205 protein-coding genes and 2 tRNA genes (1 of these 207 running past the window's edge) are annotated in these 230,686 nt (G+C 55.4%); 150 read left to right on the forward strand and 57 right to left on the reverse strand.

All coding sequences use genetic code 11. The annotated features are described in order from the left end of the window. The 10 genes from treY to H8K03_00330 all read left to right on the forward strand — a co-directional run. Positions 1-2,050, forward strand: partial view of a malto-oligosyltrehalose synthase gene (treY, locus tag H8K03_00285; protein UVT20403.1) — the 3' portion only. It extends 857 nt beyond the left edge of the window; 2,050 of the gene's 2,907 nt are visible here — the last part of the coding sequence; the start codon falls outside the window, past its left edge; its stop codon occupies positions 2,048-2,050. Between the two features lie 82 nt (positions 2,051-2,132). Next, complete coding sequence (locus H8K03_00290; protein UVT20404.1) at positions 2,133-2,555, forward strand: phage holin family protein; 423 nt, start codon at positions 2,133-2,135, stop codon at positions 2,553-2,555. After that, entirely contained in the window at positions 2,519-3,115 is a 597-nt protein-coding gene (locus H8K03_00295; GenBank protein ID UVT20405.1) for a hypothetical protein, read from the forward strand. Before H8K03_00290 ends, H8K03_00295 begins: the two co-directional genes overlap by 37 nt. A gap of 16 nt (positions 3,116-3,131) precedes the next feature. Beyond that, entirely contained in the window at positions 3,132-4,010 is an 879-nt protein-coding gene (locus tag H8K03_00300; protein ID UVT22326.1) for a Ku protein, read from the forward strand. Between the two features lie 222 nt (positions 4,011-4,232). Then, complete coding sequence (locus H8K03_00305) at positions 4,233-8,153, forward strand: response regulator (protein UVT20406.1); 3,921 nt, start codon at positions 4,233-4,235, stop codon at positions 8,151-8,153. A gap of 419 nt (positions 8,154-8,572) precedes the next feature. Further along, entirely contained in the window at positions 8,573-14,569 is a 5,997-nt protein-coding gene (locus tag H8K03_00310; GenBank protein UVT20407.1) for a HAMP domain-containing protein, read from the forward strand. Positions 14,570-14,601: 32 nt separating this feature from the next. Then, a complete protein-coding gene (locus H8K03_00315; GenBank protein ID UVT20408.1) occupies positions 14,602-16,563 on the forward strand; it encodes a PAS domain S-box protein in 1,962 nt (653 codons plus the stop codon). Next, positions 16,520-16,963 carry a response regulator gene (locus tag H8K03_00320; GenBank protein ID UVT20409.1) on the forward strand — a complete coding sequence of 148 codons (444 nt, stop codon included), beginning with the start codon at positions 16,520-16,522 and terminating at the stop codon, positions 16,961-16,963. The genes H8K03_00315 and H8K03_00320 overlap by 44 nt, the downstream gene beginning before the upstream one ends. A 43-nt stretch (positions 16,964-17,006) precedes the next feature. Next, positions 17,007-18,608: a response regulator gene (locus H8K03_00325; protein ID UVT20410.1), complete on the forward strand. Its 1,602-nt coding sequence runs from the start codon at positions 17,007-17,009 to the stop codon at positions 18,606-18,608. A gap of 244 nt (positions 18,609-18,852) precedes the next feature. After that, positions 18,853-19,155 carry a hypothetical protein gene (locus H8K03_00330; protein ID UVT20411.1) on the forward strand — a complete coding sequence of 101 codons (303 nt, stop codon included), beginning with the start codon at positions 18,853-18,855 and terminating at the stop codon, positions 19,153-19,155. A gap of 165 nt (positions 19,156-19,320) precedes the next feature. Here the strand turns inward: H8K03_00330 and H8K03_00335 are convergent, their stop codons facing one another. Beyond that, positions 19,321-19,665 (reverse strand): hypothetical protein, encoded by a 345-nt coding sequence (locus tag H8K03_00335; protein ID UVT20412.1) that lies wholly within the window; start codon positions 19,663-19,665, stop codon positions 19,321-19,323. A gap of 320 nt (positions 19,666-19,985) precedes the next feature. Here H8K03_00335 and H8K03_00340 point away from each other — a divergent pair, with 320 nt between their 5' ends. From H8K03_00340 to H8K03_00355, 4 genes are all read left to right on the forward strand, one after another. Further along, entirely contained in the window at positions 19,986-20,339 is a 354-nt protein-coding gene (locus tag H8K03_00340) for a hypothetical protein (protein UVT20413.1), read from the forward strand. Positions 20,340-20,544: 205 nt separating this feature from the next. Further along, positions 20,545-20,850 (forward strand): hypothetical protein, encoded by a 306-nt coding sequence (locus tag H8K03_00345; protein UVT20414.1) that lies wholly within the window; start codon positions 20,545-20,547, stop codon positions 20,848-20,850. A 54-nt stretch (positions 20,851-20,904) separates the two neighbouring features. After that, entirely contained in the window at positions 20,905-21,459 is a 555-nt protein-coding gene (locus tag H8K03_00350; GenBank protein UVT20415.1) for a CBS domain-containing protein, read from the forward strand. A gap of 19 nt (positions 21,460-21,478) precedes the next feature. Continuing rightward, positions 21,479-21,649, forward strand: coding sequence for a hypothetical protein (locus tag H8K03_00355; protein UVT20416.1), 171 nt, complete (start codon positions 21,479-21,481; stop codon positions 21,647-21,649). A gap of 224 nt (positions 21,650-21,873) precedes the next feature. On the opposite strand, the gene H8K03_00360 is transcribed toward H8K03_00355, so the two are convergent. Continuing rightward, positions 21,874-23,814 carry an FTR1 family protein gene (locus tag H8K03_00360; GenBank protein ID UVT20417.1) on the reverse strand — a complete coding sequence of 647 codons (1,941 nt, stop codon included), beginning with the start codon at positions 23,812-23,814 and terminating at the stop codon, positions 21,874-21,876. Positions 23,815-24,184: 370 nt separating this feature from the next. On the opposite strand from H8K03_00360, the gene H8K03_00365 reads away from it, so the two are divergent. Continuing rightward, positions 24,185-25,048 carry an SDR family oxidoreductase gene (locus H8K03_00365; protein ID UVT20418.1) on the forward strand — a complete coding sequence of 288 codons (864 nt, stop codon included), beginning with the start codon at positions 24,185-24,187 and terminating at the stop codon, positions 25,046-25,048. On the opposite strand, the gene H8K03_00370 is transcribed toward H8K03_00365, so the two are convergent. From H8K03_00370 to H8K03_00400, 7 genes are all read right to left on the reverse strand, one after another. Beyond that, a complete protein-coding gene (locus H8K03_00370; GenBank protein ID UVT20419.1) occupies positions 25,042-25,956 on the reverse strand; it encodes a hypothetical protein in 915 nt (304 codons plus the stop codon). The genes H8K03_00365 and H8K03_00370 overlap by 7 nt on opposite strands. A 72-nt stretch (positions 25,957-26,028) precedes the next feature. Further along, on the reverse strand, positions 26,029-26,427 hold the full coding sequence (locus tag H8K03_00375; GenBank protein ID UVT20420.1) for a hypothetical protein: 399 nt from the start codon (positions 26,425-26,427) through the stop codon (positions 26,029-26,031). Between the two features lie 83 nt (positions 26,428-26,510). After that, positions 26,511-26,957, reverse strand: a complete 447-nt coding sequence (locus H8K03_00380; GenBank protein ID UVT20421.1) for a cytochrome c maturation protein CcmE — start codon at positions 26,955-26,957, stop codon at positions 26,511-26,513. 47 nt (positions 26,958-27,004) lie between these two features. Further along, positions 27,005-28,189 (reverse strand): hypothetical protein, encoded by a 1,185-nt coding sequence (locus H8K03_00385; GenBank protein ID UVT20422.1) that lies wholly within the window; start codon positions 28,187-28,189, stop codon positions 27,005-27,007. A gap of 89 nt (positions 28,190-28,278) precedes the next feature. Then, positions 28,279-28,500: a hypothetical protein gene (locus H8K03_00390; GenBank protein UVT20423.1), complete on the reverse strand. Its 222-nt coding sequence runs from the start codon at positions 28,498-28,500 to the stop codon at positions 28,279-28,281. A gap of 87 nt (positions 28,501-28,587) precedes the next feature. Further along, on the reverse strand, positions 28,588-29,244 hold the full coding sequence (locus H8K03_00395) for a hypothetical protein (protein UVT20424.1): 657 nt from the start codon (positions 29,242-29,244) through the stop codon (positions 28,588-28,590). Between the two features lie 105 nt (positions 29,245-29,349). Continuing rightward, the gene (locus H8K03_00400) at positions 29,350-30,072 is read right to left on the reverse strand and encodes a chlorite dismutase family protein (GenBank protein UVT20425.1); all 723 of its coding nucleotides are present in this window, start codon (positions 30,070-30,072) and stop codon (positions 29,350-29,352) included. Between the two features lie 170 nt (positions 30,073-30,242). On the opposite strand from H8K03_00400, the gene H8K03_00405 reads away from it, so the two are divergent. From H8K03_00405 to thpR, 3 genes are read left to right on the forward strand one after another with little or no spacing between them, the layout of a single operon-like run. After that, the gene (locus H8K03_00405; protein ID UVT20426.1) at positions 30,243-30,803 is read left to right on the forward strand and encodes a hypothetical protein; all 561 of its coding nucleotides are present in this window, start codon (positions 30,243-30,245) and stop codon (positions 30,801-30,803) included. A gap of 15 nt (positions 30,804-30,818) precedes the next feature. Next, positions 30,819-32,114, forward strand: coding sequence for a competence/damage-inducible protein A (locus H8K03_00410; protein UVT20427.1), 1,296 nt, complete (start codon positions 30,819-30,821; stop codon positions 32,112-32,114). Continuing rightward, the gene (thpR, locus tag H8K03_00415) at positions 32,111-32,725 is read left to right on the forward strand and encodes an RNA 2',3'-cyclic phosphodiesterase (GenBank protein UVT20428.1); all 615 of its coding nucleotides are present in this window, start codon (positions 32,111-32,113) and stop codon (positions 32,723-32,725) included. Before H8K03_00410 ends, thpR begins: the two co-directional genes overlap by 4 nt. 42 nt (positions 32,726-32,767) lie before the next feature. Here thpR and H8K03_00420 read toward each other — a convergent pair whose 3' ends face one another. The 4 genes from H8K03_00420 to H8K03_00435 all read right to left on the reverse strand — a co-directional run bounded on the left by H8K03_00420 (position 32,768) and on the right by H8K03_00435 (position 35,764). Then, complete coding sequence (locus H8K03_00420; GenBank protein ID UVT20429.1) at positions 32,768-33,313, reverse strand: ankyrin repeat domain-containing protein; 546 nt, start codon at positions 33,311-33,313, stop codon at positions 32,768-32,770. 59 nt (positions 33,314-33,372) lie between these two features. After that, positions 33,373-33,642, reverse strand: a complete 270-nt coding sequence (locus tag H8K03_00425) for a hypothetical protein (protein ID UVT20430.1) — start codon at positions 33,640-33,642, stop codon at positions 33,373-33,375. Between the two features lie 103 nt (positions 33,643-33,745). Then, positions 33,746-34,984, reverse strand: a complete 1,239-nt coding sequence (locus H8K03_00430) for an ankyrin repeat domain-containing protein (GenBank protein ID UVT20431.1) — start codon at positions 34,982-34,984, stop codon at positions 33,746-33,748. Positions 34,985-35,203: 219 nt separating this feature from the next. Beyond that, positions 35,204-35,764: a hypothetical protein gene (locus tag H8K03_00435; protein UVT20432.1), complete on the reverse strand. Its 561-nt coding sequence runs from the start codon at positions 35,762-35,764 to the stop codon at positions 35,204-35,206. A gap of 234 nt (positions 35,765-35,998) precedes the next feature. Here H8K03_00435 and recA point away from each other — a divergent pair, with 234 nt between their 5' ends. The 12 genes from recA to H8K03_00495 all read left to right on the forward strand — a co-directional run bounded on the left by recA (position 35,999) and on the right by H8K03_00495 (position 50,416). After that, complete coding sequence (recA, locus tag H8K03_00440) at positions 35,999-37,072, forward strand: recombinase RecA (GenBank protein ID UVT20433.1); 1,074 nt, start codon at positions 35,999-36,001, stop codon at positions 37,070-37,072. Then, positions 37,050-37,574 (forward strand): regulatory protein RecX, encoded by a 525-nt coding sequence (locus H8K03_00445; GenBank protein UVT20434.1) that lies wholly within the window; start codon positions 37,050-37,052, stop codon positions 37,572-37,574. Before recA ends, H8K03_00445 begins: the two co-directional genes overlap by 23 nt. Continuing rightward, complete coding sequence (gene alaS, locus H8K03_00450; GenBank protein ID UVT20435.1) at positions 37,571-40,204, forward strand: alanine--tRNA ligase; 2,634 nt, start codon at positions 37,571-37,573, stop codon at positions 40,202-40,204. Before H8K03_00445 ends, alaS begins: the two co-directional genes overlap by 4 nt. 4 nt (positions 40,205-40,208) lie before the next feature. Continuing rightward, a complete protein-coding gene (gene ruvX, locus H8K03_00455) occupies positions 40,209-40,793 on the forward strand; it encodes a Holliday junction resolvase RuvX (protein UVT20436.1) in 585 nt (194 codons plus the stop codon). Then, complete coding sequence (mltG, locus tag H8K03_00460) at positions 40,708-41,790, forward strand: endolytic transglycosylase MltG (GenBank protein UVT20437.1); 1,083 nt, start codon at positions 40,708-40,710, stop codon at positions 41,788-41,790. Before ruvX ends, mltG begins: the two co-directional genes overlap by 86 nt. 3 nt (positions 41,791-41,793) lie before the next feature. Continuing rightward, positions 41,794-42,465, forward strand: a complete 672-nt coding sequence (gene deoC, locus H8K03_00465; GenBank protein ID UVT20438.1) for a deoxyribose-phosphate aldolase — start codon at positions 41,794-41,796, stop codon at positions 42,463-42,465. Positions 42,466-42,641: 176 nt separating this feature from the next. Beyond that, the gene (locus H8K03_00470) at positions 42,642-43,799 is read left to right on the forward strand and encodes a phosphopentomutase (GenBank protein ID UVT20439.1); all 1,158 of its coding nucleotides are present in this window, start codon (positions 42,642-42,644) and stop codon (positions 43,797-43,799) included. 22 nt (positions 43,800-43,821) lie between these two features. Beyond that, positions 43,822-44,283: a RidA family protein gene (locus tag H8K03_00475; protein UVT20440.1), complete on the forward strand. Its 462-nt coding sequence runs from the start codon at positions 43,822-43,824 to the stop codon at positions 44,281-44,283. A 103-nt stretch (positions 44,284-44,386) separates the two neighbouring features. Next, positions 44,387-46,102: an IPT/TIG domain-containing protein gene (locus H8K03_00480; protein ID UVT20441.1), complete on the forward strand. Its 1,716-nt coding sequence runs from the start codon at positions 44,387-44,389 to the stop codon at positions 46,100-46,102. Next, complete coding sequence (locus H8K03_00485; protein ID UVT20442.1) at positions 46,102-47,097, forward strand: hypothetical protein; 996 nt, start codon at positions 46,102-46,104, stop codon at positions 47,095-47,097. Before H8K03_00480 ends, H8K03_00485 begins: the two co-directional genes overlap by 1 nt. A gap of 184 nt (positions 47,098-47,281) precedes the next feature. Continuing rightward, entirely contained in the window at positions 47,282-48,505 is a 1,224-nt protein-coding gene (locus tag H8K03_00490) for a hypothetical protein (GenBank protein UVT20443.1), read from the forward strand. Between the two features lie 282 nt (positions 48,506-48,787). After that, entirely contained in the window at positions 48,788-50,416 is a 1,629-nt protein-coding gene (locus H8K03_00495) for a hypothetical protein (GenBank protein UVT22327.1), read from the forward strand. Between the two features lie 65 nt (positions 50,417-50,481). Here H8K03_00495 and H8K03_00500 read toward each other — a convergent pair whose 3' ends face one another. Continuing rightward, on the reverse strand, positions 50,482-51,369 hold the full coding sequence (locus tag H8K03_00500; GenBank protein UVT20444.1) for an alpha/beta hydrolase: 888 nt from the start codon (positions 51,367-51,369) through the stop codon (positions 50,482-50,484). A gap of 269 nt (positions 51,370-51,638) precedes the next feature. On the opposite strand from H8K03_00500, the gene pyrR reads away from it, so the two are divergent. The 10 genes from pyrR (at position 51,639) to H8K03_00550 (ending at position 62,933) form a co-directional block, all read left to right on the forward strand. After that, positions 51,639-52,205 carry a bifunctional pyr operon transcriptional regulator/uracil phosphoribosyltransferase PyrR gene (gene pyrR, locus H8K03_00505; GenBank protein ID UVT22328.1) on the forward strand — a complete coding sequence of 189 codons (567 nt, stop codon included), beginning with the start codon at positions 51,639-51,641 and terminating at the stop codon, positions 52,203-52,205. 188 nt (positions 52,206-52,393) lie between these two features. Then, positions 52,394-53,314: an aspartate carbamoyltransferase catalytic subunit gene (locus H8K03_00510; GenBank protein UVT20445.1), complete on the forward strand. Its 921-nt coding sequence runs from the start codon at positions 52,394-52,396 to the stop codon at positions 53,312-53,314. Between the two features lie 92 nt (positions 53,315-53,406). Further along, positions 53,407-54,693 (forward strand): dihydroorotase, encoded by a 1,287-nt coding sequence (locus H8K03_00515; protein ID UVT20446.1) that lies wholly within the window; start codon positions 53,407-53,409, stop codon positions 54,691-54,693. Positions 54,694-54,697: 4 nt separating this feature from the next. Further along, positions 54,698-55,219: a DUF4149 domain-containing protein gene (locus H8K03_00520; GenBank protein UVT20447.1), complete on the forward strand. Its 522-nt coding sequence runs from the start codon at positions 54,698-54,700 to the stop codon at positions 55,217-55,219. Next, positions 55,216-56,394: a glutamine-hydrolyzing carbamoyl-phosphate synthase small subunit gene (carA, locus tag H8K03_00525; protein UVT20448.1), complete on the forward strand. Its 1,179-nt coding sequence runs from the start codon at positions 55,216-55,218 to the stop codon at positions 56,392-56,394. Before H8K03_00520 ends, carA begins: the two co-directional genes overlap by 4 nt. Beyond that, positions 56,387-57,337 (forward strand): signal peptide peptidase SppA, encoded by a 951-nt coding sequence (gene sppA / locus H8K03_00530; GenBank protein ID UVT20449.1) that lies wholly within the window; start codon positions 56,387-56,389, stop codon positions 57,335-57,337. Before carA ends, sppA begins: the two co-directional genes overlap by 8 nt. Positions 57,338-57,400: 63 nt before the next feature. Then, a complete protein-coding gene (locus H8K03_00535; GenBank protein UVT20450.1) occupies positions 57,401-58,360 on the forward strand; it encodes a M48 family metallopeptidase in 960 nt (319 codons plus the stop codon). A gap of 20 nt (positions 58,361-58,380) precedes the next feature. Beyond that, positions 58,381-61,632 (forward strand): carbamoyl-phosphate synthase large subunit, encoded by a 3,252-nt coding sequence (gene carB / locus H8K03_00540; protein UVT20451.1) that lies wholly within the window; start codon positions 58,381-58,383, stop codon positions 61,630-61,632. Between the two features lie 22 nt (positions 61,633-61,654). After that, positions 61,655-62,131, forward strand: a complete 477-nt coding sequence (gene greA / locus H8K03_00545; GenBank protein ID UVT20452.1) for a transcription elongation factor GreA — start codon at positions 61,655-61,657, stop codon at positions 62,129-62,131. Between the two features lies 1 nt (position 62,132). Further along, on the forward strand, positions 62,133-62,933 hold the full coding sequence (locus tag H8K03_00550; protein ID UVT20453.1) for an SAM-dependent chlorinase/fluorinase: 801 nt from the start codon (positions 62,133-62,135) through the stop codon (positions 62,931-62,933). A gap of 6 nt (positions 62,934-62,939) precedes the next feature. Here H8K03_00550 and lhgO read toward each other — a convergent pair whose 3' ends face one another. Continuing rightward, positions 62,940-64,139 carry an L-2-hydroxyglutarate oxidase gene (gene lhgO, locus H8K03_00555; GenBank protein UVT20454.1) on the reverse strand — a complete coding sequence of 400 codons (1,200 nt, stop codon included), beginning with the start codon at positions 64,137-64,139 and terminating at the stop codon, positions 62,940-62,942. A gap of 35 nt (positions 64,140-64,174) precedes the next feature. Continuing rightward, positions 64,175-65,554: an adenosylmethionine--8-amino-7-oxononanoate transaminase gene (gene bioA / locus H8K03_00560; protein ID UVT20455.1), complete on the reverse strand. Its 1,380-nt coding sequence runs from the start codon at positions 65,552-65,554 to the stop codon at positions 64,175-64,177. Between the two features lie 200 nt (positions 65,555-65,754). Between bioA and lepA the strand changes: the two genes are divergently transcribed. From lepA to plsY, 10 genes are all read left to right on the forward strand, one after another. Further along, complete coding sequence (lepA, locus tag H8K03_00565; protein UVT20456.1) at positions 65,755-67,554, forward strand: elongation factor 4; 1,800 nt, start codon at positions 65,755-65,757, stop codon at positions 67,552-67,554. Continuing rightward, the gene (gene lepB / locus H8K03_00570) at positions 67,551-68,321 is read left to right on the forward strand and encodes a signal peptidase I (GenBank protein ID UVT20457.1); all 771 of its coding nucleotides are present in this window, start codon (positions 67,551-67,553) and stop codon (positions 68,319-68,321) included. Before lepA ends, lepB begins: the two co-directional genes overlap by 4 nt. Next, positions 68,291-69,355 (forward strand): D-glycero-beta-D-manno-heptose-7-phosphate kinase, encoded by a 1,065-nt coding sequence (rfaE1, locus tag H8K03_00575; protein ID UVT20458.1) that lies wholly within the window; start codon positions 68,291-68,293, stop codon positions 69,353-69,355. The genes lepB and rfaE1 overlap by 31 nt, the downstream gene beginning before the upstream one ends. Continuing rightward, positions 69,348-70,154 (forward strand): 3-deoxy-manno-octulosonate cytidylyltransferase, encoded by an 807-nt coding sequence (gene kdsB, locus H8K03_00580; GenBank protein ID UVT20459.1) that lies wholly within the window; start codon positions 69,348-69,350, stop codon positions 70,152-70,154. The genes rfaE1 and kdsB overlap by 8 nt, the downstream gene beginning before the upstream one ends. A gap of 34 nt (positions 70,155-70,188) precedes the next feature. Continuing rightward, positions 70,189-71,790, forward strand: coding sequence for a CTP synthase (locus H8K03_00585; protein ID UVT20460.1), 1,602 nt, complete (start codon positions 70,189-70,191; stop codon positions 71,788-71,790). Between the two features lie 9 nt (positions 71,791-71,799). Further along, on the forward strand, positions 71,800-72,627 hold the full coding sequence (gene kdsA / locus H8K03_00590) for a 3-deoxy-8-phosphooctulonate synthase (GenBank protein UVT20461.1): 828 nt from the start codon (positions 71,800-71,802) through the stop codon (positions 72,625-72,627). A 32-nt stretch (positions 72,628-72,659) separates the two neighbouring features. Beyond that, entirely contained in the window at positions 72,660-73,625 is a 966-nt protein-coding gene (locus H8K03_00595; protein UVT22329.1) for a KpsF/GutQ family sugar-phosphate isomerase, read from the forward strand. A 3-nt stretch (positions 73,626-73,628) separates the two neighbouring features. Further along, positions 73,629-74,225, forward strand: coding sequence for a CDP-diacylglycerol--glycerol-3-phosphate 3-phosphatidyltransferase (pgsA, locus tag H8K03_00600; GenBank protein ID UVT20462.1), 597 nt, complete (start codon positions 73,629-73,631; stop codon positions 74,223-74,225). A gap of 234 nt (positions 74,226-74,459) precedes the next feature. Then, entirely contained in the window at positions 74,460-75,332 is an 873-nt protein-coding gene (locus H8K03_00605; protein UVT20463.1) for a poly(3-hydroxybutyrate) depolymerase, read from the forward strand. A gap of 55 nt (positions 75,333-75,387) precedes the next feature. After that, positions 75,388-75,996, forward strand: a complete 609-nt coding sequence (gene plsY / locus H8K03_00610; protein UVT20464.1) for a glycerol-3-phosphate 1-O-acyltransferase PlsY — start codon at positions 75,388-75,390, stop codon at positions 75,994-75,996. A 698-nt stretch (positions 75,997-76,694) separates the two neighbouring features. Here plsY and H8K03_00615 read toward each other — a convergent pair. Both H8K03_00615 and H8K03_00620 read right to left on the reverse strand, forming a co-directional pair. Further along, on the reverse strand, positions 76,695-76,949 hold the full coding sequence (locus H8K03_00615; GenBank protein ID UVT20465.1) for a hypothetical protein: 255 nt from the start codon (positions 76,947-76,949) through the stop codon (positions 76,695-76,697). Next, positions 76,936-77,208, reverse strand: a complete 273-nt coding sequence (locus H8K03_00620) for a BrnT family toxin (GenBank protein ID UVT20466.1) — start codon at positions 77,206-77,208, stop codon at positions 76,936-76,938. Before H8K03_00620 ends, H8K03_00615 begins: the two co-directional genes overlap by 14 nt. A 395-nt stretch (positions 77,209-77,603) precedes the next feature. Between H8K03_00620 and H8K03_00625 the strand changes: the two genes are divergently transcribed. The 38 genes from H8K03_00625 (at position 77,604) to H8K03_00810 (ending at position 131,878) form a co-directional block, all read left to right on the forward strand. Then, positions 77,604-77,939 carry a hypothetical protein gene (locus H8K03_00625; protein UVT20467.1) on the forward strand — a complete coding sequence of 112 codons (336 nt, stop codon included), beginning with the start codon at positions 77,604-77,606 and terminating at the stop codon, positions 77,937-77,939. Next, positions 77,936-79,762: a glutamate mutase L gene (locus tag H8K03_00630; protein ID UVT20468.1), complete on the forward strand. Its 1,827-nt coding sequence runs from the start codon at positions 77,936-77,938 to the stop codon at positions 79,760-79,762. The genes H8K03_00625 and H8K03_00630 overlap by 4 nt, the downstream gene beginning before the upstream one ends. A gap of 12 nt (positions 79,763-79,774) precedes the next feature. Continuing rightward, positions 79,775-80,899, forward strand: coding sequence for a hypothetical protein (locus tag H8K03_00635; protein ID UVT20469.1), 1,125 nt, complete (start codon positions 79,775-79,777; stop codon positions 80,897-80,899). Between the two features lie 3 nt (positions 80,900-80,902). Next, positions 80,903-82,183 carry a hypothetical protein gene (locus H8K03_00640; protein UVT20470.1) on the forward strand — a complete coding sequence of 427 codons (1,281 nt, stop codon included), beginning with the start codon at positions 80,903-80,905 and terminating at the stop codon, positions 82,181-82,183. Next, on the forward strand, positions 82,180-82,830 hold the full coding sequence (locus H8K03_00645; protein UVT20471.1) for a hypothetical protein: 651 nt from the start codon (positions 82,180-82,182) through the stop codon (positions 82,828-82,830). Before H8K03_00640 ends, H8K03_00645 begins: the two co-directional genes overlap by 4 nt. A gap of 86 nt (positions 82,831-82,916) precedes the next feature. Next, positions 82,917-83,759 carry a hypothetical protein gene (locus H8K03_00650; protein UVT20472.1) on the forward strand — a complete coding sequence of 281 codons (843 nt, stop codon included), beginning with the start codon at positions 82,917-82,919 and terminating at the stop codon, positions 83,757-83,759. A gap of 16 nt (positions 83,760-83,775) precedes the next feature. After that, entirely contained in the window at positions 83,776-84,525 is a 750-nt protein-coding gene (locus H8K03_00655) for a hypothetical protein (protein UVT20473.1), read from the forward strand. 58 nt (positions 84,526-84,583) lie between these two features. Further along, entirely contained in the window at positions 84,584-85,819 is a 1,236-nt protein-coding gene (amrB, locus tag H8K03_00660) for an AmmeMemoRadiSam system protein B (GenBank protein UVT20474.1), read from the forward strand. Between the two features lie 447 nt (positions 85,820-86,266). Beyond that, complete coding sequence (locus H8K03_00665; GenBank protein UVT22330.1) at positions 86,267-87,022, forward strand: C1 family peptidase; 756 nt, start codon at positions 86,267-86,269, stop codon at positions 87,020-87,022. A gap of 1,497 nt (positions 87,023-88,519) precedes the next feature. Then, positions 88,520-89,119 (forward strand): response regulator transcription factor, encoded by a 600-nt coding sequence (locus H8K03_00670; GenBank protein UVT20475.1) that lies wholly within the window; start codon positions 88,520-88,522, stop codon positions 89,117-89,119. A gap of 219 nt (positions 89,120-89,338) precedes the next feature. After that, the gene (locus tag H8K03_00675; protein ID UVT20476.1) at positions 89,339-89,671 is read left to right on the forward strand and encodes a hypothetical protein; all 333 of its coding nucleotides are present in this window, start codon (positions 89,339-89,341) and stop codon (positions 89,669-89,671) included. Positions 89,672-90,665: 994 nt separating this feature from the next. Then, positions 90,666-92,099 (forward strand): phage tail sheath family protein, encoded by a 1,434-nt coding sequence (locus H8K03_00680; protein ID UVT22331.1) that lies wholly within the window; start codon positions 90,666-90,668, stop codon positions 92,097-92,099. 19 nt (positions 92,100-92,118) lie between these two features. Next, positions 92,119-92,640, forward strand: a complete 522-nt coding sequence (locus H8K03_00685) for a phage tail protein (protein UVT20477.1) — start codon at positions 92,119-92,121, stop codon at positions 92,638-92,640. 16 nt (positions 92,641-92,656) lie between these two features. Beyond that, on the forward strand, positions 92,657-93,490 hold the full coding sequence (locus H8K03_00690; GenBank protein ID UVT20478.1) for a hypothetical protein: 834 nt from the start codon (positions 92,657-92,659) through the stop codon (positions 93,488-93,490). A gap of 275 nt (positions 93,491-93,765) precedes the next feature. Next, complete coding sequence (locus H8K03_00695) at positions 93,766-94,428, forward strand: hypothetical protein (GenBank protein ID UVT20479.1); 663 nt, start codon at positions 93,766-93,768, stop codon at positions 94,426-94,428. A 211-nt stretch (positions 94,429-94,639) separates the two neighbouring features. Beyond that, positions 94,640-95,851, forward strand: coding sequence for a DUF4255 domain-containing protein (locus H8K03_00700; protein ID UVT20480.1), 1,212 nt, complete (start codon positions 94,640-94,642; stop codon positions 95,849-95,851). Beyond that, the gene (locus tag H8K03_00705; protein ID UVT20481.1) at positions 95,848-98,007 is read left to right on the forward strand and encodes an ATP-binding protein; all 2,160 of its coding nucleotides are present in this window, start codon (positions 95,848-95,850) and stop codon (positions 98,005-98,007) included. The genes H8K03_00700 and H8K03_00705 overlap by 4 nt, the downstream gene beginning before the upstream one ends. A 286-nt stretch (positions 98,008-98,293) precedes the next feature. Next, entirely contained in the window at positions 98,294-98,959 is a 666-nt protein-coding gene (locus H8K03_00710) for a hypothetical protein (protein ID UVT20482.1), read from the forward strand. A 13-nt stretch (positions 98,960-98,972) separates the two neighbouring features. After that, complete coding sequence (locus H8K03_00715; protein ID UVT20483.1) at positions 98,973-99,275, forward strand: hypothetical protein; 303 nt, start codon at positions 98,973-98,975, stop codon at positions 99,273-99,275. A gap of 3 nt (positions 99,276-99,278) precedes the next feature. Next, positions 99,279-100,454 carry a hypothetical protein gene (locus H8K03_00720; GenBank protein ID UVT20484.1) on the forward strand — a complete coding sequence of 392 codons (1,176 nt, stop codon included), beginning with the start codon at positions 99,279-99,281 and terminating at the stop codon, positions 100,452-100,454. Then, the gene (locus H8K03_00725) at positions 100,454-101,098 is read left to right on the forward strand and encodes a hypothetical protein (GenBank protein UVT20485.1); all 645 of its coding nucleotides are present in this window, start codon (positions 100,454-100,456) and stop codon (positions 101,096-101,098) included. Before H8K03_00720 ends, H8K03_00725 begins: the two co-directional genes overlap by 1 nt. A gap of 3 nt (positions 101,099-101,101) precedes the next feature. Beyond that, positions 101,102-101,437: a hypothetical protein gene (locus H8K03_00730; protein UVT20486.1), complete on the forward strand. Its 336-nt coding sequence runs from the start codon at positions 101,102-101,104 to the stop codon at positions 101,435-101,437. A 3-nt stretch (positions 101,438-101,440) separates the two neighbouring features. After that, positions 101,441-101,821 carry a GPW/gp25 family protein gene (locus H8K03_00735; GenBank protein UVT20487.1) on the forward strand — a complete coding sequence of 127 codons (381 nt, stop codon included), beginning with the start codon at positions 101,441-101,443 and terminating at the stop codon, positions 101,819-101,821. Positions 101,822-101,900: 79 nt separating this feature from the next. Further along, positions 101,901-104,489, forward strand: coding sequence for a baseplate J/gp47 family protein (locus tag H8K03_00740; GenBank protein ID UVT22332.1), 2,589 nt, complete (start codon positions 101,901-101,903; stop codon positions 104,487-104,489). Next, a complete protein-coding gene (locus H8K03_00745) occupies positions 104,486-107,227 on the forward strand; it encodes a hypothetical protein (protein ID UVT20488.1) in 2,742 nt (913 codons plus the stop codon). Before H8K03_00740 ends, H8K03_00745 begins: the two co-directional genes overlap by 4 nt. Before the next feature lies 1 nt (position 107,228). Further along, the gene (locus H8K03_00750) at positions 107,229-109,856 is read left to right on the forward strand and encodes a hypothetical protein (GenBank protein ID UVT20489.1); all 2,628 of its coding nucleotides are present in this window, start codon (positions 107,229-107,231) and stop codon (positions 109,854-109,856) included. Between the two features lie 11 nt (positions 109,857-109,867). Then, the gene (locus tag H8K03_00755) at positions 109,868-113,266 is read left to right on the forward strand and encodes a hypothetical protein (GenBank protein ID UVT20490.1); all 3,399 of its coding nucleotides are present in this window, start codon (positions 109,868-109,870) and stop codon (positions 113,264-113,266) included. A 45-nt stretch (positions 113,267-113,311) separates the two neighbouring features. Then, positions 113,312-114,253 (forward strand): carboxypeptidase regulatory-like domain-containing protein, encoded by a 942-nt coding sequence (locus tag H8K03_00760; protein ID UVT20491.1) that lies wholly within the window; start codon positions 113,312-113,314, stop codon positions 114,251-114,253. 43 nt (positions 114,254-114,296) lie between these two features. After that, positions 114,297-115,997 (forward strand): DUF4157 domain-containing protein, encoded by a 1,701-nt coding sequence (locus H8K03_00765; protein UVT20492.1) that lies wholly within the window; start codon positions 114,297-114,299, stop codon positions 115,995-115,997. A 253-nt stretch (positions 115,998-116,250) separates the two neighbouring features. Continuing rightward, on the forward strand, positions 116,251-117,369 hold the full coding sequence (locus H8K03_00770; protein UVT22333.1) for a DUF4157 domain-containing protein: 1,119 nt from the start codon (positions 116,251-116,253) through the stop codon (positions 117,367-117,369). 353 nt (positions 117,370-117,722) lie between these two features. After that, entirely contained in the window at positions 117,723-118,988 is a 1,266-nt protein-coding gene (locus H8K03_00775; GenBank protein UVT20493.1) for a DUF4157 domain-containing protein, read from the forward strand. A gap of 304 nt (positions 118,989-119,292) precedes the next feature. Then, entirely contained in the window at positions 119,293-120,960 is a 1,668-nt protein-coding gene (locus H8K03_00780) for a DUF4157 domain-containing protein (GenBank protein UVT22334.1), read from the forward strand. Positions 120,961-121,272: 312 nt separating this feature from the next. Continuing rightward, positions 121,273-123,144, forward strand: coding sequence for a DUF4157 domain-containing protein (locus H8K03_00785; protein ID UVT20494.1), 1,872 nt, complete (start codon positions 121,273-121,275; stop codon positions 123,142-123,144). Positions 123,145-123,477: 333 nt separating this feature from the next. Then, entirely contained in the window at positions 123,478-124,785 is a 1,308-nt protein-coding gene (locus tag H8K03_00790) for a DUF4157 domain-containing protein (GenBank protein ID UVT22335.1), read from the forward strand. 494 nt (positions 124,786-125,279) lie between these two features. Continuing rightward, the gene (locus H8K03_00795; protein ID UVT20495.1) at positions 125,280-130,022 is read left to right on the forward strand and encodes a multicopper oxidase domain-containing protein; all 4,743 of its coding nucleotides are present in this window, start codon (positions 125,280-125,282) and stop codon (positions 130,020-130,022) included. Between the two features lie 119 nt (positions 130,023-130,141). Next, the gene (locus H8K03_00800) at positions 130,142-130,924 is read left to right on the forward strand and encodes a carboxypeptidase regulatory-like domain-containing protein (protein UVT20496.1); all 783 of its coding nucleotides are present in this window, start codon (positions 130,142-130,144) and stop codon (positions 130,922-130,924) included. A 6-nt stretch (positions 130,925-130,930) separates the two neighbouring features. Beyond that, the gene (locus H8K03_00805; protein UVT20497.1) at positions 130,931-131,437 is read left to right on the forward strand and encodes a hypothetical protein; all 507 of its coding nucleotides are present in this window, start codon (positions 130,931-130,933) and stop codon (positions 131,435-131,437) included. A gap of 96 nt (positions 131,438-131,533) precedes the next feature. After that, the gene (locus H8K03_00810) at positions 131,534-131,878 is read left to right on the forward strand and encodes a hypothetical protein (protein UVT20498.1); all 345 of its coding nucleotides are present in this window, start codon (positions 131,534-131,536) and stop codon (positions 131,876-131,878) included. A 33-nt stretch (positions 131,879-131,911) separates the two neighbouring features. On the opposite strand, the gene H8K03_00815 is transcribed toward H8K03_00810, so the two are convergent. The 4 genes from H8K03_00815 to H8K03_00830 form a co-directional block, all read right to left on the reverse strand. Further along, entirely contained in the window at positions 131,912-132,892 is a 981-nt protein-coding gene (locus H8K03_00815; protein ID UVT20499.1) for a threonylcarbamoyl-AMP synthase, read from the reverse strand. 151 nt (positions 132,893-133,043) lie between these two features. Then, entirely contained in the window at positions 133,044-133,565 is a 522-nt protein-coding gene (locus H8K03_00820) for a peptidylprolyl isomerase (protein ID UVT20500.1), read from the reverse strand. Between the two features lie 46 nt (positions 133,566-133,611). Further along, positions 133,612-134,970 carry an MFS transporter gene (locus tag H8K03_00825; GenBank protein ID UVT20501.1) on the reverse strand — a complete coding sequence of 453 codons (1,359 nt, stop codon included), beginning with the start codon at positions 134,968-134,970 and terminating at the stop codon, positions 133,612-133,614. A 106-nt stretch (positions 134,971-135,076) separates the two neighbouring features. Further along, positions 135,077-135,754 carry an FKBP-type peptidyl-prolyl cis-trans isomerase gene (locus tag H8K03_00830; protein ID UVT20502.1) on the reverse strand — a complete coding sequence of 226 codons (678 nt, stop codon included), beginning with the start codon at positions 135,752-135,754 and terminating at the stop codon, positions 135,077-135,079. Positions 135,755-136,103: 349 nt separating this feature from the next. Between H8K03_00830 and H8K03_00835 the strand changes: the two genes are divergently transcribed. Then, on the forward strand, positions 136,104-136,832 hold the full coding sequence (locus H8K03_00835) for an MBL fold metallo-hydrolase (GenBank protein UVT22336.1): 729 nt from the start codon (positions 136,104-136,106) through the stop codon (positions 136,830-136,832). Positions 136,833-137,196: 364 nt separating this feature from the next. After that, positions 137,197-137,400, forward strand: a complete 204-nt coding sequence (locus tag H8K03_00840; GenBank protein UVT20503.1) for a hypothetical protein — start codon at positions 137,197-137,199, stop codon at positions 137,398-137,400. Between the two features lie 219 nt (positions 137,401-137,619). Here H8K03_00840 and H8K03_00845 read toward each other — a convergent pair. Further along, positions 137,620-137,712 (reverse strand) — tRNA-Ser (locus H8K03_00845). Between the two features lie 633 nt (positions 137,713-138,345). Between H8K03_00845 and H8K03_00850 the strand changes: the two genes are divergently transcribed. The 3 genes from H8K03_00850 to H8K03_00860 all read left to right on the forward strand — a co-directional run bounded on the left by H8K03_00850 (position 138,346) and on the right by H8K03_00860 (position 140,184). After that, a complete protein-coding gene (locus H8K03_00850) occupies positions 138,346-138,852 on the forward strand; it encodes a hypothetical protein (GenBank protein ID UVT20504.1) in 507 nt (168 codons plus the stop codon). Between the two features lie 513 nt (positions 138,853-139,365). Further along, positions 139,366-139,719, forward strand: coding sequence for a hypothetical protein (locus H8K03_00855; GenBank protein ID UVT20505.1), 354 nt, complete (start codon positions 139,366-139,368; stop codon positions 139,717-139,719). Between the two features lie 117 nt (positions 139,720-139,836). After that, positions 139,837-140,184 (forward strand): hypothetical protein, encoded by a 348-nt coding sequence (locus H8K03_00860; GenBank protein ID UVT20506.1) that lies wholly within the window; start codon positions 139,837-139,839, stop codon positions 140,182-140,184. 372 nt (positions 140,185-140,556) lie between these two features. Here the strand turns inward: H8K03_00860 and H8K03_00865 are convergent, their stop codons facing one another. After that, positions 140,557-140,748, reverse strand: a complete 192-nt coding sequence (locus tag H8K03_00865; protein UVT20507.1) for a hypothetical protein — start codon at positions 140,746-140,748, stop codon at positions 140,557-140,559. 472 nt (positions 140,749-141,220) lie between these two features. On the opposite strand from H8K03_00865, the gene H8K03_00870 reads away from it, so the two are divergent. After that, positions 141,221-141,547 (forward strand): hypothetical protein, encoded by a 327-nt coding sequence (locus H8K03_00870; GenBank protein UVT20508.1) that lies wholly within the window; start codon positions 141,221-141,223, stop codon positions 141,545-141,547. An 82-nt stretch (positions 141,548-141,629) separates the two neighbouring features. Here the strand turns inward: H8K03_00870 and H8K03_00875 are convergent, their stop codons facing one another. Continuing rightward, positions 141,630-141,821, reverse strand: a complete 192-nt coding sequence (locus H8K03_00875; GenBank protein UVT20509.1) for a hypothetical protein — start codon at positions 141,819-141,821, stop codon at positions 141,630-141,632. Between the two features lie 596 nt (positions 141,822-142,417). Between H8K03_00875 and H8K03_00880 the strand changes: the two genes are divergently transcribed. Beyond that, positions 142,418-142,753, forward strand: coding sequence for an RNA-binding protein (locus tag H8K03_00880; GenBank protein ID UVT20510.1), 336 nt, complete (start codon positions 142,418-142,420; stop codon positions 142,751-142,753). A gap of 707 nt (positions 142,754-143,460) precedes the next feature. On the opposite strand, the gene H8K03_00885 is transcribed toward H8K03_00880, so the two are convergent. The 8 genes from H8K03_00885 to H8K03_00920 form a co-directional block, all read right to left on the reverse strand. Next, complete coding sequence (locus H8K03_00885) at positions 143,461-143,961, reverse strand: hypothetical protein (protein UVT20511.1); 501 nt, start codon at positions 143,959-143,961, stop codon at positions 143,461-143,463. A 176-nt stretch (positions 143,962-144,137) separates the two neighbouring features. After that, a complete protein-coding gene (locus H8K03_00890) occupies positions 144,138-144,440 on the reverse strand; it encodes a hypothetical protein (protein ID UVT20512.1) in 303 nt (100 codons plus the stop codon). Positions 144,441-144,582: 142 nt separating this feature from the next. Beyond that, positions 144,583-144,876, reverse strand: a complete 294-nt coding sequence (locus tag H8K03_00895; protein UVT20513.1) for a hypothetical protein — start codon at positions 144,874-144,876, stop codon at positions 144,583-144,585. A 20-nt stretch (positions 144,877-144,896) separates the two neighbouring features. Further along, complete coding sequence (locus H8K03_00900; protein ID UVT20514.1) at positions 144,897-145,418, reverse strand: hypothetical protein; 522 nt, start codon at positions 145,416-145,418, stop codon at positions 144,897-144,899. A 337-nt stretch (positions 145,419-145,755) separates the two neighbouring features. Beyond that, the gene (locus tag H8K03_00905; protein ID UVT20515.1) at positions 145,756-146,175 is read right to left on the reverse strand and encodes a c-type cytochrome; all 420 of its coding nucleotides are present in this window, start codon (positions 146,173-146,175) and stop codon (positions 145,756-145,758) included. 466 nt (positions 146,176-146,641) lie between these two features. Further along, the gene (locus H8K03_00910; protein ID UVT20516.1) at positions 146,642-146,815 is read right to left on the reverse strand and encodes a hypothetical protein; all 174 of its coding nucleotides are present in this window, start codon (positions 146,813-146,815) and stop codon (positions 146,642-146,644) included. Positions 146,816-147,973: 1,158 nt separating this feature from the next. Next, complete coding sequence (locus H8K03_00915) at positions 147,974-148,330, reverse strand: hypothetical protein (protein ID UVT20517.1); 357 nt, start codon at positions 148,328-148,330, stop codon at positions 147,974-147,976. Between the two features lie 439 nt (positions 148,331-148,769). Further along, on the reverse strand, positions 148,770-150,068 hold the full coding sequence (locus H8K03_00920) for an NAD(P)/FAD-dependent oxidoreductase (protein ID UVT20518.1): 1,299 nt from the start codon (positions 150,066-150,068) through the stop codon (positions 148,770-148,772). A 279-nt stretch (positions 150,069-150,347) separates the two neighbouring features. On the opposite strand from H8K03_00920, the gene H8K03_00925 reads away from it, so the two are divergent. Beyond that, positions 150,348-151,094: a hypothetical protein gene (locus tag H8K03_00925; protein UVT20519.1), complete on the forward strand. Its 747-nt coding sequence runs from the start codon at positions 150,348-150,350 to the stop codon at positions 151,092-151,094. 53 nt (positions 151,095-151,147) lie between these two features. Here the strand turns inward: H8K03_00925 and H8K03_00930 are convergent, their stop codons facing one another. Beyond that, a complete protein-coding gene (locus H8K03_00930; GenBank protein ID UVT20520.1) occupies positions 151,148-152,428 on the reverse strand; it encodes an NAD(P)/FAD-dependent oxidoreductase in 1,281 nt (426 codons plus the stop codon). Between the two features lie 243 nt (positions 152,429-152,671). On the opposite strand from H8K03_00930, the gene H8K03_00935 reads away from it, so the two are divergent. The 8 genes from H8K03_00935 (at position 152,672) to H8K03_00970 (ending at position 160,250) form a co-directional block, all read left to right on the forward strand. Then, a complete protein-coding gene (locus H8K03_00935) occupies positions 152,672-155,065 on the forward strand; it encodes a sigma 54-interacting transcriptional regulator (protein UVT20521.1) in 2,394 nt (797 codons plus the stop codon). A gap of 29 nt (positions 155,066-155,094) precedes the next feature. Further along, positions 155,095-156,453, forward strand: a complete 1,359-nt coding sequence (locus tag H8K03_00940) for a hypothetical protein (GenBank protein ID UVT20522.1) — start codon at positions 155,095-155,097, stop codon at positions 156,451-156,453. A gap of 301 nt (positions 156,454-156,754) precedes the next feature. Then, positions 156,755-157,024 (forward strand): hypothetical protein, encoded by a 270-nt coding sequence (locus tag H8K03_00945; GenBank protein UVT20523.1) that lies wholly within the window; start codon positions 156,755-156,757, stop codon positions 157,022-157,024. A gap of 44 nt (positions 157,025-157,068) precedes the next feature. Continuing rightward, positions 157,069-157,758: a sigma-70 family RNA polymerase sigma factor gene (locus H8K03_00950; GenBank protein UVT22337.1), complete on the forward strand. Its 690-nt coding sequence runs from the start codon at positions 157,069-157,071 to the stop codon at positions 157,756-157,758. Between the two features lie 92 nt (positions 157,759-157,850). Beyond that, on the forward strand, positions 157,851-158,144 hold the full coding sequence (locus H8K03_00955; protein UVT20524.1) for a hypothetical protein: 294 nt from the start codon (positions 157,851-157,853) through the stop codon (positions 158,142-158,144). Then, entirely contained in the window at positions 158,141-158,416 is a 276-nt protein-coding gene (locus tag H8K03_00960) for a hypothetical protein (GenBank protein ID UVT20525.1), read from the forward strand. The genes H8K03_00955 and H8K03_00960 overlap by 4 nt, the downstream gene beginning before the upstream one ends. A 159-nt stretch (positions 158,417-158,575) precedes the next feature. Continuing rightward, positions 158,576-159,490: a cytochrome b/b6 domain-containing protein gene (locus tag H8K03_00965; protein UVT20526.1), complete on the forward strand. Its 915-nt coding sequence runs from the start codon at positions 158,576-158,578 to the stop codon at positions 159,488-159,490. Positions 159,491-159,497: 7 nt separating this feature from the next. Continuing rightward, on the forward strand, positions 159,498-160,250 hold the full coding sequence (locus tag H8K03_00970) for a molybdopterin-dependent oxidoreductase (protein ID UVT22338.1): 753 nt from the start codon (positions 159,498-159,500) through the stop codon (positions 160,248-160,250). Positions 160,251-160,287: 37 nt separating this feature from the next. Here H8K03_00970 and H8K03_00975 read toward each other — a convergent pair whose 3' ends face one another. Both H8K03_00975 and H8K03_00980 read right to left on the reverse strand, forming a co-directional pair. Further along, a complete protein-coding gene (locus tag H8K03_00975) occupies positions 160,288-161,013 on the reverse strand; it encodes a glycosyltransferase (protein ID UVT20527.1) in 726 nt (241 codons plus the stop codon). A 23-nt stretch (positions 161,014-161,036) separates the two neighbouring features. Next, a complete protein-coding gene (locus H8K03_00980) occupies positions 161,037-161,348 on the reverse strand; it encodes a hypothetical protein (GenBank protein UVT20528.1) in 312 nt (103 codons plus the stop codon). Positions 161,349-161,573: 225 nt separating this feature from the next. Between H8K03_00980 and H8K03_00985 the strand changes: the two genes are divergently transcribed. Further along, positions 161,574-165,881 (forward strand): DEAD/DEAH box helicase, encoded by a 4,308-nt coding sequence (locus H8K03_00985; protein UVT20529.1) that lies wholly within the window; start codon positions 161,574-161,576, stop codon positions 165,879-165,881. A 19-nt stretch (positions 165,882-165,900) separates the two neighbouring features. Here H8K03_00985 and H8K03_00990 read toward each other — a convergent pair whose 3' ends face one another. Continuing rightward, entirely contained in the window at positions 165,901-166,299 is a 399-nt protein-coding gene (locus tag H8K03_00990) for a DUF3015 family protein (GenBank protein UVT20530.1), read from the reverse strand. A gap of 137 nt (positions 166,300-166,436) precedes the next feature. On the opposite strand from H8K03_00990, the gene H8K03_00995 reads away from it, so the two are divergent. Then, complete coding sequence (locus H8K03_00995) at positions 166,437-167,369, forward strand: hypothetical protein (GenBank protein UVT20531.1); 933 nt, start codon at positions 166,437-166,439, stop codon at positions 167,367-167,369. Between the two features lie 66 nt (positions 167,370-167,435). Here H8K03_00995 and H8K03_01000 read toward each other — a convergent pair whose 3' ends face one another. Continuing rightward, the gene (locus tag H8K03_01000; protein ID UVT20532.1) at positions 167,436-167,744 is read right to left on the reverse strand and encodes a carboxymuconolactone decarboxylase family protein; all 309 of its coding nucleotides are present in this window, start codon (positions 167,742-167,744) and stop codon (positions 167,436-167,438) included. Positions 167,745-167,937: 193 nt separating this feature from the next. Between H8K03_01000 and H8K03_01005 the strand changes: the two genes are divergently transcribed. From H8K03_01005 to H8K03_01030, 6 genes are all read left to right on the forward strand, one after another. After that, complete coding sequence (locus tag H8K03_01005) at positions 167,938-168,948, forward strand: AraC family transcriptional regulator (protein ID UVT20533.1); 1,011 nt, start codon at positions 167,938-167,940, stop codon at positions 168,946-168,948. Positions 168,949-168,967: 19 nt separating this feature from the next. After that, complete coding sequence (locus H8K03_01010) at positions 168,968-169,276, forward strand: DUF1272 domain-containing protein (protein ID UVT20534.1); 309 nt, start codon at positions 168,968-168,970, stop codon at positions 169,274-169,276. Positions 169,277-169,332: 56 nt separating this feature from the next. Continuing rightward, the gene (locus H8K03_01015) at positions 169,333-169,908 is read left to right on the forward strand and encodes a DJ-1/PfpI family protein (protein UVT20535.1); all 576 of its coding nucleotides are present in this window, start codon (positions 169,333-169,335) and stop codon (positions 169,906-169,908) included. Positions 169,909-170,012: 104 nt separating this feature from the next. Beyond that, a complete protein-coding gene (locus H8K03_01020) occupies positions 170,013-170,165 on the forward strand; it encodes a hypothetical protein (protein UVT20536.1) in 153 nt (50 codons plus the stop codon). A gap of 332 nt (positions 170,166-170,497) precedes the next feature. Beyond that, a complete protein-coding gene (locus H8K03_01025; protein ID UVT22339.1) occupies positions 170,498-171,142 on the forward strand; it encodes a DJ-1/PfpI family protein in 645 nt (214 codons plus the stop codon). 707 nt (positions 171,143-171,849) lie between these two features. Then, positions 171,850-172,218: a hypothetical protein gene (locus H8K03_01030; protein ID UVT20537.1), complete on the forward strand. Its 369-nt coding sequence runs from the start codon at positions 171,850-171,852 to the stop codon at positions 172,216-172,218. 154 nt (positions 172,219-172,372) lie between these two features. Here the strand turns inward: H8K03_01030 and H8K03_01035 are convergent, their stop codons facing one another. Continuing rightward, positions 172,373-172,678 carry a hypothetical protein gene (locus H8K03_01035; GenBank protein UVT20538.1) on the reverse strand — a complete coding sequence of 102 codons (306 nt, stop codon included), beginning with the start codon at positions 172,676-172,678 and terminating at the stop codon, positions 172,373-172,375. A gap of 233 nt (positions 172,679-172,911) precedes the next feature. Here H8K03_01035 and H8K03_01040 point away from each other — a divergent pair, with 233 nt between their 5' ends. Further along, on the forward strand, positions 172,912-173,217 hold the full coding sequence (locus tag H8K03_01040; protein ID UVT20539.1) for a hypothetical protein: 306 nt from the start codon (positions 172,912-172,914) through the stop codon (positions 173,215-173,217). 38 nt (positions 173,218-173,255) lie between these two features. Here the strand turns inward: H8K03_01040 and H8K03_01045 are convergent, their stop codons facing one another. The 4 genes from H8K03_01045 to H8K03_01060 form a co-directional block, all read right to left on the reverse strand. Further along, positions 173,256-174,455 carry a hypothetical protein gene (locus H8K03_01045; GenBank protein UVT20540.1) on the reverse strand — a complete coding sequence of 400 codons (1,200 nt, stop codon included), beginning with the start codon at positions 174,453-174,455 and terminating at the stop codon, positions 173,256-173,258. Between the two features lie 98 nt (positions 174,456-174,553). Next, positions 174,554-175,969 carry a cytochrome P450 gene (locus tag H8K03_01050; protein ID UVT20541.1) on the reverse strand — a complete coding sequence of 472 codons (1,416 nt, stop codon included), beginning with the start codon at positions 175,967-175,969 and terminating at the stop codon, positions 174,554-174,556. A gap of 49 nt (positions 175,970-176,018) precedes the next feature. Beyond that, positions 176,019-177,314: an MFS transporter gene (locus tag H8K03_01055; protein ID UVT20542.1), complete on the reverse strand. Its 1,296-nt coding sequence runs from the start codon at positions 177,312-177,314 to the stop codon at positions 176,019-176,021. Between the two features lie 118 nt (positions 177,315-177,432). Further along, entirely contained in the window at positions 177,433-178,182 is a 750-nt protein-coding gene (locus H8K03_01060; protein ID UVT22340.1) for a transglycosylase SLT domain-containing protein, read from the reverse strand. A 239-nt stretch (positions 178,183-178,421) separates the two neighbouring features. Between H8K03_01060 and H8K03_01065 the strand changes: the two genes are divergently transcribed. The 8 genes from H8K03_01065 (at position 178,422) to H8K03_01100 (ending at position 185,912) form a co-directional block, all read left to right on the forward strand. Beyond that, the gene (locus H8K03_01065; GenBank protein UVT20543.1) at positions 178,422-178,931 is read left to right on the forward strand and encodes a DUF2314 domain-containing protein; all 510 of its coding nucleotides are present in this window, start codon (positions 178,422-178,424) and stop codon (positions 178,929-178,931) included. Positions 178,932-179,339: 408 nt separating this feature from the next. Continuing rightward, entirely contained in the window at positions 179,340-180,845 is a 1,506-nt protein-coding gene (locus H8K03_01070) for a glycosyltransferase (GenBank protein UVT20544.1), read from the forward strand. Further along, positions 180,845-181,570: a methyltransferase domain-containing protein gene (locus tag H8K03_01075; GenBank protein ID UVT20545.1), complete on the forward strand. Its 726-nt coding sequence runs from the start codon at positions 180,845-180,847 to the stop codon at positions 181,568-181,570. The genes H8K03_01070 and H8K03_01075 overlap by 1 nt, the downstream gene beginning before the upstream one ends. A gap of 127 nt (positions 181,571-181,697) precedes the next feature. Next, positions 181,698-182,120, forward strand: a complete 423-nt coding sequence (ndk, locus tag H8K03_01080) for a nucleoside-diphosphate kinase (protein ID UVT22341.1) — start codon at positions 181,698-181,700, stop codon at positions 182,118-182,120. A gap of 236 nt (positions 182,121-182,356) precedes the next feature. After that, positions 182,357-182,746: a glycine cleavage system protein GcvH gene (gcvH, locus tag H8K03_01085; protein ID UVT20546.1), complete on the forward strand. Its 390-nt coding sequence runs from the start codon at positions 182,357-182,359 to the stop codon at positions 182,744-182,746. A 66-nt stretch (positions 182,747-182,812) separates the two neighbouring features. Further along, positions 182,813-184,246: a dihydrolipoyl dehydrogenase gene (gene lpdA, locus H8K03_01090; protein ID UVT20547.1), complete on the forward strand. Its 1,434-nt coding sequence runs from the start codon at positions 182,813-182,815 to the stop codon at positions 184,244-184,246. Further along, complete coding sequence (locus H8K03_01095) at positions 184,243-184,686, forward strand: helix-hairpin-helix domain-containing protein (protein UVT20548.1); 444 nt, start codon at positions 184,243-184,245, stop codon at positions 184,684-184,686. The genes lpdA and H8K03_01095 overlap by 4 nt, the downstream gene beginning before the upstream one ends. Then, on the forward strand, positions 184,686-185,912 hold the full coding sequence (locus H8K03_01100; GenBank protein ID UVT22342.1) for a tyrosine--tRNA ligase: 1,227 nt from the start codon (positions 184,686-184,688) through the stop codon (positions 185,910-185,912). Before H8K03_01095 ends, H8K03_01100 begins: the two co-directional genes overlap by 1 nt. A 189-nt stretch (positions 185,913-186,101) precedes the next feature. Here the strand turns inward: H8K03_01100 and H8K03_01105 are convergent, their stop codons facing one another. Further along, entirely contained in the window at positions 186,102-187,175 is a 1,074-nt protein-coding gene (locus tag H8K03_01105) for an SIR2 family protein (GenBank protein UVT20549.1), read from the reverse strand. A 421-nt stretch (positions 187,176-187,596) separates the two neighbouring features. Between H8K03_01105 and H8K03_01110 the strand changes: the two genes are divergently transcribed. Beyond that, positions 187,597-187,962 carry a hypothetical protein gene (locus tag H8K03_01110; protein ID UVT20550.1) on the forward strand — a complete coding sequence of 122 codons (366 nt, stop codon included), beginning with the start codon at positions 187,597-187,599 and terminating at the stop codon, positions 187,960-187,962. A gap of 58 nt (positions 187,963-188,020) precedes the next feature. Here H8K03_01110 and H8K03_01115 read toward each other — a convergent pair whose 3' ends face one another. Beyond that, positions 188,021-188,170, reverse strand: coding sequence for a hypothetical protein (locus H8K03_01115; GenBank protein UVT20551.1), 150 nt, complete (start codon positions 188,168-188,170; stop codon positions 188,021-188,023). A 257-nt stretch (positions 188,171-188,427) separates the two neighbouring features. On the opposite strand from H8K03_01115, the gene H8K03_01120 reads away from it, so the two are divergent. The 3 genes from H8K03_01120 (at position 188,428) to H8K03_01130 (ending at position 192,672) form a co-directional block, all read left to right on the forward strand. Further along, on the forward strand, positions 188,428-189,987 hold the full coding sequence (locus tag H8K03_01120) for a DUF3943 domain-containing protein (protein ID UVT20552.1): 1,560 nt from the start codon (positions 188,428-188,430) through the stop codon (positions 189,985-189,987). A gap of 679 nt (positions 189,988-190,666) precedes the next feature. Further along, positions 190,667-192,211, forward strand: a complete 1,545-nt coding sequence (locus H8K03_01125; GenBank protein ID UVT20553.1) for a hypothetical protein — start codon at positions 190,667-190,669, stop codon at positions 192,209-192,211. 386 nt (positions 192,212-192,597) lie between these two features. Then, a tRNA-Gly gene (locus H8K03_01130) sits at positions 192,598-192,672 on the forward strand. On the opposite strand, the gene H8K03_01135 is transcribed toward H8K03_01130, so the two are convergent. Both H8K03_01135 and H8K03_01140 read right to left on the reverse strand, forming a co-directional pair. Next, positions 192,651-193,847: a site-specific integrase gene (locus H8K03_01135; protein UVT20554.1), complete on the reverse strand. Its 1,197-nt coding sequence runs from the start codon at positions 193,845-193,847 to the stop codon at positions 192,651-192,653. The two genes, H8K03_01130 and H8K03_01135, sit on opposite strands and share 22 nt — an antisense overlap. Before the next feature lie 3 nt (positions 193,848-193,850). Next, positions 193,851-194,006 carry a hypothetical protein gene (locus H8K03_01140; GenBank protein ID UVT20555.1) on the reverse strand — a complete coding sequence of 52 codons (156 nt, stop codon included), beginning with the start codon at positions 194,004-194,006 and terminating at the stop codon, positions 193,851-193,853. Between the two features lie 158 nt (positions 194,007-194,164). Here H8K03_01140 and H8K03_01145 point away from each other — a divergent pair, with 158 nt between their 5' ends. Then, the gene (locus tag H8K03_01145) at positions 194,165-194,302 is read left to right on the forward strand and encodes a hypothetical protein (GenBank protein ID UVT20556.1); all 138 of its coding nucleotides are present in this window, start codon (positions 194,165-194,167) and stop codon (positions 194,300-194,302) included. A gap of 68 nt (positions 194,303-194,370) precedes the next feature. Then, positions 194,371-195,099 (forward strand): hypothetical protein, encoded by a 729-nt coding sequence (locus tag H8K03_01150; protein UVT20557.1) that lies wholly within the window; start codon positions 194,371-194,373, stop codon positions 195,097-195,099. Positions 195,100-195,138: 39 nt separating this feature from the next. Here the strand turns inward: H8K03_01150 and H8K03_01155 are convergent, their stop codons facing one another. The 6 genes from H8K03_01155 to H8K03_01180 form a co-directional block, all read right to left on the reverse strand. Continuing rightward, on the reverse strand, positions 195,139-195,591 hold the full coding sequence (locus H8K03_01155; GenBank protein UVT20558.1) for a hypothetical protein: 453 nt from the start codon (positions 195,589-195,591) through the stop codon (positions 195,139-195,141). Positions 195,592-196,185: 594 nt separating this feature from the next. After that, on the reverse strand, positions 196,186-198,582 hold the full coding sequence (locus H8K03_01160) for a DUF3987 domain-containing protein (protein UVT20559.1): 2,397 nt from the start codon (positions 198,580-198,582) through the stop codon (positions 196,186-196,188). A gap of 5 nt (positions 198,583-198,587) precedes the next feature. Then, the gene (locus H8K03_01165; GenBank protein UVT20560.1) at positions 198,588-198,752 is read right to left on the reverse strand and encodes a hypothetical protein; all 165 of its coding nucleotides are present in this window, start codon (positions 198,750-198,752) and stop codon (positions 198,588-198,590) included. Continuing rightward, on the reverse strand, positions 198,749-199,009 hold the full coding sequence (locus tag H8K03_01170) for a helix-turn-helix domain-containing protein (GenBank protein ID UVT20561.1): 261 nt from the start codon (positions 199,007-199,009) through the stop codon (positions 198,749-198,751). The genes H8K03_01165 and H8K03_01170 overlap by 4 nt, the downstream gene beginning before the upstream one ends. Before the next feature lie 69 nt (positions 199,010-199,078). Further along, positions 199,079-199,804: a hypothetical protein gene (locus H8K03_01175; protein ID UVT20562.1), complete on the reverse strand. Its 726-nt coding sequence runs from the start codon at positions 199,802-199,804 to the stop codon at positions 199,079-199,081. 466 nt (positions 199,805-200,270) lie between these two features. After that, positions 200,271-200,444 (reverse strand): hypothetical protein, encoded by a 174-nt coding sequence (locus H8K03_01180; protein ID UVT20563.1) that lies wholly within the window; start codon positions 200,442-200,444, stop codon positions 200,271-200,273. A gap of 430 nt (positions 200,445-200,874) precedes the next feature. On the opposite strand from H8K03_01180, the gene H8K03_01185 reads away from it, so the two are divergent. Then, complete coding sequence (locus H8K03_01185) at positions 200,875-201,093, forward strand: hypothetical protein (protein UVT20564.1); 219 nt, start codon at positions 200,875-200,877, stop codon at positions 201,091-201,093. Between the two features lie 368 nt (positions 201,094-201,461). Here H8K03_01185 and H8K03_01190 read toward each other — a convergent pair whose 3' ends face one another. The 3 genes from H8K03_01190 to H8K03_01200 form a co-directional block, all read right to left on the reverse strand. Continuing rightward, the gene (locus tag H8K03_01190; protein UVT20565.1) at positions 201,462-203,549 is read right to left on the reverse strand and encodes a copper oxidase; all 2,088 of its coding nucleotides are present in this window, start codon (positions 203,547-203,549) and stop codon (positions 201,462-201,464) included. A gap of 60 nt (positions 203,550-203,609) precedes the next feature. After that, positions 203,610-205,598: a multicopper oxidase domain-containing protein gene (locus H8K03_01195; GenBank protein ID UVT20566.1), complete on the reverse strand. Its 1,989-nt coding sequence runs from the start codon at positions 205,596-205,598 to the stop codon at positions 203,610-203,612. A gap of 2,047 nt (positions 205,599-207,645) precedes the next feature. After that, positions 207,646-208,644, reverse strand: a complete 999-nt coding sequence (locus H8K03_01200) for a DsbA family protein (protein UVT20567.1) — start codon at positions 208,642-208,644, stop codon at positions 207,646-207,648. Between the two features lie 500 nt (positions 208,645-209,144). On the opposite strand from H8K03_01200, the gene H8K03_01205 reads away from it, so the two are divergent. Together H8K03_01205 and H8K03_01210 are read left to right on the forward strand one after the other, a co-directional pair. Then, the gene (locus H8K03_01205; protein ID UVT20568.1) at positions 209,145-210,146 is read left to right on the forward strand and encodes a sigma-54-dependent Fis family transcriptional regulator; all 1,002 of its coding nucleotides are present in this window, start codon (positions 209,145-209,147) and stop codon (positions 210,144-210,146) included. 133 nt (positions 210,147-210,279) lie between these two features. Beyond that, a complete protein-coding gene (locus tag H8K03_01210) occupies positions 210,280-210,597 on the forward strand; it encodes a GntR family transcriptional regulator (protein ID UVT20569.1) in 318 nt (105 codons plus the stop codon). Positions 210,598-210,606: 9 nt separating this feature from the next. Here H8K03_01210 and H8K03_01215 read toward each other — a convergent pair whose 3' ends face one another. Then, positions 210,607-211,611, reverse strand: a complete 1,005-nt coding sequence (locus H8K03_01215) for a tetratricopeptide repeat protein (GenBank protein ID UVT20570.1) — start codon at positions 211,609-211,611, stop codon at positions 210,607-210,609. A gap of 437 nt (positions 211,612-212,048) precedes the next feature. Here H8K03_01215 and H8K03_01220 point away from each other — a divergent pair, with 437 nt between their 5' ends. The 20 genes from H8K03_01220 to H8K03_01315 all read left to right on the forward strand — a co-directional run bounded on the left by H8K03_01220 (position 212,049) and on the right by H8K03_01315 (position 230,347). Next, entirely contained in the window at positions 212,049-212,216 is a 168-nt protein-coding gene (locus H8K03_01220; GenBank protein UVT20571.1) for a Flp family type IVb pilin, read from the forward strand. A gap of 125 nt (positions 212,217-212,341) precedes the next feature. After that, the gene (locus H8K03_01225) at positions 212,342-212,872 is read left to right on the forward strand and encodes a prepilin peptidase (protein UVT20572.1); all 531 of its coding nucleotides are present in this window, start codon (positions 212,342-212,344) and stop codon (positions 212,870-212,872) included. Positions 212,873-212,996: 124 nt separating this feature from the next. Further along, positions 212,997-213,818, forward strand: coding sequence for a Flp pilus assembly protein CpaB (gene cpaB, locus H8K03_01230; protein UVT20573.1), 822 nt, complete (start codon positions 212,997-212,999; stop codon positions 213,816-213,818). Between the two features lie 19 nt (positions 213,819-213,837). After that, positions 213,838-214,470: a pilus assembly protein N-terminal domain-containing protein gene (locus H8K03_01235; GenBank protein ID UVT20574.1), complete on the forward strand. Its 633-nt coding sequence runs from the start codon at positions 213,838-213,840 to the stop codon at positions 214,468-214,470. A gap of 34 nt (positions 214,471-214,504) precedes the next feature. Further along, entirely contained in the window at positions 214,505-215,959 is a 1,455-nt protein-coding gene (locus H8K03_01240) for a type II and III secretion system protein family protein (protein ID UVT20575.1), read from the forward strand. Positions 215,960-216,004: 45 nt separating this feature from the next. Continuing rightward, complete coding sequence (locus H8K03_01245) at positions 216,005-216,277, forward strand: hypothetical protein (protein ID UVT20576.1); 273 nt, start codon at positions 216,005-216,007, stop codon at positions 216,275-216,277. Between the two features lie 18 nt (positions 216,278-216,295). After that, on the forward strand, positions 216,296-216,721 hold the full coding sequence (locus H8K03_01250; protein UVT20577.1) for a pilus assembly protein: 426 nt from the start codon (positions 216,296-216,298) through the stop codon (positions 216,719-216,721). Further along, positions 216,714-217,790: a hypothetical protein gene (locus H8K03_01255; protein ID UVT20578.1), complete on the forward strand. Its 1,077-nt coding sequence runs from the start codon at positions 216,714-216,716 to the stop codon at positions 217,788-217,790. The genes H8K03_01250 and H8K03_01255 overlap by 8 nt, the downstream gene beginning before the upstream one ends. A 36-nt stretch (positions 217,791-217,826) precedes the next feature. After that, positions 217,827-219,047: a P-loop NTPase gene (locus H8K03_01260; protein UVT20579.1), complete on the forward strand. Its 1,221-nt coding sequence runs from the start codon at positions 217,827-217,829 to the stop codon at positions 219,045-219,047. A 49-nt stretch (positions 219,048-219,096) separates the two neighbouring features. Then, the gene (locus H8K03_01265; protein ID UVT20580.1) at positions 219,097-220,410 is read left to right on the forward strand and encodes a CpaF family protein; all 1,314 of its coding nucleotides are present in this window, start codon (positions 219,097-219,099) and stop codon (positions 220,408-220,410) included. After that, positions 220,404-221,369, forward strand: coding sequence for a type II secretion system F family protein (locus H8K03_01270; GenBank protein UVT20581.1), 966 nt, complete (start codon positions 220,404-220,406; stop codon positions 221,367-221,369). The genes H8K03_01265 and H8K03_01270 overlap by 7 nt, the downstream gene beginning before the upstream one ends. Before the next feature lie 10 nt (positions 221,370-221,379). After that, on the forward strand, positions 221,380-222,336 hold the full coding sequence (locus tag H8K03_01275) for a type II secretion system F family protein (GenBank protein ID UVT20582.1): 957 nt from the start codon (positions 221,380-221,382) through the stop codon (positions 222,334-222,336). Positions 222,337-222,366: 30 nt separating this feature from the next. Beyond that, positions 222,367-223,287 carry a terpene cyclase/mutase family protein gene (locus H8K03_01280; protein UVT20583.1) on the forward strand — a complete coding sequence of 307 codons (921 nt, stop codon included), beginning with the start codon at positions 222,367-222,369 and terminating at the stop codon, positions 223,285-223,287. An 11-nt stretch (positions 223,288-223,298) separates the two neighbouring features. Next, a complete protein-coding gene (locus H8K03_01285) occupies positions 223,299-224,324 on the forward strand; it encodes a DUF362 domain-containing protein (protein UVT20584.1) in 1,026 nt (341 codons plus the stop codon). A 77-nt stretch (positions 224,325-224,401) separates the two neighbouring features. Next, a complete protein-coding gene (locus tag H8K03_01290; protein UVT20585.1) occupies positions 224,402-224,662 on the forward strand; it encodes a hypothetical protein in 261 nt (86 codons plus the stop codon). 37 nt (positions 224,663-224,699) lie between these two features. Beyond that, positions 224,700-225,869 (forward strand): acyltransferase, encoded by a 1,170-nt coding sequence (locus H8K03_01295; GenBank protein UVT20586.1) that lies wholly within the window; start codon positions 224,700-224,702, stop codon positions 225,867-225,869. An 855-nt stretch (positions 225,870-226,724) separates the two neighbouring features. Beyond that, a complete protein-coding gene (locus tag H8K03_01300; protein ID UVT20587.1) occupies positions 226,725-226,973 on the forward strand; it encodes a hypothetical protein in 249 nt (82 codons plus the stop codon). A gap of 51 nt (positions 226,974-227,024) precedes the next feature. After that, the gene (locus H8K03_01305; GenBank protein UVT20588.1) at positions 227,025-227,387 is read left to right on the forward strand and encodes a response regulator; all 363 of its coding nucleotides are present in this window, start codon (positions 227,025-227,027) and stop codon (positions 227,385-227,387) included. 249 nt (positions 227,388-227,636) lie between these two features. Then, positions 227,637-227,894: a hypothetical protein gene (locus H8K03_01310; GenBank protein ID UVT20589.1), complete on the forward strand. Its 258-nt coding sequence runs from the start codon at positions 227,637-227,639 to the stop codon at positions 227,892-227,894. 1,853 nt (positions 227,895-229,747) lie between these two features. Beyond that, entirely contained in the window at positions 229,748-230,347 is a 600-nt protein-coding gene (locus tag H8K03_01315) for a hypothetical protein (protein UVT20590.1), read from the forward strand. Positions 230,348-230,686: the final 339 nt, after the last annotated feature.

Genomic DNA, 230,686 nt, shown 5'->3' on the forward strand with positions numbered 1-230,686 from the left:
ATTGGCTTCGTGGGAAGTCGCATCCGAGGAAATCAACTATCGGCGGTTCTTCGACATCAACGAGTTGGCCGCCATTCGCATGGAAGAAGCCTCGGTCTTCCATGATTCGCATCAGATGGTGTTTCAGCTCCTACGGGATGGAATCGTGGTTGGCCTGCGCATCGACCATGTCGATGGGCTCTATGATCCACAGGTGTATTTGGAGCAGCTCCAATCCTGGGCCCGCCGCGAATGGGGGCACGAGGCGACGCACCTTCCGCTCTTTATCGTCGTCGAAAAGATCCTGGCGAATGATGAAACGCTGTCCGAGGCTTGGCCTGTGGAGGGCACGACCGGATACGAGTTTCTCAATACCATCAATGGCCTGTTCATCAACCAGGCGCATGAGCGGGCGTTCACCGACCTCTATCACCGGATGACCGGGCGGCGGCAAAGTTACGCCGAAATGGCCTATGAAGCGAAACAGCTGATCATGCGGGCTTCCATGGCGAGCGAGGTCAACGTCCTCGGCCATCAGCTCAACGTAATCTCGGAGCGGGATCGAGGATCGAGAGACTTCACGCTTAACAGTTTGACGAACGCGATCCGGGAAATCATCGCCAGCTTCCCGGTCTATCGCACCTATGTGAGGGAAGGAGCCCAGCCGGTGAGCGAGCGGGATCGGGTATGCATCCAGAAGGCCGTGGCTCACGCCAAACGCCGCAATCCCGTTAGCGGAAGCGAGGTATTCGACTTCATTCGCGAGTTGCTGCTGAAGCAGCATGACCTCTGCGTGCGGGACAGCGACGAAGTCACGCGTTTCATCATGAAATTTCAGCAGGCGACCAGCCCGGTGACGGCCAAAGGCATCGAAGACACGGCGTTCTATCGTTACAATCGCTTTCTATCGCTCAATGAGGTCGGAGGCGAGCCGCAGCAATTCGGTCTTTCTCCGGACCACTTCCATCGCCGAATGACCGAGCGACACGCCAGATGGCCCAAGGCACTGTCCGCCACGGCCACGCATGACACGAAGCGGGGCGAGGATGCCCGAGCACGGCTGAATGTCCTGTCGGAAATTCCGGACCAATGGAAAGCGAAAGTGAACCGGTGGGCAAAATGGAATGCCAGGCATCGCATCGAAGTCGACGGCGAGGCAGTCCCGGATGCCAACGACGAATATCTGTTCTATCAAACCTGCATGGGAGTGTGGCCGCCCGGTGAAATGACGGAGCATGAGCACGGTGATCTGTGTCGCCGGATCGAACAGTACATGGAGAAGGCCACACGTGAAGCAAAAGTCCACACGAGCTGGGTCAATCCGAATAAGGCCTACGAGGAGGGCGTGCGCCGATTTGTACAAACCGTATTGTCCCCCGGCCACACCAACAAATTTCTCCCTGATTTTCTCGGATTCAAAGAGCAGGTGACGCGCGCGGGGTTCATCAATTCGCTTGCGCAAACGACGATCAAGCTGGCCGCACCCGGCACTCCGGATTTTTACCAAGGAAGTGAACTTTGGGATTGGAATCTGGTCGATCCGGACAATCGACGACCCGTCGACTATGCGCTTCGAGGAAAATTGCTGGAGGAGCTGCATGCCATCCGATTCCGGAACGACCGTGCGGAATTGGTACGCGGACTCATGGATCATGCCAATGACGGCCGCATCAAGCTGTACCTGATCTTGATGGGTCTTCATTGCCGGCGGATACATCCTGAGGTGTTTGTGCATGGTCGATATGTCCCGCTCGAGTCAGAAGGGCCTGCTGCAAATCATCTCGTGGCGTTTGTGCGTCATCATGGAATGAAGATGGTGATGGCGGTGGTGCCGCGGCTCAACTCTATGCGGCTGGCTGAATCAGCCGATTCGGTATGGGGTGAAACCTGCATCGTCATGCCTCCGGAGTGGAGACCCCAGCAGCTCCAGGAACTTCTCAGCGGTCGTTCGATTGATTCCGTGCGCAAGGGAGACCGCTTCGTGGTGCGTGCCGCGGATCTATTCGCTGTCTGTCCTGTAGGGTTACTGGAGGGGGATCTACCGGAACCATCCCAATTGGGCTCGCAGTAACGCCATATGCTAGGGCGTTACCGAGTGGCCCTTCTGAACGGACTTGCTAGAGTCATTGCCATATGAGGAGTTGGAGGTACACGTGACGGCTCAAGAAGAGACGCGCTCGTCGAGGAACGGACTGTTCGGACTTCTCATGGGTCTGGTGGGAGATGTGCGGACTTTGATCCGTCAAGAACTTCAGCTCATGCGGGATGAGTTCCATGCGGAGACCAAAAAGGCTTGCCAGGCGGCAGTTTCGATCGGGGTTGGAATAGGCTTGACCCTCATCGGCGGTATATTCGCGCTCATTATGATCGTTCATATGCTGCATCAATTCGCCAATCTTCCATTGTGGGCCTGCTATGGAGCGATCGGGATCGTCCTCTTAGCCGTCGGCGCGCTGCTTCTGGTCAATGCCACGCAAGCATTACAGAATTTCAATTTAATTCCGCGCCGAACCCTCCATTCACTGAAGGAAGACGCTCAATGTATCAAAGATCACATACCGTCGAACAAGATCTAAAGGACATCGCCCAAACACGCCTCGAGATCAGCCGTAAAATGCATTTGCTCGACGAGGAAATACGGGCGCAGCTCCAGGGGATAAAAGTGACGTCGTCCGGTATCGCGGCGATCGCTGCAGAAATTGCCAAGGACGTCGGATATACGACTGCGAGAATGTTGAATCCTGCGCGGCAGCTGGATAGGCGGCCTTTGGCTGTCCTCGCAGGAGTGGTTCTGTTCGGTTATGCCATCAGCATGTTGGAGAAGAGATTGCGGAGGCCGAAAGTCTATCCCTACTATCCTCCGGAAACGCAGGGAGTACCGATTATGCCCTCGGAATCGAAAGAGGGTGAAAAGGTGAAATCCGGCGTCTATCCGTATTTCCCGGAGCGTAGGGGCCGGTCTTCATTTCCAGCAGACGCCTGGGATGAAATCAAGAATAGTTTGCAAACCGAGATCCGGCACTCACAAAAAGCCGTCATGTACAGTCTTCGTGCATTTGCTCGGAATGCGGCCAAACAGATCGTCCCGGCGCTCCTCGGCTCTCTGCAGCCGAGGTCTCGAATATCCCGCCGATAGGTCAGCGAGGCACATGATGTCACGAGTTCTGTGGAAAGGCGCGATCAGTTTTGGACTGGTCCATATTCCCGTCGGGCTGTACTCAGCCGAACAGCGGAACAGCTTCGACCTGACCTTGTTGGATCGCCGCGATATGAAACCTGTCGGATTCAAGCGATACAACAAAGAGACGGAAGAGGAAGTGCCCTGGGATCAAATCGTGAAAGGCTATGAGTATGAAAAGGACCGGTATGTCGTGCTGACGGATGAAGATTTTCGACGGGCCAACATCGAGGCCACGCAGACGGTGGACATTTTGCGCTTTGTCGACGAACAAGAGATCGCTCCGATGTACTTCGAGACGCCCTACTACTTGGCGCCCGAACGGCGCGGAGAAAAAGGCTACGCTCTCCTGCGGCAAACGTTGAAACAGACACGCAAGGTCGGGATCGCCAATGTCGTGATCCGTACGCGCCAATACGTGGCGGCGCTGCTTCCGGTGGACGACATGATCGTGCTGAATACGCTTCGCTATGCCAATGAGGTTAAGCCGGCCGAGAAATTGGACGAGCTGCCGAAAAGTCTCAAAACCGTCGGAGTGACGTCCAGAGAAACCGACATGGCCATGAAACTCGTCGAAGAAATGACGGGAGATTGGAATCCAAGAGACTATCACGATAGCTATCATGAAGACCTGCTCAAGCTGATCGACAAGCGGATCAAGGCAGGACAGACCGAAGTCATCACCGCTACGGAGGGCGAAGAAACAGAGGAAGAGCCGAAGCGCGGAGACGTCGTGGATTTGATGGCGTTGCTCAAACGAAGCGTACAGAATAAAGCGAAAGGACGTGAGTCTTCCTCCGGTCATCAACGAGCAAGGCCGCACACGGTTCGACCTCGACGTAAGACGGCCTAAGACGCCCATCCGCTCCATCAGGATCTCATCATTGAGGTCTTTGGGGAGTAGCCCGTAGCCCAAACCTCTCCTTTTCAACGGAACTCACTTAGGAACTGCGTGTTCTTCCGCATCGAGATGTGAAGATCCCTGGGCGATGATAGGAAGACGCCCACTTCCACACAGAGAACTCTGCCTAGGGAATCTGCTAGTTTTCCGATTTGGGGGGTTACTAGACTCTCTGTGACCAGTAAGCTGGCATCCCTTTATCCGATGCAAGACAGACCATTTGACCCTCAGAACATCAGTTTTCTCGCCGGCGGCGGCGAGATGGGCGCGCGGATGCGCGCCTTCGATTTCTCTACGACGCCATTGGGGCCTGTTTCGGCCTGGCCACAAAGCTTGCGCTCGGCCGTGAGTATCTGCCTGAACAGCCGCTTTCCCATCGTCCTTTATTGGGGCAAAGAATTTGTCTCGCTCTACAACGATGCCTATATTTCTATTTGGGGAGAAAAGCATCCCTGGGCGCTCGGTAAACCGTTTGAAGTGGCCTGGGCCGACATCTGGGACGCATTGGGGCCCGTGCTCAAAGGTGTCATGGAGACCGGGATTCCTTCCTGGTCCGACGATCAACTGCTCGTCATGCAGAGGCATGGCTATGTAGAAGAGACCTATTTCACCTTTTCCTTCGGGGCCGGTCGCAACGAACAAGGAGAGGTTGCCGGTATTTTTTGCGCCGTGGCCGAGACAACGCAGCGCGTGCTGCATGAACGCCGTCTCGCCGTCCTGAGAGAGCTGACCGGTGCTGCGAAAAGTCCTCAGGAGGCGGCTACGCTGGCTGCTCAGATCCTCGACGGACAGGCCGACATTCCGTTTGCATTGGTATATCTGTTGGAGCAAGAGGGCCGAACTGCGCGGCTCGCCGCCCACACGGGAATTCCGTCCAACAGTTGTGCTGCGCCGCCGGTCGTGGATATTGCCACCGACGATGCCGGTGCCTGGCCGTTGGCGCTGGCCATCACGGCCGGCGCGCCGACGATTGTGACGGACTTGGCCCGGCGATTCGCCCCGCTGCCGGGCCGACCATGGCCTGAACCTGCGCATACCGCCATCGTGTGGCCTCTTCAAAAATCAGGACAATCGGAGTCGGCGGGGCTGCTCATCCTCGGAGTCAGCCCGCGACGACGGCTTGATGAGTCGTATCAGCGGTATTTCGAACTGGTCGCGGGCCACGTCGCAACCATGCTCGCCAACGGCCGCGCCTACGAAGATGAGAAGAATCGCGCCGAAGCATTGGCCGAGATCGACCGCGCCAAGACCGCATTCTTTTCGAACGTGAGCCACGAATTGCGCACGCCGCTCACGCTGATGCTCGGACCACTGGAAGATTTGAAAGCGCGGTTTGGCCGATCAACGTCCTCGCTCGACGCCTCGCAGTATCAACAGATCGATTTGGTTCATCGCAACGGGCTGCGTCTTCTCAAACTGGTAAACACCCTGCTGGATTTTTCGCGGATCGAGGCCGGCCGGGCGCAGGTGGTGTATGAAGAGACAGAGCTCGCCGCGTTCACGACCGACCTCGCGAGCGTATTTCGCTCCACCATCGAGAAGGCCGGTTTATCGCTGATTGTCGATTGTCCTCCCCTGCCTGAGCCCGTGTTTGTGGATCGCGACATGTGGGAAAAGATCGTCTTGAATCTGTTGTCCAATGCCTTCAAGTTCACGTTCAGCGGCGAGATCGAGATTGCGCTGCGACCAAGCGGAAAACATGTGGAACTTTCCATTCGCGATACAGGAACAGGCATTCCGGACGACCAACTCGGAAAGATCTTCGAGCGGTTCCATCGCGTCTCCGGCTCACAAGGCCGTACCCACGAAGGCACGGGCATCGGTCTGGCTCTCGTTCAGGAGCTGGCGCAACTTCATGGCGGCTCCGTCTCAGTAGACAGCGCCTATGGGAAGGGGAGCACGTTCAGAGTGTTCATTCCCCTAGGCAAGAGCCATCTACCGTACAAACATATCGGCGCCGCTCGAGGCAAGACATCGACGGCTATGGGCGCTACGCCCTTCGTGGAAGAAGCTGCGCGTTGGCTGCCATCCGAGGAAGTTTCTGAGTCAGGAAGTCAGAATGCTGAGCTCTCGATCGGGTCTGACTTCTCTCACTCATCACTCACCGCTCGTTCGCGCGTCCTCCTGGCCGACGACAATGCCGACATGCGGGAGTACGTGAGCCGATTGCTGCGTAGCCGATTCGAAGTACAAACGGTTGCCGATGGACAGGCCGCATTGGACGCGGCGCGTGCCAATCCGCCGGAGGTGGTCCTTACCGACATTATGATGCCTCGGCTGGATGGCTTCGGTTTGCTCCGTGCGTTGCGTGATGATCCAGCGACCAAGACCATTCCGGTCATTCTGCTGTCGGCGAGAGCCGGCGAGGAATCCCGTGTTGAGGGTTTAGAGCAGGGCGCGGACGACTATCTCATCAAACCGTTTAGCGCCCGCGAATTGCTGGCGCGCGTCGAGACGCATGTGAAAATGGCTCGCATGCGGCGGCAAGCCATGGCCTTGCTTCACGAGAGTGAAGTTCGTTTTCGCAATTTCGCTGATACCGCGCCGGCCATGCTGTGGGTCACCGAGTCCGATGGGGCCTGCTCGTTTCTCTCGCGCGTGTGGTACGAATATACGGGACAAACCGAAGCGGAAGGACTCGGAGTCGGCTGGTTGAAAGCCGTACATCCTGATGATCGTAAAGAATCCGGGCGCATCTTTCTGGACGCGATTCGGAGGCATGTGCCGTTCACCTTGGATTATCGGCTGCGCCGGGCCGATGGCGAATACCGCTGGTGCATCGATACCGGCCGGCCGCGCTTCGATGATCAGGGTACGTTTCTTGGTTACGTCGGCTCGGTCATGGACATCACCGAACGGAAGCTCGTCGAAGAGGAGTTCCATCGGTTGAATAACGAGCTGGAGACCCGTGTACGGGAACGGACGCAAGAGCTGTGGACCTCACAAGAACGGCTGCGGGCACTGGCCACGGAATTGAACCTTACCGAACAACGAGAACGGAAACGGGTGGCGGCTGAACTCCACGACCATCTGCAGCAGACGTTGGTGCTGGGCAAATTGAAAGTGGGACAAGGCAAACGGGTTGCGGCCGGGATACCGGCTGTGGCGAAGATTTTGGACGAAACGGACGCCGTTTTTTCCGATGCGCTGCAATACACCCGAACTCTCGTGGCGGAACTGAGCCCTCCGGTGCTGCGCGATAATGGGCTTGTGGCCGGCCTGAAGTGGCTGGGTGAATCCATGCGAGAGAAGCATGGCATCGCGGTGACTGTCACCATGTCTGATGACAGTCGCCTCCGGCTTCCGGAAGACCAGACCCTGCTCATGTTCCAGTCAGTGCGCGAACTGCTGATCAATTCCTGGAAGTATGCCGGGACGGGAGCAGTGGCCGTTTCACTCGAGCACAGCGACGGAGTACTGAGGATTACGGTCAGCGACAATGGCCCGGGGTTCGATCTTGCTGCGGCTCTTGCTGGTACATCGAGCGGCGCTGTCTCGTCAAAGTTCGGACTGTTCAGTATCCGAGAACGTATGAAAGCACTTGGTGGAAGCTTTGAGGTCCACTCGGGTGCAGGGCAGGGTACCAAGGCGACCCTCGTGCTGCCGCTCATCTACAAAGACATTGAAGGGCGTCCGGTCCTGAATGCCCAGGCAAGCAGAAAAGAACTCATAGGGCAGCAGAAGTACGCGCATGATTCAGCGCGTCATGAGGGGCCATCTATTCGTGTGCTTCTCGTCGACGACCATAAGATGGTGCGTCAGGGGTTGAGAACTATCTTGGAAGGATATGCCGACATTAACGTAGTCGGCGAAGCGATCAATGGAGAAGAGGCCGTCGCGTTGGTCGATCAGCTTTATCCGGACGTGGTGGTGATGGATCTCAACATGCCGAAGATGAATGGGATCGAAGCGACGCGGCTCATCAAAGCGTCCCATACTCAGGTCCAAATAGTGGGCCTTTCGGTCAATATGGATGGAGAGGCGCATGCTGCTGTAACGGTGGCCGGAGCCCATGCCTTGCTGACGAAAGAGGCGGCCGCGGACCAGCTGTATGACGCTATCCATCAGGCGCATATGACCTTGAATAAGACATGAAGGAGCTAACCCCGGACAGCCAGGGGGAGATTTTGACAAAACGGTCTGGGTGGGGCGGTTATGGCGGTCGTTGATCGATCGCGGTAGGAGGGGATAGAAATAGCTCCGCTCTCTTTCGAAACGGAGCTTTTCAGAACCTACAATCTTTACCTTGGAGTCATAACGTTTCCGTTATGTGTTCACAATGTTTCCATCGCAAGTTCTGATCTTACTGTAGTACGCTGTATGTCTTGTTGATACTGGGTCATGCCCTGGAACGTTTACTCTAGAAACCCCAGCCTAGCCACGTAAGCTGGGGATTACCCTAGTTTTATTCCGTCTCTCAGTCGACTACAACGCCAGTGCCGCGATTTTGGAGGTAGAGCTGTGCACGCTTCAATACGCCATTCATCCCCACCTCGCCATAGAGGAGGAGCAGAATGTCCATGGTGAATCGCTCACTCGTTAAGGAAGATCTGGACCCGAAAGTCCTTTTGCAGGTCTTGAAGTCCGTGAGAAGAGGAGATTTCACGGCTCAGGTGCCCGTTGAGTGGACAGGGATCGGCGGTAAGATAGCCGACGAACTGAACGCCATCATTGAGCATAACGGAAAAATCATCGACGAGATCAAGCGAGTCAGTCATGTCGTCGGTAAAAAGGGACGACTTTCCGAACGTGTGTCTATTCCTGACGCGACCGGTGCGTGGAAGTTGGAGATCGAAGCCTTCAACGGGCTGATCAATGACCTTGTTCGCCCCATGAATGAAATGGCGCGCGTGATCGGTGGTGTGGCAAAGGGAGATCTGACACAAACTGTCGCGTTAGAAACGGAAGATCATCATCTTAAAGGGGAATTCCTCAAGACCGCCAGAACCGTCAATGAAATGGTCCGTCAGCTCGATGCCTTCGCCGCGGAAGTCACCCGAGTGGCGCGGGAGGTCGGCACAGAAGGGAAATTGGGCGGACAGGCGGTGGTGCCGGGTGTCGCCGGGACCTGGAAGGACCTGACGGAAAACGTCAATTCCATGGCGAGCAATCTGACGAACCAGGTGCGGAATATCGCGGACGTCACGATCGCGGTGGCCAGCGGCGACCTGTCGAAAAAAATCACAGCCGACGTGCGGGGGGAGATCCTTCAGCTCAAAGAAGCGATCAACACGATGGTGGACCAGTTGCGGAGCTTCGGGGCGGAAGTCACCCGAGTGGCGCGCGAGGTCGGCACAGAAGGGAAATTGGGCGGACAGGCGGTGGTGCCGGGTGTCGCCGGGACCTGGAAGGACTTGACCGACAGTGTCAATGCCATGGCCAGCAACCTCACCGGTCAAGTGCGGAATATTGCGGACGTCACCACGGCGGTGGCGAACGGCGACCTGTCGAAAAAAATCACCGTCGATGTGCGCGGGGAAATTCTTCAGCTCAAGGACACGATCAACACGATGGTGGACCAGTTGCGGAGCTTCGCCGCGGAAGTCACGCGGGTGGCGCGCGAGGTCGGCACAGAAGGGAAATTGGGCGGACAGGCGACCGTGCCCGGCGTCGCCGGCACGTGGAAGGACTTGACGGAAAACGTCAATTCGATGGCGAGCAATCTGACGAACCAGGTGCGGAACATTGCGGACGTCACCACGGCGGTGGCGAACGGCGACCTGTCGAAAAAAATCACGGCCGACGTGCGGGGGGAGATCCTTCAGCTCAAAGAAGCGATCAACACGATGGTGGACCAGTTGCGGAGCTTCGGGGCGGAAGTCACCCGAGTGGCGCGCGAGGTCGGCACAGAAGGCAAATTGGGCGGACAGGCGGTCGTGCCGGGGGTCGCCGGGACTTGGAAGGACTTGACCGACAGCGTCAATTCGATGGCGAGCAATCTGACCGGCCAGGTGCGGAACATCGCCGATGTGACGATTGCCGTGGCGAACGGGGACCTGTCGAAAAAAATCACCGTCGACGTCCATGGCGAGATCTTGCAATTGAAAGAAGCGATCAACACGATGGTGGATCAGCTGCGCAGCTTCGCCGCGGAAGTCACCCGGGTGGCACGGGAAGTCGGTACGGAAGGCAAATTGGGCGGGCAGGCACAAGTGAGCGATGTGAGTGGTGTCTGGAAGGATCTGACCGACAGCGTCAATTCGATGGCCAGCAACCTCACCGGTCAGGTGCGGAACATCGCCGAGGTGACAATTGCCGTGGCGAAGGGCGACCTGTCGAAAAAGATCACCGTCGACGTACACGGGGAAATTCTTCAGCTCAAGGACACGATCAACACGATGGTGGATCAGCTGCGCAGCTTCGCGGCCGAAGTCACGCGGGTGGCGCGGGAGGTCGGCACAGAGGGTAAGTTGGGCGGGCAGGCGCAGGTTCGCGACGTGAGCGGTGTGTGGAAGGATTTGACCGAAAGCGTCAATCTGATGGGAGGCAATCTCACCGCGCAGGTCAGAAACATCGCGGATGTGACGATCGCCGTGGCCAATGGCGATTTGTCCAAGAAAATTACGGTCGATGTACGGGGGGAGATTCTCCAGCTCAAAGAAGCGATCAACACAATGGTGGACCAGTTGCGCAGCTTCGCGGCGGAAGTCACCCGGGTGGCGCGCGAGGTCGGCACGGAAGGCAAGTTGGGTGGACAAGCGACCGTTCCCGGCGTGGCCGGCACGTGGAAGGATTTGACCGACGGCGTGAATTCCATGGCCAGCAACCTGACCGGCCAGGTGCGGAACATTGCCGAGGTCACTACCGCTGTGGCCAATGGCGACCTGTCGAAAAAGATCACCGTCGACGTGCGTGGGGAAATTCTTCAGCTCAAGGACACCATCAATACAATGGTGGACCAATTGAACGCCTTCGCCGCGGAAGTCACGCGGGTGGCGCGGGAGGTCGGCACGGAAGGCAAGTTGGGCGGACAAGCGACCGTTCCCGGCGTGGCCGGCACGTGGAAGGATTTGACCGACAGCGTGAATTCCATGGCCAGCAATCTGACCGGCCAGGTGCGGAACATCGCTGAGGTCACATTTGCCGTGGCCAGCGGCGACCTGTCGAAAAAGATCACGGCCGACGTGCGAGGGGAAATCCTCCAACTTAAAGAAGCAATCAACACGATGGTCGATCAGTTGCGGAGCTTCGGAGCGGAAGTGACTCGTGTTGCCAGGGAAGTCGGGACAGAAGGCAAGTTGGGCGGTCAGGCGGTGGTGCCGGGCGTGGCCGGGACCTGGAAGGACTTGACCGATAACGTCAACGCGATGGCCAGCAACCTGACCGTGCAGCTGAGGGACATGTCCAAAGTCGCGACGGCGATCGCCAACGGCGACCTGACCCGCAAGGTCACGGTCGAGGTGCGGGGAGAAATTCTGCAGATCAAGGACGTCATCAATCGCATGGTCGACCAGCTTGGCGGATTCGCATCGGAAGTCACGCGGGTGGCGCGCGAGGTCGGCACGGAAGGCAAGTTGGGCGGGCAAGCGGCTGTTCCCGGCGTGGCCGGCACGTGGAAGGACTTAACGGAAAGCGTCAACCTTCTGGCCGCCAACCTGACGACGCAGGTCCGAGCCATTGCGGAAGTCGCAACTGCGGTGACTCAAGGAGACCTCAGTCGGTCCATCCAAGTTCAAGCCCGTGGAGAAGTGGCGGAGTTGAAGGACAATATCAACGCGATGATTCGGACGCTGCGCGCCACCACCGATCAAAATACGGAGCAAGATTGGCTGAAAACCAATTTGGCCAAGTTTACCCGCATGATGCAAGGACAACGGGATCTGGTGACGGTCGGGCAGATGTTATTGTCGGAGTTGACTCAATTGGTGAACGCCCAGTACGGCGTCGTGTATCAGATGCAAACAATAGACGGCGCGTCGGTGCTGAAACCGTTGGCGAGTTTCGCGTCCGATCGCCCGCTCAAATCGGTGTGCGATACCTCTGAGGGGAATGGGCTGGTGGGCCAGTGCGCCGTGGAAAAGCGCCGGTTACTGTTGACGGACATTCCTCCGAACTACGTGACCATCCGTTCCGGGTTGGGGGAGGCGGTACCACGGACGTTGGTCGTGTTGCCCGTCTTGTTCGAAGGACAGACCAAGGCGGTGATCGAGTTGGCGTCCCTTTCGGAGTTTACGCCGACCCACCTGGCGCTGATCGGACAATTGACGGAGACCATCGGGGTGGTCGTGAATACGATCGAAGCCACGATGAGGACCGAGGGACTGTTGCAACAATCGCAAAAATTGGCGGGTGAGCTGCAAACGCAGCAGCGCGAGTTGCAGCAAACCAACGAAGAGTTGGCCAATAAGGCACAACAGTTGGCGGAGCAGAACGCCGAAGTGGAGCGCAAGAATCGGGAGATTGAACAAGCCAGGCACGCGCTGGAAGAAAAAGCGGGCGAACTCGCTCTCGCCTCGAAGTATAAGTCGGAGTTTCTCGCCAATATGTCGCATGAACTGAGAACACCCCTCAACAGCATCCTCATCCTGGCGCAGCAGCTCGGCGACAATCCTCAGCACAATCTCACGATGAAGCAGGTGGAATTTTCAAAGAATATCCATGCGGCCGGCGCCGATTTGCTCAACCTCATCAGTGACATTCTCGACCTCTCGAAGATCGAATCGGGCACCGTCACGGTGGAGCCCGAACAGGTGTCGTTCGTGAAAGTTCGCGAAGCCGTGGAGCGGAGCTTCCGGCACGTGGCGGAGTCCCGGCATTTGGCGTTCAATGTGGACATCGACTCCACACTACCGCGGGGTATGGTCACCGATTTCAAACGGTTGCAGCAGGTGTTGAAGAATCTGCTGTCCAATGCGTTCAAATTCACTTCGCAGGGGAATGTGACCTTCCGAATCAGGCGGGCGACAACGGGGTGGACCCTTGACCATCATATTCTCACGAGCGTTCCTTCCGTGCTCGCATTCGAGGTGCAAGACACCGGCATCGGTATCCCCCAAGAAAAACAAAAGATCGTCTTTGAGGCCTTTCAACAAGCCGAAGCCGGGACAAGCCGGCGGTATGGAGGCACCGGTCTCGGTCTTGCGATCAGCCGAGAATTGGCCATGCTCCTTGGGGGTGAAATTAGACTCAACAGTGTGCCCGATGAAGGCAGCACATTTACGTTGTACCTGCCGGAAATGTACATGGGAGACGCGGTGAGTTCAGTCCGTGTGACTCCCCGAATGAATCAACCGGCCGCTTCGCTGGTCCAGCAAGTCTTGGTCCAACAGGCTGAGCGATTCGACGACATCCCCGATGACCGCGAAACCCTGGTGCCCGGCGAACCGACCATCCTGATCGTAGAAGACGACGCCCACTATGCGAGAGTCTTGCTCGGTTTGGCCCGTGAGAAAGGCTTCAAGGGAATCGTCACCGCGCACGGACGGTTGGCGCTCTCGTTAGCGCGCCAGTACAACCCGGTCGCCGTCACGCTCGATATCTTCCTTCCCGACATGTTGGGGTGGACGGTGCTGAGCCATCTGAAACAGGATCCGGAGACGCGACATATCCCGGTTCAGATTCTGAGTGTCGAGGAAGAGCGGATACACGGCCTGGGCCATGGCGCGTATGCCTATATTCTGAAACCGCTCACGACTCAAGGCTTGGGGGATGCGTTCGATCGATTGGTGACATTTGCGCAATTGCGCCGCAAGAAATTGTTGCTCGTGGAGGACAATGAGATCGAACGGCAGAGTTTGGCGCTGCTCCTCGGACATGACGATGTGGATATCGCAACCGCTGCCAATGGAGCTCAGGCATGGGAGGCGCTCACCCAGCAATCGTTCGACTGCGTTGTGCTCGATTTACGGCTACCGGACATGTCGGGATTCGATATCCTTGAGCGCATCCGCCAAGAATCTTCATTGCAGAATATGCCGGTCATCGTATTTACCGGGAAGGAACTGACCCAGGATGAAGAACTGCGGCTTCGAGATCTCTCCCAAAGCATCGTGCTCAAAGGCGTTCAGTCGCCTGAACGGCTGTTGGACGAAGCGACGCTCTTTCTGCATCTCCTCACGGCACAATTGCCGCCTGAAAAGAGGGAGATGCTCGAACGGGTCCGCCGGAGCGACGACTCCCTCATTGGAAAAAAGATTTTAGTCGTGGATGACGATGTGCGGAACATTTTCGCCCTAACGAGTCTGCTCGAGTTGCACGGCATGGCGGTCACGAGTTGTGAAACGGGTCGGGAGGCCATCCAACGCGTCGAATCGGATTCCGATCTCGACATGGTGCTCATGGATATCATGATGCCTGAAATGGACGGCTATGAAACCATGCGCACGATACGAAGCAATCCTGCACATCGATTGCTCCCGATCCTGGCCTTGACGGCGAAGGCCATGAAGGGAGATCGGGAGCGCTGCCTGCACGCGGGAGCCTCCGATTACATCGCCAAGCCGGTCAACACGGACGAGCTGTTGTCGCTCATGCGCATTTGGCTCTTTGGAAAGAAAAAAGTGGTGCGCTGACACCCGTGTGTGAGGCACCGGTAAACTGATCCATGAAAACGACCAAACCGACTGGGGATGTGCCCGACGTCACGGCGCTGACGGAGATCCCCGCTAATATTCTTCTCGTCGATGACGACCCCAGCATCCTGATCGCCATGGAAGCGCTTCTTGAAGGCCCCGGCCGCACCATCCTGACGGCACAAACGGGCCAAGATGCCTTGAGATGGCTGCTACGTCATGATTGTGCCGTCATTATTCTTGATGTGCGGATGCCTCAGATGGATGGTTTGGAATTGGCCAAGTTGATCAGGCAGCGGGAGCGGTTGCGTTTCACGCCCATCATCTTTCTCTCGGGCGTCGACACCATGGATGCGGATGTGGTGCGAGGACTCTCAAGCGGGGCCGTGGACTATTTGGTCAAACCGGTCTTGCCCGAGATTCTTCGGCACAAAGTGGACGCGTTCGTCGAGTTGTTTCAGCTCCGTGAATGGGCCAAACAACAGGTCGAGCGGCAGAGCGAGGAACGCTTTCGCCTGTTGGTCGAGGGAATAGAGGATTACGCAATTGTCCTGCTGGACCCAGACGGCAAGGTGGCCACCTGGAATCGGGGGGCCGAGCGCCTGACGGGCTATCAAGGGGAAGAGATTCTTGGTCAGCCGTACTCTTGCTTTTATCCGTCCGAAGATGTCGTCTCGCGTCAACCTGAGAACGACTTGAATAAGGCGATGGATGTGGTGACGGGACAAGCGGCGCGGGTGGATATCGATCGCCAAATGGTAAAAAAAAGCGGCTCGCGGTTCATCGCGAATGTCATGGTGACCGCCCTCAGGGACGAACGAGCGGCATTGCAGGCCTATGCCGTCGTCATCCGCGACGTGACGGAACGCAAACGCGCCGAGCAGGCTACGGCCCGCCTCGCTGCGATCGTCACGTCTTCTACCGATGCCATCCTCAGCAAGAGTCTCGACGGCATCATCACCACCTGGAACAGCGGTGCCGAACGGTTGTTCGGGTACCGATCGGAAGAAGTGATCGGGACTTCGGTGACCCGATTGCTCTTTCCTGATCGTGCCCAGGAGGAGGCTCAAATTCTGGACAGTATTCGCCGAGGCGAACGTGTCGAACAACGCGAAACCGTGCGCAGGCACAAGAACGGGCATCCGATCGAGGTCTCGCTGACGGTGTCGCCGATTATGGATGCGTCGGGGACGATTTTCGGCGCATCGTCCATCGCGCGCGATATCAAGGATCGGAAGCGGTTCGAGCGTGCGCTGCGTGAGGCCAACAAGGAATTGGAAGCGTTCAGCTATTCCGTCTCACACGACCTGCGCGCGCCGTTACGGTCAATCGATGGTTTCGCCAAAGTGCTGGTTGAAGATTTCGGTCCGTCATTGCCTTCGGAAGCACAACGATGTCTGGGCATCATTCAAAAAAGTGCCGGTCGCATGGGCGAGTTGATCGACGATCTCCTGGAGTTTTCACGGGTCTCGCGGTCCGAGCTTGAACGACATGCGGTGGATACTGAGCGTCTCATTCGAGAGGTCTGGTTTGACTTGCGCCGGCCGGATCAAGATCGGACCGTGGAATTGATCTTGGGAAATTTGCCGAAATGTTGGGCCGATCGCCGACTGATCAAGCAGGTCTGGGTCAATCTTCTCTCCAATGCCTTGAAGTATTCCCGCCCGCGCCAGGAACCCCGCATCGAGATCGGATGGCAGGACGACGAACAGCAGCCAGATGACGTGGTGTATTGGATTCGCGACAATGGCGTTGGATTCGATCAGCAATATGTGGGCAAGCTATTCGGTGTCTTTCAACGGCTGCATCGGGCTGATGAATTTGAGGGGACGGGTGTGGGGCTAGCGCTCGTAGACCGGATCGTTCAGCGCCACGGAGGACGGGTCTGGGCTGAAGGACGGCTGAACGAGGGAGCGACGTTTTATTTCACGCTTGAAAGGGTACAGGAACATGATAGTACCGGAAGACATCTCGGTCTTGTTGGTCGAGGATAACGAGGATGACGTCGAGCTGACCATACGGGTATTTCAGCAGTATCATCTCGCCAACCATATCCATGTGGTTCGCGACGGCGCAGAAGCTCTGGACTGTCTGTTCAAGAAGGGTGCCTATGCCGAGCGCAATGTATGCGCGCAAACGCGCTTGATTCTCTTGGACCTCAAACTGCCGAAAGTCGATGGATTGGAAGTCCTCCGCCGCTGTAAGAGCGAAGAGCGGACGAAATCCATTCCCGTCGTCGTGCTGACTTCCTCGCGTGAAGAGCAGGACGTGATCGAAAGTTACAAGTTGGGCGTCAATAGCTATATCGTGAAGCCGGTGGACTTTCATCAATTCGTCGAGGCGGTGAGGCAGCTGAATCTATACTGGTTGGTCTTGAATCAGGGGCCGGCGTAAATTTAAGAAAGCTTTGAACCGGCCTGGTGCATGAGGAGGTCGTATGGCTCAACCGTTGCGCGTCTTGTTGTTGGAAGATCAGGAAACGGACGCTGAATTGATGATGCGCGAGCTGGCGCGAGCCGGTTTTGATCCCACCTGGAATCGGATCGATACGGAAAAGGAATTGCTCGAATGTGTGAATCGGTCATATGACCTGATTCTCTCCGACAATACGATGCCCTCATTTGACGCGCTGACTGCTCTTGACTGGCTGCAGAAACTCCAGGTCGATATTCCTTTCATTATTGTGTCCGGCTCCATCGGCGAGGAGCAAGCCGTGGCGTTGCTGCGTCATGGCGCGGCAGACTACATCATGAAGGATCGTCTCGATCGATTGGGATCCGCTGTGGAACGCGTACTCGAACAAAAGCGATTGCGGGACGACAATCGAATCGCCCATGCTGCGCTGCAAACGCGGACGAAAGAGCTCATGCTTTCCCAGGAACGGTTGCGCGCGCTCGCCAGCGATTTGACACTCACGGAACAGCGGGAACGGCGCAAGTTGGCGGGCGATCTCCACGACTATTTGGCCCAGCTGCTTGTTGCGGGGCGCATGAAGTTGCGACAAGCCTCGACGTGCGTCGCCAAGGAACCCGGCACGCGGCTCGTTGCGGAGCTCGACCAAATTCTGGACGAATCCCTCCGCTATACGCGTACCCTCATCGCCGATCTCGCTCCTCCGGCGCTGCAGGAATTCGGATTGTCTCACGCGCTTCGATGGCTGTCCGAGCACATGCAGACTCGCGGACTCACCGTGGAAGTGCAGGTCGGATCGGGCCGCCTCAATTTACCGGATGATCAAGCGATTTTGGTTTTTCAATCCGTTCGAGAACTCCTGCTCAACATCCTGAAACATGCGGGGACGAATCACGCCAAGATCGAAGTTGCCAAGACCTCCACAGAATTGCGCTTAACGGTCACGGATAATGGACAAGGTTTCGATCACGCGTCGATGACTGTCGCTCCGGATTCGGCATCCTCCAGATTCGGATTATTCAGCATCACTGAACGCATGATGGCGATGGGAGGTCGGTTGGAAATCGATTCGTCGCCGGGTTGTGGGACCCGGGTGACGATGGTTTTGCCGTATTGGCCCGTCTCGGCGACACCCGAACTTCAGGAGGAGTCTTGCGGCGAAGGCCTCCGTACAAGCAGTGTGGACCATCCTGGCCACTATTCGAGAGTCACAGAACAGCCCTCCGCGCAATCAGCACCGATCCGGGTCGTGTTGGTCGATGATCATGTCATGGTTCGACAAGGGATCAAAAGCCTTCTGGATGGGCATGAGAACCTTCGTGTGGTTGGAGAGGCGTCCGATGGTCAGCAGGCCGTAGATTTAACTGCAGACCTGCGGCCGGACGTCGTCATCATGGATGTCAATCTGCCGGTGATGGATGGAGTCACGGCTACGAGCCGGATTCATAAAGACTACCCGGATGTCATCGTGATTGCATTGTCCGTCCAAGGCGATCGCCAGATTATCCAAGCGATGGCGGAGGCCGGCGCCGCAGCCTTCGTTTCGAAAGAGTCTGTGACGGAAGAGTTGTACGCGGCGATCCATCGTGCCGTGATCGCCAAGCAGCCCCTGCCCAGCACTTCTTGAATGTTGAAGCGGACAACTAATCCGACAGACCTGTTGCGATTTGATCATAAATGGCAGCGGCGCTCGTTCTGCCTCACTCATATTTGTGAGGAAGTTCAACACTGCGCAATTGAGTAGCTGCTAATATCCACCTCCTCCGCCCGATGAACCTGTCCCACCCGATGATCCTTTCTCGGGTGCTCCCATGCTGCCGGAGCCTGTCCCTGGTGCTCCCATACTGCCCGAACCCGTTCCTGGAGTTCCCATGCTCCCAGAACCCGATCCCGGTACTCCCATGCTGCCGGAACCTGTCCCCGGTGTTCCCATGCTGCCCGAACCCGTTCCTGGAGTTCCCATGCTCCCAGAACCCGATCCCGGTACTCCCATGCTGCCGGAACCTGTCCCCGGTGTTCCCATGCTGCCCGAACTCGTTCCTGGAGTTCCCATGCCGCCGGACGATCCCGCTCCAGGTGCGCCTGTTCCGCTGGATGATCCCGTCAGGCTAGGTGAACCCACCCTTCCAGACGGTCCCACCGCGCTGTTGGCTTGGGGGCCGGTCCTCAATTGATCGGCTTGGGCTGTGCCGGTGCCGAACAACAGTAATCCTCCGGCTATCATTAAGTAGGCACTGCTAAATCGAATCCTCATAAAACTCCTCCTGCGATACGTTTGCGGCGTTAACCCCAATCATATGCGGCGCTTGCGATGCGCTGTCATTACTGAGCATCGAACATTAGGATGGCTTATCCTTTTTCAGTGTCGCGGGCGAATCATCCTTGCTGTCAGACGGCGGGGGTCCGAAACATCTCGGACTGTCCGATGGGTTTTGCCGTTCTTTGTCGGATTCCATGGTTTCTTTTTTCATCGACCCCTTGGACGGCTCCTGCCCTTTCTTCGTGGCTGAGTCGCGCCCTTGCTTCATGGATCCACTCGATCCTCCGGGACTTGCCGATTGACTCTCCATAGTACTATCGGATTGGGACCCACTCTTGGATTGTCCGGCTTGAATTGCACCGTCAGCGAATAACAGCAATCCTCCTGTCATCAATATGTAGGCACAGGTCTGTAGTATTCTCATAGGAATCCTCCTTCAATAAAAATAAACTTCAGCGGACCTCTACAGCTCTACTAGGTTGTGCAAGATGCAGACCCTCCTCATGGCGGCTGACTGAAGCACCATGCGAATCTATGCGGGTATTTGTGCGCCACTCTTCAGTATAGATGGAGCGTGATGGTTGGCTGATAAGACACGATGTCTCGACATGGACAAGACTTCCTTCCTAGTGCATGAGGACATTCGATGTGAAATGAGGGAAAGTCCTAGATCAACAAATCCTCCCAGCGGCATATGCTGTAGTTAGGAAACAGACGTATTCTTAGTTTAACCAAGGAGGGTTTATGGGCTCGTCCAAACAAGTGATTGCTCTGATGTGTGGTGTCGTGCTCGGGCTATGTTTTCTCAATAGCACTTCATGGGCCAACGAGCTCCGCCCATCCCCTCAGCTGATCAGCGACGCGGTCGGCGACTCAAAGCCCGGCAAAACGATCAAGGGCGAAGTTGTCCGGGTCGAAAATGAGGGTTACTTTCATCTCCGGGAGGAGAATGGGACCGTCACACGCGTGCACGTCGATAAGACAACGATCAATGTGAAGACCCCATTAAAAGTGAAGGCAGGAGATTTTGTCGAGGCCAAGGTGGATGATCGAGGACATGCCATCTCGTTCGTCTCCGATCAGCCTATGTCTCATTGATGCGTGAGTGTTCTTGGCGTCGCGGACAATCGCATAGATGCGAACGTGACGCGATCGTCGCTTAATTCACAATCGCGGATAAACGAAAGAGGTTCCCATGCTATCCATTTACAAATTCGCAGCTGTCCTATCGTGTAGTTTCCTGTTGTCCCTGAGTCTGTCACACGGAGCACGCGCCGAGCATTCACCAGGGCCCGGAGATGTCATGAAAACCGACTCCTTAACCGATGCTAAGAAATTTGGTTTCAAATCGGATGATGATAAGCAACAGAATACGGACGATGGAAAAGGGAGCACCCGGGCGGGCGAAGGCAAGACAATCAAGGGCGAATTGTTTCGGGTGGAAGACGGAAATTATTTTGTCAAGGTCAAGGGAGGAAATGAGGTCCGATTACATACGGATAAGACAACCAAGATGGTGGGAGAAATTAGGAAAGGGGATCAGGTCGAGGCCAAGATCAATGACCAGGATCATGCCCTCTCAATTCGATCAATCCCCAGAAAGCCGTAACGCAGCAGAGTTCATTAAATCCGAGTCGTATTAAGGACCAGCTATAGGTCCGCCATGCTCACTGTTGCCCCTCGCTCTCGTTCCGGCATTGCGGCAGAATCGACCAATGATGAGGCCTATGGAGTCCTTCCAGGCGAAGATCGCCTCGTGAAAGACATCATGACCCGTGAAATAGCGAAGGCCGATACCTCCATTCTCATCAGACATGCGATTAAGATTATCCGAGATCAGAATGTCGCCGTCCTAATCGTTTGCCAAGATAACGAGCCGGTCTTCGCGCTGACGGAAGATGACGCGGCTCAGATCACCTTTGCGTGCGAAGATCGCGGTGAGACAACCACCATGCATGAACTGATCAACAGAAGTATGGCAATTCGGTGTCGCGAGGATGCTATCTTGGCCGATGCCATACGTGCAATGGTCGACCATCGCGTCCGCCATGTTCCGGTGGTGGATGCGAAGCATACCCTGGTTGGGGCGCTTTCGCTGGTGAATGCGGTAGGCGCTCTCACGCCGGATGCCGCGGCAATTTGGCTGGCGAAGATACAACATTGGTCGGACAAGGATCGAGATGATGCTCTCAGTCTCCGGAGGTCAGAAGGGTATTAAGCTCAGGCGGGAAAGCCGTATGTTTACCGACATTGCCGTCGGTACTCCGGTTACGATCGTCCTGAACGACATGGGAGAGGTCATTGACGTCCATGTTGATAGCAAATCAGATGCGTCGCGTAACGGGTTGCATGATCCTGAGAAGGACAGCGCCCTGAAAGATTTCAGACACTTAGGCTCACCGGAGTAATCGTCGACTCATGTGTGGGCGGCTGTAGCGTTGATGTAGAGACGGACGAAAAACTCAGAATTTGAGAGCCGTTAGTCCCCATGTTCTGGGGATAACCTTGTGAACAAGTCGAGTCGGGCACGAGAATCGCTGCGAACAATGCTATTGCCTGACACACTGCCTACTTTTTAGGCGTCTGCAGTTTCAGGATCAGACCGCAACTAATTGTGGCAGGCTCGTACCTCTCATGTCGCCTTCGCTCGGTTGGACCACAACCCACCTGCGATTAACGCCAGCGTCAGCGCTTGCAGCACGAGGCTCTGCGCGGTTGGGTGGACGCCCAGTAACGGCAGCGAAATGAAACGCACCGTCGTCGTCTCGAGTACTCCTGCTTCCTGCAGCGCCGCAACGCCGTTACCGACAAAGACCACAGCCATCAGCGCCAGAAGGATCGAGGAGACCGTGAAAAACGGTCCGATCGGCAAACGCACGCTGTAGCGAAGGATTGCGCCGCCGAGCAATACCAACAGTAGCGCCGCCGCGGCGATGCCCCAGACCACCGCACTATGCCCGTCGGCACCGACCTGGGACCACAGTGTTTCGTAGAACAGAATCACCTCGAAGATCTCGCGGTACACGACGAGGAACGAGACGCCGGCCATCGTCCATAGCGTGCGCTTGCCTAGCGCAACACTGACCTGTTCGCGGATGAATCGGTTCCAGGCTTGCGCGTTCGAGCGGCTGTGCAACCACCACCCCACGTAGAGCAGCATGGCAGCGGCCAGCAATGCCGTAATGCCTTCGGTTAGTTCGCGGCTGGCGCCCGAGATGTTCAGTGTGTAGCTGGCTATGGCCCATGTAATCCCGCCTAACACCACGGCTCCGATCCAACCTGTATGAATGTAAGGTAAGGCATCATGCCGCTTAGTCTTGACGGCGAAGGCCACGATGGCTGACACCACCAGGATCGACTCCAATCCTTCACGTAACAGGATCACAAGAGAACTCGCGAAGGCCGCATTCGGTGACAGAGTACTGCCGGAGAGCGCAGCATCGGCGCGGTCGAGCAGCGCGATGACTTTTATCGACTGCGCGGTCACTGCGTCGGACGATTTACCTTCGCCGATGGCTGCCCGTAGCGCGATCATCTCACGCTCGGTTTCCAAGCGCAGCGGCGAGTCCACGTGGTCCAGTGTTTTTTCGACCAGTTCGAACCCTTCCAGGTAGGCCGCGATCGCTAAACGCCGCGCAGCGTCTCGATCGCCCTGCGCATAGGACCGTGATGCCTCTTCGAGCTTGGAGCGTGAGAAGGCCAGGGGTGTCTGGGCACTGGCCTGTAGCGCATCCGGATGCTGCGTCAGATAGGCGCGCACGGCGTCCATTGTCGAGCCGGCGGCGGCCTGTTCCGCAGGGGCCTTTATCACGAGGGTGCGAAGGCTATCGAACGCTGCGTTGCTCTCGCCCTGCTGCCACAAGGCCTCGCCCTTCGCCACCGCTTTCGAGTCGGCTCGCAGGCTGCCGACAAAGAAGGCCAATGCCCAGCGATCGGTCTCGGAAAATTCAGTGAAGGCGCGCATCGGTGTGCCGCCCACGCCGAGCGTGATGGTGTTGTAGAGGCCGTACAGACTGCGCTGGCGCATGCGCGCCTCGTCGTGAAAATCGCTGGGCGCTGGTTCCAGCCCCTTGGCCAGTGGCCCATCTCCGCGGCCTTGCGCCCCGTGGCACGCGGCGCAGTGCTGCGCGAACATCTTCCCGCCCTGCTGGAGATCAGGAGCGCGCCGTGGTGCCACGCTCAGCTTCCATGCCTGGATCACGTCGAGGCGGAGCCGGCCGGCGAGCGCAGAAATCTCGCTGCCCGATGCCTTGGCCTCAATCTGCGCGAGCAGTCTGCTGGCGTGCTGGAGCAGCGCAGGCTGTTCGGGCACGTTGGGGAGCTTGCCGAGAAGTGTGATGGCTTGAACGGCAAAATCGCGTTGCTCCGCGTACTCATCGGCGTTGAACACCTTGCCGTCTTGCACGGCGTCCGGGTAGTCCACAGCGACATAATCGAGCATGTGGACGACGGTCTGTGCCCGCTCATCGTCAGCCGGTGACGCGATTGCCATGTCGAGTGGGCCCGTGGTCAACAAGACCATGGTCAGCCACCATGGGAGCGTGTTTGGCAAGGAGATATGTCTAGGCTTCATCGTGTCTCGACTTTCTACGCGCTTGGGCCTCTTTGGGTTATATGCAGACTACACGTCGATCGCGGCCCCTCCGAGGTCGGGAAACGGCAGTGAGCTGAAAGGTATTTGTAAATAAGAGCTTGTGCGGGCCAGAGAAATGTCAGGGTTCCCACAAGCCCAGCGAAGACTCACTTCATAACTCTATAGGCCGCTGTGCCGCCAGCTGTACTCCACCTTCAGGACACTACGAACAAGATGATAAATGATAGCCAAACACCGAGGCCGGTGTCCACCGAACGGATACAGGAAAACCATGTCACGTATATAGATGGAGACCCTAGAAACCTGTTATGGTTTTGTCATTTGGATTCTCCGTATTCATGGAGGGAGTATGCCTATCGGGGACAATCGGGCGGTGGTTATCACCGGAGCGTCCACTGGAATTGGAGCGGCTTGTGCCAATCATCTTGATCGACTAGGATTTAAAGTTTTTGCAGGAGTGAGGAGGTCCGAGGATGGCGCGGCCCTTCAAAAGGAAAGTTCAGATCGGCTCGTGCCGATTGAGTTGGATGTGACAGACCACTCGACCATTGAAAAAGCTAAACTATTAGTTTCAAAGTCAGTTGTAAGCAATGGACTTTTTGGACTAATCAACAATGCCGGTATTGCGATCGTTGGACCCGTGGAAGCTGTCCCTATTCCGGACCTCCGACAGCAGCTCGATGTCAACGTCATCGGGCAGGTCGCTGTCACCCAAGCGTTTCTTCCATTGATCCGACAGGCGCGAGGACGAATCGTCAACATGGGTTCGATCGCCGGGCTCTCAACCATGCCGCTCATGGGACCCTATTCGGCATCAAAGTTCGCGCTGGAAGCGATTACCGATGCGCTCCGCTTGGAGGTCCGGCAATGGGGTATTCATGTCTCCATCATCGAGCCGGGTGCGATTGCGACGCCCATTTGGAACAAGTCGGCGATCGAAGCGGCAGAAAGAGAAGCGGGAATAGAAAGTGAGCTTCGCGCTCTTTATAAACCGATGGTCGCTGCGGTGCGAAAGGTTGTTGGACAAGCCTCAAAGCGCGCGATCGCCCCGGAGGCCGTCACAAAGGCGGTTGAAGCGGCGTTGACGGCACCTTCTCCAAGAACACGGTATCTCGTCGGAACGGACGCGAAGTTCCGCGCACTCATGGCCAATGTGTTGCCTGACCGCATTTCGGACCGGCTCTTGACCTGGGTCCTCAAACTGCCTCATTGAACGGTTGCTGCTGGTTTTCTCACCCCGATGCCGAGCTGTCGTTTCGAAATGTCAAAGGAGAAACGGAGTTGGACCGCGAGGTATTTTTGGACCAACCCTTCTCGGTCCAATGGCTGGTCCTGTTCATGATACACGGCTAATTCCACGTTCTGCCAGCGCGCGGCGAGTCCGATGATCCAATCCAATTCCGTTGGATTGACCGCGTTGGCGGCCTGCCGGTCTGTAAACACATTCACGTCGCCATACAGCACGATCTTGTTCTTATAGAGGTCCAGGTCGGCATGCGCGACATACCGAAAGAGAGCCCGACCGGTATTGTCAGGCCTCGCGAAGTAGTTGTTGTTATGAAAGAGCCATCCTGCCCCGGCATAGACAGACAGGTTTTGATTTGGAAAGTGACGTTGCCATCCCGGAAGATCCTGGACCGCCTGGAATTTGGCCGTCACGAGTCCATCGCCATATTCCTGCGTGACGCCTTTGCGATCGATGGGTACATCACGCTCATACTGCAGACGCCAGTTGAAATGGCCAAGTACACCGGTTAGGGCATAGGTGCCGTCCCATTCGCTCAGCTCAATCCAGCCGTTGGTGCGGTCAGAGAAGAAGTTCTGATCCGTATAAAAGGTGAGATATTGCTTATAGAGATCGGTTTCCAGATGAAGCATGTGGCGTAAGCCCACAAGGCCCGTGTTATCCGGTCTGGCGGCAAAGGAGGGGTTTGAAGCGAATACACCGGTGAGGAGATAGCCGGCGAAGAGCGATTCTTCCGCGTCTCGACCGTTCGCGTCCTCCAAAGAGGGAAGCGGGCGTCCGTATTTTTCCAATGCCGGCGCATCACTTGGCCAGATGATGAAGCTCAAAAAAAGAGCATGAGGAATGAATAATGCCCAGCTTCGCGTGAGACTCATGGTTTCAAACGCTGGCCGATTTCCGATTTCGGGCTACGGAGAAAAGCGACTGAATGTGGACGTTGACGGATGCTACGGTATACAGGGCTCAAAAATTTCTTCGCAATCATTGGAGGCGTCAAAGGTTGGAGGAACAAAACGGTAATGCACATCAACGATCCGGTCATCGGCCAGAATAACCGTGGCCCAGCAGCCATGGCGAATAGTGGCAAAGCTGCTTTTCCCAACCGGCCGTGATTCTTCGAGAATCGGAGCCTCTCGATAGTATCGAAGGAATGTCCACTGGTCTTCGGTTCGTTCCTCCACGGGCTTGCCCGCGCAGGAAAGGATCTTCGACTTGGATTGTCCGACCATCTGCTGTTGATTCGGATATTCCCTCACTTGTGCGAGGGGACTGCAACCCATCAACAATAACATTAATAACATTCCAAAGAGTGCCGGTGTGAGCACGCACAGATACAACCTGTTCATGAAAACCCATTGTATGCGCTGAATCGGAAAATGCAATCGCCTGAGATGGAGGTATGAAGGTTGGAAAAAACCAAGGGGCTCGATCAGCCGACGAGATCAGGGTTCAACCGGGTCAGAGGCGTGACGGAGAGGGCCTTGATCTCATTGTAGACGATCGTACGGCCCACTTGGCGGAGGCGGCTGAAGACACCTTCCACGATGACCTGGTCACCTTCACGGACCTCCAGCTGACCGAGGCTGACGACTTTCAACGTTCCGGCATGGTCTTGCAGCAGAAATCCATAAGCAGGCTGCCCTTGACGATTGGTAGCTAGCTGCACGTTCATGACTTTTCCGGTGACCACGACATCTTGACGGTCGTAGAGCTCAGGATGTGCCAAGAGCTCCGATATCTCAATCAAGCTGACGGCCATTGCCGGACTCGCGGTGCCGAGCATCACAGTAGAGAACGAATAGATGGGCAAGAAAAGAAGAAAGACGACCGCCCATGCGGGAAGAGACTGTCGGATGGTAGGCTGCGTCGTCATCATTGATGTGCAATTATACCGAACTGCCGGCGATTGGCAAGGCTGAAAGTTTACCATTTATCGGAGGCCCTGCCGCTGACGTCCTCTCCAAAAAAGTTGTGAAGAATATGCCGCTGTAAGTCGGTCAGTTCACCTTGAGCCGCTTCACCTGCTCGTGAGGGGAGGGCATCGGACTCCTTGGGTGCCGGCGCCGAACGCTTCAGTAACTCTTCATCGAGCGCCTCGTCGCTCGTATCCACGTCATGTTGGATAGATACTAGTCGTTGGAGTCCAAACAATGTTCTGGTCGTTTCGGTATGTACGGCGTTGGAACTGGCTCCGTAGACGAGCGAATTCCACAATTTCGTCTCCGCCGATTCGGGTATACGAACCATTGTGTAGATTCCCAGTTTTTCGATCAAGGCGGTCTCCGTCCCTTCGAGCCCATCATAGGTGGCGATTGATCGTTCGATGGGAGTATGGGAGAGCACGCGCATGGTCTCCTTCCACATGTCCGGTGAAGGAATATGGGGGTCGGCTGCGTGAGATCCGGAACATTTGGCTTGGATGGCGAGCAAGTATTGAGACAGAAATTTTACCTTCCTGGCCGCGAGGGTACCGGCTGGAATGCCCCAGATATGGCCGATCTCATGGTCCTGGAGAGTCGTCTGATCGGACGTCTGGCGTTCACGTTCCGCAAGAGAGAGGCGTTTTCTGAACCGTTCGGCAAAGCGAAGCTGGGTCTGCATCTCGACGACCAAACGGTGTTTCTGGTATTCCTCCGCACTGATTTCGTTCTTGTCCCAAGCTTCGTCCAACAGCCGCAATGTCGTCGATGGAACGGCAGAACGAGCGCGTGCCTTGAAGTCTTCAATTCTATCGGCAGGAACTCCACGAGCCGCAAGAAGTGCGGCGGCCCGAGCGGCAAGCGCGTCCGCCGTGCGGATAAAATTCTGAAGGGCGACACATTGGAGCCACGTCCGTTCTCGGCGAAGTCGAACCCGCTTGCGGTACTCGTTCCGTCGATCGATCATTGCCGTGATCGACTCCTGGGTCATCGTGGTGACAGGTTTTTTCCCCGAGACACACCGAGGATCCGGTCGATCTGCGACCATGAACAGAATTTCGTCGTGTGTGACATCAAGAGACTGCAACAGCAAAAGCCTAAGAATAATGCGGCCTTGTATCGGCAAGCCCGCAATAATCTCTTCAATCATCTCTGTGGTAAGAGGCGGCGAGATCAGTGCTGGTGTCATGGTTTCCCGATCAGGTCGTGAAGGTCCAGTTGTTGGATGAGGCGGGGATGTACTGCACTTCTCTGGCCCATGGCTTCCAGTCTGCGGTGCTAGGCGGTCCCGGCCCGCTGCTGTTGATGCTGTTCAAGTTGAAGCGCAACGTATTCACGAACATCCTGAACGGTGCCGCTGATGAACATTTCTCTCGGGATTTCTACCCGCACAAGCCGTGAAGGATCGATGCCTCGTTCTTGGGCGTAATGTTCATCGATGTAAAGGCTCAGAGAGCCGTCAGGAAAACGTAGGGCATAGAGGGCGGTTGTATCAGCCATGCGAGGTCCTTCCTATCATCATGGTACCTCGTAGAGGTAACACAGGGCTCGTCAGGCTGTCAAAGTTGGCCTTCCGTGTGCGATCCCTTAGTTCTCAGGAGCCTGCAGCAAGACTCGGCGACGCCACAGGACATAGGCTGTAGAGAGCACGATGACAACGAGCAATGTGTTCCGTATGCGGCCCGGTCCAAAACAGGTGAGGTTCACGATGCCATTCGTAAACCCGTATCCGGCATAGGCAAAGTAAAGGAATAGCGCCCAGCGACGGAGTCTGAAAAACCCGTATCCGACCGCTAGGTGAAGGGCGGGTGAGATGGCTTTGGTCAGGAAACCGGGAACCCCATCGGGCTTTGTGCAAAAAATAGGAAGCAGGTAGTCCAGGTTCTTTAGGATGATCCATGCATCATTAAGCGCGCTGAGCAAGAGCAACAGACCTAAAAAGCGGATGTCGTGGCCCTGCCGCCAGACCAGTTGCCATGTTCGCCGCCAGCTGGAAACGTCCGGACTTGCTCCAAGATAGGCGTCATAACCTTGCATGGCCCAGTAAGGAAGGGTGAGTATCATGAAGGCGAGGACTTCGACGGCGCGGTCAGTGATACGCCCGAGCCACATCGTGAGTGCGACAAGAACTACGGCGGCTAAACAGGTGGCGAGTGCGTGCGGCACACGCCCCTGTGAGAGTTGTCCTAACCCCGGGAGGAGGAGTGACAGGAGTGCGGCGCGGGGATCTGTCTTCGGAGGCATTGCGCACAAAGCGCAGCGGCTTTCGGTCGGGAGACCGAAAGCCGTTCAGCAGCACGGATGATTGTGAAACCGAGGACTCGAGGAGGTTCTCGCTCCGGGCGTGGTTCAGCCCCCCAACGTATCGAGAGTTTCCTTGAGACTTCGTCGGATACATGTGAAGATCGGGGTGTCCCGCAAGGTATACCGGGACCCTTCCGTCTCTCGCAGCGCCATCACCAGGTCCAGGAAGTCCTCCGGCTTGTCGCTCTCAAAGGCCACCACCCACTCTTGATCGTCTAACCCGAAGGAATAGGTCGTGTTCAGCTTGACGGACGGGAACCGATGTCCCACTTCGATGTGCTCATCCATCATTCCCTGGCGCGCCGCCTTCGTCAGCAAAAACCACTCGCGCGTTTTGAGAAATGGATACACAAAGATGTACTTGCCTTTTCCCGGCACCACTGTGAGCCGTTTCCCTTCCTGCCCTGCGTGCGCATGGTGGTCGACATAGACGGATCGCTTGGTCATTGCCAGATAGGAATACGGAGTTGAGAGATACTGTCCGAGACCTGAGGCGAGCATCTTGGCACTCATGTCTTGGAACAGGTCCAGGTCATAGCTGATGCGCCACAGCATGAAGTCGCAGTCGCCCCGGATACCGACGGTGGAATAGGGGACCATCAGCACCTTGCCGTTGAAGTCCTCCGCAGCGCGCAGGAACTCCTGCTTGCCCTGGGTGCGCACGTCTTCCGGGAGGCGCCGCCATGCGGGGTCCACTTTATAAAACACGAAGTTCACGTACTGCCGCCGGGGTGTCGGTGCGGCGGGGGGTGTGTCCGGAGTCGACATTCAAAGCTCCTTTAGTAGAGTGACAAGAAACACTTCCTCAGTTTTTGTTCGTTTAGCATTTCCCCTTCGGCCTTGTCAACGGGAGACGGGTTCATCCATTGACAGGCTATGAGGGTTCTGTTAGTCGCAATCGCATGCATCACGCTTGTCATGGATCTATGGGGCTTGCTGTGACCTGCATGCTTGGCATCGCGTGTCCCTCGGCTGCGATTGAGGTAGACCCGGCGCACGCACAAATCCAGGCCGCACTCGACCGCGGAACAAGAGCGGCGGCACACCGTCAGCCGCCCGAAACCTTCTATGCGCGGTTTGGAGGCGCTGATGAGTTGCATGCCGGCGGGTTTCTGATCACAAAGCTCGGAGCAATATCCGTGATGGCGACACACATGGCGTTACGTGGACTTGAACCGAGCGCGGCCGATGTTGCCCAAGTGACGCAGGCCCAGACGATGCTCGTCAACACCGTCATTTTCGGGGATAGTCCTTCTTTCGCGGTGAACAGTTATGTGGTGCTCGATCAGGGGGGAAAGGTCATCAAACCCATTACCGTGCGAGTCGATGGGCAAGCCAGTCGGAGTGCGGTCTGGCCCAACTCGCCTAAATTTCGGGCCAAAGTGGTTGCCGCATTTGGGTACGCCGATTTCGACCCAAAAGCGCAGACAACTCTTACCGTGTTTCCGGCAACCGGTGGAGAGGTTCGATTTTCGCTCGACTTCGGGCAGATAGAGTAGGGGTTTCATTCCGCTATGCGCAGGTTTCCCGCATCGGACCGTCTATATCTCGCTGAAACGATTGCGATAGGGTCGGAACTTCTCGTGGGAGGCCGGTCTGACAGCAATTCGTTATTCATCACCGACTCGCTGGCAGCGATCGGTATCGAAGTCAGGTTTAAGTCAATCGTCGGGGACGATGAGTCGGACATTGCGGACGTGTTGAAGACAGCCGGTCGCCGGGCCGGAATCGTCATCATCACCGGAGGGCTAGGCCCGACGGTCGACGACTGCACCAGGGAAGCTGTCGCAGCGGTCACCGGCTCCCGTCTAGCACGCCGGAAAGAAGCGCTTGACGGCATGAGGGCCAGGCTGGCTCAGTGGGGGCGAATACCGAATCGCGGACAATTGCGACAGGCACTCATTCCGTCTCGCGCGGCGGTCTTGCCGAACCCGGTGGGCTCCGCGCCGGGCTTCGCGTTGGTGTGGCGGGGGACACGTATCATTGCATTGCCAGGTGTTCCGGGTGAGATGCGCGCAATGGTAGAGCAGTCGGTTCTACCGCTCTTAACCTCCCAAGTTGAGCGATCAAAAGGGCCACGCCCACATCCAATCACGAGGGTGGTCTTTCACACGTGGGGATTGCCTGAGGCTGACGTGGACGCCAAGTTACAGGGACTGATGACAAAACGGACACCGGTCGCGTTAGGTCTGCTTGCTTCACCGACCGGAGTGCTGGTGTCGTTGACAACGAAGGCACAATGTCCCATCAAGAATGAGAGTCTCTCCTCGCTGGTCAAGGAGGTTCGTGCGAGATTGCAGGAGTGGATCTATGCGGAAGGTCACGACACCTTGGAAGAGGTGGTCGGTCGAATGTTGCGCGAGCAGAAACTGACCGTCGCGGTTGCCGAATCGTGCACGGGAGGTCTGATCGGGCACCGTCTTACGCAGGTGCCGGGAGCTTCGGCCTATGTTGATCGGGGAGCCATCTGCTACAGCAACCAGGCAAAAACGGAGATGCTTGGAGTGCCGGCAAGTGTCATAGGGCAATATGGAGCGGTGAGCCGGGAAGTTGCTGCGTCGATGGCCAAGGGCATGCGTGAACGGGCGGGTGTGTCGGCGGCGTTGAGTGTGACGGGTATCGCTGGACCCGGAGGCGCGACGGAGACCAAACCCGTCGGGTTGGTGTACGTCGGGCTCGACGATGGCAGCGGCAAGACGATCATGAAGGAATTGCGATTCCATGGGGACCGATCCGTCATTAAACAGCGCGCCGCTCAGGCAGCCCTAGATCTGCTTCGTCGATGGTTGGTCGACAGAGTCAGGACATGATTCGCGCATTCCTCGCTGTGGAAATCGACGATGAGGTCCGAGCAGGTCTCTCCCACGTACAGCAAGATCTCAAACGGCGGCTGTCACCTCATCTTTCAAAAGCTATCCGTGTTACCTGGGGACAACCCAATTCGTTTCATCTCACGATCAGGTTCCTCGGAGATACGGATGAACAGCTCCTCGGCCAAATGCGTGACGCCATGGCGATTGTTAGGCAGTCGCACCCGACGATTCAGATTCCCCTCGATCAACTGCAAGCGTTCCCAAACGTTCGACAGCCGCGCGTCCTATGGGTAGGGCCGTCTGAGCAGTGGCAGCAAAGCGGTGCAGCAACCCAGTTGACTGCCTTCCATCAGGCCATCGAGTCTTGCTGTCGCTCATTCGGTTTCGCACCGGATGACAAACCCTTCACGCCGCACCTGACACTGGCACGGATCAAAGCAGGCGAGCGACAAGTGGGTCAGTTCCTGGCGCAAAGCGGCGTCTGTGACCGCCCGCTCTCGTTAGGAGGGATTACAGTCGGAGCGCTTGTGATGATAAAAAGCGAGCTGCGTCCTACCGGGTCTGTGTATACGAAACTGTGGGAAGTGGAAGAAGGTAACCGCGGTTAGCAGCGATCCATTTGCTGCGCTCGGGTGCACTCGGACCCGATGTCACGGTTCGAGCAGTGGAACGAGTGCCGTGTGGCCTTGCTGAAGAGCCAGGTCCACCGGACGTTCTCCCGTCGACAGCCTGGCATTCTTATCCCCTCCGTGTTTCAGCAGCAGTTCGATAATCGTCTGATCGCCTCGATACGCCCCAACATGCAATAGAGTCACGCCGCCCATCCGCACCTGGCCGTTCACATCCGCGCCCTTGTTCAGGAGGAGGGTCACCACGTCTCGATGTTCCTGTTGCACGGCGAGGGAGAGCGGCGTCATTCCATCCGTCCTCCGCTGATTCACGGCCGCTCCTTGGTCCAACAAGAGCGCCACCACCTCTCGATGTCCATTCTTCACAGCCAACAGCAGCGGTGTCATCCCACGTGCATGGGCTGCCTGCACGCCGACCCCCTGCCCAAGGAAGGTCTCCACTCGGAGGAGATTGCCGTCCGCTGCAGCCTGCTGTAACTTCTCCTCCGGCGCCGTCGTGCAGCCGCTCAGGAGAATGAGCGCGAGCGTACAGAAGGTTGACAGACCAGAGCACCGACCCCAATCCATCAACTGGTGGACCTTAGCTTTGCCATGGAACGTCATGTGAAGGAATTGTCGGCAATAGATTAGACGCGGTGGGTTTCGAGGCGATCCATCCTGGCCTTGAGCATGGAAATGTCTGTTTCGAGTGTGTGAATTCGCTGGTCGAGCTGTGAAAAAGAGAGCCGCATGAGGGCCCGCATTTCTTTGAATTCATCTCGCAATTCGTCTCGAACCTCTCGCAATTCATGCCGAATGTCCGAATGCCCCTCAGCAATTTGGCGGATGTCACTCCGAAGGGCCTCTGTCACTACTCCGAAGTGTCGCTTGATCTCTTCGACCTGCGCATCATTCATAGGGAGCTTGTATAGCCTGATCAAACAGGAAAAGCAACGCTCCGGCCGGCGTTGCATCTTCTGGGAGAGAGAACAGATAAACCTAACTCTTCAGTCATCATGCTCATCCGGCCTTTCGCGGCTGCAGCAGCGAAAACAGCGTTGTGTGGCCTTGCTGGCGAGCCAGATCTATAGGGCGATCTCCTGATTTCGTTTTGGCATTCTTGTCTCCTCCGTACTTGAGCAACAAGGTAATGATCTCCCGATTGCCATGATAGGCTCCCACATGCAAAGGCGTCATTCCGTCGTTCGCCTGTGCTTTCACGTCCGCTCCTTGTTTCAGGAGGAGGACGACCATGTCGCGATGGCCTGCCGCCGTCGCGACATGAAGCGGTGTCGCGCCGTCAGGCGCCGGCTGGTTCACCGACGCGCCCTTTTCCAACAACAACGCGACGACGTCGCGATGATCGTTTTGCACCGCCATGAAGATCGGCGTGGCGCTGTTCCTCGCTTTCTGATTGATCGATGCGCCCTGCCGCAACAAGAGCTCGACTACCTCCCGATGGCCGTTCTGCGCTGCAACGAGAAGCGGTGTCACCCCATTCTGTACCGCGTGGTTTACTGCGGCCCCTTTTCCTAACAAGAGCGCCACGACTGCCTGATGCCCGTTCTGGGCCGCGACGAGAAGCGGAGTTGTGCCGTTCGCCATCGCCTGATTCACCGCCGCTCCCGCGTTCAGCAACAACGCCACGACTGCCTGATGCCCGTTCTGGGCCGCGACGAGAAGCGGCGTCGCACCGTCTGCCATGGTCTGGTTGACCGCGGACCCCTGTTGGAGCAAAAGCTCAACGACATCCCGATGCCCTTTCTGCACGGCGATGAAGAGCGGCGTCACGCCGTCTTCTGCAGATTGGTTCGCTGGGGCCTTGTGCTGAAGCAAGAGTGCCACGACGTCTCGATGGCCGTTCTGGGCTGCGATGAAGAGTGGTGTCACGCCGCCTTTGGTCGTCTGATTCACCGGCGCGCCTTTGTCCAGAAAGAGCGCTACCACATCACGATGGCCGTTTTGCGACGCGATGTAGAGCGGCGTCGCGCCGTCATTGGTTGCCTGATTCACTAACGCCCCCTTATCCAGCAAGAACGCCACCGTGTCCCGGTGTCCGTTCCACGCCGCGGCATGAAGCGGCGTCGCGCCGGTCTGATTGGCCGCGTGCACGTCAGCGCCTTCCTCGATCAATGTTTTCACCTTGCCGAGATCCCCGTCCATTGCGGCAGTCAGTAGCTTTTCATCCACCGGGCGCATGGCCATCAACAGCGGCAGCAGGGCGCAGATCACGCCGAACCTCGCCCATCGTGAGATCATGTCAGCCTCCCATCACGTATTCGCGAAAAGGAATAATTATGAACTGATTTGAGTGACTGCTTCCTGTCTTAGTGTCGCATAGCCTTGTTGTCGTCCACATTGCTCTGGGAGCGGATATCACCCTGCGCATCAACATGTCTGCATCTATTCGATCGGATGACCACGGGAGGTGGTAGCTGTGACACGTTGGAAAAGCAAGTTGAGGTGTGTCAGCGATGCTTAGAGTTTGGGGAGCAGCATGACAGCGATCTTTCGAAGTGAGGCTTTGAGTCGGTCTGCGGGAAGTATGTCCTTATCCGCTGTGAGGGCGTAGTACCGAGCTCCTTTGAGCACGGCCACGCCGAGGCTCTCCTCGTCAACGAGTACGAATGTACGATCGCCGATTCCTTTGTCTTCGATCACTTGGACCTCCGCCTCCTTGAGTTCCCTGAGAAGGTTTTCCAATGTGATGTACTTCTTGGCTGCGCTGGTCGAGGCAAACTCTGCCACGCTCACGACCAGGGTCCCATCGGTCAAATCGTAGGTACACGTCCACGTCTGGGAGCCGGTGTCTGTATCCTGATCCGGGCCGTCGAGATTGACTGAGGAAATCGGCTGGCCGATGGCAGCGCCGATTTCTGATCGAGAAATCAGCGAGCAGACATCAAGAGCCTGGACCGGAGAAATGACGACCAGACTTGCGACGACGAGAGCGAAAACAGCAGATGCCTTTACACTCTTCAGGAATCGCAACGTATTGCACTCGTCGCGTGCGAAGGCCAGGTATTCAATGTGTGACATGGCGTACGGCTCATTCTAGGATGTCAAGGCACAAAGGTCCAGGTGAAAAATGTCGACGCGACGCGATAGGAGAAGGGAACATGGGTGGGTCGGTCAGAGACTGGTCGGCTCGTGCACGCAACTTTCGGTTGTATTGCCTTGAACGCGTCCTTGCCTGAGTTCAGACTAGGTTTTCTCCGTGCCCCTTGGGTATAATCCCCCGATCATCATTCTTTTACGTTGTAGGAGATTCGTATGTCAGAGAAGGACGACAAGAAGCGCGCGCTCGACTTAGCCCTTTCCCAGATTGAGAAACAGTACGGGAAGGGAGCGATCATGAAGCTCGGGGACGAGGATAAGAACGCCGACGTGCCGGCTATTTCGACCGGGTCGTTGGGGCTGGACATCGCTCTCGGGGTGGGAGGGCTTCCACGAGGACGCGTAATTGAAATCTTCGGACCGGAGGCCTCCGGGAAGACCACGATGACGCTGCACTGCATCGCTGAGGTACAGAAGACGGGCGGGGTTGCCGCATTCATCGATGCGGAGCATGCGCTGGATTTGACTTATGCCAAGAAGCTTGGCGTGCAGGCCGACGATCTTCTCGTCTCCCAGCCGGACACGGGCGAGCAGGCATTGGAGATCGCTGAAACATTGGTGCGGAGCGGCGCGATCGATTTGATCGTGGTCGATTCAGTCGCGGCGTTGACCCCTCGCGCGGAGATTGAAGGCGAGATGGGGGATGCCCATATGGGCCTTCAAGCCCGGCTGATGTCGCAGGCCCTGAGAAAGCTTACCGCCGCCATTGCAAAGTCATTGACCACGGTGATCTTTATCAATCAAATCCGCATGAAGCTGGGTGTGATGTTCGGGAATCCTGAGACGACCACCGGCGGGAACGCCCTCAAGTTTTATTCGTCCGTCCGGCTTGATATTCGCCGCATTGAATCGATCAAAGAAGGTCAAGAGGTCATGGGAAGTCGTGTCCGCGTGAAAGTCGTCAAGAATAAGATGGCGCCGCCGTTCCGCCAGGCGGAGTTCGATATCATGTTTGCGGAAGGTATTTCCAAGACCGGCGAATTGGTCGACATGGGGGTGGACAAGAAGATTATCGAAAAATCAGGCGCCTGGTATTCCTACAAAGGCGAACGGATCGGTCAAGGCCGCGACGCCGCTCGGGAATTCCTGAAGAATAATGTTCCTGCGGCTCGAGAGGTCGAAGCAAAACTTCGTGACCTAGCCGGAGTACCGGGCCGAAGTGAGAAGAAAGCAGAGGCCAAGGAAGAGAAGCCGGCGCCACGCAGCGATGAAAAGCGGGCGCATCGGTAGCGGCCGGCGTGTGGGAGTGCGGACGCGGAGAAACCGATCGTCCCCTGAAGATTGGATACAGCTCGCGGTAAGGTTTCTCGCTCGTCGAGACCGTACCGTTGCTCAAGTCGAGCAGTTTCTGGCATCCAAAGGAGCCTCGCCCATTCACATTAGGCAAGCGGTCCGCCGGTTGTCCGACCTCAAGTATCTCAATGATCAGGTCTATGCCCAACGATGGGTGGACAATCGGTTGGCGTCTCGGCCGGTCGGGCAAGAGCGGCTGAAGGCGGAATTGCAGGCCAAGGGAATTGCGGAGACTCTGGCAGATCAAGTGGTAGTCCAGGCGTTCCATGAGCATGATGAAGCGACATTGGCTCATCGAGTGGTGAAGGGGAAGAACCGTCAGGGCCGAAGATTGACGCGGGTCCAGATCGTGCGCCTCTTACGTCAACGGGGCTTCGGCGAGGAAACGATCGACCATATGATCGGGGGGCTCGTCGATCGAGAGGGATCGGATTCATGACACAGAGCGCACAGGAACTCAGACAGTCGTTCATTCGCTACTTCGAGCAGCAGGGGCATCAGGCAGTGCCCAGCTCGGCCTTGCTTCCCCAGGCCGACCCGACGTTATTGTTCACCAACGCCGGCATGAACCAATTCAAGCGGGTCTTCCTCGGAGAAGACACGCGGCCTTACACGCGGGCCGTGTCCGTGCAAAAATGCCTGCGCGCCGGAGGCAAGCACAATGACCTCGAAAACGTGGGCTACACCAGGCGCCACCACACGTTCTTTGAGATGCTGGGCAACTTTTCCTTCGGCGACTACTTCAAGGAAGAGGCGATCCGATTCGGCTGGGAATTTTTGACGCAGACGGTCGGGCTGGCGAAGGACCGGATGTGGGTGACGGTATTCCGCGAGGATGACGAAGCCGATCGGTTTTGGAGGCAGATCGGTGTGTCGCCGTCACGCATCGTGCGGTGCGATGAAAAAGATAACTTCTGGCAAATGGCGGACACCGGCCCCTGCGGCCCTTGCTCGGAGATTCATTTCGATCAGGGTCCTGCAGTTCCCGGCGATGATGGGCCGAACGGGGCGGGCGATCGCGTGATCGAAATCTGGAACCTCGTCTTCATGCAGTACAACCGGGATGCGTCCGGTACGTTGACTCCTTTGCCGAAGCCGAGCATCGATACCGGGATGGGCCTCGAACGGCTGACGGCGGTCGCGCAGGGCGTCTTCAGCAATTATGACACCGATCTGTTCACACCGCTGCTGGCGGCAGTCGCCAGGCGGGCGGGCACCGAGTATGGCGTGAAAGAGACGGCGGATCGCTCCATGCGCGTCATTGCCGACCATCTGCGGGCGATCACTTTTCTCATGGCCGACGGCGTGTTGCCGTCGAACGAAGGGCGTGGGTATGTGTTGCGGCGCATTCTGCGCCGCGCCGCGCGGCACGGCAGGCTGCTCGGCATCGTCGAGCCCTTTCTGCATGAACTCAGCGTGGTCGTCGTCGAGCAGATGACCGGCGCCTATCCGGAAGTGCGCATGGCGGCCGGCACGATCACTGAGGCAACGAGGGGCGAAGAAGAACGGTTTATCGCGACACTCGATCAGGGGTTACCGATCTTGAACGACATGATCGAAAAGACGCGAGGGGCTAGCCGGACGGCCTTGGCGGGTGGGGACGTGTTCAAGCTCTACGACACGTATGGATTTCCCATGGACCTGATTACAGAGGCTTGCCGAGAGCAGGGGATGACGGTCGATGAACCAGGCTTCGATGCGGCGATTGAGGAGCAGCGGACCCGCGCGCGCAAGACCGGCGGGTTTGAGCAGGACACGACTCGCCCGGCGGTGGCCGAGTTGACCAAGCGGATCGGGGGTACGCAGTTCGTCGGTTATGACCGGTTGGAGAGCGACAGCGTGCTACGCGCGATTCTCAAGGGCGAGCAGTTGGTGAAGGAAGCGGCGGAAGGCGACGAAGTCGAAGTCGCGCTGGATGTGACGCCTTTTTATGCCGAAGGCGGTGGACAGGTCGGGGACCGAGGAACATTGGTGGGGCCAGAAGGGCTGGTGGATATCACGGATACGACGAGAGCGGCGCCGGCCCTCATCCTTCATAAGGGGACTGTCCGCAAAGGGCGCATCCGGGAAGGCGAACAACTTCGCATGACGGTCAACCCCTCGACGCGCCAGGACGCCGCGCGCAATCACACGGCCACGCATCTGGTCCATGCGGCTCTGCGCGATCTCCTCGGCCCGCATGTGAAGCAGTACGGGTCGCTGGTCGGGCCGAACCGGCTCCGGTTCGACTTTGCCCACTTCCGGCCGCTGTCGTCCCGCGACATCGACGACATCGAATCGACGGTGAACGGGGAAATCCGTAGGAACGAGGCGGTTCGTACCGAGGTCATGAGTATTCAGGACGCGGTGGAGAAAGGGGCCCTGGCATTCTTTGGCGATAAGTATGGCGAGCAGGTGCGTGTGGTCAGCGTCGAGTCGTTCAGCAAGGAACTTTGCGGCGGCACCCACTGCCGGCAGACGGGCGACATCGGACTTTTCCGCATCGTGTCGGAGGCAGGCGTCGCCGCCGGCGTGCGTCGGATCGAGGCTCAGACCGGCAGCGGGGCCTATGGGCTCATGAAGAAACTCGAGGCCGATGTCAGAGAACTGTCGGAGTTGTTGAAGGTGGGACAGTCCGAACTGGCCGCCAAGACCCGTAAACTCCTGGTCCAGCTCAAGGACAAGGAACGGGAGCTGGAAGAAGTGAAGCTCAAGATGGCCGGTGGCTCAGCGGCGGCATCGAGCGCCAAAACCATCGCCGGAGTGACGGTCCACGCGCAGCGGACGGACGGGCTGGATGTGAACGGCATGCGGGCGTTGGCGGATCAGCTTCGGGACAAGCTGAAGAGCGGCGTCATCGCGCTGGGAGCGGCTTCCGGTGACGGAAAGGTTTCATTGCTGGTCGTGGTGACGAAGGATTTGATCGGCACACTCAAGGCCGGTGAACTCATCAAAGCGATGGCGTTGGAAGTAGGCGGTACCGGCGGTGGCCGCCCGGAAATGGCTCAAGCCGGCGGGAAGGACCCTGCCAAGCTCGATACGGCGTTGGAAAAAGTTTTTGGCCTAGTCGAAAGCACCCTCCGGCGGTAGAATCATGCCTGGCCGTATTCTCGCACTCGATTACGGGACCAAGCGGATCGGCGTTGCTCTCAGCGACGAGCTGAGATGGACGGCGCAACCGCTCGAAACCTTGGAGCGTCGGACGCTGGACCGTGACATCGCCCATATCCAACACTTGGTGAATCTTCACGATGTCCGGGAGGTGCTGATCGGGCTTCCATTGCGCCTCAACGGCGAAGCAGGACCGGCGGCTCAGGCCGTTCAGGGCTTTGTAATCCGGTTAGGGGAAACGCTCTCAGTCCCGATCGTGACCTGGGACGAGCGCATGACGACGAAAGCAGCGGAAGACTTGTTGATCGCTGCCGACGTCAGTCGAAAGAAGCGCAAGGGGGTCGTGGATCGTGTGGCCGCTGCCATACTCTTACAAGGGTATCTTGAGGCACAAACCTCTTCTTCCGTTCAGAGTGGAACCGACAGTGCAGTTACTGAGACGGGGGAAGAGGAGATAGAGTCGTCTCCGAACGACCAATCTTATGAAGTTGCGCCTGATCTTCATCGTAGCCATCACCATCGTCGCTCTCGCCGGGGCGGTCGCTTATCAGATGATTCGATGGGCTGAGGCCCCGGTCCTTTCCGAGTCCGATCATCCTCAGGAGAAACTCGTGGTGATCGCCGAAGGGACTCCGTTCAACCAAGTCGCGACCTTACTGGAACGGGAGCGGTTGATCAGGAGCCGCTTGGCATTTCTGCTTTTGGGAAAGTTTCAGGAAGCTGACCGCAAGATTCACCCCGGAGAGTACGAGCTCAATGCCGCCATGCGGCCGGCCGAGATCCTATCCAAGTTCCTTGCCGGTCGAGTGGTGCTACATGCCGTCACGATTCCCGAAGGGTATACGATCACTCAAATCGCCGATGTGCTGGATGAACAGCGTATTACGAATAGGGCGGAGTTCGTCAAATTGGCGTCCGACAAGTCCTTCATTGAGACCTTGGGAATTTCTGCGGATACCGTGGAAGGGTATCTGTATCCGGACACGTATCGTTTTGCCAGATCGACGGCGGCGAAAGACGTCATCAGAGCGATGATGGATCAACTCGGGCGTGTGATGACCCCGGAGTGGCAGGCACGGGCCAAAGATATCAACATGACGCTGCATGAGGTTTTGACGCTGGCCTCAGTCATCGAAAAAGAAACCGGTTCCGGAGACGAGCGGCCTCAGATCTCATCCGTGTTTCACAATCGACTGAAGAAGCGCATTCCCCTGCAGAGCGATCCGACCGTCATCTACGGGTTGGAGAATTTCGACGGAAACCTTCACAAAAGAGATCTCTCCCATCCCAGCCCCTACAATACCTACCGTTGGACCGGTTTGCCGCCTGGTCCCATTGCGAGCCCGGGGGCACAATCGATCCGTGCCGCGTTATATCCGACGCCTTCCGCATACCTGTATTTTGTCTCCAAGAATGATGGGACACACCAGTTTTCCGCCACGCTCGTGGAGCATAATAAGGCCGTGGAGCGATACCAGAAACGGCCTTTTCGGCGAGGAACTCATTCCCAAACGTTTGTGGTTCCATGCGATACGAACGTTATTTCCCAGAAAGGAGTAGCCTAGAAGATGTCAGCCTGGAATCTTCCGGAACTCATCGATCACACAGTGCTGCGGCCGGATGCCTCGAAGTCCGACATTATCCGGCTCTGTCAGGAGGCAAAGGACAACGGCTTCATGGTCATTTTTGTTCCTCCATGCTACATCGATGAGGCGGTTGCGGCCGTGGCCGGCACGAAGATTCGTGTCGGGATTCCGATCGGCTTTCCTTTAGGCGGGCACAGCACGCACACCAAAGTCGCCGAAGCGATTGAAGCGGTGTCACGCGGTGCCAGGGTATTGGACATGGTCCTGAACGTGAGCCGGCTCAAGTCGGGCGATCACGACTCTGTGCGGAAGGATATTGCCGAAGTGGTGAAATCGACGCCCGGGGTTGAGCACAAAGTCATACTCGAGACGTGTTATCTGACACAGCAGGAGAAGCGGACCGCCTGTCATTTGGTCGTGGAAGCCGGGGCGGATTATGTCAAAACCTCGACGGGTTTCGGTGCAGCGGGGGCAACGATCGAAGATGTTCGATTGCTGAAGGAAACCGTCGCAGGGCGGGCCAAGGTCAAAGCTTCCGGCGGTATTCGAGATTGGAAAACGACCCTCGCGATGCTGGAAGCCGGAGCCGACCGGATCGGCACCAGCGCCAGTCTCTCCATCATCCACGAGTGGCGCACGGAGTCCTCCAAGTAGGTATCCAAGAAAATCATTGCGGATGACCTCCCTTCAACGTGTGTAATGATCTGTCGCTTCAACGCACAGCCGTGTTCACTGTGTTCTCTTGGCGATCTGCCGACAGGGTATCCTGCACATTACGGGTTGCGTAGAAGAACCTATGCCGCATCGATCCTATTTGATATAGTGCGCGAATGATCAATCGGGTCATTCTTCTCGTCATTGATGGGTTCGGCATAGGCGCATTGCCGGATGCGGGGGCTTACGGCGATGACCAGGCCGATACCATCCGCCATTTGGCCGATGCGGTCGGTGGACTGAGTCTGCCCAATCTTGAGTCGCTTGGTCTTGGACATGTTGCGCCTATTAAAGGGGTGCGCTCCATGGCGCAACCAAGCGGCTGTTTTGGCCGCCTCGGTTTTTCATCGAGGGGGAAAGACTCTGTGGTAGGGCACTGGGAGCTCAGCGGGGTCATTGTGAACGATGAGACGACCGTCTGTCGATCGGGTATTCCGGCCGCGATGATGGCAGTGATCGAGAGGATCGTGGGTCGAAAGACGATCGGGAACACCATCGCGTCCATGGCTACCGCGTTACGGGAATATGGCCCGTCGCACGTCACCACAAAATCTCCAATCATATGGACCGATGGGGATAATACGTGCTTTCTGGCGGTTCATGAAACGATGATGTCCACAGCCGACTTACAGCAGCGCTGCCGCGAGATTCGGAAGGCGCTGAAAGATGCCGGAGTGCGGATTCGTGTCGTTGCGCAACCGGTGACAGGTGAGCCCGGCGCGCTTCAGGCTTCCAAGGGCCGGAGAGATTTTGTGTCGGAACCATCGGGTTTGACGATGTTGGACGTCCTGAATCGATCAGGCCAGATTACGATGGGGATTGGGAAAGCCTACGACCTGTTCAGCGGTCGTGGATTTACGAAATCGTTCGCGGTCTATTCCCCCATGGCGGCTTTCGATGAAGTAATCGGCATGTTGAACAAGGTGCCGCGAGGTCTTCTCTATGCGACGCTCGATCTGTTTCCTGAGGAGCTGACGCGGGCTTCAACGGCATTGGAAGCGTTCGATCGCCGGTTGCCTGATCTCTTCGAGAAGTTGCGCGTCGGAGACTTGGTGATCGTGACCGGTGATCATGGGCGTGATCTTTCACTCCCGGGGAAGATGCCGACTCGAGAATATGTGCCCGTGTTCGTGACCAGCCCTAAACTGGCGCAAGGCGTAGACTTAGGAAGTAGACAGACGGCCGCGGATGTGGCGCAGACGGTGGTCGAGGCGCTTCGAGCCGAACGGTTGCCTGTAGGTGACAGTTTTTTGGATGCCCTTAGGCCGGGATAGCGAAGAGAGAGAAGGAGAAGCGATGTCCTCTGAGCAACGATTAAAGCAGTTAGGTCTGGAGCTGCCGGCTCCGCCGAAACCTGTGGCGAACTATGTGCCGGTGGTCAAGAGCGGTAACCTGTTGTTTCTCTCCGGGGTACTGCCCTCGCGCGACGGCCAGCTCATGATGACCGGCAAGCTTGGGGAAGGCCTCACGGTCGAGCAGGGGATGGAGGCGGCGAAAGCGGCGGTGTTGAACGGCTTAAGCATTATTCGAAGCGTGACCGGATCACTGGATCAGGTCACACAGATCGTCAAGATGGTCGGCTATATCGCCTCTGCTCCTGGTTTTGCCGATCAGCCTCAAGTACTCAACGGCGCGTCGGACCTACTTGTATCGGTGTTCGGGGACGCAGGCCGTCACGCGCGCGTCGCCGTCGGTGCCGCGGAATTGCCGCGACATGCTCCGGTTGAGATCGAATTGGTCGTCCAAGTCGCTTCCTAAGTCAGCCTTGACTCTTTAAAAAATCACTTGTTAAAGTCGAGCATGTTTCAGGTAGAGCTGTTCGACCACTCTTTCGTTCGCCCATAGGCTATCCATGACCATCATGCGAAACAGATACACGACGATGCTTTTTGTCTGGTTCTCGCTCCTAACATTGGAAGGAACCGCAGTATCGGCTGCCGCCGGCAAGGCCTCGATAGAATTGTCCTCCCAGTCAGCCACGCTCGGCGCAACAGTGACTCTCAGTGGAAAATTTGGAAATTTCAAATCCACCCAATTCAACAAAGTGACGTTTAATGGGGTGCCTTCGCTGGTACAGCGATGGGAACCGGACCTCATCGAGGTGAAGGTCCCATTCAAAGCGACCACAGGTCCTGTGGAAGTGCTGATAGGAAAGAAAAAGTTGCCGGCCGGACTGATGACCATTGTTGCTCCTCGGATTGAAGCCGTTACACCCGGGGAAGTCGAGCGTGGTGCCACACTTCTGATCACCGGTCACCATTTCGGCCTTTCGGCCGGCGCACGCGATCCCAACACGATGTTCGGCGTGAATGACGTCACAGTCGGCGGGGTCGTGGTACGGCCGCGCCGATGGAAAGACGACAAGATCGAGCTTGAAATTCCGACGAACGCCGTAAGCGGAGAGGTGGCCGTTCGGCTGGCCTCGTCTGATCCGCTGCCTGACGGGTCGTGTTGCGCGCCGGTCGAGTATCTCGTGAGCAACGCTGTCCCCCTGACGCTGATCCCATCCGTACGAGTGGATCCGGTCGCCGGGCCTGTCGGGACGAAAGTCGTGTTGTTCGGCCACGGATTCGGGAATGCAAAAACGTCGAATGATGCCGTGCTGATCGGTGGGCAGCCGGCGACGATCGCTCAGTGGAAAGAGGACGTCATCGTTCTCCATGTGCCGATCGGCGCCAAATCCGGTCCGCTGACTCTCAAGCAAGGTGGACGAGAGCGGGTGCTCGCACAATTTACCGTCCATGTTCCCCGAACCACCTCTATAAGTCCGGCGAGCGCTCCCATCGGGACGTTGCTGCGCATCAATGGCGAGCACTTTGGGTTTTACTCCGAGAGCGGGTCGACGCCGTACAACTTCATGGATTTCAATACCGGTGAGAATCGAGTCGAAATCGGCGGTGTGCCGGCGGTCATCTATCGCTGGAACGACGACCGTATCGATGTCTGGGTCCCGTACAGCGCAAAGAGCGGCAAGGTCGTCATTTACCGCAGCGCCAACAAGCCGAATGCGGAGGGTCTCTGTTGCGCCGAACGGGGAACCGTGGAGATCGAGGCCGGGGAGTTCAGCCTCGTCACGCCGGTCATCGAGTCGTATGATCCGAAGGCAGCCGGGTTGGATGCTACCGTAACGATAAAGGGAAGCGGGTTCGGGACCTTTCTGAAGACAGCAGAACATGCCGATCTGGGGCTCAACCAGAAGGCCTATAAGCGGCGATCCGACATAGAAATCAACGAGCCTGATGAGAATACCACGGTTGTATCGAACGTCTCACGGACTGAAGTCCTGTTCAATGGCACAGCGGCGGTGGTGCAGTCCTGGACCGATCAAGAAATCGTGGTTAAGGTTCCGCATCGCAATCTTTACGGAATCGGAAAGAAGGGTGAGTTTTTTGATAACCTGGCGACCGGTCCGCTGGTCGTTCGCCGGGGGTCGTGGGACGTGCTTTCCGACGGGACCTGCTGCTCGCCGAAGAAATGGCTGACGCTCGAGGCCGGCGAATTCACGATCGAAGCGAAGGGCCTTCCTGACACAGGCTACTGGGATAACAACAGACCCGATGCGAGCACCAATCAATAATGCGGCTCCGGTTCCATCTCGGTAGTGTGCATGGGTATCCATCCCTTTCTTCCATTTTCCTCCTCGCCGCGACGCTGACGATTCCTCAAGTAGCCGGGAGCGCAGACTCCAATCTTTTCGTCACGACTCAAGCCAGCAACACGAAGTCAACGTTGATGAGTATTCAGTTTCGTACACCACAACATGGTTGGGCTGTGGGGAGCGGGGGGACGATACTGAAGACAACCGACGGCGGGAAGAAATGGAAGCGAGTGACGAGCGGAACCGCCGCTCTATTGACCTCCGTGTTGTTCATCGACTCATCCAAGGGCTGGGTCACCGGTGCAGGAGGACTGCTACGATACACGGTGAATGGGGGAGAGTCATGGGGCACACAGTCGCTCGACACTCAACAGCCTTTGTACGGAGTTTATTTCCCATCTCCCAGTATCGGTTGGGCGGTGGGCGGAGGCGGCACGATTTTACACACGGTCGACGGCGGTGAACATTGGGTTGAGCAAGTAAGCGGTACGACAGCGGCCCTCTATGCGGCGCACTTTCTCAATGATCGGAAGGGGACGATCGTCGGCGCGTTGGGGACCGTCCTTTCGACAGACGATGGGGGTACTACTTGGAGACCACAAGCCACGCAAGATGCCGTCACGCTTTTTGATGTCTTCTTCACGGATCCTTCGACGGGCTGGGCAGTCGGCAACGCGGGCGCCTTGTTTCAGACGACGGATGGCGGGGCCAAGTGGGTTGATCAAACCTTGCCGTGCGGTAAGACCTGCACAAAGATCATCGATCTGTTGAAGATTCGATTCGTAAGTCAGCAAGAAGGTTGGATTGTTGGTGAGCGCGGAATGTTGTACCGGACTACCGACGCCGGCCTCACTTGGAGCGAAGGGAAATCAATTGCCCCTGCCTCGCTCTTCGGTCTCAGTTTCCCTGATGCCACGCGTGGATGGGCCAGTGGAGAGAACGGGATCATCGTTCAGCTGCGCCTAGGACGCTAGTCGCTTATCTTATAGTCGAGGTTCCACGCTCCTCCCGTCAAAGAAACACTTCTCACAGCGGGAAGTCCAGTACCGCGTATCAGTTCGGTCGCTATCTCCAACCCGGTTGTTTAAAATACTACCCAACGTGTCAAGAAACAGTCCCGGTCGTGAGTAGCAGCCTACCCCTGTGAACGATTCAGGAATGAACGATCTGTTGTCCAATGTTTGCCCTCTGGCGCGGCAAGCGCCAAGAGCAGGCTTTTGTATCAAACAAGATCTGCTGATCCTGTTCCTGGGTCTTGTTGCTGTGTGTTTCGCTGGCGATGCAAGAGCGGCGCATGAAGGCCATGACGGGAAGCTTGAGGTAGAACGCCATGATCCCTCCGGATCGGGCTATGAGATTTCGGGTCTCTCCTTCCGAGTATTTGTGGATCGAGGCACGGAAGGGGCGGTCGGTGGATCTCTCGATGAGGCTGGAGCCAATTCGGCTCTCCGGACGGTCATCGAGACCTTCGCCTATCTCAATCAGCGTCGACACAACTATCCACGATTCGACGAAGCGGTGAGCAGAGGCTTGCTCGATCGTGTCATCATTCAACCGAGTGTGCGCAATCATGAGGGAAGATCCTTTCCTTTTCTGGTTGTGCGAACAGTGGAGCCTGGTCGGGTCAGACTGTTGGTCAGTGCCTCGTCCATGAAAGAAGGAGGGTTCCTCGGAGCGGCTGAACAGTTTGCGCCGGTGGTGGCGCGAGAGTTTCAATGGGTGGTCAGTAAGGCAGATACCGCTCAGAAGCCGAAGTCCGCCTTCATCGAACGAGATCTCCCGCATGCACCTATTGGGACAGACCAGAACATCAAGATACTCTCCGGTGAAGAACGGGTACGGCTACTGCAGCGGCTCTTCGAGACATACTTGCGGACGGTAGACGATTTGCGGAGTCTGGAGGGGCAGCCTTACTACGAGATCGGCAGCACCGCCTTGGTTGCTCCAAGTCAGCCGGACTCCACGGCGAGGTTCTACGATATCCGGATTCGCGAAGCCCTGCAGAAGATCGTGCGTGACCCCTTATTTTTGGATCGCACGCCATTGGCCGTGACGAGCCTCCTGAACGGAACGATCTGGAATGTGGCGTTCGTCAAGATCGATCAGCGCGATTGGGCCACCAGGACCAGAGTGTTGCCTGCTGATAAGGCCGTGAAGGTTGGGGAATCCGGACGGGTGATTCAACCTGCAGCGGTCCTGGTCAATCTCCATAGAGCGGCGGCGCCGGACGACCTCTATTATGCCGACACGAAGCAGCTCCCGATGGGCGCGCTGTCCACCGACCAATTGGCGCTCGTCATTGCCAAGGAGATCCAGCAGAACATCGTGGAGAAATCACAGACCGGTCATGTCGCTCAAGATGCGCTCACCGCACCACAATAGTACCGCGTCAGGGCGCAGTCGGAAGAACGACTTAAAGTAGATAGGGCACACCAAGAACTCCTCCAAACTTGATCATTGTTACATCGGTGTTAACCGGCGTCAGTTCTAGGCTGACAGCCATTCTTCATCTTCCAAGATTCACGCCTTTCGATCAGTCTTATGGTATAAGACAAACGTGTCACCTTCGCCGTCCTCGTCTGCGATGAAGCATGCATAAGGCGATGCAGGGTCGGCGATTCCTCCAATCATGAGAGGGGATTCACGGTGTCTGACGTGACAAGGATGGTTCGGCACTTTCGCCAGATCCTGCTCTGGCCGATGCAATTGACACCCATCCGTGAGGATGCGCCGATCCAAAAACACTGGGAGCTGTTGCAGGCCACCGATTCGGGCAATCCCTGGCGAGAGGTGGTTGATGAATTCACCGGCGATCCCCGCCAGTTTCAGGAACGACATTACAGCGAGTTCGTGACATTCCTGCCCTATGTGCAGCGATTCCTATACGGAGAGGGTAAGGGGACCAGCTTTGATGTGCATGAGGAGTCGGCGATCCGGGTCTTTCGTCGAGATGACGTCGCCAAGGTGCGGATGACATTTCCCGGTTCCGATGCGGCGCCCGAGACCTTTACCGTGGCGCACGTGGACCTGTATTTTTTTTACGATATCGATGTGGCGATCCTGGTGGTGGAGATCTACGCCGACGATCTGCCGTTGTCGCGGGTCCAGAACTCGCTCTTTCGCTTCGGCCGGTGTTATCCCACCTATTGGGAGCCGGATGGGCATGGCGGTCATTGCCCGAAGCACGTGGAATGGCTCTCCTCGGACGGCAAGGTGCTCGCGGTCTCGGACTATGATGACCGAGAAAAATACCTTTCCTTCGTGTGCCGGCATCGCTCGCTCAGTCTGGCCTCTCATTGGGAATTTCTGCTCGAACCGCTGGTGCTTCACCATTCGGAGAAAAAGGGCCTGATTCGGTATCGACAGATCGAATACCATCTGATGCCGGTGATGGCCTATCTCACCATGGACGACCCGGGGGCGCTGACGAGAGCGGAGTTCACACGAGTGGGATTGGCCGCGGCCCCTGGCCGATCCGACGTGTTGCCCTTTTCAGAACGCTATCTCCACGACTTCGAGGAGCGACATTGTTACGATCGTTATTGGAACGGGCAGGGGAAGGATTCGTCGGGCGCCCGCTTCATGTGCACCGGCCGCGTGTTTACGATGGTGGGGGAGTCCGGAGAGCCGGCATTTGAGGACCGTAAGACCAATCTTGAGCAGTTCCGCCATGAATATTTTCTGCTGTTCCTGATCCCGCATTTTCACAAGGCCGCGCTCTTGATGCTGACGAATCGTCTGGTGGAGGCGATGAATCAGCTCGACATCACGAAGCTCGATTCGGTTCGGCAGTTCCGCCGCGTGATTCGCCAAACGTTGGGCATTTTTTTGCGGTTCACCCATCGCTACTGGTCCCACCAAGTTTCGGATCACGGGCAAGTGAAGGAACTGTATCGTATGATCAGCGAGCATCTGGGCACCGATCGGCTGTATGCCGAACTCCGATCGGAGCTTGAGGATATGAGCCAGTACCTCGACAGCGATGCGTTGCGCCGGCAAGGCGAGACGATGGTGCGCCTGACCGTCGTGGCCACGGTCGGATTGATCGGTGTGGCGACGACCGGTGTGCTCGGTATGAACCTGTTTGCGCTCGGAGAAGAGCCGCCCATGCTGCGGCTCGGGTATTTTTTGCTGGTCCTGATTCCCGTCATCGGCGTGACGCTGTATACCGTGCTGAAGTCGAGACGGCTGTCGGATTTTCTGGAGACCCTTGCCGCGGAGCATCGGTCGTCCAGAGAGAAGTTGGCGGCCGTGCTGGCAGTGTGGAAGACCAAACACGGACGGGATTCCTAACCGCGCTTATTCTACTCCCAAAATATGCCGCCCCACCTCAACGAATGACGTCATGTTCGATTCGATCACTCTGTTGCTGTCCGGCGACATGACACGAAGAACTTCTCGATGTCGTCCATGACCGACACTTGCTGTGGGTTCCACCATGTCAATGCTCCGAGCAGGTCCGTGTGATCGACGCCAGGGTAGATGATTGATCGTACGCAACCGCCTCGTTCTCTGATGCGTTGCTCAAGTTTTTCAAGATTGGTGGGTTTCACCGCCGTATCTTTGTCGCCGTATAACAGCAGCATCGGCGGTTGTGTTCCGTCAATGAAAGTGGTGACCTGCATGCTTGGGTAGTTGTTCGGCGGGCCGAACATATCTTCCAGGTCCGGCTCATCCGGCGTAAAGGCATAGGGGCCTGCCAGACCGATAAAATCATGAATGATAAGGGAGCGATCTTTCCCTTCGTCGGCCAAGTAAGAGGGAGCGGCCGCGACCAACGCGCCGATATGAGCTCCGGCGGAATGCCCCATCAGATGAATCCGTGCAGGGTTGCCTTGCCACTCGGCGATATGGTCGTAAACCCAGGAGAGAGCCTTGGCGCTGTCTTGGACGAACGCTGGAAAACGCACGTGGGGATACTTTCTGTAGTCGGGAATGACGACCAGGAATCCTCTGGCGGCAAATGTCGCCCCGATGAACCGATAATCCTCCTTCGTCCCATATGTCCAACGTCCACCGTAGAGGAACACGATCACATCGAATTGCTTCCCATTGGTATCGGTAGGCAGATACAGATCGAGTTTCTGCAAAGGCTCAGAGCCATATGCCAGATCATGCTCAACAGTCATCTCGGCTAAGTGGGTGGGAAGATTGGCGGCGGTGAAGGCCGCTTGTGTGCAGGCCGAGGTCGCCAGGAGTGAGCCAAAAACCATGATTCGAAACCACCCGCCGTTCAAGCCTCTCATTGAATCATCCCGTTAGGTCACGCGATTCGAGGTTCTTCATTGATCTCATACACCACGACCGAGGTCGCACCGACCTCGAGTGCTTGACACTGATAGAGTGGTTCAGTACAATTTGTAAACCTTTAACGCTCATCCAGTGAGGTGAGCAAGGAGTAAATGATGAATCACAGTCCGGCCTTGGCCGGTTTTAACTGGACCTTCTCACACACTGCGGTGAGGAGGTTTTTTTGTGCTCAAAATCCGAATCTGCTCGTGCGGTCACGCTGACCATGACGACTCCCGCGAACAAATCGACAGAACGAAAAGACGAGAAGCTGATCATGGATGCCGGGGACATCTCCCGCGCCATGATACGCATCGCACACGAGATTGTGGAGCGCAACAAAGGGGTGAAGGACTTGGCGCTGGTCGGTATACGGACGGGCGGCGTGCATCTCGCTCATCGGCTCGTCAAGCGTATCCAAAGTATCGAAGGTGTCCAAGTGCCGATCGGTGAGTTGGACATTACCTTATATCGTGATGATCTGGCATTGCGGAAGAATCAGCCGATCCTGAGAAAGACTTCCGTGCCCTTCGATATGACGAACAAAGTGGTGGTGCTCGTGGACGATGTCCTGTTTACAGGACGGACGATTCGGGCGGCCATGGATGGACTCATGGATCTCGGACGGCCCGAAGAAATTCAGCTGGCGGTCTTGGTCGATCGCGGCCATCGTCAGTTGCCGATCAAGGCCAATTACATCGGAAAGAACTTGCCGACCTCTCGGGACGAACAAGTTCAAGTGTTACTGGAAGAAGCTCGTGAAGATGACCGGGTGGTCATCTTAAAAGCATAGGGGTTAGGAGAGTGAAACGGAATTCTCATGCAAGGAAGAATCATCCGGCAGAACGTTCAAAGAAGTCGATGCCGAGGCCGCAGTGAGCGAAGCGGCGAGGCGTACGTTGTTCTGTACGTTGAGCCTGTGAGCGATGCGAGAACGAAGCCGGCGGCTTCTTTCAACGTCCTGCGAGAGCGGAGGATCTCATGAGCCTCAAACGCAAAGACCTGTTGAGTCTCGCACCGTTATCTGTGGATGAGATCACCCTCATCCTGGAAACGGCGGATTCCTTCAAGGAAGTGACCGGCCGCGAAATCAAGAAAGTGCCGGCTCTCCGAGGCAAGACGGTGGTGAATCTTTTCTTTGAGCCGAGTACGAGAACCCGTACGTCTTTTGAGCTGGCGGCCAAGCGACTGAGCGCCGACGTGATCAACTTTTCTCCCTCCTCCAGCAGCGTAGTGAAGGGGGAGACGCTGCTCGACACGGCTCGGAATATCGAAGCGATGCAGGCCGACATCATCGTCCTGCGTCATTCCTCGGCCGGTGCCGCTGAAACGCTGGCGCATGGCGTCAAGTCATCCGTCATCAACGCTGGCGATGGGTGGCATGAACACCCGACACAGGCGCTGCTCGATTTGTACACGATCCGGCAACGAGGAATGAATTTTCGGGGGCTGCGTGTGGCGATCGTTGGAGATGTGTCGCACAGTCGCGTGGCGCGCTCCAACATTTATGCGCTCACCAAGCTTGGCGCCGAAGTTCGGCTGGTGGGCCCGCCGACGATGATGCCCTGCGGCGTCGAAAAGCTGGGAGCGAAAGTGTACTACGATATGGATGAAGGTCTTCGCGGGACGAACGTCATTATGATGCTTCGTCTCCAGTTGGAGCGACAGGGACGCGCCCTGTTTCCCACGATCCGGGAGTACTCCCGGCTCTATGGCTTGACCGCCGAACGAGTGCGGCTGGCCGACACCGGAGCTATCGTCATGCATCCGGGTCCGATTAATCGGGGAGTGGAAATTGCGCCGGATGTCGCTGATAGCTTGTCTTCGGTGATTCTGGACCAGGTGGCGAACGGGGTTGCGGTGCGAATGGGAATTTTGTACCTCATGTCAGGAGTAAATTGAGGATGCCGCAAAAGCCCTCCACCATGGTCCTCACATCTATCAAGCCTTACATTAACTTATGCTGATAACCAATTAAGAGTGAGGATTGTATTGTGTCGATCCTGATCAAGGGTGGTCGTGTCATTGACCCAGATAGATTCGTCGGAGTAGCCGACGTGCTGATCGATAGCGGCAAGATTGCCGCGCTGGGTCCGAATCTTTCGGCGCCGGTAGGTAGCAAGACTTTTCAAGCCGACGGGAAGCTTGTGATGCCCGGGTTCGTTGATTTGCACGTCCACTTTCGGGAGCCTGGATTCGAGTACAAGGAAACGATTCAGAGCGGCAGTGCCGCAGCCGTCGCGGGTGGATTTACGACCGTCTGTTGCATGCCCAACACGAACCCGGTGAACGACAATCAAGCCGTCACCGAATTTATTCTGGAACGGGCTCGGCTGGCTGGTCTGGCAAACGTGCTGCCGGTCGGCGCCATTACGAAAGGGTCGGAAGGCAAGGAACTGGCGGAGATCGGTGACTTACGGCGGTCCGGCTGCGTTGCGATTTCAGACGACGGCAAGCCCGTGATGAACAGTCTGGTCATGCGGCGAGCGATGGAATATGCCCTGGCATTCGATCTCACAGTCGTGGACCATTGCGAAGATCTGCACCTGGCAGAGGGCGGTTGCATGAATGAGGGGTTGATCTCGACCGAGCTCGGATTGCCGGGTATTCCCGCAGCGGCCGAGGATGTGATGGTTGCGCGCAATCTTTCGCTGTCGGAATTGACCGGGGCGCGTCTGCATCTCGCGCATATCAGCACCGCCGGGTCGGTCCGAATGGTACGGGAGGCAAAAGCGCGTGGCATCCATGTGACGGCGGAAGCCTGTCCCCATCACTTCATGCTCACGGAAGAGCTGGTGCGCGGCTACAACACTCACGCGAAGATGAATCCGCCGCTTCGCACATGGGCTGATGTTCAGGCGATCAAGGAAGGATTGCGAGACGGCACCATCGATGTCATCGCGACCGACCATGCGCCCCATGCCACGCAGGAGAAGCAGCAGGATTTTACCGAGGCCCCATTCGGGATTGTCGGACTCGAGACGGCACTGCCGTTGACGTTGGGATTGGTGGAGGAAGGGGTTCTGTCGCTGGAGCAAGCGGTGCAGAAGCTGACCTCCGCTCCAGCCGCGGCGTTCGGACTTAAGAAAGGCACCCTGGCCGTCGGCGCGGATGCCGATGTGGTGATTGTCGATCCGCAGGAGCAATGGGAGGTAGACCCGGCCAAGTTCCGTTCAAAGAGCCGAAATACACCCTTTGCAGGGTGGAAGGTGAAGGGGCGGGTGACGACCACCATCATCGGTGGTCGACTCGTGTTCGAGGCTGGTGCCGGGGAGCGATAGCACGGTGAGGCGCGTGCCCCGTTGGGGGATGGTCGGCTGTCGCACGCTGGAATGGTTGGCGCTCGCTGTCTGGGTCGGAGGAATGGTCGTATTGAGTGGAGCGGTGATCCCGGCCGTGTTCAATACCTTCGGAGGGCAGGATTCCGGAGGGATGTTTTTGACACGAGCGTTCGAAGGGTACCATCGTTTCGTCATCGGAGCCGGCGTCATTCTCTGTGCCGCCGCATGGCTTCGATGGTGGAGCGGGGATCCAACGGTCGCGGTCAGCCGGAGTGAGATGATTGTGTTGGCCGTCATGGTGGTAATTGCCGGAGGCATTATCGTGGTGCTGCACCCAAACGCCGCCGCTCTTCAAGCGCAGGCATTCGCGGCGAAGGATGAGACAGCTAAGAAGGCGGCGTTGGAGGCGCTGTTTCGTGTGCTGATGCCGATTCGGACGCTGTATATGATCAATCTCGTATTGGGCCTGTTGCTCATCGGCATCAGGGCGAAGTACTCGCTCGACCAGGATGGAAGAGGGCTATGAAAAAAGCATTGCTGGCACTGGCAGACGGAACCGTGTTCGAAGGCCGTGCGCTTGGCTTTGAAGGCGAAGCGCTCGGAGAAGTCGTCTTCAACACGGCCATGACCGGCTATCAAGAAATACTGACTGATCCGTCGTACAAAGGGCAGATCATTACGATGACCTGTCCGCAAATCGGCAACTATGGCGTGACGCCGGAAGACGTGGAATCCCGTCGATCATGGGCGGAAGGGTTTGTGGTCATGGAAGCCAGCCGCCTTGTCAGTAACTGGCGGAGCAAGCACACTCTTCAAGAGTCATTGATGGAGGCGAAGGTCGTCGCGATCGAGGGAATCGATACCAGAGCCTTGACGAGACACCTGCGCGAACATGGGTCACAACAGGGAGTCATCACACATCTTGATCTCGATCATGAACGGGCGGTCGGCCGAGCTCGGCAGGCTCCAAGCATCATCGGTCGGGATTTGGCCGCCGAAGTGACATGCACGCACGCATATGAGTGGACGGCGGGAACCGAGGATTGGGTACCGGTGCCCACTGCGAACGGTCGGGATAAGGAAAGCTCTCGGAGATGGCACGTCGTTGCCTATGACTTCGGTATCAAACACAATATCCTCAGGCGATTGGTCGATGTCGGTTGCCGCGTGACGGTCGTGCCCGCCGCAACATCTGCGGCAGAAGCCGAGGCACTCCAGCCGGACGGCATTTTCCTCTCAAACGGTCCGGGTGATCCTGAGGGCGTTCCCTATGCGGCCCGGGCGGTGGAGCAGCTGATCGGGCGCTATCCGATCTTCGGCATTTGTTTGGGGCATCAGATTCTCGGTTTGGCGTTCGGCCTCAAAACATACAAATTGAAATTCGGTCACCATGGAGCCAATCATCCCGTCATGGATCTTCGCACGAGAAAGGTCGAAATTACCTCGCAGAACCATAATTTCGCGGTGCACGGTCCTGCGTCTCTGCTGGAAGTCCCGAAGGTTCCTCCGGTGATCGACACGCGGTTCGGAACACTCTCGCTCACCCACGTCAGCTTGAATGATCACTCGGTTGAAGGGATGGTGTGTCTCGATCATCCGGTCTTTTCGGTCCAATATCACCCGGAGGCGGCACCGGGTCCGCATGATGCCGCCTACTTGTTCGATGAATTTGTGCGACTCATGGAGAATCATCATGCGTAATCATATTGTGATGGGAGTGTTTGGACTGTTGCTGTCCGGCTGTACGTTCAACTTTCCACTGTTTCCCGGTCCCGGGCCTTTGCAAGAAGCCCAGGTGGATGGAACGGGAAAGGCCAAGGTGCTGCTGGTCGAGATCTCCGGAATGATCAGTTCTCAGGAGAAGGAGGGATTCCGGCCCATCCCCAGTATGATTGCGAGCGTGAAAGAACAGCTGACACGCGCGGCAAAGGATGAGAACGTCAAAGCCGTCGTGCTCCGCATCAACACGCCTGGGGGAACGGTGACGGCGTCGGATATTATTTATCACGAACTCAAGACGTTCAAAGCGACTCGGAAGATCCCGATTATCGCCTCTATCATGGACCTGGGGACGTCGGGCGGGTACTATATTGCAGCAGCCGCTGACACGGTGATGGCCCACCCTTCGTCCGTGACCGGGAGCATCGGCGTCATCATGCTCACGATGAACGCGCGGGGGCTGTTGGAAAAAGTGGGAGTCGAGGCGACGGCGGTCACATCGGGACCACGCAAGGACATGGGCTCACCGTTTCGGACCATGACGACGGAAGAACGGGCGATCTTTCAGGGATTGATCGATTCGTTTTATCAGCGATTCTTGACCATCGTGCAGGAGGGCCGCTCCAACTTGCAGATGGAGCAGATCAAGCGCTTGGCGGACGGGCGGATTTATACCGGCGAGCAGGCAAAAGCGGCTGGTTTAGTCGATGAAATCGGCTACCTGGAAGATGCCGTTGAGTTAGCCAAGAAGAAAGCCGGGCTGACGGAAGCCCGGGTCGTGACGTATCAACGTCCCGGTGAGTATTCCAACAATATGTATTCCAAGATGCTGGCGCCCGGCGGATTGGCGGGTCTCGCCGATCTCGACCTGATGTCGTTCGTCAAAGGGGGAACCCCGCAATTCATGTACTTGTGGATGCCGTAGGAAAGAGCGCCGATCTCATGCCTGGTACTATAATGATGATCGGCTTCGATGTAGGGAATTGGGATGGCGCAGCACGAAGGTCAGGAGACCGACATCGTATTCTCGAGATCCATCGGTCGGCGCGCGCTGATTCTGCACGGCGTTCGAGGGATACTGGGGTTGTCTTGCCTCCTGAGGATGGGGGCAGCAGGCGGCCTATTCTCGGCCCTGGCGGGGTGTGTTCGCGCCCCGGGAACGGCGCGTGATCAGTTTATCTACATCTCCGAGGAGAAAGAAATTGCGATGGGTATTGGCGCATATAGGGAGTTGCTGCGCCAAGCTCCGGTCAGCGAGGACCTTGAATTGAACGAGGTGGTCAACCGGGTCGGCAATCGCATTGCCGCCGTCGCCCATAAACCCGAATATCAATGGGAGTTCGCTGTCATTCGGGATGATCGCACGATCAACGCATTCGCTCTCCCGGGCGGCAAGGTGGCCGTCTTCACGGGGATTTTGAAGATCACCAAGAATGAAAACGGCTTGGCGACCGTGATCGGGCACGAAGTGGCGCATGCGCTTCAGCGCCACGGGGCGGAGCGCTACAGTCGGGGGATTCTCGAAACGGTCGGACAACTCGGCGCCCTTGCCGCCGGGGCTGCCGCCGGCCGTCCGGACGCCGCCATGGCTGCCATGAGCGCATATGGGGTAGGGGTGTCATTACCGTTTGGCCGAAAACAGGAATCGGAAGCCGACTACATCGGACTCCGATTGATGGCGCAGGCCGGTTATGACCCTCGTGAGGCGGTGCCTTTTTGGGAACGGATGAGCGGGTGCCCCCGGCAAATGATCGACAAGGTCTGCTTTCGATCGCAGCACAATATCCCGGAATTTCTATCTACTCACCCTTCCGATCTGGCGCGCATCAACCAGATCGAAAGCTGGCTCCCTGAGGCCTTGAAATATTACCACGCAGCGCACGGGGACGAGGGGCCCTCTCCGACTCCCTATCAGCCGAAGATTGGGCCTGTGCTTCCATCCAGCTGATCCGACTATCACGAGACACTATGCCAAAACGGACGGACATTCAGTCAATCCTCATGATCGGTTCCGGTCCGATCGTCATCGGTCAAGCGTGTGAGTTCGACTATTCCGGTACCCAGGCCTGCAAGGCGCTCAAGGCGGAAGGCTATCGCGTCATCCTTATCAACAGTAATCCGGCGACGATCATGACGGATCCGGAAATGGCCGATCGAACGTATGTGGAGCCGATTACCTTGGATGTGCTTGAAAGGGTGATCGACCGCGAGCGCCCCGATGCGTTGTTACCGACGATGGGCGGGCAAACGGCTCTCAATGCCACCATGGGGTTGGTCAAGCGAGGGGTGCTTGGGAAGTATAACGTCTCGCTCATCGGCGCCTCGGCGGAGGCCATTCATAAAGCAGAGGATCGGGAAGCGTTCAAACAGGCGATGCAACGAATCGGTCTGCGAGTACCGAAGAGCGGGACCGCGCACACTCGACAGGAGGCCGTCGCCATCCTGGAAACGGTCGGTTTTCCGGCGATCATTCGGCCATCGTTTACGATGGGGGGGACCGGGGGAAATATCGCCTACAATCGGGAGGAATTCGAGAAGCTGATCGATTGGGCGCTGGCCATGAGTCCGGTCAGCCAAGTGCTGATCGAGGAATCGGTCATCGGGTGGAAAGAGTATGAGCTCGAGGTCATGCGCGACCTAAAAGACAATGTCGTGATCATATGTCCCATTGAGAACTTCGACCCGATGGGCGTGCACACGGGAGACAGCATCACCGTCGCGCCTGCGATGACGCTGACCGACAAAGAATATCAACGGATGCGGGACGCGGCGCTTCGAATCATCCGAGAGATCGGGGTCGATACGGGAGGATCGAACATTCAGTTCGGCATCAATCCGGCAAACGGCGAGATGGTGGTCATTGAAATGAATCCACGGGTGTCTCGGAGTTCCGCATTGGCGTCGAAGGCGACCGGATTTCCGATCGCCAAAATCGCCGCCAAGCTCGCGATCGGTTATACGTTGGATGAGATCACCAACGACATCACCGGAGTGACCAAAGCGTCTTTTGAACCGGCGATCGACTATGTCGTGGTCAAGATTCCGCGCTTTGCGTTTCAGAAGTTTAAGGGAGCCGATCCGACGTTGACCACGCAGATGAAGTCTGTCGGTGAGGTCATGGCGATCGGGCGCACATTTAAGGAGTCCTTGCAGAAGGCCATTCGCTCTCTGGAGTTGGACCTCGACGGATTAGTCTCACGGTTCGGACTCGATCGAGGTATCCCGGCTGAGTTTGACCGTCAAGCCGCGGCCGACAAGCTGGGCCGTATGCTGCGCACACCGCTTCCGGAACGACTCTGGTACCTGGCCGACGGCATGCGGATGGGATTGACGAATGAAGAGCTGTTCGCGACGACAAAGGTCGACCCCTGGTTTCTGGAGCAAGTGAGAGAGTTGGTCGATTTCGAGCGGAAGCTGGTCGAGCATGCCGCCATCCCTGATGTCGTTCTGAGCGGTGGATTACTCTGGAACGCCAAGGAACTTGGATTCTCCGATGATCGGATCGCGCGGTTGCTCGGATGCGAGGCGGAAGCGGTCAGAAAAGCGCGTACGGAGCAAGCGGGGCGAGGGGTCACCTATAAGCGCGTCGATACCTGCGCCGCGGAATTTGAGGCGCAGACGCCGTATCTCTATTCCACCTACGGGCGTGAGTGTGAAGCCCGGCCGTCAGACCGGCAAAAGGTGGTGATTCTCGGTGGAGGTCCCAACCGAATCGGTCAGGGGATTGAATTCGACTATTGTTGCGTCCACGCGGCGATGGCACTTCGAGAGGAAGCCATCGACACGATCATGGTGAACTGCAACCCGGAAACCGTGAGTACCGATTATGACACGTCGGATCGGCTGTACTTCGAACCGCTGACGCATGAGGACGTGCTCAATATCATCCAGCGCGAACAACCGATCGGAGTGGTCCTGCAGTTCGGGGGGCAGACGCCGTTGAAACTTGCGCTTCCGCTCTCAAGAGCGGGGGTGAAGATTCTCGGGACCAGCCCTGATGCCATCGATCTGGCAGAAGACCGGGAACGCTTTCGAGAGCTTCTGAATAGGCTGGGCTTACGCCAGGCCGAAAGCGGGACGGCTCGATCAGTGGACGAAGCCGTGCAGATTGCCGAAGGGATCGGCTATCCGGTCATGGTACGTCCTTCCTATGTGTTGGGTGGACGGTCGATGCAGATCGTTTACGACCGAGCGGGTCTCCTGGAATACATGCACTCGGCGGTCAAGGCATCACCCAATCATCCCGTGTTGATCGACAGGTATCTCGCGGATGCCATCGAAGTCGATGCCGACGCGATTTCGGACGGTGAAACCGTGGTCGTGGCAGGCATTATGGAACATATTGAGGAAGCCGGCGTCCATTCCGGCGACTCGGCTTGCTCGCTGCCTCCGTATACCTTGGATAAGGATATTGTGCGCGAGATCGAGCGGCAAATGTGCGTGCTGGCGAGGGAACTCGGCGTCGTTGGGCTGATGAACGCGCAGTTTGCCGTTAAGGGCCGGACCATATATGTCCTTGAGGTGAATCCTCGAGGGTCCCGCACTGTGCCCTTCGTCAGTAAAGCGATCGGCGTGCCATTGGCGAAATTGGCCATGAAGGTGATGATGGGAAGAACCCTCACGGAACTGGGCTTTACCGACGCTCCACCGCCGAAGCACTTCTCGGTCAAAGAAGCCGTGTTTCCGTTCAATAAATTTCCCGGTGTCGATGTGCTGCTGGGTCCGGAAATGAAGTCGACCGGGGAGGTGATGGGCATCGATGGTGATTTTGGGTGGGCCTTCGCGAAATCGCAAGCAGGGGCCGGGGCGGTGCTGCCGACGTCGGGTACGGCGTTCATCAGCGTGAAAGAATCCGATCGTCCAGCCGCGCTTGAAGTGGGGCGACACCTGAGTAAGCTTGGGATGCATATCCAGGGGACCAGCGGGACGGCCGAATACTTGCGTCACCATGGTCTTGATGTGGAGGTCGTCAACAAGGTAAACGAGGGGCGGCCGCATATCGTGGACCATATTAAGAACGGTTCGGTGGCCCTTGTGGTCAATACCGTACGGACCGCTTCGGCGCATGTCGACTCATTGTCGATCAGGCGGGAAGCGCTACATCGCGGCATCCCGTATTTTACGACGATGCGAGGAGCCTATGCGGCGGTGATGGGAATCGAAGCGATCATGAAAAAGGATCTGGCGATTCGCACATTGCAAGAATATCATCGGGCGTAAGTCGTTCAGGAGCAAGTAGAGCATGCCGACACCGATTACCAAGAAAGGCTATGACGCGTTAAAGGCGGAACTGGACCGCTTGCGCAAGATCGAGCGGCCCAAAGTGATCGAAGCGATCGCGGAAGCCAGAGCGCACGGCGATCTCAGCGAAAACGCCGAATACGACGCCGCCAAAGAACGTCAAGGATTTATCGAGTCGCGCATTTCCGAGCTCGAGACCAAGTTGGCCGAGGCCCGGGTGGTGGAAGTTGCGGGACGTACCAGCGAGACCATCGTGTTCGGCGCGACCGTTCTGGTGATCGAGCAGGAATCCCAGGCAACGAAGCAGTATACGCTGGTCGGTCAGGACGAAGCCGATATGAAGTTCAACAAGATCTCAGTCCAGTCCCCTGTCGGTCGTGCGTTGATCGGGAAGCGGGTCGGAGATTTTGTTGAAGTGAAGACTCCCGTCAAGATGGTCGAATATGAGGTAGTGGAGATCAAGTTCGAGGAATGCTGACGTGCCCGAGGCACGCCCTCTCATTGCCCTACTGACAGACTTTGGCGAGCACGATTGGTTTGTCGCCAGCATGAAGGGTGTGATCCTGAGCATGAATCCCAACGCCAAGGTCGTCGATATCTCCCATCAGATTCCTTCTCATCAAATCGACGAGGCCGCCTATGTGCTGGAGGCCTGCTACCGCTATTTTCCGGAAGGGACGATCTACGTCTGTGTCGTGGACCCCGGCGTAGGAAGCGCCAGGCGGGCGATCCTTGCGACAACGTCGCGCTATAGTTTCTTGGCGCCGGACAATGGATTGCTGAGCCGAGTGTTGCAGAACGAACACCATGTGAAGATCCGGCAGATCGAGCATGAGCGGTATCGTCTTCCTTCGGAGGGGACCACGTTTGACGGCCGGGACCTGTTCGCGCCGGTCGCCGCGATGCTTGCGAACGGCGAGCCCGCGTCGTTTTTTGGCCCCGTCATCAGTGATCCGGTGAAGAGCCTCATTTGGATGCCTCAACAAGACGGTCACGCCTTAATCGGACGGATCGATTACGTCGACCGATTCGGCAATCTCATATCCAATGTCACCGCGAAGCAGGTGCGGGAATTTCAATCGACCATGGGAGTCTCGAAGATCGAGATCCATATCGGAACGCACGTCATCGGCGAATTGGTGGGAAGTTACAGTCAAGGGGACTACGAGAGTCCATCCGCCCTGATCAACAGCAGCGGCAACCTGGAAATCTTTCTGCAGGAAGATAACGCGGCCCGTTATCTGCAAGTGGGCGTGGGCGAAGAGATACGGCTCTGTTGACGCAGGTCAGCTGACCGCCCGGTCGATGTGATCGCAGACATAGCTTGCAAAGGGGAGTGAACAGGTAAAGGCCGGAGAGACGGCATTGAGCACGTGCATGGATCGGTCGTCTCCCTCCAAGACGAAATCCATTTCAAGCTTTTTCTTGGTGATGTCGAGCAGTTGGGCCCTGATTCCCGGACGACCCCATTTGCGATAGTTCCGCTCCTCCACTCCTTCCGCAAGTACCGAGGCAAGCGATACCATTTTGCTCATCGAGTATTTGGCGATTTCTTCAATCGCCAATCGTCGGTAGTCAAATCCCGCTCCCGTCATCAGACCGAGCCCTCGGCTCGCAACCTCGATCAGCTCACCCAGGTTGAAATTCCCGAACCCTTCGTAGTTTTCGCGCCACAGCGCCGGAATCGCCGTTGGGCCAATTTTGGCCTTTCCGTCGGCTGTGATGGTGAAGTGGACACCCAGGAACGGGTTTCTGAGATCCGGAACAGGGTAAATATTGGTGCGAATGGCGCCAGGCGGCTCGTCAGAGTACAGATAAAGTCCCTTGAAAGGCAGAATCCGATACTTCTGTGAGAAGCCATAGTCCATGGCAATCTTATCAGCGTAGAGACCTGCGGCGTTCACGACGTACCCGGCTTCAATGGTGTTATGGTCGGTACGAACTCGTTTGTCGTCTCGCCCTCGATAGGCTCTGCCGCACTGAACCTGAATGCCTTCACGGATCGCATCCTGCTGCATCGCTTCGATGACCTGGAGCGGGTTGACCGTCGAGGTGCGGGGTGAGAACAGAGCTCTTTGGTATGTCTTGACGCGAGGTTCAATAGACTTGGCCTCTGCTTCTGTGATGGCTTGCAGTTCAATCCCATTGGCTTGGCCGCGGCGGAGCAATTCGTCGAGAGAAGGCAAGTCGGCTGCATCCTTCGCGACGACGAGCTTCCCGCACTTATTGAGCGCAATTCGTTTCTCGTCACAGTAGGCGGTCAGCCGCTCGTTTCCAAGACGCGTAAACCTCGCTTTAAGGCTGTCGGGGGAATAATAAAAGCCTGCGTGAAGTACGCCGCTATTGCGCCCACTGGCGTGGGCACCGCACGCCGGCTCCTTTTCAATCAATAACACACGGGTGTCAGGACGGCGTCTGCGGAGTTCACGGGCGACGCTGAGGCCGATGACTCCGCCACCGATGACGAGAAAATCACAGGTTTGCATGGGGCCGGTTTTGGTTCACACGACTTCCGAGGAGGTCACAGTGATGCTCCATCGCTGAGCAGAGTGTCTATGGATTCTTGCAGAATTTCTACCATTTTCTTCAAATCCTCGGAGGTCGTTGATAGTGGCGGCATGAGCACGAGCACGTTTCCGATGGGTCGGGTGATGAGTCCTTTCGAGCGGGCGATCGATGCGACACGGTGACCGACTTTGGCATCCAACGGATACGGCTCTTTGGTCTTCTTATCTCGGACCAATTCGATTCCCACCATGAACCCTTGCTGACGGATGTCGCCGACATGAGACGTCTCGGCCAGTCGCTTCATCCAGAGCGCCAGTGCTTTGATCTTGGGCGACAATTTGAGGAGCGTCTTTTCCTGGCGAAAGACTTGGAGATTTGCGAGGGCCACGGAACAGCCCAGCGGATTGCCGGTAAAACTATGTCCATGAAAGAAACTCTTGAACTCAGCGTAGGTTCCGAAAAAGGCTCGGTAGATTGTATCCGTCGTTAATGTCGCGGCGAGCGGCATGTATCCGCCGGTAAGCCCCTTGCTGATCGCCATCAGATCCGGGGTGACTTCCTCGTGCTCGCACGCGAACATCTTGCCGGTGCGACCGAACCCCGTCGCGACCTCGTCGGCAATCAACAAGACATCGTATTTGGTGCAGAGCTCGCGGATGCGTTTCAGGTAGCCGGGCGGCTGAGGAATCATGCCGGCCGCCGCTTGCATCAATGGTTCGATGATGAAGCCGGCCAACTCGCGGTGGCGGGTCTTGAGGATTCTCTCGATCGGGTCAACGCAGGCCAAGCGGCACGACGGATAGGTGAGGTTCAAGGGACAACGGTAGCAATAGGGCGGTTCCGCCTCTAAGGTCGAAAAGAGCAACGGTTTGAACCGCGAATGGAAGACCTCGATGTTCCCGACGCTCACGGCGCCGATCGTATCTCCGTGATACGCCAGTTTCAGATGAAGAAAGGTGTTCTTTGGGCCGGCATCAGGGTGTCCCTGCTGCCAGTATTGAACGGCCATCTTGAGCGCGACCTCGACCGCCGTAGAACCGTTGTCGGAATAGAAGACGCGGGTAAGTCCTTTCGGCGCGATCCGGATCAACTCGCGGGCCAGCTCGATGGCCGGGGGATTGGAGAGGCCGAGGAACGTCGAGTGGGCGATGTTGTCGAGTTGCTGCTTGAGGGCACGGTCAAGGACCGGATGTCGATGCCCGTGCAGATTCACCCAGATGGACGACGTACCATCGAGGTATGTCTTGCCCTCTGTATCGATGAGATAGGACCCCTTGCCGCGCTCGATGATGAGGGGTGCTTCCTGTTCCCATTCCTGCATTTGCGTGAACGGATGCCAGACGTATCGATGGTCCCATTCGACGAGTTGCCGGGTTGAGGGTTTTCGTGCCATGGAGATCGAAAGGCGTCAGGCGTCAACGGTCATTCGTGGATAGTAAAGGATATCGTCTGGTTCATAACACGGTTGATGCGTGACGGATGATGGACGAGAGCTTCGTCGGGCGTGGCGCGTGATTATAAGGGCGGGCGATTACTTTGACAACCTGGGAGGCAGTATTTATAATAAACCGATTTTCACGAATGAGCTAGGATTTGCAAAGCCTTATACGCAATTTTTCAATTATCGCTCATATCGATCACGGCAAATCAACCCTCGCTGACCGGTTCCTAGAAGCTACTGGCGCAGTCACTGCTCGAGAGGCGAAAGACCAGATCCTCGATGCCATGGACCTCGAGCGGGAACGTGGCATTACGATCAAGGCCCACGCAGTGGCGATCCGGTACAAGGCCGAGGATGGGATGACGTATGCCTTGCATTTGATCGATACGCCGGGGCATGTCGACTTTACCTATGAAGTCTCCCGGAGCTTAGCGGCTTGCGAAGGTGCGCTGTTGCTGGTGGATGCCACTCAAGGTGTGCAGGCACAGACGATCGCCAATGTGAATTTGGCGATGGCCAACAACCTCGCCATTATTCCGGTCATCAACAAAATCGATTTGGCAAGCGCGGACGTCGAGGGGACGAAGCATTCCATCTCGGAGGTGTTGCAACTCGAAGCTGCCGATGCCCTTCCCATCAGTGCAAAGGAAGGGAAGGGTGTACCGGCCGTTTTGGAGGCGATCATTGCGCGCGTTCCTCCTCCCTCCGGTGATCCGCAGGCCCCCTTCAAAGCGCTCATCTTCGACTCCTGGTTCGACAATTACCAGGGTGTGATCGTCTTGATTAGACTCGTGGACGGGTCGATCCGGCCGGGAATGAAGATCAAGGTGATGTCGAATGACCGGACGTTTGAGGTGATGGAAGTCGGCCAGTTTACTCCCAAACGCACGAAAAAGTCCGAGCTGATGACGGGCGAGGTCGGATACTTGTGTGCCAACATGAGAGAAGTGGCCGATGTCAAAATCGGCGATACGTTGACGGATGCCGTCACTCCCACCGCCGCTCCGTTTCCCGGTTACAAAGAAGTCAAGCCGTTGGTGTTTTGCGGCCTCTACTCAACGGACACCGCAAAGTACGAGGATTTGCGTGATGCGCTCGTTAAACTGCGATTGAACGACTCCTCGTTCGTCTACGAGCCTGAAACCTCGCTGGCGCTCGGCTTCGGGTTTCGCTGCGGGTTCCTAGGCTTGCTGCACATGGAAATCATCCAGGAGCGATTGGAGCGGGAGTACGGCCTGACGCTCATTACCACGGCTCCTACCGTGGTCTATCATGTGACCACGACAAAGGGCGATAAGCTGGAGATTGACAATCCATCTGAATTGCCCCCTCCAAACAACATCACTACATTTGAAGAGCCGTTCATTCTGGCGACGGTGATCACGCCCGAACGGTATATGGGCGCAATTCTCCAACTGTGCCAAGAGCGACGTGGCATTCAGCGGGACATCCACTTTCTCGATCCGACGCGGGTCGTAATCAGCTACGAGCTGCCGCTCAATGAAGTGATTCTCGACTTCTACGATAAGCTCAAGTCGCGCACGCAGGGCTATGCCTCGCTCGACTATGAACTGATCGGGTATCGCGAGTCCGAACTCGTCAAGCTCGATATCTTGTTGAATGGCGAGGCTGTCGATGCTCTGTCCTTCATCACGCACAAGGAGCGCTCGTATCAGCGAGGGCGTCAACTTGCGGAAAAGATGAAGGAGCTGATCCCGCGTCAGATGTTTGAAATCGCAATACAAGCGGCGATCGGCAACAAGATTGTTGCGCGCGAAACGATTGGGGCGATGAAAAAGAACGTGACGGCGAAGTGCTACGGCGGCGACATTACGCGCAAGCGAAAGTTGCTCGAAAAGCAGAAGGAAGGGAAGAAGCGTATGAAAGCGGTCGGCAGTGTCGAGGTTCCGCAGGAAGCCTTCTTGGCCATCTTGAGAGTCGGAGACGAATGAGCCTCGAACAGAATCAGAGGAATGCTGAGAAGTTGCCCGGTTCTCCGCGTGCCGGAGAGCAGGCCTCGCTTTCCGGAACCAAGCTCGAGGACAACGCGAGCCGAGCGGAGCGTAAGTCCATCGTCCGCGAGTATGCGGAAGCCATCGTCGTGGCCATGCTGCTGGCATTCGCGATCCGCGTGTTCGTGGTACAGGCATTCAAGATTCCCTCGGGATCGATGATTCCGACCTTGCTGATCGGCGATCACATCTTAGTGAGCAAGCTCTCGTATGGGCTTCAGTGGCCGACGGACTGCAAGCTGCAATGGAATTTTCCTCCGGTCAATTGTTATACCTCTCAGACGGTCATCACGTTCGGCAAGCCGCAACGCGGGGATATCGTCGTATTCCGTTTCCCCGAAGACGAAGAAAAAGATTTCATCAAACGCATCGTGGGGCTGCCGGGCGATACCGTGCAGCTTCGGAACAAAGTCGTGCTCGTCAATGGCCAGCCGCTCGACGACAAGGCCTTTACACAACGAATCGACCCCGGCATCATCGACAGCACCATCAACCCCCGTGATAATTTTGGGCCGGTCTCGGTCCCCGAAGGATCCTATTTCGTGATGGGCGACAATCGCGACCAAAGTCTGGACAGTCGGTTCTGGGGATATGTGCGTGAAGAAAAGATTCGAGGGAAGGCGTTCCGTATCTATTGGTCCTGGAACGGTCAGGGAAATTGGACGGAGTGGGTCCGGTGGGAACGATTCGCCAAGGCCATTCAGTGAAGAAGAGCAGCGGCACCTCTTTCCCAAGGGAAGAATCCAACGGGAAGGAAGGTTCGTCGCCCAAAGCGCTCCGACAGTATCTTCAACGATTTCCACAAGCATCGGTGCTCGTCGTCGGCGATCTCATCCTCGATCACTATGTGATGGGGCGGGTGAGCCGGATCTCTCCGGAAGCGCCGGTCCCGGTCGTCCATGTCGATTCAGAATCCCTCCGGCTGGGCGGGGCGGCCAACGTCTACAGCAATATTCTGGCTTTGGGTGGAAAGGCGCATCTCTGCGGCGTGATCGGGGCGGATGAAAGCGGGAAATCATTGCTCAAAGAGCTCCGACACACACGGGGGGGACTTGGTGGCGTTGTGATCGATCGTGAACGTCCCACCACCAGGAAAAGTCGTGTGATTGCGCATAACCAGCAGATCGTGCGGTATGACATTGAGGGTCGAACCGAGTTGAAAGCGACCCTTCGCCGAAAGATAATCCGGCATGTGGAATCGAAACTTCGAGAGTTGTCCTGTATCGTCGTGTCCGACTATGCCAAAGGAGTCATCTCCTCGGCCTTGATGTCCGATCTCACCCGTCTCGCGTCATTGCGCAGAGTTCCCGTCATCGTTGATCCGAAGGTCGAGCATTTTAACTACTATAAAGGAGTCACCGTCATTACTCCCAACCACCTCGAGGCGACTCAGGCGTCGGGAATGCACGGGGATGACAATCAAACGATCAACGAAGCGGGAGCGATGATTCGGCAGCGTCTCGGCTGTCAGTCGGTCCTGATTACGCGCGGCGAAAAAGGCATGAGTTTGTACGAAGGGGACGGGGCATCGTGGCATTTGCCCACCAAAGCCAGGCAGGTCTATGACGTCACCGGAGCGGGAGATACGGTCATCGGAACCCTGGCGATGGCGCTTTCGGCCGGAGCAAGCATCAAGACCGGAGCGATCATGGCGAACTACGCGGCCGGAATCGTCGTAGGAATGGTCGGGACCGCGACCATCTCACCAAAACAGTTGTCTGAGGCGTTTGGGGATGAATAGAGCGTCACGGTCGGTCACGGTGGTGATTCCAGCTCGGTACGGCTCGTCCCGGTTTCCAGGCAAGCCGCTCGTCGAGTTGAACGGCAAGCCGATGATTCAGCATGTCTATGAACGGGCGGTCACGTGCCGCGCTGTTTCGGATGTGTTGGTCGCAACCGACGACGAGCGTATCAAGCAAGCCGTTGAACGGTTTGGAGGGCGTGCGATCCTTGTCACCAGTGAATGTCGGACGGGGACGGACCGAGTTGCGGCCGTCGCGCGCATATTTGCCGGGGACTACTTCTTGAACTTACAGGGTGACGAGATCCCGTTGAACTCAGAACTGTTGACGGATTTGATCGAGCCGTTTATCGACAGCGGTGCCGGCGTGGGTACGTTAAAACGAGTGATGGACCCGACAGAGGATCTTCTCAACCCCGGTGTGGTCAAAGTGGTGACAGATGCCCGAGGGAATGCCCTGTATTTTTCGCGGGCTCCGATCCCGTTCGTTCGTGATGAAGCGGAGAGGCGGGTCATCGGAGGACTTCATTATATCCATCTGGGACTGTACATCTATGCGAAGGAAACATTGCTCCGACTGGCCGCCTTGCCGACGAGTCGTTTGGAGGACGCCGAAAAGCTTGAGCAACTTCGCGCGCTGGATTATGGCATTCCTATCCGGGTGTGGGAAACCCAACACGCATCACTGCGGGTGGATCGGCGGGAGGATGTGCCTGACGTTGCGGACCGGCTCCAGCAATTCGATGCGCTCAAGCGTGAGTTGAAGAGCCAAGGGGTGGTATCCCAGCGGCCGGGCTGACACAGAGCGGTTCGAGGACCAAGAGAGGTCAACCATGAACAAGTTTATTTTCGTGACCGGAGGAGTGGTCTCATCACTTGGGAAGGGCCTGGCTTCCGCGTCCATCGGGAATCTTCTCGAAAGTCGAGGTTTGAAGATCACGTTTCTCAAGTTGGACCCGTACATCAATGTCGATCCGGGGACGATGAACCCCTATCAACACGGGGAAGTCTTTGTCACCGACGACGGAGCCGAGACCGATCTCGACCTCGGACATTACGAACGGTTCACGACCCTGTCGCTGACCAAGGAAAGCAATTACACAACCGGCAGGATTTATCACTCGGTCATCACCAAAGAGCGCCGCGGAGACTATCTCGGCGGAACCGTACAAGTCGTGCCGCATGTGACGGATGAGATCAAGCAGGCGATCATGCGCATTTCCAAAGGCATCGATGTTACGATCGTCGAGATCGGCGGCACGGTGGGCGACATCGAGAGCTTGCCGTTTCTCGAGGCCATCAGGCAGATGCCGTATGATGTCGGGCGCGATAACGTCTTGTACGTCCACCTGACCTTGGTGCCCTACATCGGCACGGCCGGTGAACTGAAGACTAAGCCGACGCAGCATTCCGTCAACAAGCTCCGTGAAATCGGTATTCAGCCCAACATTCTCTTATGCCGGACCGACCGGTACATTCCCCCGGAACTCAAGGGCAAGATCGCCATGTTTTGTAACGTGGACAAGGATGCCGTCATCACCGCCAAAGACGTCGATACGATCTATGAAGTGCCGATCGTCTTCCGAAAAGAGGGATTGGATGAACTGATCGTCCGTCAACTCCACTTGGAGACCGGCCAACCGAATCTTCGCGAGTGGGATGCGATGGTGCAGAAGATCAAGCGCCCGAAGCACGAGATTTCCATCGCACTGGTGGGAAAGTATGTAGGGCTGAAAGAGTGCTACAAAAGCCTGGGAGAAGCGCTGGTTCACGGCGGCATCGACCATGAAACCAAGGTCAATATCAATTGGATCGAGTCGGAGGATGTCGAACGGCTGGGTACGGAGCGTATCTTGCGGGAGGCGGACGGTATCCTGATTCCCGGGGGGTTCGGAACGAGAGGGATCGAGGGGAAAGTGACAACCATCAAGTATGCGCGGGAACGTCAGGTGCCGTTCCTGGGTCTGTGTCTGGGCATGCAGTGTGCCGTCATCGAATTCGCCCGCAATGTAGCCGGACTGGCCGGCGCCAACAGCGCCGAGTTTGACGAACAGTCACCACACCCGGTGATTCATTTGATGCCCGATCAGCATGCCGTCAGCAACAAGGGCGGAACGATGCGACTGGGATCGTATGTCTGCAAGCTCGGCGAGGGGACGCTGGCCCAGAAAATGTACGGTGTGAGCGAGGTCCGTGAACGCCACCGCCATCGCTATGAATTCAACAACGCCTATCGCGAACAGCTGACCGCAAAGGGGCTGGTCTTGAGCGGAGTGTCTCCTGACGGCCGGCTGGTTGAAATCATCGAGTTGAAGAATCATCCCTGGTTTTTGGGTACTCAATTTCATCCTGAATACAGTTCCCGTCCGCACCGCCCGCATCCCCTATTTAGTGGCTTTGTGGGGGCGGCGGTGCGCAAGAAACTCGGGCATTGATTGTAGGCCATGACACACCTCGTTGATATCGGCCCGTTCAAAGTCGGTCAAGGGCAGCAGCCGTTTCTCATTGCCGGCCCCTGCGTGATCGAGAATGAGCAGCTGGTCATGGACACGGCGGGCCGTGTTGCAGAGATCACCAAGTCGTTGGGAATTCCATACATCTTCAAGTCGTCATTCGATAAGGCCAACCGGACATCCATCACGTCGTTTCGCGGGCCCGGCATCGAAAAGGGCCTGGCGATACTCAAGAAAGTGAAGGACCAATTCACGCTTCCGGTTCTGACCGACGTCCACACGGAAGAACAGGCGACGGAAGCCGGGAAGGTTGTGGATGTGCTGCAAATTCCGGCCTTTCTCTGTCGGCAGACGGATTTGCTGATCGCCGCCGCCAAGACCGGAGCGGTCGTGAACGTGAAAAAGGGCCAGTTTCTCTCGCCAACCGAGATGGGCAATGCCGTCAAGAAAATAGAGGAGTGCGGCAACCGGCGGATCGTGCTGACGGAACGCGGCTCATCGTTCGGCTACAACAATCTCGTCGTGGATATGCGGTCCTTCCCTATCCTGAGGAGCTTCGGGTATCCTGTGGTCTTCGATGCGACTCACAGTGTGCAGCTGCCGGGCGGAGGAGGGACGAAGTCCAGCGGCCAGCGTGAATTTGTCGAGCCATTGGCCTGTGCGGCGGCCGGAGCGGGTGTGGACGGATTCTTCATGGAAGTCCATCCAGATCCGGATGCAGCTCTGTCGGACGGGCCGAATATGGTACCGTTGCATCAATTGAAGTCCTTGTTGGAGCGGGTCCTGCGTATATGCGACGCGGCAAAGCCAAAAACGTGAAATCAGCCAATCGAATATCGAAGACCGAGAAGATGCTCGGCAGTCTTGCTGACGGCCGGCGCGTGCTGGAAATCGAAGCTCGGGCCGTCCAGTCGCTGATTGATCGGCTGGACGCCAAGTTTGCCAAAGCGGTGGATGTGCTCGTTCAGTGCAAGGGGAAGGTTGTGGTGTCTGGTATGGGGAAGTCGGGCCTCATCGGACAGAAAATTGCCGCGACGCTCGCCAGCACCGGCACTTCGTCGTTCTTTCTGCATCCCGCCGAAGGGGTGCACGGCGATCTCGGCATGTTGGCCAGACGGGATGCGCTGGTCGCGATTTCCAACAGCGGCGAGACGCAAGAATTGCTTCAATTGCTTCCCTATGTGAAACGTCTGGGCATTCCGGTGATCGCGCTCACCGGCCGGATGAATTCGACGTTGGCGAAAAATGCCGATGTTGCGCTCGATGTCTCGGTGCAAGAAGAGGCATGTCCCATGGGATTGGCCCCGACTGCTAGCACGACGGCCACGCTGGCCTTGGGCGACGCGTTGGCGATTGCGCTGCTGCAGAAACGCGAATTCAAGGAAGAAGACTTTGCGCGGTTCCATCCCGGCGGCACATTGGGACGGCGGTTGTTGGTGAAGGTGAAAGACCTCATGCATACCGAATCGGAGGTTCCGATGGTTCAAGCCTCGGTCGGTGGCATGGCGGCCATGCTGGAAATGACGGCGAAAAAGCTCGGCATGACGACAGTGGTTGATCAGGAGGGAGCGCTGGTCGGCGTGATTACGGATGGCGACCTGCGGCGGTTCATCCAACGTGGGACCGATTTGGTGAACACGACGGCGAGAGAGTTGGCCACGCAGGACCCCAAAGCCATCGGACCCGATGAACTGGCGGCCAAAGCCGTCGAGATGATGGAACGCTTTTCGATTACGACGCTGGTGGTGACGGAAGATGGTCGAACTATCCGTGGTGTGATTCATTTGCATGATTTACTGAAGAACGGGATAGTATAAGCTATGAACCGTGTTCTGGAAGTGTGGCGAGACATCGGGGCGGAGTCGCTCAATCTGCCCAATCTGCTGACCCTCGTCCGCATTCTCTTGATCCCGGCCTTCATCATTTTCTTCGTCAATCCTACGCCCGATCAGTCGCTGGCGGCGGCCATTATCTTTACCGTTGCGGCGGTGACCGATTGGCTGGATGGTTTTATCGCCAGACGAACCGGCCAGGTCACGAAGCTCGGCAAGCTGCTCGATCCCATCGCTGACAAGCTCCTGGTGTTGTCGGCCCTGATCCTCCTCATGAACGTGGACCGGGTCAGCGCGTTGGTGGTGTTGTTGATCATCGCGCGGGAAGTCGCGGTCACGGGAATCCGCGCCATTGCGGCCGGAGAAGGGATGATCATCGCCGCGGAGACGACCGGTAAATACAAGATGGCCCTGCAAGTGGTGGCGATCATCCTGCTGATCCTGGAAGGAACAGGGTTGGCTGAACTCGGTAATATGCATTTGGCCGGCACCGTCACCTTGTACCTCTCGCTGGTGCTCGGCTATATCTCCGGCGGCCAGTATGTTTGGAGTTTCTGGAAGCAGGTCGTCGCCAAAGGACTGTAGTCAGGATGTTGAAACTAGACCCCAGCTTCGTTCTCGCATCGTTTAGACCCTCAACATACCCCGACGGGAGTGAGCGGCTCCGGCTGCTCGGGGCGGGTGGGTGAGAAAGCCTATGCCTCGGCCCTTCACTCGCTGCGGCCTTGCTGGATGTCTCGTTTGAACATCCTGTAATGCGTTAGATTTGATTCCTCCATCAGTTCTCGTCGGATTGACTGTCACCGGGACGGGCCTGACATGGGTTTGAAATGCCGGGCCGTTCGGAGAGCGCCACTCGCACAACAGATCGGTGTCTGTACCTGTCTCTTCTTCCTCATCACAGCCTGTACAGAGAACAAAACGCCTCCTCAATTAGAAGCCTATGCCTATTCGAGCGCTCTGGCGGCGCCCCGATGTGAAGCGGGAGCCCGAGTTGGTCTCGTTGGGGCGACCGATGGGAAAGTCTCGGCTGATGGGATTCGGTATATGGTGCGGACACCCTCCAACTATGACGCGACCTTTGCGCATCCGCTCCTCATGGTCTACGCTCCCGCCGGGCAGAGTCGTTGGGCGACTGAGCGGCTTACAGGCCTCACGACTGCAGCCACTCGCGCCGGCTTTATCGTGGTCTATGCGGATCACCGGCAGTTGAATTTTCCGGCGATTGAACAAGCCGGGACGATCCCCGGCTCCGTGGCAAAGGAGTGGTGTATCGACGAGAAGAGGGTGTTTATGACCGGCCATTCTGATGGCGGCACCGCTTCACTGGCGCTCGCCGTGCTCGATAAGACAAAAAAGATTCCTGCTGCGATTGCGCCGAGCGCCGCAGGTTGGACCGGAAAAGATCTCGAATCATTTCAGTGCCGAGATCCCATTCCGGTCATGATTATGCACAGCAGGAACGATACTTTGTTTCCCGGTTGGGGAGCGCAAACGTCAGCCTGGTGGGCGGGCTGCAATCGCTGCGATCTGAACCAGACAAAAGCCGTCGAGGGTGGATGTCGCGCATATCAACACTGTGCTCAAGGAGGCGCGACGCTCTACTGCGAAGGAACCGGCAGTCATCGCGATTGGCCGAATCTGAATCAAGTCATACTGGAGTTCTTCGCGCATCCGGAGAAGTTTCAGTGATAGGCCGACGCTTGCGCCCGTTCTTAGAGAGAAGGCGGTAACGCCGAGAGATTGGATGGACCACACAGGGCTGACCATAGGGCTCGCCATCTTCGGATATCTGTTGGGAGCAGTCCCGTTTGGGGTCGTCATCTCCAAAGCGATGGGTCTGCCGGATCCGCGTACGGTCGGCAGTAAGAATGTCGGATTTACGAACGTGCTGCGGGTGTCAGGCAAGAAGCCCGGTATCCTGACCTTGCTCGGTGATATGGGCAAGGGGTGGGTGATGGGTTTCGCAGCGACGCAATTGCTTCAGGATGAATGGGCCATCTTGACGGTCGCGCTTGCGCCGTTTCTCGGACACTTGTTTTCCCCGTTTCTTGGATTCAAAGGTGGGAAGGGGGTGGCGACCGCGCTTGGTTCCGTCCTCGGTGTCGCGCCATGGATCGGGTTGTTGCTGCTCCTGGCGTGGATTGGAGCCGTAGCTCTGTGGCGCTATTCCTCCGGCGGCGCACTCACTGCATTCGGACTCTTTCCCATCATCGCCGCGTTGCTCCGACCAACGACCGCCTTCATATCGTTTTCTGTGCTCGTGACCGGGCTCATCGTGATCAAACACAAGGGGAATATTGAACGGCTATGGAATGGCACTGAGAGTAAGATGGGGCAAAGGAAACCGGAATAGAGAGCAGTCAAACTGGTCTTGTGCTCGCCGAGGCCCCACGATGAAACAGTGGTCCCTCGATGCGCGCAGTGAACGACAACCTGGCCGCTCCCTCTTCCTTTTGAGAGAAAGGAAAATAGAGCGCGCAATTCTGGATTCAATCGGCCCGCCCTTTTAAGGGGATGAAAGCACCTTAAATTGACTCTATTTGTCTACCGTTCATATACTGCGGCTCGTTTGTGGTCTTTCGTATCGATCGGTAACTTTCCTGAAGCAAGGTTGGAACATAAATGAACCAAACAATCGTCGTCTGGCTTTTCGCGCTGAGCATGGCAACACTGGCCGGTTGCTCGTCGAAAGAACTTTATAAGACCGGTCAAGCTTGGCAGGAGAACCAGTGCTTTAGGATTGATGACATACAAGCACGAAACCGATGCTTGTCCAACGCGTCTGTTTCTTACGAGCAGTACCAACGGGATGTAAACTTTGCGCCTCAGCCGAAGTAGTCCCCACCTCCGGGTAAAGTCGTTATCTTGCCAGCCGCCGAAGGGTTTCAGGCGAAACTACCGGGCGACAATACTGACTTGTGCGGAATAACCGAGCTGGGCGAGAAGGTGTTCGCAGTCGTCCCAGGTGAGGCCGAATACGCATACGTAAGGATTAAGCCGTGTAGTTCTCATGAGGGTGCTATTGCGGGCGGGAGAATTAGCATCATACCGCTAATCGGTGCGAGCCGACTTTCTGCGCGTTCGAGTTGAGCGCCGGGTTATGCGTGTTGTTTTTTCAGTCAGTACGAGTAATCCCGCAAGTGCTTCATTGACTGCTTTTGAAGTGGGAAAGGCTTTGGCAATAGCTGGTTCCAACAGGGCGACTGAAGTTCCTGCGGCTACTGCCGAATAAAATTTCCCTCTTTCCAGTTTTGTAAAGTCCGACCGTTTGTATTCTGAACGCATTTCGTCTTTATCCCTCTTCATATAATTTCCTTTCGCTGCGTGTCATGCGACGGGCATTGATGATTCGAATTGCGTCGGGCCGATACGTATGCGAAACGACCAGTAGTCGGCTCAAGCGGGACATCCCAAAGGTAATATACCGCAGTTCGCTGATAGAGTGATCTGGGTCAGGGCCGGAAAGTGCTAGACGGTCCAGAAATACCGAAGCCGCTTCATCGAACGATATTCCATGTTTACGAAGATTAATTTCAGCTTTGCGCGGATCCCACTCAAACTTCATAATAAAATGTAGTTTCTGGTGCTACGCATTACGACCTGTTGCTGAGGCGCACGCCCATGAGTCTAAACCAACTGCCGCTTGTTGGCTACAGCAGCGTGTTATACCACCCGAGATGGCCATCCGATTTATCCTTCGCTCGATGACATTCTCGCCAGCATGCGCAATAGACGTGGCCTCCATGCGGTATGGAATGAGCACGGCGTGGCTGTTAGCTACAACAAGTTTCACGAGGTACGTTATCAAAAGAGACTTATTGAGACCAATCTTGAGTCTTCCAATTAGCCTCATTGAATTGACTCTCTTCTACCCCCTTCATATAATGCGATCCGTTCGAGGTTTGCCTTGTCCGGCCTGCACTTATGCGATCTCGCTTCAATGACAATCTGGCGGGAAAGATGGCTCAACTGCGCGCCGGGCTTCGCCATGCGTTTGCCGTTCCTCCTGAGAATCAGCCCCTCTCTATCGAAGACGTGCAGTTGATGGAGCGGATTGCGGAGGTGATTGTCAAGCGGGGAATGGCGGCTCCTGCGACGATGTTCTTGGAGTCCATGGGGCCGATGAATTTTCTGGGCAGTCAGGCGCTGCATTTCCTGACACCGATCCTCGATTGTGCCTTCAACACGAAAGAAGTCGAGCAGGTCGCGCGATTGCTCGAACGCCGTGACACGGTGACTCGTCTTATCTCCATCATTGAAGCCAAGTCTGCTCCAAAGGGAGCAACGGCTCAATGACGTCTTCCGCATCCAGCCCTCCAAAGATCGATCGCCCTCTCAATGTGATCGTAGCGACCGATTGCGGCAGCACCACGACCAAAGCCATTCTCATCGAAAAAGTCGGTGACCAATATCGGCAGACGTATCGCGGCGAAGCCCCGACGACCGTGGAAGCTCCGTTCGAAGACGTCACGCGCGGCGTGTTGAATGCCATCGCTGAAATCGAGGAACTCTCAGGCCGGAAAATTTTGGACGGCGATCAGATCATCACGCCCTGTCGTGATGACAAGACGGGTGTCGACATTTATATCTCGACCAGCAGTGCCGGCGGCGGGTTGCAGATGATGGTGACGGGTGTCGTGCAGAACATGACCGGCGAAAGCGCGCAGCGTGCCGCACTGGGGGCCGGTGCGATTGTGATCGATGTGTTGGCCTCCAACGACGGCCGATTGCCCCACGAAAAGATCGAGCGCATCCGTTCCATGAGACCGGACATGATTTTGATGTCGGGAGGGACCGATGGTGGAGCCGTGACGCACGTGGTGGAGATGGCCGAATATATCGCGGCTGCTGAACCACGGCCACGATTCGGCGTGACGTACAAGTTGCCGCTGATCTATGCGGGCAACAAGGAAGCCCAACCGCAAGTCAAAAAGATTCTGGAAGACAAATCGGCACTGGTCGTCACAGACAATATCCGGCCGGTCCTGGAACGAGAGAACCTGGCACCGGCGCGGAACAAGATTCACGACTTGTTTCTCGAGCACGTCATGCAACAGGCGCCGGGCTATAAGAAGCTCATCGAGATGGCCGGCGCTCCGATCATGCCGACGCCGGCTGCAGTCGGGCTCATCATGGAGACGATCGCCCAGCGGGAACATCTGAATCTGATCGGGGTGGATATCGGCGGTGCGACGACCGACGTCTTTTCCGTGTTCGACGGCGTGTTCAACCGGACGGTCAGCGCCAATCTCGGCATGTCCTACAGTGTGTCCAATGTCCTCGCCGAAGCGGGTCTGGCGAACATTATGCGATGGGTGCCGTTCACGATCGATGAGCAGACGCTCCGTAACCGCATCAAGAACAAGATGATCCGGCCCACCACCATTCCCCAAACACTCGACGAGCTGCAAATCGAGCAGGCGATCGCGCGCGAGGCCCTGCGGTTGGCGCTGATTCATCATAAGTCGCTGGCAACGGGCTTGAAGGGCGTGCAACAGGAGCGGACGATCTCCGATGTGTTCGAGCAGGAGGCCTCCGGTAAATCTTTGATCGATATGTTGAAACTGGATTTGATCGTCGGGAGCGGCGGCATCCTGTCTCATGCGCCGCGGCGCATACAATCGATGCTAATGATGGTCGATGCCTACGAGCCCATGGGCTGCACGAGGTTGTCGGTCGACAGCATCTTCATGATGCCGCATCTCGGGGTGCTGTCCACGATCAATCAGAAGGCGGCGACCGATGTGTTCGTTCGAGATTGCATGATCTATTTGGGTACCTGCGTGGCGCCGATCGGACAGGGGAAGGACGGGGATCTCTGTGCTGACTATCAGATCACGTTGCCTGATGGAAAGACCATCAACGATCAACTCAAATTCGGCGATCTGCGGCTCTATCCCTTAGATTCCGGCAAACAGGCAACCATCAAGATTCAGCCTGCGAAAGGCGTCAACATGGGCGCGGGAGTCGGTACTGCTCTCACGAGAGAGGTTCATGGCGGTGTGGTCGGACTCTTGCTCGATGGCCGTGGGCGACCGCTCAGATTTCCGGCTGACCATCAAGTCCGAGTCGCGTCACTGACGAAATGGTTCAAGGCAGTCGATCTCTATCCGGTTTAGGACCATAGGCAAATGGCTCACAGTTATACACCCGGCCTCACTGTTACGGATCGTACGGTTATCCATCGGCGGCGCATGTTGCCCTTGCCGGGCACGGTATTGGTCAACGTCGGTGACCGAGTCCGGTCCGATCAGATTGTCGCCAAAGCAGAGTTGCCGGGAAAAGTCTTCCCGGTCAATCTTGCCAATCAACTCAGCATTGCTCCGGGTGAGATCAAGGACTATTTGATCAAGAAGGAAGGCGATGCCGTTGAGAAAGACGAGATCCTTGCCGAGAACAAGCCCCTGATCAAATGGTTCAAGACGGAGATCCGATCGCCGGTTGCAGGCACGGTCGAGTCTGTGTCGACCATCACAGGCCAAGTGCTCCTGCGGGAACCGCCCAGAGTCTTACAACTGCTGGCCTATGTGGACGGGATCATCTCGGAGACGGTTCCGCAGCAGAGCGTCGTGGTGGAAGCCACCTGCGGATTGGTGCAAGGGATTTTCGGTATTGGTGGAGAGACGTTCGGTGACATCGTTCTGGGGGTGAAAGCTCCGGACGAACCACTGTCGCCGGAACATTTCAATGCGAGTATGAAAGGCAAAGTGGTCGTGGGAGGTTCGTTCCTTTCCGCCGAAGCCATGAAGCAGGCCAAGGCCGTCGGTGTCGCCGGGTTGGTCGTGGGCGGTATTCATGACGAGGATCTGCGTGCCCTATTGGGATATGATCTCGGCGTCGCCATCACGGGGACGGAACAGGTGGGATTTACGCTGATCCTGACGGAGGGGTTCGGGACGATTCCGATGGCGGCCAAGACCTTCAAGTTGCTTTCCGCCCATGTCGGCCGGAAGGCGTCCATCTCAGGGGCCACACAGATCAGAGCCGGCGTCATCCGTCCTGAAATTATTATTCCACAAGTAGAAGATAAGGTTGGGATGGAGGTTATTGCCCGGCGAGACGGGATTCGCCTTGGCGATCCGGTCCGCATCATCCGCGATCCCCTCTTTGGCCGAATCGGAGAAGTGTCGGCTCTTCCCTCCGATCTCACCAAGATTCCTACCGAGAGCGAGGTGCGGGTATTGGAAGTGAAGTTTGCCGATGGAACGCGTGTCGTGATTCCGCGGACGAATATCGAGGTGATCGAGGGGGCGTGAAGCGTGAGGCGTGAAGTGGATCTCGTGGAAGGCGGTTGGGGCCGTTTCGCATGGCCTTTGCTGATCCTGATTTTCTGTGTGTCGAGTTTGCAACCACCGTGCACCTCGGCTGAGACAGCTATCAGTGCTCCTCAAGACATTCAAGTATTCGACACGCCGAACGACGGAGGAGGAAGCCTTACCGTTCAGTGGGCTCCTACGCCGGGAGATAGTCCGGACCTCCGCTATCAGGTCTTGCTTGCAAAAGCACCTGCTGCCGATCCGGCGACATTCACGATCGTCGCGGAGTTCCCCGCCAATACGAAATACGTCAAAGACACAAAAACCGCTTGGTGGACAAGGAAGGCCGAGAAGACCTGGCACCAGGCCGTCATCAAGAGTGCAAAGAATATCGACGTGACGGATGGCACGGCCTATGCCGTCGCATTGGCTGCTGTCCGAGGCGATCAGCGAGTTTTCAGCCCGGTGTCGGTGGCGACGCCTTCGCCGGACTGGTTCAACTGGAATCAACTGAATAATCTCATCATCGCCGTCTCATTCTGTGGGCTGGTGTTTTATACGATCAGCTATGCAAAGCGGAACGAGATCTTCTTGCGTCGTATTCCGGGGCTCGACGCGGTGGATGAAGCGATCGGGCGCGCAACCGAGTTGGGCAAGCCGATTCTCTATATGACCGGCGCGCATGACTTACATGACCCTTCGACGATTGCCGCTGCGGTCATTCTCGGGAAGGTTGCGAAGCGGGCTGCGCTCTATGAAACGGAATTGTTGGTGCCTCATCGTGAGCCGATTACGATGGCGGTCTGCCAGGAAATCACCAAACAGGCCTATTTGGAGGCGGGCAAACCCGATCTTTTCAAGGAGGACGCGAACTTTTTCATCACGCCCGATCAGTTCAGCTATACGGCGGCGGTCGACGGGATCATGCTGCGAAAGAAGCCCGCCGCCAACTTCTTCATGGGTCATTACTTTGCCGAGTCGCTGTTGCTCACCGAAACCGGCGCGAGCACCGGCGCCATCCAAATCGCCGGAACGGACGCGGACCACCAACTCCCGTTCTTCGTGACCACCTGTGATTACACGTTGATCGGCGAAGAGCTGTACGCCGCGAGCGCGTATCTGTCCAGGGAGCCGGTTCAAGTCGGCACGCTGCGAGGACAGGATATCGGAAAAGCGGTCGTCCTCAGCGCGATTGCCGTCGGAACGGTATTGGCGACGGTCGGAGTCGTCACCGGCGCGCAATGGCCGCAGATTGTCCTCGATCTCTTTAGGGACCTGAAATGATCTTTCTCCGTCGGCAACTACCTCTCCTCATCACGATGGTTACGGGTCTCCTGTTTGCGGCGCAGTACTATGTGCCGCATCCGGCCTCGGAGCAGATGCTCACATCCGCAACGAAATGGCTGCAGATCATCGGAGGATTCGCGTTGATCCTCGGTGTGACCAGCCTGTTCCATCAACATGCGGTCAAGATCGGGCGCAAGGAAGCCGGATGGGGCTATAGCTTCGTGCTGTATGCCGCCATGCTCGGGACTATCGCGGCCGGCCTGTGGGCCAATGGCAAAGAAAGCCTCGATGGGGCCATGACGGCATTCGGCTGGGTCTACAACTATATGATGGTGCCGCTGCAAGGGACGATGTTTGCCATCCTGGCCTTCTTCATCGCATCGGCCGCCTATCGCTCGTTCAGGGCCAGGAGTCGGGAAGCGGCGGTATTGTTGGTCGCGGCAGTGATCGTGATGATGGGACGTGTGCCGCTGGGTGAGTATCTGATTCCCTTGAGCGGCGACGTTTCCTCGTGGATTTTGAATGTGCTCAATGCCTCCGTACGCCGGGCCATTCTGATCGGCGTCAGTCTCGGGGCTATTGCGTTGTCATTCAAGATTATCTTTGGCGTGGAGCGGTCGTATCTTGGCGGAGGGAAGGAGTAGGAAGTGTGGGACCCTTCCACTGCGCGCGACCGGGCTCCCGCTCGGCGCCACCCGCAGTTGATGGGTGAGGGGGAACAGGAGAAGGCATGAGTTTTTCAGAGCGCATGCTCAAGATCGATCGGCGGATCATTTTCTTGGTGATCGGTCTCTGCACCCTGTTGCCGTTGCTCTATCCCGTCGGTTTGCCGATCAGGATTTCGTCGGAAGTCCGTGGCGTGTATGAGCATATCGAGTCGTTGCCGGAACATTCCGTCTTTCTGCTGTCGATCGATTTCGATCCCGCCTCCAAACCCGAGCTCTATCCGCAAGCGGTGGCGCTGCTGCGTCACGCTTTCAAGAAGAATCTTCGGGTGGTCACGATGACTCTCTGGGTGACCGGGACAGGCATGGCGGATCAGTTAGTCACGCAGGTTGCCAAAGAGATGGGGAGAGAATACGGGAAGGATTATGCGTTTCTGGGATGGAGTCCGGGCGGGCAAGCCGTGATCATCAATATGGGGCAGGACCTCTATTCAGCATTTCCCAGCGACTATAGCGGCAAGCCCACGAAGGATTTGCCGGTTCTTGACGGCGTGCGCAGCTTGAAGGATGTCGGCTACATGGTCAGCTTGGGCGCCGGCCGTCCCGGGGTTGAAGAGTGGTATGTCTTTGGGAAGGACAAATATAAGTTCGAAATGGGTGGTGGCTGCACGGGAGTGATGGCGCCGGGATTGTACCCATTGCTGCGAAGCGGACAGATCAACGGCCTGATCGGCGGCCTCCGCGGCGCGGCGGAGTATGAGAGCCTCATCGGTCAGAAAGGCAAAGCGGTGGCGGGTATGGACGCACAGTCCGCGACGCATCTCGCCATCATCGTGCTGGTGATCATCTGCAACGTGTTTTACCTCTCGCTCCGGCGCGCGGCTCGGGCACAGGGACAGGTCGGCTGAAGGGTAGGGGATCTCGATGGATGCCACGATACTAGGGGCTTGGGTTGCGACGGGGTTGACCCTCCTGATCTTCTCATTCCTGTACAAAGACAACGTGTTGTTCAAACTGGCAGAGCATCTCTATGTGGGGGTCTCAGTCGGCTATACGATCGTGAAGACGTACGATACCGTCATCGTCCACTTGGTCGTCAAACCGATCGTCGAGAACGGGGAAATCGCCCTGCTGATTCCCGTAGCCATCGGGATGCTCATGCTGACTCGGTACGTGCCGAAAGCCGCCTGGATATCCCGATACGCGTTCGCCTTTATCGTCGGGATGGGGGCGGGATTGGCGATACCGAGAACGATTTCTTCCTTCATCCTGAAACAAATCGAGGATACGGTTCGTCCGTTGTTATCGATCGCGGGATCGGATGGCGTCAGCTTCTCGATGAACCTGCTCAATCCCGCCAGCAACCTCAATGCGATCATCATCCTGCTGGGAGTCGGCTCGGTCTTGTTCTACTTCTTTTTCTCGATCGAGCACAGTGGACCGGGAAGGGCAGTGGCTCGAAGCGGTGTGATGTTCTTGATGATTTCCTTCGGCGCCGCGTTCGGCTATACGGTTATGGCCCGCATGTCGCTCTTGATCGGCCGATTGACCGATTTGATCGAATTCTCCGATGCCTCCTACGGGCGGCCTACCATCTGGTTGCTGATTCTCACGGTGGTGGCGCTCATCATATTGGCCCGGCGAGGTGAAGCCCCTCCTCCAAGTAGTCAGTAGCCACGGCTATCGGATCGGTTGCAGCGGCTCCATTCCATCCCCTACAATGACCGTCGTCATGTCCACCGATGTCGTCAAAGATTCAACTCAGTATCCCCTCCTGCGGAATCTGCAATTTTCGCCCATTAAGCAGGGCGAAGATCAATTGATGGTGCTCTGGGACCCCAGTGGCCTGAGCAAGGAAAAACTGGTCCTGCCGCTCAATTTCTTTTTCATCGTGCAGCATTTCGACGGAGAGCATTCTCTCCAAGACATCGGTGCGCTGTACCTGAAACGGTTTGGTGAATTCCTGCTGCCGAGCAAAGTGGAACAGTTGGTGGCGGATCTGGCGCAAAAGCTTTTCCTGGAAGGTCCGCAAACTGAATCAGCACGGGAACAGGCCAGGATCGAGTATCGGCAGCAGCCGGCCAGGCCTGCCGTGTTTGCCGGACGGAGTTACGAAGCCGACGGCGTGAAGCTCAGAAAGCAGATCGACGGATTTTTTACGTCTGGTGAGGGGCCGGATTTTAAGCCCTCCGAGAATCAGGGCAAGCCGATCAAAGGGCTCGTGGTGCCCACATACGATCTCAAGCAAGCAGGGCCGGTCTATGCGTGGGGATACAAAGAGTTACAGGAAGCCCAACGGCCGGATGTCTATGTGCTGTTCGGTACCGCTCATGCCGGATTGGAGAATCTGTTCGCAGTGACCGACAAAGATTTTGAGACCCCGTTGGGAACGGTCCAGGTTGATCGGACGGTCGTAGACCGATTAAACGAATTGGTGCCGGAATACTTCGAAGAAGACATCGCCCATCAATCCGAACATGCTATTGAATTCCAACTGCCGTTTCTCCAAACCATCGTCGGGAAGCCGTTCACGATTGTTCCGATCTTGTCCTCATTTTCCGCATCGAGTCTCCATGATCCTACAGTCCGGAGTTCGGTGGACCGGTTTCTGAACGCTCTGCAAGATGCGATCGCTGTCTCCGGAAAGACATCATGTGTCATTGCCGCAGGGGAGCTGGCTCATCTCGGCCTGCGCTATGGTGATGCCGCTCCACCGACCGATTTTTCCTTTCATCGCGCCATGCAGCGCGACTTGGAAATGTTGAAACATGTCGAAGAACTCCGCCCGGACGCTTTCGCCGGTTATATCCAGAAGGAAAGCGATCAACGTCGCATTTCCGGCTTCTCGCCCATCTATAGCCTGTTGCGATTGATTCACGCGGAAAAGGGTCAAGTCCTCCGCTACGATCGCGGCATCACGGATCAATATAACTCCACCGTCACCTACGCCAGCCTGGCGTTTTTCTGACTCCCACCTTTGTCTTGTATCCGAAAAGTTTGGCATAGGATCGGTTAGATACACCTCTAGCTCATTCTAGATGCACCAGTGATTCCTATGACGTCCCTTGTGTATCGTTTTGACACAGAAGGATTGAGGGGCCTGACAGATTGTCGGTTGCGCGAAATGAGCAAATTTCAATGACACAAAGCAGTTGTGATCTTTTCAGAGAGAGTTCTGATTGTTGAGGAAGCATCCGAATAACAGCTCACCCGCTTCCTTAGTGGAATGATTTTTGTATCGCTTCGCACGTTGGAAGTGGTCTTGACACCCGACCGAGTGAGCATTGCCCAGGGTAATAGCTAAGCGTAAGCTAGCGTCTTCAGAAAGTGGGCGATCGACTCAAGCAACTGACAAGCAGGACGGTATGCTTTAACGAACACTCCAACAGAGGGGGATACGATGCCGACATCCAAAATGAACGTGTGGTACGGGTGGGTACCTGACCGGCCTGATCAGAGGGACAAGCTCTACGCCGCCATTGCCGGACCGCCGAGGACATTGCCCTCAAAGGTCGATCTTCGTGACGGCTGTTCGCCCGTGGAAAACCAGGGTCAACTCGGTAGTTGCACGGCGAATGCACTGGTAGGCAACCTGGAGTTTCTTGAGAAGAGAGCCGGACATAACCCCACGAACCTGAGTCGTCTGTTCATCTATTACAATGAGCGGGCAATGGAAGGCACCATCCGTGAAGATGCCGGGGCGATGATCCGCGATGGGGTCAAATCGCTCGTCAAGTTGGGTGTCTGTACCGAGAAACTCTGGCCGTACAAAATTGAGAGATTCACCAAGAAACCGTCACAGGCCTGTTATAAACAGGCTCGGAATCGTCAGGTGACCTCCTATCATCGGGTCATCGGCTTGCAACAAATGAAACAGTGTCTCGCGGAAGGATATCCGTTCGTGTTTGGGTTTTCGGTCTATGAAGCATTTGAGTCTCCTCAAGTCGCCAAGACAGGCCAATTGGATCTACCTAAACCGAGTGAAAAGCAGATCGGCGGTCATGCCGTGTTGGCTGTGGGGTATGACGAGCAAGCCCAACGGATACTCGTCCGTAATTCCTGGGGAGCGGACTGGGGCATCCAAGGATATTTTACAATGCCCTATGACTATATCTCGAATGACAACCTTGCGGACGACTTCTGGACGCTCCGGATGATCGAGGACGTGTAACGCAAACTCATCTCAGAGTATTTCCGGCTTCTCGCCGATCTGTAGCCTGTTGCGATTGATTCAGGAGGACAAGGGTCACGTCCTCCGCTGCGACCGGGGCATCACGGATCACTATCACTCCATCGTCACTTCGCCAGCCTGGCATTCTTCTAATCAGCAGTTCCATTCTCGCAACGGTTTTCTAGTAGATCAGGCGGATCGTCGCTCTGCCGGCATAGTTGGTCGTTCACTGCAGGGTTTGAACTACAGATTGGATAGACCATGTGAATCAGATTGGATTCAAGCTGAATCCATTCTTATTCAGCCAATTCGATAGAGAGGCGCAGACCGTTAGACTTGCATCACACGAAACACGCGAAATGGCCTGATTATTCATTATGTTGTACCGCTTGATAAATCGAGATGCGGGATGTCAGCGAAGCACGGAATTTGCTGGGTGTCGTACAACATGTCCCGGGTAGGAACTAGACTGGATCGCCCAATCCAGCACCCCCATCTCCTTGTGAGGTTCCGGCCCCGGGCGGGCGAGTCCGGCGGTGATGATGAGAAATCCACCGCCGGGTGTCGTCATCAGTCGTCATCATAGGTAGCCACGGAACTACATGGTTGAACGAGAACAGAACGTAGACGCGTCCTATGGTGTATACGCTCAGCCTCTCAAAGAATGGATTGTTTCTATGCCCATCGCATTGCACGTGAGCTTGGCCCACCAGTATTGGGGCTATACCTATACGGTGGGATGGGCGGCCATGAGCGTTGATCTCGGCTCCGTCCCTTGGCGCGCCCGTGTCACATCCGTCAGGGGCTAAATTCCTCCCGTCACTGGGACTCCTCCTGGTGACGGGAGGTCTCAACAACGCTGCACAGCCAAGTTCTCCACTACGATCGGAACAGTGCGGATCAGTTTAATTCCACTGTCATCTATACAAGCCTCGCGTTCTTCCAGCGTTCAACGCACCATACGATTACGATTGCAGCCTGTTCGTTCGACGATGAAAGTCGTGAGCGCGGACGGACAACTGTGAAATTGTGACTGAGCGTAGAGCGCGGTTCCGCCCGTATCAAGACAATTTGGATACACTCACTGGATCGTCTAGATACACCACTCACTCCCAACTGATGGGTGTATCGTTTTAATACAGTACAAGCGCATTTATCGAACTTGTCCTCTTGCAGGCGAAAAAAGAAGACATTTCAGTGAAACAGTGCATCGAGGCGTGCCCCCAAAATATTTCTTCTCTGCGAGAACCTTCTGATTCATGAATCTCCCATGTTTCCCCGCAGTGGAATGCTTTTTGTATGACTCCGCATGAGTAAAAGTTATTTTAGATTTAACTGAATGAGAATTGACGAAGGTACCATCTAGGCGTAGTTTAGGACACTCTAGAAATGAGGGAAGGCGTTCGGTACCACCTCATGACTGCGACCAGCATTCACAACATCGGCATTGCGATCCTCCACCGTAATCAGCTGTTTCGAGAAAGCCTGAGTTGCTGTTTGGCACAGATCGATTCATTTTCAGTGGAGCATGATGCCTCGAATTCAGAAGAGATCGAAGAAGCCCTTCGCGCGCATAACGTTGATGTGCTCCTACTTGAGTTTGGAATATTGGCTCGAGGAGAAGAAAGAACTACCACGAGGATTCGTAATCTGTCATCGCGAGTGAAGACCTTGGTGATTGACGTGCCCGAAAATGAAAATGATGTGCTGTACTGCATTGAGACCGGCGGGGCTTCCGGCTATCTGCTGCACAATGCTTCCATCAAGGATCTCATGAACAACATCAAGGCGGTGATGAGTGGGGAGACCCTGTGCTCTCCACGTGTTGCGAGTCTGGCGTTCGACCGTGTATCCGCACTCACACGTCAGATTGAAAGTGGCCACGTCGTCGATGGAGCGCGTCTCACTCGGCGTGAAACGCAAATTGTCGGATTGATTGACGAGGGGTTAAGTAACAAAGAAATTGCCGTTTGCCTGCACATTGGAGTTTCTACCGTTAAAAACCATGTCCATAATATCCTCGATAAATTGCAGTTGCACAATCGCCATTCAGCGGTGAAGCACATCAAAGAACAGGCAATGTACACCGGACGCTAGCCTGCTCAAGTCTCTGTCTCACACGAGTTTCATCGATCTCTTCCTGGCTCATCCGAAAAGGATCTAGATGAGGATCTAGATCTTACGTCTGCAGCATCTAGACCCAAATCCATCCCGTAGATCTATGGGATCTCACACAATTACGGCTAGAGTACGTCAACAGTATTGTGAGGCCGTCTATTGGACAAAATCAGAGTACTTTTCGGAAATTATCCGATCATGATTCCTGATGTCGTTCGACATCTTGTTGAAGAACAGGATGACATGGAAGTGGTCGGAGATTGCCGAGGGGCGATGAAAATTCTTCAGGAAACCGGTCGAGCCAAGGCTGATGTCGTCCTTCTTGCGCAGGAACACATGGATGAACCGGCGTTGTGCGGGCAATTACTGGCAGTCTATCCGGACCTGACCATTGTGAGTGTGACACCGGATACAACGCATGTATTTACGCAGCAACTCCGCTCGTATCGGCAAAGCGTGGTCACTGAGGAGCACGTAGACATCGTGCAGACGGTGAGAATGGCGGCCAGACAGTCGGGTGGCGAGAAATGAATGTGACGACGGCGCATGCTAACAAGGAGGATGAACCATGCCAGTGTCAGTGAGTTACCCAGGTGTCTATATCCAGGAAGTTCCAAGCGGTGTCAGGACAATCACGGGCGTGTCCACCTCTATCGCGGCGTTTTTTGGCCGAGCGCAAAAAGGGGCCATCAACAAGGCTGTCCGTTGTTTGAGCTATTCGGATTTCTTGCGTGAGTTTGGAGGTGGACATCCATCAAGCGAACTAGCCGCAAACGTCAACCAGTTTTTTGGAAACGGAGGGACGGATTGTTACATCGTCAGACTTGCGCACAATGCTAAAAAAGCCGACATCACACTCAAAAATGTGGCCGGCGTCCCCGCGCTGACCATTATGGCAAAAGATGCCGGCATCTGGGGTAACAACGTCCGCTTGGCGATCGACTACAACACCTCGAACCCGGAGGAGACCTTCAATCTCTATCTGACGCAAGAGGAAGGTGGCGTGGTCGTCAACAGCGAGACCTTTCTCAACCTATCCATGAATCCGGTGGCGCCCCGATATGTCGTGAATTTTGTGACTCAAAGTTCAAAATTAGTCGATGTTCAGTTGGCGACGGGCTTTGACATAAATTCCTCGGCACAAGCCGGCTATAGTGAGGGCCGCCGCGTCATGGGCGCCACGTTGACCGCCATTCGAGATGAGTTAAACGCGCTGATTTATACCCCGCCTGCGGCATCGGCCAGTCGAAAGTTTGATATCAGCGTGAATGAAGGGCCGCCTTCATCCGTCGACATGCGGACTAATAATCCCGCTGCCCTTACTGCGACGACAAAAGCTCCGCTTGAGGCTGAGATACTGGCTCGTATCACGCCGAGTCTTCCGGCCGGTGTTTCGGTCACCTGCAGCCTGGACGAAATTGATCCCGGTTCGGGGCTGAGAGTCCTTCGCATCACATCCGCAACAGGCAACAATCTCAGCGTCAAGATACGACGGGCAAGCAGCAACGATCTGGCGGCAGCACTCATGCTCGGTATCGATCAAGGTGGAGTTGAAGTGACGCGGTTCGCCAATCATCGCCCCGTTCCAACCGCGACATATTTTTCAGGAAACGCGAACGTCTTGGCAAAACTGCTTCAGACGGATGTGGCACACGACATCACGAAGATTACATTCGCCGGCGCCCCCGCGCCCAACGTGGTTGATTTCAACGTTCCACTCCCCAATGTGCTGCAAACTACCGGCGCTGCTGACCGGTGGTTCAAAGATGCCCTCTCGTCGGCGATTACAAACCATTCCGATGGGGTGCGGGAAAAGCTTCAGATCATGGCGAAAACCATAAATGACAAACCCGACGCTCCGGTGACAGCCGAGGTGTGGGGATATCGAATTGCCTTCAAGCCGAAGGTCGGGATGTTGAATACGACCTACACTGTCTCGACTGCAACCGAAAACTTAGCCGGATCATTCACGTCCAACGTCAGGCAGTACGCCTTGGGCAACATCGGAACCGGCTCATTTCAAAATGGTGCGGGACAGATCGGACAGGATGATGACGGGACACCATTGACCGTTGCCGACTACACGGGAAGCGCATTGGATCATACGGGATTCTATGCGCTCGATCGCGTCGATCTATTTAATCTCATGATTATTCCTCAGGACGGAGACATCGACGAAGGCGAATACCAACAGCTCATCGGACCTGCCACGACCTATTGCGAAAGCCGCCGCGCGTTCTTGCTGATCGATGCACCTGTGAGTTGGACAAACGGGGACAAAATGGTCGCCGATGCGGCAAAGGTCAATGGGCTCCGCGCCGGCATCGTGAAGCAAAACTCGGCGATTTTCTATCCCAGAGTCAAATACAGCGATGCCGGTATTATCAAGCCGCTCGGTCCGTCCGGTGGGATAGCCGGCCTGATGGCGAGAACCGATTCGCAGCGGGGCGTGTGGAAGGCGCCGGCTGGAACCGAGGCCGATCTTCGCGGGGTCCTCGACGTCGAACTGAATATAACGGACGGAGAAAACGGCGTGCTCAATAAGCTGGGAGTCAATTGCATTCGGAAGTTTCCGAACGGAATCGTCAATTGGGGCGCACGCACGCTCGATGGCAGCGATGATTTCGGGTCGGAGTGGAAATACATTCCAATCCGCAGATTGGCTCTGTTCCTCGAGGAATCGCTTTTCCGCGGAACGAAATGGGTTGTGTTCGAGCCGAACGATGAGCCGCTGTGGGCCAAGATCCGCATGAACATCACTGCGTTCATGATGGGTCTTTTCAGGCAAGGAGCATTTCAGGGCAGTACGCCCGACAAGGCGTTTTTCGTCAAATGCGACGGCGAAACAACGACGGCCAACGATCGCAATCTGGGCATCGTCAATATTCAGGTCGGTTTTGCACCGCTCAAACCAGCCGAGTTCGTGATCATCAGCATTCAACAGATACCGGATGTGTAACCGCTAAAAGGAGCGAGACATGGCTAAAGGATTCGTCAAGAACGCAAAGAGGTTCGATCCGTACAAGAATTTTAAGTTCCGGCTCGTTTGGGACGGCAAACCGGTCATGGGCATCAGTAAGGTCAGCGCGCTCAAACGCACGACCGAGGTGGTCAAGCATCGTGACGGCGGTGACAACAGTACCGACCATAAATCGCCCGGCCGCACCAGTTACGATGCGGTCAGCGTCGAGCGCGGTTTGACTCACGATCCGGAATTCGAAGCTTGGGCGAATAAGGTGCATCCGTATTCAGGAGATAGTGCGATGGATCTTGCCGCCTATAAAAAGGATCTCACGCTCGAAATGATGAATGAAAAAGGCCACGTGGTATACAGGTATTTCCTGTACGACTGCTGGGTCAGTGAATACACGGCCATTCCCGAGTTGAACGCCAACGCCAATGCCGTGGCCATTGAATCGATGAAGATCGAGCTCGAAGGTTGGGATCGAGACAAGGACACGAAAGAACCCAATGAGGCCGACGACGTTCCACAAGGTTAACTGCTAAGACGAGAACATGAATATTGAGGTCGGGACAGAGGATGTGATCCCGTTGCCGTCGTTTACCACGTCATCTTCCGTGGCATGGTTCAAAGGTGGCGCAGGATTCCGGAGATTTGGGAAATGCGAGACTGATCTCGCCGTGGATTTCTCAGTGCCGAACCGGGCGGCTCTTGCTACGCGTCTGCTTGAGTTGTGCGCCGTTGATCCCGAACGTCTGCTTCCGCCCAGACATTTCATCGAGCTTTCAATCGGTAAGCGGATCGAATGCCTTCTTTTACTCGCAGCCGGAGGGTGGGATAAGGCCTTGAGTTTGGTGTTCAAATGTCAGGGATGCGGCGAGGAGCTTGAACTGGAGCTCACCTTCGAGGAGCTTTCTGAAGTTCAGCGTGAGGCGGACAAAATTGAAACAATCGGCGTCGACCTGGAGGGGAGGCGAATCGAATTTCGCAAGCCCACAGGCCGTGACCAAGAAGTCTGGGCAAGGACCGTATTCCCTGATGAACAGAATGCGGCAGCGAGCATGATCAGTTCTCTGGCCGTCACGCCGGATTTCCAGACAGCTCTTGGAACGGCTTCGGTGAGTGAGATCGAAAGGATGTTTGATGACGCCGACCCACTCGTGAATTTTAGTTGTCGGGTGAGTTGCGGGGAATGCGACAGGCTCAATGGTTATCGGGTCGATCTGATGGAGACCGCGCTCGCTATGCTGAGCCGAATGCAAACCCAGTTGATTCATGCGATTCATAGAATGGCATCGCATTATCACTGGAGCGAGGCAGACGTGCTCGCTGTTCCCGAATGGCGACGGCAACAGTACCTGCAGCTGATTGGGGCCACGAAGAAATGAGCGGATATTTTTCACACATGGCCAGACAAAGCGGCCTCCGATTTGTGGAACCGAGACCGTCATCAGCTGGAACCGTGACCCATGGAGCTCACCCTCGCTCGTCACAAGTTTTGCCTAGCGACGTAGAAGAGGTTGTAGAGGTCCCATCAAATCTGGAGACGAACAATGCCATGTCGTCGAAAACCGATCATGCTCCAAAAGCATTATCCAAAATCGAAAGTACAGCGGTGAGGAAGCGAGCAGAGGGCTTGGCCTTGTCTGATAGATCCCAAGCTATGGTTGACCCTTCGGAGATTCATGATCTTATCCGCGAAGAGGTTCCGACAGTTCGATTCGGCGGAGACACCACGTCAAAAGCGGAGGTTCAGACGGATGATTCCAGGCCAAGTCGGCATGTTGAAGAACGGGCTATTGCCGGTGAACATTCCGAGACCGTCCATGAATTAAGGACAAATGAATCTGTCACTGCAGTCTCGCCTGAACAACCGCAGGGGATCAAACATTTCCGAAGGATAGCCGAGATCATCGATGGAAGTGCGATGGAACCTGCCGAAGTGCAAGCGGTTCTTTTGCAAGAAATTCAAGAATGGATTGCGGCGGGACCGGTGACACCTGAAAAGTCCGGGGTTATGAAAGAGGCGAATCAAGCATCGTCGCCGGGAAAACAACGTGAAGTTGCGCAACCGTGGGAGTCCGAGCCCGGTGTGGTTCGTATCGGGAGAACAGAGAGGCCGGAATTGAGATCTCACGATCAGCCCACGAAAGCGATACCCGACATTCAGGAACAGGTGCTTGATCTTTCAATTGGAACGATCAGCGTGGTGATAGAGGACGACAAGAAACCGATTCAGCTTGTTCCTACGCGGCGGAGTGAATCCGGTCAAGGCAAGAGAGCATCAAGACCTTCTCTATCACGGCTAAGCCGGCATTACATCTAGCAGTATGTTGAAAAAGTTCGCCAGCTTTGTGCTCGCGTCGCTTAGAGGCTCAACGTACGGCCCAGAGTACGCTTCGCCGCTTCGCTCGCTGCGGCCGCGCTGGACGACCTTTTTGAACATCCTGCGGGGTATTCCGAACCCATTGGCGAGCAGGGAGCCCCTGCGCTTTTCGAAACGTTTAAAAGATTGTTCAACAGCCCGCTAGAGAATAATGGCGCTCGCAGATACCACCAATGCCATCGGCGCGGTCACTGAAATGCTGCAGCTGCGGCTTCAGGCCCTGAGTGGCTCGACCCTCGTCACCATCGGCAAACCTGAAGAGTCAGATGACGCCACGCCCCATCTGAACCTCTTTCTGTATCAGATCGAGTTTGACCCCTTCCTAAAGAACATTCCGCTCAACGAAGGTGAAAAACCGCCGTTGTGGATGGTGCTGAAGTATTTGCTGACGGCCTATTCAGCCCAGGATGTGAGCGACACGATTATTGCGCATCAGAGACTCGGTGGAGCGATTAAGGCGCTGAACCGGAACGACTTGATCGATATCGGAGTGAACACCACGATCAGCAAAGCGCTCAGTCCGAATCCTCAAGAATTGCACGTCACGTTTGACGAGAGTAATTCGGATCTGTTGGCAAAGCTCATGCAGGGAACCGATGAAAAATACAGGCTCTCGATTTGTTTTCAAGTGCGCCCGGTGATGATCGCAGCAGCGGAACCTGGCGATTACTCGCTGTTGGTCGGTATCGATTACACGCAGCCACCCGCGACGCTGGCCGATCCGTATGTCGGCATCGATACCATTCCATCCATGGGAGCGCACATTGATCAAATTGTCCCTGTTGGTTTTGAAGTGGGTGAAGAGGTCACGATACAAGGCACAGACCTGCACTTGGCGAATCTGTCGGTCATGCTCGGAACGGTCGAATTGGCCGTTACGATGCAACGACCGGATCAGCTCAAGTTCAAGGTGGATGCCGCGATCATCGGTACGAGTGGGATTTCTGCCGGAAGTCATCCCGTCACTGTCGTCCAAACCCTCCCGGGGACGGGAAAAAAGAGAAAGAGCAACGCCGTAATCGGCAATCTCGTGCCCACCCTGCAATCTGTGGTCACGGTACCCCCCGGTACGGTGACGGTCAACGGCGGACCACCTCGGACAGCCTTTGCCACGATCGATCTGACGGGCCTGCTCTTGGGTACGGATGGTGATGATGTAATTGCCGCATTCTACCGAAATGGCAGCGTCGCTCGGATGTTTGATGTGTTTACGATTCCACCGGGTCCGCCGCCACCACAGACCAAGCGTCGCCTCACAATGGCCAACAGCGATGCCATTCCCGTAGGCGATTACAACCTGGTGGTGATCGTCAACGGACAGCAAGCTCCCCAGAGCCCATTGATTCACATGGATAGTCCATGAACGTGGAATCGGCAAGAACAGAGCCCATTGTGTTCACGCCAAATTTGCGGGCTCGTGATGAGTTGGCGAATTATTGGATGCGCCAAGCCACACTCCGTCTGCGGCGCGAAATAGCCTGGCTGTGGCACGAACGGGGCGCCGGCGCATCTCCACAATTGGGTGAATTGCCGCCGATGATCGACCGCGCATCGGTTTCACTCGATCTGTCGCGTCACTGGGACGAAAAGCGGAGATTTTATGCAAGCCACGTCGCGGCAAAATATTTGACCGAACAACTGAGTATTCCGCCCCCGAGAATTGATCAATCGGTTCGCGGGTCTTTCGGATGGGTTCTTCATGAACTCTCGCTTGACGATGTCTCGGCATTGACGCTTGCCATGGGGCTCGCCTCGGCCTTCGACGCGAGTTTCGGAGCCGTTATCGCATCCTGCCTGAACGACCCGTCTCGCATTTATCCAAACCTCATGCTGATACAGCGATTGTGGGATGACCCGGAAGAAGCGCAAACGCTTTCCGATCCCATGCACCCGCTGTTTGCGATGGGGTTGCTCCGTCGAGTCTCGTCCGTCCAGCGGCCATATGCGGACACCCTTTGGGAGCAGCCTCTCTCGGTGCCGTGGTTGGTGGCACGTTCGATGCTCGATGGAGCAGAAACCGGTTCGACGAGTTTAAAGCTGGTCGACCCGACGAAAGAGAGGCATGGTGAGCTCACGAAGGCTGAAACATTGATCGCCTATCGTGTGCGTGCGGACATGCCGCAGAGACTGCGCGTCATACCATTGCTTGGAAACCGTCGTTCGGCTTACCGCCAGACCGCGATCGATATCGCTCTGCTGGCAGAGCAGAAACTGTGGGAATACAAGGGCGATCCAACCTTGCTCGGTAATGAAGACTATTTCGCGATGCTGATGTGTTTCGCATGGCTGACCGGGCACAGTCTGTTGGTCCAGCATGAGTTGTTTGATGGAACGGAAGCTCGGCGCGCGCGTAACGAAGGACTGCCGCTCGTATCGGTTCCTATCGTACTGTTCCTGTCGATAGCCGATCGGAGGCAGATCGCGCATCTCGATCCCGCACTGTTGTTGCCTTTTGTGAAAGTTCCTGCGCTTGGCTATGAAGGCCGGCTTGCGGCCTGGATGGAAGGTTTTGGCCAAGATGCCAAACAGTATGAACCTATTCTGAAGGAGATGGCTCGCCGGTTTCGTTATGAGAAGGATACGATCCATGACATCTGTGCCGAGCTAAGGGCGCAACCAGAACCGCTGAAAGACGATGATTTTATCGAGGCCTGCCGTGCCGAACTGAGCGTGGACATGGGTGAACTGGCGGCCTATGTCGAACCGCGCTTTCCCGACGAGAAGCTCATCCTCCCGAATAAACAGGCGATTCAGTTTGAAGAGCAGTTGGCTGCGATGCAGGCCCTGACCAAGGTGCATTACGACTGGGGGACCGCCCGTGCTTGGAACGAAGGCGGTATTACCGTGCTGTTTTCCGGACCCCCGGGAACCGGAAAAACAATGGCAGCCGAGATCTTGGCCTATCGGCTCAAACTTCCGATGTACCGCATCGATCTTTCACAGGTGGTCAATAAGTACATAGGCGAGACGGAAAAAAACTTGAAACGCATCTTTGACGCCGCGGATGTCTCGGACATGCTGTTGTTCTTCGATGAGGCCGATGCGCTCTTTGGCAAACGCATAGAAGCCAATGATGCCCGGGATCGCTACGCCAATCTGGAAGTCAGTTATCTGTTGGAAAGAATGGAGCGCTTCAAAGGGCTGGCGGTTTTGGCGACGAACCGAAAGAGCGACTTGGATCAAGCTTTCTTGCGGCGTATCCGCCATATCATCGAGTTTCCGGTTCCGGACGAGATCCAACGAGCCGCCATTTGGCAACAGGTGATACCGGCCTCCGTCGCGGCAAATTCACGCATCGATATCGCCTTCCTGGCACGACAGTTTCCACTTTCCGGGGGGCACATCCGTTCCATCGTATTCAATGCCTGCCTGCAGTCGGCGTACGCCGGTAACGGACATAAAGAACTGTTTATGAAAGATGTCCTCGTTGCCGTCAAACGCGAATACGACAAGATGAACCGCGCCTTGAGCCTCGAACAACTGGGGCCATATGTACACGATATCGTCAAACTCGAGTAATCCATGACCAAGCGAAGAATTCATATATCCAACTTAACCGTGCGGCTTCCCCGAAGCGCAGGCCACCTGATGAGTGATCCGAGGAAGCTTGCCTCAGACGTTGGGCAGGAGATTGTGAAACATATCGCCGAAGCAACTCAGGGGCATTCGGGAACGCTCAGGATCGATCGTCTGTCTTCTGGAAAGATTAGGATCGGCAGGCATGCGGGCGCGATGCACACACAGATTGGAAAGCAAGTGGCCTCAACAGTCATGAAGATTCTCGATGGAGGCGAAAGGTAATTCTATGGGTTTCCTGATGCGCGGAGCGCTGATTGAATATGGGTCTGATTTTATGGGCCCGATCCCGAATGTCGTCATATTCCAGTTCAATCCGGAAACCCTGACCAGAACGGTGCAGATTCCTTCGCGTCCTGCATCGGCAACTGCGCGTGAGACCACGCAAGCGGGAGAACCGTCGATCGAAAAGATCACCCTAAAGGCAAGCTTCAGCGCGGCGGATGAGTTCGGCGAGAACAAGGCCTTGGCGCGCCTGTTCGGAGTGGGCACGCGTCTGGCTGCCTTGGAAAAGATGGTCCATCCGTCCAACGATTTGCTTGCGGCGATTGGCGCGGCGCTTGGCGGAGCAGCGGGGGCGCTCGGCGGTGGAGGCGCCCTGCGTCAGCCGATTCCACGCGAAAAATACCCACGAATCCTTTTTATCTGGGGCGTGTATAGGGTACTGCCCGTGATCATCGAATCCATGAGCATTACCGAGCAGCAGTACGATTTCCTGCTCAATCCTGTTCAGGCTGAGGTGTCCATCACGTTGGCGGTCAATGCAACTGATCTCTGTTCCGACGACGAAGTCGCGAAGGGCGCCATGCTCTATACCAACATGGCGAAGGATGCGCAGGCGATGGCGAACTTGGCGAATACCGCGCAGCAAGTAGTGGAATTGATCCCGTTCTAGCTGAGGTGGGCACATGTTTGATGAAAATTCTCGCTACGTCAAATGCTCGACTGTCCAAGTGGAAATGGTAAATGGGGCTAGAGTCCTTGCCGTAAAATTACGCCGGCTGCCATATGTGCCGGGCAAGCTTACCGAGACAAAGGGCACCGACCGGCTCGATATCATGGCTCACCGTCGATACAAAGACGGAACGAAGTTTTGGCACGTCGCGGATGCCAATACCGAACTCGAGGCTAACCGGTTGGTTGAACGCGAACGCAATGAAAATCCGCTCGTGCAGGAAGAAACGCGCTTCATCGTCGTTCCGGAAAGTTAATCCATGGTCAAGGAATTCAAGGTTTACTATGGCAACGTTCCAGCCAGCCAGGAACAGCTCAATGCGATCGACGAGATCGTCGTTGAACAGGAAATCGGCCGTGCATGGCAGGCCAAGATAACCATACCGATTTGCATCGCTGAGGACGGCTCCTGGGACGGCGAGAATAATCCGGAATACGCTGAATTTTCACGCGTACGTGTCGAGGCGCGAGTCGGAGATGGCGATTTTGTGCCGCTCATCGACGGACGCATTGTCGACCAGGATCCCGGGATGAGTGCCGAGCCCGGAGCCAGCACGTTAACGCTGACCGTCCAAGATGATACGACCTTGCTCCATCGCGAAGCCGGTTCAGAGGGTTTTCCACCAGGACAATCGGACAGCGACATCGCGCGGTCGCTCTTTGCGGATGCCGCGCTCGGCGGAACGATTGAAGTGGATGAGACCGGCGCGGCGACGGATCCCAATGCCGTCGTTCAGCGACATGGCACACCGATGCAGCTCCTCCGATCACTGATGAGACGACATCCCGATTTTTATGCGTATGTGTTGCCGGGAAGCGCGCCAGGTACGAGCAATTGCTATTTTAAAAAATTACCGGAGACCGTGGATCCGATGTTGCCTGCTCTGGTGCTGACGGGACCTGACCGGAACATGAGCGGCTTCCACGTTCAGCGGGTATCGAACAGCGCCGCTCAATATGAAGGGGCCTGGTTGAGCATGGACGACAAAAATGTCTCAACCGGGAGCTCACGCTCTTCGGAAGCCGCTCCGTCTGAAGGTGAAGCGGCAACGGTTGCCGGAAGTTCCGAGATACGAACCAGGCGACTTCCACCGGGAATCGGAGATCATGTGGATCCTTCCGAAGCGGCGGAGAGTACGGCACGACGATCAAGCTATACCGTCCGCGCGGAAGGGGCGGTCATACCTCAGTGCTTCAGTGGGATACTCTCGCCGTACCGGATGATCCGCGCCCGTGTTTCTAACAGCCGCTACAGCTCTCAGTATGTGATCTTCAAGGTTACGCACACGCTTGGGATATCCGAATATACGCAAAGCTTTTCAGTGCGCGGAAACGCAGTGACGCCGGAAGCTTCGGTGAGTGCCTTTTCACCGGCTGCCGCCGTGGCAGCCGGTGCGGCGGCCGTAAGTTTTAACATTCAAGTGGATATCTTTTGATGGACCCGCTCGAGTTTGAAGATCAGATAGTCGATCTTTCCGAATGGCGTAACGAGCATGTGTTCGGGAAGTACAGAGGAATCGTGGAATCAGTTGAAGAAGGTGACAACCTTGGGATGATCTCAGTCAAAGTGCCTGATGTGTTCGGTTCTGACCACGTGGTCGAACACGTCAGGCCCTGTAGCCCATTCGCCGGGAGTAAGCATGGATTTGTAGCGGTCCCTGAAGAAGGCGACGGTGTATGGGTGGAATTCGAAGCAGGTCGCACATCGCTTCCGATCTGGACGGGATTTTGGTGGGCGTCCGGTGAGATGCCTGAGCCAAAAGGCAAGCTGATCCGAAGTTTCATCACGACCAAAGGACATAAGCTGTTGCTCGACGACGATGCGAATGAGGTGAAGCTGCTTCATGCGGATGGGGCGGAACTCACCATGAGCGACAATGACGTCATTCTCAAGATCGGCGATTCCAGCGTCAAACTGACCTCCAATGAAATCACACTTCAAGTAGGGGCTTCGTCGATGTCGCCGCAGATAAAGATCGAATCGACGCAGATCACCATACAGGCGAGTTCCATGGGTTCGGTAAAGCTGACGTCGGGCGGGGTCGATATCGGAAACGGGGCCATGAAGATAGGCGCGTAGCGTATGCCCGGGTACATTCTCACGACCATGAGCCAGGTCATGTGTACGCATGGGGGGACGGCAGTACTCACCACGGCCAATACGATGATTACGGTCGATAATGCACCGGCACTGCTGGAATCAGATATTCATTCGGTCGTCGGTTGTCCGTTCACGGTGCCGCCGGGTAAGCCGCAACCATGTATTCGAATCGAATGGACGATGGCCGCGACCATGTGCAAGGGCAATGGAACCGGAGTGCTGACTCAGTCGAGCATCGGCAAGTGTATCAGCGCCGAGGGGGCCGTTCAGGGTCTGGCAATAATTCTCCAGACACAGGTCAAGGCGAAGGCTACATAAAGAATGAAGCCGGTCAACGGAGAGCATCTATCATTTCCCTTTCGCGTCGGGACCGATGGACGGATGGCGACCGTTCAATCGCTCGAAGAACATGTCCGTGACGAGATCGTCCAACTCGTTTTGACGAATCAAGGAGAAAGACCGTTTGTAGTCGATTTCGGCGGCGGCGTCAGGCGGCTGGTGTTCGAAGCGGCAGACGATGCGACGGCGGCCATGGCCAAGGCTCAGATCACACAGGCGATCAATCGGTGGCTGGGACATCGCGTGACCCTGGAGTACATTCAGGTCGAGGTACAGAACTCGACAATTTCGGTGGACATCCGCTACCGCTTAGCGGGGACGGATGATACGCGCGTGCTGCGTTTCAAGCGCGAGGGAAGCTGAGTCGCGTATGTATGACGAACCAGCTATACCTCTAAGGGAATTGGCCAGAAGCGAGCCGCTGCGTGAACGCGCGCGATTGATGACCGATTCGCCGGGACCAACTACTCCGAATGGGATCAAGCTGTTGCGTGTCGTCGAAGTGGACAATGCGTTGGATTCTGCCGTTCTTGAACTGCACTTCTACAATCTGAACATCTTGCCCGCCATTGTCCTTGAATACACCGGCAACAACCATTTCGCCAAGACGATCTTCCCAATCTCGGGCGGTATCCGAGTTCGCGCCGGACGTGCGCTTGGACAGGTGCAGGTTGATTCAACCGGAAGTCCTCCAAACGCAGCGATTACACAACCTGATCCCACGAAACCTCTGTTGCGCCTCGTCGTCAAACCGGTTGGAGATTATTCCACCTATACACTTGGGGTCAGCACCACCGGAATTGCCAATGCAGTGATCGATCCGCTCTTTGCCGAGATACGGTTCAAGTTCCGTCCTGGATGCTTCAATAACAACTGCGCCCCTGAATGGGAATCGGCACTTGCGCCTCTGGAGGAACCGGTCATCGACTATCTCGCTAAGGACTACGGGTCATTCCGCCGGACGATGATCACCGCCATGTCGCGTCGGGTGCCCGGATGGGAGCCGACCAGCGAGGCCGATCTCGACATGGTGCTGGCGGAGCTCTTTTCAGTCGCAGCGGATGAACTCAGCGACCATCAGGATCGCGTGATGAATGAAGCGTATCTGGCCTCTGCCCGAAAGCGAGTCTCGGTTGCGCGCCATGCCAGACTGATGGATTACCACATTCATCAAGGCAGCCAAGCTTCGACCTGGCTTGCGCTGGAAATCGGACATGATACGGGACAGAAAGCGTTCCAGCTTGCGCAAGGACTCAAGGCATGGGCCGGTGAAAGTACGATCGATGAAACGACTCATAAAAAAAAGGAAACAGCAGCATCAGCGGTATTCCTCTCTCGTCACGAGGGCACGCAAACCGTCCATCAATATCTCAATCATGTCGGCCTCTATACCTGGAGCGACACCATCACAACATTGAAGGCGGGCAGCACAAGGGCAGATCTTAAGCTGTACAGCAAATTGTATCTTGGCGATCCCGCTCCACCGGTCGAGATCGCGACGCAAGCGGCTGCCGACGAGATCCGCGACTTGATCCGCAACTCGCGCATCCGCCATCTGCTCATTCAGGAACATCTCAATCCACAAACCGGGAAGGCACCGGGAAGAAACCCGGCCAAACGTCAGATTCTTTCATTGATATCTGGAGCGGCGGAGTCGGTAAAAGACCCCATTACGAACGAGTGGATGGTTCGTGTCCATTGGGAAAAGAAGGACGCGCTTCGGTTTGACTATTGTTTTACCGTGGACTGTCCTGCCGACAATCCCGGAACCGCGATCGGTGCGGTAAAAAACGTCTCGCTCTTTCACGGCAATCTGGTCGAGGTGTTTCATGGACGAGAGGAGCAGACGATTTTTATAGATGAAGGAGAGTTGCTGGATGTAAGCGACCCGAATAAACCGCTCCAATTTCATTATGAGCGCACTCGCTGGGGCACGCTCTGCCGTCTCCCGGGCGTTCCGCTTGCCTATAAACAGACAACACCCGGCGGTGATGTTCCTCCGGAATCGACTTTGACCGTCGAGGTGACGCCTCCTGGTGACCCATGGGACGAAGTCCCGAACTTAATCCATAGCGATGATTCTGCCGAGAACGGTGACCACTTCGTGGTCGAAACCGATGAGAATCGTCAAAGCGTGATCCGTTTTGGAAACGGCACGAACGGCAGGGAGTTGCCCGATGGGGCCGTGGTGACCTGTACCTATCAGTACGGAATGCCGCTCGATGGCAACGTCGGCGCCGATATGATCGTGAGTGTTTCGGAAGACAGTCTCAAGGTCGTTCCGCCGTTTCCGTTCGTGCTCCGCTTATGCTGGAATCCGTTCGACGTGACAAATGGCCGTGATCAAGAGCCCGTTGCCGAAATCATCCGCCGTGTCCCCGAAGCCTATCGCCAGTATCAACTCCGTGCCGTCACCCTGGCGGATTATGTCTCGCGGGCGGAAGAAATCGAAGGGGTGTCCCGTGCCGCGGCCCGGTACGCTTGGACGGGGAGCTGGCGTACCGTGCGTGTCACGATCGATCCTGTCGGGACAACCGAGCTTTCGTATGCGCTCCGAACAACCGTGGCGGACTATCTGAACGCAGTCAGGCTGATCGGTGAAGATATCGAGATACGACCGCCCGAGTTCGTTCCGCTGGAGATCAACGTCGTACTTTGCGCAAGGCCGGATGTTTGGCCGGAAGATCTCAAGTTTGTGCTTGAACAGGAATTCTCTGCCGGATGGACTCCCGATGGACGCAAGGGATTTTTCCATCCGGATGAATGGACATTCGGGCAGCCGCTCTATGCCAGTCAGATCATCGGGCGTGCCATGAAAGTTCAAGGGGTAGAGCATGTTGTTGGGCAAAAAACGGGCACGCCACCCGCGGATAAAACCATCAGTGTTTCGATCAAGCGATGGAATTCTCCCTTTGCTGCAACAGATGCGCTGACCCAGGTCAACTACAACGAGATCATCCAGGTGATGGGAAATCCCGATCACCTGGAGCAAGGGTTTATCCAGTTCGAGGTCAAGGGAGGAAGGCAGTGAGCGACCGCGATTGCGCGAATGATTGCACGATGCCGCTGCGGTTTCCGCGCCGGCCCGGAACGGAGCTGCCGTTCGGCCATGGAGAGGGTTGCCCTTGCTGTAGCGCTCCACTGGACCACACCAGTCAGGACAATCGTCCGTCGCTTTCCCGGTTCAATTACCGGATCGGGACCTATGGGACGATTCGCGAATTCCTGTTTCACCAGATCGACCAAACTCCGAATCTCCAAACATGGACCCATCGCGCGCCGGACGATCCCGCCGTGGCGCTTCTCGAAGGCGCATCGATCCTTGGCGATGTTCTTACCTTTTATCAGGAAACATATGCCAACGAGGCATTTCTCGGGACGGCGCAATGGCGTGAAAGTATCGCCGATCTCGTGCGGCTGCTGGGCTATCGCCTTTCGCCTGCCGTTGGTGGGCAAGCGGTGTTTGCCTTTGAGCTGAAGAAAAACGAGCCTATTGTCATTCCCGCCGGATTCCCTCTTAAAGCCACACTGGAAGTACCGCCAAAACCTGCCGAATTTGAGACGATCGCAGAAGCGACTGTCTATCCGTGGCTCGGGAGATTTCATTTATACAAGCCGCTGGAAGATGGCGACATCACGCCGACGACAACCGAATTCTACATCGCGTATCCGGAGCAGCTTCTGGAGCCGATCGATCTAAAAATAGGCGATCGGCTGATCGTAGGGGAAGCGCCGGCGGTCTATTCCCCAGGGTCTTTCAGCCTGACCAATGCCGAAGTGATTTTCATCGATTCGATTCGAGAAGAGCACGGACGCACATACTACACGATCAAGGGCAAGCTGAGTCGCACGTCAAATATCGGCAGCCTATCGGCCTATCGTGTCCGACGGACGTTTCACCATTTCGGATACAACAGCCCATCGCAGATCGTGAATAAGACGGCGGCGGTCACATCCACCGCCACTGTAAGCGGGGGGACCACATCCACTTCATCAACCATACCTTATCAAACAGTACCGCTTGCCCGACCTGTTGATACGCCGTTCAATGCCTTCCAAGGCGCAACGATGAGCGCAAGCCTCAGCGACAGAGATTTTCCGATCGATTCGGAGGTGAGCGATCTTCCGAACAATGTTCCGATCGTCATCCAGGCGGCGTTCACGTATCCGTTCATGGCGTACATTCTCGGTCAGCCGTTACCGATGAGCACTCTCATCAGGATGATCACCGACGTCCGTACCGTGACCATGACTTGGGGCGGAATCAGCGGGACCGTGAGCCAACTGAGACTGAACGATGAACTCGGCAGCTCAGTTGGGGCGAATGCGTCGATGCAGATTGCCGATGCGCTCTTCCATGAAGTCACGAGTCCGCTATTCAGTCTCGTGCGGGCCAAGAAAGAAACGACGCTCACGTCCGGCAACACACTCTATTTCTATGGCGCGGCAGAACAGACGAAAACGTTAAAAGATCGCCGGATCATGTTCGATAAACCAGGTGAGGAGCCGCAGATAGTCACAGTGACCGATATCGATTCGACTTCAATGATGGGCACTGAGGCCATTCCGCAGTTACATGCGGTGACACTCTCGGAATCCGTTTCTTATGCCGACTTTCCGAATGGCGAGCCGCTTGTCACGGTATTCGGTAACCTCGTCGATGCGGATGAAGGCAAAACCCTCCCGGAAACCGCCATCGGCAGTGGCGATGAAACGACGGCATTCCAGAACTTTAAACTTCCCAAAGCTCCGCTGACCTATCACATCGTACCGGACAACACGCCTGCAGAAACGCCGGAACTTGCGATCTACGTGAATGGACGCGAATGGACGCGAGTGGATAGATTTTTTGGACATGACAAAGACGAGCAGATCTATATCGTCCGTGAAGACGCTGAAGGCAACAGTTGGGTGCAGTTTGGGGACGGCAAATCCGGGGCCAGACTGACCAGCGGCGTGAATAATGTCACGGCGGTGTTCCGCACCGGCAGCGGAGCATACGGCCCACTGAAGGCGGATACGAAAGTTCAGGCATCGGTAAAACTCAAAAATCTGGACAAGGTCGGGATGCCGATGGTTGCCACCGGTGGATCGACAGCGGAATCTGGAGAAAATGCTCGTCGAGCGGCACCCGGCAAGGTGCAGAGCCTGGGGCGTATCGTCAGTATCAAGGATTTTGAATTCGAAGCGGCAGCCATTCCAGGAGTCGCGTCCGCTTCCGCTGCGTGGCAGGTGGTCGATCACATACCGGCTGTGGCCGTCACCGTCTTGATGGAAACCGGACGCAGTGCCGAGATTGCCGCCGTACGCGCAACACTGAACGCCTACAACAATCAGCGCGGAGCCGCGCGCCATGCGATCGATGTCGTCTTGGGCAGGCGGATGTACGTGACGGTCGCCGTTCGTTATGCGCTCAAACCGACCTATCGCGCCGATCTGGTCGAACCATTTATCCGCCGTGCGCTGGGTGTCAATCGTGGTCAAGCCACTCCTGAGGAAGATCAGACCGGACTGTTCAGTCTCAGGCGCAGACGTTTCGGCGCACGGGAATATGCATCGTCAATCGATGGGACAGTGCAGAATGTCGAGGGTGTGCTCTGGGCTCGGGCAGTCGGTTTCACGGCCCTTGTGGATACGGATGATCCGACGACCATCGAACTGCCGTCGCTGACGATTCTCGATCCGATTGTGGTCTGTGACAGCGGCCATATCCTGAGCCTGTTCGATAAGCATTTGACGGTGACTTCTGTTGCCGAGGGAGGAAGTTGAGGTGGCCACGAAGAAACGCGTCGCGCTCTATCGGCGACTTCCTGAAATCTATCGTATCAAGGATGGCGATCTTTCGAAGCTCTATTTGGCTAACGGCCAACCGATGCCTGCCTATCAGCTCCGCGACTATCTCACACCGGTCGAGGACATGTTTTCTGCGATCCACGAAAACATCGAATCGCTCTATCATGACTTCTTCATTGAAACCTGCGATCCCTGGGTCATTCCGTACATCGGTGACCTGTTGGGAACCACCCATCTGTCCGGCGATCCGTGGACGCTCCGTGCCGATGTCGCCGATACGATCGCACTCCGGAGACGCAAGGGAACGTTGGGCGCCATCGAGCTGCTCACCTATATCCTCACCAAATGGGGAGTCCATTCGGTGGAATTGCTCGAAAAGATGGTGTGGAATCAGCATCTCAATCATCAGCGACCCGATGAAGGTGGAATTCCTCCCTATTCGCTCCCGACCGTTCGTCCTTCGACACCCATTCGAGGAGGGACCGTCTCCTTACGAGACCCTTCGTTACTCGCGCAGCTGAATACACCATTCGATCCCTTTGCCCATGTGGGGGAGGTCAAGCCACCGGAGATCGGGCACGTGAGCTGCAACCTGCCCAACCTGGCGATTTACCTGTGGCGACTCAAAGATTACCGCCTTGGCGTGACGAAGCCGTTGGCAGAAAAAGTGACCCCGTCGCTGGGTGCCCCTCGGGTCGTCCGTGTGAATGTGTGTGATATTCCGGTCAATACGCTCTCGATGCCCTACGTCAAACCGATCAATACGCCCGCCGGCAGGCCTGTGACACTCTTCAATACGAACAGGATCGGCCTCTTTGCCGAAGGTAGAACCGGCATGGCTGCACTCAACCTTTCTGCGATCGCCCCGCGTATATCCAGTGCCGATCAGGTACCAGGGCCTATTCCCAGGGCGCGCATTTCCGATTATGACATCGCCAAACAGTATGACGATTCGCTTGCCTCTCCAAGTCCGGCGCCGCTCCAATTGTTTGCCGACGCTTCATTCACTGCTCCACAGGAATATGTCTCTGTCGAGTCCTATGATCCGGCCTTCAATGTGGCTGTTCCTCAAGACGATTTGAAGTCGTACCAGCTTTCCGATGTCGGCTTACAACTGCATCTGCCCGACCCAACGTTTCCTGGTGAAATGTGGCCCCATACGGTCCTGCCAAGATTTTGGACCATACGAGGTGAGAATCTCTGCGCCTGGGAGCGTGGGCTGAATCCTCCGCTGGCCGATCGTGAGATTGCCGTTGATCCCGTCCATGGCCGACTCTGTATCGGTGTGTCAGACGATACGAGGGCGGATGCGCTCGTGCAGGATTTGCTGCTGACCTATACCTATGGTGCCGTCGGACCGGTGGGCGCGCACCCGGTCTCATACCCCCCGCTCCCGAAGGAGTTCGATCCGGCACAACCGTTGATTGATTACAAAGACGTGGTGCTGCGCAATCCGGCAAAGCAGCTCCAAGCGGTACTAAAAACAGCCCTCGAAGACGCGCGCACTGCCGCGGCAGGCGGAACTCCCAAGGCCGCGATCGTCATCGAGATCAAAGACAGCCGTACGCACTCGCTCGACATCGACCTGCTTAACGCGGCGGATCTCAATAGCGAAATGGGACGGAGTATTCTGCTGACATGCCCGTTGATCATACGGGCCGCCGATGGAGAACGTCCCGTGATCGAACTGGCGCGACCGCTCGCGTTCCGGCCGGCCAAAGTCGTCGGTGCCGATGCCGCAGAACAAGCGACGCTTGATGCACAAATGGGGGCGTTGTTTGTCAGGCTGGAAGGACTCTATCTTGCGCGCGGGCTGAATTTTGCGGCCGGGCAGCCGTTGATTGCGCGCGCCGCTCTGAACAAGCTCGAGGTTATGAGTTGCACGCTCGATCCGGGTGGATTTCGCTATTTTAATGGAAATCGCGCGCCGCTGTTTCCAGGAATGAATCTCAAAGAACCCTATGGATTTTCCACAGCCGCGGAAGAGCTCGCGTTCAAACAGACCCCGGAAATCATTCTCCAGCGATCGATCTCCGGAGCAGTCTTTACTGATGAAGGATACAGCCTCTGCCTTGCCGACTCGATCATCGAATCCATCCCTGTGACGATCGGTTTGAACGTGTTTCCCTTTGCGATCACGAGTGCCACCAGTCCGGCTACGGGTTATGCCGGGGCCACGACCATCCGAAATCTGACGATCCTTGGCCGAGTCCGAGCCCTCACTGCGGAAGGTGCCGGAGGTATTTTTACAGGCGTCGTCGAAGTGTTCGACCACCAGCGCGGGTGCTTGAAGTATTGCTATTTTTCGGATGATACGGGGAGTCCACCGCCGCCCAACGAGGTCAAAAACCGCTTGCCCCCACACTTTGCCTGTGTCTCCGGCTCGGACGCGCGGCTCATTTTTACCAGTGAATACTTTGGTGATCCTGCCTATTGCCAGCTTTCACTCGAATGTGACCCTCGTATTCTCGAAGAGGGTGTCGACAACGATCAAATGGGAGCATTCAATTTTCTGTTTGAGGCGCACAAGTGGCGCAACTTGAAGATACGATTTCGTGAGTTTATGCCGGTCGGGATCAGACCGATTTTGATCCCAGTCAGTTAAAGGAGGCATGAATGAGAGGCGACTTTTCCGCATGGAATAAAGACACATCTCACAATTTTCGTGGCACGCTCCACCAACAAGGCCGTGTCTTGCTCGATCGGGATTGGAACGCGCAAACCGAGATCATGGGCGAATGGCAGCAGCTTGCCGCGCGTGATGCGTTCGGGGCCGGAGTTGCGGCGGTTCCGGCGGATGAACCGCTCAGTTTTAAGATTACAAAAGCCGAGATAACGGGCGGTCAGGTCAAAGTCTCTCTGAACAAGGGACGGGTGTGGGCGGATGGACTGCTAGCCGAACTAAAAAGGGACGAAGAGCCTCCCGTGCTCCCGGCCGGAGTCGACGCGATCAGGACTGCGAGCTATCTTGGCCCGCCGATCCAACCTGCTCCACTACCGGGCGATGTGCCTGCAATTGGTGATCGCGACGCGGTAATTCTGGAAACGTGGCTCGAGGAACTGAGCCCCTTTCAGAATCCTGGTCTGCTGATCGAACCGGCTCTTGGAGGAGTGGATACGACTGAGCGTGTCCAGACTTCGTTTCGTTTTCGGCTCTACCGTATGGCCGTCGATGATACGTGCGATTCTATTATTGGCGCGCTGAAAGACGATTTCGGAAACAAGGGCAAGCTCATCGTCGAGCTGAAACCTACGATGGCGATTGATGGCGATTGCCCGGTGGTCGAGGAAGGCGGCTATACGGGGTTTGAGCATCGTCTCTATCGCATTGAAATTGCCGACACGGATAAACCCGCACCCCAGGCCTACTTTAAGTGGTCGCAGGTGAATGGAGGGCTTGTCGGGACAGGAGATTTTGACGCGGTTAACAAAACCGTCACGCTCTTCGGGAATAAAAATGCGATCGTGTATTCCGGATCGAACAATTTCTATCTTGAAGCGCTCGATTATGACCCGCTGCTCGGTTGTTGGAAAGTCGTATATGGCGCCAAAGCTGCGCTTGCCAACGATAATACCCTGACCCTGCCTGACCCTGTAGTAACACCGGGCGATATCTATAAGGGCGTGATTCCGTCCGCCCCGGCGAAGGGCAAGCGATTTTTCCGCCTCTGGAATGGGATCGAGCGTGTCGATGATTTTAAGACGAAGAAGGATCTCCCGGACAACCTTGGCATTCAAGTCACATTTGAACCTGAAGCCGTTGGCAAATATACCCCATCTGATTTCTGGACATTCGAGGCACGGGCGGCTGGAATCGGTAATCCGCTGGTTCTGGTTGGGATTCCCGGTCCAATGCCTGCCGATCCGATCACGCCGGTTCCGCCGCAGGGCATCTTCTACCACCGGGTTCCCCTCGCAGAAATACACTGGACCGGCAATATTGTTACCGGCGACGATATCGAAGACTGCCGCCGCCCTTTTCAACCCCTGACCAAACTTCGTGGCTGCTGCACATACCGTGTCGGCGACGGGATTCATTCACATGGCGATTTTGTCAAAGTCCAAGCGGCCATCGATGCGCTACCCGCAAAAGGCGGCATTGTCTGTGTTCTCAACGGTATCTATGACGAAAGTATTCTCATCGATGAACGGGTCGGAATTCGTATCCATGGTTGTGGTCCAGGCACACGCATTCGTGCCATCTCCGATAATGCCGCTCCACAGCCGGCATTCATGATTAAAAACTCGGACACCGTCGCGATTGAAGACCTCGCAATCGAATCCGGCCCGCGCAGTGCCGTACAAATCGATAACGCCCGTCGCGTGGCCGTTTGTCGTTGCTTGGTGCAGATGCGGGACTTGCCGACGATTTGGCAGGCGATCTATTCGCGAGGAGACGATATCCTGATCGACTCCAATATCATCGAAGTCCTGCCGCGCGAAGGAGTCGTGCCCGCACCAACCATTCCGCCGAAATTGGGCAACCCAGGGTCGCCGGCGAGCGTCAACACCCCGCCGAGCCCGATCGCAGTGGGGGCTGCCACGCGCGGTGGCATCCAACTCGCCGGCGGTTCGGATCGTGTTCGCATCATCGATAACCTGATTCAAGGCGGCATCTGGAACGGCATTACCTTAGGCAGCTTGGCCAAAGTGGGTGGTGATGGCGACGACGTCCCGGATGATCCGGAACAACCCGACCCCTGTGATCCTTGCAAACCTGTCGATACGACCGATGATGACAATCCGGACGGTGGTCCGCCAAAATTTGTCTCAGCAGGGGATTTGTATGATATCGAAATTGCACGAAATCGCATCACCGATATGGGAACCAATGGTATCGGCGTCGTCCGGTTTTTTGACATTATGAATCGCGGTGATTTGATCGGTGTGCATAACCTGCATATCTACGATAATTTCATCACCCGCTGCATGCGACGCGATATCGCGCCGGTTCGCAAATCGATGGAATGGCTTGTCGCCTATGGCGGCATCGTGCTCGCAAAAGTCAGTGACCTGCGCATCCTTCGCAATGAAATCATCAACAATGGCCGCCATCATCTATTCCCTATTTGCGGGGTCTACGCCATATTCGTGCAAGGTCTGCAACTTGATGACAACCGCATCCTCAATAATGGCAGCCGTAGTACGGAGCCGGTCAATAACGCACAAGTCGGCATACGTGGCGGCGTACATGTTTGGCTGATTCTCCCTTTACTGGACACAACAACCGAAACGTATTCATTCTCGTCATTCAAGCGCACTTCCTCGTTTATCGACGGTCCGATCACGGCCATGCTGCGCGATAATCTGATTGTGGCTCCGCTTGGGCGCGCGGTCACGTTTTTCGCACTGGGCTCCGTCGTGGTCGGCCGCAATCGCTTGGTCACCGAGGGAACGACCGGGAAAGGTCTTGATCTACTCGCAACGACCGTTCTCATTGGAAATCTGGGCATCAGCAATGAATGGACTCTCGGTCTGCTCTTAGTGCTGATCCTGATACGGGCGGGAAAACTACCTGATGCTTTGAAGGGTAGGGAATGCGAGTTGGCGAGGAACTTGGGACTGATTAACCTCTCGACACAACCACCCTCGCTTTGGCCGCCGCTGATGCGTAAATGGAACAGCGGGAAAACACTGTTTGCGGAGAATCAGGTCACGTTCGATGTGGCGGAAGACCCGTTTGCCTTCGCCCTCAGTTCGATAGCCGTATTTTCTCTTGATGATCTGGGGTTCGCCGATAATCAGTGTGAGATCAACTCGACGAATGTCTTCGTCTTGACGGACGTCATGCTTGGTGCCGGGAGCGTGCGGGTCGCCGACAATCGTCTTTCTGAAACATGGCTCCGCGCATTGTTGTCCGGCTGGTCGATCGGCGGCATGAACACAACGACGGACAATCAGGCTACCCACTGCCTGCGGGCTCAGGCGTTCTTGCCGAATATGCTCGTATTCAAGGACAATCTGTCTCTCGTCGAAGCCTTCTGCCCAGGCGTATGTGGCCGCGATCAAGGTTAGACATAGGCCTATCGGCTCCGTCGGACTTGCAACAGGAGATCTACGATGAACGATCAAGCGCAAAAGAATCAACGTCCTGAATTTCTTGCTGGAGAACCGACGGCCGACGCGATACGAAAACAATTTCTCGATGCTCCCCTGGCTGCGGCGCGACAGCCCGCCATCAACCTCGGACTCGAGGTGCTTGCCTTTATGGCCGCGCTCCCGGATGCCTTTATCGCGTCTGAAGAGCGGGAGCTCAATCGATTGTCGCGAACCGTTGAGGCAGGCAATGATCCGCGCGTGGAACGTCTGAAGGTTTCGATTGCACGAGCCACGGAATTACGTACGACCACTCAACAAGGAAAAGCGCGCATTGACCGTGCATTGGTTGCACTATCCGGAGAGAGCAACGTATTCCATGGATTTGTCTCGGATAATACGTTTGCGCCCCAAAAAGGACTGACGGTACGCCTGACGGCCGCTCGCGCTGGCGCCACAGACGAGACGTTTGCATCAACCACCACCAATGCTGATGGCTATTTCAGTATTCCTTTTGACCGGGAGTCCGGCAAGAAGCGAAAAGGGCAAACGCCGGAACCGAATGTGAAAAGTTCCGAACGAATGGCTGAAAGGCTGTCCCGCAAGACGGCGGCCGCAGCTGCAACTGCGGGCGATGGCAACGAAGTGCTTGCACGGGTTGAAATTCTCGATGCCAAGGCCGTCATCATTCATGAAGATCCAGTACCCATTGTCGTCAATGCAGGCACGGTCTATCGAGAGTACGTCATCGAGCCCAAGGAGGGCAGGAATGACCGGGCACGTTATGCCGGTAACCCAGCGACACGTGAATTCCACGACACGCAGAATCTCACCAAACGTTGTCAGTTCGACGCGGTCAAGTCCAGTGGGCCGATCTATTTCGGTAGTCCAGCGGATGCAGAAAAGGCAGGTTACGATCATTGTGCCTACTGTTTCGGCAAGTCGAAGTCGAAGTCGAAGCGGTAACGGGTCAGAAGCGATCTAAGCCAGCGAAGGTGGAGCCGAAGGCATGAGAGCGGCAGCTGCGATACATGCCACCGATAGCCGTGCGATGCATCATGCTGTTCGGAGCCGCATTGGAGACCTATCCCACCATATTCGATTGTCCCAACCTGTTGGGGAAGTTCCCATCCATCGAAAAGCTTCCTGCCCCTGCGGCGGAGGTTGTCCTACATGTCAGGCGAAATCCGCCGATCTGAAGGTCTCCCAGCCTCACGATGCCGCCGAGATCGAAGCCGATACGATCGCCGATAAAGTGATGCAGGAGAAAGTCGGGGGTGTTTCCGCTGACCCGTTGGCACACATTCGATCCAAGGGCAACGGCGATTCGGGCGGCATGCCTGCCGGTGGCGATATCGGCAGCTGTATGAATTCATCAAAGAGCGGCGGAAGCCCTCTTGATCAAGGCACACGCACCTTTTTCGAACCGCGTTTCGGCGCGGATCTTGGCGCTGTAAATATCCATACTGCCAATGAAGCCGTGCAGATGAACCGCCAATTGAATGCGAGAGCATTTACGATCGGCAATGATATTTATTTCAACCAGGGCCAATATCGACCTGATTCTGCCGAAGGCAAACACCTGCTGGCGCATGAATTGACGCACACCATCCAGCAGCGAGGAATGACCGGATTATCTCTGCAGCGAAAAAAATATGACGGAAAGGATGATGCCGGCTTTTATGAAATAGACGACGATGCATGCACGTTTAACTACCGTCAAGATTGGTACTTCGATTTCGGAAGTGCTATCGCACTAGCTGATCAGCCCGCTTTCATGCAGTCTGGCAAAAATCAGGTGGAAAGCGGATGGAGCAACAAATACAAGCTGGTATCGGGGAACAAGACCTGCGCCTGTGGAGAGAACGGATTCACCGTGAATGTGGAGCTAAATACTCATAACAAAAAGCGGGAAGGCAAGCACGGCTACACGATTGATGTGGAAAAAGATAGAGACCGTTCTGTCACGAACCCGCTCACTGGCACCATCAAAATGGAGTCCGATGCGGATGTCCCCGAGAACATGGGGCATACGGTTCCCATGGATATCATGTCGCACGAGTTTGGTCATACGCTCGGTCTACAGGATGAATACAACTGGTGGGCGGCTTTGTTCGGCGTTCCCGGCAGCGGCGACAAATCGTCATTAATGCACAGGGGCAATGATGTAAAGCCGTGGCACTACCAGCATTTCGCCGATATGTTGAACCTGGAGATGGCGCGATGCACTTTTTATCCTGAAGGTGGCGCAAAACGTTCTTCGCTGGCAGAGCCCGTTTCCCAGCTCGGCTTTACGACCGGTGCACTTTTCAATGAAGCCAGTCTCAACCCCTCAAAAGCTGAATTTGTCATTGGTCTTAATATCGACGCGCGAGTAAGTAGCGACGCCGTACTGGGATTGTTTTATCCGACGCTCGGTTTTGATGCTTATTTGAACGTAAAAAACGGAAAAATGGCTATGGGGCCGACAGCGGGATTACGACTTAACAGGTTAGCGCATCCTTTATATCTTGACATAAGTACGGGTGTGCTCTTTGCTCCCGGAGATGATCAGCAAGACGTCAAACTAAACGTGCCGCTGTCCACCACTTTGGGAATAAGAGGACGGGGATTTAATGTGGGCGTAAATTACACACCCATGTTCGACCTGTTGAATGGAGGCAAGTACAGCCACATCGTCGGATTAAACTTGCAGTTCGACGTTAAATGATTTCATTCTGATGAGCCGATTCGCGATAGAGGTTCGGACAGACGGAGCGCGGCGGTTTCCGGCACGACCGGCCCGCTGCGAAGCTCCCAACACGGTGTCCCCATTGTCAATTTCTGACTCGGGTATTCAACGCAAGGCCGCCTGTCCTTGTGGTGGCGGATGTCCGTCCTGCCAAGCGAAATCGAATGATCTGAAAATTTCCCAGCCCAACGATCCGGCCGAGATTCAAGCAGATCGGATTGCGGATCAGGTGATGTCGGCATCAGGGCATTCTCAAGCTCATGCCGCATTGCCGCACAACCACCGTTTCTCGGATCAATCGGAAGGGCAGATGGATGTGACTCCTGCCAACGTAGGTCAGGTCCTTGCCGGCGGGGGCAGGCCGCTCGATCAATCGCTGCAGCGGGACATGGAACAGCGCTTTGGTCATGATTTTTCTCGGGTGCAAGTACATACCGATGCTGCTGCCGAACAATCTGCGCGGGACTTGAATGCCCATGCCTATACGGCAGGGCACAATATTGTTTTTGGAGCAGGGCAATATATGCCGAGTATGGATGCAGGTCGGCGATTACTCGCACACGAGCTGACGCATGTTGTGCAACAGTCGAACGCTTCGCCGTTTGCCCAACACCGTCTTGACTCCGGAGTTGAACATGGTCGTGAGCTTGCCGCACGTAACGCCGAATCGCCGACGATCGGCAACCTACAGATCTCGAGGCTTAATGCCGCGGATACATCATCTGGTCTTGTTCAGCGGAGCGTTGTGCGTGAACATGTATCGTGTCAGCAGAATGGGTTGACGAATCCAAATCTCACAGGGGATGAAGTTGTTGCTGCTTTGGAGGCGGCGGATGCGGAAGCTATTAGGTTGGCGTTACGGGCGGAACTGTTGCTTGAAGCACATCTGCTGTTTGCTCGTGCGGGCGAACCTGTTGATCCAGATTTTGATGTGATCTTGCAGGAAGAGTTGGGCTTAACACTTACCAATCGGGCACATTTCTCACTTGTCGAACAACAAAGGGATCGCTTCCGACGGGTGCGTGAAACCCTGGAGAGCGGCTATCTTCGTTACATATGTCGTGGCGGCACTGTGAGTCTCGTGGGATGCGCAACAGGAACATGTGGAGCTGATTTTGCTTTTTCATGCCCCGGTAATCGTTTAGTCGTTCTATGCCAGGCATTTTGGGACGATCCGACGGAGCAAGCTGGGACAATTTTACATGAACCATTCCATATCTGGTTTCATATGGCACGCCATGCCCCAAATGCGCTGAGACGTGCGGACGCAACATGCTTCGAAGCCTTTGCAAGACGCCTGGCTGGAGAAGACGTCGCCCATATCTCATGCGCGGGTCATACGGCTGGATGAGGACGCCGTTTCATAATGGGAGTGGTCAATAGATGACGGTATGCCCCGTTGGGAAGTTTAAGAGTCGCTTGGAGCTGTCATCGCGCCGACCAGGTTCGTGTCAGCCTGAGCTAGTATCGTCCCTGTCAGTGCACGATCAGCTCCAAATTCAGAGAAAGTCTTCTTGTCCCTGTGGTGGCGGGTGTCCGGCCTGCCAAGCGAAATCGAATGATCTGAAAATCTCCCAGCCCGGCGACCCAGCCGAAATCGAAGCGGATCGGATCGCCGATCAGGCGATATCGGCATCAGGGCACTCTCCAGTTAATGCCGCATTGCCGCACATCCAACGTGTCTCAGGTCGGTCGGATGGGCAGATGGATGTGGCGCCTGTGAACATGGATCACGTCCTTGCCGGCGGTGGCAGACCACTCGATCAAGAACTGCAACGAGACATGGAACAGCGCTTCGGCCACGATTTTTCCCGAGTGCGAGTACACACCGGCGCTGTCGCCGAACAATCGGCACGAGACGTCAGCGCGTATGCCTATACGGTCGGCAACAATATCGTCTTTGGGCAAGGCCAGTTCGCACCGGGGGCGCAGGCAGGACAGCAACTGCTCGCGCACGAACTCGCACACGTGATTCAGCAGTCGGTCGGCGCGCCAGTGGTGCAACGGCAGATCAAAATCCCGATCTTCGATGAATTTGACCCTTGTGTGATCGATCCGGTGTTTGGCAAGAAGGTATGTGGCTCCTATGCCAAGGCAGCGTGTGAAAAATTCCCTTCCTTGCCGGGATGCAGTTTTGTATGCAGAAAATTGGGATGCAAGAAACCGGAAAAACCCTCCGTCACTTGTCCTTCCGGCTTCCGTCCCGGCAGATCGGCAGAGTTCAAAGACCAATGTTGCATTGAAAAAAAGACAACCAATCCAGATCCGACGACAGAAGACAATACAGTCGAGAGTGCCAGCAACTGTTGTCCGCCAGCCCGCGCTGCTTCCACACCGTTGGGCCTGCGTTGTTGTCCGGCGGGCGAGGTAGCATTTAACGGGCAATGTACCAGCGGCTCTGAACCTCAACCTCCCGGACCAATTCCGGCTTCTAGTCCTTTCGCGCCTTGCTTGCCGGGGGAATTACCGAACCTCTTCGGCGGGTGTTGTGGGCCGGGAGACCATACCGATAAGCAAGGTCATCCCTGTCTATCCTTGCCAACTCCGACGCCGATACCGGACCAGCCTTCTATTTCAGCGCCCGGGAATGTTGTGCTCCATTTCGACCAGGACCGACCGATGAGTGGATGGGCGAAAACAGAGGCTACCTTGCTGCGAAGCCTCACGACCGAAGGTAAGTCCGTGTGGCCTATTCTGCTCGAACAGTTGCAGGGTAACCCGTCTTTAGCACTCCAACTGGTTGGAAAGGCTTCGCCGGAGGGTCCGGAAACTTATAACCTGGACCTGGCTCAGCGTCGCGCTCAACTCGTTATGGAAGTGCTCGTCGATAAAGGGGTCGGACGCGGACGCATTGTCGATGTCGCGCCCGAATGTACAATTGTCGAAACGGGGGTGTATGCCTGCGGCGAGGTGGGTGCTCTCGGCCCAGAGGATCGTCAGGTGAAAGTCGTGTTTGCTGTAAGCCCATAGTCGGTGGAGCTGGAAAGCTCCATACTGATCATAGGAGTTTTATAAGAGGATTTATCAATAGATGACGGTATGTCCCGTTGGGAAGGTTAAGAGTCGCTTGGAGCTGTCATCGCATCGACCAGGTGCGCGTCAGCCTGAGCTAGTATCGTCCCTGCCAGTGCATGATCAGCTCCAAATTCAGAGAAAGTCTTCTTGCCCCTGTGGTGGAGGATGTCCGTCCTGCCAAGCGAAATCGAATGATCTGAAAATCTCCCAGCCCAACGATGCAGCCGAGATTGAGGCGAATGCCATTGCCGACCGTGTGATGAGGATGCCGGCCGGGGCCGAAGCACTGAACCCGACGAATCATGTCGATCCGACAACCGGGATCCATCGTAAATGCGGTGTGTGTGAGGAAGAGGAGGAAACGATAGAGCGAAAGCCTTTGCCGGCCGCAGGCGGAACGTCATCGCAAAACCCGGAGCATGTGAACGACGTGATCAGCTCGGGCGGGCGACCGCTCGATCGTACGATGCTGCAATTTTTTGAACCGCGCCTGGGCCGCGATCTTTCAGGGGTTCGGATCCACACCGACTCGGCAGCTTCGCAGTCGGCGAACGCAGTCGACGCACGGGCCTACACGCTGGGCAACAACATCGTCTTCGGCAACGGCGAGTACGTGCCGCATTCGGAAAGTGGCCGGCACCTGATCGCCCATGAGCTTGCGCATGTCGCTCAGCAGAGCGGTCAAGCGGCCTCTGGAAAGCCGCCGGTGATCGCGCGCGTCGCACTCACACCCGCCGATGTGGACACACTCGCCGACTCGCTTCACGATGCCATCGCCAGTGCTCCAACGGACGAGGAACTCATCTACGTTGCCCTGCAAAAACTCGAACGGGACGCGACGGCGATCACGTCGCTCAAGACTGCGTATAAGACGAAGCATACGACAGACCTCGTCGCCGATCTTGGCTCGCAACTAAAGGGGCAGAGCCTCGCCCTCGCCAAGACACTGCTTGGGGTGAAAGGCGGTCTCGCAGTTTCTACGAAAGCGCCGGCTACAGCCACGGAGTTCGAGGCAGTTGCGAAGACGATCAATACGGCGCTCGCCGGCAAGACAATCGACGCCGAGGCCATATATGCCGCCCTGCTTCCGCTCGCGTACGACTCGACAAAAGCCAGCACACTGAAGACGACGTATGCCTCGCTGTTCACCAATATGCTCGAGGCTGACCTCAACGCGAAGCTGACAGGCGCGGACCTCGCATACTCGCTCTACCTCCTCAATGCACCAGGCCCTGCTGCCGTCCACGCGCCGACCACATTCAAAGCCCAGCCCGGCCCGGGCAAAGCGCCGGCGACGGCTCCGCCGCCCGTCGCAGGGGGGGCGATCAAGGCAGAGACCGAAGTGCCGTGGCAAACCACGTCCGGAACGACGGGGCAATATGGGTTTGGTGTCGGCTACAGTGGAGCTCTCTCAGCACATAGCCGGTGGGTGCAGTTCATCGAACGTGAGATCAGCTACGATCCGAAAGGCGGCGGAAAGCGAACGTCGCTCGATAAGGAGATCACCGCCGGCGGCGGCAAGAACAAGTACCGGTTAACGACGTCGACAGCTTCGCCCAACTGGGCTGTGGACAGCTACAGCGCGTCAAGTCCATTTTTCGACGAGAAGAGCGACGCATGGCGCGACGCGACCTCAGTGTCGATCTACGACGCGCCAGTCCCACGCGAGGGCGACATAAAGGAACTATTCGACGCAGGGCACACTAATGTCACGTCCCGAGCGCATTTCGACATCTATTTGATTCGTGACTACTCGGCGATCTACCACGTCGAGATCGAAATCGTCTGGACCTATTCGGATCCAAAAGACTTGAATAAGCGCAAGACGGCGCGAACTATCACGTCAACGGGCAAGGTGAACGTTCTACCCGGAGCGCTGAAGAGTACGCTCGTCGCGCGCTATCCGGCGTATGCATATATCCGTTAGCCCGTTTAGCCTGACGTGATCTTCTGACGCCGCAAGCTGGAACGAGATGCATCCGAGGTCGTGATGGAACGCCGAATTCCGCACCAGGAAAGGTGAAGCGGACTAACCGAAATGAACGCGAGCGCAACAATCTCGATACCTGACGTGTCGACTCGCCGTCGGACTGAGGTGACGTCATTTATTGGAAAACGACTGAAAGCGATGTCGGGGTAGAAATAGTCGGAGTGTCCTGGAACGAGAAAGGTAATCCCGCAGCTTTCTGTGGAACGATTTGACCTCCGTAACCGGAGTGCACGACGAAAGAGAAGACCTGTGACAAGTTTTTCCGCTAAAACCAGCCGTGCCGAAACCCACCGCTCGAAATCGGCCGAAACGAAGCAGACAGCCGATGGCAGGTCGCAAGAATCGGTGATGAGTTCTCTGCCGTTCTTTGGGGCTCTGGTACAGCGTAAAGCGTCCTGCCCCTGCGGCGGCAGGTGCCCGGCCTGCCAGGCAAAAACGAGTGACCTCAACGTTTCCCAACCCAACGATCCCGCAGAGATCGAAGCCGATGCCGTTGCGGATCGAGTCATGAGGATGCCGGTTGGGAATGCACAGCCTGTGGCAAGGGGTGAGCATTCCGATCATGCCAATCATCGAAAATGCGACGCGTGTGAAACAGAGGAACAGGAAGGGATTGCTGGACCGGTCATGCGCAAAGAAACGTGTGCCTCCGCTATGCCCGATCCGCCGCCGGGCGATATTCCACCATCGATCGAGGGCGTCGTGAATTCCGGTGGGCAGCCATTGGATTTCGGGACACGCCGTTTTTTTGAGCCGCGCATTGGCTACGATCTCAGTTCAGTCCGCGTCTTTACTGATCCTGCCGCCGGACAATCGGCTCAGTCGATACAGGCCCGTGCCTACACACTCGGGAACAACATTGTCTTCGGCAACGGGGAATACAGCCCAGATAGTGGAAGCGGAAAACATCTGCTGGCGCACGAACTCGCCCACGTTGCACAGCAGGGTAAGGGAACCGGAACCCTTGAATTACAACGACAGTCGGCTCCAGGCGGCGGTTCGACGACTGCGCCGGCTACCGCTACAACGTTTGGAGCCAGCTGTTCAGGTGGGGCGACCGATCCTTGTCAGCAAAGCCGATGCACGACTCCGATCGCCGATATCAATGCCGATCTCTCGCGAGCAATCGCCTATGTGGATAGTGCGATTGCTGCCTTGGGTACCACTCCACTCACTGCTGGGACCCGAAGATCCCTGGACTGGTATTTCAACAGCCAGACGGACGAAACAGCTGCCACTGTTCTTGCGCGGCTCACCTGCACCAGAAATGAACTTCAGGATACCCTGACGAATAGTCGGTTCGGTTGCCATCCGGATGACCCCTTTATGGCGTACGTTTGCACTTCTCAGATAAGTCCCTGTCAATCGATTCGTACGAACGTATGTCTCACCAATAAGTATTTTGGTAAGTCCGATCGAGTCCGCGCTGAAGCGTTGATACATGAATGCGCCCATCGAGCAGGATTATCGACCGGTAGCGATCCGCATCTGTATGATGTTAATTGGGCATTCATGTTCATGGATACGGCGGATTCTCTCAGGAACGCCGATTCATATGCCTTGTTCGCCACCTCTGTAACGGAAGGGGTCAGGACGACGATCTATGGGTTCCCTTATCTGGTCGGTTTGTCTGGAGGCGCTAAGGCTCCCGGTGTTGATGCGTCCACCTGGCAAGCCAGACTATATTTGGGAACAGAGTTCCAGAATCCGGTTCTCGGACTATTTAATCCGACTATTGGAATTGGGCTGTCGATGATCGGCGAAACGACGACCGGAGGTACGTCACCTGTCACATCGTCGGAATCATTTCTCGGATCGCTCGTAGTGGGATTTCGACTGATGGATGCACGTCCTGGTTCGGCTGGTGGTGGATATGTTTCATTCTTTGGAGGTCCGGCCCTTGCCATTGGTGGCGGCAGCACGGGAGGAGGCCCAAACCTGAAACTGGGCGCAGAAGCAGGCGTCGGAATAGGGTATCGTTGGCGCTGGCTCGATGTGTCAGCCGGTGTCAATTATGCCTACGATCCAACGCGTGAGGCAGGGATGGAGCATTTGTTTATTCCGAATGTGTCGATCACCTTTGCACCATTTGGATTTACTCAATCGCCCTCAAGTCATTGAGGATGGGCCATAAAAGGTAAGGATCACCCTATGTTCGCTCAGGCGGGAAGAACAACTCAAACCAATGATCTAGGCAGAAGGCCTCGACTGATGCCGAGCAACTGGGATGTTTCATTTGGGGAGACCACACATTCTCAGCCCATCATTCAACGCACAGCCTCCTGTGCTTGCGGCGGTGGGTGTCCGGCGTGCCAGGCGAAGTCTAGCAGTCTCACAGTGTCTCAGCCCAACGACCCAGCCGAGATCGAAGCTGATCAGGTTGCGGATCGAATCATGCGAATGCCGGATGACATTTCGGTAGCTCCGACAGGGCCGACTAGGGTATCCACGGCTATGCCGGTTCTTCAGCGGACGGAGGCCGACGGCGAGCAGCCCAAAGAGGAAGGGAGCCGTTGTCCAAGTTGGCGTGCCGATCCAGAGAGCATCAGCAAGCGAGCCGGGGAGTTTTATGCGCGGAATCATTTGACGCCTCCGTCACAAGCGGCCGTGGAGCGGATCCAGTGCGAGCCGCCGATTGCCAACGGCAACTATGGCTGTTATGTGTATTTCAGCGATGGACTGGTGCTCCGCGTGATCGTGCGCGAGACGGATATCGTGGTTGGGACAGGTCCCGGACCGTTCACGACAGAACATCCCCCGCCGGCCACCCCGTTGTGTTTCTACGAATACTCCTGCCCAGAGGGTGAGTTGGTGTTAACGGTCAAAAAATGCCAGAGCGCAAAACCGAGCGGTTCGTCTGGACCGCCACTTGTTGCGCAACGAGCGGCCTCGTCTGGTGCAACGGCGCCTCGGACCGCGCCGTCGATCGCGTACGACGTGTTGAACTCGTCGGGGCAACAGCTGGACTCCGCCACACGCGCCTTCTTCGAACCGCGTTTTGGCTACGATCTTTCGCACGTGCGCGTCCATTCTGACCCGCTGGCAGACCAATCGGCGCGAGATGTGAACGCTCAGGCCTATACGGTCGGATCGCACATTGTTTTTGAGGCTGGTCGGCTCTCACCTGGGACAATGGAAGGCAGACGGTTGCTGGCGCATGAGCTCACGCATGTCATGCAGCAAGGGCATACCGGACCGGGACAATTGCAACGACAGGTTGGTGCGCGACCAACAAGCGAAAATGTATGGGGATTTTGGGTAACGAGATCGATGTGTGGATGTCGTCAACAGGTGCGGGATGGGATTACCTCGGCGAATATGGTCGGCACGGCGTATGCTGCCTGTGATGTACCTGCCAATCGAACGAATGTTGCTGTGGAAGCATGTGTTCGTACTGCGCTGCCTGGGACAACGGTAGCAGGATCTACCAGCTCAAGCGGTGCGATGACGTTGCCTCCTCCTTCCAGTGATCCTTGTCAGCAGATAGATGATCGAACCACCTTTGTCCATGAGACTATGCATGCCAGACATACGGATGTCATTGCACAGGCGCAAGGCCCGGCCTTTTTTCGTGAATGGAGGCGGCTGGCGGGTGATCCAAATCGATTGAACACCTTGCGTGCCACATTTCCGGCAGAAGTGGCGGCTTTTGAGGCAGCGTGGAACGACGGGCATGATTGGGCTCTGGATGAAGTCAACTCTTATCGCTGGGAGAGACGGTTCTTAGAGGACGTGCGTGCGGCATTAGGTCGGATATGTTGAAATAGAGCGTCTCGCTATTATGCAGTATGCTTTGCTCGTCTCGTACAGGTGTATGCCGGTGTTTCAGCAGCTGAACAGAGGGTAGATCTATGCCCAGAGCCCATAGAGGTCCCGTTACTGTACCTTTGTCATAGCGATAGAGGGGGTAAGACTAATGCTTGAAGGGTTGGTCGTCAGGTATCGTGTCATTTGTTATGATAATCAGACGGTGGCCGACGGCAAGTGAGGACCATCGGTAGTCGGTTTTCGGTGGTCAAAAATAGTCTGTGAAATGCGTCTTGCAATATTCTTTTGGAATGGGTATATATGGTCGGCTCAAGTTCAGGTCAACTTGCCGTTTTGGCAGCGTATTAACTTCATGATGTAGCTTCTGACGATCCTACCAATGGTTGTGACATCCACAGGATTAAGTACCGAAGGAAGAGTCTCTTTCTCTGTGTAGATTTATGCGGGGATGTAGCGAGGACATATTTTTTTTCGAGGAGGGTGAACGTATGACTGCTTCAACGAAAAGGATGTGGCCGGGAATATGGGGGTTGGCAGCCAGCCTGGTATTGGCTGGGGTGCTACCGGCCAGTGCGATCATGTCGCACGATGCACACGTGGCTGCAGATCCCCAGACGGATGTGGCAACGCCGGTTAGTGCGCAAGCCGGTCCAGTGTTGATGGATAAGATGTCGAAAGCCGTTGAGCAAATCGAACGGCAGGTGCAGACGAAAGGCCCATTCCAGGGGGCCGGTTCCCACGCGATGCAGCAAGGCGTGCTGCTGGTTGCGGAGGATCCTGACAAGGTAAAGGTGACGCAGGGCATGCGATGCCCGGCGCACGCGCCTGTTCGGAAATATGACGTCACGGCGATGAACATCGAGATCACGGTCAACCGGTTCGGCGATTTTTATCCGGGCTACATGTATGCCCTGACCGAAAATGTCGCCGGAGTGCGTGAAGAAGAGACCAAGAACCGCGCGGCGCGTGAGAGCGAAGATGAAACTTTTTCGGAAGGCGCAGTTTCGAACGGTTTGCAGGGCGATTTAATTCAGCCGCTGGTCATCCGAGCCAACCAGGGCGATTGTCTGCGGATCACTCTTCGGAATCAGATCGAGGGTGAGCCGACGAACATGATCATTAACGGGTCGCAAATGCTGGTCGCCAGCACGGGCAGACCGGCGACGGCCAATAACCCGGATGCGTTGGTGGCCACGGGCAAGACCGGCGAGTTCGAATGGTACGTTCCGACCGACCTTCAAGAGGGCGGACGTGCGTTTCACAGCCATGCATCCAGGGAACAGTATTCTCTGGGATTGCTGGGTTCGCTCGTGATCGAGCAACGCGGGGCTCGTTATCTGAGTCCGTTTACGGGCGAAGAAATGACCAGCGGTTGGGAAGCCATGATCGATCTCGAGAAGGGATCGGACTTCCGGGAGTTCGTGATTTTCTATCATGAGGCCGGTGATGAGACGTTCCGGTTGTTGAACCGCAAGGGAGACATGCTGCCTCAGCGGGATGCGCATACCGATACGTATCGTCCGGCGGCGCGCTTGCTCAACTATCGGAGCGAACCGCACGGCACACGGCTGGAGCTTCAGGCGCATTTAGTCGGCTTTGCCGATGAGTCGCAGGGCTATGGATCGTATTCCTTCGGGGATCCGGCCACAACCATTCCGCGTTCATACTTGGGTGATCCGGCAAAGTATCGCATGGTCGGTGGATCGGAGATCGTGCATTCCCACCATTTACATGGCGGATCGATCCGTTGGGCCAGACAGCCGGGAACCAGCAAGCTGGATCCGACCTTGTCAAAGAATGGTCCGGTGAAGTTCCCAATGATCAATGACACCTCCGATCGTCTGGATGTGCAGTCGATCGGGCCGTCTGAAATTTATGACGAAGTGATCGAGGGCGGATCAGGCGGGTTGCAGGCGTTGGCGGGTGAATTCGTGTTCCACTGCCATATCCCGCAGCACTATGTCACAGGCATGTGGGGATTCTGGCGGGTATACAACACCTTGCAGACGCCGGGGTTCCAGACTGACGTGATGAAGCCGCTGGTCGAGCTGCCGGATCGAAAAGGGAAAATCAAGCCCGCCGTCAGTTCCGATAAGTTGGTCGGCACGACCGTAGATTGGTATGGCGGGAAGAAGTATGAGATCACCAAAGACAAGACCGATTGGAAGTCCAATCCGGTGAAGGTTTCCATCAAGGATTGGGTGGAGTACATGTTGCCGCCGCAAGGCCTTCCCGGCAAGACGGAAGACCAAACCAAGCAGGCCAAGGCACATGATGCGACGGTCATCAACTGGAAGTGGGAAGGGAATCTGGCCCTCAATGAGCCGGAAACTCCCCACCGGTGGGCAGACTATGCGTCACCGACACCGCTGAAACGGCCGCCGGTCACCTTCGATCCGCAAACAGGAAAGCTGGCATTCCCATGGCTACGGCCACATCTTGGGAAGCGGCCGCCGTTTGCCCCCAATCATGGCGGCGCTCCTTGGTTAGAGCCGTTCCATGTGAGGGAGGACGGAACGAAGAGCACCGAGCCGGCCAGGCCCGGAGAGCAGGGTCCGTGGAGTCTCTGTCCTGAAAATTCTCCGCGGAAGTTCTATACCACTCACTCTATTATCCTGCCGATTACCCTCAAGCCGGCCACGCCTAAATCACCGGCGATCGTTGATCCGATCGGCATGATTTATGTGTTGCATGAGGAAGAAGCGGAAGTTCGGAAGAACCCCGCGAAGCAGGTTCCGCTGGTGATCCGTGGAAACGTCTACGATTGCGTGGACGTCATCTTCAAAAATGAAATTCCGGATGATGCGCGGACGGGATGGGCGAATAAGATCAACCTCCACCCGCACTTCTTCCAGTTCGATACGAGTGCCTCCGATGGACCGACCATCGGATTCTCGTACGACATGTCGTTGCGGGCATTCACGATGCTGAAGGATCCGGAGCCGGAAAAGGGGATGCCGTTGCCGGCAAATACCGTGTTGACGGCGGACAGCAAGGCCGGCGCGCGCAGCATCACGGTCGCCGATCCATCGAAGTTTCATCTCAATACAGAGCTTGGCGTGGGGATGGACGATCCGAAGTACTTTGAAGTGGTCAGGATCAAGGCCATCAACGGCAAGACGATCACGTTCGATGCCCCATTGAAGTATGGGCATAAGAAGAACGATATCGCCAGTGTGGAGTTCATTCGTGAGCGCTGGTACGTCGATGCTGATTTAGGCACCGTGTACTGGCATGACCACGTATTCGGCACTGATACATGGGGACATGGGTTATTCTCGGCGTTCATTACCGAGCCACCTCGGTCTACGTATCATGACCCGGTGACCGGCAAGGAAATCCGCAGCGGCCCCGTTGCTGATATCCATACTCTCGAGCCGGTTTCTGCCCATATCCGTGGCAGTTTCCGCGAAGTCATGATGCACATTATGGATAGTAATGCGAGGTCGGCTGAATTGATCTTGACCGACAATCCACAGGCAAAAATGAATGTGGTGACGGTCGATGGGCCGCCTTCGCATCAGTTCCCTGAGAGAATCAATAAATCATCGATGTGGTTCCTGAACGGTGGAGAGGCGACCACGGGCAGCGGCTACAGTATGCGTGTCGAGCCGTTGAGCGTGCGCCTTGCCAACAATCCGGATCCGTCAAAACTGTTCGTGTCCGGAATTCACGGGGACCCGGGCACTCCATTGTTGCGTGCCTACCTCGGCGATCCGATTCTCGTTCGTGCGCTGGTCGGTTCGGCCAATGAGGTGCATACGTGGCACGTGACCGGTCACTGGTTCCCGATGGAGCGGTATGGTACGACCGCTATGCCGCGCAGCACCATCCATCTGGCGATCGGTGAGCGCTATGATCCGGCAATTCCAGCCGCCGGCGGGCCTCAGAAGCAGGCGGGTGACTATCTCTACTACAGTGGACGCGCATCGCACTTTGCAGAAGGCAGTTGGGGGATCTTCCGTGTCTTCGATGAAATGCAAGGTGACCTGAAGCCGTTGCCAGGCCGTGAGCAAATTCAGAAGTCTGCTCCATCGGTTTGTCCGGCGGATGCGCCGGTGAAGACCTTCAACGTGTCCGCGATCGATCAACAGCTCCGGTACCACGATGGGGCACCGGGAGTTATGGAAGTCGATCTCGAGCGTAAGATGGTCTTCGGCAATGAGCAAGGTAAGATGTATGTACTCGACGGCGATCGTGGACGGGTCAAGGCCGGAGAATTGAAGCCGAGCCCGCTGACTCTGCACGTGAATGTCGGCGATTGCATGAAAATCAATCTGAAGAATGAAATGGCGAAAGAGCGAGCCGGGTTCCACGTCGATATGATGGCGTTCAACCCGAAGGACTCGTTCGGTGCCAATGTCGGGAACAACCCCGGTGATCAAACCGTCGGTCCAGGCGAGAGCAAGACGTACACCTATTATGCTCATCCGGAGTATGGTGAACTCGCTGCCCTCATTCAGGACTGGGGGAACGTGGTTGAGAACCCACGGAACGGGTTGTTCGGCTCTATCATCGTCGGTCCAAAGGGTTCACGGTATCGGGATCCGGTGACCGGTGATGACGTGACGATGAAAAGCAGTTGGCGCACCGATGTTCTGGTGGATCGGACGCTTCCGGGAAATGAAAATCGGAAGAACTACCGGGACTTCTCCTTGATGTTCCAGGATGAGGATAATATCGTGGGCGTCAGCTTCATGCCCTACATTCAACAGGTAGCCGGAATCACAGCGGTCAATTACCGGTCTGAACCGACTGCCTGGCGGATCGAAAAGGGGTGTGAGGTAGCCGAGGTCTTCAGTTGCGTCAAAGCGGGTGATACACCTTCAACCCCGTTGTTGCAGGCACACGTCGGAGACCCGGTGGCCATTCACGTGTTAGGTGCATTCAGCGAGCAGGTGCAGTTGTTTACAGTTGATGGCCATGAGTGGCCGCACGAGCCCTACATGCAGGGTGCCGACCAAGTGAGCACCATGGAGTTCGGCGGGTCCGAGGTTATCAACGCCTACCTCACGGGTGGAGCCGGCGGTCCGAACAAGATCGTGGGCGACTATCTGTGGAAAAATCAACGGCCGGCACATGCCAATGCGGGACAGTGGGGTATGTTTAAGGTCCTGCCAGTCGATGATCAACGGATCAAGCCGTTGATGCCGCAGATTCCGCCGGCCAAGACGGCGGAGCAATTGCTCGGTGAAGGGAAAGCTTCACCGACGTCGCTGAATGGACAGTAAGTGAGATCGGGCGGCGTACGTGCTGATCAGCACGTACGCCGCTTTTCTGACAAACCTATCTGACTTCATACATCTGGGGAGCTATAGCTCCCCAGTGTTTTTTTGACAGGAGCATACCTATGAGATGCTTCACTCGTGGCTTGGTGTCCTGCTTTCTTGGCATGTTGCTGATGACGCTCGCGGTCGGCGTCGGTGCATCTGAACAGGCGTCCGCCTATGAATCCATGGCTGTGGTTGATGGAGGGGCGGTCAAAGGGATGGTCCACTTCAGCGGTGATTTGCCTGATCCATTTGCGTTCAAACTTCATCGCTACCCTGACCAAGCCTATTGTGGCGCCCTATCGGATGGATCAGGCGATCGTCTGCTTCGCGAAGTGATCGTGGGCTCACAAGGTGGACTCAAGGATGTGATCGTGACGATCCATGGAGTTAACAAGGGAAAGCCGTTTGATTTTGAGGAAACGAAGCTGGAGGCGAATATCTGTCAATTCGTGCCCTTCGTGTCCGTCATGCGAGATCAGCATCCTCTGACGGTACAAAACCTTGATTCCGTTGCCCATGACTTACAGATCTATGAACGTGACCGTGAGCATGTCTTTATCATGTTTCACCGTCCGGCTCTGACCAAGGCCGGAACTCAGGACGTCATCCGTTTCACCGGGGATCGTCGTGGTGTCATCATGCAATGCGGGATGCATCCTTACATGCAGGGGCATGGGCTCGGGGTCGATAATCCCTACTATGCCGTGACAGGCGGAGAGGGCACGTTTGATATTCGTGATCTCCCGGCCGGGACCTACAGGATCAAAGCCTGGCACCCGACTCTTGGGGAACAAGAGCAGGATTTCACCGTGACCGCCGGGGGTAGTGCTTCGGTTGAATTTACCTTTGCCGCAAAATAATACTCCATGCGTCTGCGCCGATATCTGATCAGTTTGATGCTCATGGTCATGGCAGGCTTTCCTGCCATGATACCGGCCTTCGGTGAAACTCCACCGGCGCCGGCGGTGAGCCGTATCGAGGTGGTGCTGGCGTACCAGTATCGCACTCGGGAAGCAGAGCTCAAACAGGAGTTTGCGCAAGCAGGGCTTTTGAATGTTCACTTTCAGTTTGCCCGGATGGGTCAGCCACCCCAGAACATCGGGCTTGGTCGGGACGTACCGGCCGATAAGGCGCGAGAAGCGATACGGCTGGCCCTCAAGTACAATTTGGGTGTCGGCATCTTGCTGCCGGAGAGACTGTTTCCGCCCCGGTTTATCACGATCGCTTCGTCGAACTATGATGACACCGTCGAGTATCCCATCACTGAAGATGCCCTTGCCAAGCTGCGGGACCCCGAATTGAGCACGGAGGGATTTCATCGCCTCTATCGGGACCTCACCTCCGTCACACTTGAGCCGAAGGGGCGCTATTAGGCAATTATGAGGCTATTTTCAAGATGCAGGTCAGGCAGACTGTCGGTCATCGCGCTCTGTGGCCTCATCGTCGGCTGTGTTCTGACGAACGATGGGATGGCTGTCTGGGCTGCTCAGCCAGATCAAAGCTTGCAAGAAGCGGGGGATAGTCTGAAGGTGAATGTGGAAGATATGGTGGCGCATGGCGGAATGGGCGATGCGAAAGCGATTCTCCATCATTGCGGCGAAGCCTCCCGTTATGCCGAGTCTATTCTCAAGCAGCTATCAAACTCGCATCCGGGCCGAGACGAGAGTGTCACGTCGCTCAATGAGGTGATTCGGCACTGTAAGCGGGTATCGGAAATCGGTGCCCAGGCCGACCCAGGAGTGCTTCTTAACCCTGCCATCAAAGCCCGCACGGCTGCCCGATCAGCGCTCAAGTCACTCGGACTTGCCAAGTAGATCCGCATATCAATATTGGTGGGTGGCACAGCGTCAACGCGCGGCGCAGCGGCGCAGTCGATCCATGATTGCGAGCCCCAGCCCTTCTTCTTTGCAAGGCTCTGCATAGATCCGGGCGAGGCCCAAGGCATCCAGACGCCGGAGCGCGGCGAAGAGATTGCGCGCAGCTTCACGGAGATCACCGGTCGGAGAGAGAACTTCTACAGCGGCAAAGCGGGTGTCGCTCTCACTCGCTTGCGAGAAAATCAGCAAACCTGCGCGTTCATCCCGTCCACGGTCTGGTCTGGCTCCGGCGGAAGGTAAGATTGTTACGGGAGTCTGTGTTGCGTAATGACGTGTCAGTTGCCCGGGCGCAATGGGCATTGCTTGTTCGGATGACGCTCGCCGCAGAGGACCGATGACGGCGGTGAGTTGTTCGAGGGTAATAGTGCCGGGCCGCAACAGTTCGGGCTGCGGACCGACCAGGGAGACGATCGTCGATTCCACACCGACTGTGCAAGGTCCTCCGTCTAAAATCACATCTACCTTCTTTCCTAAACCTTCGACGACGTGCTGCGCTGTCGTGGGACTGACGTAGCTAAACGGATTGGCGCTGGGAGCGGCGATGGGGGTACCTGCCTCTCGAATAAGCGCTTGTGCCACAGGATGGTTCGGCATTCTAACTGCGACGGTGGTCAAGCCGGCGGTTACGAGATCCGGGACAGCCAACTGTTTCGGCAAGACCAAGGATAACGGGCCTGGCCAGAAGGCATCTATGAGTTGTTGAGCGGCCGTGGGGAGAGACGTGACCACCATGTGTAACTGTTCTCGATCGGCGATATGCACGATGAGGGGATCAAACTGCGGGCGTTGTTTGGCCTCGAAGACTTTCGCTGCTGCGTCGGGGTTCATGGCGTCGCAGCCGAGTCCATAGACCGTTTCAGTTGGAAACGCGACGAGCCCGCCCGCCTTGATCGTCTCCGCTGCCAGCTGTATGGCCTTAGGAATGGTGGCTGAAAGGATTGTTCCATTCATCGGATTGGCCTTTACGGACAGAGGGCTTGTACGATCCGATCAGGGTTTCACTGGGCGATAAGGAGGACGATGGGATCGATGCACCCGTGAAGCGCGTGTCGCCGGCACAGGTGAGGCGAATATCGGGACAGATAGCCGTGCATCTCGCACGTTATTCTTTCACGGTCATCACGATCCTGATCGGCTCCAGTGGATTGTCTTGCTCGTCGCGAGGGACCTCGACAATTTTATCGACTACCTCGATCCCGCGAAAGACCTCTCCGAATACCGTATAGCGCCGATCCAAACCACTATTGTCTCCCACGCAGATGAAGAACTGTGAGCCATTATCATTGAAGTCGCGCGTGCTGTTACTCTCACGCGGCATTTTCGCCATGGACAGAGCTCCGCGTTTGTGCGGACGATCGTTCGGCTCAGGTGAAAGGAAGTAGCCCGGTCCTCCGGTGCCATGGAGCGTACGGTCGGAATGTTTGCTCAGAGGATCGCCGCCTTGAATGATGAACCCAGGCACAACCCGGTGGAAGGTCGTGCTGTTATAGAATCCCATCTTCACCAGATTGATCAGGTTCTCCACGTGGCGAGGGGCCGCGTCTGGGTAGAGGCGAATCTTGATCTCCCCGAACCTCGTCGTGATCGTCACACGGGGGTCCTTTTTTTGAAACTGCAGTGTCATGGTTACGAATGTAGCAAGGCGACCTTCCTGGTGACAAGGACCGCGTTTAGTTCTGATTGATGGATGGTACGTGCTCAGCGCTCAAGCCTCCGCGCCCAGTGTCATCTTTTGCGAGCCCATCTCCAGGCTTGATGCGTATCCACATGATTCCGCCGATGAAGGCGATGAAGGCTGCGAAACCGAGTGAGGCGGACCAACCCCACTGTTGAGCGAGCCACGGCGTGAGCGTTGGAGAAATGGCCCCGCCGAGATTGGCTCCCATGTTCATGAGGCCTGAAAGACTGCCGGTATGGGTCGGTGAAAGATCGCTCGTCGAAGACCAATAGGCGCCGATTGTGAAGTAGAGCCATCCGGCACCCAATGATAGACTGGCGATGGCGAGATAGGGGGATTCCAGCGCCGAGCCCAACGCGATGGAGCCTGCCGCCAGCCCCATCCCCACCATGCCTACGATTTGACGGCCCTTCGTTACGCCTTGCCTGATCGTCAATCGATCGGTTACCCACCCGCCGAGAGGACAGGACACAAGAATTGTGAGGAAGGGGGCGGCCGCAAACAATCCTCCGCGCAAGACAGTGAAGCCGCGCTCATTGACGAGGTAGAGATAGAACCAGGACATATAGACGTACGCGACATAGCCCAGACATCCGTAACTCAGCATGAGCCACCAGACGCTCGGTGTGTTTCGCAACGTGGTCCAAGGAATCGACGGTCGTGTTGTGGAAGCAGGCGTTGTGCAAGGGGTCGCCACACGATGTGTTGTCCACGGATGAGTTGCTGGACGGTCGGCAGCCAAGAACCACCAAATAGCGGCAAGGCCGATGCCGATCCCGCTCGAAAGATAAAATGCAGTTTGCCAGCCATAGTTGACCATGACCCAAGCGGTGAGAGGCGGCGTGATGGCTGCGCCGATCCCAATTCCACCTATTGCGGTGCCGATGCCCAGACCTCGCTCATGGGGCGGAAGCCAGTCTGTGACGGCTCGATTAAAGGTCGGCAATGCGGCCGCTTCTCCGACGCCGAGAAGAAATCGGACAAGAGCAAGCGCACCGACGATTCCCAATGACCCGGCCAGGAATGATGTTGCCGCCATGGCTGTCCAAGCGGTAAAGCAAGACCACCAGATGAGCGCGATCGTCAAGACGATACGAATACCCCATCGGTCGCTGAGCCATCCACCGGGAACTTGGAACAGCGCATATCCGACGACGAATGCGGAGAAGACGTACCCCATCTGTTGATCGGTGAGCCCCAATGCCGGCATCATTTCGCGGGCGGTGACGGATATATTGACTCGGTCGATGTATGTGACCACGCTGATGGCGAAAAGTAATCCGAGGATCATCCAACGCAGGGGAGAAGGAGGGGAAGGCTCTCTGCGATCAGGATGAATGGTCTCGCTCACGATGATTCAAACATCAGACGTATGGAGAGGCATGTGCTCTGATGGTGGAAGGATTCGAATGCATGAACGGATTGCCGCCTCTTTGTCAGAGGCGGCAACGTCGTCTTTACTTGCTGAGGATTTCGAGTAATTCCACCTCGAATACCAAGGTCGCTCCGGGCTTGATAGTCGGCGGTGATCCGCTGTCTCCATAGGCCAGATTGGACGGGCAAATCAGCCTGCTTTTTCCACCGATCTTGATCTGCTGGACACCTTCCGTCCAACACTTGATGACCTTGTCGAGAGGAAATGTCGCCGGTTCCCCGCGCTTGACGGAGCTATCGAATACCGTCCCATCGGTCAGGGTGCCATGATAATGGACCTTGACGGTATCCGTTGCCTTTGGTGCTGCGCCGGTTCCAGGCTTGATGGCGGTAATGACGATGCCCGACTCGGTCTTGGTCGAGCCTTTCTCCGAAGCGGCTTTTGCCGTAAATGCAGCGCCGGTCTTCTTTTCACCCTCCGCGACAAGAGCCAGTCGAGACTGTTGAAGGATTTGAATTTTGGGTCCGAATGTTTGGAGATCGGCCTTCGGAGGACGCTTGAGCACGCCGTCGGTCATGCCCGTCTTGACCATCTCGAGTTCGGTCTCACTCAAGGAAAAGGTCCCCAGCGATTGACTGATGGCCAGCCCTAGGGCATACAAAGTTTTCTGGTCATCGTTGACAGGATCTTGCGATGCCGCCAGTAGTGGCGCGCTGAGGACAAGAAGCCCGGTGGCAAGGCACAATGTACGAATTCGCATGGATTGAGGGTCCTTTCTTGTGATGGGCTAAGGTAGCACGTAAGAATACGATAGCTTTCCTGATCTCACAATAGAAATTTTCTCCAAAGCCTCATGAACTCATCGTGGAGATTCAATGGGATGACATGCTGCCCATTGCGTCGCTCGCTCGTCGGTCATGGATGACCATGGAAGGGGGTGTCCTTGGGAGGAAGAGGACACCCCCATGCCGGTAGGTGTTCCATAGTACTCAGAATTACTTTTCAGTGGCGCTCAGAATTTGACTTCCCGGCAGGAAACCCGTATTCGTAGAGGCCTTCGTTTTTTCTTATCCACCGGGCGCATTGAATGAGGAAGGTCGGTCATGGGGATGAATGAGTCATATCTCGTCACGGCCTTATTGGATGTCAACGATGTACAAGACGTAGACGATCGAGCAGAAGCACGTACCTACCTCATCTCCGACCGTATGTCCGGCATGGCTGCCATTATTGACTCCGTCCTAGAAAACATCGAACGTGATTGCAAGGTCATTCGAGATCTTGGTCTTACCTTACTATTCGCCCTCGAAACGCATATTCATGCGGATCACATTACGGGCGCATCGCTGCTCAAAGCTCGGACCGGTGCACAGATTGTCTATGGAGGCGGTGCAAAGGGTGTGGTGATGGGTGCGGATCGATTTCTTTTCGATGGCGAAACATTGTCTCTCGGCGATACGCGCATCCAAGGGCTCGCCACACCGGGGCACACCGATAGCTGCATCAGTTATGTGTTACCCGGCGCAGTATTCACAGGTGATTCCTTGTTTATCGGGAGCAACGGCCGCACGGACCTGCAAGGTGGCTCGGCGGAGAAGCTGTTCGATTCCATACGCCACAATCTCTTTGCTCTTCCGGACGACACCATCGTCTATCCCGGGCATGACTACAATGGTCGGGTGTCCTCAACCATCGGCGAAGAAAAGCGATGCAACCAACGACTGAACCTGTCCATTTTGAAGGCCGCATTTATCGAAACGATGAATGCCAGGAAAGTGCCACCCCCCGCGAAAATGAGCATTGCCATTCCGGCGAACATGCGGGCCGGCAATATCTGATCTGTAGCCGTCTATAGCCTCTTCACCACCACAGTTGTGTAGGGTGTCGTTCTATCGAGCTTGTATCGTGGCCTAGAACCCTGCCGTCATCGAAGCGAACACCAAAATCGCTATCATGACAATGGTGACTGTGATGAGCAGGAACGGAGGATGAGTAGCAAACCCTCTAGTCATGGCTTACTCCTCCCGTTATATGGTGATAACTTAATCCTACCGCTGATGGGCAGAGTGTGTCTAGCCGGGTTGCTGTGGCTTCTATAGCCCCCTGATATGTTCTCCTTGAATTGGGAATCTATCTCGTGTACAAAGCCGCCTCCGTTAAGACACGGTCATCGGGCGAGCACACTACAACAAAGGAGTCGTGATGGGAGATCAGTGGTCCTTGAGTCAAGAAGAAGAAGACCTGAATCGCCGGAGTCTGTTTCGCAAGGCGAGAAAGGGCGACGAAAAGGCCAGGCTGGAGTTACAGGAAGTGTACGGCGTGCGATTGTGGTCAGAGCATGAACGTGCAGAGTTGGTGTATGAAAATCCCCGACACGCTGCCAAGCGCGGTGCCAAGAAGGCTTGAACTCAACAAGGCATGGATCGGGCATCGACAGGGTCTCAAGTCTAGCAATCAAGAAGGCTTTGAAGGGCGACAATGTTGCTCCTCGAAAATGAACCAGGATTATCGAGGCAGTCGCAAAAGACGCCGAGGCTCTAAAGAAACTATGGGGGCGGGGATATGGGGTCTGGCGACGGGGTCCTATGCGGGATTATTCGAGATGCCAGTTGTGGTAAGCGATGGTGGCGGAGAGGGAGGGATTTGAACCCTCGGTAGAGATTTTGTCCCTACGACGGTTTAGCAAACCGTTGCCTTCGGCCACTCGGCCACCTCTCCGCGCCGTACTGGATATGATTAGTCAATCACTTAGGAGATTTGCATTCTCTCGTGTTCAGTCGAGTCGACATTTGTCCCATTTTATAGGCCATCCGGTCAACTAGTTTCCGCTCGGAGGGGAGTGACGCTCTCCTCAACACTCAGATTCACCCTCCAGAACTACGCCAGCGCGTACACGCCCAGGCAGAGATTCCCAGTTGCTCTCAACTGGTGTGAGGCCATCCAGCAATTCCACTGCCGCCCGTAAAATGTACGTTAGACGATTGAACTACCCTATTGGATCAGTCTGCCTTCAAAAGTCAGTTTTGAGATCCCTCCCTGATGTGGCCAAACTGTGGCAGAACGATCCTGTCCGACGTGGTTTCATCTGTTCCTTCCATACCCTTTATCCGTCTGAAGGAGCACACTGCATATCCCACTTGACGACACGGCCTCTCGGCGCCTAACATCGACGCACGACGTTCCAGCCGCGCTGACTGGCGTGACCTGGAGCTTACCTACCCCTCCAGTCTCCGCCGCTCTAACGCCAGAATTCATCTACACCTCTCATCAGGAGGCACACTTTGTGTGGCCAATCGTAAATCCGATGGTCTCTTCCCTCTGCTGGAGCGAAGAGATGAAAGGAGGGGCATTATGCATCCCATTCTTGTCAGCATCGTTGTGGCGGCGGGTCTTGTGTGGTGTGGGAGCCAAACATTTGCCCATGAAGGCGACCTCGCTAAGCATTCTGTGCACCAATACCGAACGGTCACGGTCGAGAAGGTCGAATCGGGTTTAGTGTTTTTGGGCCAGCCGACTGGCGTGGGGCAGCGTACGGTCAGCGTCCACAAAGCTGAGCGCATGGGGCTATTAAACCCAAAGAAAGGCGATGAAGTCATCTTGATAATCGATGAGCACGACATGCTGATTGATCTGCATGCGAAAGGAGTTCAGCCCGCAGGACATCGCCTGATCACTGGCAGGCTGACTTATGCGGACCCCACGTGGGAGGTAATTGAGATTTCCAATGCCGAAGGGAAGCACATGTTGGCGATGGATGAGGATGCGAGCAGCAAGGTGTTCACTATGATGGGCTACGAACTCGTAGTGGCGGAGTTGAACGAAGACAACTTGGTAATCGATATCCACCATCTCCGCTAAATGTATGGATGTTGTGTTCACGGTATTTTTGCATGAGAGGGAGGCATTGTTGCGGATCTGCCTTGGATCGACTCAACGCTAGGGTAGTGTCTGAGGCAGATCCTTCTGCGACGTTGGCGGATTTCTTAGGCGTCGCGAACGCGGGGGGACGCGCGCCCAGAAAATGACGGAAAACGACGGTACAGGACGGTAACGCCAGTTGCAACGTTACAGCTAGTGTTTATGCTGTGTTTCGAGTCTTTTGGCGAAGTTCGAGATGGACCATTTCGGGATTTAGCAAACCGTTGCCTTCGGCCACTCGGCCACCTCTCCCTGAGCACCGCACGACTTATTCAGCTTGTCGCTGACTTGTAGCCAAACTGTGGCAGAACGATGCCAGCCATAGATTCCTCGTCCCCACCGACATTGACATGCCGTGCTTGAGTCGGTAGCATCACTTGCCCCACGTTGAACACACTGCCGACGGCCGAATGGAAGGCCAGTCCGCCGACTCTGTGAGAAAGGCGAACTGGTATGCTCCCTCTACGTACAGAACTCAGCGACTATTCCCGCGCGTGCGAACGCCTCATTGCTGCCGCGGCATCCGCCGATGACACTGCGTTCACCCAAGACGAGACTGATTGGATCGCGTATTACGTGGCTGAGATGACCAATCTGGTCGACCAGCTCGTGCGTAAATTAAAAGCTCAGGTCCTCCGCGACCGGGAAACGCTCCAAGCATTCGCCGTCGCCTCCGAGGCGTTGTTCCTCACGGATACTCTTTCGAAAGGGGAGCGAGACAGCATCCGCCACTCGGTCTCCTATGTAACAAGGAAGATTCTCGTTGAAAAGGATGGTCCAGCGGGAGACCCGTCCATCGAGGGGTGATGTAGGCCCCTTGACATCACTTTTTCATCGGTTCAACCTACAACTCTACCCTAGCCACATCTGCCGACGGCCTCATGGAAGGCCCGACCGCCGACTTGTGTGAGAAAAGGCGGTCGCGTGACGATACCTCTCCGAAAAGAAATCAGGGACTATTCCTCCTTTTGCGAACATCTCATTGCTGCAGCGGTTTCGCCAGATTCCATTCCCTTTACTCAGGACGAGATTGACTGGATATCGTATTACACCGCTGAGATGACCAACGTTGTCGACCAGCTCGTCCGTAAATCCAAAACTCAGGGGCTACACCACCGGCAAACGATACGAGACTTCGCCATCGCCTCCGAGGCCTTGTTCCTCACGGATGGCCTCTCGGAAGGGGAGAAAGACAGCATCCGCCAATCGCTCTCCGATGTCACAAAGAAGATTCTCGATGAACAGGAAGATCCTGTATTGGAGCGGTCGTGAGCGACTTGACGCAGTCCTCCAATCTCGTCAGACTGCTTTTTCATCCTCACACACAACTGCCGGCGACATCCTAAAAGGCTCGACCGCCGACTCGTGGGAAAGGCGGTCAACGTCATTAGCCTTTTTATCCTTCGAACAGACAAGAACGGCAACCGCTGGGAGATTAGACTTCGAGCAGATGGGACGACTGAACACCGCCGAGAGGGCCGAACGGACTGGCTGGAAGGATGGGCTCCTACGCTGCCACTGCCAAAACAGACAGAGATACCGGATCAATGATCGTGACCGGATCGCCATTATAAGACGAGAGGGGGGCAAAAGGGGGTAATTCTCCGTTTCTAGCGAGACTCACAATTTTCCATATAGGGATTCTTAAGCCTTCTGCTTTCCGCGTTTGGTGTTGTCATAGACCAACTTTGCACGTTCCTTCTCTGACCAGAGTCGCACGCCATAGTCTTCTTGTAATTCCAACCTGGCTTTGTCGTCTCCCTTTCTCGCCTTGCGAAACAGACTCTGGCGATGCTCGTCTTCTTCCTCTTGATTTCCAGACCACGGGTGAGCCATCTCGATTCCTTTGTTGATGGTTACTCTTTCCGTGAGACTACCGTGATGGAGACGGGGTTGATAACGAGTGTGATCCCCAGCTCAAGGGGAGAAAAAGCGGAGTGAAAAGCGTAGTGAATGAAACCGGGAAATGGCGGTAAATCGCGGTAATTAACGGTAGACGGCGGTACTCACGAGAGCAGGGGAATCGCCAGTGTTTGAGCGGTGTTGCGAAGTTTCTCAGGGAGTTACGGCGCGGTGCTCAGGGCGAGTTAGCAAACCGTTGCCTTCGGCCACTCGGCCACCTCTCCCTGAGCGCCGCACGACTTATTCACCTTGTTGCTGACTTGTGGCCAAACCGTGGCAGAACTATCCTGGCCATAGGTTCTTCGTCCCCACCGCCATTGACACGCCCTGCTCAGCGGGGTAGCATTTTATACTTAGATCAGATACACATAGCCGTCCGCCGACTCTGTAACAAAGACCAACTGGCATGCTTCCTCTTCGTAAACAGATCAATGACTACTCCCGCTCGTGCGAGCATCTCATCGCTGCGGCCGCAGAGATCGATGCCATTCCGTTTACTCAAGACGAGATTGATTGGATCGTCTATTACACGACGGAGATGACCAGCCTGGTCGACCAGCTCGTGCGTAAATCTAAAACTCAGGTCCTACACGACCGGCAAACGATCCAAGAGTTCGCCGTTGCCTCCGAGGCGCTGTTCCTCACGAAAGGCCTTTCGGAAGGGGAGAGAGACAGCATCCGCCACTCGGTCTCCGATGTGACCACGAACATTCTGGATGAACAGGAGCGGTAAAAAGCGAAGCGATATTCGGGGAGACATCGTTAGGTATAGGGTGGGTAACCGGCAGGGTTCACAATTTTCCGTATCGGGATTCTCAAGCCTTCTTCTTACCGCGTTTGGGATTTTCATAAACCAACTTTGCACGTTCATGCTCTGACCAGAGTCGCACGCCATAGACGTCTTGTAATTCCAACCTGGCTTTCTCGTCGCCCTTTCTCGCCTTTCGAAACAGACCCTGGCGATGCACGTCTTCTTCTTCTTGACTCAGAGACCACCGTTGGGCCATTTCGACTCCTTGGTTGAGGGTTGCTCTTTCCGTGAGGGCGTCTTAAACGGAGGCGGGAGTAGACAGTCAGTCTGACCCTATTAAGGGGCTGCGTCAAGGAAAAGTGGAGTGAAAAGCGTAGTGAATTAATCCGGGAAATGGCGGTAAAGCGCGGTAATTAACGGTACACCGGGGTACTCACCAACGCAATAGAATCCACAATGTTTAAGCGGTCTTGCAAAGTTTATCAGGGAGTTATGTCGCGGTGCTCACGGCGAGTTAGCAAACTGTTGCCACTCGGCCACCTCTCCGCGCCGTACTGGATATGATTAGTCAATTGTGTGGGAGATATGCATTTTCGAACATCCGGCAACTTGTTCACGCCCAGGTCAGCGCGCACGTTGTAAACTCCCAACCCCTGTGTTACGGTTCCTTCGCCGTCGTACGGGCCTTGCGACGAAGCCGGTTTGAGAAAGGCTCGGATCATCGATGTTGCCTTGTCCGGGAATTCTGTCGGAAGTCAGACCTGAGTCGCCGTATTGCCCGCGTCTTCGGCCCGCTGCTTCCCTCCGTTCCTCCAGTTCAAGACAATGTCTTCATTCAAGGAGGAACTCCACATGGGTTCGAAGCTTTATGTCGGTGGGTTGCCGTATTCGGTGACCGAGCAGCAGTTGACCGAAACATTCGGAGCACATGGCACGGTGGCTTCGGCGAGGATCATCTCAGACAAGTTCACGGGACAGTCGCGTGGATTTGGTTTCGTGGAGATGTCCTCGGATGCTGAGGCGCAAGCCGCGATCACGGCACTTCATGGGACGGAGATGGGAGGCCGCACGTTAACGGTCAATGAAGCGAAACCCATGGAGCAGCGTTCTGGAGGTGGTGGTGGATTCGGTAGCGGCGGAGGCCGTCCAGGTGGCCGTAGTGGCGGTGGAAAGCGTGACCGCTGGTAGCGGGTGCTGCTAATAGGAACGGGGCTCTCCGGCCCATGCCTTCCTCAACCGCACCTCAATGGTATTACGCGGCGCGGGCCGGAATCTCCGCTGAAAACGGAAGGACGAGGTATTCAAACGGCGTGGGTAAGTACACTCTTTCCCGTTGGAGAAACTCAGCCGAGTATACCCTCCAAAATCCTTGATACTCCGTGATGCATCTAGAAGGCAAGCTTAGCATGCTGTGAGAGTTTCAAGCCTTTCGGTTACCGCGTTCGGCAGCATGTCGGGGATTTTCATAGACCAACTTTGCGCGTTCATGCTCTGACTATAGTCGCACGCCATAGACGTCTTGTAATTCCAACTTGGCTTTCTCGTCGCCCTTTCTCGCCTTTCGAAACAGACCCTGGCGATGCAGGTCTTCTTCTTGACTCAGAGACCACCGTTGGGCCATTTCGACTCCTTGGTTGAGGGTTGCTCTTTCCGTGAGGGCGTCTTACGGAGGCGGGAGTAGACGGTCGGTCTGACCCTATTAAGGGGCTGCGTCAAGGAAAGCGGAGTGAAAAGCGTAGTGAATTAATCTGGGAAATGGCGGTAAATCGAGGCAATTAACGGTAGACGGCGGTACGCACCACAGCAGGGAAATCGCCAGTGTTTAATAGGTCTTGCGAGGGTTTTCAGCAGGCTAGGTCAAGGCGGCCAACGCCATTGAGTAGTATGAGGAAGGATCAAGGCTTCGTTTTAAGATTCACTGTCAGGATGCATCCTGGCATCAGGGCTTCAACAATGTCTTGCTCTTCAGTTGGGAGCGCGACGGTTTCTACCTCAAGAGGCAACACGATATCTGGAAACGGCAGCGCACAGCGAGAAAAGTTCAAGAATAATATTTGTAACACTTCAGGTACGACGGGATTACTCGCCAACTCTTCGATGATCGTCAGCAGCATGCGACTTGGGAAGACGATTTGGTCGCTCGCAGTCCGACCGAATTGAATCGGTGATGGTTTCCGTCGAAGCTCATCATCATAGGGATCTGCCGGTAAGGGTGAAACGAGTAACAACGAGACCACCGGGCCCTGCGACGGAAGCACGATGAATCGACCCAATGCCACATCGCCATAGGCATTCAGATGGCCTTGGGACTGCAGAAGATTCATCACGTCAACGGCAAAGGCTTCCGCATTGTCCTGAGGTTCCACTAGGCCGTGTTCCACCAGGATCTCAGCCATGTGTGCAAACTCGCTCCCATAGCCGCGTTACTGTAAGGAACCATTTTCCGACCTTTGCGTGCCATTCTCGGCTCCTTCAACGCCGATCTATCAAGGAGAAGTCACGGGCATTCGCTCGCACTGGTGCGATAGTCGACAATGCCGCCGTCGGTGGAGAGTACGGATACGGAGCGAGGTTAGGCAGTCGGACTTTTCGAGAACACACTGATTTCGCCATGAGGTCCGACTTCCAGTCGCCGGTCTGGATTGGCGAGCAGCGAGGGAATCACCGTGGTGTCTATATACGGCTGTAGGTCTTCTACGGGTTGGACATTCTCCAGGAAGTCGCGATTGAATCGCAGTTGCCAGCTATGTCCGTCCTGATGCACGACAAACAACGTCAGGCGCTCGCCGACACTGATGTCGTCGGAGATTTGTTCCAGACAATCGAGGATGATTTGAATTCGAACGGGATCGACATCCTCCTCATGAGTGGTCATCGTTCCCTCCGCAGTCTGAACGTGAGGAACCCACGTGGTCGCGGTGATCTCCTTGCCGCATGCCCGCATACAATAGCATTCGAAGCGGCCTGATTGTTATCTAGGGAAAATACTAAATTCGGTGAAGAGGGTGGGCAGGAGATCAGGCTGGCACGGTGTCCCTCACGCTGAGGCCATCAGTCCCATAAAACGTTTGCATGCCTGGGTTCTGAACGATCAGTGAAATAGCCTCGGTTTCCATGAACGTTCGGAGTCGATCCAAGGGGAGAGCTTCCATGGCGGGACGGGAGAATCCAAACTGGAACGAGTGCGCGCCATCGTTAAAGACAAACCGATCTTGTTGAGGACTATGGGGAAGCACATCATGGAACCGCTGGGCAAGGCACTCTCGAATAAGGTGAATCTTCAGCTGAAGATCGTCTCGAGTAGGGCTCATGGTGCCCTCCATTGGGGCATTCAAGATTGGTTGCTGGATGAATGAGGAACGTGTGAATCAATTTCACCTTGCGCGACTTCCATTGCGGCAGCCTCTGCCTCGTCCCGAGTTGAGAAACTCCCGGTGGTACGGCCGGTGGCCCTCGATATTTGTGTCAGCCCGTGTTGGAGAATGGTGTACTCACAGATCCATGTTCCATCCTCTTGCTGGCCGGCTCTCAGCTTGATGGCGCGTCCGTTGTAGCTCGATTCCGTCACGGGGTTCTCCCGCGCTTGGTGCGCCTGTGAAACGGGGGCAGCTCCCGTTCCTGAACGTGAATCGATGATCGTTTTTGCCATCAACAGGGCGGCGGCTCTAGCCTCGCTCGAAGAAGGAAAACTGCTGTCTGTATAGCCCCTCGTGGACGGTGATTCGGAGATGACAAACTCAATGATGACATATTCACAGACCCATGTCCCATCATCCTGTCTATGAGGAGTCAACACAATCTGCAGGCTTTTATAGGTGTCCCTTGTTGGGCGAGAGTTGAGATCCTCCTCCATAGCACCTCCCAATTATGCGGATCTTCATAGTGGTCCACGGCTAAAAGCGACCAAGGCATCTAGTTGCCTTGGGTAGATGTGATAATTGATCGTTTACTCCCATTCTTGAGCTGGCGATTTCCCTAGTACGTTCGCGGTGGCAGGCGTAGGGCATTGGCAGATTTCATCGGTGTAAGCGCGCGTGCTCACGCAGGTGGGCATGACACAATGGAAAGAAAAGCGGGGAGTCGTGTGAAACTAAGGCTTAGTCGGTATCGATGAGAAGGTAGGTCCGTGTATATCGATCAGCGCTTTGCCTTCCGGCAGGGGATTTCAAATGGTCAAGTCGTCACGGTCTTTAACATCCGCCCGCTTTCAAAACTTCCAGATACTCAATCAGCAGTTGAATTTCATTTTCATAGAGCATGCCTCGGAACGGCGGCATGCCGGTTCCTGGAATGCCGTCTCGTATGGCGTTGTAGCGTGCCATGTCAGTGTGTAATCGTAAGACGGCGGGATTTCTCAAGTCTGTCGGCTTGGGATTGAGCTGCTCAACATCCGGAGTCACGTTGGTCTTTCCATCGGCGTCGGTGCCGTGGCATTCCCAGCAGACCGCACTTCCATTGAAAAGTTGTTTCCCCTTCTGGACCAACTCCATGTCATCGCTCTGGCATGCGTTGGCCTGTCCCGTGATGAACAGCAACACGACTACTATGGCAACGGTATGCATCAGCGAAGGACACTGACAGGTTTTGCCACGATATTCAAAACCCCACATCCGTAGTTGTCTTTACCAGTCGATGATGACTGACCGCTGCCCATGTTTTGCAAATGTGTTTTAGTCGGTCTTTTTTGGTCGTGGATGAATTTTACGAGCGGTAGCCTCTCCCAAGCCTGAGCCGAGTCACTCCAAGTCGCTCCAACATCATAACCTCATTTTGAGTGGGTTAGAAGATGCTGGACAGAAAATGCCGCAGTGAAGGCCTTCTCCGTCCGTCTGGTCATTCAAAATCGGAAAACGTGGGCACAGGCAAGGCACCTGACTCGGGTGGACTTTGAGACGTGGGGATTCCGCCACAACGCAGGCCGCGCAGGAGAAGCGTCATGCGCAGTTCACGGTGGCAACAAAATGGCTATTCCTCGCCATTCCCTCGTCACCGTTTTCCGCGCCCGGATCAGCAATACAACGTGCGGCCGCGTTGCGCGCTGAGTCGAAGTGCCTCAAGCTCCAAGTGAGGAGCGTCTTAGCGTGCGGCAACAGTTTGCGATTCTCGCGCAGACAGACTCTTGCGGCGATTATTGGAGATGGTGCGGTCGATAAGGGCGCCGCAATTGATGCATTTCCATGCATAGAAGACGAGAAAGAAATCCGAGAAGCGCTCCAACATCATCATCCCCTTGCACTTCGGACATTCCATCGATCCCTCCCAGGTGGTTACGTTCACAGCTGATGGAAATGGGAAGCAAGAGTTGCACCAAAATGTGCAATTGCAGAATGCCAATGATTTGGATGCTACGTAATTGCGCTTGCGTATAATGTCCAAAACATTGACGGTGTAAGAAAGGTTAATCCGTCAATGTTTTGTCGGCTTGCGCGGGGAAACAATCGTAGGAGTTCTCTCTTTGGCCATCCTTAGGGAGAATGAACAATGTCTGTAGGCGCAGCTTTGCGGAGCTTGGGCATGCAATTGAGTACGCGCAGTCTGAGTGATCGGTTGTCTTTCAGGAGCCGGATCATGAATCCGAAGCACTTTCGGAAAACGCTCAAGCGTGCAACAGAGGCAGCATGGTTATTGTGGGAATTGTCGGTTGAATCTTCAACGATCGAGAGCGGGAGCGTATAGCGAAGCTCAACGTGGCCTGGTCGTACGACGCCGCTGAGCGCCAGCATGTGCAAAGCTTTCCGTTTCTGTCTGGTTCGTTCTATGTGAGTTTGCAGGTGACGAAACGACATATGATGACCCTCGTTAGGATTGTTGGGTTACTCGCGCACCAACTGCCGCAACTCAGATCCACAGGATACTCTTGAAGTCCGAATCCAAACTTTTCGGATGGCCGCATTGACGGCAACGAACGAACAAGGTTGACTTGTTGGATGGGCCCGACGCTCGAAGAACAAGTTGATAGGTCTTCCCTCCACAGAAGAGGCACGCCTTTCCATGAACTTCCTGTCGGATAGGTCTTGTCGTGCCAGGTTGTTTTTCCATTGTCATCCCTCCTGGTCATCCGTTGCGTTGCAATCGATCTGGCGTCAGGATATGCCTCGTAAGATGTGCCGAAAATACCGTGGAGGTAGGATGATACGAACCAAAGAGGGATACTCGATTCCACGTACTTGTCATGGTGCAGGCATAGGGGCTCAGCATAGTCGATAAGCAAAATGGATGGAGACTGAGGAAGATGGGATTATGGGTGAAGGTAGGCTTCCTCTGGAGGGAGAGAAAGCCTTTTGCCGCCCATGGGTGGGCACTCCACAAGCAGCGACCTTCACCCAAGTAATACTTCATCAAACGTTTGCGTCGACAACAAGGTAGTAATTTCCCTAGGTGACCGGGATCTGAGTTGGGCATCGACTTTCATGCGCGAATCAAGATTTGCTCGATCATCTTGAGTGAAGAAGATGCGGAGTGCCCTTCAGAAGCTACGAACTGCTTGAGCCTCGCCTTGTCCTTGGGTGAGACTGCGAGAATGTCGACTTTGATCCAGTGATTCTTGACCCATTGAATTTCCGCCAGCTCGATATAGATGTGTGAGCTTTCATCGGGGAACCACAGGCGAAGCTTGACATAGTCACCCGGACGAATTTTTTCAGGGTTTGAGATAGTTGGGGGAGAAGACGATAGTTCATAGATGCATCCGTCCCCCCTCAAATCCTCCGATCCCTTTGAAAGAATGCAGTCGATCTCGATTCTGGAGAGTAGTCCTGGAGACATGTTGCTTCCTCTTTAAGGGAATGCTGACTGTCATCGCACGGTAATATGGGAGTGGGAGTTCGAGCTACTACCCTGGTAGGTGGCAAGACCCAACTAATGAGGGCGACACCATTTTGGATCGATCGACACTCAAGCGCGGAGTTAAGCAAGATAGCTATTTAGATGCTGCCTCCAGATTTATAAATTAAACTAAGACATTATGTATATCTCTTAAATATCTTATATATAAATGTTTAATACATATTATAAATTAGATATAAAACCGAGACGGTTTAAGCCAGCAATAGGTTAATCGGAGATGAATGCCGTGAGCTTTCTCGGGGTATACCTGATGACTGTCACCGAATATCTATATCAAGATGGTTTGTCGGAGACTGGAGGGAGAATCAAACACGAAAGAAGTGGCTGTACGCGGTGGGGTGCCCCCACGTGACTGTCGTCATGCGGCTTTGACCCTTGGACGTGCCTCCTCTGTCCGCATCGATATACCTTGAGGTTCTTCCTGCCGCCCAAAAAGCAACTTTGCTCCTGGTTTGAAGGTGAGATAGTACCATGTCCATTCAGACATCACTCGTACTCTGTTTCTGAATCCAATAAGGAAGAAAATGTGGACCACGCACCAGAGTGTCCAGGCTAGGAGTCCTGATGCACGGACCGGCCCGATCTGGGCGACGGCTTGGGCTCGGCCGATCGTGGCCAACATACCGCGGTCTACATAAGCAAAAGGCGAACGTTGGTCGGGCTGAACCTCCTCATTGATTAATCTAGAGACATACTGCCCCTCACTCATGGCGACTGGAGCGATTCCCGGTAAAGGTTTGCCGTCGCGGCCAGCGCAATGGGCAGCGTCACCGATGACGAAGATCCAGGGATCATCCGGAATCGTCAAATCCGCTCGGACCTTGACTCGACCGCATGAATCCTGAGGGACTGCCAAGGTGTTCAGAAGAGGTGATGCTTTATTCCCGGCTGCCCAGATGACATTGGCGGAGGGGACCCATTCAGTGCCGACCATCACCCCGTCGGAGCGGACCGCGCTCACCGGGTTGTTCAGCATGACTGTCACACCCATACGTTCGAGCACACCAAGGGCTTTTGCCGACAGCTTGGCATCGAATCCCGGCAGAATACGCGGGCCGGCTTCCACGAGGATGATCGAGAGATCCTCAAGGCGTAAGTGAGGATAATCCGGCCCCATCGCTTTTCTCCCGATCTCGATGAGCGAGCCGGCCAACTCGACTCCTGTCGGACCTCCTCCAACGATGACGAACGTGAGGCGATTCTGTGCCCCGGTCTCGGCTCGTTGCCGTTCCGCCTCTTCAAATGCAAGTAACATCCGCTCGCGCAAATGGACGGCATCAGCCATGGTCTTGAGTCCAGGAGCCAACGCTTCCCACTCATCGTGTCCGAAATACGCGTGACGCGATCCGGGAGCGACAATCAACGCGTCAAAGGCAATCGGCGCGCTTTCCCGGAGACGGACCGTTCGAGCCGCCCGATCGATTGCCAGCACGTTGTCCATGACCACGCGGACGTTGGGCTGTGAACGAAAGAGTGTGCGCAACGGCCAGGCGATGTCGCTTGGAGACAGGGCGGCGGTGGCGACTTGATAGAGCAGCGGTTGAAAGACGTGGTGATTCGTTCGGTCGATCAGGACCACGTCGACGTCACGCAGGAAACGTGCGGCCGTCATGCCGCCAAACCCGCCCCCGATAATGACGACACGCTTTCGAGTCATTGGATGAAATAAAACGGCAGGCTCAATCAAGGATCAACCATCCCGGATTAGGCTGTAAATCACGCCACGTGCCAAACAGAACTGTGTCAAATGCTTCCTTGACATCTGCTGATTCACCTTCTCTCTAAGAATCGGTCGGTCTTGTGTTTTCTTGAGTCCATCAAGCGCCGCACAGCAGATGTCCTAGCGGTAAGGATCGGCGCTGCTACACTTACTTCATCAGCTTGGGGCTCTCACCGGAGTGGCCTCATGCGAATGAGGATGAAGGAGCCAGAATTCATGGATGCCAAGGACAGTCATGCGATTGGGATGATCGTTGCCAGTAGTCTTGTAGCGGCATATTTCATGATGGTGGCCTGTTCAGGCAGCTACTACACGGCAAACCTGAACGGCGGGAAGAAGGTCTATCGCGTCGACGATCATGGCGCCAAGACGCTCGTGTATGAGATCGACCAGAATGGGAAAACCACTATTCACGACGCGGACGATCCGGTGGCAAAACGGCAGGCAGCAGCCCAAGAAATGGAAGAACAATTCAGCGTGAGAAGGACTGAACAACTGGCGCAACTGAATCGTGCTCCGAGACGGCAACCGAACGATCCCATTTATGTGAACCTCGTTCCGGCGGTGTTGGATGGACAGATGCAGAAGGCCGAGCGAACAAAAGGCGCGGTGGAGCAGCAGATTCGAAGCGAACTTGCCGCCGATCCCATCATCAAGCTCCTCGAAGATAATCGGAATCGATCAGGTCTGTTGAAACCGCATGTGTTGTCCGGCGCCGACGTCGAGGTGTCTCCAAAAGTATCGCTAAGGGAGGCCCACGGGATCGATCGGAAGACGGGAAAGCCGGGCAAGACGTTGGCCGTGGTGTTTGAGGCGACGATCACCTCGGAAGCCTTTCCGGCCACATACAAGGTATCCGAGTCCGGTCACGTCCTGCGGAACCTGGAAATTTCCAAGCGCTTCGCGAAACAGGTCAAGCAAGTCATCCTCGAAAAGATCGGTCCTAACATCCCGGCCCATTGAACAGACGGTTCCCTTACGCATCGTGAAACAGGAGTCCGGGCGTCTCAATCGGGTTAGCGATTGGAATGATCTTTCGGCGATGGGGTACGGGAAACCTTAGGCCGGTCAAACAGCAACCTCGCCCCTGGTTTGAAGGTCAGGTAGTACCAGACCCATTCCAACATCACCCGTATTCGATTCCGAAAGCCAATCAGGAAGAAGATGTGGACGATGCACCACAGTATCCAGGCAAGGAGCCCTGAGGCACGGATAGGACCGATTTGCGCCACGGCTTGTGCGCGCCCGATTGTGGCCAGCATGCCACGGTCTGCATAGACAAAGGGCGGGCGCTGTTCCAGATCGACGTCACGATCGATGAGATCGGCAACATATCGCCCCTGTTGCATGGCGACGGGTGCCAGACCCGGCAATGGTTTCCCATCAGCACCCACACAATGTGCGGCATCACCGATGATGAAGATCCAGGGATCCTCGGAGATCGTCAGATCCGGCCGAACCTTGACCCGACCGGGAGCGTCCTGAGGGACTGAAAGCGTCTGTAGAAGAGGCGAAGCCCGATTGCCTGCCGCCCAGATGATGTTTGTCGAAGGCACCCATTCGTTGTTGATTGTCACGCCGTCGGCACGAATCGCGCTCACAGGGCTGTTCAGCTTAATCGTCACTCCCATACGTTCGAGCGCCTTTGCGGCTTTTGCCGAGAGTGCGGTGTCGAAGCCGGGAAGAATGCGGGAGCCGCCTTCCACGAGCATGACGGAAAGGTCATCGAGCCGCAAGGTCGGAAAGTCGGGCCCCATGGCTTTTCGCCCAATCTCGGCCAGGGCCCCAGCCAACTCCACTCCTGTCGGACCTCCTCCGATGATCACGAAGGTAATTCGATCTTGCTTGTCCGTGGCCACTCTTCGTCGTTCAGCCTCCTCAAACGCAAGCAACATCTTCTCACGCAGCTGAACCGCGTCGGTCATTGTTTTGAGCCCCGGCGCAAACTCCTCCCACTCATTGTGTCCAAAGTAGGCGTGTCGCGATCCAGGAGCGACCACGAGGACGTCAAACGCGATCGGCGGGCTCTCCCGGAGGTGAACCAGGCGAGCCACTCGATCGATCGACAGTACCTCGTCCAGCACCACTCGGACATTCGGTTGGGAACGAAAGACCGTCCGCAACGGCCATGCGATATCGCCAGGAGATAATGCGGCGGTGGCGACTTGGTAGAGCAGCGGTTGGAATAGGTGGTGATTCGTGCGGTCAATCAGTATGACGTCGGCACGATGAATGGCGCGGGCCGCCGTCAGACCTCCAAACCCGCCCCCAATGATGACGACTTGCTTGCGATTCATAAGATGGGATGAAAAGTCAGGCTACGTGTCTCAGAGGACCGTGTCAACGGTGAAGAACAACTCCCACTCGAACGGAGATTCCGTTACAGCCCGCTGCACGGTCCGTGGCGCACGGCCGGCTGCTCCTCCGCCGAGTGCACTTGACCTGGGACGCAGTCGCTCACGTTGCCACCTTTTCCCTCCCGGTGATACACTTTGAACCCGTGATTCTTCTACTCGCCATCCTGCCGCCGGATGAGTACGATGTCGCCCTCCGAACCTGAACCTGTTCCGCTCCACCCCGTCGACGAGACGGCGGGAACCGGGGCGCTCATCCGTAGAATCCTCGAAGGGGTCGGAGCGAGTGTCGGCGAGCACTTCTTTCCATCGCTCGTGGAGCAACTGGCGATCGCGCTGGAGGCCGACTATGTCTACATTTCGGAACTGACAGAGGACGGTACCACCTTTAGATCCAAGGCAGGGTGGGGGAAAGGCCGGGTATTGCCGACTTTCGAAGTTCCCTCCAATGGTCCCTGCGAAACCGTGCTCACAAAAAAATGTGTTCATCATCCCGATGCCCTCCGCAGCCTCTATCCTCATGTGCGGTTAATCCAGGATATCGGTGTCGACAGTTATTGCGGTGTCCCGGTTGTCGATTCATTGAACCGCGTCGTGGGCCATCTGGCCATCATGAACTCGAAGCCGATGCCGGACCACGTGGGCCCCACTTCGGTTCTGGGCATCTTCGCTGTTCGCGCTGCGGCGGAATTCGAACGGTTGCGTTACGAACAGACCTTGAGGAAGAGCGATCTGACGCTCCGTAAGATTGACGAAGGAACCGCGGCAGCCACCGGAGCCGCCTTTTTCCCGTCGTTGGTGAAAAATCTGGCCGAAGCACTGCAGGTGAAATACGCCTTCGTGTCCAAATTCGTTGAGGAGACTCGCACGCGCGTCAGAACCTTGGCCTTCTGGAAAGGGGACGGGTTTCTCGATAATTTCGAGTACGACCTGCTCCACACGCCTTGTGAGCGCGTGCTGGCCGGTGAGGTCTGTTTGTTCCCCGAAAAGGTTCAAGACCTGTTTCCGGAACACCGGGAAGACTTGGCGAAACTGGGCGTGGAGAGCTATCTGGCGATTCCTGTCGTAGATCGCGCAGGGGGAGTGATGGGACATCTGGCGGTGATGGACACCAACCCGATGCGTGACGATCCACGGGTTCTCTCGGTCTTCAAGATTTTCGGCGTTCGGGCCGGCGCCGAACTCGAGCGAGAACGAATGGCGGCCCAACTGAAAGACAATGAGGAGCGACTACGCGATCTCTTCGACGAGGCGCCCATTGCCTATGTCAACGAAGGCTTGGATTCTAAGTTCATTAGGGCGAACAAAACGGCCTTGAGAACGTTGGGGATCACACCGGATCAGGTTGAAGGCACCTACGGCGCGTCCTTCATTCCTGACACACCGGATGCGCAGCGCCGTTTGAAAGATGCCTTCGAGTCCATTGGCAAGGGCATCGACACGAGCGGGGTCGTGCTCGAATTGCGCCGGAAGGATAACGGTCAGCCTCTGTGGATCAGATGGTGGTCGAGGCCGGACCCTACCGGCACCTACACTCGCACCATGTTTATCGATATTACCGAACAAGTGCTGATGGAACAGGAGAAAGCGCGGCTCGAGGCCGCCAATGTGTACTTGCAAGAAGAAATCAAGGGGAGCCATAACTTTGAAGAGTTGATTGGCTCATCGACTTCACTGAAGAAAGTACTCAAAGGCGCCGAGCGGGTTGCGCCGACTGATTCCACCGTGCTGATCACCGGCGAAACCGGAACCGGCAAGGAGCTGATCGCCCGGGCCATCCATAACTTAAGCCCGCGGAAGGACCGGCCCCTAGTCAAGGTCAATTGTGCGGCTATCCCCGGCGGGTTGATTGAAAGCGAGCTGTTCGGTCATGAAAAAGGAGCCTTTACCGGAGCTTTGACCAGGAAGATGGGCCGTTTCGAGGTAGCCGATAGAGGAACGATCTTTCTCGACGAAATCGGTGAACTCCCGCTCGACCTGCAACCCAAACTGTTACGTGTCTTGCAGGAGGGTGAGTTTGAGCGAGTCGGGGGAACACAGACCTTTAGAGTGAACGTGCGTGTGATCGCCGCCACAAATCGGAACCTTGAGCAACTCTCGAAATCGGGCCATTACCGGCTCGACCTCTACTATCGCCTGAACGTGTTCCCGATTCATGTGCCCTCCTTGCACGAGCGAGAGGGAGACATTCCGTTGCTGGCCCAATATTTTGTCCGAAAACATGCGACCCGCCTCGGAAAGAACATTACCCATATCCCAGAGCGAATGATGACGGCATTGCAACGCTACCGGTGGCCGGGAAACATCCGCGAACTCGAGCATGTCATCGAGCGAGCGGTCATTTTGAGCGAAGGCTCGGAACTGGAACCGATCGACTGGCTTTCACCCGTGGGTGGGAAAGCATTCGGCAACGGGCAAGCACTCACGCTCGAAGAGATTGAACGGCAGCATATCGTCGAAATTCTGGAGCAAACCAGTTGGCGCGTGAGCGGCCCTAAGGGCGCGGCGGCAATTCTTGGATTGAAACCCACTACGCTCGAAGCCCGCATGAAGAAATTGGGGATCAACCGTCCTGCATAAGCCAGTGACGATTGCTTTTCGCTAATAAGATGAGAGTCCGTACGCCGATTCTGTTCGTAGCCCATGTCACATTTTATCTCAGTGTGCTTGCAGTGCTGTCGTCGTTCAGCATTCCGACGACCGCTGTCGCGCAGGTCCAGTGCTGGACCCCGCGTCAGGACGAAGGACCGGTCACCGACAAACGATGGGCGCGGTACTTCAAAGCCATGAGCGCCGCCGAAGCTATTGTGAAACAATCACGCGAACTCATGGATTCACCGGTCCCGGTTCGCATGCGGACCACGATGGCGGCCAGCCCGCATAGCCTATGGAACTCACGCTTGTTCATGCGTGCCTATCCGGAGCAGACGTCGGTGGGTATCAAAATCTGGGAGGGGGACTGCAGGGTCAACCCTCAGGCGGACCGAGTGGATGGATCGATCGGGAGAGTCAGTGTGTATTTCAACTATCTGTCCAAAGAGATGTTCATGGGTTCCGACGACATCCCGAAACGGACCGGTACCGTGGCCGGCTATCCCGACTATGGCGGATGGGTGCTAATTTCCAAGCAGGAGCGGCTCCCATGGATTCCTCAAACACTCGGGGATCGGCTTGATCGCCTTGGCGCCTCGCGCGAAAAGGCCATGGCCGATTGGCACAGGGGTAAGGCTGTGCGCAAAGCACCCGATCGGGCGATGGTTGAACGCACTGCGGCACTGCTGAGAAGGAACGATCCGGCCGGTGCCGATAACTACATGGAGAACATGAGGCGGCTTACCGCAGACGTCCAAGCCGCGCAGGCCAGGGATGCGGCGCGGGATGCATACCTCTCGAAATTGCTCAGTGAATACCGAACCTACCGGGCATCGTTCACCGCCGAGCAGCTTGCCAAGCCGGCGATGTGGGCCGATCCGGAGGACTCGGCCCGTAAGGCGCTTGAGGCCCGTATTGCCACGATACAAGAGCTGAGCACGGACGACCGACGAAGAGTGGACGAGGCACTGGCTCAAAGTTTTGCGCTGGACCGGGAAGCGGTGGCAGCAGGGAATGCCGGCAACCATGCGGAGGCACAACGACTGCGAGCTCAAGCCAACAGCTTGTCGATGGAAGCTGAACTGGTTCGCAAGGACCACATGGAACGTGCCGCCATGCAGGCTGAGGAATTACGAGACGCCTTTGAATTGAACAGCCTGAAACCTGGCACCATAGATCAGGCACTCGCCTTCAAGATGGATCCGGCCTTCCCGGATCGGAGCAAACCAGGAAAGATACAAGTCATCGCCGTCTTTGTCCCCACATTTACCGAAGACGATGTGTACAATCGGCCTGAATTGGCCCAGCGCAAGGCTTGGTTGGACCAGGTCAAATCCTCAATCGACTACGCGTCGCTCGCAGCGCTCTTGGACTGATGGACTTCGAGAAAAGCAAAGCGGCGAGCTCGGTATGGCGTGCTACTTCAACCCTGGCTGCAACCCTATAATCTAAGTCACGGTCTTCTCCCTCGACTCACCGTAGATTTTCCCATTATGCCGTGATGATCCCAATATTTTGGGAATACCCATTCCTGTGATTTTCGATCCTGCGCGAAGTTCCCACTAAAAATCATAATTCATTCCATCACTTAGCACGACCTCTGGCCGTATCCGCGGCATGGCATTGCGGTTGCTCAATAGCCGGCATCAGGCCACAGCTGAAGGAGACCGGAAGACGATGCTGAAGATCACAAAAATAGAGGAGAACAGGCGAGACGTGCTTTTCAAACTGGAAGGAAAAGTCACGGAGCAATGGGCGGCGCTGCTTGAGGGTGAATGTCGTTCGTATCTTCGAAAGAAGAAGGCGGTGCGTTTGGATTGTTCGAATGTCGACTACATCGATGCGAATGGAATCGAGGTCATCAACAACTTATTGAGGACAAACGTGACCCTCAGGGGCACCCCGTCATTCGTCACGGAGTTGCTTCAAATTGGAGACCGATCATGAATACAGCCACTGGAACTCTGAGCGCATCGATCGAACAGCAGATGATGCCTGACCGTGTCAGGTCGGGCGTCGCTGTACCCGAAGATGAAGATAGCCTGATCATCCGGTTACGAAGAGGTGATGAACGGGCGTTCGATGAATTGGTCGATAGGCATCATAGCGCACTCATTCGCATGGCCATGGGCTATGTGACGGATCGCGAAGTGGCGGAGGAAGTCGTTCAAGATACCTGGATAGCCGTCATCAAAGGGTTGAATCGATTTGAGGGTCGATCATCCCTACGGACCTGGATTTTCGGGATCGTCATTCATAAGGCCAAGGATCGAGGAGTGCGCGATAAGCGACAGGTCGCATTTTCCGCCTTTGAGTCGCCCGACGATGCAAGCGAGGAGGGCATCGACCCATCTCGATTCCAGCAATCCGGCGAACGGATCGGCCACTGGGCGTTTCCCCCTCAGCCTTGGGACGAGCAAACGCCTGAAAAGCTGTTGGCCGACCAACAGGCCGTGACCGCGATGAACAAGGCCATTGAAGCATTGCCCTCGACACTCAAAGCAGTCTTGATCCTGCGCGACGTTGAGGGAGTGGAGGCCAAGGAGGTCTGCAAAGTCCTCAATATCACGGAAACAAATCTCTATGTCCGGCTGCATCGCGCAAGGGAACGAGTCAGAGCGGCGGTCGAACAGGCATTCGCCGATGAAAGGTCGGTCGACGGATACGCCAAGGTCAGGTAGGAACCTCTTTTCTCCCTAGTGCCTGGCGTATGTGTAAGAAATTTGAGAGACGGAGGACTCACGAATGAATAGTCCACAACCAGAGGCTTTGCATGGAAGACCACCCTTCTCAATGGATCGACAGCGGAATGACATGTCGCGAACTGACAGATCGTGCTTCGGATTATCTGGAAGACCGTCTTTCGGACTGTATGAAGCTGGACATCGGTCTTCATCTTGCGTCATGCGTCGGCTGTCGGGCCTATGTCAGACAGATCTCACTTGTGCGGGCTGCGGTAGCACTCATTCCCAAAGAGTTCCCATCACCGGTCAACCGGCTTCGACTACGACAACGGTTTGCCGGATGCCGTTCAACCATCACTTACCAACGAGGAGGCGTTCAATGAAGAAGATCCTGTTATCGATTGCTGTAGCTGGGTGTCTTATGGGGGGTGGCACTATTTCCTATGCCGATGAAATGGGGAAGATGAAAGATGAGACGAAGAGTGAGATGAAGGCTGACATGAAAAGTGAAATGAAAGCGAAGCATGACGAGATGAAAGCCCAAAAAGGTGAGATGAAAACCGACATGCAGATGAAAAAGAATGAGATGAGCGGTGAAATGAAGGCGAAGAAAGACGAGATGAAGGGTGGCATGAAAGGCGCGATGGGTTATTAAGGGAAGCAGCCCAACCTATTCTCTCTCCAGCGGCCTGCGCTCGGGTCTCCCGGTTGCAGGCCGCTTCGTTTCTTCAGAGATACCTCATCCAGTATCTTGTAAGAAATAGACAACGTCTCCGACGAAGAGCTATGTGAATGCCTTCCAAGGAGAGGTAAAATGAAGCTGTTACTTATTCAGCCCGATTGGAGAGGGGAACACGTGCCGATTTCAGAACCTACGGTATCGGTACCGCCTCTGTTGAACGATCAAACCGCTTCAACCCAGCCTTCCGTTGAACAGGTGTACCGCCATCGACTGCCGGTGCGGATCAGCCATTGGCTGAATGTCCCTATTCTGATCATCCTGATCATGAGCGGCCTGCAGATCTTCAATGCCCATCCTGCACTGTATTGGGGTGATCGTTCGGATCGTGATCAACCGTTGCTGTCGATCCGGTCTATTGTAAACGAGCAGGGGAAAATGAAAGGGGTCACAACTATTGTCGGCCATCAGTTCGATACGACCGGTGTACTGGGCTATTCCGATGGAATGCGCCGCGCGTTTCCGGCCTGGGCGACCGTTCCGAGCGCCAGGTGGCTTGCCATGGGGCGGCAATGGCACCTGTTCTTGGCCTGGCTCTTTGTGATCAACGGCCTAATTTTTACGGCGTATGCATTGGCAAGCCGACACGTCACACGTGATCTGGCGCCAACTCGTCAAGATCTGCGCGGAATCGGGAAATCCATCAGAGATCACCTGATCTTGCAACATCCTGTAGGCGAAGCAGCCAAGCGGTATAACGTCCTTCAAAAGCTGACCTATGCGAGCATCTTGTTCATTGTGGCCCCACTGATCGTGCTGACCGGCTTGGCCATGTCGCCGATGATCGATGCGGCATTCCCCTGGATTTTGACTTTCCTAGGAGGTCGCCAAGGGGCGAGGACGCTTCACTTTCTTGCCTGTTTTTCATTCGTCGGATTCATCATGATTCACGTCCTGCAGGTGATCCTCACAGGATTCTTCAACAACATCCGCTCGATGGTCACCGGGTGGTTCATTGTCAAACATAGAGGAGTGGGCCATGAAGTATGAACGCGCGATGAGACGACGAAGCTTCCTTAAAGGGACCTTGGGTGCCGCGAGCCTGGTTGTAGTCTCCGGTTGCGACAATCTCACGCAAAGCAGTTGGTTCCCGTCCATCCTCGGTAAGACCGAACGGTTGACCGAAGCGGCGCAACGGGCGGTGACTTCCAAGAATGCGCTGGCCAAAGAATATGGTGAGGCCGATATCTCGGCGGTGTTTCCGGCGAATGGATCCATCGATCCGGGGACAGAACAGTATGCCGAACATGTCGCACGAAACTTTTCAGAGTGGATGTTGGAAGTGAGTGGTCTGGTCAAGACGCCCAGGAGTTGGTCGCTGGCCGCGCTGAAGGAACTCCCTTTTCGGACGCAAATCACTCGCCACGACTGTGTGGAGGGTTGGAGTGCCATAGGAAAATGGACCGGGGTTCCGGTCAGCGACTTACTGCGAGAAGTCGAACCATTGCCGAATGCCCGCTATGCGGTGTTTCATTGTGCTGATGTGGATGATGAAGGGATCGCTTACTACGAGAGCATGGCCGTGGCCGATTGCTACCACCCTCAGACGATTCTGGCCTATGAACTGAATGGTACCCCATTAGATATTCCGCACGGCGCCCCGCTCCGCCTTCGCTTCGAACGTCAGCTCGGGTACAAACATGCAAAATATGTCATGAAGATCGAATTGGTCGAATCCCTTGCCGGCATCGGCGGCGGGAAGGGGGGCTATTGGGAAGACCAGGGATATGAATGGTACGCCGGTATCTAGGCATAATGAAACTGTGCAAGCCTGCTATCGAGAAGGCTCACCGCCGTCCGTCATACCAGACGGAGAGCTGCTTTTTGTCGTGCAAGGTTCTCCTTGGAAGCAGAAGGACTCGGAAGATTTGTGCGGCGATCTCTCGGCCTGAATAGAGCGAGACCTTGCGCGTCGATGTCTCCAACGGATGTCCGGTTAAAATGGTGAATTGAAGGCCGCGTGTGCGCCCCCATCGCTTGAGCTGCTTGCTGAGAGAGATTTCGTCCAACGCATAGAGGGTCTGGTCGAACCCGCCGACTTCTTGAAAGGCATCGCGGCGGCACACGACCAAGGCCCCTGCCGCCCATCGACACAGAATCGATGCTCCGGTCCAAATGCGCAGTGTCAGGTGTGCCCACCAAGGCAGCCCGTCCATACGCAAGGTACTGCCGCAACCGACGTGTTTCCCTCCTTCGATCACTCGTAGAATATCGGCAAGCAGGCCCGGACTGAGCAGACTGTCGGCGTCCAAAAAAAGCAACCAGTCGCCGGTTGCGTGAGCGGCTCCCGCATTGCGCGCCCTACCGATCTGATTGATCGGTTCAAAGACAACCTGCGCCCCCGCCTGTCTTGCCAGCTCGGCGGTATTATCGGTGGAATTATTGTCGACAACGATGATGCTCGATGCGAAACGTGGCGCGCGGTTGGCGGCGACCGATTCGCTGACGGATTGGAGACATCGCTCGATCAGGCGTGCCTCATTGAAGGCTGGAATAACGATGGAGAGATGCATGGTCAGCTATGATGCCATAGCTGCTATGAGTTGCGAAACGGGAAATCGGTCCGGGGCATGACGGAGGATGGGTCCTGAGGAATCGGCAGCTGGACGTGGACAACACGATCGAGCGGGGAGTTCTCCTCATCGATATGGTGTGTCAGAGCCTTGGGATGCGCTCGAAACTCGCAAACGATGCGGAAATCATTCTCGTACGGATAACTTTCCGCCATTTCAAAACCGATGCGATTCCGTTCGGGTTGACAATCCTCATACGTGGCAAAGGTGTTCAGCACTGTGGCGGGACTTACACCGGCAGGGGGTGTCAACAAGACAATCAAGAGAAGCCACATGATCAGCCCTCGTTTGTCATCATACAGACACTCATATTCTCGTGTCAGAGTGTCACTCACAACCGTCTAGCTGTCCAGTACTTTCCTTAATGTGCTCACCCGCCATCCTATACACGAGAATGAATCATGAATAAGTTTAACCAAACGAGGGCACATCCACTATTGGAGTAAACCCTAGGGCAGTCGGTCACGCGTACATATCCGATGCATGGTAAGATGCGGCCGATGCCTCTCGCACAGTTTCATCCGATTATTGCCGAATGGTTTTCTTCGCGTGTCGGTCGGCCGACTGACGTCCAAATCCAAGCCTGGCCAGCGATTCACTCCGGAGCGGATGCGTTGATTGCCGCGCCGACCGGTTCAGGCAAAACCCTCGCAGCCTTTCTTGCCTGTATCGATAGCTTGTTCAAGCAGGCCCTTGCCCGCGAACTTGATGACCACACGCAGGTTCTCTACATATCGCCCCTCAAAGCTCTCAGTAACGACGTTCAGAAAAATCTGCAGAAACCGCTGGTCGAGATCGGGCACTTGGCACTGCAAGCCGGGCTCTTGATGCCGGAGCTGCGTGTCTTAGTACGGACCGGGGACACCCCGATGGCGGATCGCCAGCACATGCTCAAGCGGCCACCCCACATTCTCGTCACGACTCCGGAGTCATTGTTTATTCTATTGACTGCCGAAAAGAGTCGACGGCTTTTGCAGACGGTACGAACGGTCATCGTCGACGAAATTCATGCTCTCGCACCCAACAAGCGCGGTGCGCACCTTGCGCTGTCGTTGGAACGCTTGGAAGCCCTGACGATGAAGAACCCGCAGAGGATCGGACTCTCTGCAACGCAAAAACCGATCGAATTGGTGGCGGACTTTCTGGTAGGCGCTCGGTCTCGTCCGACGATCATCGACGTGGGGCATCGACGGGAGTTGGATCTTGCGGTCGAGGTGCCCAAGGACGAGTTGAGCGCGGTCGCGACGAACGCCATCTGGTCCGATGTCTATGACCGTGTTGCAGAACTCGTCCGACAACATCGCTCGACGCTGGTGTTCGTGAATACTCGGCGGCTGGCGGAGCGAGTGTCACACTATTTGGAGGATCGCCTGCGAGACCTTGGACCGGACGCGGTGGCAGCCCATCACGGCAGTCTCTCGAGGCAGATCCGGCTGTCGACCGAAGAGCGACTGAAAAGCGGTCAAACACGCGTGGTGATCGCAACCGCTTCGCTGGAACTGGGTATCGATGTCGGGACCGTTGATCTGGTTTGCCAGATCGGTTCGCCCCGAGCCATTGCGACAGGTTTGCAGCGGATCGGTCGTGCGGGGCATTGGGTCACCGCCATTCCCAAGGGCCGTCTCTTCGCGATGACCCGGGACGAATTGCTGGAGTGTGGAGCATTGGTACGAGCCATTCGCGACGGCGCGCTGGACCAGATCGAGATCCCGACTGCGCCGATGGATATTTTGGCGCAGCAGCTTGTGGCTGCGGCCGCTACCCAAATCTGGACGGAAGAAGATCTTTTCGCCCTGTGTCGGCGGGCCTATCCGTACCGAGATCTGTCCCATGAGGAATTTTCTCAGATCCTTCGCATGCTGGCGGATGGTATCGCGACACAACGGGGGCGAGGGCTCGCATACCTCTACCATGACCGGATCAATCATCGGCTCAAAGGAAGACGAGGGGCGCGATTGGCGGCGATCACGTCGGGTGGTGCTATTCCCGATACCGCCAATTATGCCGTTGTGGCTGAGCCGGAGGGAACCGTGGTGGGCTCCGTCGACGAAGACTTTGCGGTTGAAAGTCTTGCCGGTGACATCATGCTCCTCGGCAACACATCGTGGCGAATCAAAGGGGTTGAAGCGGGAAAGGTGCGAGTGGAGGATGCGCAAGGGGCTCCGCCCAACATTCCGTTTTGGCGAGGAGAGGCTCCGTCTCGGACAACCGAGCTGTCTGCTGCGGTGGCGTCTCTGCGGCAAGCGATTGCCGATAGGGTGACTTCACCTGTTCCCGATTCGAGCCGTCAGCGCTCAGCGATCAGCTTTCTGAGGACGGAGTGTGCATTGGATCAACGCGGGGCTGAGCAGGCGGCGGCATACGTCGCCTCAGGGATCGCAGTGTTAGGCGCCGTGCCAACCCAGGACCGCATCATCGCCGAGCGGTTTTTCGATGAGAGCGGGGGCATGCAGTTGGTGCTCCATGCTCCGTTCGGCGGACGGATCAACAAGGCCTGGGGACTCGCGCTGCGCAAGCGGTTCTGCGTCACCTTTGATTTCGAATTGCAGGCGGCTGCGACCGACAATGGAATCGTCATTTCCTTGGGTGAGCGCCACAGTTTTCCGCTCGAGTCAGTGTTCGGCTATCTCCATAGCCGCACGGTTCGGGACGTGTTGATTCAAGCGCTGTTGCAGGCGCCGATGTTTATGACGAGGTGGCGGTGGAACCTGAGTCGCGCGCTGATGCTCCTTCGTTTTTCCGGCGGCAAGAAAGTCCCGCCTCAGATTCAGCGGATGAAAGCGGAGGATTTGATGGCGGCTGTGTTTCCTGATGCTCTCGCATGCCAGGATAATATGGTCGGTGAACGTACGAGGCAGATTCCGGATCATCCATTGGTGGCCGAGACCGTACGCGATTGCTTGACGGAGGCCATGGACCTTGATGGGCTGACACGACTGCTTACGAGAATAGAGACCGGAACAATCGAATGCCTTGCCATGGATACGCCGACACCGTCACCGTTGTCCCATGAAATCTTGAATGCCAATCCCTATGCCTTTTTGGATGATGCGCCGCTGGAGGAGCGTCGGGCACGGGCGGTGGAAATGCGGCGAACGCTTCCCGCAGAAATGGCCGGCCAGGTCGGCGCGCTCGATCCGGCGGCAATAGAGGAAGTGCAGCGGGAGTCATGGCCCGTGGTTCGCGATCCGGATGAACTACACGATGCGCTGCTGACCCTGGTTTGGTTACCCGCTGAGGAAGCGAAGGAGTGGGCGGCGCACATATCGCGATTGGTCGATGAGGGGCGGGCAGTTCAGTCGTCAATACAGGCGGATGGGCATGAGGCGAAGGGATGGGTGGCAACAGAGAATCGGGACAGCGTAGAACGACTGTTCATCGCCGGCGACGATGCGACCCTTGATGCCATGGTTCTTGGCTGGATGGAGAGCATCGGTTCGACAACCACAAACAAGTTGGCTGAACGTCTGCATCTTCCGGTTGATGCGATCAACACCTCAATGGTTCGGCTCGAGAGTTCCGGCCAAGTCTTGCGCGGCCAGTTCCGATCTTATTCAGTGATCGACTCCCGGCATTCCTCGCAATCCGGGCTTGAAACGCCCGAGTGGTGTCACCGCCGTCTGCTGGCTCGTATCCATCGTCTGACCATCGGTATGTTGCGCAAAGAGGTGGAGCCGGTCACGGCATTGGAATTTATGCGGTTCTTAATGCAATGGCAGCATGTCCTACCCGGATCACGTCAGCATGGTGAAGCCGGTCTGCAGCAAGTGATCGGGCAACTCGCGGGATTCGAGGCGGCGGCCTCCGCGTGGGAACCACAGCTCTTGCGGTTGCGCATGGCCAAGTACGAGCCGGAACTCTTGGATCGACTCTGTCTGAGCGGAGCGGTGAGCTGGGGACGGCTCTCGCCTCATCCCAATTTGGTGCTTGATAATGACCGGAACCGACGCCGGATCATACCCACGAGCGTCGCTCCCATCAGTCTGTTTCCGCGTGAGGACAGTGAATGGCTGATGCAGGTCTTGCGTGGAGAGACAGCCGCAACCGGATCGGATTCTGCACTGCATTTGAGTTCGGTGGCGCAAAATCTGCGTCGTGCATTGCAGGAACACGGCGCAAGCTTCTTTGCCGATCTGGTCCGGATCACACACGATCTTCCGGCGGAAGTGGAACACGGACTGTGGGAACTTGTGGCAGCAGGGTTTGTGACGGCAGATGGGTTCGACAACCTTCGAGCCCTGATGGATCCGCATCGGCGTCGTGCCGAGGGTCGTGAACGAGCTCGTCGACCCCGGCATTCAACTGGACGGTGGTCGCTGCTCCGGTCAACGAAGCCCGCAGTGGTCAGCACGCAGTTTCCGGTTGCAGCGACTTCGGCGCCTCACACGGAGCAGGTGGCTCGCCAGCTCCTGCGCCGTTATGGCGTGGTGTTTCGAGATGTGCTGGCGCGGGAATCGTTGGTTCAGTCATGGCGAGATCTTCTTGTGCAGTATCGGCGCATGGAGATGGCCGGCGAGGCGCGAGGCGGGAGATTTGTGAGCGGATTTACCGGAGAACAGTTTGCGTTGCCGGAGGCGGTGGAGTCGCTGCGAGCGATGCGAAATAAAGGAATATCTCCCGGCACCGGCCACGAGGTCAAACTCTCAGCGACGGATCCCTTAAATCTTGCCGGTGTGATTCTCCCAGGACCGCGCATTCCATCGGTGCCGACGAATTTCTTGGTGTTCAGGGATGGCGCACTCGTGCGGACGGTGATCGGGCGTCAACACGAAACAACGCTTTCCGTCCTAGAGCAGGCCGTCACGTGATGTGATGCCTGAAGTCGGACTATCGGGCGAATGCCTTGGATATGTCCCTGAGCTGCGCCAGCAGCGATGTGGAATCCTTGCCTACTGTTTCGGCATAACCTGCCTGGGCAGCGGAGAAAAATGCCGATTGGTGATTCCCGGGAACTCCCAACAACCTGCCCACCGATGCCAGGTATTCTCCCCGCCCTGCCGCCAGATCTTGCTGTAGATTTTCTTGATTGAAGGACACAAAGGCCGCCGCCTTGAAGTCCGGCTTGATCTGGCCGTCTTCGCTCCACCAAGCCGCTCCGGATGTCGTGCCGGTGATATTGGAGGTCGTGTCGGTGGTCTGATTGAACGTAGCCTTGAGGGTGCAACCGGTGAGTCCGAGCATCATGCTTGCACCGGCGATCACGACACTTTTTATTAGGATTCGCATAGGCCCTCCTTGCTGTAGGTCGGTATCGATACGGAAGTGACCGACACTATAGCACAGCGTGCCTTAAGCTGGTCTGATTATTGACCGATAGGGGAGTGGCGGAAGACTGAGCCCATTCTCATGAGTGGGAGAGATCCATGCCGGTTGAAGCACTGACCAAATTTGATCCCCAACAGTTTTTTAACCTGCGTCCCATAGCCAATGCCGGCCTGCGTCGGTTGGATACTCAAGTCAGCCAAATGGCGATTTCCAATGATGTGTCCGGCCGCCTGAGCGTGACGACCACGGACGGGGACACTATTGTGCTGACAGCCGACGTCGGGTCCGACTATCGAACCGGCAATTTTCACTCTCATGTCGAGACTGCTCAAGGAGCCGTGAATGTTGGAGCGAGTTCTGCGCAATATGCCTTTCAACGGAACTTCGGCGTCGAGGTAAAGGGCGATCTGAACGAGCAGGAGCTGCATGATCTTGGGAATCTCTTCCAGAAGCTCTCCGGAATTTTTCACGGCTTCTTTCAGGGCCAGGATGAGGAGGCGAGGTCTCACACCGTCAACCTTGCTAAACAGTTCAGCGAGTCAGCAACCTTCTCCAGTCTCGATTTGAGTGTGGAGGTCGTGCGATCGGTCACGGTGGTTGCGGCCTCAGCAGTTACCGCGGGTGGGGCGCCAGCGACGGCGGCGGAGATCCCGCAACCGTCCAACGGTACCACGGCGCCCACCCCGCCATCGGATTCGTCCGAGAGGGGCTCTCTCACGACGCCGATGAAGAATGCCCCACTTGCGTCGCTCATCAAACAGGTAATCGATGCGCTGAAGGAAACCGAGGCTGAGGTGCACAAATTCCAGGCGTATCTTCCGGAGTTCTTCGACAAACTCCGCGAGAGCCTCATGAGAGATTTACCGGGTGAGCCAAAACCAACAGCCGATGAGCCGGATCGTGCCGTTGCGCAGAATCCGGATCAAGCGCCATCAACTCCAAGAAATGGCAGCGTGCATCTCGCCTACAGCTCGGTGAATCTGGCCACATTTTCGTTCTCACGCACAGCCGCCATTGAGTTGGTCTCCTGATCAGACGGGTTGAGCGAGCCCGACTCTGTCCGCCACAACCTCCGTCAACACACCCGTGTCTTATAGTCACGCTCCCTTGAAGGCATGTGTGCCGTGAGTGATCGCTCCGCCGGCACGAAGGGCGGCAGCGACAAGCACGGCTTCCGCAATCTCAGCATCCGAGGCACCCGCCTGGCGCGCGTTGTTCGCATGGATGTCGATGCAATAGGGACATTGCGTCGTGAATGCGACGCCGAGTGCAATCAGCTCCTTGTACTTGCTCGACAGCGTACCTTCCGCCAAGGCAGCCTTGTCGAACGCCACAAACGCTTTCATGGCCTCCGGCGCGTGCACTTCGAGCAGTTTCATCTTCCCTAGGTTCTTCAAGTCATACATGACGACCTCCTTCTGTTCGCGATGGTGATGATCGAACCTGCGTTGTGCTTCTGGAGCACACTATAAAAAGAAGGACGGGTGATTGCCTTACCCGAGAGACTGATTCTCTTATCAGGAGCATGCTACACTGCGTGTGATTTGACCGGGCGACCGGAAGACTTTGCCGAGACGCCGAATTGCCGCGAAGAATGATATGGACGTCTTGTCCGAAGTCCTCAAGACTGTCAAACTCGACGGCGCTGTGTTTTACAATGCGGAATTTTCAGCGCCCTGGTGCTTTTGTTCACCTCCTTCCTCGGAGTTGGCTCCGTATCTGTCTGCCGGTGGAAACCACGTCATTATCTTTCACCTCCTGACCGAAGGCCGAGGCTATGCGCACATCGAAGGAAATCCACGACCGCTTCAGCTTGCTGCCGGCGACCTGGTCATCCTTCCGCACGGCGACCCGCATGCATTGAGAAATGGGCCGTTCGTCAAACCGACAGACCACGCGGAACAAGTGAAGCGGGTGTTCGAACAAGGCCTCAACCTTGCCCGTATGGGAGGCGGAGGGGAAATCACCAAATTCATCTGCGGGTATATGGCCTGCGATCCACAACTCAGCCAACCGTTTTTGGGCGGGCTACCGCCCATTCTGAAAGTCAATGTGCGTACTGACACGGCAAGTCAATGGCTGGAACAAACCATCCGGTATTCAGTGGACCACGCGGATCGGGCCCAGCCCGGCAGTCAAGCAGTCCTTGCCAGACTGTCCGAAGTCTTATTCATTGAAGCGCTGCGGCGGTATATCGACGTCCTCACTCCTGATCAAAAAGGATGGCTGGCCGGTGTTCGCGACCCGGAAGTTGGAAAGGCGTTGGGCTTGCTGCACCGCCAGCCGGCTTGTCCGTGGACGATCGCGTCTCTCGCCGAGGAAGTGGGCATTTCGCGATCCGTACTGACGGAGCGGTTCCGGCGGTGTCTCTCGGAGGGTCCGATAGCCTATCTCGCGCGGTGGAGGCTTTCCCTCGGTGCGCAACTGCTCGTCTCCACCAGCAACAGCGTGGCGCAGATCGCCAGCGAAGTAGGCTATGAGTCGGAACCGTCATTCAATCGCGCGTTCAAGCGACAGTTCGGGTTCCCCCCTGCGCGGTTCCGTAGCCGATCGAGAGCGGCGCGTAAGCACGAGAGATCGGCGAGTCAATTAGAGGGCAGCGCGCAATAGGACCATCCAAGGAGAGACCATGCTAGAACTCAGGCCGGTCTGCGAGCAATGCTGCAAGGCCTTGCCGCCGAACTCCACCGAAGCGCGCATCTGCAGCTATGAATGTACGTACTGCTCCGACTGTGTTGAACACGTGCTGGCCAATGTCTGTCCCAATTGCGGCGGAGGGTTCGTGCCGCGCCCCATCAGACCCTCAAGGAACTGGAAAGGCGACAACTTCCTTGGTAAGGATCCGGCTAGCACAAAGGTCAAGCACCGGTCCGTGGATGTTGGCGCTCATCAACTGTTTTCGCAGAGGATTCGTGCCATTCCGCCGGAAGAGAGATAACGCATGATACGACGAACGAGCAGGGGAGTGATCTCCCATCTTCGTCGTACACACCAATGAAGACCGCCTTTATCATCTTTGACCGTATGACGATGCTGGATTTCATCGGCGTGTATGATCCACTGACGCGCTTGAAGTCGATGGGATTGATGCCCGAGTTTACCTGGGACATCTGCGCCATGAGCGAGGACGTTGTTGATGACAAAAACCTCCGCATCGAGCCGTCCGTCGTGGGCCGCCCGCTTTCGGGCTATGATCTGCTTGTAGTGCCTGGCGGGCTGGGAACGCGGGAACTACGGCATGATCGGGCATTTGTTGAATGGATACGAACTTCGGAGCCGGTCAAACTGAAAGCATCGGTCTGCACCGGCTCTCTCTTGCTGGGGGCGGCGGGCTTCTTGAAAGACAAACGCGCGACAACCCATCCGAAGGCCTTCAAAGAGTTACGGGAATATTGTGCGCAGGTCGTCAATGACCGTGTGGTGGATGAAGGAAATGTCGTTACGGCACGAGGCGTGACCTCCGGTATTGATCTTGGGCTTTACCTGGTCGAGCGTTTCGCTGGTGTGGAAGTACGGACTCGAATCACGACGCAAATGGATTATCCTGATGTTTCGCAAACAGCGACGTAAGCTGCATGATTTCTTTCAACATGCGGCCTTCGCGATTCGTGCGTAACAGTATGAACTCGTCGCGTTACCGGCCAAAGCATCAGTGACTCAGACTGATACCAAGTATGCGCGTGTTTTCTGTTACCGAGCTTTCTGCGGAAATTCTGGAGCAGGTGGGTGCGCAGGAGTGGGAGGTGCAGGAGCAGGCTGAAATGTCTGGTTGTTCAATTGAAGGGGAGGGCCGAGGTTCATCGATGGACTTGGCGGTGGCTGTATGATGGTATGACGGCTGCCGCCAGGCGGATCGATAGTCGTCTCTACATTTCCTTGGGGATCCTTGTATACTTGGACGCCGCCTTCGGAGCCCAGCACTTGGTTCAAGCGTTCCCTTGCGCTAGGCTGTTCAGACCCTCGATCGTCAGATGCGAGGAGCATGCTTGGCCATACAGTTCCCATTATGATGACGACAAAGACAGTGATCCAGAACATGGATTATTATACTGCCGACTGTGAAATCTGCGAAATTATCGAAGCGGAGCTACCGCGTGAGGCTCCAGCCGACCGGCTGGCATGGTGGAACGGAGGGTAGAGGATGATTCCAGAGAAGCGTTTGCAAGTGGCGATACTGTTGTACGATGGCATGACGGCGCTCGATGCGATCGGCCCATACGAGGTTCTGCAGGCGCCGACGCTCGGCACCGATGTGCGCTTCGTGGCGCGCGAGAAGGGCGTGAAGCGAACCGACTTCGGCAGGCTCCGGTTGACGGCCGACTATACGCTTGCCGAAACTCCCACCCCTGACATCCTCGTGGTGCCCGGAACTGCGTTTCCGCAGGCGGTAATGGGTGATCAGCTTGTTCTGGAATGGATTGCGCAGGCGCACCGGACCACCAAGTGGACCACGTCGGTGTGTACCGGCGCATTGGGCCTGGCAGCCGCCGGCGTGCTGAACGGGCTGAAGGCCACCACCCATTGGCTGGCGCTCGATGTGCTGAAACAATTCGGCGCGATCCCGACGAAGGAACGGGTTGTCTGTGAGGGCAAGATTCTCACTGCCGCCGGCGTGTCATCCGGCATCGACATGGCTCTCACATTAGTCGCTGAAGAGTTCGGAGCCGACGCCGCGCAACTCACCCAGCTTCTCATCGAATACGATCCCCATCCGCCGTTCGATGCCGGCAGCCCCGACAAGGCACCGCCTTCGATCGTGAATACGGCGCGCGAGGAGTTCAGCAAGTTGGTCGTCATGCCCTAAGCGCATCGAACATGCCAACGGGCTGATTCGCGCAACGTTTCTATTCCTACTCCCATGTCCATTAGTGACTGGTGAACGCGATTGCTGTACCCGCGTTGTCTGTCTCCGCGTTCAATTCTCCAAAACTTTGAAATGAGTTGCCAGAAACCCCCTCTCGCGATAGCTGTAGACGGCGCGCTGGGTTCCAGCGTGGGATAGTCTTTCACGTCATATTTGAGGGAGGGTACCCATGCATTTCGTCCTCGTGTCGGCAGTTGCAGCCGGGCTGGTGTTCTTGCTATGGCAGACGAGGTCCTAGTCTCGTCTCCGACCCAAGGCACTGAATGCGCCCCATGGCTGTGAAGTCTTGGCGTGAAGGCTAGGAAAGTGAGAAGAATTCTTCGGTAGATGTCGTATGGAGCTGAGCTCCAAGCGGCACGCCTCAGTGCGAAGCATCTTCTTGCACGGCCTCCAGCGGGTCATCCGCTGGAGGCCGTCTCGTTACTCGGACCCTCGTCTTATGGCACGGGGTATCTTCCAATGGATTACAACGATCTACAATGACTTGGATCGGCATGGTGAAGCCGAAGGAGTCGATCCGCATCTCTCTCATTTCTCCGTCAAAACCATGAAATAGGTTGCCAGGAATTCCATCTCGGAGTACCCCTAGACTGGGCGCCGGTTCCTGGCGCCATTGGTGATACAACCTATTTCAGGGGAGGATGTCCATGCGTTTTGTCATCCTATCAGCAGTTGCCGCCTCAGTCATGCTTGGCACCGGCGCACCGGTTCTGGCGGACGAAGCGACAAGTCTCGGCTCTGAGATGAAGAGCGAAATGGGCTCCATGGCCAGCGAGGCTAAGGGCGACATGAAGGCCGAGCATCAGCAGATGCGGGAGAATTTCAAGGCCAAGAAGGACCAGATGAAGTCCGACGTGAAGGTCAAGAAAGACCAGATGAAGTCGGAGATGAAGGCGAGGCGGGACGCGCTCAAGGCCGAGAAGCAGGAGATGAAAAAATCGGTCAAGGCCAGAAAGGCCAAATCTCAGAAGGATGCAAAAGAGGCGGCAGAATCCGCGATGCCGAGCTCGCACTAGCGCGCAGGTCTTCTCGGTGTTCGGCAGTCATGCAAACGGCCTCCATCGGGGAAACCCGTTGGAGGCCATTGCTTTTATGTCACGTTCTGTTAAGGGTTTCAGACTGTGCTTGACGCCGGAATCATGTCACGGCAATGGGCGTCCGTAGATTCGGTTACACCACCTGCTCGCATGGCAGTATAAAGACGTGGAGTGGGAATGCGTTATCGCCCTGCGCTGCCTCTTGAGCCAAACGGAACCGCGTGAATCCGTCAACAAGACGATAGGCCGATTGTTCCGATACTGCCGCCAGGATCATCCGGTTGGTCGTGGGGGCGAGGAAGAACTGGCTGGTCGATCCGGTCGCTCCCTTTCCGCCGACGTTGTGCAGCTCGCTGAATCCGGTCACCTCGTATTCATTCAGCAAGGCATGGACATGTTCCACGAGCGATTCACGAAAGACGATCACCAACATTTTCATACGCGTCACTCCTGAGCGTGAGAGATTGTCACGGAACTTGAAATTCTTTTTCGCGGTTTCATCTATTGTCGGGGTAGATACCGGCAAATACAAGATCAACGGGCTATTTCCATAGGATGAGGGATAGCTCGATAAATTGGTGCGAACGTGGGCGCCGTCTCGACAAGGACGGACGCGATAGGCTATAAATTAGCTGCTCACCGCCTACTGGAGAGCTGAAGGAGAGCGGTTCCATGCAAGAATATGCCTTATATTTCGGAATCTGCTCTATCATTCTCTCCGTCTATACACTCGTCAAAGGTTTTGTCGCGGCATCCAGGCAACGGAGCGAAGATCATTCGACCACACTGGTTCCGGCCTATATCTACGGAATCGTCGCGTCGATTCTGCTGACATTCGGGCTCGGATTTTTGAAATTAAAATTACCGTGGTGGGGATTTCGAATCGTGTTCCCCGGCACGACTCTGCTCTTTCCCGCGCTGATCTATCTCGTGGGTCGGCGCCCTCCGAAGCCTCGTCTCGATCGCGTCGACGCGTGATCCCGTCAGACGCGGTGCGAACAGTCAGAAATCCCGCTCTATTTTGCGATGGTAATGCTCGGCACGCCGGCACGCGGCACTTCGGTGACCGTCATCTGGAACAGCTGCGACAGCAGCTTGAACGCTTCGCGGTTCCAACGCGCCTGTGGTCCGATCGTATTCACGGCGTAATAGTGCCCATGGGATCGCATGACGAGATCCATCCCGGACGGAGATGATGGCGACATAATCAGATCCATGGTCTTGATCGGATTCTCAGCCACCTCGGGAGTGCGGCTGTCTTTGTCGACATGGTATTCCGGATCTTCGGCGATGGAAAGTCCGAGAAAATTCAACATGGCGTTGAAACTTCGCAGTCGAAAGTCGCCTTTGAGCGGCCAGTCACCGCCATAGTGCCCCGGGCGGATATCAAAGGTGACGTCGTGCGTGAGTCCCAGTTCGTTCTCACCCTGTAGGCGGGCGCGCTCCTCTGGTGACAGTAAATCTGGATCGTAATTGGTGATCAGCGTACCGCCTTCAACCTGTTTTCGTAACGTGTACGTCTTGTCCGGGCCGTTATACTCAACCCGATAGTCTTGTTCGAGCGCTTTGAATCCTTCCGCCGTGACCGAGTCGGCAGGGATTGTCCAACTTCGCTCGATGCTCAACGGTTCTACATAGAGGCTGTTGTGGTCTTGAATGGCTGAGAGATGCAACACGACCCGCCGGAACATCTCATAGCCGGCCTTATCGGATGGATTATTGCGATGGGCGACAGTCCCATCGTTGTGTTTGAGCCGGAGCTCTTTGGCCATCAGCCTGAGGAGCAGATCGATATCGATTCCCTGTCGCAGGAGCAGAGTCAACTTGGCTTCATGGAACGGTGTGAGCAACCGCTGGGTAAACTCCTCGCCTTCAATCGGTGCGATACTGATGGTCGGATTCTCGGCCACGCTTCCACCGATGACGGGTAGAATGGTCCGGCTGGCGTCCCCGGTGAGAGCCGGTGTCGCGCCGGCCGTAAATCGGAAGTCAAAGGTCGCCGCGACGTTGGAGACGCCGGTAAAGTGAATCGGCTGATGGTGTTGCGCTCTGGCGATATTGACCAATAGTTGTTTGGATTGCGCCTCGATGATGGCCTCATCATAGGCGATCACGGCCCGATTCAAGCTGATCGGCGAGAGGCACCCTGACAGAACGAGCAGGCAGGAAACGATCGATACGTTGAGCCATACAGAGGCAAACACATTCCTCCTCATCGATTCATCACCTTGCTCCGAACGTGGACGGGAATCGAATGCGATTTGTACCATATCAACACCACTATGCCTAGAAGGTAGAAAGAGAGAAGGAGGTCTTATGCGATGACGGGGTGCGGTTCCGCGATTCCGACTCGTTGAACCGTCATCTGCATCGGCATATTGGGGCGCAAGGTCATGAACGGTTCCGGTTGGATGACCTGCCCATCAACCAGACGCAACCGGATTTTCGACGCTACCGTCGCTAAGATCAACAGACCTTCCAATTCGGCGAAGGACTCACCGAGGCACCGATGGCCCCCGCCACCGAATGGAAAGTAGCTGAAGGCCGGACGGGTCCGTTTGTTCTCTTCAGAGAACCGTTCAGGATCGAATCGGTTAGGATCGGGGAACCAGCGTGGATTGCGATGCAGATTCCATGGACTGATAAAAACCCGAGCGCGAGCTGGAAGCACCGCGCCGGAGGGAAGTCGGTCCTCTGCCTGCCCGATGCGGGTATGGAGAATCCAAGCAGGAGGAAAGAGGCGCAATGACTCGTCCCAGACCATCCTGGTATACCGCAAGCGAGGAACATCCGCCGCGGTCGGGAGGCGGTTGCCGACGACAGTCTTGAGCTCCTGGGCCAGACGGTCGCGAACCGACCGAAATTGGGACAGGAGAAACCATGTCCAGGTCAGGGCATTGGCGGTGGTTTCGTGGCCGGCGAGCAAGAAGGTCATGAGTTCATCGCGGATTTCCTCATCGCGCAAAGGCTGACCTTCTGCGTCCTTCGCGGCCAGTAGCAACGACAACACGTCATCATGCCGATGAGAAGCCGTCCGCCGCTCGTGAATGAATCGGTGAACTATCGCTTCCATCGAACGGTGACCGAGCAGGAATCGGCGGTGGAGTGCCGTTGGAACCCAGAGAGGAGTCAATCGCTCCAGCGGCGAATCGTACTGGAGCTTGACGAGCTGTTGGCCGACGGTGATGGCGCTCTTGACGCCCTGAGCCTCTGATTCGATGTCCTGACCGAAGAGCAGGCGCCAGATAATCGAAAGGGTGAGGCCCGTCATTTCGCGGCCGATATCGACGGTCATCCCGTCATGCCAGTCTGCAACGAGGTCGTGAGCCTTCGTAGTAATCAGGTCGGCATAGGAGCTGACGTGGTCTCCGTGAAAAAATGGGAGGAAGAGCCGCCGTTGATGGTGGTGGATTTCGCCTTCCGTATGAAGCACGCCCTGGCCAAAAATTCGAGATTCCACCGGCGGGACTGGGGCCTTGCGATAATTGTCTTGATTGGTCACGAGCACATGTTTGACGTCGGCGGGATGATTGAGCACATAGAAGACCAGCCTCCGCTCCCGTAAAAGGAGTTCGGCGACCAATCCCATCGGGACCTTGGCCACGTCACCATAGGCCTGACATCGCAGGAGAAAGCCGAGGCTGTCCCGGCGAATTTCCGGGAAGAATCCCCACCACCGGGAGACCGGCGGGCCGGAAAGAGTTGGAGGTGAAATCGTCTGATCGGTCATGCGTCCAGCGCGTTGATTATGAAAGATATCGTATGTATAGCCGGCACTGTCAATGAGCGCGCGCTTCGTCCTCGGTCGTCGATTGAGTCTCCTCACGAATGGTGGACAGCACGATCAAAGACAGGATGGCGCACAGGCTCACGTACCAGCCGGGAGCCAGGACATTGCCGCTTCGTTCTATGAGGATGGTCGCCAGTAACGGCGCTGTCCCGCCGAATAACGCTGCGGCGATATTATACGAGAGGGAAAGTCCGGTGTATCGGCGCGAGACGGGAAAAAGGGTCGCGACGATGGCGAAGAAGGGACCCATGTACGCGGCCACAAACACCGTAATCAGGGTTTGAGCCGCGATAATCAGCGCGATCTGACCACTGCTCAGCCACAAGAAAAACGGGACCGTTCCAAGGGCGAGTCCTGCGGCGCCGCCGGCCAGTATCCATCGATGCCCAACTCGATCAGACACCTTTCCCATCACCGGAATGAGCACCGCCAACAGAGCCATGCATACGGTGTTGATGGTAAGCGTGGTGCTCATCGGCAGATCAGTCACTCTGGTCAAATAGGTGGGGAGAAAGACATAGAACATGTAAAACGCGACGCCGTGCAGCAACACGAGGCCAATTACTTGCAGGAGGGGAGCACGGTGCGAGAGGAGAAGTTCACGTGCCGGTGAAGATGAAACCGATCCTGTTTGCTGAAGTCGTTCGAAAGCCGGTGACTCAGGGATGCGCCGCCGCAGATACCACCCGACCAATGCGATGAGACTTCCGGAGAGAAACGGGATACGCCATCCCCATTCTTGAAGCGCCTCGTGTGTGAGGCTCGCGGCCGCCACGGTACCGATGCCGGATCCCAGCAATGCACCGATTTGCGCGCTGAAGCCTGCCCAACTGCCGATGTAACCTCGTTCGGCCGGTTCCGCATGTTCAACGAGAAAGGTAACCGAGCCGGTGAATTCCCCGCCGACAGACAAGCCCTGAAGAAATCGCAATGCCGTGAGCGCGAGCGGCGCGGCGAGACCGATCTGGGCATAGGTCGGTAACATGCCGACAAGACAGGTGGGCAGCGCCATGAGGAGAATGGACCAGGCAAGCGCCTCGCGCCGCCCTCGTGTATCACCCCAATATCCGAACAGCAACGCGCCGAGGGGCCTGGCGAGAAAGCCGACGGCAAAGACGCTAAACGTGGCGATTAACGACAACGATGGATCTGAAGAAGGAAAGAACAGGAGGGACAAGACAGGCGCGAAGTATCCGAACAGGGCGAAGTCATACCATTCCAGCACGTTTCCGACCGCGCCAGCCAGCACCGTTTTTCGCAACGGTCTCGATCCGTCTGAAATCATGAAATCGCACGCTCGCGGGTCAAGGTCAGATTGCCGTGGCCACCATACCATGAACGAAGGCGGGGTCTATACGACACTGGGAAGGATTTGAATGGACTCAGGATGCGAGACCCAGGACTCAAAATGCTTTGAGTGAAGTGAATTGCTGTGTGAGCGTCTGGATCTTTCTCAAATAAATCCGTACGTCATGGTCGCCGCATCGTTGGTGGGTGGTCAGGCGATACTTCCGTTTCACAAAGTCATGACCTGCGCCGGCGCCGCATAGATGGATCACTGCGGCAAGGTTCTGCTTCTGCTCAAGGGTCGCCTGCCGGTTCCCAATCGCTTGTGCCACCTGACGGTCGAGGAGCACAGCCGTCAACTCGATCGCGTGGCTCGGGAGCACCCTGGTATAGAGGCTGTTGAACCAGCAGGAATCAAAGTCATACCACGGTCCCTCAGCAACAACCTGGTGGTTGTGGATGCAGTAGTGTTTCCCTTCTTGAAATGTCTCGTCGGTGAGTTGAAACATGCCGACCGCAGTCGAAGCCGGCTGGTACCATTCCAACGGATTCCACGCAGACACTCGCCAGCGCCAGTAGGTTCGCGCGACAGGGTTGCCGGCTCCCTCAGCTTGAGCCAAGGCCGCGAGCAATTCGGGTGCGACGGTCGGCGTTGAATGTTCTTTGAACAGGGTTCCGTATTCTTGCCATGTTGCGCGCGGGCTCTTGTCCAGTGCATTCTCCACGGGGAAAAATAATTCCGTCGGCTTGTCGATCGTATGATACACCCAATTGACGGCGAGCAATCCCACCCAGAAGAGGACCAACCCGAGTCCTATCCTCGGCAGCGGCGGCGTTCTTGTGACAGCGCGCAGAAAGGCTTTCATCTCGACCCAACGCCGACCGGCAAAGCGCACCATCAGTTTGAACGGATGGTGGTGACGAGCGCGAGTGGAACGGGTGTTGTGACGAGACGGCATGAAGAAAGAGTAACAGAAAACTGAGACAGGTATCGGCGCTGATTGAATAGTCGATCTTGCTTTAACGGTTCCCGACAAGCTAAATATGGCCGACAAGTCAGGAGTTCACCTAATACAGAGCGTGTTTCGGTCCATCGGAGGTTTGTATGCGTCGATTCTTGGTTCTCAATGTCGTCCTCATCACGCTGCTGACGACGCCGTGCGCATTTCCCCAATCGTTTACCGACAAGGCCAAAAAAGACCATGCGGTTGAGATGAATGACGAAGAGCCTGCGATGCAGAAAGCCATGGAGCGCGCTCGCGCAGGTTTGGACGATTTTCTCAAGAAAGCGACGACGCCACCGCCCGATACCGACCAGTATTCGGTGAAGGTGAGAGTAAGCGAAGGAGAGAGTCAAGAGTATCTGTGGATTTCGAACCTCAAATCACAAGGGGACATGTGGTCGGGGAGGATCGACAACCTTCCAATGCTACGTTCCGTCAAGAAGGGGCAATCCTACTCTTTTGCAAAGAGTGAGATCGTCGATTGGACCTATATCGATAAAAGCAAGAAGAAGGTCCTTGGAAATTTCACCACCTGTGCGCTTCTCACGAAAGAACCACCGAGTGTGGCAGAAGGCATTCGCAAACAATATGGTCTCGAATGCGAGCGCTGATACCGGAATTTGAAGCGTTTCCAACTGCCGCTAATTAACCGCTCCCCTGCTCTACACGACCGGCTTGGCTGACCCTGCACAAGCCGTCAATAATTGCACTGCCGGCCAAGCGATCTCTACATCGTGGATGTACTGCGCATACAGGGGGTTCCTTTTAGTAATCGTTCATGAGGAGGGTGGAAGCGGCAATCAGCAATCCAACACAGACAACGAATACGACGACAACCAGCATACTAGCCTCCTTTGTAACCTTGCCAAGTATGGGTAGGGAGTGACTAGCCCCTACCGTTATCCTGTGTCGATCTAGTGTATCCGACCTCCGAAATCCATGCCTAAGTATTTGAAATCACGTGCTGCTTTCTCAGGCTGGTGGTACTGTGAATCGCGGGATTTCCTGCACGGAGGTCAATGGAACCGGCGCGACTTCATAGACTGTTCGACTCGGTGGAGCTGACTTCGGACGAGGCCCACAATCCATTTCAGACGAGGGGCAAGTCCCAGACGGATGCCAAGAAACAGGCGATCCGCGATCATTTTGACGCTTGCGCTGGGCTGCGTGAGTACTGGGAAAAGAAAGCCAGAGCGTATTACGAAGATCAGATCCGCTATTTCAGCTTTCTCGTGCCGGAAGGGCTGAGCGTCTTGGAAATTGGGTCAGGCTTGGGGAATCTGCTTGCCGCACTGAAGCCTCGTCGTGGAGTCGGCATCGACTTGAGTGCCGAGATGGTCAAGGAGGCGGCTCACCGGCATCCTACCCTGGAGTTCCGTGTCGGAGACGCGGAAACGATCGAGATTGAAGAAACCTTCGACGTCATCATTCTGGCCGACGTGGTCGGCCACTTGCTCGATGTCGAGGCTGCCTTGAGACGTCTCCGCCGAGCCTGTGCGGCTCACACGAGAATCGTCGTGTCTTACTATAGCCATTTGTGGGAGCCGATTCTCCGATTCTGTGAAAAAGTTGGCATGAAAATGCCGCAACGCGAGCAAAACTGGCTTTCTCCGGAGGACATCGCCAACCTCCTGCATCTGGCTGATTTCGATGTGGTGAAGGTGGAGCGGCGGCTCTTGTTGCCAAAGCGGGTTCCGCTTCTCTCTTCATTGTGCAACAAACTTTTGGCCTATCTGCCGGGTCTCCGGGCGTTGTGTCTCTGCCACTATGTGGTGGCACGGCCTCGACTGCGAAGGCCGGAGCGCCCGTATTCGACGACGATCGTCGTTCCTTGCCGGAATGAACGGGGAAATATCGATGCCGCGCTCAGGCGGATCCCGCGCTTCGGTGGCCGCCAAGAGATTATTTTTGTCGATGGGCATTCGACCGATGGAACGCCGGACGAGATTCGGCGTGTCATGGCCTTTTACCCGGGCAAGGACATCAAGCTGATCGTGCAGAATGGGAAGGGAAAGGGCGACGCGGTGCGCGAAGGGTTTGCGCACGCCAGGGGCGATGTGCTCATGATTCTGGATGCGGATCTGACGATGCCCCCCGAAGCGCTGCCGAAGTTTTATGAAGCGATCGCGAGCGGAAAGGGCGAGTTCATCAACGGCTGCCGCCTCGTCTATCCCATGGAGGCACAAGCCATGCGCCTGCTTAATTTAATCGGTAATAAGCTTTTCGGGCTCGCATTTTCTTGGCTCTTGAACCAGAAAATCAAAGATACGCTCTGTGGAACCAAAGTGTTGTTTCGGCGCGATTACGAACGGTTGGCCGCCAATCGGCATTATTTCGGTGAGTTTGACCCCTTTGGGGATTTCGATTTGTTGTTCGGCGCGTCGAAATTGAACCTGCATATTTTAGAGATTCCCATCCGCTATGAAGCGCGGACCTATGGGAGCACCAACATTCAACGGTTTAGGCACGGCTGGCTGTTGTTGAAGATGACGGTGTACGGTTTCTTTCGCCTGAAGGCGGTGTAATGTCCGGTGAGGTGTTGCATCGGCACCGAGACCTATGGCAGCGCAAGCCTGTGCTTCGGCGGCTGTATGCTGATTGGTATCGGGAGATCGTCGCCTGGCTCGTGCCTGGACGTACGGTCGAACTCGGCGGAGGAACCGGCAATCTGAAAGAGCATGTGCCCGGAGTCTGTTGTACCGACGTGGTCCTGGTGCCCTGGTTGAACGTGGTGGCAGATGCGCAGCGCCTGCCCTTTCAATCCGATTCGTTGGGGAATCTGGTTCTCTTCGACTCCTTGCACCACATCGAAAACGTGTCGCTCTTTTTTGATGAGGCACAGCGGACCCTCCGAATCGGCGGCCGGATCATCGTCGTGGATCCATATATCTCGTGGCTGTCGTGGCCGATCTATCGGTGGTTTCATCCAGAGCCGGTGGATTACACGCAAGACCCACTCATTCTCAAGCCTTCTCAGCCGGAACGCCGGCCGTTTGACGCCAATCAAGCCGTCGCAACGCTCCTGTTTGAGCGGAATCGGTCTGACTTCCATGCGCGGTATCCAAGGTTTTCTCTTCGACACGTCCGGCGAATGGCCTGTGTCGCGTACCCCTTGAGTGGTGGCTTCGACCATCCCTCGCTTTTGCCGGAGTGGCTGGTGACGCCCATCCTTGGACTGGAGAGCATGCTGGAACGATTGGGCCGGCTTCTGGCTTTTCGCATGCTCGTGGTCATCGAACGGCGATCGTAGAGCTAAGCGGAATCAGACGAAATGTCCTGCTGTCCAGCTATCGGATGCTTGCAAGGGAACTGGAGGCCCCCCTATAATGAGCCGCGTCATTCAATCAATGCTTTAGCTATCTGGAGGAACCGTAGAGATCATGAGTGAAAGAACGTTGGCAATCATCAAGCCGGATGCTGTCAAGAAGAACGCTATCGGAGATATTCTTCATCGCTATGAGCAGGCGGGCTTGAAGCCGGTCGCCATGAAAATGATGTGGATGTCCCAGTCAGTGGCGGAAGGCTTTTATGCGGTGCATAAAGCCCGACCATTCTTCGGGAGTCTCTGTGCTTTCATGTCATCCGGGCCTGCGGTGGTATTGGTGTTGCAGGGTGAGAATGCCATCAAGAAGAACCGCGAATTGATGGGAGCGACGGATCCGGCCAAAGCCGATGCCGGGACCATCCGTAAAGCGCACGGAACGAACATCGAGTTCAACGCCGTCCATGGTTCCGATTCGCCCGAAACCGCACAGTTCGAGATCGGATATTTCTTCTCCGGCATGGAGATCTTCAGCTGAACCTTCCTCGTTAGATCTCCTCATCTCCGTTCAGTACTCGTCCAATGTGGGTAGGAGGAGCAGCATCGGCGCTGTTCCTCCACTACCTGTCTACCTCTCTGCCGGGTCGTTCCTTGACAATCCCGGTCAGCCCAAATTACCATCCTCAAAACTTGGACACTGAGGCTGAAATAGAATAGGTAGCGAGAGCTTTGCCAGCCTGAGCGTATCCTAGAATTTCTTCATAGGGAGCCGACATGATTCCATCCGATTTGCGATTTCACAAAGAACATGAATGGGTTCGACTCGACGGGAAACGGGCCATCGTGGGTATCAGCGACTTTGCGCAGGATGCCTTAGGGGATATTGTTTTTTTGGATCTGCCCAAAGTCGGCGCGACGGTCAAGGTCGGTCAGCAGATCGGGGAAGTCGAGTCGACAAAAACGACCTCGACCATCTATACGCCGGTGAGTGGAACGGTGATACAGATCAATACCGAGCTGAAAGATCATCCCGAAGTGGTGAATTCCGACCCATATGGCAAAGGCTGGATCGCAATCATCGACCTTGCCGATCAGGGAGAAATCGATCAGCTGATGACGGCCACACAGTACGAAGCGTTTCTTGCCGGCCAAAAGAAGAGTTGATGCCAAGGTTGAGCCGCGGCGTTTCGTGTTTGCGCGTCTGACCGCAACCTTCACGTCAACCTTGTTATGGCTCTTCAAACCCACATCGCTATTCTTGGCGCCGGGCCCGGCGGATATGTCGCGGCGATCCGCGCGGCTCAACTCGGTAGCCGTGTCACGGTCGTCGAGCGGGAGAAATTGGGCGGCGTCTGCCTGAACTGGGGCTGCATCCCGAGCAAAGCGCTTCTGTCCGTCGTTGAACTCGGCGACAAGGTCAAGAAAGCCGGTGACTTTGGGCTGGTTCTCCAAGGGCCAGCTACCTATGACCTCGCGCGGATGGTCTCTCGAAAAGATAAGGTTGTGGCCACGCTGGTGAAAGGGATTGCCACGCTCTTCAAGGAATGGGGCATCGAACATGTCACCGGACAAGGGGTCGTCAGGAATGAGCGCACCATTGGGGTGACAAAGCCGGACGGCGGTATTCTGGAGATCCAAGCCGATGCACTCGTGATCGCGACGGGGTCCTCTTGGCCCAACCTCCCACAATTCCCAATCGATGGCCGCCAGATCCTGACCAGTCAGCAGATGCTCGACCTCACACAGATTCCGGCCAGTCTCCTCATAATCGGTGCCGGGGTCGAAGGATGCGAATTCGCGTCCTTGTACAGCGGTCTTGGTACACGCGTGACGGCGGTCGAACTGCAATCACGTGTTTTGCCGCTTGAGGACGAAGAAATTTCCTCGACGATGGAACGTGAACTGAAGAAGCGCGGTGTCAGGGTGCTGACGGGGACGACGGTCGAGAGTCTTGAACGGTTGCCGGAGACCGTCGTGGTCCATTTCAAAGACGGTAGCACAGAAACGGTGGAGAAGTTGTTGGTCTCGGTCGGGCGGGGACTGAATTCACGAGGGATTGGGCTGGAACAGGTCGGCGTTGAGGTCGGGCGGCGTGGAGAAATTCTTGTCGATGACAAGATGGAAACCAATAGGTCCGGCATCTATGCAATCGGCGATGTCACGGGCAAGGCCATGCTGGCCCATGTCGCATCGATGCAGGGGCAAGTGGCCGTGGAGAATATTCTGGGGCATCACCGGACCATCAATTACGACGTCATCCCTGCCGGGATCTTTACCTTGCCGGAGATCGGACGGGTGGGACTGACTGAGCAAGAGGCCAGAGAACGGGCTCAGAAGAGCGGCCAAGATCCCAGCCGGAGCGTGAAAGTCGGTCGTTTCCGCTACTCAGGATTAGGCAAGGCCCAAGCGACGGGCGACACCACGGGATTTTGTAAGGTGATTGTGGACGCGGCGACCGACAGGATTCTTGGAGTCCATATTCTCGGGGTTCATGCCGCCGACCTGGTTCATGAGGCAGCGCTGGCTATGCAAGTCGGAGCGACCGTGAATCAAGTTGCCGGGATGATCCACGCGCATCCGACGCTCGCTGAAGGTATGATGGAAGCGGCCGAGGATGTCGAGGGGGCTGCGATTCACCTTGTCCGAAGGAAGACAGGCCGATGATCAGATCGCTGCTTCTCAAGCTGGGAATGCTCATCGTTGCAATGGGAGGCAGTTTCTGGCTGATCTGGCATGCTCAGCCTCCGAGTCATACGTCCGGAGCGACCGATGAGAAACCGGCCGAGGTCGTTCCGATTTCTCCCGTTCCTCATGAGCGGACCCCGAAGGTGGAGACCATCGGAGAGAAGGCGCGGACGATACAGCCGGATCGACGCTTGCTCGACCTCAATCGCGCAAGCGCCGGCGAGCTTGAGTCGTTGCCCGGGATCGGTGCAGTCATGGCGCAGCGTGTGATCGCCTTTCGAGAATCGACCGGAGGCTTTCGTACGGTGGAGGAACTCCGTGAAGTCAAAGGGATCGGGCCCAAGAAATTCGATCGTCTCAAGTCTTTCGTGACGATCTCGTCCGCAAAATCCAAGCAGGTGATGGAACAACGAGGATGATGAACGAAATACATCGGCAACTGGATTTGATTCAGCGCGGCGCTGTAGAGGTCATTCAACGGGTCGAGCTGGAGGCGAAGCTCAAAAGGGCTCTTGCCGAAAATCGACCTTTGCGCGTCAAAGCGGGGTTCGACCCGACTGCGCCGGATCTTCATCTTGGACACACCGTGCTGATCCATAAATTGAAGCACTTTCAAGATCTTGGCCATCAAGTCATTTTCCTCATCGGCGATTTCACCGGGATGATCGGCGATCCCACCGGGGTATCCGAGACGCGGAAAGCATTGACGAAGGAACAGGTGCAGGAGAACGCCAAGACCTACCAGCGGCAGATCTTCAAAATTCTCGATCCCGCCAAGACTGTGATCGAGTTCAACAGCCGATGGATGAGTGAGCTGTCCGCGGACGGGTTGATTCAGCTGGCCGCCCACTATCGGGTGGCGCGCATGATGGAACGCGACGACTTCCATAAGCGTTACCAGGAACAGAAGCCGATCAGCGTCCATGAGTTCCTGTACCCATTGGTGCAAGGTTACGATTCCGTCGTCCTGAAAGCGGATGTGGAATTGGGGGGGACGGATCAGAAATTCAATCTGTTAGTGGGGCGTGAGTTGCAGCGGGACTACGGTCAAGAGTCGCAAGTCGTCATCACGATGCCGTTGCTTGAAGGAACGGACGGCGTGAAGAAAATGAGCAAGAGCGTCGGAAACTATATCGCGTTGGAGGACAAGCCGGGGGACATGTTCGGAAAGGTCATGTCGATCAGCGATGCTCTGATGCATCGGTACTATGAGCTGTTGACGACCGAGAACCTGGAACATGTGAAAACTCTTCATCCCATGGAAGCCAAACAGTCGCTCGCTGAATTGATCGTGGCGCGCTACCACGGGACCGAGATCGGGAGAGAGGCGAGAACCGAGTTCCAACAGAAATTTCAGGCCAAGGAATTTCCTGACAAACCCGATGCGCATGTGGCATTGCAGCTGGACGATATGACGGAGAAAGACGCTCAAGAGGGCAGTAGTATCAGGCTTGCAAGGTTGATCTCAAAAACAGGTTTGATTTCCAGCGGCAGCGAAGCAAGGCGCTTGATCATTCAAGGTGGAATCGAAGTCGATGGAATCAAAGAGACGAATCCGGACAAGTTAATCTCGTTTGAACTCCATCAACAACGCCGTCTTAAAATCGGGAAGAAAAAGTTCGCCGTTGCGGAATTCAAGCCGTGAGGTACAACGAGCGGCCATCATGAGTTGTGATAGGTGCGATGATGGCGCAAAAGCTCACCGAAAAGGAGAAACTACGAGGTCGAGCCAGACGAGGCCACGCAGGATTGCCGCAAATGGGACTTATACCTTGACGATCAAAATAGACGGTGCGCCCACGATGATTTTGTGTACCCCGACTCTGCAACGTATTTACTGAGATATCATTTCTCGTATTTGTATCGCCAGGGTGCTCTCATCGTCGAATGTATCCTTTGGGAAAAGCTGGCTCAGCGTGGCTTGAAAATAGCCAGCCAAGCCCTTACTCCAAATGCGCATACCGCTCACGCTGTATGGATAGCTTATTCCACCAGCGTGAGAGTTCATGAGCATAGCCCTGAAGTCTTCTGGCGCACGAGGATCGACAACGAATAATTGTAGATTGCTATTGTCAATGCTTTTCAGTATGACCTCGTTGATATGACTATCGCGGAATCCATACCCAATCACTAGCAGACGTTGTGAATTCTTGCTCAGCGCTGCTTCGAAGATGTCATGGTACCACTTAAACAATGGTTCTTCCTTCAGTAGAGTGCTCTTCGTGTGACCAATTGCCATAGTGCTATTGCCATCGTCTCTGCGCCAATTCCATGAGCCGTGAAGTTTTATATATTGCAAGCGGCCTTGTGCAGATGGCTTGCTATCCCTCTCCCTCAAATACGTTTGTATCGTCTCTTCCTTAGGCAACGTGAGGAAGCTTTTGTCGGTCAGCCCTTCTCCCTGCATCCCTAAAGGATGATCATCCATTCCCGGTAGGTATAGAGACACCCCATTAGTAAGACTCATTTTGCAAGCCGAGAGCCATCGTTCGACAAAGAGATCCTGATTTAATGTGAAGATGAACTCTCGGACGGTTTCCGTTCCAAACAACTTCAACAGAAAATTCTCAAGCCTTTTGAGATCTACCCCTCCTCTCGAAATACCATATGTACGAATTCGATTGTCCATGCTCTCATATACATCGGACAGTGCTTTTAAGAACCCATCTTGATCCCCTTTGATTTGATCTGCATCAAGCATGGTTTCGTTATGGCGGCCCTGCATCACCAAGTCATAGATTGTTTCAAAATCCAACGTATTGGAAATATCCTTGGAATCATAATTTTTCATGAAACTACAGAGACGCTTTTTTGAACGGCCAGACAACGTATTGAAGATCTGTGCCCACATCTCTTGGGCCAAGTATCCCCCTACGTCTTTAGAAAAACCGGCTCCTGTTAAGATCACAGGTCAATCCTCCATCGCCATTCGTTCATGATGACGGCATGTGACATTCCCTGCATACCCACCACAAACCCGCGGACGCCAAGACTCATTTCCCGAGCGTTTGTTTGACTTGTGTTGAGCACACATCAATGAGCTGCAACGGCATTGCTACGGATTTCCAACCGTCAGGGAAAGATTCATGACGGCTCCAGGACCGTCGCGGTGTCGCTCTTCACATCTCACAAGATTCAAAATTCGGAGAAGGCGGCCGGTCTGTAGAACATAAGCCATAGCTGACGACCTTAAAGCTGAAACTGGGGAGCCTATTGTAAGAGAGCATGTGTTAGCGGAGCAAGGAGTTGAAGTCAAGTCTCTTAGAGGCGTTCCCTTGAACAATTCTCCTAGCTTTACCTTGGGTACAAACTATGTAACCATCGGTAACATGCTTATTCGAGAAGACATCGTGGAAGGAATCTATCTCAAGCAGACTACAGAACGTTACGGTATGCCGGAGGGTCTTATCGCTGTCGTTCACACGGTCGGCACAGACTGGACCGGAGAATGGTCCTTTCAACTACGATATCTGAAGCCACCTACAGGCACACGAACCAGATTGATCTCACAATGGAACCTAAACCTTCGAGAAAAGGACCTGGCCCACTTCGAGCTGATCGGACCATGGCTCTCCGCACAAGCCTTGTTGGCAGCTAGCCCAGCCTCCACCAAGACAAAGAAAGTGCCCAAGGTTTGGGTATGGATGCGGGGAAAAGTACACCCGAATCAGCTTCGATTGTTTGAGGACTTCTAAGTGGAACGCTCACTTGATGGTTCCGCATCACATCACCCCGGAACAAGCCTTACTTCCATTAGATTCCCCGTTTTTCCCTCAGCAACGCAGAAAGACCTCTGATCTTTCTCTTCAAGGCTTCCGCCGCACCCTCGGAGAGGGCACCCTTTTCGAGACGCTTCCTGCTGGCGGCGAGATGTTCTCGGATTCCTTGACGATAGTCAGCCATAGGCAACCTCCTACAATTGCTCAACATGTCAAGAGCCGTCAACTCATAGGGTTACTGTACATGCAGGGAAAGGTACGCCACAGCTCGGCAGTCGCCTAGTTTTGTTATAGAGAAATTTTGGATTGAACATACGTACGAACAATGTCCCATCTTCGAGCAGGCGCACCCCTCTCATCGGACCTAGCATGGGAGACCTTTTGGTTTTGCAGCGCCAAGAGACCCAATGGGTGCAGTTGGATTAGTTACAGAACCGAGACATGAGGACACTCTCTCTTAATCTAGGGGGTTGCCTAGTATTTTTAGAACCTAGGGTGTTATCCACTCGTAGAAGCATGAATCGCTTATTGTCCGTCGTCGTGGCATTGACACTCCTGGCGCCCACTATTGGTTCGGCTGATGTCTCTATCTCGCAACCCAAGGAGAAACAAACAGATGAACTGATTGGTCCGACCCTTCCCGATCAAGAGACGCAGGGCCATCACACAACTCTTAACAGTCAGAGCGCGGTCCTCAATTGGGAAACCGGCAGCGGTCGCAGTTACCTCATTCCCGCAGGTGAGATCCTCGCCTATATCTTCCTACTCAATCAATACGACCGACATTTTACCGAGCCCAGGGACGTCTATCGCACCGACGGACATACGATCTGGCAACAGCTCACTCATTCAAAATGGGTTCTGGACAACGATCAATTTTCCGTCAATCAATTTCTGCATCCCTACGGCGGCAGTGTGTACTACGGGCTCGCCAGATCAGCCGGCCTCAGCTTCTGGGAATCATGGCTGTATAGTTCCGCCGGAAGTTTCGTTTGGGAAATGGCAGGGGAAACAACGTCGCCATCGATCAATGACATGATCGCCACTCCGATCGGTGGAACATTGCTGGGAGAACCGCTTTTTCGCATGGCGAATCTGTTACTCGAAACCGACGACGGAAGGCCCGGCTTCTGGCGGGAACTGGGCGCAGCGGTGCTCTCACCTCCGACAGGGTTCAACCGTCTGATGTTTGGTGAGCGTTTCGACACAGTCTTCCCGAGCCGCCAACCTGCCACGTTCTTACGTCTGCGACTCGGGGGCGTCGTCTCTACGAGCAGTCATAACGTTCCATCGGGCGTTCGAGAGCACGGTGTTATTGGAGATTTCACGTTTACGTACGGTTCGCCCGGTAAGCCGAGCTATCAGTACACACGTCCGTTCGACTATTTTGACTTTCACGTCACGGCCGTCACGACCAATACGCTGGAAAGCATCAATACGCGCGGCCTACTGTTCGGAACGACGTACGGGCTTGGCGAAGCGACCCGTGGGGCATGGGGTCTGTTCGGCAGCTATGACTATATTTCCCCTCAAGTGTTCCGGGTATCCAGCGTCGCCCTTTCGCTTGGCACGATCTGGCAATCCTGGTTGTCACGTTCGATTGCTCTTCAAGGTGTGGCACTTGCCGGTCCCGGCTATGGTGCAGCCGGTAGCATTCAGCGTACCGAAGAACGTGACTACCACTATGGAACGACAGGGCAGGGGCTTCTCGCCCTGCGGCTGATCTTCGGAGATCGTGCGATGCTCGACTTCACAGGGCGTGAATACTATGTCAGCGGTCTTCTGTCTGCAGAGCCGCGTGGGCAAGAAAACATCCTCCGTGGTGAATCGTCCTTGACGTTCCGGATTTTCGGCCCACACGGCCTGGCGCTCCGCTATGCCGTGTCGCACCGCGATGCCCGGTATCCTAATGTTGAATTTCGTGATCAGACGGTCGAAACAATCAGCCTCATGTATGTGTTTCTCGGCAAGACCGGGTTTGGCGCTGTCGAGTGGCGGTGATTTTTTAATATTCTCCGAACGCATGTAAGATCGTTTCAGAGCGGACTGACTCCGTCTCAATCTTTGAATTGCGTCCCCAGCACGCAAACTGGGCAGTACAGTTATAGAGTTTCCACATGAGCGCCTTGGAACGATGAGACACTCCAGTATAGGACTGTCATAGGATTATCTCGTTGAGCGTGTCACCTCATAGACAGCTTTCATCTCGTAAACGTGCGATTATGCACAGCCCGATTTTGAATTTCCGCGCAAGACACGATCAACATGCGCCACACGCATCCAAGGATTTCAGCATTTCTGCAAGGTGGACCATCGCACAACCCTTTGTAACCACTATAACTTAAGTATCTATCCACTTCAGACCTGCAAAGAGCACTTCACCGTTCTAGGGATGGCACTGAACCTGCTCGGCTAAGCGCTTGCAGTGGAGTCCTCCGTCCAAACATCGGGGCCTACCCACACTGTTAAATTTACGTGCAGTACACATTTCGCGTGCGCGCGATTAGAGGCCTATGTCGAGAAGGCACAGGTTGAGCGTGCACAACGGTCACCTGTGCACCATGCTAACCAATAGGTACCCATCTCGGCAGACTGGTCGTCAAGGGAGCGTCGCCAGACCTCCCATTCCAAGACTCCCCGGCTTTGAGCGAATGTTCGCAGTGGCTGCGCAGGTATCCACATGCAACTGAACGCTCTAGCCAATCCGTCATTGCCCAAACTCGCCTGGGTCGCGGAAGTCGATCGGACGAAAGAAGTTGTGACAGTGCAGCACGGTTCAGGTGTGGAAGTTCGGTCGACCTTTTTCATTGAGGGGGTGTGGAACGGTCCATTTGAGGATGGAGGTTTCAGCGAGACGGACTGTGTGTTCGGTACCGGCGGCATCCTCAGCGAGCATTCGATTCGCTTCGTGACAAGCGCCTGCACGACGGATTACTTGTTCTATGCCGACACTCCGGGACAGGTCACGGTGTCTAATTCCTTGCCGCTGCTGCTGGGTGCCATCGGCGATACTCTCGATCCACGGTATTTGGAATACCCTGAAATCTGCGATTCGATCATGGAAGGCATCAACCGGTATCGACGAGACATTCCGACACAGCGAGGAACGGTGCGGCGTCAGATGTACCGAAACCTGGATGTCTCCAGGGAGAAGGTCTTTGAGACAGAAAAGCGAATGCCGCCTCGGTTCAGGAGTTTTAAGGAGTACCGGAGTTATCTGGAGGAGAACTATGCCCTGATCGCGGCCAATGCGAGAGATCCACAGCGAACACAGCCGCTCGAAATATGGTCTACTCAATCGAAGGGCTACGACACGACCGCGGTGAATGCGATTGCACGGACCTATGGGATCGATAAAGTCTTTACCGTGACCAAAGCCAAGCAAGTCGGCGTGCTGGCCCATCAAGACGAAGGCGAGTTGCCTGACGATGACGGGGGAGCAATTTGCGAATCGCTCGGTCTGTCGTGCATCCGGCTCAATCGGCGCGCGTTTACCGAGGAATTCGACCAAGAGTACCTGTATTACTGCGGGCTCCATCACAATCAGGATGCCAATCTGAAGGACATCAGGAAGCACATCTCGAATGTCGGCATTCTACTGACCGGAACACATGGGGAGATCTGGTACACGAAATCGTGTTTAGGCAAACGGGCATATTTGGATTCTGAGCTGAGAAAATGGGATATGGGCGGCCATGGAATGGCTGAGCTCCGTCTGGTGGTTGGTTTTATTCATCTCCCGTTCCCGTACATCGGAGCCAGGCGTAAGGAAGATATTGTTGAGATTACGGAGTCTTCCGAGATGGATCCCTGGCGATTGGGGAATACGTATGATCGGCCGATCGCGAGACGGATTGCCGAAGAAGCCGGCGTTCCCCGACACGCGTTCGGCCAATCCAAAATGGGGTCCGTGGTCCTTTTCCCTGGCCCGTCGGTCCCTTATGGCCGAGCGCTACGAATCGAGTTTTTCAATTACCTGGCGAATGAAAAGATTATGATGAGATCCGCGGCGTGGTTCTGGCCGTTGGTTCGGTGGGTCAATACCGTTCTCATGATGAAATCAAGGCGACGCTATGCGGCCGTCTACTACATGGAACGGGCGATTTCCAAGCTGACCGGACGAGACTTTCGTTTTAGGCAGTGGTGGCGGGATCGTGAGGGGTCACTGTTTTGCTTTTGCGTGAATAGAACGGCGAGCGCGTACGGGAATATCTTAAACGAGTGAGCGAACCCGTCGAGTCCTATTTGGCTACTGCATCGTTAGAAGGAAGATCACGCAATCGATCTGTTGCGGAGGGCGCAATCTTGACCATGAAATACTGTTCGAAATGTTCTGATCTATTATCGACGGTAGGACCTAGGAGTGAAAATGAGATACCATTTTACTGGGAGACAAAAAAGGTCGGGGAGTCTCATTTACGGTTACGAACCATTTGGTCGTCCACGCTGCCGTAACGTGGATTCCAGCCAAAATCGCCTCGCCGTGCGCTTCATCCAGGTAGCAAGTTCGTAGATTGGGTTATGAAATAAGGAGGATGATTGCCGTTGACAGTGAGGGGAGTTGGTTTCTTGACTTGGACCTGATGCCCACGTAGGATGCACTTCCAGCGAGCGGGCGTAGCTCAGTGGTAGAGTCCTAGCTTCCCAAGCTAGTTGTCGTGGGTTCAAATCCCATCGCCCGCTCCAATATTTCCAAGCACTTCGAGATCAATCCCCTTCACAGCAGTTTCCGCCATCACGGTTCTAGTCACGGTTCCATTTGAAACCGGGGGCTGTTCTGCCTTCAGGGGACCGCTCTCAGCATGAATCACACTCGGCTTACCGAAGCTAGCCACGGTCTCAATTGCAGCCTTCAGGTGGGTGGGGGACAAGTGGGCATATCGACCAACTAAGCCTGTTGTACTGTGTCGGAGCAGGGCAGCGATTGTGCCTTCGGTTTGCCCACTCATAGCTAATCGACTCGCGAAGGTATGGCGCAAGGTGTGCCACGTGACGCCTTCCAGCTTGAGGGCCTGGACAGCTGGTGCAAAGACCCGTGAATAGAAGTTCCGTTGATCCAATCGTGTGGCTGGGTTCTCAGAGGGAAACACCCACGTCGACCGCTGCCATGAGTCAAAGCCTCTGAGGACCGCCTTCGCTTCTTCATTCAGAGGGGCGTACTGAACCGTTCCTGCCTTCGTGTACGAGAGCGTTAGAATACCGCGCTCCAAGTCCACATCGGCCCACTTCAAGCCAAACTGCTCACTCATACGAAGCCCCGTAAGGATAGCCAGCCGAGCCCAAGAACCATAGATGTCGCCAAGTCGCGTGATCAATGCCGCTTCTTCTTCTGAGGTCAGGAAGCGAGTCTTCCCCGTAGAGACTTTGGGAAGGGATACAACCGCAAAGGGGTTCTTATCAACGTTCCCATCCCGAACAGCCTTGTTCAGGATATGGCGTAGGAACTTCATGTAATGGATGATGGTCTGAGCCGCTAATCCTTCGGTCTGAAGGTCTCGCTGAGCTTCGTCCAATAAAGCAGGGGTGATGGCATTTAGCCGCTTCCCCTTAAGTCGTGCCTTCCACCACTCACCATAGTGTTTCTCGGCCGCCTGATTCTTCACCCGCGAGACCGTCACATGCGCGGTGATGAGCTCCTCGGCTAGGACATATCCGCCATGCTGATACCGTTCAGGAAAGAATCGACCGTCCTTTTGTTCCAACTTTGCTTTCTCGTAGAACTCTCGGGCCTTCGTCTTATTGGGAAAACTTCCGAACCTTCGCTCTCGGCCTACGTGGTACAGGCGGACATACCACACGAGTTTGCCCGTCGAGTCCGTCTTGCTCACCAACCCTCGATTTTGTCTTCCTGCTCGTGCCATGCGTCACCGTCCTTTCTGTTCCGCTTCTGAAGCTTGTTTGAAATGTACTTCCAGCAGATGCCTGATCAGCCCCGCTGCGCTGGTGCCGCGCTTCCGCTCGGCGTCGAGTTTGGTTTTAAGAGTGACCGGAAGTTGAATGTTGAGCCGTTGCATTCTCATCTTTGTTTCCTCCGTACTGCCATGCACCATAAGATACATAGTGTACATATGTATCTTATGGTGTCAAGTGGTGTTTGACTGAATCGAAGGGATTGAGTACCCTTACTGCCATGAAACCTGACCCAAAAACAGATGTAACCGTTCTGAATCTTAGGGATATGCCGAAAGACCTTATCGCGAAGATTAAGGCAGCTGCAGCGCTGGAACATGCCTCATTGAGGGAATACGTGACGAGGCTTCTCGATAATCACGTTCAGGAACTGGAGAAGAAGGGGCACCTGCCGAAGGGGAAGTAATGGCCGCCCTCCCAGAGGTCCTCGGGGAAATTTGACAGATGCTTTCTTGGCGGTCAAAGATTTCACTCGTGCAGTTCTTGCGTTTGCAGTCCCTCGAGTCGATTAACACTCTAATACTAAAGCACGATTTTGCTATTCCCGGTTCAGGGCTCTCTTCCTATGAGCTTGAATCCGTAATCCTGCAGGCTACCGATCATCAGATAAGAAACCTCTTGGATGAGGTTCTACGAACCCAGAACACACTTCGGTTCGACGTGTCTCCTCGATATCGATTTGATGAGCGCTTCAAAGATCTGAAACTATGTCTGCTTTTGGACGGCCTTCAGGTCGAAGGTTCACAGCTCATTCAAGTTGAGCCCACCGTCGACGGGGCAGATCAACCTGAAGACGCTCTTTCTAGAGAACTAAAGAGCTCGGGGCTTCCCAATCGAGAGGATATTATTAGAGTGCTTACAAACTCAGCTGAAGCATTTCGAAAATCTCCTCCAGATTTCAATGGCTGCTTAAGTAATGCACGGGTAGCCTTGCAAACGCTTGCCACAGACATAGCAAAGGGTCGGCGTGTACGTTATCCAGGTTCATTTGATGAGAACCTGTGGGGACAAGTTCTTGCTTATCTTCGAACGTCAGATTTGATCAGCAAACGAGAAGAAGACGGTCTAAGTGGGGTATTTACCTTTGTTAGTCCTGGCGCTCATTCCCCCGTGGGGTTAGATGAAGCCGAGATGACTAGACTTGGGCGATCGCTTATAGTTTCGATGTGCTACTTTCTTGTTAAACGCCATAATGGCAGTTAATGCTCATGCTCGATTGGTGCTATTTATATTCGGACATGTTCATGGCAGCCTCTTTCTCGTCAAGAGTTCTGCACTATCGTCAGGTTGTGTCGTTTCAGGTTCTGGTAAAATCTTGGGTTCCCACCCGGGTTTCCTCATGTAGCCAAAACGGTCAATAATGAATGTTCTTGGTTCCTGTTGAGTGATCCCGATTTGTTGAGAGGGACGCCCATGCCCCCGATCCAGAAGCGAGTTGGCCGCTGCCAGTCGTACCTGCTCGCTCCCACCATGATCTCTCAGATGGACCAGGGTCTCTAGGCAGGCCTCGCTTTCCATCGCCGCTGCTTCCTTGAATGGACGAGTGAGCTTATTGGGACTTCCAGCCGGGCGACCGGAATTAGGGCGCTTTCCACCATGGCGCTTGATAAATCTTGATTCTTTTCCATCGCTATTTGTCTGTGTCTCTGGTGTGTGATCATCACTTTGCATGGCAGCCTTATTGTTTTTCGTCATGACCTAGCCTCCTGCTTTCTCCCATCGTATCCACGCTCCCTGACGGTCCAGGCCGCACAGAGTCGTCCGTTAGGGTCCGTTTGCCCCACCGTTCGAATCAACGATAGCGGTACCCGTTGACCATCAGTGAGACACACCAGCCAACGCCCTGCGTCCCAGCGATTCTCCTGCACTGTTCCGTGTTCTCGATCTTCAGAACCCCCACAGAGGTTCCCCGTCTTGTCCTGATGGGTGACAAGCCAGCCGGGTTGAATGGGAGGCTGAGGAGTGCTCTCGCCGAGTCGGACTCTATCCGAGGCCAGTGTCCCGCCAGGGATGAGGAGGGTTTCCACTCTGGTCCCTGAAGGGAAACAGCGTCCACACTGATAGGCTGACTCATGGGAGAAGCGCAGCCAATACCCACCGCCACATTGATCACAATAGTCTGTACCTGGTTTGCTAGGAAGGCGGGGTTCGCTCCCTCGTGAGGGCGAAATTTCCGACGAAACGTTACAGGATGGAACTGACATTAGTGACATTATGTCTAGTTTGGGTAGAATGTCGCCTTTGTCAGTTCGATCCCGGGGAGTTTCTGTCAAAAAACTGGAGAGCCACTTATTCATAAGAGCTCACTTTTGGATTAATCCAGTATTCGGTTTTGCCCTTCTTCCTAAAAGCCGGAGGGCTTTCTTGCTCCTTAAGCCACCCAAGGGAGACAAGCTCATCACAGGCATTCTCGATCAGTTCCCGGTCATGAAGACAACTCCAGTTCTTCCGATAGACATCACGTACCGTGAACGGGTTAGGAAGGCCTTTTTTCTGAAGTTTCTCTGCGAGTCGTGCCGCCGCCTGCTGCGTCGCATTCGTCACCAGCCCATAGATTCGGCGGGCATGGGCTTCCAGATAGCCACACCAGGCCGCAGCGTATTCGGCATGCCGTGCGGAGATCTGAGCAGAGACGGGTGAAGCATTGGACGCTAGATCCAACAGATGGAATATCAGGGCCAGACTCGGCATGAGCGATCGATACTTCCCAAGATGCTCCAGGATGACGGGCTCATCGTCTTGCGAACGAAGTTTCATTTCCAGTTCCGTCAGGAACTCATTGAAGACCACTTGCCCCTCATCGCTGAAGCGGTAATAGGGGGTGCGCTCATTTTCATCCCCATAGGCCCCACATTGACGAAAGTCCATATCGGCCATGTGCTGCACCGCATGGTGCGCCGTCTGTCTGGCATAGGCGTCAATGGGCCGATCAATGAGTTTCCAGGCGGAGGGTTCATCGGGATAGACGCACATCTGAAGCCGCTGCACGAAGCCGTCATTGTTGTGCCCGCGCATAGCCGCGTAGAGGTAGCCCGTTAACTTGGCAGGCTGAATCCCGCCAAACAGTGACACGGTGTTGCTGGGCGTGTAGATATGCCCCCGTCCAATGCGGTCGGCGGTGTAGGAGTTCTGCCCATTGAACCCTTCCAAGAAGAAGGCGCGGTCGCTTTCATGCCCGTCTTTATCCCACGTCGCGAGGAGACCGATCAGCTCATCTCGAAAAACTAGCAAGCCTCGTGGATTCTCCGCTTGGAGCTCGGCCATCTTTTCCACGGTCGCATCGTTCGTTTTGTAACGTCGCCACACGGGCCGGTCCGGTTCCGTTAAGTCGCGAAACTCCTGTTTGATGTCATCCATGTTTTTCCCGGGCTTACCGATCCCCTTGGCCACCTTGCGCATGTCGGCCTGCAGAGCTTCCTTCTGAGCTTTGAAGGCTTCAACTTCCGCATCATGCTTCTTGAGAGCCTCGTCATAGGCCTGCTTCGCAAGGGACTCGAGCTTTTCAAGGGGCTTCATCGCTTCACTAATGGCAGGTGTTTTCAGCATGCTTGGCCGCCCAACTACACCGCCCCAAAGATTCGGAACAACGGTCCAATCATCGTTCTTTTTGGGACGAATGCCGCACCCAGCTCCGATGATGGACCCCGCCATGACGATCATGGCTGTGGCCACATAATCAGGAGGGCATTGCATGCGTTCGGAGACATCTTTCACCATGCCGCGAAACGCGGATGGCACAATCTCGAGGGGTAATGGTGGAACAGGGGCGAGCTCGGCCTTGATCGGCTGAATTTCCGGCCATTCGCCAGGAGATGGCACTAACAAAGACGACATTGTAGCGCCATCGGCTGCCAGGACAGGTTCAGCCTGAATCAAGAGGTCTTTGAACTGCTCCGGCGTCCCTCCGGCTTGGAGCCATTCCACCACGTCACCTTTCGGTGGAAGACCTGGCAGACGGAGGACCTTTACGAATGAAGCTCCTGCCGCAGTTGCCATATCTGCCACGTCCCGTAAGTATCGTTCTCCTCGTTCATCCTGATCGGGGCAGATAATGACTTCTCGCCCCTTCACAGCGCTGAAGTCCGTTCTCTTGGCCGCGTTGGCTCCGCCTGCTGTGGTGGTATGCACCCCGGGTAAGCCCGCTGCGACGGCAGCCTCAACGGCTTTCTCGCCCTCGTGGAGCACGATAGGGGAATCAGCAACTTGAAGAAGAGCAGGCAGCCGGTACAGCACCCGCCCAACGCCCTCCAGGCCCCACACCCATCTGCCATTGCCATCGGGACGGCGTTGGCGGAAATCTTTGGGATCAAAGCGGACCGCTTGATAGAGAGGTGAACCCATTGCATTGGTGTAGTCATAGGTCTCAACGATTCGCCGTCCCTGATGGCCATTCGTGGCAGCGTGGCCGTTCACGCCCGCTACCAACTGTAAAGCTTCCGAAAATCCACAACCCTTCACGTTCTGGACAAGTGCAAACCCATCACCCGCTTGCGGGATGCACTGATTGCAGAACCACGTTCCTCGGCCGTCCAGATCGTCAAAGCGGAACCGATCTTTTCCACCACATGTCGGGCAGGGCCCGTGTTGCTTTGGTGTCTGGGGTACTTCAATGCTGAGATGGGCTAGAATGTGTCGCCAGCGTCCCCTAGCGGCATCTTGTATCGATCTCGTGTTTCCTGCCGCCATGGTCATCACCGCACCCCGCTTTCATCAGCGATTGCAAGAAACTCCTCGTCAGTGACTGGGCGACCTCGTTGCGCTTTAAGGCGAAGGCGCAGGCCCACCCGTCGGGCGGCTTCTTTCAGAATTCCTGGCAGCTCCTCGGCGATGTGGGTGAATCCATGATTGCGGGTCATGGGTTCACCTCGCCCGTCTTGGAGTCTCTCAAGGCTTCCCGAACCTCGGCTAAATCGAATCTAAGTCCGCGCCCGTGCTGCCCAATTCGAAAGGCCGGAAGACCCCCCTGCACCATGCGATAGAGGCTACTCTTCGGGATACCTAACGCAATCGCGCATTGCGTGGCATTCAGAAGAGGTGAAGGACCTATGAGCTGAGGAGATTCAGCTTGTATGCTCTGAGGGACTCTGGAGCGGTTGGGAGATGTACTGGCCATGGCGTTGATCCTCCTGGTTTAGTGTTGAAGGCCAACGCCACTCTATGTGCACTGTAGTTACTAGCCCGGTTAAGGTAACTTTTTCCTTCCAGATCGATACTGCGAGACCGTTTTCTCGAACGTGCCGAAGGTCATGGATTTCCTTCCTTCCTGGAAGTCGTACTCAATATCCCCCGTTGGGCCATATCCGGGATTTAACTCCAGCACATCCAAGTCGCCATGGAGAGCATTCCATAAATCCTTTGCCTGTTCATCTTGTCTTAGGGCAAGACGACCGATGATCTGGCTGATTGTCGGTCCATCTTTTGCGATTTTCCCTCTAGGGTGTTTCGCGTTGCGGGACTGGTGCTTTGCGTACCGTTCCCCTTTGTTGACCTTCTTCGCGTGCGTTTCGTCAGTGAGAAAGGCGAGACCTTCCTCCGGACCCAACCGGACGGCGGTCTTTAGGTGAGCAAGAAATGAAACATCCTTGCCCACAGCCGGAGGCCAAAGAAAGCCACCATAGCTGATAGGTTTCTCTGGATTGCGCACGGCGTATCGATAACGACGCATCTCTTGGGCCATGAGGTCACGAATCTGTTTCGCTGTGTATCCGGTCTGTAGGAGGCGATCACCCGTTGCACGGAATTCCTTAACGAAGTTGTCAGGTATCCAGGGAGGCAATGAGCCTATTACGCCGTCGTATTCTGCCGAGCGGCGGTCATCGAGCATTTGTGCCGCATTGGCAATCTCAGCACCAATTTGGTAGGGATCATTATCAGATTCGGTCGGTTGAAGTTCTGTTCTTCTTGGCATAACCCCTCCTGCATGGAAGGCTGGCCAGGAACAACAATGCACGCAATACCAGGGTAGACCATATTACTCCAAGACACTAAGCGCAAAAGCGAGAGATATGCCAGGTCGATATATAGGACAGCGTATCGCCAGCTCCGTGGCAGATATTCAACAGTGTGAGTGAATGTTCTCCTGAATAACCAACAGTGAACCTTCTTCCTATTTAAAGAGGTCGCGGGAAGACCGAGACCTGGATTAGTTCCACCCAGTTTACAGGAACGAAATGTATTTCCCCGCGAGAACCGATTGAGCAGATACGCTCGGCTGGCCTCTCACCCATTCACACTCATGGCCAAGGCTCCTGGTTTTTGAAAGAACGAGCCACTACTTGCGCCATGCCGCGACCATGATGCACGTCAGTCCCACAATCGAGCTCACGAGAATCGCTTCGATTATCCACGGCATATGGCTACTCACTCCTTCCCCATTATGAATGCAGCGCCGTCATTGTCAGCTCGGCGCCGCACGATTGGAGCAGCAGGAGCGCACCGAGGAATAGGGTAATCATGACGGGCCAGATCATCGCGAGCACACCGAGAACGAGGACGAGCGTAATCCCGGCCAACGTCTGTTGGACGAGCGGGCTCTTAGCTCTCATCATACGATCCTCCTTCCGTACTCTCTTTTGGAAGATGCGAAAAGTTTGTAACAGTATTACCCCGCGCTTCCGTGTGGAAAATGTCGTCAGCGTTCGGCGTCCCGATGATAGGTACCTTACGATTTGGATGATCCAAGACGCGTGTTCTCTGCCATCAGCAAGTTGCAGACCACTGATGGCCACGGGGACGCAGACTCACAAATGCTGGAGATTCAGGACTGTTCCCCTGCTCTTCCCGAAAAGCAGCCTGAATCATTTATATTCACTATGAATCAATTGTGATTCACCTCATGAAACTTCCCTCTGGAGGAAACCCGCGATATTCAGCATTCACAGCATTCGCGGGGATCAGCCGTGGCCTGTGGCTTGCTTATGGAGCTGAGCGTCAATGATGCTCATGGTCATGGATGGCGAGAGCCTAGAGGAGACCTCAATGCCCGACAACAAGAAACGCTGGGTCGAACTGACGACTCCTGATCAGCATGCGGATGGAACGTGGAGTTGTCGCTATGTCATCTTTGAGTTCGAGTCAACACGATGGAGATGTAACAGAGGACGACCTGAAGGCAGCTTTGCATCCAGAGAAGAGGCACAAGCTGCCGCATTGGTACAGGCACAGATTCTGATCCATGGACGGAAGCCCAGATCCTAATACGTTCCCAATACGAAGTAGACTCTTGATGCTTGTCAGCCTTCGTCCGCCTGCAATCCGGCCATAAGTGCCTGCACCGTCTTCGGCGCATTCCCTTCGGCAAGTGCTGTTATGGAGGACCAGTAATTGAAGACGTGTCGGGCTCCATGACGCTTTAACACTAGCCATAGGTGGCGAATCGAGTGGGGCATCGGACTGTCCGGCAACTCACCCACAATCTTATTATACGGCTCGACGTCCCGGTTAGATTCCAATACCAACTAATTCCGATTCTTCCTCTCCCTCAGCTATTCATCCGATTTCGCCGTTGGAATACCGGAAGGCGGCGATCGGTGTGATCACCGCCTTCTTCTCGGCTTCTCATAAAGTTATGGGCAGTTTATCGAGGGATCACTACCAATCGGGTTCCGCTGCTGCGGCGACAGTTTCGAACACCATTCGGCGGGCAGCTCCTGCACCCACCCGTTGTAGACGACCGGAATCGGCAGGACGCCCTGTCCGCCCATGCCCGGTTGGCCGATTACCTTCACCCTATCGGGAATGGAAAAGTCGGTAGTAGTCGCCCCCACCGTCCCTAGCAACACGCGCCCGGCTATGGTGGCATTTGCAGGATTCCCTCCGGGAGCTGGATCCACGACGATCAACGCGTTGCTGAATTTGCTGGCGACATAGGCGTAATAGCCACCGCCATCCTTGGCGCCGTATTGCACGCCATGGCACCCTGGATCACAGGGCAACATGGCCACGACCTGGTCTTCCGTAGGCGAGCCCTTCCGGGTATCGACAACCGTAATGGTGCCGGTCAGAGTATTCGCCGTAACCATGTTGGTTCCGTCCGGACTCACCGGAGTCTGTATCGGGAGGGCGCCAACCGGACCTGATATGTTTCCCTGCCCCGCAACATCCAGAGGGAAATAGTTCATACCAATCTTTAGTAAATCGATATCATTATGGACCTTAGCTCCCGTCACGGGATTAATGACCGTGATCGTGTTATCAAGAAAATTGGCCACGTAATACTTGCTCGAATCGGGCATCATGCCCGTAGCAATTGGTACATGACCCGTAGGAATTGTGGCAGCGATTCCACCATCGCCTGTGAAGTCATACACTGTCGAGGTGTTAAGATTTTCATTGGGCGTGACCATCTTCATTCCATTATGGCTCATCCAATGACCATGAGGATGGGTGGCGGTAAACACATCTTCCCCTCCCGGTCCCATCGGGATGTCCCGAAGCTTGGGAAGAGGGTTGGTGGCATAGGCAGGATTAAAAGCGTCAAACTCGCGAACGTTGTTGCCACCGTTTTGTGCCACATGCACTTGGTCGTTGTTGACTCTCGTCATCACATGTGAGGGGGCGGGACCCGTCGGAAGATCATACATCCATTCACCGGTCGTTCTATTAAACACCGTCAATCTCTCGTCGAGCCATTGAGTCTGATAGATCACCGTCTGATTTCGATCCGTCCACATGTTGTGGGGATGATTCATATTGTGAGTTGGGAGCGCGATCTTCTTCGTCAACACCCACTTGTTGTGTGCATCGACGGTGACGGCCGTCGCCGTCCCCGGCTTCGACTTCCCCGCCGTCAATTCAAACTGGGTGTCGACCCAGATTTCACCAACGGGGGCCGTCCCTGGGTCACTCAATTGGGCTGATGGATTGAACGGAAGAGTAGGATCATAGGCCGCAAGCGCCGGAGCGACATTCGGAACGTCAAGCCTCTTCCCATTCTCATCGTACACAATCACCGGGACAGCCGGATAGACTGGTGCCCACGAGTCCTTGGTGTAATCTTTCCAATTCCCTGGCTTCGTGGCAATAAAGAATGTGCGCAAGAGACGGAGCGCCAAATCGCTGTAGGTCGGGACCGTAACGCCGTTCACCAGTGAAATCTTTTTGCCAAGATCCAATCCAATGGGCCCTAAGCCTAACTGCTGCAAGATGTTGTTAGGGCTATCCACTTTCGTGTTGGGATCATCCACGATGACCGCCGCGAACATATAGACATGGATGTCACAGATGAAGACGTAGAGTCCTGGATCATTCAAGGTCACGGTGGCCACGCCTCGCTTTGCCGGATCGCGAACATCGATGGCTGTCTTGAATGGCATGTTTTTGGCTCCGGTGGGGTAAATCAAACTCAACGCCGTATGGACCGTGCTGGCTTCTCCACTATACGTGGGAAACCCAACCGTTTCTCCGGGAGCAATGACGGCGAGGGATTTTTCTCCCACTGTGCCGATTTGTCCGAGTTGAGGCACACACCCGAATCCTGATTTCGAGTTGCCCGTATTAATACAGGTAAAAAAGTTTCCCGGATTGTCTCCAGCTTCGAATGAGACGACTGGAGCCTTAGAAACTGCCGCACGAGGAGCGGCCTGGGCTACGCCAAATGTTCCCCATCCCATCAGCAGACTGAGAGCAGCCAATAAGAGATGTCGCATTTTCATAAAGCCTTCCTTTTAGAGGTTTCAAGTGTTTCATCTATGTTCACGCATGGCGATCCAGCGTCAGTGCGTCGGGTGGACGTGAAGCTCTGACCTCATCCCGAACGTGGCATGAGGAAGAATGTGACAATGGAACATCCACCGACCTAAGGCGCCCAGGTCCGACAACAGATCGTTTTTTTTGCGATCGTCCATGGAGAATCGGAAGGTGAGCGTGTAATTCCCAGGCACATCCACGACGTCCCGAAACTCCTTAGGAAAGTTGTATGAGGGCCCGCTTATGCCTGCTCGTGGGGTCAGCTTGATCGGCTGCACTGAAAACCCGTGCAAATGAAACGGATGGTGAGCCCCCGTCGTATTGGTCATCGTTAGCTCCAGCGTATTGCCGATGATTGCATGCCGGGCTGATTCCAGATAAAAAGGATTGCCGCTGCCGAAGTTGCCCATACCATCTGCGCCAAAGCCTGTGAATTCACGCGGCATCGGGATACCCTCCACCGATGCTTCAAAAGCACCAGTGTTAGTAGTGAACGTAAACTTGATGTCCTTATCCAGCGACCCTTTTTCTCCGGCATCAAGGACAAGATCAGTCATTGGTCCACCGAGAACCTTGACCATCGCTTGCGCCCCGAAACTCGCAAGCAGTGCCGTACCGTTCGCGATGTTGGGTTGAGGGGCCGCATGACCGGCCACCTTCAGATGCATCACCGGCACCGTCGGCAGCCACGAGTATGTGGCTTCCACTCGCTGGTAATCCTCGGTCCACAGGGTGAGGACGGAATTTTGGGCGGCGTTACCCGGAATATTCGCCACCACATCCGCACGACTTGCAGGCGGGAGCAGAATCTCGCCGAGCTCATAATGTGTAACAAATTTACCAGAACTGCCCCCCTCAACAAGGGCATTGTTGAGGAATCCTCCCTCTCCACCGATTCGAACGAGGTCAATTTGCTTCCCCGAGTTGTCCGTCAAAAGAAGGCGAACATAGCGGACCGGCGAGGGATTCACGATCTGCAACCGCAGCCCCTGACCTGCCTGGACAGGAAGTGTCACCGCCCCAGCTGCAAGCGCGCCCGGCGCCGCAGGCGTTCCGGCCCTCGCGCCAACAGTGACGCCATTGGTCAGGACCGTAAACCCTTCACTCATACGACCAGTCAACCCGGGAGATTGAATGTTCGGAATGTCTCCGGCACCGTATAAATTCGGCGTATACACTCCATTGGCATCAAGCGGATCCGTTTCGCAGAGGATGAGCGGGGACTGAGTCAACGGATGGTTTTGGTAGTTGATCTGCCACGATTGAATGCCGCTGACGTGTGGCAGATTGCCGTCAAATGTGGCTGGATTGCTCCCATTGAGGCCAGACCCGCATACCGTGATGTCACTGATCACCAACGTCTTGGTTTGCTCTGCCGAAGGGATCACGCCCAGATTTCGGAGCCGTTGCTCATACCCCGGAGCCTCCCCCCGATTGTCTTCAATAATGATCGACCCGTAGAGTCCTTTGGCCACTTGATTGGTCGACGAGCGGTGATGCGGGTGGTACCAGAAGATCCCCGGCCGGCTTACGATGAACTTATAATCGAATGTACCCTCTGGGTCCACCGCAGCCTGTGTCAGTTCCGAGCCGTCACTTTGATTGTTTAACTCAATGCCGTGCCAGTGAATACCCGACTTAGCCTCTGGATCCGAATCTGAAGGCGTGAGTTTATTCACGTAATGCACGATGACTTTGTCTCCCACCCTGAGCCGAAATTCCGGACCGGGTATGCCAGGCGGTGTACAAGTGGTTAAGGCAGCATTCGAACAGCTCTTAAAGGTCATCGCGTTGTTCGCCCCCACCCCATTGCCGATTTGGACGGATGCCTCGCTTGCCACAATCCACGTCTCGATGCCGTTGTTGGGATTATCATCCGCGTCGAGCACCTGCGGAACCACATAGGGCCCGACTCCCGTCGTGGCCTGCGCCATCTCGTTGCCGGACACACACAGCATGAGCCCTAAGATCCCGGCGAGGCATGCTTTCCAACCGATCACATTCACGAGGTTCATGATGCGTCTCCCTGGTTATGTCAATGATCTACTTGCAATATTCACTTAGCTACCCAACAGCGACGTTGGTTACAATCTTGTAGATTATATTTACCAAGAACTCGACCTTGCTTAAATTAAATTACCTATTAATGACTAGGATTCGTCACTACAGAGGCAAAGAACGAGCCATGGTGGGGGCACATACAAACGATGACAATTTCGACGTTTGTATTTTTCCCTGGATCGATAATTATCCCGGCGCATGAATCGAATTGATTCACTTAGAATCAAAATGTATTCAAGGGTGGACGCCGCAGCTTCTTCACCCTCGTCGATGCGCACGCCTATATCTCATCATCGCCAGAGATACATTGTGGTGGTTCCTGACAGAGCCCTCTATCACAGCAAATCACGACATTTAGTACTTGCGGCTTATTACGGTATGCCATTCTGTCACTTGCCTTCCAAGTTTCTCTTCCGACGTCGGAACCAGTAATTGTTTATGCACTTCCTTAACCCAGTTGACTGTTTCCAGCCACATAAGTCTGTACTGCAGCATTCTTTCGGGTGGACACGCACCGGGAAAAGGTAAGGTGTATTAGGATTTTCTCTGGGAGGGTTAAATACGCCGGAGAATTTCTATAGTCAAGTCATTTAACACCTTGGGCCAAAAATATTTGGATGTGTGTCACTCTGACACACTGGTTACTTGGCCGCTCCCTTAGTAAATCAACTTCGATCACCTCTAAACTGGAAGGACCTCGTCGCTCAGGGGAAAATGCAGCTACGGCAAAAACTAATTATGTTTTTAAGCTTGTTGAATCCCAGCATAGCGGCGGTAGGTTGGAGATTTCGCGCATACATCTTGATACCGTTGCTGCTGGTCATCACAACGAACAAATCCCAGTCGGACTTACTCATCGTGAGAGTTAGTAAATGTGTTAATCCTTTTCACAGCCGAACAGGATTGATCCCTCTGCGTCAATGACGGGTTGGGGGGTGCTTAAACGCGGGGTTTCCTTTTTTGCGCGATTTCCCATTAAGAAGACCCGGGGGTCGTTGGGGGAGCAGGATCGCCGTGAATACATGGCTAGTCGTAGAGGACCCATGTTGCACCCCCGCCAACGACGAAAGGGCGGCGGGGATCTTTCCCGTCACGGTTTCTGTCACGGTTGGAATCCGAGAAGAGTCACGGTTAGGGCATAACATAGGATGACACAGGAGACAACGGCAGCACACAAACCCCTTGATAGGCTTGCGTCTGCCGTGATCCTGAGTATCATAGAGTATACTGGTGTTTCTGGGGTAATCCGCTTCCCGAGCTAGTTGTGTTGGGCAAATCCCATCGCCCGGTCCAACCTTTTCAATAAGTTCGAGAACTTTCCCGTTCACAGCAGTCTCCACTGTCACGGTTCCAATTGGATCCACAGCCTCTTCCAGCTTGGTGTGGCTCGGCTCAGGGTGAGCGGGAATAGGCTTACCGAAGCTAGCCACTGTCTCAGTCGCGGTCTTCACGTGGGTGGGGAGTGGTGAGCATAGCGACGCACCAGACCTGTGCTACTGTGCCGTAGCAATACGGCGATGGGCCCTCGGAAAGGTATGTCGTAAAGAGTGCCAGGTCACACCTCAAGCTTGAGAGGGAACAAAGACTCGCGAACAGAGGTTAGGCTGATCCATCCATATAGCTGGATTCTCAGAGGGAAAGACCCACTTCCATTGCTGCCACTGTTGGAACCATCTCAATATCGCTATGGCTTCTTCATTAAAATGGGAGTACTGCACCTTGCCGGCCTTTGTCGGTGGCAAAGTCAGTTTACCTCGGTCTAAGTCTACGTTGGCCAACTTCGCTCAGGATCCATATGGATGAGCCAGCTTGTCCAGCAAGGCAGATTCTTCCTCCCAGGTCAGAAATCTGGTTTGCTCAGTCGATACCTCGGGAAGGATCGTACCGGCGAAGGAGGTTTTTCTCAACTTTTCCATCCCGAACTGCCTTGTTGATGATTTGGCGCATAAACTTAATGTAATTCATGATGTTTTGAGCAGCGAACCCTTCCTATGATTAAGATTACTTGCTCAGAAGTGAGTCGATCATTGCCTGAAAATCAGATAACGGTCTTGCGCCGATTAATGGGCGCCCGTTAATAAAAAAGGTCGGGGTACTGGTCACTCCGAGTTTCAGCCCTTCTCGAAGGTCCTTTAATACCTCATCGCGATAGCGGTTTTCCTTCATGCAAGCGTCGAACGATGTCTGATGCAGTCCCAACTCTTCAGCGAGAGCGGAGAAATTCCAGCCGACTACCGAGGCCGGTCGAGTGAACAAAGCGTCATGATATTCCCAAAATCGGTTCTGCTCGGCGGCACACTGGGCTGCTTGAGCAGCAAGCTGAGCCTGCCGATGATTCGGGCCTGGGAAATCGCGGTAGACCAACTTCAATTTGTTTGGATACTTGACTAAGAGTTCTTTGAGAATGGGTACGCTACGTCTGCAATAGGGACACTCAAAGTCAGAAAACTCGATGATCGTTACTGGAGCTTCGGCGGCACCAATCCAAGGATCGTCATCGGCACTGACATTCAGCACAGGTAGTTCTGGTTGAGGAAGATTCACATGGATCTTGGTATTTCGTCGTAATTGAACCAACAGTGCTTGGCGAATTCTGGATACATCCTCGGTGGTCTGCTTATTACGTCGAATTGGGCCAGGCAGATTGGCGAGTTTGACGATTGTTTCAGATTCGCCTGCTTCCTCAATGAGAACAGGAATGGATATGCCCACTCTGGCGGCTTCGGCCGCAAGTAGCTCCTCTTCGATGAGGTGTTGTACCGACTCATTCAGCAGCTTGGCCCGCTGCGCTTCTACCTGGTACAGAGGAAGAGCGACAGCCTGTTCAATTTCCGTCAGCGTGATAGAACGTGTTCCGATTGTGGCAACCACCTGTGCTCTGTCTTTGGAAACCGAGGGCTTCTGGAAGGGTACCGTTGAATTGAAATGTCCTGTTATGAACAGGAGTATAGACAGACCTCCGATGCCGCCTACTATTCCAGCTAGTGATGAGATTTTCACTATTACCTCGTGGATGATCTTTTCAAGGTAGCAATACACGATTAGAAATCCAGCAATTCCTGAGAACCAGAACCGAGTTAATGCAGCATGACCACACTCACATGGCTGATGGTGGTCGGCACGCTCTGTGTGGGGCCTCCTATTGCCACGGGGGTCTTATCACTGTCCAACCAACGCTGCGATAGGAGCTGGGTTGCAGCACTACGGTCAAAGCCTTTGGGAGCGTGGGTTCGTGTTTTCGTAATTCAAGAGTAAGGTAGGTTTCCCCTTCCAAAGCAGTACCCTGTCCGTATATGCGGCCCCCTCCCAGCTTGGTATGGGCAGAAGACCGGATCCGTTCTAGCCTCGGTCACATGGGTCGTATTGAACAGAAAACCAAAGAGGCGACGTTCCAATAGGGTACACAAACCTAACCGGGACAAGTGTTAATCAAGGAAGGATGAAAAGGAAGCAATGCATGACACTGCCGAAGAGCGCTGACGCAAGGAGACGACCTTAGTATGCTTAAATGGGATGAAACTCTGATCGGGAACAGCAGGTGTTTTCTTCGTGTCAAAAGCATGATTCCGCTCGTAAGCAGGTCCAAGTCGACAGTATTGATCTCAGGGGAGACAGGGACAGGAAAGGAATTGTTTGCTCGCGCGGTTCATTATTCGAGTGAGCGGAGAGGAAAACCATTCGTGCCCGTGAATTGTGCGGCCTTGCCGGATTATCTGGTGGAAAACGAGTTGTTCGGTCACAGCAAGGGTGCGTTCACTGGCGCACTCGTCGAAAAACATGGGCTGTTTTACGAGGCGGATGGAGGGACCTTGTTCCTCGACGAGATCAATAGCCTCAATATGGTGGCTCAGAGCAAACTCTTGCGTGTGCTTCAGGATCAGGAATTCAGACCGCTGGGCTCCACAAAAAGTCGAGTGGTCGATGTGAAAATCGTGGCCGCCACAAACACAGATTTGCGGTATTTGGTTGAAGCCCGCCAATTCCGCGAAGATTTGTTCTATCGATTGAATGTGTTATCCCTGGTGCTTCCTCCGCTGCGTGACAGAAGGGAAGATATTCCCGAGTTGGCCAGACAGTTTCTGAAGCGCGCCGTTGGTGAATTTGCAAAGGGCGATGTTCAACTATCTGCCGATGCCATTACGAAGCTGATGAACTATGCATGGCCGGGTAATGTAAGGGAGTTGCAGAGCGTAATACACCGCGCAACAGCGATGGCGAAGGGCGATGCACTTGAAGTTTCGGACCTTGACTTGCCTGATTATAAACCGTCTGGATCAGCCGCGATATATGTGCCAGAGCGGATAATCATCGATAAGTGCGGCTTTCAGGCTATGAAGGCGAAGATGATCGATGAGTTCGAGCGGACATATCTGAGTCAGATTCTTACCGAGCACCAGGGGAATATTTCCAAGGCTGCACGAGCGGCGCAAAAAGAGCGCCGTGCCTTCCAACGGTTGCTCCATAAACACGGTCTCGATCGTCGTATTTTTTCTGCGGCATAGTGTTGATGGGTAGCCGTGCGTTGCCTGAGGAGTGATCGCCGCAGCCGAAATGATCAGGCCGCGTATCAATAAACATTTCACGGTGATCCGTGAGAGTTTCGCTCGGCATCGGGTTTGCTGTTGACCAGCGACTGTGGAAAGTCCGGATCAGTATCCAACTAGCAACAGTGTGGTGCGGCTCCTACTCTGGTATCTCCAATCGCATCCAGACGCGAAGGATACGGCTGAGGGGATCGAGCACTGGTGGCTTCGCGCGCACGGCGTTACTGTCGATCGAATGGGTGTGAGAAAAGCTCTCAATGATCTCGTCGCAAGGGGTTGGCTTATCCGGAGAGGAAGCATGTCTGAATGTCAGATCTATGGCTTGAACCCAACACGAAGAAGGGAACTGCAGCAGGTGTTGGAATCAAATATCGAAGACCTTCGATCAAATGGGCGATCAAGGCCATAGGATGCCACCCTATGGACAGGAGCCCACCTCGGACGCATTCGATGCAGCCGTTCCATTAGCGGCGTTAGGGACTGCTTGACGGGCAAGCCGAAGATTCTCCGAAGCCTTCTCATAGTATTGCGGACTGAGTTCGATGGCCTTCTCGAAGCAGACGACGGCTTTCTTGGTGTGGCCGACCCCGAGGAGGGCGACGCCGAGGTTGTTATAGGCGCGTGGTTCATCCGTCGCTTTTTTGAAGGTATTGAGTGCATCGACAAACCGGCGACGATGGGTATAGGCGATGCCCAAGTTATTAAAGAGCTTAGCAGAGTTAGAACCGGCTGCAATGGCCTGCTCATAAGCCTCGATGGCAGATTCGTAATTGCCGCTCAGGGCATAAGCGAGACCAAGATTATTCAACACGCTCGGTTCGCGCGGTCGATAGATTAGAGCTGCATGATAGGACGTAATGGCATCGATATGGAGTTTTTTCTGGTCATACAAGAGGCCGAGTAAGTTATGAGATTGCCAGCTCGATGGATCAAGCATGATGGCCTTCGTTAAAGCCTTCTCGGATTCTGCCAACTTACCCTGGCGCAAGTAGATCTGCCCGACGCCCTCGTAAACCTGCGCAGAATTGGGCTCACGCGTCTGTAGGTCTTGAAACTGCGTCAGGGCTTGATCGAGCAAGCCCTGTTGTAAAAGCGTCTGTCCTAGCTTGAGGCGGACTGAGTTACGGGTGGGATCGGCCTTTAACGCTTTGTCGTAGTGTAAACTCGCCAGCAGATAATTCCGAGTTTGCGCATCGAGATCTCCCTTGCGTTCATGCTCTTCCGCCGTCAGTTCAGGAGTCGTGGAAGTTGCCTCAGCCAAGTGTTCTTGTTGCTTCTTCTGCTCATCCACGAGCTTGCGATATTCCGCCATATCAGTAGCTGAAGTGATCTGATCTTTGGCCCACCCGCAAGCGGTTAACGCCGAGGTTCCGACCACGAGCCCCATCGAGAGCCATAGTCTTCGAGGTTGTCGAGATATCATCACTGCCAGCTCCTCTGGTGTGAGTTGTGAGTGTACAGAGTCAGCATGCCGCGAGCCTGACCATTGGTCAAACAAAACCATTTTTCTGATTACGATCAGGGCAGCGGTCCCAGCTGAATCCGTGCACTGCGGCGCCGAAGCCCTAGTTTCAGGCTGTTTGGCAATCTTAGTCTGAGGCGCGCGTGCCGCAGGTGATGTGAAGTCAACGGGCGTGTGCTGAAAAATCATCAAGTTTGGAGAGACACCAGATCTGGCCAGCCACTTGCTATGTACTGGACCAATGACATGCTGACTTGGCTGTGAACAGACGAGCAAGAAAAAGGAGGTGAAAACAGTTCTGAGAGACGCCACTGGTCGCACGCGAAGGAGCGGCAAGTCATAAAAACTGTCCTGGCTGCATTAGATTCAATCTTAAAAATCTAAGAAAGGGATTACCCATGTTGAACGTCATTCGTCAGTTTGTGAAGGAAGAAGAAGGCGCCTCTGCAGCGGAATATGCCATCCTGCTGGGGTTGATCGCGCTCGGAATGGTTGCCGGTACCACGTTGTTAGGTAACGCCATCGGCACGTCTCTCACCAATGCCGCAGGCATTGTTGCGAGCTAAGTGCACCTATGCGGCTTCGGGGCGGTTGGCCCATGCGTGGGCCAGCCGGTCTCCGGCAAGACACTTGAGCCGGCGAGACGTGAAGGCGTGAAGAGAGTTTGGCAAGTGAGGACGACCGCGGAGGCATGACCTTGGAACTATCGATCATTATCCTCTTGTTGGTTACAGTGCTCGGCACGGCGATCGTGACGGATCTTCGATCATCCCGCATTCCGAACTGGCTCACCTTTCCGGCAATGGGCCTTGGCATTCTCATTCAGGCCTGGATCGGTGGTCTAACCGGTGCCCTATCCAGCTTGGCCGGCCTTGGCCTGGGAACGGGACTGTTCTTCCTGCTGTATCTCAGTAAGGCGCTTGGAGCAGGAGATGTGAAATTAATGGCGGCGATTGGTGCGATGCTCGGTCCCTCTGCTGTCCTCTCCGTTGTTGCGCTCTCCATGATGGTGGGTGGTGTCTATGCGTTGGGTGCCATGGGCTATCAATGGGGGCTCACCGCAACATCCAGGAAATTAGCGTGTGCGACCTACGGAACGGTGATGACCGGCGGAGCGACTGGGGTGAGGGAGTTACAGTTGCCGTTTAAATTGCGGTATGGACTGGCGATCGCCGTTGGTACCCTACTGTTTCTCGGGGGGGTCCGACCGTTTGGGGGGTAGGCATAGCGCGGGACTGCGCTAGGGTTGACCAAGTAACTACTCGTTGGTCCCATGCGCGAGAGTAACCTATGAACAGGGCACAAACCAGAAATCACATGGGTGGGATTGAAGAGGAGGATGGGCAATGAAACGGTATCGGCCTCTGGCGTTTTTCGGATTGTCGGTCGTCTTCGGCATCATCACGAGTGTTCTCGTATTTTCCTGGCTCCAAAACGAGAAGAACCGGTTGATGGCCGCTCCATTGCCTACGAGTGCGAATATCCAAGTGGTGATGGCCAATGCCGATATCGCGTGGGGAACTAAGCTCACACCCGAGATGGTCATGCTGCAGGAGGTGCCACCCGGTGTGATTCCGGAAGGACACTTTACAACCGTCGAGGCGGTCAAAGACCGGGTGCTCCTGGCGAATGTGAAGCGGAATGAGCTGCTCATGGAATCGAAATTGGCTCCCGTCGGGACGAGCGGAGGAGTTGCAGCCGTGACCGATGTGAATATGCGGGCCATGTCAGTGAAGGTCGATGATGTGATCGGAGTTGCCGGGTTTATCAAGCCGGCTGATCGAGTCGATGTCATGGTGACCATTGAACTGGTTCCAGGGAAACCGGAGCAGACTGTGTCCAAGACGATTTTAGAGAATGTGAAGGTATTGGCCGCCGGCACGCAGATGGAACGGAAGGGGAAAGACGAAGAGCCGGTGCAGGTGCAAGTCATCACGGTCGAAGTGGACGTAGACGACGCGGAGAAGCTGGCATTGGCGTCGACCCAGGGGAAATTGCGGCTGGCACTTCGGAATTCCCTCAACAGCGAAAAAGTGATGACCAAAGGGGCAAAGGTCGGATCGTTGTTAAGTTCATATCGTCCCAAGGCGGCTGTGACTGATAACGGCGAAGGCGGTTTTCGGGTCGAGATCATCAAGGGTGATGTCCGTAAGGAAATAATGTTTTAGAGATTGAGGGAGGCGCGCAATGTTGCTTAGACAGGATCGATCACGCGTTCATGGACGGTGGGTAGTGGCTCTGGTCTGCGGCGGGATGCTGCTGGCAGGGCCATTGACTGCCATGGCAAAGAGTAGCGACATCCAGCTGGTATCCTTCTCAAAAGATTCTCAGCAGCTCAGCCTGGTGGTGGGCAAGTCGACGGTGGTCACCATGCCCGTGCCCATCAAGCGGGCGTCCCTGGCGGATCCGCATATTGCCGACGCGATGGTACTGAGCCCAAAGCAGATTTATGTGACCGGCAAGGGATACGGCACGACCAATCTGACCCTGTGGGGGAAGGATGACCAAGTGCTTGCTATACTTGACCTAGACGTCGGGGTGGATCTTGTCCGATTCAAACAGCAATTGGCCGAATTGCTGCCAGATGAAACCAATATTCGCATGAGGGGTGCGCATGACCATGTGACGCTGTTCGGGACTGTGTCGAGCGAGGCGCGTCTCAGTCAGATTCTGGCGGTGGCTGAAGCTTATGCCCCAAAGAAAGTCCTGAATTTTCTCAAGATCTATCCCGAGCCGCCTGGAAGCAAGGGGCATCCTGATGTCCAGACGGTTACGATTGAAGTGATCAAGGGGACGTCGGTGAATTCGGTGAAGTTCTAACGTGTCGGGCAGTTGGCAAGAAGGCGGGAGGAATATGACGATGAGATTACGAAATGCGATCACGATTCTGAGCTGTGCCGTCACGATCTTGGCCGGGTCCCAGGCGTTTGGGGAAGCTCCGGTTCAGGGTGCCGGAGAGAATCGCGACGTCCAAAAACTTGAATTGACCGTGGGCAAGTCAAAGGTGTTGGACCTGCCCGTAGCGATCAAACGAGCCTCATTGGCCAATCCCGAGGTGGCGGATACGGTGGTCCTCTCGCCCACCCAGATCTATGTGACGGGAAAGACCACAGGGGTGACGAACGTGACGCTCTGGAACGAGAGCGGCAAGATGATGGGCATGTATGACGTGGTGATCGCCCCGGATGTGACGCGCCTCAAAGAGAATCTGCATAAGACCTTGCCGGATGAACACGGCATTCTGGTTACGTCTGATCACGACCACATTACGCTCTTGGGCACGGCCTCCAATACCAACAACTTGAACCTCGCCTTGAGCATGGCGGAGGCCTATGCTCCGAAGAAGGTCGTGAATGCCATGCAAGTGGGCGGCGTGCAGCAAGTCATGTTGGAAGTCCGCGTGGCCGAGATGAGCCGAGAGTTGATCAAACGGCTCGGGTTGAATTTTACCGGCTTCGGGAACGACTACTTTGGCCTCTCCATTTTGGGCAACCTGACAAGGCTTGCCACTCTGTCTCATCCCATCGGTCAGACAGCTACCGCGACCCTCGAGGCGACGCAATTGATCCAGGGCGCGTTTGGATTCAACGCCGCGAGTACCTCGTGGACGGGATTTGTGGATGCGCTCAAAGAAGAAAATGCGCTGAAAGTGTTGGCCAAACCGACGTTGGTGGCGTTGAGCGGACAGGAAGCCGCGTTTCTGGCCGGGGGAGAATTCCCAATTCCGGTGCCGCAAGCCTTCGGTTTGATCACCGTCCAGTTTAAGAAATTCGGTGTCGGATTGGTCTTTACGCCGAATGTCTTGAACAGCAAGCACATCAGCCTCAACGTGGCGCCTGAGGTCTCAGAGCTGGACTTCTCCAACGCCCTCCGGCTGCAAGGCTTTATTGTCCCCGCTATTACCACGAGGCGGGCGACGACCACGATCGAATTGGCCGATGGACAGAGCTTTGCCATCGGGGGGTTGTTGCGCGACAACGTCAGGGAGTCGATGAAAAAGGTTCCGTTCCTAGGCGAACTGCCAATTCTCGGTGCCCTGTTCCGCAGCAGTTCATTCCAGAAGAATGAGACAGAATTGGTGATCATTGTGACTCCCCATTTGGTCAAGCCGCTCGATATGAATGCACAGACGCTGCCCACTGACTACTATGTGGAACCGAACGACTTCGAGTACTACTTGATGGGATTTCCCGAAAAGAGCGGCCATGGCGGCAAGGCAGGTCAGCGGTCGCCTGCGGCTGAAATGCTATCCAACCGCATCAGCATGGGCACTGCGATGGAGGGTCGCGTCGGGCATCTGATGCCGTAATGACAGGCCTCATCACGATAGATTGAAATGAAGAAGGAGAGAACCATGACACGACTCGTGACAATGTTGACGATGACCGCCAGTGTGATGATCGGGGCCTGTGCGCCGACGACGATCAGTCCGAATTGGGGCACGGCCTATCAACAGATGCGCGCCGGCCAGATCATGAACCCAACGGCGGGTGAAGATCTCGCGCCCGTTGAGGGGCTGGATGGAAAGGCCAATGCCACCGCCATGGGAGCATATCGAAAGTCATTTGAAAAACCCGATATCGATTTGGGCCGTTCGGTTGTGACAAGCGGTATCCAGACCCGTTAATAGGATCATGGTCGTCGTATGACAAGCACCAAGCGAATATTGAGTGAGCGGGGGATCGTCGCAGTGGAATTTGCGCTGCTGCTGCCAGTGTTCCTCATGATTCTGTTCGGCATTATCGAATTCGGCAGGATGATGTACGGCCGCGAGATCGTCACGAACGCGGCACGGGAAGGGGCGAGGGCCGGCATTGTGGCGAGAGCGCCAGCGACCACCAAGCCTAGCGGTGCGACGATTACGGCAATTGCAAACAACTATCTGACGGGGACCGGAATCAGCCCGGCCAGTGTGACCTTTACTCCAGTCGGTGCACAATTGGCCTATCCGGCTGCCCTCACCGTGAGCGTGGTGTATCAATATAATTTTTTAGTTCCTTATCTTCCAGCGGTCATTGGAATTCCCAATCCCCTCATCATTAATACACAGGTGGTGATGACCCATGAGTAAGCACTGGCACAAACGGCCCAGGGCCTCACTCAAGAACGAACAGGGGGCGGTGGCTGCGATGACCGCGATTTTACTCCTGGTCTTGTTGGCTTCTGCGGCGGCCGCGATCGATATCGGCCATGCGCTTGTGGCAAGAAACGAGTTGCAGAACGCGGCGGATGCCGGCGCCTTGGCTGGAACTCGGAGGCTGGGCGCCCTATATCAAGGCATGACTACCGCCGCACAGCAGACCTATACATTAACCGGTGGGGACCAGGCGGCAATCGTGGCTGCGGTGCAATCCGTTGGAGCGGCAAATAAAGCGGCCGGTGTATCCCTTTCCATTAGCGCAGGGGATATTGCCATTGGAAAATGGAACTCCACAACGTTGACTTTTGCTCCTACGGGGGCTCAACCGCACTCCGTCCGTGTCACGGCGAGACGTGATGGAGCAGCGAACGGTCCCATCAGCACATTTCTCGCACATGTCGTCGGATTGAACAGTGTCAACGTCAGCGCGTCCGCGACTGCCGATCTCTCGCCTGTCGGTGCAGTGGCGCCGGGGCAGCTGGATGCGCCGTTCGGGATTTCCACGTTTTATTTCAACACATATGGGTGTGGCGATGTGATCAAGTTCTATCCTAATGACGGAACCCCGCAAGCCTGCGCTGCGTGGACCACCTTCAACGAAAGTCCATCGAACGCGAACACGCTGAAGAATATCGTCGACGGCTTGCGTCTCGACACCTACCAGGCTCCAGGAGTGTCTCCGGGAAACACGTTAAATTTTACCAACGGCAATCTGGCCTCGGTGTTTCCGAAATTGCAACAGCTCTACAACGCAAAGAAAGATTCCAACGGCAATTGGGACGTGTTCGTTCCCGTCTATAACTCTCCGAACTGCGCGTCAAATCAAAATTCGGGCGCCCTTCCTGTTGTGGGATTTGCCGAGGCCAGAGTCACAAGTGTCCAGGGCGCGCCAAACTTTTCGATCAATGCGACGGTGCTGTGCAACATCTTCGAAGGGAATACGACCGGAGGCGGTCCTGCCTACGGAGTGAGTGCAACGATTCCCGGTCTCGTCCAGTAATCGTCAGCTGGCATTCAACCCAGGAGTGCATCGCACATGGCCCGACTGATTGCAGTCTCGATCGATTGTCGGAACGAAGAGGTCCGGCGGACGTTTGAAGACATCGCCTCGCGCCGGCGCCACTACTTGATTACCAAGGGGCAGGGCACCGGTGTCGCCGATATGTTGTTGCTTGAGCTGGACGAATTTCGCCCCCAGCACACATTCGATCGTGTTCGCCAACTTCTCAGTATGACCCCGGATCTTGAGATCTTTTTGACTGCCTCGCACATGGATCCGCAGTTGTTGCTGGAAGCCTTCCGCGTCGGGGTCAAAGAGTTCCTGCCGCAGCCGCTTACAACACAGGATGTCGAACCAGCTCTGGTGCGGTTCGAGGAGCGATTCGCCTCTAAGACATCAGGTATGGAGATGGAGGCCGGTAAAGTCGTGGCCGTCTTCGGCGTCAGAGGCGGGGTGGGGGTAAGTACTGTGGCCACCAATTTAGCCGTCTCGGTCCAACAGGTCCAACGACATGAACCAGTCGCCTTGGTGGATCTGGACGTGCAGGGTGGAGAGCTGGGTCTGTTTCTGGACCTGCCTGCTGCTCAAGGTGTGGCGCATCTGACGAGAGACATTTCACGCCTGGATGAAACCATCATCCGGAGCACGTTGGTGCGGCACTCATCCGGGGTGTACTTTCTCGCCTCAGGCTGTGATGCCTATGAGGAGTGGAAGTCAGCTCCTGGAAACATGATGCGGGTCCTGGCGCTTCTCCGATCCTTCCACCGGCATGTATTCGTGGACTGCGGGCACATCCTCGACCCATCGATTCGAGAGGTGCTGGATAGTGCCGATCAAGTCCTCGTGGTGACGACATTGACGCTCCCGGCAGTCCGACGGACCAAGCGGTTATTGGACGTTCTGGCTGAAGCACGGCATCCCGCCGGCAAGGTTGCCCTCGTCATGAACCGCTATGAAAATGACCAGAAGGATCTTCTCGAGGAAACAGAGGCCATGTTGAAGTTCCCGATCACCGGACTCATCCCGAATGACTATGGATCGGCCAGTGAGGCACTTCAGCATGGGAAACCGCTGACGGTGGTGGCCTCAAAGACCCTCATTGGACAATGGTATCTACGCGAGGTCGGACGACTAATCGGCAGTCACGAGGATGCTGCGGGATCCTCCCCAAAGGGACAGGCGAAGAGCCAGTCGTTGTTGGGGCGGTACTTTCCAAGCCTCAGTCTGGATATGAGGCGTAAACCGTCTGCCGTATAAGTCGTGAAGCCTTGATGTAGGTGAACGCGAAAGAGGATCAGGAGGCACCATGTTATCTGCAAGATTGGTGAATGGAGCTGAACAGGGTACTCACTATCAGGAACTGAAGGATCGCCTTCATCAACGTGTGATCGAACTGCTCGACATGAACGCGATCGGTACGATGTCACAGCATGTGGTGACCGAACAGTTGACCAAATTGATCGAGCAACTGCTGCAACAAGAATCCGTTCCGTTGAATCAGAGAGAACGAGCTCAAGTTACGCAGGACGTATTGCATGAGGTGCTTGGCTTGGGGCCGTTAGAGCCGCTCTTGTCGGATCCCACGATCAACGACATCCTTGTCAATGGAAGTAAACAGGTGTTTGTCGAACGGTCCGGGCGTCTCGAGCTGACGCCGGTTCGGTTTAAAGACGATGCGCATCTGAGGAAGATCATCGAGAAAATCGTCTCCCGAATCGGGCGTCGAATCGATGAGTCCGTGCCGATGGTGGATGCACGATTGGCCGATGGGTCTCGCGTGAATGCGATCATTCCTCCATTGGCCATCGACGGGCCGTCGCTCTCGATCAGGAAGTTCAGCAAGGATCCGTTACAGTTGCACCATTTGACTGAGAAGCGGTCGCTGACCCCTGAAATCGGCGAGTTATTGAAGGGGATCGTTCAGGCGCGCCTGAACGTACTCATCTCCGGTGGTACGGGCACAGGCAAGACGACGATGCTGAACATCTTGTCCGGATTCATCCCGAATACCGAGCGGATTGTGACGATTGAAGATGCGGCCGAGCTGCAGTTGCGGCAGGAGCACGTCGTGCGATTGGAAACGCGTCCGGCAAACATTGAAGGAAAGGGTGAAATTGCGCAGCGTGAGCTTGTGAAGAACGCCCTCCGGATGCGTCCTGACCGCATCATCGTGGGCGAGGTTCGTGGTGCCGAGAGTTTGGACATGTTGCAGGCCATGAATACAGGTCATGACGGATCGTTGACGACTGTACATGCCAACTCCTGCCGAGATGCCCTCACAAGACTCGAAACGTTGGTGTCCATGGCTGGGTTCAACCTGGCGCCAAAGGCAATGCGGCATTATATCTCATCGGCACTGGACGTGATTATTCAGATTGCCCGTTTGTCAGATGGGACAAGGAAGGTGGTCAGCATCCAGGAAATTGTCGGGATGGAGGGCGACCTCATCACGCTCCAGGAATTGTTTGTCTTTCAGCAGACCGGTCTTGACGAAAACCAGAAGGTCAAGGGTCGATTTAAGGCGACAGGTGTGCGACCGAAGTTTGCGGAACGATTGGCCGCCAAGGGCATTGTGCTTCCGGCCACGATCTTTGATCCAATGAAGGTGTACGAATGTTAACTGCACTGATTGGACTCGGTATCTTTGGCACGATCCTCCTCTTCATGTACGCCTGCAGGCTGACCTACCGGGTGGTCGCGCCACGGGGAGCCGACCGCGCAATTGAGCGGATGCAGGACTGGTCTGCCCCGATCGAGGCGGGCTCTTCCGACATTGTGCGCAAAGACACAATGAGCGAGATCCCCTGGTTTAACGATCTGCTCAAACGGGTCAAAAAGCTGCAAGTCCTGAAAGTGCTTCACCAACAGGCGGATTGCCAGACGCCACTCGGGGTGTTCATCCTCACAGCGGGGGTCCTTGCGCTGGGTGGATTCGTCGTGGTGATGTCGATGGTGCAAAAGTTCATCCTTGCCGTCATGACCGCAGCCCTATTGGGTTCGATTCCCTATTTCTATCTGGTTTGGCAGAAAAGCCAGCGACTTGCCCGGTTCGAACGCCAGCTCCCTGAGGCCCTCGAACTTGTCTCACGGGCCTTGCGGGCGGGTCATGCGTTTTCGGTGGGACTCAAAATGGTGGGAGAAGAGGCGGCAAATCCCATTGGGAAAGAGTTTAGGCGAGTATTCGATGAGGTGTCGATGGGGGTGGCGCTGCCTCAAGCCCTTGAGAACATGACCCATCGGCTAGACAGCGTCGATCTCCGGTTTTTCATCACCTCTGTCCTGGTTCAGCGAGAGACTGGTGGAAATCTGGCTGAGATCATTGATTCGCTGGCTTCTTTGATCAGGCAGCGGTTTGAGTTGCAGCTGCGTGTCAAAGCTCTTTCTGCCGAGGGGCGCATGTCTGCCGCGATTCTCTTGGGACTGCCTATTGTCATTGGGATCGCGCTTTTCAAGATAAATCCCGAGTATATGAAGGTGTTGTTTGCCGATCCCATGGGTCAAAACCTTGCGACTTTCGGAAGTATCATGATGATTCTTGGCGCAGTGGTCATGAAACGCATGGTTGATATCAAGGTCTAAGGAGTTACACATGGAACTTCCGCTTGTCGCAGCGTTCTGTGCATTTCTCGCGATTATGCTGTTGGGATCGGCTCTGTATGTGTTCATAGAACGACGAGAGACCGTCGAGGTCTGGCGCCGACGCACGGAGGGGCAGACGCATGGTCTTGACGAAGGGAATCCTTCAGCGACTCTTCTCGAGACGATGCAGGCGCAACTTCAAGCATTACTCGAATGGTTTGCGAAATGGAATCAGCCATCGGATGTGGAAGAGGTCAAAGCGACCCGCCAGCTGTTGGTCACGGCCGGATATCGGGGGAGAAAAGCCCCGATCTTCTTTGTCGGGGCGAAACTACTGTTGGCCGTTGTACTTGTTACCTTGTTCACGATGGTTCCCGTGAAGCTCCTCGGCTTTCCCACTACCACCACCATGCTGTTTTATTATGTCTCCTTGGCTGCGTGCGGGTACTATGCTCCATCGTTCTGGCTGAAGCGTGTGATCGCCGAACGGCAGGATACTCTCCAACGGGCTATCCCTGATGCCTTGGATTTGATGGTTGTGTGCGTGGAGGCTGGCCTGGGATTGGATCAAGCGATCGCCCGTGTGGGGCAAGAGGTGAGTCAGGCCCATCCGGTCCTCGCGGATGAATTGAATGTGCTCTCGCAGGAATTGAGAACCGGGGTGCAACGCCAGGTTGCACTGCGCAATCTCGCCAAGCGGACGGACATTGAGGAGGTTAGAAATCTCGTTGCGATGCTTGTGCAGACGGATCGGTTTGGGACCAGCATCGGCCAGGCGCTTCGTGTCCATGCCGATTCGATGCGGACGACGCGCCGGCTTAAGGCTGAGGAAATGGCGGCGAAGTTGCCCGTCAAGCTCTTGTTCCCCCTCGTGTGCTTCATTTTCCCCAGCATGTTTATCGTCACGATCGGGCCTGCTGCTATTCGGATGATCAAAGAGCTGTTTCCTCTCTTGCTCGGCAAGTAGATGTCCTGCGAGGTTGGAGCGTTATAACTGGTGGATTCGCCCTTACGAGCGGACGGTCAAGTAGCCCTGTTAGGTCGTGTGCTGGCCGACGGGGGATTTCCTGGGAAGCCTGGGGGGATCTATCAGGTTGACTCCACCGCATGGGGTATCCTCGCCCTCTCTGCATGTGACGGACCGACTCAGCTTCTCGATCAGGCACGGGATCTCTTGATGCGAGATCAGCTTCCAGACGGCCGGCTCTGTGTCGATACGACTCATCCCACTTCATTTTGGCCAACCGCTTTGGCGATCATGGCCTGGGAACATACAGAGTCGTGCCGTGATGCACAACAGCGAGCCGTCCGCTTTATGTTGGAGACGACAGGCCGCCACTTTCCAAGAACCCCGGATCTGCCGTCAGCACACGATCCCATGCTCAAGGGGTGGCCATGGGTTGGTGACACCCATTCATGGATCGAACCAACGGCGATGGGGGTGATGGCGTTGCGAGCGGTGGGACTCGGGCAGCATGATCGTGTCAAGGAAGCCGTTCGCATGGTGCTCGATCGCCAATTGCCCCATGGAGGCTGGAATTATGGAAATGCTCTCGTCTTGGGGACGGAACTGCGCCCCATGCCGGAAAGCAGCGGTGCAGCACTGGCCGGCTTGGCCGGCCTTGTCGAACGTGATGCTGTTCGTGCCAGCCTGGCCTATCTCCAACATGAAGTGACACGATTACAAACGCCGATTTCGCTCGGTTGGAGCTTGCTTGGATTGGCTGCTTGGCAATACGCACCACCCAATGCTGCGGTTCTGATTGAACGGTGTTTGGCGAATCAGGAGCGGTACGGGGAGTACGAAACCTCGGCCCTCTGCCTGCTGGTTCTCGGAGGGTTGGCTGTGGAAACCGGTGGCCGGAGTCCGCTCATTTCAACTGCGAAGAACAAGGGCCTTGCTGTCGCTCTCAACTAAATAGGAGTTTTGTGGATCTTCCCACGGATTATCGAGCACCCCAGGGTCTTACACGCCGCGATGTCTTGCGGGCTCTAGCGGGTGGTTTAGTCATTGGAGCTGGGACCCTGGTTGTTCCAAAACGGTATTTTCGCTTGCCGCAAGAGGCGGAAACCTTTGTGGCTAAAGTAGCCCATTATCAGCTCGATATCGCCGGCATTCTTTCTCTTGGGATGGTGGAGTTGGGAATTCGTAAAACAGAAATCCAAGGAAAGCGGATTCTGCTCAAGCCCAACCTGGTCGAAACGGCTTCAGAGGCTCCTCATATCAATACACATCCGCTGGTCCTGCGTGGGGCGATCGAGGCATTTCTTCGTTTAGGCGCTGCCGCCGTGATGGTGGCAGAGGGGCCAGGGCACCGGCGAGACACGTTGGCCGTGTACGAAGAGTCCGGCCTGGCTGATGTTTTAACCGAAGACCGAATTAAGTTTCATGACCTCAACTACATCACCGGGTATGCATTACCGAATGCCGGTAGACAGACCACAATGAAAACCCTGACTTTTCCTGCATTGTTCCAAGAGGTCGATTGGATCGTCTCCGTGGCGAAGATGAAGACCCATCATTGGACCGGCGCTACGCTGTCGATGAAAAATCTCTTTGGGGTGATGCCGGGGAGATACTATGGGTGGCCCAAGAACGTTTTGCATCACGAGGGGATACAGAATTCGATTCTCGACATCAACGCAACGTTGAAGCCGCACTTTGCAATTGTCGATGGAGTGATAGGAATGGAAGGCGACGGGCCTATTATGGGAGATCCTAAGCATGCTGGTGTCCTTGTGATGGGGCGCAATCTTCCTGCCGTCGATGCGACCTGTTGCCGCATCATGGGCATCGATCCCTATAAAGTGACCTACTTGGAACAGGCTGACAATTGGTTGGGGCCCATCGGTGAGAGATCAATTGAGCAGCGTGGAGAAACCATTGTCTCCACGCAGACAGACTTTAAACTGATCGATACAATACCGGCTCAACATGGCATTCGACTTTCCTGATGAGGACTATCTTGCATAGACTCGTTGTACTGTTATTCTTGCTGTGCCCAGTCATTCTGTATGCGGCCGAGGCTGATATGCCACCTGTACAGAAGGAACCTCTACTCTACGATCACTATATTGGGTTAAAGCGTATGCAGGAAAGCCTGGCCGGTCGTTCGTTGGAAGAGCAGGCTCGATTACAGCCGCAGATCAATCGAGCGGAACGTCGCGCGTGCGAACAGGTTCAGCGGGAACGGCAGGAGGGGGTGCCGAAAGAAGACTATCGCCGACAGGGAGGAGATCAATTTCTCGTGTTCGCTCAGCAGTTGGAGCAATACTGCCTCTCCATTCGTTAAAACAATAGTGGAACATCTCAGATCAGATCCAGAGCCAATGTGCGATGCCGGAGCCGTTGCCTACTTGCCTACGCTTGATGGGCTGCGCGGTGTCGCGATCCTCCTGGTTCTCTGGTATCACACTCCCTTTCTGTTTCAGCACTTTCCGGAATTTGGAGGGGCACAATCCGCATGGTCCATGCTCGGCTTTGTTGGCATGATGAGTCTTGGCGGTTGGATAGGCGTAGATCTTTTTTTTGTCATTAGCGGGTTCCTTATCACATCTATTCTGATTCGAGTAAGGGATCGGGATTCTTCATCATTCGTCTTTTGGGGAAGGCGCGCATTACGGATTTTTCCCCTCGCTGGAATGTACTTGCTGATTCTGTTTTGCCTGACACTACTTGATGATCCGCTGCGGATGATGCCTGGCTTTGACGGGTGGTCATGGTACGTATTCTACCTCGGAAACATCCACATCACGATATATGGGTGGCAACCGTTGGCGTTTATGATCTTGTGGAGTTTAGCCATAGAGGAACAGTTCTACTTGGTTTGGCCACTGCTCGTGCGGATGGTAAGCGCTACTCGGCTGATATGGTGGATCATCGGCTTGATATTGTTCGTGCCGCTCGTGAGGGCAGTAATGGCTTCGACCACTGATTACCCCGCCACCTATGTTTTTACACTTTGCCGAATTGATGCGCTGGCCGCAGGTGCCCTTATGTCGGTGTTACTCAACTCTCACGAATGGAGGCAGAAGACTTTTCGAGTATGTGAGCGGCTTGTGGTTCCGGCATTGGGGTTGATCGTGCTCACGTTACTGGTACCATTTAGTCCCTCATTACCACAAACAAGACCATGGTTTTTCAGTGTATTCGGATATTCTTTGCTAGCGGCTAGTTTTGCCGTTTGTCTTGTAGCTAGTCTAAAGACTAGGACGCTATGGTACGGTGCATTAACTTCGCCATTCCTGAGATTTGTGGGAAGACGTTGTTACGGGCTATATGTGTGGCATGTGCTCGTCGCCAGTATGATCACGGCGGCGTTGCAGCCATTTCAAATCGGCTTTTATGGCCACGTGATGCTTTGGTTGATCACTCTTCTGGTCGTTGCGTGTGGGTCGTGGGTGTTACTGGAGGAACCAATGCTTAGGCTAAAATACTTGATACCATATGAAAAGAAGCTGAAAGCGAAGTTTGAATTTAAACTGGCCCAAGTACAGTAAGGATGTATCGTTATAAGAAAACAACAGCGGTAATTGCGTGGGTGACAACCCCACCTCAGGCGATTGACCTTGGTTTTTAGTACTGCAGAAACCTCTGCTAGCCTCTTCATGGGAGTTCCGCTGCAACTGCGGATTGGTGCTGTGTGGATTTTTATTGTTTGTGAAAACAGGGGGCTTGCTCTTCTTCCATTACGTTCGTCGCCTGAGTCACCTCAATCTCGACAAAGGTCCCGCATCGGTTGATCCAAAATTTCGGCCGGGCCTGCGGAGAGAGAGGCGGTATGGGGGGGGGAGGGCCCACTGCGGGAAGGTTGATCTGGACGTTGACAACTGTGAGGGAAGGAGCTGGAAGGTAGGATATATATGGCCAGAACGACAATCCCAGTAATGGTGGGATGCGCTGAAGCGGTGAGTTCATCATGCGGCTGTCATGACGTTGCATCGCGTCACCGCTGAAATCGCGCACTATCGTACCGCCCTGACTATCACCACTATATAAGAAAACGGCTGTAGCCAGTACACACATCCATAATTTCATGCGAATATCATACTTATTCCGCATAGGTTTCGTTACCTGGGAATATTCCTAGTGTGGGGGACTTCCGTTTCACAGGTTCCTGGTCACGGGCCCTGCGATCGGCCATGGCATTCCGTCGATGACCCGTCTTCTTTTGGCACGTGGCCCCAATATGGCATGAATCTCATCAAACATAATGGCGAATAAGCATTCCGCTCTATTGCTATTTGCCAGGCTCGCTATTACCCCCCTTTCGACGTACCTCATTCGAATCTGGCCCTAATCGCTATACCTGATACGGTTAACTCAAGGATGATGCGACCACCAACAGGAGGGCGATGATGAGCTGTATACGTTGTCAGGGGTTGATGATGGAAGAGCGCATGATCGATATGGAAGCTGGGTATGGCGAGATGTGGAGTCGCAGCTGGCGCTGTTTCAATTGCGGACACCGACATGATGCCGTCATACAGCAGCACCGCAAGACCCATGTAACAGCAGGAATTGTAAGCCCCGAGGCCCTGACAATTGATGAGACTGTCGAGCTGCCGTGGGACTCAGATCCGATTGAACCCCTGGCTGCCTGAGGAGACTGGTTGCTTTCAGAGGAGCTCCGACATGAAAGGAGGGGCAAGCTCATGAAACAGCCCACCATCCTTATCATTGATGACCACACGTCACTTCGTACTTTACTCGCGCTCAACCTTGAGGATGCCGGCTATCGGGTTTGTGAGGCAGCCGATGGCCGGCAGGGACTCGAACGGTTTCGGGCGCAGGCCGTGGATTTAGTCATCACGGATCTGGAGATGCCAGAGATGAATGGCCTGGAGGTGATCTTGGAATTGACCCGGGCGTTCTTGAATGTGAAGGTCATCGCCATGAGCGGCCACTCTGCAAACGAACTCCAGAAAGCCAGGCTCTTCGGGGCTCGGCAGACCTTTTCGAAGCCCCTGGATCTCGATGCATTGCTGCACGCGGTTCAATACGAGCTGCAACACTAGCTCCTACTTAAGTAATCAGTGATCTCAATCACTTTTAAGTGGCTTGAAGCCAGCAGTTAAGGGGTTGGACAAAATCCGTCACTTAGGGAGCCAATTTGTTTATGCAGTGCTTCATTAGACAGTTATTATGGCTTATTTCGCCGACACTCATGACATTAAACACGGCCCAGCACCTGCATCTCCCTTAGATCTAAGCAGCTACGGTTAACCAAGGGTGCGGGGGTGTCCCACCCGAGGGAGGAGTCCATCATGCTCGATGCGGACGTGAAGGAGGAATACCGAAGCGCCCTAACCCAGTATGCCCAAGCGAAGGAGATCTTAGAGCTTGCACGGTGTCATAGAAGCAGAGCCCTCTGTGCCCTTATCGAATCTGATTCCACGTTGACTGGAGCCGTAGAGCTCGCGATCAAGGATGACGGATTTTATGAAATGCTAGAGGCTATGGTGCTCGAATACCTCGGAGGGAAGGTGAATGTCGCAGCATTACATAGAAAGACCTGGGCCTAGCATTTCCTGCCCAGACTTTGTGGTAAGCAAGTCTCACCGTCACGGTCTGGATGCTCTATACAGTTTGCGTGACCCAATCTGGAGCCAGATAACTCGTCACACTAGTCTCCCGCGCACAACTATCACATGTTCCCTGCCGAGTGACCGAACCATGCCTTCGGAGTTTTGCCCAGTAGTACATTCGTTCGTCTTCATTCCTTGGGATGTCGAAGGACAACCTATTACTACATGTTGGACAGTACTTAACCGTCATAGACATGATTGCGACCTCCTCTCGTAGGCCAATAGGTTCATTGTGTATGTGCAGGAGGCTTAGTCTACCCAGGCGAAATGGGGAGGAGGCACTGGGATATATCCTAGGGTACTAACGTAAACGGGAGCAGATGGGAGGCACCGCACAGCGCGTTGAACATGCAAGCGCCGGTCGACTTCTATGCCACGTGGTTAGTCAAAAACAAGTCACGACCTGTCCACAATTAAACGGGGCAGTACAGCATTCCTTGAAAGAGTCTCAACTCCATGATGAGTGGCGGGGTGTGCCGAAGCCCTGACTAGAAGCAGTCTCCGTACGAGAAGCGAGAATAAGACGCTTGGCTAGTGGTCAGTGCCGAGAGCTTGGAAACCACGGAATGCGGCTGGTGTCTGGAACTTGTTTGAGTTTGGGGTTTGCATAAAAAATGCTAATGCCTAACTTCTTTTGACTCTTATTTTTGGCAATCGATTTGGGGTTTGATTTGGAGTGATTGTGAGTAGACATCGCGCACTTATATCACGAAGCTGTGGCTAAGCGTGTCCTAAAGACCCCACATATTATCATTTGGTAATAACCAGCAACTCTGCAGGATGTTTTAGGAATTCCACTTTTTGAGTTCTTGTGCCCGATCTCCCTGTGCATCAACAGATCCCAGACCGCCTGAAGAACATGACAATCTCGATTGGTCAGGGTTTTGCCAGCTTGGGCTGTCATGCTCGCACTGTATCCAGCCTACCTCCAGGGACTCCGACGGGTGGAACTTTTTGCCAATCTCGAATAGATAGTGCTTAATGAGATCCACTTCGAGGCTGGACAGTTCCTCTATTTTCAGACTCTCATTGAGCAGGGCTTCGGAAACGTACATAAATCGCTTAACTTCTTCGTGCAAGCTCATAAGCGAACCATTGTCGGTAATTGGTTTGCGGCTGGAGAATCTACAAGAATTGTGAGGCATACACAAGTAGGAGTAGGTTCTATCAGACAATTATTGATCCTTAATATACTATTCTACGAAGTGCCTCTCTAACAGATTATAGTCAGCTAATCACCTCCAAGGGTTTCCATATCCCCCAATCGCTTCGCCTCGCTGAAACTGACCTGTAGGCGGGGCATGTCTCGATCACACTCAACTATCAACACAGTCGTTGTGTTAGCCGTAATCGTCGCTTCCCGCGAACGGCACCGCGGATGCTCTGAGCATACCGTACGCTCGCAATTCACATGAGTGAGCTCCAGCAAGAGGAGTGCCACTGCAATTCGAGTCTCTTTCAGCAGAAAATGGTGGAAGAATCATTGGAGACGATCATTGTGGGGGATTTTGCCACATGTGTCTCGACGGACCTGTGACAATAGGCAATTAGACAAAGACTGCCTGGATCAGGCGACGGTGCTCGTAAGGAACAATGAATCCATTTGGGTTCTACATGTATCCAAATGATCCACTTCATCGCACGTCTTGTTACCAGACATACGACAATACGTGTGAATGCATACTCTTCCCGCGCCATCGACGTGGCTCACTCTTTGCTGACGATTCGGGCACGGGATTCTCTATTCGACAAAATACCCGAGACTGAGGAGCAAATGTGAAAGGATTGGGATGGTGAGCAAAGATACTGGCATTGCTACTGACGCGTTCCGAGAGTTGGACAAGAATTTACGGGCACAAGCACACCATGAGGCCCCCTATGAGAAGGCCCTTGGCAAAATGACCATCCGCTTTTCCTTACTCCATATCTCATTGGAGTGTTTTGCCTGGGAAGCATGGGGGCTTGCGATACGGACGGCTCTGGTTCTGACGAAGGACTTGCCGATAACGCTCCTGGTAGAGAAATTACGCTCCAGCGAGGAGTGGCTGATCTACAAAGAGAAAGACCGCGAGGACTTTCGGCGTATTTTGGATAGGATAGAAAGCGTGGCAAGTAGAAGAAACGAATTATTGCACTCACTCTGGGTTATCGACGGGGGAAAGCCCGTACGTTGTTTCAATCGCAAGAAGGCGGCAGGTGGGAATGCCTCATCAGTGGATGACATCAACCGCTTAAGTCGAACGATCACCGAAATCCTGGCAGACTTGGTAGCATTCAGAGAGAGAAGGCCTCTGGAGCAGGTTGGGCTCGGCCTCCATGCAGACCAAAACAATCCAGCACGTGGCAGTCGTGGTGCCACGGCAGTGCCAGAACACCATGACACACCGTGATCCATCAGGCTCTGAGTCATTATCGATCAGCTTCTTTGGGTGAGGATTCCTTTTGCTGGGTGTCGTGAGATGGAACCTCGGCGGGACTCTTCAGCAGGGTTCAGGTTAAAGTGAGCATGGTCACTTCTTGCTATCACGCTACTACGGACACCGCCTTCCCGCTTTTGCCCTGGTGTTGCAAAACCAATATGGTACCTAAACCGATGACGGGTGGGGGGGCCGCCCACTCGAGGGTGGGGGGTCAGGAGGCAGGTGTTATTACGGTGTTAATGAGAGCGACAAAACGGACTCAAATGAAGTGAATGGGTACGAGGCCAGGCTACGGCTTAAACCGTGTAT

This window comes from Nitrospira sp. (assembly GCA_024760545.1).
Taxonomy (GTDB): domain Bacteria; phylum Nitrospirota; class Nitrospiria; order Nitrospirales; family Nitrospiraceae; genus Nitrospira_D.

What these genes read in the sequence shown, in the direction of transcription:
- H8K03_00295 (UVT20405.1), top strand. Translation starts at nt 2,519, where the DNA reads ATGTATCAAAGATCACATACCGTCGAACAAGATCTAAAGGACATCGCC.
- H8K03_00300 (UVT22326.1), top strand. Translation starts at nt 3,132, where the DNA reads ATGTCACGAGTTCTGTGGAAAGGCGCGATCAGTTTTGGACTGGTCCAT.
- H8K03_00310 (UVT20407.1), top strand. Translation starts at nt 8,573, where the DNA reads ATGTCCATGGTGAATCGCTCACTCGTTAAGGAAGATCTGGACCCGAAA.
- H8K03_00315 (UVT20408.1), top strand. Translation starts at nt 14,602, where the DNA reads ATGAAAACGACCAAACCGACTGGGGATGTGCCCGACGTCACGGCGCTG.
- H8K03_00320 (UVT20409.1), top strand. Translation starts at nt 16,520, where the DNA reads ATGATAGTACCGGAAGACATCTCGGTCTTGTTGGTCGAGGATAACGAG.
- H8K03_00325 (UVT20410.1), top strand. Translation starts at nt 17,007, where the DNA reads ATGGCTCAACCGTTGCGCGTCTTGTTGTTGGAAGATCAGGAAACGGAC.
- H8K03_00330 (UVT20411.1), top strand. Translation starts at nt 18,853, where the DNA reads ATGCTCCCAGAACCCGATCCCGGTACTCCCATGCTGCCGGAACCTGTC.
- H8K03_00335 (UVT20412.1), bottom strand. Translation starts at nt 19,665, where the DNA reads ATGAGAATACTACAGACCTGTGCCTACATATTGATGACAGGAGGATTG.
- H8K03_00340 (UVT20413.1), top strand. Translation starts at nt 19,986, where the DNA reads ATGGGCTCGTCCAAACAAGTGATTGCTCTGATGTGTGGTGTCGTGCTC.
- H8K03_00345 (UVT20414.1), top strand. Translation starts at nt 20,545, where the DNA reads ATGAAAACCGACTCCTTAACCGATGCTAAGAAATTTGGTTTCAAATCG.
- H8K03_00350 (UVT20415.1), top strand. Translation starts at nt 20,905, where the DNA reads ATGCTCACTGTTGCCCCTCGCTCTCGTTCCGGCATTGCGGCAGAATCG.
- H8K03_00355 (UVT20416.1), top strand. Translation starts at nt 21,479, where the DNA reads ATGTTTACCGACATTGCCGTCGGTACTCCGGTTACGATCGTCCTGAAC.
- H8K03_00360 (UVT20417.1), bottom strand. Translation starts at nt 23,814, where the DNA reads ATGAAGCCTAGACATATCTCCTTGCCAAACACGCTCCCATGGTGGCTG.
- H8K03_00365 (UVT20418.1), top strand. Translation starts at nt 24,185, where the DNA reads ATGCCTATCGGGGACAATCGGGCGGTGGTTATCACCGGAGCGTCCACT.
- H8K03_00370 (UVT20419.1), bottom strand. Translation starts at nt 25,956, where the DNA reads ATGAGTCTCACGCGAAGCTGGGCATTATTCATTCCTCATGCTCTTTTT.
- H8K03_00375 (UVT20420.1), bottom strand. Translation starts at nt 26,427, where the DNA reads ATGAACAGGTTGTATCTGTGCGTGCTCACACCGGCACTCTTTGGAATG.
- H8K03_00380 (UVT20421.1), bottom strand. Translation starts at nt 26,957, where the DNA reads ATGATGACGACGCAGCCTACCATCCGACAGTCTCTTCCCGCATGGGCG.
- H8K03_00385 (UVT20422.1), bottom strand. Translation starts at nt 28,189, where the DNA reads ATGACACCAGCACTGATCTCGCCGCCTCTTACCACAGAGATGATTGAA.
- H8K03_00390 (UVT20423.1), bottom strand. Translation starts at nt 28,500, where the DNA reads ATGGCTGATACAACCGCCCTCTATGCCCTACGTTTTCCTGACGGCTCT.
- H8K03_00395 (UVT20424.1), bottom strand. Translation starts at nt 29,244, where the DNA reads ATGCCTCCGAAGACAGATCCCCGCGCCGCACTCCTGTCACTCCTCCTC.
- H8K03_00400 (UVT20425.1), bottom strand. Translation starts at nt 30,072, where the DNA reads ATGTCGACTCCGGACACACCCCCCGCCGCACCGACACCCCGGCGGCAG.
- H8K03_00410 (UVT20427.1), top strand. Translation starts at nt 30,819, where the DNA reads ATGCGCAGGTTTCCCGCATCGGACCGTCTATATCTCGCTGAAACGATT.
- thpR (UVT20428.1), top strand. Translation starts at nt 32,111, where the DNA reads ATGATTCGCGCATTCCTCGCTGTGGAAATCGACGATGAGGTCCGAGCA.
- H8K03_00420 (UVT20429.1), bottom strand. Translation starts at nt 33,313, where the DNA reads ATGGATTGGGGTCGGTGCTCTGGTCTGTCAACCTTCTGTACGCTCGCG.
- H8K03_00425 (UVT20430.1), bottom strand. Translation starts at nt 33,642, where the DNA reads ATGAATGATGCGCAGGTCGAAGAGATCAAGCGACACTTCGGAGTAGTG.
- H8K03_00430 (UVT20431.1), bottom strand. Translation starts at nt 34,984, where the DNA reads ATGATCTCACGATGGGCGAGGTTCGGCGTGATCTGCGCCCTGCTGCCG.
- H8K03_00435 (UVT20432.1), bottom strand. Translation starts at nt 35,764, where the DNA reads ATGTCACACATTGAATACCTGGCCTTCGCACGCGACGAGTGCAATACG.
- recA (UVT20433.1), top strand. Translation starts at nt 35,999, where the DNA reads ATGTCAGAGAAGGACGACAAGAAGCGCGCGCTCGACTTAGCCCTTTCC.
- H8K03_00445 (UVT20434.1), top strand. Translation starts at nt 37,050, where the DNA reads ATGAAAAGCGGGCGCATCGGTAGCGGCCGGCGTGTGGGAGTGCGGACG.
- alaS (UVT20435.1), top strand. Translation starts at nt 37,571, where the DNA reads ATGACACAGAGCGCACAGGAACTCAGACAGTCGTTCATTCGCTACTTC.
- ruvX (UVT20436.1), top strand. Translation starts at nt 40,209, where the DNA reads ATGCCTGGCCGTATTCTCGCACTCGATTACGGGACCAAGCGGATCGGC.
- mltG (UVT20437.1), top strand. Translation starts at nt 40,708, where the DNA reads ATGAAGTTGCGCCTGATCTTCATCGTAGCCATCACCATCGTCGCTCTC.
- deoC (UVT20438.1), top strand. Translation starts at nt 41,794, where the DNA reads ATGTCAGCCTGGAATCTTCCGGAACTCATCGATCACACAGTGCTGCGG.
- H8K03_00470 (UVT20439.1), top strand. Translation starts at nt 42,642, where the DNA reads ATGATCAATCGGGTCATTCTTCTCGTCATTGATGGGTTCGGCATAGGC.
- H8K03_00475 (UVT20440.1), top strand. Translation starts at nt 43,822, where the DNA reads ATGTCCTCTGAGCAACGATTAAAGCAGTTAGGTCTGGAGCTGCCGGCT.
- H8K03_00480 (UVT20441.1), top strand. Translation starts at nt 44,387, where the DNA reads ATGCGAAACAGATACACGACGATGCTTTTTGTCTGGTTCTCGCTCCTA.
- H8K03_00485 (UVT20442.1), top strand. Translation starts at nt 46,102, where the DNA reads ATGCGGCTCCGGTTCCATCTCGGTAGTGTGCATGGGTATCCATCCCTT.
- H8K03_00490 (UVT20443.1), top strand. Translation starts at nt 47,282, where the DNA reads ATGAACGATCTGTTGTCCAATGTTTGCCCTCTGGCGCGGCAAGCGCCA.
- H8K03_00495 (UVT22327.1), top strand. Translation starts at nt 48,788, where the DNA reads ATGGTTCGGCACTTTCGCCAGATCCTGCTCTGGCCGATGCAATTGACA.
- H8K03_00500 (UVT20444.1), bottom strand. Translation starts at nt 51,369, where the DNA reads ATGAGAGGCTTGAACGGCGGGTGGTTTCGAATCATGGTTTTTGGCTCA.
- pyrR (UVT22328.1), top strand. Translation starts at nt 51,639, where the DNA reads ATGACGACTCCCGCGAACAAATCGACAGAACGAAAAGACGAGAAGCTG.
- H8K03_00510 (UVT20445.1), top strand. Translation starts at nt 52,394, where the DNA reads ATGAGCCTCAAACGCAAAGACCTGTTGAGTCTCGCACCGTTATCTGTG.
- carA (UVT20448.1), top strand. Translation starts at nt 55,216, where the DNA reads ATGAAAAAAGCATTGCTGGCACTGGCAGACGGAACCGTGTTCGAAGGC.
- sppA (UVT20449.1), top strand. Translation starts at nt 56,387, where the DNA reads ATGCGTAATCATATTGTGATGGGAGTGTTTGGACTGTTGCTGTCCGGC.
- H8K03_00535 (UVT20450.1), top strand. Translation starts at nt 57,401, where the DNA reads ATGGCGCAGCACGAAGGTCAGGAGACCGACATCGTATTCTCGAGATCC.
- carB (UVT20451.1), top strand. Translation starts at nt 58,381, where the DNA reads ATGCCAAAACGGACGGACATTCAGTCAATCCTCATGATCGGTTCCGGT.
- greA (UVT20452.1), top strand. Translation starts at nt 61,655, where the DNA reads ATGCCGACACCGATTACCAAGAAAGGCTATGACGCGTTAAAGGCGGAA.
- lhgO (UVT20454.1), bottom strand. Translation starts at nt 64,139, where the DNA reads ATGCAAACCTGTGATTTTCTCGTCATCGGTGGCGGAGTCATCGGCCTC.
- bioA (UVT20455.1), bottom strand. Translation starts at nt 65,554, where the DNA reads ATGGCACGAAAACCCTCAACCCGGCAACTCGTCGAATGGGACCATCGA.
- lepB (UVT20457.1), top strand. Translation starts at nt 67,551, where the DNA reads ATGAGCCTCGAACAGAATCAGAGGAATGCTGAGAAGTTGCCCGGTTCT.
- kdsB (UVT20459.1), top strand. Translation starts at nt 69,348, where the DNA reads ATGAATAGAGCGTCACGGTCGGTCACGGTGGTGATTCCAGCTCGGTAC.
- H8K03_00585 (UVT20460.1), top strand. Translation starts at nt 70,189, where the DNA reads ATGAACAAGTTTATTTTCGTGACCGGAGGAGTGGTCTCATCACTTGGG.
- kdsA (UVT20461.1), top strand. Translation starts at nt 71,800, where the DNA reads ATGACACACCTCGTTGATATCGGCCCGTTCAAAGTCGGTCAAGGGCAG.
- H8K03_00595 (UVT22329.1), top strand. Translation starts at nt 72,660, where the DNA reads ATGCTCGGCAGTCTTGCTGACGGCCGGCGCGTGCTGGAAATCGAAGCT.
- pgsA (UVT20462.1), top strand. Translation starts at nt 73,629, where the DNA reads ATGAACCGTGTTCTGGAAGTGTGGCGAGACATCGGGGCGGAGTCGCTC.
- H8K03_00605 (UVT20463.1), top strand. Translation starts at nt 74,460, where the DNA reads ATGGGTTTGAAATGCCGGGCCGTTCGGAGAGCGCCACTCGCACAACAG.
- plsY (UVT20464.1), top strand. Translation starts at nt 75,388, where the DNA reads ATGGACCACACAGGGCTGACCATAGGGCTCGCCATCTTCGGATATCTG.
- H8K03_00615 (UVT20465.1), bottom strand. Translation starts at nt 76,949, where the DNA reads ATGAAGAGGGATAAAGACGAAATGCGTTCAGAATACAAACGGTCGGAC.
- H8K03_00620 (UVT20466.1), bottom strand. Translation starts at nt 77,208, where the DNA reads ATGAAGTTTGAGTGGGATCCGCGCAAAGCTGAAATTAATCTTCGTAAA.
- H8K03_00625 (UVT20467.1), top strand. Translation starts at nt 77,604, where the DNA reads ATGGCTCAACTGCGCGCCGGGCTTCGCCATGCGTTTGCCGTTCCTCCT.
- H8K03_00630 (UVT20468.1), top strand. Translation starts at nt 77,936, where the DNA reads ATGACGTCTTCCGCATCCAGCCCTCCAAAGATCGATCGCCCTCTCAAT.
- H8K03_00635 (UVT20469.1), top strand. Translation starts at nt 79,775, where the DNA reads ATGGCTCACAGTTATACACCCGGCCTCACTGTTACGGATCGTACGGTT.
- H8K03_00645 (UVT20471.1), top strand. Translation starts at nt 82,180, where the DNA reads ATGATCTTTCTCCGTCGGCAACTACCTCTCCTCATCACGATGGTTACG.
- H8K03_00650 (UVT20472.1), top strand. Translation starts at nt 82,917, where the DNA reads ATGAGTTTTTCAGAGCGCATGCTCAAGATCGATCGGCGGATCATTTTC.
- H8K03_00655 (UVT20473.1), top strand. Translation starts at nt 83,776, where the DNA reads ATGGATGCCACGATACTAGGGGCTTGGGTTGCGACGGGGTTGACCCTC.
- amrB (UVT20474.1), top strand. Translation starts at nt 84,584, where the DNA reads ATGTCCACCGATGTCGTCAAAGATTCAACTCAGTATCCCCTCCTGCGG.
- H8K03_00665 (UVT22330.1), top strand. Translation starts at nt 86,267, where the DNA reads ATGAACGTGTGGTACGGGTGGGTACCTGACCGGCCTGATCAGAGGGAC.
- H8K03_00675 (UVT20476.1), top strand. Translation starts at nt 89,339, where the DNA reads ATGATTCCTGATGTCGTTCGACATCTTGTTGAAGAACAGGATGACATG.
- H8K03_00680 (UVT22331.1), top strand. Translation starts at nt 90,666, where the DNA reads ATGCTCGGTATCGATCAAGGTGGAGTTGAAGTGACGCGGTTCGCCAAT.
- H8K03_00685 (UVT20477.1), top strand. Translation starts at nt 92,119, where the DNA reads ATGGCTAAAGGATTCGTCAAGAACGCAAAGAGGTTCGATCCGTACAAG.
- H8K03_00690 (UVT20478.1), top strand. Translation starts at nt 92,657, where the DNA reads ATGAATATTGAGGTCGGGACAGAGGATGTGATCCCGTTGCCGTCGTTT.
- H8K03_00695 (UVT20479.1), top strand. Translation starts at nt 93,766, where the DNA reads ATGGTTGACCCTTCGGAGATTCATGATCTTATCCGCGAAGAGGTTCCG.
- H8K03_00700 (UVT20480.1), top strand. Translation starts at nt 94,640, where the DNA reads ATGGCGCTCGCAGATACCACCAATGCCATCGGCGCGGTCACTGAAATG.
- H8K03_00705 (UVT20481.1), top strand. Translation starts at nt 95,848, where the DNA reads ATGAACGTGGAATCGGCAAGAACAGAGCCCATTGTGTTCACGCCAAAT.
- H8K03_00710 (UVT20482.1), top strand. Translation starts at nt 98,294, where the DNA reads ATGGGTTTCCTGATGCGCGGAGCGCTGATTGAATATGGGTCTGATTTT.
- H8K03_00715 (UVT20483.1), top strand. Translation starts at nt 98,973, where the DNA reads ATGTTTGATGAAAATTCTCGCTACGTCAAATGCTCGACTGTCCAAGTG.
- H8K03_00720 (UVT20484.1), top strand. Translation starts at nt 99,279, where the DNA reads ATGGTCAAGGAATTCAAGGTTTACTATGGCAACGTTCCAGCCAGCCAG.
- H8K03_00725 (UVT20485.1), top strand. Translation starts at nt 100,454, where the DNA reads ATGGACCCGCTCGAGTTTGAAGATCAGATAGTCGATCTTTCCGAATGG.
- H8K03_00730 (UVT20486.1), top strand. Translation starts at nt 101,102, where the DNA reads ATGCCCGGGTACATTCTCACGACCATGAGCCAGGTCATGTGTACGCAT.
- H8K03_00735 (UVT20487.1), top strand. Translation starts at nt 101,441, where the DNA reads ATGAAGCCGGTCAACGGAGAGCATCTATCATTTCCCTTTCGCGTCGGG.
- H8K03_00740 (UVT22332.1), top strand. Translation starts at nt 101,901, where the DNA reads ATGACCGATTCGCCGGGACCAACTACTCCGAATGGGATCAAGCTGTTG.
- H8K03_00755 (UVT20490.1), top strand. Translation starts at nt 109,868, where the DNA reads ATGAGAGGCGACTTTTCCGCATGGAATAAAGACACATCTCACAATTTT.
- H8K03_00760 (UVT20491.1), top strand. Translation starts at nt 113,312, where the DNA reads ATGAACGATCAAGCGCAAAAGAATCAACGTCCTGAATTTCTTGCTGGA.
- H8K03_00765 (UVT20492.1), top strand. Translation starts at nt 114,297, where the DNA reads ATGAGAGCGGCAGCTGCGATACATGCCACCGATAGCCGTGCGATGCAT.
- H8K03_00770 (UVT22333.1), top strand. Translation starts at nt 116,251, where the DNA reads ATGTCGGCATCAGGGCATTCTCAAGCTCATGCCGCATTGCCGCACAAC.
- H8K03_00775 (UVT20493.1), top strand. Translation starts at nt 117,723, where the DNA reads ATGGATGTGGCGCCTGTGAACATGGATCACGTCCTTGCCGGCGGTGGC.
- H8K03_00780 (UVT22334.1), top strand. Translation starts at nt 119,293, where the DNA reads ATGAGGATGCCGGCCGGGGCCGAAGCACTGAACCCGACGAATCATGTC.
- H8K03_00790 (UVT22335.1), top strand. Translation starts at nt 123,478, where the DNA reads ATGCCGGTTCTTCAGCGGACGGAGGCCGACGGCGAGCAGCCCAAAGAG.
- H8K03_00795 (UVT20495.1), top strand. Translation starts at nt 125,280, where the DNA reads ATGACTGCTTCAACGAAAAGGATGTGGCCGGGAATATGGGGGTTGGCA.
- H8K03_00800 (UVT20496.1), top strand. Translation starts at nt 130,142, where the DNA reads ATGAGATGCTTCACTCGTGGCTTGGTGTCCTGCTTTCTTGGCATGTTG.
- H8K03_00805 (UVT20497.1), top strand. Translation starts at nt 130,931, where the DNA reads ATGCGTCTGCGCCGATATCTGATCAGTTTGATGCTCATGGTCATGGCA.
- H8K03_00810 (UVT20498.1), top strand. Translation starts at nt 131,534, where the DNA reads ATGGCTGTCTGGGCTGCTCAGCCAGATCAAAGCTTGCAAGAAGCGGGG.
- H8K03_00815 (UVT20499.1), bottom strand. Translation starts at nt 132,892, where the DNA reads ATGAATGGAACAATCCTTTCAGCCACCATTCCTAAGGCCATACAGCTG.
- H8K03_00820 (UVT20500.1), bottom strand. Translation starts at nt 133,565, where the DNA reads ATGACACTGCAGTTTCAAAAAAAGGACCCCCGTGTGACGATCACGACG.
- H8K03_00830 (UVT20502.1), bottom strand. Translation starts at nt 135,754, where the DNA reads ATGCGAATTCGTACATTGTGCCTTGCCACCGGGCTTCTTGTCCTCAGC.
- H8K03_00835 (UVT22336.1), top strand. Translation starts at nt 136,104, where the DNA reads ATGAATGAGTCATATCTCGTCACGGCCTTATTGGATGTCAACGATGTA.
- H8K03_00840 (UVT20503.1), top strand. Translation starts at nt 137,197, where the DNA reads ATGGGAGATCAGTGGTCCTTGAGTCAAGAAGAAGAAGACCTGAATCGC.
- H8K03_00850 (UVT20504.1), top strand. Translation starts at nt 138,346, where the DNA reads ATGCATCCCATTCTTGTCAGCATCGTTGTGGCGGCGGGTCTTGTGTGG.
- H8K03_00855 (UVT20505.1), top strand. Translation starts at nt 139,366, where the DNA reads ATGCTCCCTCTACGTACAGAACTCAGCGACTATTCCCGCGCGTGCGAA.
- H8K03_00865 (UVT20507.1), bottom strand. Translation starts at nt 140,748, where the DNA reads ATGGCTCACCCGTGGTCTGGAAATCAAGAGGAAGAAGACGAGCATCGC.
- H8K03_00870 (UVT20508.1), top strand. Translation starts at nt 141,221, where the DNA reads ATGCTTCCTCTTCGTAAACAGATCAATGACTACTCCCGCTCGTGCGAG.
- H8K03_00875 (UVT20509.1), bottom strand. Translation starts at nt 141,821, where the DNA reads ATGGCCCAACGGTGGTCTCTGAGTCAAGAAGAAGAAGACGTGCATCGC.
- H8K03_00880 (UVT20510.1), top strand. Translation starts at nt 142,418, where the DNA reads ATGGGTTCGAAGCTTTATGTCGGTGGGTTGCCGTATTCGGTGACCGAG.
- H8K03_00885 (UVT20511.1), bottom strand. Translation starts at nt 143,961, where the DNA reads ATGGCTGAGATCCTGGTGGAACACGGCCTAGTGGAACCTCAGGACAAT.
- H8K03_00890 (UVT20512.1), bottom strand. Translation starts at nt 144,440, where the DNA reads ATGACCACTCATGAGGAGGATGTCGATCCCGTTCGAATTCAAATCATC.
- H8K03_00895 (UVT20513.1), bottom strand. Translation starts at nt 144,876, where the DNA reads ATGAGCCCTACTCGAGACGATCTTCAGCTGAAGATTCACCTTATTCGA.
- H8K03_00900 (UVT20514.1), bottom strand. Translation starts at nt 145,418, where the DNA reads ATGGAGGAGGATCTCAACTCTCGCCCAACAAGGGACACCTATAAAAGC.
- H8K03_00905 (UVT20515.1), bottom strand. Translation starts at nt 146,175, where the DNA reads ATGTGGGGTTTTGAATATCGTGGCAAAACCTGTCAGTGTCCTTCGCTG.
- H8K03_00910 (UVT20516.1), bottom strand. Translation starts at nt 146,815, where the DNA reads ATGGAATGTCCGAAGTGCAAGGGGATGATGATGTTGGAGCGCTTCTCG.
- H8K03_00915 (UVT20517.1), bottom strand. Translation starts at nt 148,330, where the DNA reads ATGTCTCCAGGACTACTCTCCAGAATCGAGATCGACTGCATTCTTTCA.
- H8K03_00920 (UVT20518.1), bottom strand. Translation starts at nt 150,068, where the DNA reads ATGACTCGAAAGCGTGTCGTCATTATCGGGGGCGGGTTTGGCGGCATG.
- H8K03_00925 (UVT20519.1), top strand. Translation starts at nt 150,348, where the DNA reads ATGGATGCCAAGGACAGTCATGCGATTGGGATGATCGTTGCCAGTAGT.
- H8K03_00930 (UVT20520.1), bottom strand. Translation starts at nt 152,428, where the DNA reads ATGAATCGCAAGCAAGTCGTCATCATTGGGGGCGGGTTTGGAGGTCTG.
- H8K03_00935 (UVT20521.1), top strand. Translation starts at nt 152,672, where the DNA reads ATGTCGCCCTCCGAACCTGAACCTGTTCCGCTCCACCCCGTCGACGAG.
- H8K03_00940 (UVT20522.1), top strand. Translation starts at nt 155,095, where the DNA reads ATGAGAGTCCGTACGCCGATTCTGTTCGTAGCCCATGTCACATTTTAT.
- H8K03_00945 (UVT20523.1), top strand. Translation starts at nt 156,755, where the DNA reads ATGCTGAAGATCACAAAAATAGAGGAGAACAGGCGAGACGTGCTTTTC.
- H8K03_00950 (UVT22337.1), top strand. Translation starts at nt 157,069, where the DNA reads ATGCCTGACCGTGTCAGGTCGGGCGTCGCTGTACCCGAAGATGAAGAT.
- H8K03_00955 (UVT20524.1), top strand. Translation starts at nt 157,851, where the DNA reads ATGGAAGACCACCCTTCTCAATGGATCGACAGCGGAATGACATGTCGC.
- H8K03_00960 (UVT20525.1), top strand. Translation starts at nt 158,141, where the DNA reads ATGAAGAAGATCCTGTTATCGATTGCTGTAGCTGGGTGTCTTATGGGG.
- H8K03_00965 (UVT20526.1), top strand. Translation starts at nt 158,576, where the DNA reads ATGAAGCTGTTACTTATTCAGCCCGATTGGAGAGGGGAACACGTGCCG.
- H8K03_00970 (UVT22338.1), top strand. Translation starts at nt 159,498, where the DNA reads ATGAGACGACGAAGCTTCCTTAAAGGGACCTTGGGTGCCGCGAGCCTG.
- H8K03_00975 (UVT20527.1), bottom strand. Translation starts at nt 161,013, where the DNA reads ATGCATCTCTCCATCGTTATTCCAGCCTTCAATGAGGCACGCCTGATC.
- H8K03_00980 (UVT20528.1), bottom strand. Translation starts at nt 161,348, where the DNA reads ATGTGGCTTCTCTTGATTGTCTTGTTGACACCCCCTGCCGGTGTAAGT.
- H8K03_00985 (UVT20529.1), top strand. Translation starts at nt 161,574, where the DNA reads ATGCCTCTCGCACAGTTTCATCCGATTATTGCCGAATGGTTTTCTTCG.
- H8K03_00990 (UVT20530.1), bottom strand. Translation starts at nt 166,299, where the DNA reads ATGCGAATCCTAATAAAAAGTGTCGTGATCGCCGGTGCAAGCATGATG.
- H8K03_00995 (UVT20531.1), top strand. Translation starts at nt 166,437, where the DNA reads ATGCCGGTTGAAGCACTGACCAAATTTGATCCCCAACAGTTTTTTAAC.
- H8K03_01000 (UVT20532.1), bottom strand. Translation starts at nt 167,744, where the DNA reads ATGTATGACTTGAAGAACCTAGGGAAGATGAAACTGCTCGAAGTGCAC.
- H8K03_01005 (UVT20533.1), top strand. Translation starts at nt 167,938, where the DNA reads ATGGACGTCTTGTCCGAAGTCCTCAAGACTGTCAAACTCGACGGCGCT.
- H8K03_01010 (UVT20534.1), top strand. Translation starts at nt 168,968, where the DNA reads ATGCTAGAACTCAGGCCGGTCTGCGAGCAATGCTGCAAGGCCTTGCCG.
- H8K03_01015 (UVT20535.1), top strand. Translation starts at nt 169,333, where the DNA reads ATGAAGACCGCCTTTATCATCTTTGACCGTATGACGATGCTGGATTTC.
- H8K03_01020 (UVT20536.1), top strand. Translation starts at nt 170,013, where the DNA reads ATGCGCGTGTTTTCTGTTACCGAGCTTTCTGCGGAAATTCTGGAGCAG.
- H8K03_01030 (UVT20537.1), top strand. Translation starts at nt 171,850, where the DNA reads ATGCGTTTTGTCATCCTATCAGCAGTTGCCGCCTCAGTCATGCTTGGC.
- H8K03_01035 (UVT20538.1), bottom strand. Translation starts at nt 172,678, where the DNA reads ATGAAAATGTTGGTGATCGTCTTTCGTGAATCGCTCGTGGAACATGTC.
- H8K03_01040 (UVT20539.1), top strand. Translation starts at nt 172,912, where the DNA reads ATGCAAGAATATGCCTTATATTTCGGAATCTGCTCTATCATTCTCTCC.
- H8K03_01045 (UVT20540.1), bottom strand. Translation starts at nt 174,455, where the DNA reads ATGAGGAGGAATGTGTTTGCCTCTGTATGGCTCAACGTATCGATCGTT.
- H8K03_01050 (UVT20541.1), bottom strand. Translation starts at nt 175,969, where the DNA reads ATGACCGATCAGACGATTTCACCTCCAACTCTTTCCGGCCCGCCGGTC.
- H8K03_01055 (UVT20542.1), bottom strand. Translation starts at nt 177,314, where the DNA reads ATGATTTCAGACGGATCGAGACCGTTGCGAAAAACGGTGCTGGCTGGC.
- H8K03_01060 (UVT22340.1), bottom strand. Translation starts at nt 178,182, where the DNA reads ATGAAAGCCTTTCTGCGCGCTGTCACAAGAACGCCGCCGCTGCCGAGG.
- H8K03_01065 (UVT20543.1), top strand. Translation starts at nt 178,422, where the DNA reads ATGCGTCGATTCTTGGTTCTCAATGTCGTCCTCATCACGCTGCTGACG.
- H8K03_01070 (UVT20544.1), top strand. Translation starts at nt 179,340, where the DNA reads ATGGAACCGGCGCGACTTCATAGACTGTTCGACTCGGTGGAGCTGACT.
- H8K03_01075 (UVT20545.1), top strand. Translation starts at nt 180,845, where the DNA reads ATGTCCGGTGAGGTGTTGCATCGGCACCGAGACCTATGGCAGCGCAAG.
- gcvH (UVT20546.1), top strand. Translation starts at nt 182,357, where the DNA reads ATGATTCCATCCGATTTGCGATTTCACAAAGAACATGAATGGGTTCGA.
- lpdA (UVT20547.1), top strand. Translation starts at nt 182,813, where the DNA reads ATGGCTCTTCAAACCCACATCGCTATTCTTGGCGCCGGGCCCGGCGGA.
- H8K03_01095 (UVT20548.1), top strand. Translation starts at nt 184,243, where the DNA reads ATGATCAGATCGCTGCTTCTCAAGCTGGGAATGCTCATCGTTGCAATG.
- H8K03_01100 (UVT22342.1), top strand. Translation starts at nt 184,686, where the DNA reads ATGAACGAAATACATCGGCAACTGGATTTGATTCAGCGCGGCGCTGTA.
- H8K03_01110 (UVT20550.1), top strand. Translation starts at nt 187,597, where the DNA reads ATGCTTATTCGAGAAGACATCGTGGAAGGAATCTATCTCAAGCAGACT.
- H8K03_01115 (UVT20551.1), bottom strand. Translation starts at nt 188,170, where the DNA reads ATGGCTGACTATCGTCAAGGAATCCGAGAACATCTCGCCGCCAGCAGG.
- H8K03_01120 (UVT20552.1), top strand. Translation starts at nt 188,428, where the DNA reads ATGAGGACACTCTCTCTTAATCTAGGGGGTTGCCTAGTATTTTTAGAA.
- H8K03_01125 (UVT20553.1), top strand. Translation starts at nt 190,667, where the DNA reads ATGCAACTGAACGCTCTAGCCAATCCGTCATTGCCCAAACTCGCCTGG.
- H8K03_01135 (UVT20554.1), bottom strand. Translation starts at nt 193,847, where the DNA reads ATGGCACGAGCAGGAAGACAAAATCGAGGGTTGGTGAGCAAGACGGAC.
- H8K03_01140 (UVT20555.1), bottom strand. Translation starts at nt 194,006, where the DNA reads ATGAGAATGCAACGGCTCAACATTCAACTTCCGGTCACTCTTAAAACC.
- H8K03_01145 (UVT20556.1), top strand. Translation starts at nt 194,165, where the DNA reads ATGCCGAAAGACCTTATCGCGAAGATTAAGGCAGCTGCAGCGCTGGAA.
- H8K03_01155 (UVT20558.1), bottom strand. Translation starts at nt 195,591, where the DNA reads ATGACGAAAAACAATAAGGCTGCCATGCAAAGTGATGATCACACACCA.
- H8K03_01160 (UVT20559.1), bottom strand. Translation starts at nt 198,582, where the DNA reads ATGGCGGCAGGAAACACGAGATCGATACAAGATGCCGCTAGGGGACGC.
- H8K03_01165 (UVT20560.1), bottom strand. Translation starts at nt 198,752, where the DNA reads ATGACCCGCAATCATGGATTCACCCACATCGCCGAGGAGCTGCCAGGA.
- H8K03_01170 (UVT20561.1), bottom strand. Translation starts at nt 199,009, where the DNA reads ATGGCCAGTACATCTCCCAACCGCTCCAGAGTCCCTCAGAGCATACAA.
- H8K03_01175 (UVT20562.1), bottom strand. Translation starts at nt 199,804, where the DNA reads ATGCCAAGAAGAACAGAACTTCAACCGACCGAATCTGATAATGATCCC.
- H8K03_01180 (UVT20563.1), bottom strand. Translation starts at nt 200,444, where the DNA reads ATGATGAGAGCTAAGAGCCCGCTCGTCCAACAGACGTTGGCCGGGATT.
- H8K03_01185 (UVT20564.1), top strand. Translation starts at nt 200,875, where the DNA reads ATGCCCGACAACAAGAAACGCTGGGTCGAACTGACGACTCCTGATCAG.
- H8K03_01190 (UVT20565.1), bottom strand. Translation starts at nt 203,549, where the DNA reads ATGAAAATGCGACATCTCTTATTGGCTGCTCTCAGTCTGCTGATGGGA.
- H8K03_01195 (UVT20566.1), bottom strand. Translation starts at nt 205,598, where the DNA reads ATGAACCTCGTGAATGTGATCGGTTGGAAAGCATGCCTCGCCGGGATC.
- H8K03_01205 (UVT20568.1), top strand. Translation starts at nt 209,145, where the DNA reads ATGCTTAAATGGGATGAAACTCTGATCGGGAACAGCAGGTGTTTTCTT.
- H8K03_01215 (UVT20570.1), bottom strand. Translation starts at nt 211,611, where the DNA reads ATGATATCTCGACAACCTCGAAGACTATGGCTCTCGATGGGGCTCGTG.
- H8K03_01220 (UVT20571.1), top strand. Translation starts at nt 212,049, where the DNA reads ATGTTGAACGTCATTCGTCAGTTTGTGAAGGAAGAAGAAGGCGCCTCT.
- H8K03_01225 (UVT20572.1), top strand. Translation starts at nt 212,342, where the DNA reads ATGACCTTGGAACTATCGATCATTATCCTCTTGTTGGTTACAGTGCTC.
- cpaB (UVT20573.1), top strand. Translation starts at nt 212,997, where the DNA reads ATGAAACGGTATCGGCCTCTGGCGTTTTTCGGATTGTCGGTCGTCTTC.
- H8K03_01235 (UVT20574.1), top strand. Translation starts at nt 213,838, where the DNA reads ATGTTGCTTAGACAGGATCGATCACGCGTTCATGGACGGTGGGTAGTG.
- H8K03_01240 (UVT20575.1), top strand. Translation starts at nt 214,505, where the DNA reads ATGACGATGAGATTACGAAATGCGATCACGATTCTGAGCTGTGCCGTC.
- H8K03_01245 (UVT20576.1), top strand. Translation starts at nt 216,005, where the DNA reads ATGACACGACTCGTGACAATGTTGACGATGACCGCCAGTGTGATGATC.
- H8K03_01250 (UVT20577.1), top strand. Translation starts at nt 216,296, where the DNA reads ATGACAAGCACCAAGCGAATATTGAGTGAGCGGGGGATCGTCGCAGTG.
- H8K03_01255 (UVT20578.1), top strand. Translation starts at nt 216,714, where the DNA reads ATGAGTAAGCACTGGCACAAACGGCCCAGGGCCTCACTCAAGAACGAA.
- H8K03_01260 (UVT20579.1), top strand. Translation starts at nt 217,827, where the DNA reads ATGGCCCGACTGATTGCAGTCTCGATCGATTGTCGGAACGAAGAGGTC.
- H8K03_01265 (UVT20580.1), top strand. Translation starts at nt 219,097, where the DNA reads ATGTTATCTGCAAGATTGGTGAATGGAGCTGAACAGGGTACTCACTAT.
- H8K03_01270 (UVT20581.1), top strand. Translation starts at nt 220,404, where the DNA reads ATGTTAACTGCACTGATTGGACTCGGTATCTTTGGCACGATCCTCCTC.
- H8K03_01275 (UVT20582.1), top strand. Translation starts at nt 221,380, where the DNA reads ATGGAACTTCCGCTTGTCGCAGCGTTCTGTGCATTTCTCGCGATTATG.
- H8K03_01290 (UVT20585.1), top strand. Translation starts at nt 224,402, where the DNA reads ATGCCACCTGTACAGAAGGAACCTCTACTCTACGATCACTATATTGGG.
- H8K03_01295 (UVT20586.1), top strand. Translation starts at nt 224,700, where the DNA reads ATGTGCGATGCCGGAGCCGTTGCCTACTTGCCTACGCTTGATGGGCTG.
- H8K03_01300 (UVT20587.1), top strand. Translation starts at nt 226,725, where the DNA reads ATGATGAGCTGTATACGTTGTCAGGGGTTGATGATGGAAGAGCGCATG.
- H8K03_01305 (UVT20588.1), top strand. Translation starts at nt 227,025, where the DNA reads ATGAAACAGCCCACCATCCTTATCATTGATGACCACACGTCACTTCGT.
- H8K03_01310 (UVT20589.1), top strand. Translation starts at nt 227,637, where the DNA reads ATGCTCGATGCGGACGTGAAGGAGGAATACCGAAGCGCCCTAACCCAG.
- H8K03_01315 (UVT20590.1), top strand. Translation starts at nt 229,748, where the DNA reads ATGGTGAGCAAAGATACTGGCATTGCTACTGACGCGTTCCGAGAGTTG.